Here is a 174,088-nt window from a genome sequence, read left to right as displayed (position 1 = left end):
ATATGGCAAAAGGTAAATTCGAGCGCACCAAGCCGCATGTGAACATTGGCACGATCGGCCACGTCGATCATGGCAAGACGTCGCTGACGGCGGCGATCACGAAGTATTTTGGCGAATACAAGCGCTATGACCAGATCGACGCGGCGCCGGAAGAGAAGGCGCGCGGCATCACGATTTCGACGGCGCACGTCGAATACGAGACGGCCAACCGCCACTATGCCCACGTTGACTGCCCCGGCCACGCCGACTATGTGAAGAACATGATCACCGGTGCCGCGCAGATGGACGGCGCGATCCTGGTCGTTTCGGCCGCCGACGGCCCGATGCCGCAGACGCGCGAGCACATCCTGCTCGCCCGCCAGGTCGGCGTGCCCTCGATCGTGGTGTTCCTGAACAAGGTCGACCAGGTCGACGACGCCGAGCTGCTCGAGCTGGTCGAGCTCGAGGTTCGCGAGCTCTTGACCAAGAACGAGTTCCCCGGCGACGACATTCCGATCGTCAAGGGCTCGGCGCTTGCCGCGCTGGAAGATTCCAACAAGACCATCGGCGAGGACGCGATCCGCGAACTGATGGCGCAGGTCGACGCCTACATCCCGACGCCGGTGCGTCCGCTGGACAAGCCGTTCCTGATGCCGATCGAGGACGTGTTCTCGATCTCGGGCCGCGGCACGGTTGTGACCGGCCGCGTCGAGCGCGGCGTGGTCAAGGTCGGCGAGGAACTCGAGATCGTCGGCATCCGTCCGACGACCAAGACGACCTGCACGGGCGTCGAGATGTTCCGCAAGCTGCTCGACCAGGGCCAGGCCGGCGACAACATCGGCGCGCTGCTGCGCGGCGTCGACCGTGAAGGCGTCGAGCGCGGCCAGGTTCTGGCCAAGCCGGGTTCGGTGAAGCCGCACAAGAAGTTCGTGGCCGAAGCCTACATCCTGACCAAGGACGAGGGCGGCCGTCACACGCCGTTCTTCACCAACTACCGTCCGCAGTTCTACTTCCGCACCACCGACGTGACCGGCATCGTGACGCTGCCGGCCGGCACCGAGATGGTGATGCCTGGCGACAACATCACGGTCGACGTCGAGCTGATCGTGCCGATCGCCATGGAAGAGAAGCTGCGCTTCGCCATCCGTGAAGGCGGCCGCACCGTCGGTGCCGGCATCGTCGTCACCATCAAAGAATAATCGAAGCCGGCATCCGCCGGATCGACAGGGAAAGGGCGGCCCTCGGGCCGCCCTTTTTTCTTTTCCAATCGCAAAAGCGTCCATTGTTCGTTCTATTGCTTCAAGCCTGTTGCAAGCCTCGGCGCTGCAACTAGTATAGGTTGCATCAAGGGGCTTGCAGGACGTGGTTTCAGGGCGCCGTTTCAACATTCGGGCATGGTGGTCACTGAGGCTGGTCTGCCTGGCGCTGCTTGCCATGGGCAATGCCAGCCTCGCCGCGGCGACGGCCGATTCCGGCCCGACGATGCGTTTTGTTGTGGTGCGCAGCAACGCCGCGGGGTGTGAGCCCAACTGTCCGGAGTGGATTTCGGCGGAAGGCACGATCGAGGCCGGTACGCCGGCGCTGCTCAAGCGCATGCTCAAGCGGCTTGGCGGGCGAAAGCTGCCGATCGTGGTGGATTCGCCAGGCGGCAATGTCGACGCGGCGCTGACGCTCGGCCGGCTGATCCGCAAGAGCGGGCTGGATATCGCCGTCGGCAAGACCTGGTTCGACGGCTGCATGCCGGACGACAAGGATTGCACGGCCAACAAGGGCAGGGATGCCGACTATCTCGGCGAACCCTATGCCAGCGGCGCCATCTGCAATTCCGCCTGTCCGCTGATGTTTGCCGGCGGCGTACGCCGCGTGGTCGGCGAATGGGCGTATCTCGGCGTCCATCAGATCACCACGACCTACATCAAGACGAGACTGCTCTACCGGACCACATACAAGGTGGTGAACGGCAAGAAGAAGGTCATCAACACGAAGGTCGTCAGCCGCAAGAATGCCGGCAGCTACAAGACCTACGAGATGAGCAAGGCGGTGGAGAAAAGGCTGGCCGCCTATTTCCGGGAAATGGGCGTCGGCGAGGGCGTGCTCGTAACGATGAAGAACACGCCGGCCAGTGATATTCATCAGCTGGTCCTGGAAAACATGCTGCGGATGAAACTCGTCACCAGCATGGATTCGGTCGATCTGTTCACCGCCGCCACGATCTGCAAGGCATGGCCGGCGCCGGCGAATTGCCGGGAGGTACCGTCGAACAAGGATGCGACGCCGGCCGCTGCCTTGGCTGCCAAGGCCGAGCCCGCACCTGCGGCAACAGCCAGGCCGGAGATCGTCAAGCGCGACGAGGACATGCGCTTCGTCGTCGTTCGCGGCAGCAATCCGCTCTGCAATCCCGATTGCCCGGAATGGATCTCGGCCGAAGGCACGATCACCGCCTACACGCCGGAGCGGCTGCGTGACATGCTGGATAGCATTGGCGGGCGCAGGCTGCCTCTGGTGGTCAGCTCGCCGGGCGGCGACGTGCTTGGGGCGCTCGCGGCTGGCCGGCTGATCCGCGAGCACAAGCTCGACGTCGCCATTGCCCGGACCGATTTCGTCGGCTGCGATTTGGCGGCGCTGGATTGCGCGGCCGACAGCGAGGCTCGCGCCGGATTGACCGTCGATGCCGACGGCGTGTGCGATTCAGCCTGCGCGATCCTGCTTGCCGGCGGTGTCCGCCGGCTTGTCGGTCCGCGGGCACGGCTCAGCGTGCATTCGCTGGGGATGGAGAAAGAGGTCAAGACCTACCTCGAAGACATGGCGATCGGAAGCGGCTTGCTTACGGCAATACAGTCGTATTCGAGCCATCGCCAGTTTGAGCCGGACATGATGTTGAAGCTCGGGCTGACGACTGGACCGCAATCGGTCGACGCGCTGACCGGCGCCACCATCTGCGGCGTCATACCGAAGCCTGACAACTGCCGCGTGGCACCCTCGCCAAACGCCCAGGCCGAGGCGCCCGCCAAATTGTAGGCGTGAACTGGCCATCGAGGCAGGTTGAGCCGTCTTCGATCTTTCCGCTATCGTCCGCGGCAAGCGACAGGCGAGGATCGATGATGGACGAGGATATTCCGACGCTGTTCGAATGGGCCGGCGGCGCCGAGGTGCTCAGCCGCCTGACGCAAACCTTCTACGACAAGGTGGCGCGCGATCCGATCGTCGGTCCGGTGTTCAGGCACATGTCGCCGGACCATCCCGCCCATGTCGCGGCCTTCATCGGCGAGGTGTTCGGCGGACCGAAGACCTATAGCGAAAAGCATGGCGGCCACCGCGAGATGGTGATGCATCATCTCGGCAAGCACTTGAGCGAGGAACAGCGGCGGCGCTGGATCAACCTTCTCGCCGACGCCGCCGACGAGGTCGGCCTGCCCGACGACCCCGAATTCCGCTCCGCCTTCATGGGCTATGTCGAATGGGGATCGCGGCTGGCGAAGATGAATTCCAATCTCGGCGTGACGTGCGATCCGGAAACGGAGCCGATGCCCGCCTGGGGCTGGGGCGTGCCCGGCGGGCCTTACAAGCCGCCGGCGGGGAAATCGTAGCGGTGGAGCCGCGAAGCACGCTCGTTCGATGGCGGCAATGGCAGGGCCCTGGCATCGAACACCTTGTCCTGAGGCAGGATTCCGGCGGGATATCGGCCGAGTCCGTGGCGATCTCGGCCGACCATGCGCCTTTCGCCGTTCATTACCGCATTTCATGCGACCCTGACTGGCGCGCCAGGGAGGTCGAGGTCGGCATTGTCGGTGGCGGGCGCTTCCGGCTCGAGACCGACGGCATCGGCAACTGGTCGAAGGACGGTGTTGCGATCCGGGACCTGACCGGGGCGCTCGACCCCGATCTCACTGTCACGCCCTTCACCAACACGCTGCCGATCCGCCGGCTGCGGCTGAAGCTTGGCGAAAGCGCCGAGATTGCCGCAGCCTTCATCGAACTCCCGGAACTGACCATCGTCAAAAGCCCGCAGCGCTACACGTGCCTCGACGAAGGCAGACGCTATCTCTACGAGTCGCTGAAGAGTGGCTTCCGGCGGGAAATCGAGGTCGATCAGGAGGGGCTGGTGACCACCTATCCGGATTTCTGGCAAAGGATCTGATCCGGCCGTTGCGACGCGCTCTGCAAGATGCGGAATATCTGCAAATCTCTGCAAAAATGGCGCCACGATGGGATTGCAGGTTGGAGCATCCGAAACGGGCTTGCTACGTGATGCTCATTGCTCATCTGCCATCGGGTTACATTCTGGGGAGTTTCGCGCGCAGACAATGGCGCGAAATGTCCGGCGTCGTGACGGCTGCGATGATCGGCAGTGTGATTCCCGACGTTGACATGCTGTACTTCCACTTCATCGACGGTGGACACATCCACCACCACGCCTACATCACGCACTGGCCATTGTTTTGGGCCGCAACCGGAATATTGAGCCTGTGCGCCGCCAGACTGCTCGGCTGGCCCCGTCCGGCGCTGATCGGCATTTTCATCGCGGGTGCCATGCTGCATATGGTCCTGGACACGGTGGTGTCGCCGATATCGTGGCTGATGCCATTTGATCGGCACGCCTTCGAGTTCGTGGCGGTTCCCGCCACCTATGGCAATTGGGTCGTGAGTTTCGTCCTGCACTGGACTTTCGGGCTCGAACTTCTCATCTGCGCCTGGGCGTTGTGGCTTGTCACTGCGCGATCGGCGGCGCGGATCGCCGCGCCTCAAAAGGGCACTTGAGTTCTCATCCGCTTTATGAAATAGCAGCGCGCGTGTACGGGCATAGCTCAGTTGGTAGAGCGGCGGTCTCCAAAACCGCAGGTCGTAGGTTCGAGCCCTGCTGCCCGTGCCATTTTCCCGAAATGGCCGATTTCAATATCGTCGATGGCCCACCAGGTCCTTGAAAACCCATGGGTGGCTTGCCAAATGGCGATAATTCGGGCATAAGGCGCGCATAGCCGGGACGGAACGACTGGATGGTTCCGAGGCGGCGTTTGGCCATAAAGCGGACACTTGCCACTTGCGTGGATCAAGAATCGGTTTTATGTAGACAGAACAGACACGCGACGCGTGGAGCTGGGAAGCCGGCTTTACGCGTCCGATTTGCATGGGCGAAATGGATGCGCTGATTCGGCGCCGACATGAAGCCCAGGCGGCACGTCCCGGCCTGCGGGATCATCCAGGAGACCCGGCCAACGGGTCTTGAAGACAGAGCGGCATATGGCTTCGAAAACCACAAATCCTTTCACCTTTCTCCAGCAGGTTCGCTCGGAGACCGCCAAGGTGACCTGGCCGTCGCGTCGCGAAACGATGATCTCGACGGTGATGGTCCTGGTTTTCGCGGTCATCGCGATGATCTTTTTCTTCACCGCCGACATAGCCATGGGCTATGCGATCGAGTTCATTCTGGGCCCCGGACGTTAAGTTCGGCGATTACGGAGACGTCGTGAAATGACTGCGCGCTGGTACATTGTCCACGCCTATTCGAACTTCGAGAAGAAGGTCGCCGAGGACATCGAGAACAAGGCCAAGCAGAAGGGCCTGTCCGGCGAGATCGAGCAGATCGTGGTGCCGACCGAGAAGGTCGTGGAGATACGCCGTGGCCGCAAGGTAGACGCTGAGCGCAAGTTCTTCCCGGGCTATGTGCTGTTGAAGGCCAACCTGACCGACGCTGTGTTCTCGCTGGTCAAGAACACGCCGAAGGTGACCGGTTTCCTGGGCGACTCCAAGCCCGTGCCGATCACCGAGACCGAGGCGCAGCGCATCCTGAACCAGGTGCAGGAAGGCGTCGAGCGTCCGAAGCCCTCGGTCACCTTCGAGATCGGCGAGGCGATCCGCGTCTCGGACGGTCCGTTCGCGTCGTTCAACGGTTTCGTCCAGGAAGTGGACGAGGAGCGGGCGCGGCTCAAGGTGGAAGTTTCGATCTTCGGGCGCGCGGTGCCCGTCGATCTGGAATTCGGACAGGTCGAAAAGGGCTGATCCGAATACCCGCGCCGAAAGGCGTCGGGTTGCCCTGCGCCGGTTCGGTGGTGGGGAGGCGGCGCGAAGGTCGCGCGGCCATGAACGGGTGGGAGGCGAACGCGGCTTAGCCGGCCGCGGGAACCGCACCACCAGACTGCAACCGCCGGTGTTTCCCAGAAAGTGGGGCCGGCACGAGAAAAGGCAGGAATAGAGATGGCTAAGAAAGTTGCAGGCCAGCTCAAGCTCCAGGTTGCCGCGGGTTCGGCCACGCCGTCGCCCCCGATCGGCCCGGCGCTTGGTCAGCGCGGCATCAACATCATGGAGTTCTGCAAGGCGTTCAACGCGCAGACCCAGGAACTGGAGAAGGGTTCGCCGATCCCGGTCGTCATCACCTACTACCAGGACAAGTCGTTCACCTTCGTCATGAAGACGCCGCCGGTGAGCTACTTCCTGAAGAAGGCCGCGAACCTGAAGTCGGGCTCGAAGGAGCCGGGCAAGGTCAAGGCCGGCACGATCAGCCGCGACAAGGTGCGCGCGATCGCCGAGCAGAAGATGAAGGACCTGAACGCAAACGACGTCGAAGCGGCCATGCGCATGGTCGAGGGCTCCGCCCGCTCGATGGGCCTGGAAGTGGTGGGCTGAGATCATGGCAAAGATTGCAAAGCGTATCGCCAAGACCCGCGAAGGCATCGATCCGAACAAGTCCTACGCGCTCACTGAAGCGCTGAAACTGCTCAAGGAGCGGTCTTCGGTCAAGTTCGACGAGACCATCGAAGTCGCGATGAATCTCGGCGTCGACCCGCGCCATGCCGACCAGATGGTCCGCGGCGTGGTCAACCTGCCGAACGGCACCGGCCGCTCGGTGCGCGTTGCCGTGTTCGCGCGCGGTGACAAGGCCGAGGAAGCCAAGGCCGCCGGTGCTGACATCGTCGGCGCCGAGGATCTGGTCGACATCGTCCAGAAGGGCACGATCGATTTCGATCGCTGCATCGCGACGCCGGACATGATGCCGCTCGTCGGCCGTCTGGGTAAGGTGCTCGGCCCGCGCGGCATGATGCCGAACCCGAAGGTAGGCACGGTGACCCCCGATGTCGCCGCGGCCGTCAAGGCCTCGAAGGGTGGCGCCGTCGAGTTCCGCGTCGAGAAGGCCGGCATCGTCCAGGCCGGCGTCGGCAAGGTCTCGTTCGACGTCAAGGCGCTGGAAGAGAATGTGCGTGCCTTCGCCGATGCGGTGAACAAGGCCAAGCCGTCCGGCGCCAAGGGCAACTACGTCAAAAAGGTGTCGGTCACCTCGACGATGGGCCCTGGCCTCAAGCTCGACATCGCGACGCTCGCCGCGTCCTGATACGAACCCTTCCGATCGGCCGCTAACCGGCTGATCCGCAAAGAATTCCGGGCCTCCGACTGGTTGGCGGCCCGGTACCGGAAGCCGAAAGGCTTCCGGACATCCTGTCCGAGATTGCAGGCGGCCCAACAGCCTTAATTCATGTGGGCCTGCATGAGACGGGTGAAGACCCGACAAAGGAGCCAAGGCTCCGATGAAAGGTTCGAACCGTGTTTGCCTTTTGTCTGCGCACCGTCGGCTTGCCGTCGGTGTGGCGAAAGGGGGCAGGATCCTCGAGCGTCGTTCGGGAGATCCGTTACTGGATGGCCCGGCCGGCAAAAAGGCAACCCGACGCCTGTCCTCTAAATGGGAATGTTCCCATCGATGGGGCAGGGGTCAACTGGAGATAGGCAGTGGACAGAGCGGAAAAACGCGAACTCGTCACGGGCCTGAATGATGCGTTTTCGAGCGCTGGTTCAGTCGTCGTGGCCCACTACGCCGGTATCACCGTCGCGCAAATGAACGACCTTCGGTCGAAAATGCGCGCCGCCGGTGGCACCGTCAAAGTCGCGAAGAACCGTCTCGCCAAAATCGCTCTTCAGGGCACGGACTCCGCATCGATCATCGACCTGTTCAAGGGACAGACGCTGATCGCCTATTCGGAGGATCCGATTGCGGCGCCGAAGGTCGCGTCCGATTTCGCCAAGGGAAATGACAAGCTCGTCATTCTCGGCGGCGCAATGGGCACCACCTCGCTCAACGCCGACGGTGTGAAGGCACTCGCTACACTTCCGTCGCTCGACGAGCTGCGCGCCAAGCTGGTTGGCATGATCGCCACGCCGGCAACCCGGATCGCCCAGATCGTCAATGCACCCGCGGCTTCGGTCGCGCGCGTCATCGGCGCTTACGCCCGGAAGGACGAGGCGGCATGAGGCCGTTCCTCGCTATCACAAACACACGTTCGAACCTTACGAAGGAATATGCAAATGGCTGATCTCGCAAAGATCGTAGACGACCTTTCGAAGCTGACCGTCCTCGAGGCGGCCGAGCTGTCGAAGCTCCTGGAAGAGAAGTGGGGCGTTTCGGCTGCCGCTCCGGTGGCGGTTGCCGCTGCTGGCGGCGCTGGTGCCGCTGCCGCTGCTCCGGCCGAAGAGAAGACGGAATTCGACGTCGTTCTCGCCGACGCCGGCGCCCAGAAGATCAACGTCATCAAGGAAGTCCGCGCCATCACCGGCCTTGGCCTCAAGGAAGCCAAGGACCTGGTCGAAGCGGCTCCGAAGCCGGTCAAGGAAGGCGTTTCCAAGGCCGACGCCGACAAGTTCAAGGCCCAGCTGGAAGCAGCCGGCGCCAAGGTTGAGCTGAAGTAAGCTTTGGCTGCGGCGGGCGGCCTCGCGCCGCCCGCCACTCCCTTGACGTCAAGGGAGCCACAGAGCGCGAGAAGCACGAGAACCTCTTTCCTGATGGCCGCGAACCGGCCTTCAGGAAACGGGTTTTCTCCCGTTTTAACCGGCTGCCGCCAGGCGGCGGGAAAAACAGATCAGGGGCTGCCGCCGAGGCGGCCCGGAATGCAAGGCGAGCCGCGGCGAGGTTCGTCCCGAGAATCGAGCTAAGGAGCGACGATGGCCCAGACCCAGACTTTCAATGGCCGCAGACGCGTACGCAAGTTCTTCGGAAAGATCCCGGAAGTTGCGGAGATGCCGAACCTGATCGAGGTTCAGAAGGCATCCTATGACCAGTTCCTGATGGTGGACGAGCCGAAGGGCGGCCGTCCCGACGAAGGACTGCAGGCCGTTTTCAAGTCGGTCTTCCCGATCTCCGATTTTTCCGGCTCCTCGATGCTGGAGTTCGTGAAGTACGAGTTCGAAGGACCGAAATTCGACGTTGACGAATGCCGTCAGCGCGACCTGACCTATGCCGCGCCGCTGAAGGTGACGCTGCGCCTCATCGTGTTCGATATCGATGAGGATACCGGCGCGAAGTCGATCAAGGACATCAAGGAACAGGACGTCTACATGGGCGACATGCCGCTCATGACGTCGAACGGCACCTTCATCGTCAACGGCACCGAGCGCGTCATCGTCTCGCAAATGCACCGCTCGCCGGGCGTTTTCTTCGACCACGACAAGGGCAAGTCGCACTCGTCGGGCAAGCTCTTGTTCGCCGCGCGCGTCATCCCCTATCGCGGCTCGTGGCTCGACATCGAGTTCGACAGCAAGGACGTCGTGCACGCCCGCATCGACCGCCGCCGCAAGATTCCGGTGACGTCGCTCTTGATGGCGCTCGGCATGGACGGCGAGGAGATCCTGTCGACCTTCTACAACAAGATCACCTACAAGCGCGCCGGCGACCACTGGCGCATTCCCTTCAACGTCGAGCGCTTCCGCGGCCTCAAGGCCGTCGGCGACTTGGTCGATGCCGATACCGGCGAGATCGTCGTCGAGGCCGGAAAGAAGATCACCGCGCGCCAGGCCCGCCAGCTCGGCGAAAAGGGTCTGAAGGCGATCAAGGCGACCGACGAGGACCTGCTCGGCAACTACCTCGCCGAGGATATCGTCAACTACGCCACCGGCGAGATCTTCCTCGAGGCCGGCGACGAGATCGACGACAAGACGCTGAAGGTGCTGCTCGGCACCGGCGAGGGCGAGATCCAGATCCTCGACATCGACCACGTCAATGTCGGCGCCTATATCCGCAACACGCTCGCCGTCGACAAGAACGAGAGCCGCCAGGACGCGCTGTTCGACATCTACCGTGTCATGCGCCCGGGCGAGCCGCCGACGCTCGAAACTGCCGAAGCCATGTTCAACTCGCTGTTCTTCGACAGCGAGCGCTATGACCTGTCGGCCGTCGGCCGCGTCAAGATGAACATGCGCCTCGAGCTCAAGGCAGAGGACACCGTGCGCGTGCTGCGCAAGGAAGACATCCTGGCCGTGGTCAAGACGCTGGTGGAACTGCGCGACGGCAAGGGCGAGATCGACGACATCGACAATCTCGGCAACCGCCGCGTGCGCTCGGTCGGCGAGCTGATGGAAAACCAGTACCGCGTCGGCCTGCTGCGCATGGAGCGCGCGATCAAGGAACGCATGTCCTCGATCGAGATCGACACGGTGATGCCGCAGGACCTGATCAACGCCAAGCCGGCGGCGGCCGCCGTGCGCGAGTTCTTCGGTTCCTCGCAGCTGTCGCAGTTCATGGACCAGACCAACCCGCTGTCGGAGATCACCCACAAGCGCCGCCTCTCGGCGCTTGGGCCGGGCGGTCTGACCCGCGAGCGCGCCGGCTTCGAGGTGCGCGACGTGCACCCGACGCACTACGGCCGCATCTGCCCGATCGAGACGCCGGAAGGCCCGAATATCGGTCTGATCAACTCGCTGGCGACCTTCGCGCGCGTCAACAAGTACGGCTTCATCGAGAGCCCGTACCGCAAGATCGTCAACGGCAAGCTGACCAACGAGGTCGTCTACCTGTCGGCCATGGAAGAAGCCAAGCACCATGTCGCGCAGGCCAATGCCGAGCTCGACAAGAATGGCGGCTTCGTCGATGAGTTCGTCATCTGCCGCAACGCCGGCGAAGTGATGATGGCGCCGCGCGAGAACGTCGACCTGATGGACGTGTCGCCGAAGCAGATGGTTTCGGTGGCGGCAGCGCTCATCCCGTTCCTCGAGAACGACGACGCCAACCGCGCGCTGATGGGCTCGAACATGCAGCGTCAGGCCGTGCCGCTGGTGCGCGCCGAGGCGCCGTTCGTCGGCACCGGCATGGAGCCGATCGTCGCCCGTGACTCCGGCGCCGCCATCGGCGCCCGCCGCGGCGGCATCGTCGACCAGGTCGACGCGACGCGTATCGTCATCCGCGCCACGGAAGATCTCGATCCCGGCAAGTCGGGCGTCGACATCTACCGGCTGATGAAGTTCCAGCGTTCGAACCAGAACACCTGCATCAACCAGCGTCCGCTGGTGCGCATGGGCGACCGCGTCAACAAGGGCGACATCATCGCCGACGGTCCGTCGACGGAGCTCGGCGATCTGGCGCTCGGCCGCAACGTGCTGGTCGCGTTCATGCCGTGGAACGGCTACAACTACGAGGACTCGATCCTCTTGTCGGAGCGCATCGTCGCCGACGACGTCTTCACCTCGATCCATATCGAGGAGTTCGAGGTCATGGCGCGCGATACCAAGCTCGGGCCGGAGGAAATCACGCGCGACATTCCGAACGTCTCGGAAGAAGCGCTGAAGAACCTCGACGAAGCCGGCATCGTCTACATCGGCGCCGAAGTGCAGCCGGGCGACATCCTGGTCGGCAAGATCACGCCGAAGGGTGAAAGCCCGATGACGCCGGAAGAGAAGCTTCTGCGCGCCATCTTCGGCGAAAAGGCCTCCGACGTGCGCGATACCTCCATGCGCATGCCTCCGGGCACCTTCGGCACGGTCGTCGAAGTGCGCGTCTTCAACCGCCACGGCGTGGAGAAGGACGAGCGCGCCATGGCGATCGAGCGCGAGGAGATCGAACGCCTGGCCAAGGACCGCGACGACGAGCAGGCGATCCTCGACCGCAACGTCTATTCGCGCCTGTCCGACATGCTGGTCGGCAAGGATGCGATTGCCGGACCGAAGGGCTTCAAGAAGGGCTCGAAGCTGGCGAAGGATACGCTGGACGACTATCCGCGCTCGCAGTGGTGGCAGTTCGCGGTGGAGAACGAAAAGCTCCAAAGCGAACTGGAAGCCCTGCGCGGCCAGTACGACGATTCCAAGAAGGCGCTGGAACAGCGCTTCATGGACAAGGTCGAGAAGGTGCAGCGCGGCGACGAAATGCCTCCGGGCGTCATGAAGATGGTCAAGGTCTTCGTGGCCGTGAAGCGCAAGATGCAGCCGGGCGACAAGATGGCCGGCCGGCACGGCAACAAGGGTGTCGTGTCGCGCATCGTTCCGGTCGAGGACATGCCTTTCCTCGAGGACGGCACGCATGCCGATATCGTGCTCAACCCGCTGGGTGTGCCGAGCCGCATGAACGTCGGCCAGATCCTGGAAACGCATCTGGGCTGGGCCTGCGCCGGCATGGGCAGGAAGATCGGCGAACTGATCGAGGCGTACAAGGCGGGCGGCGACATCAAGCCGCTGCGCAAGACGATCGAGAGCTTCATGCCGGCCAATGACCGCAACGAGCCGGTCCGCGAGTACGACGACGAAAGCATCATTCGCCTCGGCGAGCAGATGCGCCGCGGCGTCTCCATCGCGACCCCGGTGTTCGACGGCGCGCATGAGGGCGACATCAACATCATGCTGGAGCAGGCGGGCCTGCACACCAGCGGTCAGTCGCAGCTCTATGACGGACGCACCGGCGAGCCGTTCGATCGCAAGGTGACGATGGGCTATATCTATATGCTCAAGCTTCACCACCTGGTGGACGACAAGATCCACGCGCGTTCGATCGGCCCGTACTCGCTGGTCACCCAGCAGCCGCTGGGCGGCAAGGCGCAGTTCGGCGGCCAGCGCTTCGGCGAAATGGAGGTCTGGGCGCTCGAAGCGTACGGCGCCGCCTACACGCTGCAGGAGATGCTGACGGTGAAGTCGGACGACGTCGCCGGACGCACCAAGGTCTACGAAGCTATCGTCCGTGGCGACGACACGTTCGAGGCTGGCATTCCCGAGAGCTTCAACGTTCTCGTCAAGGAAATGCGGTCCCTCGGCCTCAATGTCGAGCTGGAGAACACCAAGCTCGACGACGCTCCGGTGCGGCTGCCCGATGCTGCCGAATAGGGGCGCAGCCGAATAAGGCAACGGCGCGCCGCGCTAGATCGCGGCGCGCCAATCAAATTCCTCGGCCGGTGGGCCGACCACTCAGCGGGCATTCGGCCCGCGTCAGATGCAAGGGGTTTTCGAGGACCCCGAAAAGGAGAACGGCATGAACCAAGAGGTCATGAATCTCTTCAATCCCCAGGCGCCGGCGCAGGTGTTCGATTCCATCCGGATTTCGCTCGCCAGCCCTGAGAAGATTCTGTCCTGGTCGTTCGGCGAGATCAAGAAGCCGGAGACCATCAACTACCGCACCTTCAAGCCGGAGCGTGACGGCCTGTTCTGCGCGCGCATTTTCGGACCGATCAAGGACTACGAGTGCCTGTGCGGCAAGTACAAGCGTATGAAGTACAAGGGCGTCATCTGCGAGAAGTGCGGCGTCGAAGTCACGCTGTCGCGGGTGCGGCGCGAGCGCATGGGCCATATCGAGCTCGCCGCGCCGGTCGCCCATATCTGGTTCCTGAAGTCGCTGCCGTCGCGCATCGGCACGCTGCTCGACATGACGCTGAAGGACATCGAGCGCGTCCTCTACTTCGAGAACTACATCGTCACCGAGCCCGGCCTCACCGCGCTGAAGGAGCACCAGCTGCTCAGCGAGGAAGAGTACATGCTGGCCGTCGATGAGTATGGCGAGGATTCGTTCACCGCCATGATCGGCGCCGAGGCCATTCACGACCTCCTGGCCGGCATGGACCTGGAGAAGATCGCCGGCGACCTGCGTTCGGAACTGGCTTCGACCACCTCCGAGCTGAAGCAGAAGAAGTATCTGAAGCGGCTCAAGGTCGTCGAGAACTTCATGGAGTCCGGCAACCGTCCGGAATGGATGATCATGAAGGTGGTGCCGGTGATCCCGCCGGACCTGCGCCCGCTCGTCCCGCTCGACGGCGGCCGTTTCGCCACGTCCGACCTCAACGACCTCTATCGCCGCGTCATCAACCGCAACAACCGCCTGAAGCGGCTGATCGAGCTGCGCGCGCCCGGCATCATCGTGCGCAATGAAAAGCGCATGCTGCAGGAAGCGGTCGACGCCCTGTTCGACAACGGCCGTCGCGGCCGCGTCATCACCGGCGCCAACAAGCGTCCGCTGAAGTCGCTGTCCGACATGCTGAAGGGCAAGCAGGGCCGGTTCCGCCAGAACCTGCTCGGCAAGCGCGTCGACTATTCCGGCCGCTCGGTCATCGTGACCGGTCCGGAGCTCAAGCTGCACCAGTGCGGCCTGCCGAAGAAGATGGCGCTCGAGCTGTTCAAGCCCTTCATCTACGCCCGCCTCGACGCCAAGGGTTTCTCCTCGACCGTCAAGCAGGCCAAGAAGCTGGTCGAGAAGGAGCGTCCGGAGGTCTGGGATATCCTGGACGAGGTCATCCGCGAGCACCCGGTGCTGTTGAACCGCGCGCCGACGCTGCACCGCCTCGGCATCCAGGCGTTCGAGCCGATCCTGATCGAAGGCAAGGCGATACAGCTGCATCCGCTGGTCTGCACGGCCTTCAACGCCGACTTCGACGGCGACCAGATGGCCGTCCACGTGCCGCTGTCGCTGGAAGCGCAGCTCGAAGCCCGCGTGCTGATGATGTCGACCAACAACATCCTGCACCCGGCTTCCGGCGCGCCGATCATCGTGCCGTCGCAGGACATGGTTCTCGGTCTCTACTATCTCTCGATCGTCAACCAGAACGAGCCGGGCGAGGGCATGGTGTTCGCCGACATGGGCGAGCTGCAGCATGCGCTCGAGACCAAGGCGGTGACGCTGCACGCCAAGATCAAGGGCCGCTTCCGCTCGGTCGACGCCGAAGGCAATGTCGTGTCGAAGATCTACGACACCACCCCTGGCCGCATGATCATCGGCGAGCTGCTGCCGAAGAACGTCAACGTGCCTTACGAGACCGCCAACCAGGAGATGACCAAGAAGAACATCTCCAAGATGATCGACACCGTCTACCGCCATTGCGGTCAGAAGGAGACGGTTATCTTCTGCGACCGCATCATGGCGCTCGGCTTCGCGCATGCCTGCCGTGCCGGCATTTCGTTCGGCAAGGACGACATGCTGATCCCGGACACCAAGATCAAGCTGGTGTCCGAGACCGAGGCTTTGGCCAAGGAATACGAGCAGCAGTACAATGACGGCCTGATCACCCAGGGCGAGAAGTACAACAAGGTCGTCGACGCCTGGGCCAAGTGCTCGGAAAAGGTCGCCGACGAGATGATGGCCCGCATCAAGGCCGTCGAGTTCGAGGACAACGGCCGTCAGAAGCCGATGAACTCGATCTACATGATGTCGCATTCGGGTGCGCGTGGTTCGCCCACCCAGATGCGTCAGCTCGCCGGCATGCGCGGCCTGATGGCCAAGCCGTCGGGTGAAATCATCGAGACGCCGATCATCTCGAACTTCAAGGAAGGCCTCACCGTGCTCGAGTACTTCAACTCGACCCACGGCGCCCGCAAGGGTCTGGCCGACACCGCTCTGAAGACGGCGAACTCGGGTTACCTCACCCGTCGTCTTGTCGACGTGGCGCAGGACTGCATCGTCAACTCGCTCGACTGCGGCACCGACAAGGGCCTCACCATGCAGCCGATCGTCGATGCCGGCCAGATCGTCGCCTCGATCGGCCAGCGTGTTCTCGGCCGCACGTCGCTCGACGACATCAACCATCCGGTGTCGGGCGAGGTTCTGGTCAAGGCCGGAACGCTGATGGACGAACGCGACGTCGAACAGATCGAAAAGGCCGGCGTCCAGTCGGTGCGCATCCGCTCGGCGCTGACCTGCGAGGTCAGGACCGGCGTCTGCGCGGTCTGCTACGGTCGCGACCTCGCCCGCGGCACGCCTGTCAACCAGGGCGAAGCCGTCGGCGTCATCGCGGCGCAGTCGATCGGCGAGCCGGGCACCCAGCTCACCATGCGTACCTTCCACATGGGCGGTACGGCGCAGGTGGTGGACTCCTCGTTCCTCGAAGCCTCGTATGAGGGCAAGGTCGAGATCCGCAACCGCAACGTGGTGCGCAACTCGGACGGCCAGCAGATGGTCATGGGCCGCAACATGGCGGTGCTGATCCTCGACGAGACCGGCAAGGAACGCGCCACGCACCGCGTCACGTATGGTTCGCGCATTTTCGTGGACGATGGCGACAAGGTGAAGCGCGGCCAGCGCATCGCCGAGTGGGATCCCTACACCCGCCCGATCCTCACCGAAATCGAGGGCAAGGTGCAGTTCGAGGATCTGGTCGACGGCATTTCCGTGCAGGAAACGGCCGACGAATCGACCGGCATCACCAAGCGCGAGGTCATCGACTGGCGCTCGACGCCGCGCGGCAACGACCTGAAGCCGGCGATCGTCGTGCATGACGCCAAGGGCAAGGTCGGCAAGCTGTCGAAGGGCGGCGATGCCCGCTTCCTGCTCTCGGTCGAGGCCATCCTCTCGGTCGAGCCGGGCGCGCATGTCCGTCCCGGCGACGTGCTGGCGCGTATCCCGATGGAAAGCGCCAAGACCAAGGACATCACCGGCGGTCTGCCGCGTGTTGCCGAGCTGTTCGAGGCACGTCGTCCGAAGGATCACGCCATCATCGCCGAGATCGACGGCACGGTCCGCTTCGGCCGCGACTACAAGAACAAGCGCCGCATCATCATCGAGCCGCATGACTCGACGCTCGAGCCGGTCGAATACCTGATCCCGAAGGGCAAGCCGTTCCATCTGCAGGACGGCGACGTCATCGAGAAGGGCGACTACATCCTCGACGGCAATCCGGCGCCGCACGACATCCTGGCGATCAAGGGCGTGGAGGCGCTTGCGTCCTACCTCGTCAACGAGATCCAGGAGGTCTACCGCCTGCAGGGCGTGTCGATCAACGACAAGCACATCGAGGTGATCGTTCGCCAGATGCTGCAGAAGGTCGAGATCACCACGCAGGGCGACTCGACCTACATTCCGGGCGACCACGTCGACGTGATCGAGCTGGAAGAGGTCAACGAGCGGCTGATCGAGGACGGCAAGAAGCCGGCCGAAGGCCAGCCGGTGCTGCTCGGCATCACCAAGGCCTCGCTGCAGACGCCGTCCTTCATCTCGGCCGCCTCCTTCCAGGAGACGACGAGGGTGCTGACCGAAGCGGCGGTTGCCGGCAAGACCGACATGCTGCAGGGCCTGAAGGAAAACGTCATCGTCGGCCGGCTGATCCCGGCCGGCACGGGCGGCACGATGAGCCAGATCCGGCGCATCGCCACCTCGCGCGACGAGCTGATCATCGACGAGCGTCGCAAGGCGTCTGGCGTCGAGGTCGCCGAGCCGATGCTGACCGACATGGTCACCGCCGCGCAGTAAGCGCGGGACGACAAGAGAAGAAGGAAAGGGGCCCGCGTGGCCCCTTTCGCGTTTTCAGAGCCACGAGGAACCATCATGAGCAAGAAGACCTGGACGGCCGTCGACGACTACATCGTTTCCTCGCTGTTCGCGGCGGATCCCGTGCTTGACGCAGTGCTCGCGGCCAATCGCGATCAGGGCCTGCCGGCGATCGACGTCTCGGCCGCGCAAGGCAAGCTGCTGTCGCTGCTGGTGCGCATCCGCGGCGCGAGAAGGGTGCTGGAAATCGGAACCCTTGGCGGCTACTCGACCATCTGGATGGCGCGGGGACTGCCCGCCGATGGAAAGGTCGTGACGCTGGAGCTCGATGCGCACCATGCCAGGGTCGCACGCTCGAATTTCGAGCGGGCAGGGGTGTCAGACCGGATCGATCTGCGCATCGGTCCGGCGCTTCAATCGCTCGCCGTGCTGAGTGGCGAAAACGCGGGTCTGTTCGATCTGGTCTTCATCGACGCTGACAAGCCGAACAATCCGAATTATCTCGACTGGGCCATGAAGCTGTCACGGCCTGGAACGGTCATCGTCTGCGACAACGTCATTCGTGACGGAGCGGTAGTGGACGAAGATGGCGGCGACGCCAATGTCGAAGGCGCACGCGCGGCGTTCTCGTTCATCGGCGGCGACAAGCGGCTCGACGGCACGGCCATCCAGACCGTCGGCGCCAAGGGCTATGACGGCTTTGCGATAGCGATCGTCGAGTGACATTACACCGTGAATGATGATGATCAGACCAACTTGGTCGTGCTCACTTTGTCATCGGCTGTTCATTTGACGACCGGCTTCCCCCAATCCGTCGCTGCTTCGCAGCGCCACCTTTCCCCCTCCGGAGGGAAAGGAAGGCGCGTTGGACGAGCGTCGGCGGCAATAGGCTCGCGCCCTTCCTCTCCCCCGTCGATCGGGGGAGAGGTGGCTCGGCGTAGCCGAGACGGAGGAGCGTGCATTCCAGCCAGGTCCGCGAGCCAATCGCATGCACAAATCAGTCCAAGAACGCCTCGACGACGTTGCGCTTCCCGAGCATGAAAGCGTCGGCGACATGTTGCAGGGGCGCCAGGTCGACGTCGGAGACGCCGGCGCGCACGATCTCGGCGAAGCGCCTGTAGAGCATCGGATATTCTGCTTCCGGCTCGTCATGGACGACTTTGCCATCGATGGCGAGCTTCGCGCTCCCGCCCGAAAGCACCATCTTGCCCTTGTCCGTCTCGGCCACGATGTCCCAGCTTTGCGGGCCGGTCTGCAGCCAGTCGAGCTCCATCGTCACCGGCACTCCGTTCGAGGTGCGGAAGGCGACATGCGCGGCAACGGGGGAGGCGCGATTCTCCGGAAAATCGAGAGCCGCCGAGGTGATGAACATCGCCGGCAGGATGTGTGTGGCGATTGACAGCGCATTGATACCCGGATCGAAGACGCCGAAGCCTCCCGGCGCCCAGATCCATTCCTGGTTCGGGTGCCAGCGGCGCACATCTTCCTTCCAGATGATGGCGGCGGAACTGATCCTGGCCGAGGCCAGGAATGCGCGCCCGGCCTCGACCGCCGGCGCATAGCGTGAGTGCCAGCTGGCGAAGAGAGAAACGCCATGCTTGCCGGCAATTCGCTTCAGGTCCTCGACCTCGCTGACGGTGGCGCCCGGCGGCTTTTCCAGGAAGACATGCTTGCCGGCTTCGAGCGCTGCGCGCGCGGCGTCATAGCGGAACTGCGGCGGCATGCAGAGCGAAACGGCCTCGAGGTCCGGCACGGCGTCGAGCATTGCCTCGATTGTCGGAAAGTTCGGGATGCCGTCGACCTTGCCGTGCCGGCTGGCGGCGGCGACGAGCTGGTAGTCGCTGTCCTTCGCCAGAGCCGGAAGATGCTGGTCGCGGACGATCTTCCCGACGCCGACGATGCCGAGCTTGATGGGACCTTTGTTCGAGGGCATGGGAACTCCGAGGATTTGGAAAGGTGGGTGTTTCTACGCAGGGAAGCGATGCGGGGCAAGCCGACGCCTGCGAGTCGTGGGCCCCTCCAAGCTCAACGCTGATTCAGATCGGCTCGTCGAACGTGATGATCGACACTTCGCCTTCGAGCGCGCCCTGGTAGGCCGACAGATGCGGCTCGTCGTCGGGCGCGCCGTCCATGTCGCCGATCTGATCGAGCTCGGCCTCGGCATAGCCTTCCGCGGCGAGCGAATCGAGCGCCTTGCGCACCGCCGAATCGTCGTCGGGCGCCACAAGCATCACATGGACGCCTTCCGGCTTGCCGCCTTTCTTCTTCCAGACACGGCCGGTGATGATGGTGACCGGGCGTTCCTCATTGTCGTTCACGGGCTGATTCCTCTCGGCAAAGGGCGGGCGAGGGCGTTTCTGCTGCTCATGCCGCCTTTTGGCATGAAGCATGGGCTGGCGACAGCCAAAAGCCGGTCACTTTCTTCTTCGCGCTTGCAAAAAGACGCAAGAAAATTACATGCGTTTTTCGCATGGCTGCCAAGCCCCGGTTCGCGCGCAATATTTGCCAGCGCGGGGTTGACGGTTCGAAGGGTTGCGAGTAGAAGCCGCCCAGTCAGAACCGATGTGAGGCTTTCCTTTTCGAGGCGACACGCCTTGGAGTTTGCCTCAAACAGGGTTCGTTTTACGAGCGAAAAGACATTTCCGGCGCGCATGAAGCGGTTTCCGCTTCCTCTGCTATTTGTTCGGGCAAGACCGCGAGGCGCGGTGTGTTGCCCGAATTTGCGTATGGAAACGACGCTTTGAGCGGCCCTGACCGGGCAAGACACGGAATTGAGAGACAAGAGGGTTTAATGCCTACCGTCAACCAGCTGATCCGCAAGCCGCGCCTGGCGCCGGTGAAGCGCAACAAGGTCCCGGCCATGCAGCAGAACCCGCAGAAGCGGGGCGTCTGCACGCGCGTCTACACCACGACGCCGAAGAAGCCGAACTCGGCGCTGCGCAAGGTGGCCAAGATCCGCCTGACCAATGGTTTCGAGGTGATCGGCTACATCCCGGGCGAAGGCCACAACCTGCAGGAACACTCCGTGGTCATGATCCGCGGCGGCCGCGTCAAGGACCTTCCGGGCGTGCGCTACCACATCATCCGCGGCGTGCTCGATACCCAGGGCGTCAAGAACCGCAAGCAGCGCCGTTCGAAATACGGTGCAAAGCGTCCGAAGTAAGGTTTTCCGGCTTCGGCGCTTTTTTTGACTGCGCCGGGCTATGAGAGATTGAGAGACAAAAGCCATGTCCCGTCGTCACAGTGCAGAAAAGCGTGAGATCAATCCGGACCCGAAGTTCGGCGACCTGATCGTCACCAAGTTCATGAACGCCGTCATGTATGACGGCAAGAAGTCGGTTGCCGAGACCATCGTCTACGGCGCGCTGGACCAGGTCCAGGCCAAGACCAAGCAGGAGCCGGTCACAGTCTTCCATCAGGCGCTCGACAATGTCGCGCCGCATGTGGAAGTGCGTTCGCGCCGTGTCGGCGGCGCCACCTACCAGGTTCCGGTCGACGTGCGCCCCGAGCGCCGCCAGGCGCTGGCCATCCGCTGGCTGATCACCGCGGCGCGCAACCGCAACGAGACCACCATGATCGACCGCCTCTCGGGCGAGCTGATGGACGCGGCCAACAACCGCGGCACGGCCGTCAAGAAGCGTGAAGACACCCACAAGATGGCGGAAGCCAACCGCGCCTTCGCGCACTACCGCTGGTAAAGCGCGAACGAGACTGAGAGGCACCTCCCATGGCCCGCGAATACAAAATCGAAGACTACCGCAATTTCGGTATCATGGCGCATATCGATGCCGGCAAGACGACGACGACCGAGCGCGTCCTGTACTACACGGGTAAGTCGCACAAGATCGGCGAAGTCCATGACGGCGCTGCCACCATGGACTGGATGGAGCAGGAGCAGGAACGCGGCATCACCATCACGTCGGCCGCGACCACGACCTTCTGGAAGGGTCGTGACGGCAAGATGCACCGCTTCAACATCATCGACACTCCCGGACACGTCGACTTCACCATCGAGGTCGAGCGTTCGCTGCGCGTGCTCGACGGCGCCATCGCGCTGCTCGACGCCAATGCCGGTGTCGAGCCGCAGACGGAGACCGTCTGGCGCCAGGCCGACAAGTACCACGTGCCGCGCATGATCTTCTGCAACAAGATGGACAAGATCGGCGCCGACTTCTACCGCTCGGAAGAAATGATCGGCTCGCGCCTCGGCGCGCAGGCCGTCGTCATGCAGCTGCCGATCGGCGCCGAGACCGAGTTCAAGGGCGTCGTCGACCTCGTCGAGATGAATGCGCTGGTCTGGCGCGACGAGACGCTGGGCGCGGCCTGGGACGTCGTCGAGATCCCGGCCGACCTCAAGGAGAAGGCCGAGCAGTATCGCGAGAAGATGATCGAGGCCGCCGTCGAAATGGACGAGACCGCGCTCGAGAATTATCTCGAAGGCAAGATGCCGTCGAATGACGAGATCCGCGCGCTGATCCGCAAAGGCACCATCGCGGTCAAGTTCTTCCCGATGTTCTGCGGCTCGGCCTTCAAGAACAAGGGCGTGCAGCCGCTGCTCGACGCCGTCGTCGAATACCTGCCGTCGCCGGCCGACGTTCCGGCCATCAAGGGCGTCGATGCCAAGACCGACGCCGAGATCGAGCGTCACGCGGACGACAGCGAGCCGCTGTCGATGCTGGCCTTCAAGATCATGAACGACCCGTTCGTCGGCTCGCTCACCTTCGCCCGCATCTATTCGGGCAAGCTGGCCAAGGGCGTCTCGCTCGACAACACCGTCAAGGGCAAGAAGGAGCGCATCGGCCGCATGCTGCAGATGCATGCGAATTCGCGCGCCGACATCGAAGAGGCCTTTGCCGGCGACATCGTCGCTCTGGCTGGCCTTAAGGACACCACCACCGGCGACACGCTCTGCGATCCGCTGCACCCGGTCATCCTCGAGCGCATGGAATTCCCTGATCCGGTCATCCAGATCGCCATCGAGCCGAAGACCAAGAACGACCAGGAGAAGATGGGCCTCGCGCTGCATCGCCTGGCTGCCGAGGATCCGTCCTTCCGCGTCAAGACCGACGAGGAAAGCGGCCAGACCATCATCGCTGGCATGGGCGAATTGCACCTCGACATCATCGTCGACCGCATGCGTCGCGAGTTCAAGGTCGAGGCCAATATCGGCGCGCCGCAGGTGGCCTATCGCGAGACGATCACCCGCACGCACGAGCAGGACTACACGCACAAGAAGCAGACCGGCGGTACCGGTCAGTTCGCCCGCGTCAAGATCCTGTTCGAGCCGGATGCCGAAGGCGGCGACTTCAAGTTCGAGTCGAAGATCGTCGGCGGCGCGGTGCCGAAGGAATACGTCCCCGGCGTCGAGAAGGGCATCAACAGCGTGTTGTCTTCCGGTCCGTTCGCCGGCTTCCCGATGATCGGCGTCAAGGCGACGCTCATCGACGGCGCCTTCCACGACGTCGACTCCTCGGTGCTGGCCTTCGAAATCGCTGGCCGCGCCTGTTTCCGTGAAGCGGCGCCGAAGCTCGGCGTGCAGCTGCTCGAGCCGATCATGAAGGTCGAGGTGGTGACGCCGGAAGACTACGTCGGCAACGTCATCGGCGATCTCAACGGCCGTCGTGGCCAGATCCAGGGTCAGGAGACCCGCGGTGTCGCCGTCGTCGTCAACGCGATGGTGCCGCTGGCCAACATGTTCAAGTACGTCGACAATCTGCGTTCGATGTCGCAGGGCCGCGCCCAGTACACGATGCAGTTCGACCACTACGAGCCGGTGCCGACCGCGGTCGCCCAGGAAGTTCAAAAGAAATACGCGTAACTCGAGCGGGTTGCACGACACCTTAATTCAAGCCCCGCACGGGCAAGCAGGAACGGAGACATCACATGGCAAAAGGTAAATTCGAGCGCACCAAGCCGCATGTGAACATTGGCACGATCGGCCACGTCGATCATGGCAAGACGTCGCTGACGGCGGCGATCACGAAGTATTTTGGCGAATACAAGCGCTATGACCAGATCGACGCGGCGCCGGAAGAGAAGGCGCGCGGCATCACGATTTCGACGGCGCACGTCGAATACGAGACGGCCAACCGCCACTATGCCCACGTCGACTGCCCCGGCCACGCCGACTATGTGAAGAACATGATCACCGGTGCCGCGCAGATGGACGGCGCGATCCTGGTCGTTTCGGCCGCCGACGGCCCGATGCCGCAGACGCGCGAGCACATCCTGCTCGCCCGCCAGGTCGGCGTGCCCTCGATCGTGGTGTTCCTGAACAAGGTCGACCATGTCGACGACGCCGAGCTGCTCGAGCTGGTCGAGCTCGAGGCTCGCGAGCTCTTGACCAAGAACGAGTTCCCCGGCGACGACATTCCGATCGTCAAGGGCTCGGCGCTTGCCGCGCTGGAAGATTCCAACAAGACCATCGGCGAGGACGCGATCCGCGAACTGATGGCGCAGGTCGACGCCTACATCCCGACGCCGGTGCGTCCGCTGGACAAGCCGTTCCTGATGCCGATCGAGGACGTGTTCTCGATCTCGGGCCGCGGCACGGTTGTGACCGGCCGCGTCGAGCGCGGCGTGGTCAAGGTCGGCGAGGAACTCGAGATCGTCGGCATCCGTCCGACGACCAAGACGACCTGCACGGGCGTCGAGATGTTCCGCAAGCTGCTCGACCAGGGCCAGGCCGGCGACAACATCGGCGCGCTGCTGCGCGGCGTCGACCGTGAAGGCGTCGAGCGCGGCCAGGTTCTGGCCAAGCCGGGTTCGGTGAAGCCGCACAAGAAGTTCGTGGCCGAAGCCTACATCCTGACCAAGGACGAGGGCGGCCGTCACACGCCGTTCTTCACCAACTACCGTCCGCAGTTCTACTTCCGCACCACCGACGTGACCGGCATCGTGACGCTGCCGGCCGGCACCGAGATGGTGATGCCTGGCGACAACATCACAGTCGACGTCGAGCTGATCGTGCCGATCGCCATGGAAGAGAAGCTGCGCTTCGCCATCCGTGAAGGCGGCCGCACCGTCGGTGCCGGCATCGTCGTCACCATCAAAGAATAATTGGACTTAAACCGATCTGTCGCGGGCGCGGAAGTTGCCCGCGCCGCGCCAGAACAAGGAAGTGACGCATGAACGGACAGAATATCCGCATCCGCCTTAAGGCGTTTGACCACCGGGTGCTCGACGCCTCGACCCGGGAGATCGTGTCGACGGCCAAGCGCACCGGCGCCAACGTCCGCGGCCCCATTCCGCTGCCGACGCGGATCGAAAAGTTCACGGTCAACCGGTCGCCGCACGTCGACAAGAAGAGCCGCGAGCAGTTCGAGATGCGCACGCACAAGCGTCTGCTCGACATCGTCGATCCGACCCCGCAGACGGTCGATGCTTTGATGAAGCTCGACCTCGCGGCCGGTGTGGACGTCGAGATCAAGCTCTAAGGGAATGAGAGCGCGGTAAGGGGCGATGCCCCTGGCCCGGAACTCTAAAGGAATTGAACCGATGCGTTCAGGTGTGATTGCAAAGAAGGTGGGAATGACCCGCATCTATAACGATGCCGGGGAACATGTTCCCGTCACCGTTCTCCAGATGGAGAACTGCCAGGTCGTGGCGCAGCGCACGCAGGAGAAGAACGGCTATACGGCCGTCCAGCTCGGCGTTGGCCTTGCCAAGGTGAAGAACACGTCGAAGGCGATGCGCGGCCATTTCGCCGCCGCGTCCGTCGAGCCGAAGGCGAAGCTCGCCGAATTCCGCGTCTCCGCCGACAACATGATCGACGTCGGCGCCGAGATCACCGTCGAGCACTTCGTCGCCGGCCAGAAGGTCGATGTGACGGGCACCTCGACCGGTAAGGGTTTCCAGGGCGTGATCAAGCGGCACAACATGGGTGGCGGCCGCGCCACGCACGGTAACTCGGTGTCGCACCGCACGCACGGCTCGACCGGCCAGCGCCAGGACCCCGGCAAGGTGTTCAAGGGCAAGAAGATGGCCGGCCACATGGGCGACGCCCGCGTCACCACGCAGAACGTCGAGGTCGTCTCGACCGACGCCGACCGCGGCCTGATCCTGATCCGCGGCGCCGTTCCCGGCGTCAAGGGCGCCTGGATCCTGGTTCGCGACGCGGCCAAAGTCGCGCTGCCGGCCAATGCGCCGAAGCCTGCCGCGATCCGCGCTGGCGCCGCCAAGAATGAAGCCCCGGCCACCGAGGGAGCGGAATAATGGACCTCAAGATCACAACGCTGGGCGGCAAGGACGCCGGCAAGGTGAAACTCTCCGAGGAGATTTTCGGCCTTGATCCGCGCGAGGACATCCTGCAGCGCGTCGTGCGCTGGCAGCTGGCCAAGAAGCAGCAGGGCACGCACAAGGCCAAGGGCCGCGCCGAGATCGCGCGCACCGGCGCCAAGATGTACAAGCAGAAGGGTACGGGCCGCGCCCGTCACCATTCAGCTCGCGCTCCGCAGTTCCGCGGCGGCGGCAAGGCGCACGGCCCGGTCGTGCGCAGCCACGAGCACGACCTGCCGAAGAAGGTACGCGCGCTCGGCCTCAAGCATGCTCTCTCGGCCAAGGCCAAGAGCGCGTCGATCATCATCGTCGACGAGCTGAAGCTGACCGAGGCCAAGACCAAGGCGCTGGTGGCGAATTTCGAGACGCTCGGCCTGACCAACGCCTTGCTGATCGGCGGCGCCGAGCTCGACCAGAACTTCAAGCTGGCGGCGACCAACATTCCGAACATCGACGTGCTGCCCATCCAGGGCATCAACGTCTACGACATTCTGCGCCGCGGCACGCTGGTCCTTTCCAAGGCCGCCGTCGAGGCTCTCGAGGAGCGCTTCAAATGACCGACCTTCGTCACTACGACGTGATCGTCTCGCCGGCGATCACCGAAAAGTCGACCATGGCTTCCGAGCAGAACCAGGTCGTCTTCAACGTCGCCAAGAAGGCGTCGAAGCCGGAAATCAAGGCCGCCGTCGAAGCCCTCTTCGGTGTCAAGGTTACGGCCGTGAACACGCTTGTCCGCAAGGGCAAGATCAAGCGCTTCCGCGGCACGATCGGCCGCCAGGGCGACGTCAAGAAGGCGGTTGTGACGCTGGCCGACGGCCAGTCGATCGACGTCGCGACGGGTCTCTGAGCTAGGCCGCGAGGACAGGACAATGGCACTCAAGAAATTCAACCCGGTAACGCCGAGCACCCGCCAGCTGGTCATCGTCGACCGCTCGGGGCTCTACAAGGGCAAGCCCGTCAAGGGCCTGACCGAAGGCCTGACCAAGTCGGGCGGCCGAAATAACTACGGCCGCATCACGGCCCGCTTCATCGGCGGGGGTCACAAGCGTTCGTACCGCATCATCGACTTCAAGCGGCGCAAGTTCGACGTCGTCGGCACGGTCGAGCGGATCGAGTACGATCCGAACCGCACCGCCTTCATCGCGCTGATCAAGTATGACGATGGCGAGCTGTCCTACATCATCGCCCCGCAGCGCCTTGCTGCCGGCGACAAGATCGTGGCAGGCGAAGCCGTCGACGTGAAGCCGGGCAATGCGATGCCGCTGGCCTCGATGCCGGTCGGCACGATCGTCCACAACATCGAGCTGAAGCCGGGCAAGGGCGGCCAGGTCGCCCGTTCGGCTGGCGGTTACGCCCAGCTCGTCGGCCGCGACCAGGGCATGGCGATCCTGCGCCTCAACTCGGGCGAGCAGCGCGTCGTGCACGGCTCCTGCATGGCGACCGTCGGCGCGGTGTCGAACCCCGACCACGGCAACATCAACGACGGCAAGGCCGGCCGCACGGTGTGGCGCGGCAAGCGCCCGCACAATCGCGGCGTGGCCATGAACCCGGTCGATCACCCGCACGGCGGCGGCGAAGGCCGCACCTCGGGTGGCCGTCATCCGGTTTCGCCCTGGGGCAAGCCGACCAAGGGCAAGAAGACGCGGTCCAACAAGGCGACCGACAAGTTCATCGTGCGCTCGCGCCATCAGCGCAAGAGCTAAGAAGAGGTAACGCCAAGTGACTCGTTCGATTTGGAAAGGCCCCTTCATCGACGGCTACCTTCTCAAGAAGGTGGACAAGGTTCGTGAAGGCGGTCGCAATGAGGTGATCAAGATGTGGAGCCGCCGCTCCACCATCCTGCCGCAGTTCGTCGGCCTCACCTTCGGTGTCTACAACGGCCAGAAGCATGTTCCCGTCTCCGTGAACGAGGACATGGTCGGTCACAAGTTCGGTGAATTCGCTCCGACCCGGACCTATTACGGTCATGGCGCGGATAAGAAGGCGAAGAGGAAATAATCATGGGCAAGGCCAAAGCTCCGCGCAGGCTTGCTGACAACGAAGCGCGCGCCGTTCTGCGCACGATCCGTATCAGCCCGCAGAAGCTGAACCTGGTTGCCGCGCTGATCCGCGGCAAGAAGGTCGCGACAGCGCTTTCCGACCTCGAATTCTCGGCCAAGCGGATTTCCGGCACGGTCAAGAAGACGCTGGAATCGGCGATCGCCAACGCGGAAAACAACCACGACCTCGACGTCGACGCGCTGATCGTGGCGGAAGCCTATGTCGGCAAGTCGATCGTCATGAAGCGGTTCCACGCTCGTGGCCGTGGTCGCGCCAGCCGTATCGAAAAGCCGTTCTCGCACCTCACGATCGTCGTTCGTGAAGTCGAGGAAAAAGGGGAGGCCGCATAATGGGCCAGAAAGTCAATCCGATCGGGCTGCGTCTCGGCATCAACCGCACCTGGGATTCGCGCTGGTTCGCGAACACCGGCGAGTACGGCCAGCTGCTGCATGAGGATATCAAGATCCGCAAGTATCTTGAGAAGGAACTCAAGCAGGCCGCGATCTCCAAGGTCGTGATCGAGCGTCCGCACAAGAAGTGCCGCGTCACCATCCATGCGGCGCGTCCGGGCCTGATCATCGGCAAGAAGGGCGCCGACATCGAGAAGCTTCGCAAGAAGCTGATGGAGATGACGAAGTCCGAGACGCACCTCAACATAGTCGAGGTGCGCAAGCCGGAGATCGACGCCACGCTGGTCGCGCAGTCGATCGCGCAGCAGCTCGAGCGCCGCATCGCGTTCCGCCGCGCCATGAAGCGCGCCGTGCAGTCGGCGATGCGTCTCGGCGCCGAGGGCATCCGCATCAACTGCTCGGGCCGTCTGGGCGGCGCCGAAATCGCCCGCATGGAATGGTACCGCGAAGGCCGCGTGCCGCTGCATACGCTGCGCGCCGATGTCGACTACGGCACGGCCGAGGCGAACACCGCCTACGGTATCTGCGGCGTCAAGGTCTGGGTGTTCAAGGGCGAGATCCTCGAGCACGACCCGATGGCTTCGGAACGCCGCGCGACCGAGGGCGATCATGCGCATGGCGGTGCCGCCGGTGGCGAGCGCGAACGCGGCCGCCGTCGCGAAAACGCCTGAGACATTTGAGAATTTGGAGTTAGAACGATGCTGCAGCCAAAGCGCACAAAGTTCCGCAAGCAGTTCAAGGGCCGTATCCACGGTACCGCCAAGGGCGGCACCAACCTGGATTTCGGCGGTTTCGGGCTGAAGGCGCTTGAGCCGAACCGCGTCACCGCGCGCGAGATCGAGGCGGCCCGCCGCGCGATCACCCGCGAGATGAAGCGCGCCGGCCGCGTCTGGATCCGGGTGTTCCCGGATCTGCCGGTCACCTCGAAGCCGACCGAAGTGCGCATGGGTAAGGGCAAGGGCGCCGTCGACTATTGGGCGGCGCGCGTCAAGCCTGGCCGCATCATGTTCGAGATCGACGGCGTCAGCGAAGAGACGGCGCGCGAGGCGCTGCGTCTCGGCGCTGCCAAGCTCTCGGTCAGGACGCGCTTCGTACAGCGCATCGCAGAATAAGGACGGGCCGATCATGAAAGCCGAAGACATCCGGACCAAGACCCAGGACCAGCTGACCGACGACCTGGCCAGCCTGAAGAAGGAGCAGTTCAACCTGCGCTTCCAGAAGGCCACCGGTCAGCTCGAGAAGACCGCACGCGTGAAGCAGGTCCGCAGGGACATCGCGCGCATCAAGACCATCGCCGCGGAAAAGTCCGCGGCCAAGAAGGCTTAAGGACGAAAACCATGCCAAAGCGCATTCTGCAGGGCACCGTCGTCAGCGACAAGAACGAGAAGACGGTTGTCGTCAAGGTCGAACGGCGCTTCACGCATCCCGTGATGAAGAAGACCGTGCGCATGACCAAGAAGTACAAGGCGCACGACGAGAACAACGCCCACAAGGTCGGCGACCAGGTGTTCATCCAGGAATCGAAGCCGATTTCGAAGGATAAGCGCTGGATCGTCGTGTCTTCGGACCAGGCGTAAACAAACGAATTTTGGACAGACCGGGGAGGGGCTTCGAGCCCGTCCCGTTAGAAAAGAAGAAGGCGGCCAGTCATGATTCAGATGCAAACAAACCTCGACGTCGCGGATAATTCCGGCGCCCGTCGTGTCATGTGCATCAAGGTGCTGGGCGGCTCGAAGCGGAAATACGCTTCCGTCGGCGACATCATCGTGGTGTCGATCAAGGAAGCCATTCCGCGCGGCCGCGTGAAGAAGGGCGATGTGATGAAGGCGGTCGTGGTTCGCACGGCCAAGGACATCCGTCGCCCGGACGGCAGCGTGATCCGTTTCGACAAGAACGCGGCCGTTCTCGTCGACAACAAGAAAGAGCCGATCGGCACGCGTATCTTCGGACCGGTTCCGCGCGAACTCCGCGCCAAGAACCACATGAAGATCATCTCGCTCGCGCCAGAAGTGCTGTAAGGAGCCGGACCAATGCAGAAGATTAGAAAAGGCGACAAGGTCGTCGTGCTGGCCGGCAAGGACAAGGGCCGTTCGGGCGAAGTCCTCTCGGTGCAGCCGAAGGACGACACCGCGCTGGTGCGTGGCGTCAACATGATCCGTCGTCACCAGAAGCAGTCCCAGTCCCAAGAGGGCGGGATCATCACCAAGGAAGCGCCGATCAACCTGTCGAACATCGCGCTGGCCGACCCCAAGGATGGCAAGCCGACCCGCGTCGGTTTCATCTTCCAGAAGGACGGCAAGAAAGTGCGCGTCGCCAAGCGCTCGGGAGAAGTCATCAATGGCTAAGGCTGAAACCAAGCAGGCGACTGCCAAGAACGAGCCGCGCCTCAAGAAGGTCTACAACGAGACCATCCGCAAGGCGCTGCAGGAGCAGTTCGGCTACGACAACGACATGCAGGTTCCGCGCCTCGACAAGATCGTGCTGAACATGGGCGTTGGCGAGGCGACCGGCGATTCGAAGAAGCCTTCGGTCGCCGCCGAAGACCTGGCGCTGATCGCCGGCCAGAAGGCCGTCGTCACCCGCGCCCGCAACTCGATCGCCGGCTTCAAGGTGCGCGAGAACATGCCGATCGGCGCCAAGGTCACGCTGCGCAAGGAACGCATGTACGAGTTCCTCGACCGCCTCGTGAACATCGCGCTGCCGCGCGTCCGCGACTTCCGCGGGCTGAACCCGAAGAGCTTTGACGGCCGTGGCAACTACGCCATGGGCATCAAGGAACACATCGTGTTCCCGGAGATCAACTACGACAAGGTTGATCAGGTCTGGGGCATGGACGTCATCGTTTGTACGACGGCGAAGACGGACGACGAAGCCAGGGCTCTGCTCAAGGCTTTCAACTTCCCCTTCCGCCAGTAACGGCAGCGAAAAAGGAAAAATCTGAAATGGCAAAGACCAGCTCAGTCGAGAAGAACAACAGGCGCCGGAAGCTTGCGGACCAGTATGCCGCCAAGCGTAACGCGCTGAAGGCCATCGTCATGGATCAGTCCAAGCCGATGGAAGAGCGTTTCCGCGCCCAGTTGAAGCTGTCGGCACTGCCGCGCAACTCGGCCAAGATCCGCATCCGCAACCGCTGCGAAGTCACGGGGCGTCCGCGCGCCTACTATCGCAAGCTCAAGGTTTCGCGTATCGCGCTTCGCGATCTTGGCAACAACGGCCAGATCCCGGGCCTGGTCAAGTCGAGCTGGTAAGGAGGACATTGAGATGTCATTGAGCGATCCTCTCGGCGATATGCTGACCCGCATCCGCAACGCCTATGGCCGCAAGAAGTCGAGCGTCTCGACTCCGGCCTCGCGTCTGCGCACCCGCGTCCTCGACGTGCTGAAGGCTGAAGGCTATATCCGCGACTACAGCCAGACCGACTTCGAGAACGGCAAGTCCGAAATCGAAATCGAGCTGAAGTATTTCGACGGCGCGCCGGTCGTGCGCGAAATCGCCCGCGTCTCGAAGCCGGGCCGCCGCGTCTATGTCTCGGCCAAGTCGATCCCGCAGGTCGCCAACGGCCTCGGCATCGCCATCCTTTCGACGCCGAAGGGCGTGATGGCCGACCACGAAGCGCGCGAGCAGAATGTCGGCGGTGAAATCCTCTGCCAGATCTTCTGATCCGGCGCGTGAGATCGAAAGCGGTATCCGGTTTTCGGGAACGCTCGAAAACTGGAACCTGAACCAAGAGAAGTGACGAGGACAACAAAATGTCTCGTATTGGAAAGAAACCCGTTTCGCTGCCGCAGGGCGTGACCGCGACCGTCAACGGCCAGACCGTGACGGCGAAGGGCCCCAAGGGCGAGCTGAAGTTCGTGGTCAATGACGAAGTGCTGGTCAAGCTGGAAGGCACCGAGATCGCCGTTCAGCCGCGCGACCAGACCAAGACCGCCCGCGCCAAGTGGGGCATGTCGCGCACGCAGATCGTCAACATCCTTCAGGGTGTCAAGGACGGCTTCGAGAAGCGGCTCGAGATCACCGGCGTCGGCTATCGCGCCGCCATGCAGGGCAAGAACCTGCAGCTGGCGCTCGGCTTCAGCCATGACGTGATCTACGAGACCCCGCAGGGCATCACGATCACGGTGCCGAAGCCGACGGAAATCACGGTCACCGGCATCGACAAGCAGCAGGTCGGCCAGGTTGCCGCCGAGATCCGCGAGTATCGCGGCCCCGAGCCCTACAAGGGCAAGGGCGTGCGCTACGCCGGCGAGAAGATCGTCCGCAAGGAAGGCAAGAAGAAGTAAGACTGCAACGCCGCGGGGAGCGGCCGCGGGAGGCTTGGCCTACCGCACAGGGTTGCCCCCGGCTACTGAAGGCAAGGAACTGACATTATGGCTAGCCCGAAAGAAACCACCCAACGCCGTGCGCAGCGCGTGCGCCGTCAGCTCAAGAAGGTCGCCGGCGAGCGTCCGCGGCTGTCGGTCCACCGCACCTCGAAGAACATCTACGTCCAGGTCATCGACGATGCCCAGGGCCGCACCCTGGCCGCCGCCTCGACGCTGGAGAAGGACCTCAAGGGTTCGCTCAAGACGGGCGCCGACACCGCTGCCGCTGCCGCGGTCGGCAAGCTGATCGCCGAGCGCGCTTCGAAGGCCGGCGTCAAGGAAGTCGTCTTCGATCGCGGCCCGTACATCTATCACGGCCGCGTCAAGGCGCTGGCCGACGCTGCCCGCGAAGGTGGCCTGAGCTTCTAAGCTTGGTCCCGAAAAGTTGCAGACTTTTCGGATAGGATCATGCAAGGAAGAAAATGATTTTTCACCGCCGGCGACCCAAAAGTGGCGCCGGCATTTCAGCAACCCGTGCTTCCGGAAAAGAACAAGGAACAGGATATGGCACAGGAACGTAGGGAAGGCGGCCGCGGCCGCGAGCGTGATCGCGAAGAGCGCGATGACGGCATGGTGGACAAGCTCGTCCACATCAACCGCGTCGCCAAGGTGGTTAAGGGCGGCCGGCGTTTCGGCTTCGCCGCTCTCGTCGTCGTCGGCGACCAGAAGGGCCGCGTCGGCTTCGGCCACGGCAAGGCGCGCGAAGTGCCGGAAGCGATCCGCAAGGCGACCGAGTCGGCCAAGCGCGACATGATCTTCGTGCCGCTGCGCTCGGGCCGCACGCTGCATCACGACGTCGAGGGCCGCTGGGGCGCCGGACGCGTTCTGCTGCGCGCCGCCAAGCAGGGTACTGGCATCATCGCCGGCGGCCCGATGCGCGCCGTCTTCGAGACGCTCGGCATGCATGACGTGGTCGCCAAGTCGATGGGTTCGTCGAACCCGTACAACATGGTTCGCGCCACCTTCGACGCGCTGAAGAGCCAGATGCATCCGAAGGATGTGGCTGCAGCGCGCGGCATCAAGTACTCGACCCTTCAGGCCCGCCGCGGCAATGCCGTTGCGGCTGAAGAATAGTCGACGCTGACCAGGGATCCAGACCATGGCCAAGAAAGCTACCAAGACCATCACCGTCGAGCAGATCGGCTCGCCGATCCGCCGGCCGAAGGAGCAGCGCGCTACGCTGGTCGGCCTCGGCCTCAACAAGATGCACAAGCAGCGCACGCTGGAAGACACGCCCTCCGTGCGCGGCATGATCGCTGCCGTCCAGCATCTCGTCCGCGTCGTGGACGAGGGCTGAGCACAAGCGCAGGAGAACGAAGATGAAACTCAACGATCTGCGTGACAAGGACGGCGCCACGCACTCCAAGAAGCGCCTGGGCCGCGGTATCGGCTCCGGCTCGGGCAAGACCGCCGGTCGCGGCGTCAAGGGCCAGAAGGCGCGCTCCGGTGTCGCCATCAACGGCTTCGAGGGTGGCCAGATGCCGCTCTACCGGCGCCTGCCGAAGCGCGGCTTCAACAACCTGTTCGGCAAGAGCTTCACGGTCGTGTCGCTGGCCCGCATCCAGGCTGCGGTCGACGCCAAGAAGCTCGACGCCAAGGCAACGGTGACGGCCGAAGCGCTGGTCGCGGCCGGCGTCATCCGCCGCGTCAAGGACGGCGTGCGCGTGCTCTCGGACGGCGAGCTCAAGGCGAAGCTTGCCTTCGACGTGGCGGGCGCCTCCAAGGCCGCCATCGAGAAGATCGAGAAGGCCGGCGGTTCGGTGAAGGTGCCGGAAAAGGCCGCCGCCGAGTAACGGCGATTTGAAGCGCGGTCGGCAAGAGCGGACCTCGTTTTTGCTCCCGATCGCGCTTTGATCTGATCAATATGGCGGCCGCGTCAACGCGGCCGCTTGCATGTTTACGGTCCGGAGCTTATCTCGTGAGCTTCGGTGACACGCGCCGCCTGAGCTGCGGGCATCGAGCGTGACATAGCAATCAAAGAAGTAGAGCATGATGTTGTCCGAAAACCGCTCCACACTTTTCGGCATCATGCTCTAGCGGAGAATCAGGCATGGCTTCGGCTGCTGAACAACTAGCCTCGAATCTGAATTTTTCGGCCTTCGCCAAGGCCGAGGACCTGAAGAAACGCATCTGGTTCACCATCGGCGCGCTGCTCGTCTATCGGCTCGGCACCTATATCCCGCTGCCCGGCATCAATCCGGACGCTTTCGCCCAGGCCTTCTCCTCGCAGAGCAAGGGCGTGCTCGGCATGTTCAACATGTTCGCCGGCGGCGCCGTGCAGCGCATGGCGATCTTCGCGCTGGGCATCATGCCCTACATCTCCGCCTCCATCATCATGCAGCTGATGACCTCGGTCATCCCATCGCTGGAAGCGCTGAAGAAGGAAGGCGAGCAGGGCCGCAAGATCATCAACCAGTACACGCGCTACGGCACCGTGCTTTTGGCGCTGGTGCAGGCCTATGGCATCTCCGTCGGGCTGGAAGGCGGCAACGGCATCGTCAACGATCCCGGCATGTTCTTCCGCATCTCGACTGTGGTGACGCTGGTCGGCGGCACCATGTTCCTGATGTGGCTCGGCGAGCAGATCACCGCGCGCGGCATCGGCAACGGCATTTCGCTGATCATCTTCTCCGGCATCGTCGCCGGCCTGCCGCGCGCCATCTCCGGCACGCTGGAACTCGGCCGCACCGGCGCGCTGTCGACCGGCCTGATCCTGGCGATCATCGTTTTGGCCATCGTCGTCATTGCGCTCATCGTGTTCTTCGAGCGCGCGCAGCGCCGCCTGCTGATCCAGTACCCGAAGCGCCAGGTCGGCAACCGCATGTTCCAGGGCGATACCTCGCACCTGCCGCTGAAGCTCAACACGTCGGGCGTCATCCCGCCGATCTTCGCGTCGTCGCTGTTGCTCCTGCCGGCAACAGTCGCCGGCTTCTCGCAGACGACCAACATGCCCGCCTGGGCGAGCACGATCCTTGCCTCGCTCGGCCACGGCCAACCGCTCTACATGGCGTTCTACGCGGCGATGATCGTGTTCTTCGCCTTCTTCTACACGGCGATCGTCTTCAACCCCAAGGACACCGCCGACCAGCTCAAGAAGCATTCCGGCTTCATTCCGGGCTACCGCCCGGGCGAGCGCACCGCCGATTACATCGACTATGTTCTCACGCGCATCACCGTCATCGGCGCCATCTACCTGGTGCTGGTGTGCCTGCTGCCCGAATTCCTGATTTCAGCGACTGGCGTACCATTCTACCTTGGTGGCACATCGCTTCTGATCGTGGTCAGTGTAACGCTCGATACGGTGGCGCAGATCCAGGGTCACCTGATCGCGCACCAGTATGAGGGCCTGATCAAGAAGTCGAAGTTGCGCGGGGGGAAGAGGACCAGATGAGGCTGATATTGCTTGGACCGCCGGGGGCGGGCAAGGGGACGCAAGCGCAAAGACTGGTAGAGAAATACCGCATACCGCAGCTCTCGACCGGCGACATGCTGCGTGCGGCCGTACAGGCCGGCACGGAAGTGGGCAAGCGGGCCAAGGCGGTGATGGATGCCGGCGAACTGGTGTCGGACGCCATCGTCAACGCGATCGTGGCCGAGCGCATCGATCAGGCCGACTGCGCAAATGGCTTCATCCTCGACGGTTACCCGCGCACGCTGGTTCAGGCCGATGCGGTTGAATCGATGCTCGCCGACCGTGGCCTCCATCTCGATGCCGTCATCGAACTCGTGGTCGACGACAAGGCGCTGGTTGGACGAATCGTCAAGCGCGCCGAGGATGCCAAGGCCGCCGGCCAGCCGGTGCGCAAGGACGACAATCCGGCTGTGTTCGAGGAGCGCCTGCGGGAGTACTACAAGAAGACCGCGCCGCTGATCGGCTACTATTACGCCAAGGGCAGGCTGAAGAGCGTCGACGGCATGGCCGACATAGACGCGGTGACGCGCGAGATCGAAACGGTGCTCAAATCCGTCACCCAGGCGGCGGCATAGAGAAAACAGACGATTGCGCTTGACTGTAGCGGTCCGCTGGGGTATGGCGGCCCGTCTTCCATCAGGCATAGGCTTTGCTTGTCCGCAAGGGCAAGGCAGCCGCTTTGAACTGGAAACTCCCGCAAGGGCCGGCCTCCACCGGACGCGGGGCAACTTGAAGCGCCGGCGTGTCCGGCCCATATGGAGATGAGAGAAGATGGCTCGTATAGCCGGCGTCAACATTCCGACCAACAAGCGCGTCGTCATTGCGCTTCAGTACATTCACGGCATTGGCAAGAAGTTCGCCCAGGAGATCGTCGACAAGGTCGGCATCCCGGCCGAGCGCCGCGTCAACCAGCTGACCGACGCGGAAGTGCTGCAGATCCGCGAGACGATCGACCGCGACTACCAGGTCGAAGGCGACCTGCGCCGCGAAGTGTCGATGAATATCAAGCGGCTCATGGATCTCGGCTGCTATCGCGGCCTGCGTCACCGCCGCTCGCTGCCGGTCCGCGGCCAGCGCACGCATACCAATGCGCGCACCCGCAAGGGCCCGGCGAAGTCGATCGCCGGCAAGAAGAAGTAATTAGGGGAATAAGGGAGTAGGGGAGTAAGGCGGTAGGGAATAGTCCGAAAATCGGATCATTTGTTTCCCTACTCCCTTACTTCCCTATTCCCCTACTCCCTTACCAAGGTGGAGCCGCTGGCATTACGGCGGTGTAGAGATCAACTGAAAGGACTACCATGGCCAAGGAAGCCGCTCGTGTTCGCCGTCGCGAACGCAAGAATATCTCGTCGGGCGTTGCCCACGTCAATTCGACCTTCAACAACACGATGATCACCATCACCGACGCGCAGGGCAATTCGATCGCCTGGTCGTCGGCCGGCGCCCAGGGCTTCAAGGGTTCGCGCAAGTCGACCCCGTTCGCCGCCCAGATGGCCGCCGAGGACGTCGCCAAGAAGGCGCAGGAACACGGCATGCGCATGCTCGAGGTCGAGGTCTGCGGGCCCGGCTCGGGTCGTGAATCGGCGCTGCGCGCGCTGCAGGCCGCCGGCTTCACCATCACCTCGATCCGTGACGTGACGCCGATCCCGCACAATGGCTGCCGCCCGCGCAAGAAGCGCCGCGTCTAAGGAACTATCGAACGCCGCGCGAACGCCAAAAAGCGTTCCTCCGCGGCATTCCAGGTCGCCCGCCACGATTGGATGGTGGCGGGGCAACGGAAGGAAAGCATCATGATCCAGAAAAACTGGCAGGAACTGATCAAGCCGAACAAGATCGAGTTCTCGTCGAAGAAGAAGACGCTGACCACGCTGGTCGCCGAGCCGCTCGAGCGCGGCTTCGGCCTCACGCTGGGCAACGCGCTGCGGCGCGTGCTTCTGTCTTCGCTGCGCGGCGCGGCCGTCACCGCGGTGCAGATCGACGGCGTCCTGCATGAATTCTCGTCCATCGCCGGCGTGCGCGAGGACGTGACCGATATCGTGCTCAACATCAAGGAAATCGCCATCCGTATGGAAGGCGACGGCCCGAAGCGCATGGTCGTTCGCAAGCAGGGCCCGGGCGCCGTGCTGGCCGGCGACATCCAGACGGTCGGCGACGTCGAGATCCTCAACCCCGACCACGTCATCTGCACGCTGGACGAGGGCGCCGAGATCCGCATGGAGTTCACCGTCGACACCGGCAAGGGCTATGTGCCGGCCGAGCGCAACCGCGCCGAGGACGCGCCGATCGGCCTGATCCCGGTCGACAGCCTCTACTCGCCGGTCAAGAAGGTCTCCTACAAGGTCGAGAACACCCGCGAGGGCCAGGTCCTCGACTATGACAAGCTGACCATGACCATCGAGACCGACGGCTCGATCTCGGGCGAGGACGCGGTGGCTTTTGCCGCTCGCATCCTGCAGGACCAGCTCGGCCTGTTCGTCAACTTCGACGAGCCGCAGAAGGAAGTCGCCGCCGAAGCCGTCACCGAGCTTGCCTTCAACCCGGCGCTGCTCAAGAAGGTCGACGAGCTGGAGCTCTCGGTGCGTTCCGCCAACTGCCTGAAGAACGACAACATCGTCTATATCGGCGACCTGATCCAGAAGACCGAAGCCGAGATGCTGCGCACCCCGAACTTCGGCCGCAAGTCGCTGAACGAGATCAAGGAAGTCTTGGCGGCGATGGGCCTGCACCTCGGCATGGAAGTGCCGGACTGGCCGCCGGAAAACATCGAAGACCTCGCAAAGCGTTACGAAGACCAATATTGAGCATGAATTCCAAGGATCGGCGGCGTGAGCCGCCAGATCCGACGGTCATGCGGAAAACCATCAGAGGCCGTGGCCTCTTGAACAACTGAAGAAGGAAAAGAGCCATGCGCCACGGTTTCAAAGGCCGTCGTTTCGCCCGCAGTGTAAGCCACCGCAAGTCGATGTTCGCCAACCTCGCAGTCTCGCTGCTCGAGCACGAGCAGATCGTCACCACTCTGCCGAAGGCTAAGGACCTGCGTCCGATCGTCGAGAAGCTGGTGACGCTCGGCAAGCGCGGCGATCTGCATGCGCGCCGTCAGGTGATCGCCCAGATCGGCAATGAGGGCGTCGTCAAGCGCCTGTTCGAGACGATCGCGCCGCGCTACGCCTCCCGCAACGGCGGCTACCTGCGCATCATGAAGGCGGGCTTCCGTCACGGCGACAATGCCGCGATGGCGGTCATCGAGTTCGTCGACCGCGACACCTCGGCCAAGGGCGCCGGCGACCGCGCCCGCATCGAAGCCGAAGGTACCGAAGAGGAAGTCGCGGCCGCCTGAGGCTGGGCTTTTCGCAAGTGTTCAAAGGGGCCCTGTGGGCCCCTTTTTACATTCTGAAATCGGCGCTTGGCGTTTCCGACAATTTCGTCGGCCGACGCCCGTGCTTTTGCGCGACAATTATCGGATTTCGGTGCATTAGCCTTTCATTCTGCACAATCGTCGGGACAATGGCGCCCGATTTGGAGGATTCGGAATGCGCATGAAACGGCTGTCCCTTGTTCTGATCTCGGCCTTGCTGGCGTTCGCGCCGGCGGCCAGGCAGGCGCTGGCCGAGGACGCCGCCAAGCCCGCCGATCCCGGCCTGTCCGACGTGCTGACCGATCTTCTCCATGGCGTCGAAGGCGAGAACGCCACCTCCGGACCCGACAAGCGCGTGCCGTTCGGCCGCGAGGAGGTGCAGCTCTCGTTCGCGCCTTTGGTCAAGCAGACGGCGCCGGCCGTGGTCAACGTGTATGCCTCGCAGACCGCCAAGGTGACGTCGCCTTTCGAGGGCGATCCCTTCTTCGAGGAATTCTTCGGCCGCGCGCAGCCGCGCGCGCAATCCTCGCTGGGCTCTGGCGTGCTGGTCGACCCGAGCGGTGTCATCGTCACCAACTACCACGTCATCAAGGATGCCGACGAGGTGAAGGTGGCGACCGCCGACGGGCGCGAGTTCACCAGCAAGGTCATGCTCAAGGATGAGACGCTCGATCTCGCCGTGCTCAAGATCTCCGCCGACAAGCCGTTCCCGGTGATCGCCATCGGCGATTCCGACGCGCTCGAGGTCGGCGATCTGGTGCTGGCGATCGGCAATCCGTTCGGTGTCGGCCAGACCACCACCAGCGGCATCGTTTCGGCGCTGGCCCGCAGCCATATCGGCGTTTCGGATTCGGGCTATTTCATCCAGACCGACGCCGCCATCAATCCCGGCAATTCCGGTGGCGCGCTGATCAACATGGGCGGCCAGCTGGTCGGCATCAACACGGCGATCTACAGCCGCAGCGGCGGCTCGATCGGCATCGGTTTCGCCATCCCCGCCAATATGGTGCGGGCGTTCGCCGACGCGGCCAAGGCCGGTCTCGATTTCTTCGAGCGGCCCTATGTCGGCGCCGAGTTCGAGGCGGTGACGCCGCAGATCGCCGAATCGCTCGGCATGGAAAAGCCGACCGGCGCGCTGGTCTCGTCGGTCGATGCTGCCGGGCCGGCGGGCAAGGCTGGGCTGAAGCCCGGCGATGTCGTGCTCTCGCTCAACGGCACGACCGTCGAAAGCATCGAGGCGCTGGATTATCGTATGGCGACGTTGTCGATCGGCACCAAGGCCAGCTTCGCCGTGCTCAGCAAGGGCCAGCAGGCGACGATGGATATCGCGCTGGAGCGCGCGCCGGAAGGCGCCAAGGCCACCGAGGTGACGCTGCATGGCCGCAGCCCGTTCGCCGGCGCCAAGGTGGCGGAGCTGTCGCCGCGGCTGGCGCAGCGGCTCGGCCTGCGCACCGACCTCAAGGGGGTCGCCGTGGTCGACATCAATCGCGATTCGCCGGCCGCCGATTTCGGCTTCCAGCCGGGCGACATCGTGCGCGAGGTGAACGGCACGACTGTCGACACGGCGGCGACGCTGGCGCAGGTAGCCCAGCAGGACACGCGCTGGTGGCGCTTTACCGTCGAGCGCGGCGGGCAGATACTGCGCCAGGTGTTGCGTTATTGAGGCGATCCAGGGATCGTCCTCCAGCTTTGAAGACCGTTCATGGCCGATTTGTTCAGCGTCGATGAACCGGAAAAGGCGCCGCCCGGCCGGCCGCTGGCCGACCGGCTGCGCCCGAAAAACCTCGGCGAGGTCGTTGGCCAGGAGCATCTGACCGGTCCGGATGGCGCGCTGACCAGGCTGATCGATTCCGGCTCGCTCGGCTCGATGATCTTCTGGGGCCCGCCAGGCACCGGCAAGACCACGGTGGCCCGGCTGCTGGCCGGCGAGACCAAGCTTGCGTTCGAGCAGATATCGGCGGTGTTTTCCGGAGTCGCCGACCTCAAGAAGGTGTTCGAGGCAGCGAAGCTGCGCCGCGGCAACGGCCGCCAGACCTTGCTATTCGTCGACGAGATCCATCGCTTCAACCGGGCTCAGCAGGACGGCTTTCTGCCGGTAATGGAAGACGGCACCGTCGTGCTGGTCGGCGCCACCACGGAAAACCCGTCCTTCGAGCTGAACGCCGCGCTTTTGTCGCGCGCGCGCGTGTTGGTCTTCCGTTCGCTCGGCGAGGACAGCATCGCCAAGCTGCTGGCGCGGGCGGAGGAGACCGAGGGCAGGGCGCTGCCGCTCGACGACGAGGCGCGGGCCATGCTGATCCGCATGAGCGACGGCGACGGCCGAGCTTCGCTGACGCTTGCCGAAGAAGTGTGGCGCGCCGCCAAGCCGGGCGAGGTGTTCGGGCCGGAGGGCCTGCAGCGCATCATCCAGCGCCGCGCGCCGATCTACGACAAGGGTCAGGACGGTCACTACAATCTGATCTCGGCGCTGCACAAATCGGTGCGCGGCTCCGATCCGGACGCGGCCCTCTACTATCTCGCCCGCATGTTCGACGCTGGCGAGGATCCGCTCTATCTCGGCCGCCGGCTGGTGCGCATGGCGGTGGAGGATATCGGGCTGGCCGACCCGCAGGCGCTGGTCATCGCCAATGCCGCGAAGGACGCCTACGACTATCTGGGTTCGCCCGAGGGCGAGCTCGCCTTCGCCGAGGCCGCCGTCTATCTCGCCACCGCGCCGAAATCCAACGCCGTCTACACCGCCTTCAAGGCGGCGACACAAGCGGCAAAGGAGCACGGCTCGCTGCTGCCGCCCAAGCACATCCTCAACGCGCCGACCAAGCTGATGAAGGAAGAGGATTACGGAGCCGGCTACCGCTACGACCACGACGAGCCCGACGCCTTTTCCGGCCAGGACTATTTCCCCGAAAAGATGGGCCGGCGCACCTTCTACGATCCGCCCGAGCGGGGCTTCGAGCGCGATATCAGGAAGCGGCTGGAATACTGGGCCAAGCTGCGCGGCGAGCGGGAAAGGTAGGCTGCTTCTCGCGGCTGGCCGTTTGCCGCGGTCCGTGCCTGGTCAGCCGGCAAGCGCCGCGCGGATCTTGCCCGCGTTTTCCGCCAGCACCTCGGGCTTTTCCATCTGTCCGCTGTGCGGCTTCAGGGGGACGCCTTCGAAGCGCGGGATGACATGGACATGCAGGTGGTAGACGGTCTGGCCCGAAGCCGGTTCGTTGAACTGCAGGATGGTGACGCCGTCGGCGCCGAAGGCTTTCTTGACCGCCTGCGCCAGCTTCTGAACGCCAATGAAGAGCGGCCCGAGCGTTGCCGTGTCGGCGTCGAGCAGATTGCGCGATGGCGCCTTCGGCACCACCAGCGTGTGGCCCTTTCCTTGCGGCATCACGTCCATGAAGGCGATGACCGCATCGTCTTCATAGACGCGGTGCGAGGGGATTTCGCCGCGCAGGATCTTCGCGAAGATGTTGCCGGGATCGTAGTCAGCCATGGCGGGCGCTCCTGATCATGGATGTCCTGCCTCGTGTAGCGAAGCCGTCATGGCGCGGCAAGGCAGGTCAGCCGAGATCGATTCATGCCCGCCTCGACCAGGGCGTGGCCTATTCGGCCAGATCCTTGCGGAACGGCGTGTGTTCCTCGAGATATTCGCCCATCCGCTCGACCTCGCGGCGCTCGCGGCGGAGATAATCGGCCACCGCGTTGCGCAGGCCTGGATGCGCGATGTAGTGCGCCGAGTGCATGGTCACGGGGCGGTAGCCACGCGCCAGCTTGTGCTCGCCCTGCGCGCCGGCTTCCACCACCTTCAGCCCGCGCTCGATGGCGAAGTCGATCGCCTGGTGGTAGCAGACCTCGAAATGCAGGAAGGGGTGGTCCTCGATGCAGCCCCAGTTGCGTCCGTAGAGCGCGTCCGAGCCGATGAAGTTGATGGCGCCGGCGATGTAGCGGCCGTTGCGCTTGGCCATCACCAGCAGGATGTCGTCGGCCATGCGCTCGCCGATCAGCGAGAAGAACTGGCGGTTCAGATAGGGCCGCCCCCATTTGCGGCTGCCGGTATCCATGTAGAAGGCGAAGAAGTCGTCCCAGGCCTTCTCGGTCAGGTCCTTGCCGGTCAGCCAGTCGATGGTGATGCCGTCCACCAGCGCCTCGCGCCGCTCCTTCTTCATCGCCTTGCGTTTGCGCGAGGCAAGCGTGGCGAGGAAATCGTCATAGCTCGAAAAGCCTTCATTGAAGAAATGGAACTGCTGGTCGGTGCGGTGCAGGAAGCCGGCTGCTTCCAGCGTCGCGACATCGCTTTCCGAGGCGAAGGTGACATGCGCCGAGGACACGCCGAGCCTGTCGGTCACCATCTTCAGGCCGGCGGCGAGGCCGGCCTTCACGGCGCTATCGTCCTCGCCCTTGCTGACCAACAGGCGAGGGCCGGTGACTGGCGTGAACGGCACGGCGCTTTGCAGCTTCGGATAGTAACGACCACCGGCGCGCTCGAACGCATCCGACCAGCCATGATCGAAGACATATTCGCCCTGGCTGTGCGATTTGAGATAGCACGGCACGGCGCCCAGCAGCCTGCCTTGCGCCGTCTCCAGCCGCAGGTGATGGCCCTGCCAGCCGGTGCGGCGCACGGCGCAGCCGGACTCTTCAAGCGCGCTCAAAAAGGCGAATGAAACGAGAGGGTTATAGCCGGTTTCCTCGTCGCCGCGCGCGGTCCCGGCAAAGCCGTTCCACTCGTCGCAGGTGAAGGCGCCGATGCCGGAGGCGACGCGGATCGAAAACTCCGCATTCGCCATCTGACCATCATCGTCATCACCCTGATCCATGAGGCTTATTTAAGCTCCATCCGGGGCCGCGCAAGCCTGGATCACGCCACCTTTACGAGATCGGGTTCGAAACCCTCGAAGGTCATCTGGTCGGCATATTTGAAGGTGAGGTCCACCGCCGGCTGGTCATGCACGGTCCAGGTGATGACCGGCATTTTCAGCCGCTGGCGCACAAAGCTGACGAAGGGGTTGGGCAGGTCGCCGGCGGCATAGGAGGTGAAGGCGATGTCATGCGCCAGCATGGCGAAATGTGCCTCTATCAGCTGGTTGTCCTTGCCGTAGGCGGTAAGCCCGCCAGGAATGCCGGGCGCGTCCTTCGGGAAATCGCGGATCAGCCAGTGGTCGAACGACATGATCGCCGCCTTGCCCTTGTAGCGCTTGAGCATCTTGCCGACGCTCGCCACAAGGCCCTGGTCGTAGCCCGGCGTGCCCTTCAGTTCGACCACCAGCGGCACGCGGCCGTCGATCAGGTCGAGCGCCTGCTGCAGCGTCGGCACATGATCGGCCGTGCCGCCGACCTTGAGCGCCGAGAGCTCCGCCGCGGTGCGCTGCCAGACGAAGCCGTCCTCGCCGGTCAGCCGCTTGATGTCGCCATCATGGATGACGACGGGAACGCGGTCCGACGAGAGATGCACGTCGCATTCGATCGCGTAGCCGCGCTCGGCGGCGGCTGCGAAGGCCGACAGCGTGTTCTCCCAGCGCGTCTTGTTCATGTCGTGGAAGCCGCGGTGGGCCACGGGCCGGGCGGTCAGCCAGGAAAGATCGGTCATGATGTCAGTCCGGCTCATTCGACTTCGAAGATCGCTTCGATTTCCACCGCAGCGTTGAGCGGCAGCGAGGCGGTACCGACGGCGGAGCGGGCGTGCTTGCCGCTTTCGCCCAGTACCGCGACCAAGAAATCGGAAGCGCCGTTGGCGACCAGATGCTGCTCGACGAAGTCGGGCGCCGAGGCGACGAAGACGGTGATCTTGACCAGGCGCCGGATCTTCCCGAGATCGCCGAGCGCTGCCTTGGCCTGCGCCAGGATGTTGATGGCGCAGTATTTTGCGGCTTCCTTGCCGGCCGCCGTATCGACGTCGCGGCCGAGCAGGCCGCTCGCCTGCAGCTTGCCGTCCTTGAGCGGCAACTGCCCCGCCGTGAACAGCAGATTGCCGGTCCGGCAATAGGGCACATAGTTGGCGGCCGGCGCGGCGGCGGCCGGAATCGTGACGCCGAGATCGCTTAGCCGCTTTTCGATTGTTTCGCTCATCGTATTTCCCTATTGCTTGAAGACGCAGCGCGAGCCGGGCCGAAATTGCTATTTTTGCCTCGCTTCCGCCATGACTTTTTTTAAGCTGGACCATCTTTCCCTGCGGCCTGCCATCAGCCGCGACGATCGGAGCACCATATGCGCGCAAAGCGCCTAGCATTCCCTGCCATCCTTGTGCCAGCGCTGTTCCTGGTGGCTCCCGCCTTTGCCGTTCCGGCGCTGCAGGCGCATCGCGCGGTCTACGACCTGACCCTCAACAAGGCATCCGACCGCTCCGGCATAACCGGTATTTCGGGCCGCATGGTGTACGAGTTCAATGGCTCGCCTTGCGAGGGCTACACGGTGAAATTCCGCTTCGTCACCCAGATCGTCACCAACGACAACACGCGCCTGACCGATCAGCAGACGACCACTTTCGAGGATGCCGAAGGCAAGACGTTCTCCTTCGTCACCAAGTCCTTCGTCGACCAGAACCTCGACAAGGAGGTCAAGGGCATGGCGACCAGGGAGGCCAAGGGCCTCAAGGTCGACATCGACAAGCCCGAGAAGAACAGCCTGGAGCTCGCCGCCACCCAATTCCCGACCCAGCATCTGGTGGAACTGATCGGCAAGGCCGAGAAGGGCGAGAGCTTCTACGAAACCAACCTGTTCGACGGGTCGGAAGACGCCAACAAGGTGATGACGACGACGGTCGTCGTCGGCAAGAAGACCGACGCCGACAAGACCGACCCGGAAGCGCCGGCGCTGGCCAAGCTCGCCGCCGACAAGTACTGGCCGGTCGACATCGCCTATTTCGACGAAACCGACAAAAGCGGCGAGGAGGTGCCGGAGTACCGGATCAGCTTCAAGCTGCACGAAAACGGCATCACCCGCGACCTGGTCATGGACTATGGCGACTTCTCGATGACCGGCAAGCTGGTCAACCTGTCGCTGTTCGACCAGTCGAAACCCTGTCCCGCATCGAAATAGCCAGAGGGCAAATCGTCTCGTCGGGGCCGTCGGCGCTGAAGAGGGAAGCGGCAAGCTTGATGGCGATCTATGTCGACGCGGCGATCTGGAAATGGGCCGGCCACCGCTGGTGCCATCTGATGGCCGACGACACCGACGAACTGCATCGCTTCGCCACCGAACTCGGCCTCAAGCGTTCGTCCTACCAGGGGCCGCCCAAGACATCGGCGCCGCACTATGACATAACCGGCTTCGAGCGCGACCGGGCCGTGCGGCTTGGCGCCATCGAATGCAGCCGCGAGGAGATCGTTGCGATCTTTCGCCGCGTGCGGGTGCCGAACGGGAAGATACGGCCATGACGCTGACGGCATTTCTGGCTTACTGCGCCGCGATCACGCTCGCCGCCGCCACGCCCGGCCCGGCAATGTTCGCGGTCATCACCAACGGCGTCTCGCGTGGCTTTGTCCGCGCCTTCATGGCCGGTGTCGGCATTGCCGCCGGCGACGCGGTGCTGGTGATCCTGGCGCTGCTCGGCCTGGTGGCGCTGGCCCAGACCTTCGAATGGGTGTTCCTCGTCCTGAAATATGCGGGCGCTGCCTATCTGGTGTTCCTCGGCATCAGGATGTGGCGCTCGGCGGCTGCTCATGCGGAGGCGGCGCAGGCACCCCAGGCAAGGCTCTCCCGCTCGTTTTTCCTTGGCGCCTCAATCGCACTCGGCAATCCCAAGGCAATCCTGTTCCACGCCTCGATCATGCCGCTGATCCTCGACCTCGACACCATGACGTTCGCCGACGGGCTGCTGGTTGTCGCGGTCGTGATCAGCGTCAACATCGTCACCATGGGCGTCTACGCGGCACTCGCCGGGCGGGCCTCAGGCTGGTTCACGACGTCCAGGCGCATGCGGCTGATGAACAGGTTTGCCGGCGGCGCCATGATCGGCACGGGTGCGCTGATCGTCGCACGCTGATCGGCAGACGGCCGGGGCGCTTGCGTTTGTCGCGCATCCCCTCTATATGCGCGCTCATTCCACACACGGACTTTGGTGTCTGCCCGGGAGAAATCCGGCTGAAACCTCCGGTGGCGTTCGAGGACCACGGTCCGAAAATGCCTGTGTCCGTGGAGGCCAACCGGAAAGGAACTTGAGAATGGCTCTGCCTGATTTCAGCATGCGTCAGCTTTTGGAAGCTGGCATTCACTTCGGCCACCAGACCCACCGCTGGAACCCGAAGATGGCGCCCTACATCTACGGCGCCCGCAACAACATCCACATCATCGACCTGTCGCAGACGGTGCCGCTGCTGAACCAGGCGCTCAAGCAGGTGTCGGACACCGTCGCCAAGGGCGGCCGCGTGCTGTTCGTCGGCACCAAGCGCCAGGCGTCCGAAATCGTCGCCGACGCCGCGCAGCGCTCGGCCCAGTACTACGTCAACTCGCGTTGGCTCGGCGGCATGCTGACCAACTGGAAGACGATCTCGAACTCGATCCAGCGCCTGCGCAAGCTCGACGAGCTGCTGGCCGGCGAGGCCCAGGGCCTGACCAAGAAGGAACGCCTCAACCTCGACCGCGAGCGCGAGAAGCTCGACAAGGCGCTGGGCGGCATCAAGGACATGGGCTCGACGCCGGACCTGATGTTCGTCATCGACACCAACAAGGAAGCGATCGCCATCCTCGAGGCCAAGCGTCTCGGCATCCCGGTCGTCGCCATCATCGATTCGAACTGCGACCCGGACAAGATCGACTTCCCGATCCCCGGCAATGACGACGCGGCCCGCGCCATCCAGCTTTACTGCGACCTGATCGCCAAGGCTGCCATCGACGGCATCGCCCGCCAGCAGGGCGCGCTCGGCGTCGACATCGGCGCCTCGGTCGAGGCTCCGGTCGAGCCGGCGCTCGATGCTCCGGCGGCCGAGACCCCGGAAGCATAAATAGCGAAGGCCGGTTCCGGCCTTCATCTTTCCAATATCTTGGCGCGCTAAGCGCTGTCGCCGGGCGCATCATCGAGAATCGATGGTGCGTCGGCGCATTTGAAACAAAGAGGCGACAATGAGCATTTCGGCTGCACAGGTCAAAGAACTCCGCGACTTGACCGGCGCGGGCATGATGGACTGCAAGGCGGCGTTGAACGAGACCAACGGCAACATGGAAGAGGCCGTCGACTGGCTGCGCAAGAAGGGCATCTCCAAGGCCGACAAGAAGGCCGGCCGCACCGCCGCCGAGGGCCTGATCGGTGTCGATTCCGGCGTGCGCGAGGCTGCGGTCGTCGAGGTCAATTCCGAGACCGATTTCGTCGCCCGTAACGCTGCCTTCCAGGAAATCGTCGCCAACGTCGCCAAGGTGGCGCTCGCCTACGGCACCACCGAAGCGGTGGCCGCCGCCAAATATCCGGGCTCCGACAAGTCGGTCACCGAGACCATCAAGGACGCGGTCGGCACCATCGGCGAGAACATGGGCTTCCGTCGTTCGGCCAAGCTCAGCGTGCCGCACGGCGCGGTGGCGACCTATGTGCACAACGCCGTCGCCGACGGCCTCGGCAAGCTCGGCGTGCTGGTGGCGATCGAGACCACCGGCAACGAGCATGCCGCCAACGCCTTCGGTCGCCAGGTCGCCATGCATGTCGCCGCCACCAACCCGATGGCTCTGACCGCCGAGCAGATCGACCCGGCGGCCGTCGAGCGCGAGAAGGCGATCTTCTCCGACCAGGCGCGCCAGTCCGGCAAGCCGGAGGCGATCATCGAGAAGATGGTCGAAGGCCGTCTGCGCAAGTTCTACGAAGAGGTCGTGCTCCTCAAGCAGGCCTTCGTGCTCAATCCCGACATCACCGTCGAGAAGGCGCTGAAGGATGCCGAGAAGGAGATCGGCGCGCCGGCCAAGATCACTGCCTATCTGCGCTTCGCGCTCGGCGAAGGCATCGAGAAGGAAGAGACCGATTTCGCCGCGGAAGTCGCGGCGGCGGTCAAGAAATAGCCGAAGCACAAGTAAGGCTACAGAGCTCAGGCAGCACGGCCGGGCGTCCGCGAGGATGCCCGGCCGATTTCTTGTGCGGTATCGATGAAGGCCCTGAGCTTCGGCGCCATCGACGCCCGGCGCGGGAAATAGAGGAACAGGCCGGGTTCCTCTATCGCCGATTGCGGCAGGATCTGCACAAGGCGGCCGGCGGCGATGTGAGCGCGCACCAGCGGCTCGAAGACGTAGATGATGCCGACCCCGGCAAGCGCGAGGTCGATCGCGGCGAGCGAATCGGTGACGACTGCCGTGCCGTGCGTCTCCACCGAGACGTCCTTGCCGTCCTCGCTCAGGTCCCAGCGATAGAGCGCGCCGCTGCGCACGAGGCGGTAGCCGACGCAATTGTGGCTGGCGAGATCGGCCACGCTGGCGGGACGGCCGCGCCGCCCAACATAGGCCGGCGAAGCGGCCATCACGGCGCTGAATGGCGGCGTCAGCCGGACCGCCACCATGTCCTGCGCGATCATCTCGCCCAGCCTGATGCCGGCGTCGAAACCTTCGCCAACTATGTCGACGAGGCCCTGATCGGCAAACAGCTCGACGGTCACGTCCGGATAGCGTTCCGCCATTGCCGCCACCACGGGCGTCACCGCCAGGGGGATGGCGATATGGGAGACATTGATCCTGAGCAGCCCGGCCGGACGGCCGCCGATGCCGCGGATGCGGTCCATGCGTTCGGCGATGTCCTGCAGGGCAGGGGCCGCCGTCTCGATCAATGCCTTGCCGGCCTCGGTCAGCGAAACGCTGCGCGTCGTGCGGGCGAACAGCGGCTGGCCGATCCTTTCCTCGACAAGACGCACCGCATGGCTGACCGCCGACGGGCTCATGCCGAGCTCCGCCGCGGCAAGCGCGAAGCCGCCGCGCCGCGCCACGGCGACGACGACAGGCAGATGGCTGAGCAGATCGCGATCCATTGCTGAACGATATCGCATAGTCATTGCGAACAATGCAATCTTATCGATTCCGGCACATCAGCCCACATTGTCGCCAGAACCATCGGCAGCGGGCTGATGCACGAGGAGAAGATGAAATGAATGCGTTGAAGCACGTCACTTTCGCGGCCGGCATTGCGCTGGCGCCGGTCGATGCCGGCGGAGCGGAATCGTCCGACTGGCGCGCGCTCGCCGATGAGCGCACCATCATCCGCATCGCCGACGCCATCGACCGCGCCGTCGACGCACAGGACTGGCCGCTTGCCCGCAGTTACTTCGCGGATCGCGTCACGGTGGACTTCAGCAGCCTCTCCGGACAGCCGCCGGCCACCATCCCTTCCGACGAGTTGATCGGCACATGGTCGGCGAACCTCAAGGCAAGCAAGACCAGCCTGCACCTGCGCACCAACCACCAGGTGGCATTCGACGGCAATGGCGCCACAGTGTCGTCGAACGGCTACGCCTGGAACCGGATGGAAGGCAATGGCGACCCGCTCTGGGAAGTCTGGGGCACCTACGAACACCACCTGGCCCGCACGCAAGCCGGCTGGAAAGTGGATGGGTTCACGTTCCGCATGACGCATGAGCGCGGCAACCCGTGGGTCAAGGCCACTCCCGGCCGCTGAAAGGCGGCGTCAATCTGGATCGGAACAACACCATGACCATGAGCTACTACACGCTCGGCAACAGCGGCCTTCGGGTAAGTCGTCTCGCACTCGGCACCATGACGTTCGGCACCGAATGGGGCTGGGGAGCCGACCGGGAAACCGCCCGCTCGATGTTCGACGCCTATGTCGAGGCAGGCGGCAATTTCTTCGATACCGCTGACCTCTACACCAATGGCACGAGCGAGACCTGGCTCGGCGAATTCGTCGCCGAGCGCGGGCTGCGCGACAAGGCAGTGATCGCCACCAAGTTCACCATGAACACCGAGCCCGGCAATCCAAACAGCGGCGGCAATGGCCGCAAGAACATCATGCGCGCGGTGGAGGCCTCGCTCAGGCGACTCGGCACGGACTATATCGACCTCTACCTGCTTCACGTCTGGGACCGGCTGACGCCGGCCGAAGAGGTCATGCGCACGCTGGACGACCTGGTGCGCGCGGGCAAGGTGCGCCATATCGGCCTGTCGGACGTGCCGGCCTGGTATGCCGGTCGCGCCCAGGCGATTGCCGAATTGCGCGGCTACGAGCCGGTTTCGGCCTTGCAGCTCGAATATTCGCTCGCCGAACGTTCGATCGAGCATGAGTTCGTCCCCTTCGGCACGCGTCACGGGGCGGGCATCATGGTCTGGAGCCCGCTGGCCAGCGGCTTGCTCAGCGGCAAGTATCGGCCGGCGCAGGCCGGAAATGCCGGCCGGCTCGATGGGTTCCGCAACACCACCCATCCGGGGTTCCAGAAATTCACCGAGCGTAACTGGAAGATCGTGGCGGAGCTCGAAAAGGTTGCCGCCGAACTCGGCCGCAGCATGCCGCAGGTGGCGCTCAACTGGGTGGCGACGCAGCCGGGCATCGCCTCGGTCATCCTCGGCGCCACGAAGCTCGGCCAGCTGCAGGACAATCTCGGCGCGCTGGATTTTTCGATTCCCGCCGATCTTCGCGGCAGGCTGGACGAGGCGAGCCGGTCCCCCGCGCCATTCCCCTATTCCTATTTCGGTTTCGAGATACAGGGCCGCGTCACTGGCGGCGCCACGACAGGCGACAAACCTGCGGGCTATGCGTCGCCGGTGCTCATCGAAGGCGAAGCCGTCAGCGTTGCCAGCGACTGATTGGCCGCAGCCGGCGGGCGGGGATTGCGCAGGGGCGCCGCGTGACATCGCGGCGCCCTTCGTGTATCGGAACTCGCATCGCGCCGCTGTTTTGGCGCGGCGCCTGCGCGAGGGCGGCCACCCCAGGCGCATCACACGCACAATGACGAGGTTCAGATGACGGCGAAGCCCCTCTACCGACGTGTCTTGCTGAAAGCGTCGGGCGAAGCGTTGATGGGCGAGCAGCATTTCGGCATCGATGTCTCGGTCGTCGACCGCATCGCCGCCGATATCGCCGAGGCGCGCGCGATGGGCATCGAGGTCGGTGTCGTCATCGGCGGCGGCAACATCTTTCGCGGCGTGGCGGTTGCGTCCAAGGGCGGCGACCGCGTCACCGGCGACCACATGGGCATGCTTGCCACCGTCATCAACTCGCTGGCGCTGCGCACTTCGCTGAACAAGATCGGCGTCGAGGCCGTGGTGCTGTCGGCGATCGCCATGCCGGAGCTTTGCGAGAGCTTCTCCCAGCGCCAGGCCACCGCCTACATGAATCAGGGCAAGGTCGTCATCTTCGCCGGCGGCACCGGCAATCCGTTCTTCACCACCGATTCGGCCGCGGCGCTGCGCGCCGCCGAAATCGGCGCCGACGCGCTGTTCAAGGGCACCCAGGTGGATGGCGTCTACTCCGCCGATCCCAAGAAGGACCCCGACGCGACCCGCTTCGAGCGCATCAGCCATGCCGAAGTGATCAAACGCGGGCTTTCGATCATGGATACGGCAGCGATTGCACTTGCGCGCGAAAACAACATTCCGATAATCGTCTATTCGATCCACGAGAAGGGTGGTTTTGGCGAGATTCTGAGGGGCGGCGGCCGCTGCACGGTCGTTGCGGACGATTGATCCGGAGCGTGATCCGAACCGGAAGCCCGCTAATGAAAGCGACAGCCGGTTTTCGGAACGATGCTCGAGCACGGGGCCGTTGCCCTGAACAGTGAACCCGGCAAACGGGTCGAGGAGACGATGATGAGTGGTGAGTTCGACGACCTCAAGCGGCGCATGGACGGGGCGATCGCCGCGTTCCGGCATGATCTTGCCTCGCTGCGCACCGGGCGCGCGTCCAGCAACCTGCTCGACGCGATCCAGGTCCAGGCTTACGGCACCTCGATGCCGATCAACCAGGTGGCGAACGTATCCGTGCCGGAGCCGCGCATGCTTTCGGTGTCGGTCTGGGACAAGGCGATGGTCGGCGCCGTCGACCGTGCGATCCGCGAATCCAATCTCGGCTTCAACCCGATCGTCGACGGCACCAATCTCAGGATCCCGCTGCCCGAACTCAACGAGCAGCGCCGCAAGGAACTGGTCAAGATTTCGCACGGCTATGCCGAGAATGCCCGCGTCGCTGTCCGCCATGTCCGCCGTGACGGCATGGATTTCCTCAAGAAGGCCGAAAAGGACGGCAATATCGGCGAGGACGATCACCGCAAGCGTTCCGACCAGGTGCAGAAACTGACCGATGAGATGATCAGCACCATCGACCATCTGCTTTCCGATAAGGAAGCTGAAATCATGCAGGTTTAGGGTCGGTCCTTCACCGGCCCGAAAGCGAGACCATGGCAACGCCCGCGCATGTCGCGATCATCATGGATGGAAATGGACGCTGGGCCAAGGCGCGCGGCATGCCGCGGCTTGCCGGCCATCGCGCCGGCGTCGAGGCCTTGCGCAAGACGGTGCGCGCCGCGCCTGGCCTCGGTATCTCGTTCCTGACCGTTTACGCCTTCTCGTCGGAAAACTGGTCGCGGCCCAAATCCGAGGTCAGCGACCTGATGGGCCTCTTGAAGCTGTTCATCCGCCGCGACCTTGCCGAACTGCACCAGAACGGCGTGCGGGTGCGAATCGTCGGCGACCGGTCAGGACTGCAGCCGGACATCAGGGGCCTGCTCCAGGAAGCCGAATCGCTCACCGCCGGCAACGAGTCGCTGACGCTGGTCATCGCCTTCAACTATGGCGGGCGTGACGAAATCGTGCGCGCGGCGCGCAAGCTTGCAGCCGCGGCCGTGCGCGGCGAGATCGACAGCGAGGCGATCACGGCGGAGTCCTTTGCCGGCGCGCTCGACACCGACGGCATTCCCGATCCCGAACTGGTCATCCGCACCAGCGGCGAGCTCAGGTTGTCCAACTTCCTCTTGTGGCAAGCGGCTTACAGCGAGCTGGTGTTCCTGCCTTGCTACTGGCCGGACTTCAGCCGCGAGCACCTGGCCGACGCGCTGCGCGACTTCGCCAGCCGCGAGCGCCGTTTTGGCGGGCTTGCCGCCCAAGACGTCGCTTCGTGAGCGGCGGCCAGATGAGCAACCTCCAGCTGCGCGTCATCTCGGCGCTCGTGCTGGCCGCCGTCACGCTCGGGCTCACCTGGCTCGGCGGCTTGCCGTTCCGCTTTCTCTGCACCTTCATCGTCTCCACCATTTTCTATGAGTGGTCACGAATGGCGCGCCCGGCAACCGGCGGTTCCCTGGGCTTCCTGCCGGAGGCGCTGCTGCTGGCCTTCATCGGCTTCCTGATAGCCGGCGTGCCGGCATCCTGGCTGCTCTCGCTCGTCGTGGTCATAGTTGTGGTCACGGCCGCCAGCGCTCAAATGCGCGGGGCGGCGCAATGGGATGCCGCCGGGCTGGCCTATGCGTCTCTCTCCGGCCTGTCGCTGGCGATGCTGCGCGACGGCGACCATTCCGGCCTGATTGCCATCCTCTTCCTGTTCGCCGTCGTCTGGGCGACCGACATAGCGGCTTATTTCGTCGGTCGCGCCGTCGGCGGCCCCAAGCTGGCGCCGTCGATCTCGCCCGGCAAGACGCAGAGCGGGGCGCTCGGCGGCGCCATTGGCGGCGTGATCGCGGGTGTGCTTCTGGCTTCGGTGGCCGGGGTCGGCAATCTCGGCATCCTTGGCCTTGTCGCCCTGGCTTTGTCGGTCGTCTCGCAAGCTGGCGACCTTTTCGAATCCTGGGTCAAGCGTCGCCATGGGCAGAAGGACTCGGGAAACCTGATACCCGGCCATGGCGGCGTCATGGACAGGGTGGACGGGCTTGTCGCGGCGGCGTTCGCCCTGTACGTCATCGGATGGATATCGGCGGGCGCCGATCATCCGGCACAGGGGCTGTTTCCGGTTTGAACCGCATGTCGTAGGGCGAGAGACGGGCTGCGCCACGGATTCGCCTGGATTGATGTCACAGTCGCGGCACGGCCTGCGTCGCGCACGATCTTGAGGACACGACTTGAACGAGATTCTTCACGCGTTGTTCAGCACGGAAGGCTTCGTCCTCGGCACGCTGGTGCCGTTCCTGTTCGTGCTGACCGTGGTGGTCTTCGTGCACGAAATGGGTCACTACCTCATCGGCCGCTTGTGCGGCATCGGCGTCAAGGCCTTTTCGATCGGCTTCGGCCCCGAGCTCTTCGGCTTCAACGACAGCCACGGCACGCGCTGGAAGCTCTGCGCCATACCGCTTGGCGGCTATGTGAAGTTCGTCGGCGACATGAATGCCACGTCGAGCCAGCCGAGCGCCGAGGACCTGGAAACGCTGAGCGCTGCCGAGCGCGCCGTCGCCTTCCACACCCAGCCGATCTGGAAGCGCGCAGCCACGGTGGTGGCGGGGCCGCTGTTCAATTTCCTGCTGACGATCGCCGTCTTTGCCGTGCTGTTTTCCGTCTATGGCCGCCCGGTGCTGGATCCGATGGTGGCCGAGGTTGTCGCCGGCAGCCCGGCCGAGAAAGCCGGCATCCTGCCCGGTGACCGATTCGTCAAAGTCGATGGCAGCACGGTCGAAACCTTCGCCGACGTCCAGCGCCTGGTTCAGGGTCGCGCCGGCGACGCCATCGCCTTCACCATGCTGCGTGGCGGCAAGGAGATCACGCTCACGGCGACGCCGGAGCCGATGGAGCAGCAGGACGCGCTGGGCAACAAGATCAAGGTGGCGGTGATCGGCGTCGCCAACAGCACGGAACTCGGCCAGCCGCGCGTCATCACCTACAATCCGGTCGGCGCGGTGGGAGCGGCCGTCGAAGAGACCGGTCACGTCATTCAGCGCACCGGCCAGTTCCTGCAGCGTTTCCTCGTCGGCCGCGAGGACAAATGCCAGCTGGGCGGGCCGATCAAGATCGCGAAAATGTCGGGGCAGGCGGCAAAACTCGGCTTCGAGTGGCTTGTGCAGCTTGTTGCTTTCCTGTCAGTGGGGATAGGAATTCTCAACCTGTTGCCGATTCCCCCTCTCGACGGCGGCCACCTGTTGTTCTACGGCGTGGAGGCGGTCATCCGCCGGCCGGTGTCGGAACGGATGATGGAAATGGCCTATCGGGCCGGGCTGCTTCTGGTGCTCGGCTTCATGGGGTTCGTATTCTGGAACGATCTGTTTGGATGCTGAAATCATGAAGAAATTTGGCTTCAGCAGCCGCAATGTTGAGACGCCGTTTACCATGCACAGGGGTAAGGCGTGACGCGAAAGCCACGCACCAGGGTTAAGTAATTACAAATTAACCAGAAGCCTTGCGTGTAGGGAAAATCCGGTTAATACGGTATGGGAAAATTACCGCACGTCCGGTTTTCTCGCCGTGGGGACTACGAGAAAAGGTACAAAAGCCCGATGAAGGCAGCATCCAAGTTTCTGAGCGCCGCGTCCGCGGTGGCTTTGTCCGCCGCTCTGGTTGTGCCAGGCGCGCTCGCAGTGCAGTTCGTTGCCACATCAGCTGCCGAGGCGGCCGTTGTCTCCAGAGTCGAGGTGACGGGCAATCAGCGTGTCGACGCCGACACCATCCGCAACTACATCCAGATCAAGCCCGGCAAGGCCTTCTCCAGCTCCGACATCGACGATGCGGTCAAGGCGCTGTTCGGCACCGGACTGTTCTCGGATGTGCAGATCAACCAGGTCGGCTCCTCGCTGGTCGTCAAGGTTTCTGAATACAAGGTCGTGAACCAGGTCCTGTTCCAGGGCAACAAGAAGCTCAAGGACAATGCACTGGCAGTCGCCGTGCAGCTGAAGCCGCGCGGCACCTTCTCCCAGCAGACGCTCGATTCGGACGTCGATGCGGTGAAGGCTGCGTATCGCCGCATCGGCCGCGACGACGCCGCCGTGACGACGCAGATCATGGAACTCGGCGACAACCGCGTGAACGTGGTCTTCAACATCAATGAAGGTGGCCGCACGCAGATCGCCGCGATCAATTTCGTCGGCAACAGCGCCTATTCGAGCCGCCGCCTTTCGGACGTCATCGCCACCAAGCGTTCGTCCTGGCTTTCCTTCGTGCTGCGCGACGACGTCTATGACGAGGACAAGCTGCGCGCTGACCAGGAACTGCTGCGCCGCTTCTACTACAATCACGGCTATGCCGACTTCCAGGTCGTCTCCGCGGTCGGCGAGCTCGACGACACCACCAACAAATACACGGTCACCATCACCGTCCAGGAAGGCGATCGCTACACGTTCGGCGACGTCAGTGTCGAAAGCACCATCCCCGAGGTCGACTCGAAGGCGCTGGAATCGGTGGTCGAAACCCATAAGGGTGACGTCTACAACGCCAAGGACGTCGAGGACTCCATCATCGCGCTGACCGAGAAGGTTGCCGGTTCCGGCTATGCCTTCGCCCAGGTGACGCCGCGTGGCGACCGCAATTTCGAGAACCACACGATTTCGGTCGTCTATACGATCGACCAGGGCACCAAGGCCTATATCGAGCGCATCGAAATCCGCGGCAACGACCGCACGCGCGACTATGTCATTCGTCGCGAGTTCGATGTGAGCGAAGGCGATGCCTTCAACCAGGTGCTCATCCAGCGCGCGAAGAAGCGCCTGGAAGCGCTCAATTACTTTGACAAAGTCGACATCTCGACGGTGCCGGGCTCGCAGCCCGACCAGGTCGTGCTGGTGGTGGATGTGGTCGAAAAGTCGACCGGCGAGTTCTCGGTCGGCGCTGGCTACTCGACCGGCGGCGAGACGGCGGGGCCGTCCGTCGAAGGCTCGATCACCGAGCGCAACTTCCTCGGCCGCGGCCAGTACATCAAGATCGCGGCGGGCGGCGGCAAGAACTCGCGCGACTACAGCTTCTCCTTCACCGAGCCCTACTTCCTCGGGCGCCGCATCGCGGCCGGCTTCGACGTGTTCCAGCAGACGCGCAACTACGATCACTACGACAGTGAGACGTTGGGCGCGACCGTGCGCTTCGGCCTGCCGATCACCGACAACATCTCGACGCAGCTGGCGTACAACATCGCGCAGGAGAAGTATAAGCTCGACAGTGGTTGCGATGACACGCCGCAAGATGGGATTCCGGACGCGGATTGCGATATCTCGGCGGCGATCGTTCAGGGTATTGACGAAAGTCCGTGGATCAAGTCGTCGGTCAGCCTCGGCCTGACCTACAACACCATCGATGACATGAAGAACCCGCATGAAGGCATCTATGCCAATGTGACCACGGAAGTGGCCGGCCTCGGCGGTGATGCCAAGTTCGTCAAGGTGACGGGCCGCGGCAGTGTCTACCAGACCCTTTCCGAGCAGTTGGATCTGGTCGGCCTGATCTCCGGCGGTGCCGGCCACATCGAAGGCTATGGCGACGACGGCTTGCGTATCTTCGATCACTTCCAGAGCAGCGACCGCATGATTCGCGGCTTCGCCTATGGCGGCATCGGACCTGTTGCCACGGGCACCAGTGGCGATCACCTCGGCGGCACCACCTATTTCAATGCCTCGGCGGAAGCCCAGTTCCCGCTGCCAGTTATCCCGGAAAGCTTCGGCCTGCGCGGCGCGGTCTTTGCCGATGCGGCAACGCTCTATGGCAGCAAGGTCGATACCGCCCTGGTCGATCAGTCGACGACCGACATGAAGCTGCGCGCTTCGGTTGGTGTCGGCCTGATGTGGGCTTCGCCTTTCGGCCCGATCCGCATCGACTACGCGGTGCCGGTCAAGAAGCAACCGACCGACGACGTGCAGGAATTCAACTTCGGCATAGCGACCCGTTTCTGATCCGCGGGTAACAATGCTTCCGGGCCGCGTTGCGGTCCGGAAGAGTGATCCGACCAAGCTGGATATTGCTTCTGGAATGACCGATCCGGTGTTCTTCGCGCCATCACGCCGGTATACGGCAGGCGAAGTCGCGAATCTGACCGGCGCCCAGCTTGTCGATTCCGCCCAATCCCATATTGCCATCGAAGCCCTGGCGCCGGCCAATGAAGGCGGCAAGGACGCGCTCGTCTTCGTCGACGGCAAGCGCAATTTCGCCCTTATGCCGTCGCTCAAGGCTGCGGCGGTTCTCTGTCCGGCGGACTTCGCGAGCAAGGCTCCGGCAGGCGTCGCGGTCCTCACCCATCCGCGCCCGCAGCAGGCGTTCGCGCTGGTCGGGCGCCTGCTGTTTCCGCAAGCGGCCACACCCGGGCCCATGACCGGCGAAACCGGCATCTCCCCGCATGCCCACATAGACCCGTCGGCGCATGTCGAGGCCGGCGCCGTTGTCGAGGCCGGCGCGGTCATCGGTCCGCGCGTCTCGATCGGCAGCGGCACCATCATTGCTCCGCATGCGGTCATCGGCCATTCCTGCCAGATCGGCCGCGACGGCTATGTCGGCCCGGGCGCCAGCGTGCAGTATGCGCTGATCGGCAATCGCGTCATCATCCATGGCGGCGCCAGGATCGGCCAGGACGGCTTCGGCTTTGTCGCCGGCGCCAAAGGGCCGGAGCGCGTGCCGCAGATCGGTCGCGTCGTCATCCAGGACGATGTCGAGATCGGCTCGAACACCACCGTCGATCGCGGCGCCATGTCCGATACAATCATCGGCCAGGGCACCAAGATCGACAATCTGGTGCAGATCGCCCACAATGTCCGCATCGGCCGCAATTGCATTATAGCCGGACTTTCGGGTATTTCGGGTTCCGTCGTCGTCGGCGACGGCGTCACCATGGGCGGCGGCGTCGGCCTCGCCGATCATTTGACCATTGGGCCTGGGGCCAAGCTTGCAGCGAGAAGCGGATTCATGAGCAACGTCCCGGCGGGCGAGATCTGGGGAGGCTATCCGGCGCAGCCGATGGCCGAGGCCATGCGCGAGATCGCGATGCTGCGCAAGCTGGCCAGGACCCGCAAACAGGGCGATGGGAATGGCTGACATGGTGGCGACGCTCGAGGCGGTCGACATATTGGGGCTGATGAAGCTCCTGCCGCATCGCTATCCGTTCCTGATGATCGATCGCATTGTCGACATCGACGGCGACGATTCCGCCGTCGGCATCAAGAACGTGACCATCAATGAGCCGCATTTCCAGGGCCATTTCCCGGATCAGCCGGTGATGCCGGGCGTGTTGATCGTCGAGGCCATGGCGCAGACCGCCGGCGCCATCTGCATCCGCAGCCTCAACGCTGAAAAACCCTCGCTGGTCTATTTCCTGACCATCGACAATGCCAAGTTCCGCAAGCCGGTCGTCCCCGGCGACCAGTTGAAGATCCACGTCAAGAAAATCAAGAAGCGCGGCAACCTGCTCAAATTCGCCTGTGAAGCCCTGGTGGACGGCGCCAAGGCCGCCGAAGCCGAGATTTCGGCGATGATGGTCACCGGCTGACGATCGAAATGCTCATGACAATTCAGACATTCATCCATCCTTCCGCCGTCGTCGAAGATGGCGCCGCCATCGGCAAGGGCGCCCGCATCGGGCCGTTCTGCCATGTCGGCGCCGACGCCGTGATCGGCGACCGCGTCGAACTGGTCAGCCATGTCTCGGTGATGGGCGCGACCACCGTCGGTGCCGGTACCAAGGTCTATCCGATGGCGACGCTGGGCGCGCCGCCGCAGAACACCAAGCACAAGGGTGGCCGCACGACGCTGGTGATTGGCGAGAACTGCACGATCCGCGAAGGCGTCACCATGCATCTCGGCACCGATTCCAGCCGTGGCGAGACGACGGTAGGGGACAATGGCAATTTCCTCGCCTATGCCCACATCGCCCATGACTGCGTCGTTGGCAAGAACGCCACCTTCGCCAATGGCGCGACGCTCGGCGGCCACTGCGAGATCGGCGACAACGTCTATATTGGCGGCCTCACCGCCGTTCACCAGTTCGTCCGCATCGGCAACAACGCCTTCATCGGCGGCTGTTCGGCAGTCGTCGGCGATGTCATTCCCTATGCGATTGCCGTCGGCAACCGCGCCAGCCTTCGCGGCCTCAACATCGTCGGCCTAAAGCGCTCGGGCCTGCCGCGCGCCGAGATCCACCTGTTGCGCAAGGCCTACCGGACGATCTTCGACCGCTCGCGGACCGTCGGCGAGAACATCGAGTTCGCCAAGGCGGAATTCGCCTCCTCGCCGACGGCCATGAAAATCATCGATTTCATCGCCAGTCGCGGCAAGCGGCACTATGCCGTCCCGTCGCTCAAGGGCGGCGACGGCGACGATGCCGATGACGAAGGCTGAGGCTGCCGGAGCCAAGCTAGACCTCGCGCCGGGCTCCAGGGTCGGCATCATCGCCGGCGGCGGCAGCCTGCCGGTGGAAGTCGCGGCCAGCCTGGCAAGGCAAGGGCACCCGCCCGTCATCATCGCTGCCGAAGGCGAGGTCGACCGCAAGCAGGACCTCGCCGGCTATGAGGCCGAGCAACTCGCGCTCGAAGACTTCGGCTCGCTGGTCCCGTTGCTCAGGCGCAAGCGGATCAGCCATCTCGTGCTGGCCGGCGAGATCAGGCGCAGGCCGAAATTAAGCGCCATGCGGCCGAGCCTTGGCCTGCTGGCGGTCGTGCCGACGGTGGTGATGGGGCTGGCGCGCGGAGATGACGGCCTGCTGCGGATCCTGACGCGCTTTCTGGAAAAGCGCGGCATCAAGGTCGTCGGAGCGCATGAGATCGTGCCCGAACTACTCGCCGGCAAGGGCCCTTTGACCCAGGCTGAGCCAAGCAAAGCCGACTGGCGTGACATCGAGGCGGCCAGGGTGGCCGCGAAGGCGATCGGCGCGCTGGATATCGGCCAGGCTGCCATTGCCATCGGCGGCCGGGCGATCGCGCTGGAAGGCATAGAGGGCACCAACGGACTGCTCGAGCGGACCAGGCAACTGCGCGACCATGGCCGGCTCGCCGGCAAGACCCGCGGCGTGCTTGTCAAATGCGCCAAGCCCGGCCAGGAATTGCGCGCCGATCTACCAACCATCGGCCCGCGGACGGTCGAGGCGGCGCAAGAGGCAGGGCTGGCAGGGATTGCCGTGGAAGCCGGCCGCTCGCTGATCCTTGAAGGTCCCGATACGATCGCGCGCGCCAATGCGCTCGGCCTTTTCATCATCGGCCTGCCCGCCGAGGAGCCGGCTCATGGCCACTAGCAAGTCGTTGAAGGTCGCCGTCGTCTGCGGCGAGGAATCGGGCGACCTGCTGGGCGCCGACATCGTCGCGGCGCTGAAGCGGACGACGGGCCGGGATGTTCAGCTTCTCGGCATCGGCGGTCGGCATTTGCAGGCGCTCGGCCTGAAATCCCTGTTCGACGGCAGCGAGATCGCGCTGATGGGGTTCAGCGCGATCCTGCGCGAGCTGCCGCGCCTGATCAGGCGGATCGGCCAGACGGCAAGCATGATCGCGGCCGAAAAACCCGACTGCCTCATCACCATCGACAGCCCGGATTTCTCGCTGCGCGTGGCGAAGAAGGTGCGTGCCGCCAACCCGTCGATTCCAATCGTCCACTATGTCTGCCCGAGTGTCTGGGCATGGCGACCGGGCAGGGCGGTGGCGATGAAGCCCTATGTCGACCATATCCTGTGCATCCTGCCTTTCGAGGTGAAGGCGCTCGCCCGCCTCGGCGGTCCGCCTGGCACCTATGTCGGGCATCGCCTGGCGCGGGATCCTGGCGTGCTTGGCGCAGCCAAGGCGCAAGGGCTCCCCCGGGACCTGGCGGGGGATCGCGTCAAGACGCTGCTGGTGCTGCCGGGTTCCCGTCGTGGCGAAGTACGCCGGCTAATCGAGCCGTTCGGCAAGACGATGTCGATCCTGCGCCAGCGCGGGCATCGCCTGCGTCTGCTCTTGCCGACCGTGCCGCACGTCGCCGAGCTGGTCAGGGCTTCGGTCGCCAGTTGGGACGACAAACCGGAGATCATCGTCGAGCCCGAACGCAAATGGCAGGCGTTCGGCAAGGCCGATGCCGCGCTGATCGCCTCGGGAACGGTATCGCTCGAACTGGCCCTGTCGGGCGTGCCGATGGTGTCGTGCTACAAGCTCGATCCCGTCGCGCGGCTGGTCATGCCGCATCTCATTTCCGTCTGGTCGGCGCTGCTGCCCAATCTGATCTCGGACCGGACCCTGGTTCCGGAGTTTTACGACCAGTATGTCCTGCCGGAGAACCTCGCCCGGCAACTGGAGACGCTGTTTTCCGACACCGGCATGCGCGCCTGGCAGAAGGACGGGTTCGCCGAGATCGCGCGACGCATGGCGACGGACAGACCGTCAGGCGATATCGCCGCAGAGGTCGTTCTGCGACACATCAAATAAAAGGCGCCCTCGCGGGCGCCTTTTTCAACCATTTCGCTCGGGCGCGATCAGCGCTTGGCGATCGGCACGTAGTCGCGTTCGGCGGCACCCGTGTAGAGCTGACGCGGCCGGCCGATCTTCTGGTGCGGATCCTCGATCATCTCCTTCCACTGCGCGATCCAGCCGACGGTGCGGGCGACCGCGAACAGCACGGTGAACATGGTGGTGGGGAAGCCCAGCGCCTTCAGCGTGATGCCGGAATAGAAGTCGACGTTCGGATAGAGCTTCTTCTCGATGAAATAGGCGTCGGTGAGCGCGATCTTTTCCAGCTCCATGGCGATGTCGAGCAACGGGTCGTCCTTGATGCCGAGCTCGCCCAGCACCTCATGCGCGGTCTTCTGCATGATCTTGGCGCGCGGATCGTAGTTCTTGTAGACGCGATGGCCAAAGCCCATCAGCCGGAACGGATCGTTCTTGTCCTTGGCGCGGGCGATGAATTCCGGGATGTGGTCGACATGGCCGATCTCGCCCAGCATGTTGAGCGCCGCCTCGTTGGCGCCGCCATGCGCCGGGCCCCACAAGCAGGCGATGCCGGCGGCGATGCAGGCAAACGGATTGGCGCCCGATGAGCCGGCAAGACGCACCGTCGAGGTCGAGGCGTTCTGCTCGTGATCGGCGTGCAGGATGAAGATGCGCTCCATGGCGCGCGCCAGCACCGGATTGATCTTGTACTCCTCGCACGGCACCGCAAAGCACATGTGCAGGAAGTTGGCGGCGAAGTTCAGCTCGTTCTTCGGATAGATGAAGGGCTGGCCGATGTGGTACTTGTAGGCCATCGCCGCGATCGTCGGCATCTTGGCGATGAGCCGCATCGAGGCGACCATGCGCTGGTAGGGATCCGAAATGTCCGTCGAGTCGTGGTAGAAGGCCGACAGCGCGCCGACCACGCCGCACATGACAGCCATCGGATGCGCATCGCGGCGGAAGCCGGTGAAGAAGCGCGACATCTGCTCATGCACCATGGTGTGGCGCGTCACCCGGTAATCGAAGTCGTCCTTCTGCGCCTTGGTCGGCAATTCGCCGTAGAGCAGCAGGTAGCAGACCTCGAGGAAGTCACCATGCTCGGCGAGCTGGTCGATCGGATAGCCGCGGTGAAGCAGGATGCCGGCGTCGCCGTCGATGAAGGTGATGGCCGACTCGCAGCTTGCCGTCGAGGTGAAGCCAGGATCGTAGGTGAAGGCGCCGGTGGTGCTGTAGAGCGCGCCGATGTCGATGACGTCGGGCCCGACCGAACCGCTTCGCACCTTGAATTCATGCGTCTTGCCGGCGAGTTCCAGCTTGGCGGTCGACTCGCGCGGGTTGGCCCCCAAGTCCAGTTTTGTTGCAGCTTCGCTCATTAGAAACTCCTTCTTGTTTCCTCATGCCGGCAAGGCAAATTCCTGCAAAACGACACGTCGAAATCACCGGAATGCGCGAACTCGCCACCGCATTTTAGGAGGTGCGTGCCAGATTGGGCCAAGGCCTAATGTTGCACTGCGAAACGCGCCTTTCAATGCCAATCTTCTTGGGCCAGTTCGCTCCTAATCGATTTGATCCGCGATGCGCGCCAGGCTTTCCTCGCGGCCAAGCACGGCAAGCACGTCGAACACGCCGGGCGACGTGCTCCTGCCGGTCAGCGCGGCTCTCAGCGGCTGCGCCACGGCGCCGAGCTTGTGGCCGCCGGCTTGCGCGAAGTCACGGATCGCGGCCTCGGCGGTAGCTGCCGTCCAGTCGCCAGAGACCGCCGTCAGCGTCGCATGGGCGCCACGCAGAACGGCGCGCGCCTCGCCGGAAAGCAGCGCCGCCGCCTTCTCGTCGACCGGCAACGGCCGCTCGGCAAACAGGAACCCCGCGCCGTCGACCAGTTCGACCAGCGTCTTGGCGCGCTCCTTGAGGCCGGGCAGGGCCGCGAGCAACTGCGCCTTCTTCTGGTCGTCGAGCCGGGCGGCGAGCGCCGGGCCGCCTTCGAGATAGGGCAGGGTGGCGACGAAGATGTCGAACAGCGCATGATCGTCCATCTTGCGCATATGCACGCCGTTCAGCGCCTCGAGCTTGGCGAAGTCGAAGCGGGCGGCGCCCTTGTTGACGTCGCCGATGTCGAACCAGCCGATCATGTCCTTGATCGACATGACTTCGTCATCGCCATGGCTCCAGCCGAGGCGGGCGAGATAGTTGAGCAGGGCCTCCGGCAGATAGCCCATCGAACGATAGGCCTCGACGCCGAGCGCGCCATGCCGTTTCGACAGCTTGGCGCCGTCGGCGCCATGGATCAGCGGAATGTGCGACATCGACGGCACATCCCAGCCCATGGCGTTGTAGATCACCGTCTGGCGCGCTGCGTTGGTCAGATGATCGTCGCCGCGGATGATGTGGGTGACGCCCATGTCGTGATCGTCGACGACGACGGCGTGCATGTAGGTCGGGTTGCCGTCCGAGCGCAGGATGATGAAATCGTCGAGGTCCTTGTTGGGAAAGCGCACCTCGCCCTGCACGCGGTCATGCACGACGGTCTCGCCTTCGGCCGGCGCCTTGATGCGGATGGCACCCTTGAGGCCGGGAGGCGCCTCGGACGGGTCGCGTTCGCGCCACTGGCCGTTGTAGCGCGGCGGCAGGCCCTTGGCCCGCGCCGCCTCGCGCATCGCCTCGAGCTCCGCGGGCGTCTCGTAGCTGTAATAGGCCTTGCCCAGGCGCACGAGCTCCTCCGCGACCTCGCGATGGCGCGGCGCGCGCTCGAACTGCGACACGGCCTCGCCGTCCCATGACAGGCCGAGCCAGGTCAGCCCGTCCAGGATGGCAGCGGTCGCCGCCTCGGTGGAGCGCTCGCGATCGGTGTCCTCGATGCGCAGCAGCATGGTGCCGCCGGTGTGCTTCGCATAGAGCCAGTTGAACAGCGCCGTGCGCGCCCCGCCAATGTGCAGGTAGCCTGTCGGCGAGGGGGCAAAACGGGTGACGACCTTGTCGGACATGGCACTCTCAGGCTGGCAGAGGAAGCGGGCGTGGTGGCGCGGACTTTCGCGTTTTCGGCGTTCATGTAGCATAGGAGGTCTGGGGCGCAAGGGGCAGACCTGATGGCTGGACGAGGCCGGGGCGCGGAGGAGGGCGAGGGGACGACAGCTGGCGTCAGCGAGCGCCTGCTGTTTGTTGACATGCTGCCTGCCGATGCCGCGCCGGTTTCGCTTCCGGAGCCGCGTCCGGCCAAAGAGATTTTGCCGCCCGATGGAGGTGGATTCGGCCCGGCCTCGCCAACGGCAACCATCACGCGGCTCCGCAAGCAGGTTGGCCGCGTCTCATGGCCGGCGTTTCACCGCAGCATCGGCAACGCTGCCACGACCGAGCTTGATCGCGGCATCGGCTTTCTGCTGGTGCCGGTGTTCCTGGCGACCGGCGTGATCTTCTATTTCTCGCTGAACGCCGAGCCGGATCTCTACAGGCCGCTTGCGGCGGTGGCGCTCATGGCCGTCTGCGCGCTGGTTTCGCGCTCGCGGCCAAGGACGCATCTCCTCTTCATGGCGGCGTTCTTTTGCGCCCTGGGCTTTCTCGCCGCAAAGGTCGAGACCTGGCGCGCCGCGACGCCTATGCTCGGTTCCGAGATCCAGACCCGCCTGACCAGCCGCCTCGTCAGCCTGGAGGAGATGGAGAACGGCCGCGTCAGGCTGACCATCGATGTGATCTCCACCGCCCACCCAAAACTGCGCTACGCGCCGGAGCGGGTCAGGCTTTCGGCGCGGAAAGTACCCGCCGACATGACCGCCGGCTCGCTGCTGACGGGCTATGCAAGGCTGCTGCAGCCGACCGGCCCGGTGCGGCCGGACAGCTACGACTTCTCCTTCGACAGCTATTTTTCGGGCATTGGCGCCAGCGGCTTTTTCCTCGGCAATCCAAAGACAATAGCCAGCGAAGAGGCACCAGCGACGGCGCGCCTCGCTTCCGCGATCGAGAAGGCGCGGGAGAGCATCGCCGACCACATCCGCGGGCTGGTTGGCGGCCCCGAGGGCGAGATCGCGGCGGCGCTGATCGTCGGCGTGCGCGCAGGCATTCCCGATGAGATCAACGAGGCGATGCGGCGCACCGGCATCTACCACATCATCTCCATCTCCGGCCTGCACATGGCGTTGGTTGCCGGCACCATCATGCTTCTGCTGCGCGGCGCCTTCGCGCTGTTTCCCGACTTCGCCTCGCGCCGGCCGGTCAAGAAATATGCCGCCGCCGCCGCGCTGGTCTCGATCGCCGCCTATCTCGTCTTCTCCGGCATTGTGGTCGCCGCCGAACGCAGCTTCATCATGCTGGCGGTGATGCTTGTCGCCGTGCTGTTCGACCGGGCCGCGCTCACCATGCGCAATCTGGCGATCTCGGCCATCGCCGTCATTCTTGTGTCGCCGCACGAAGTGGTCGGCCCGAGTTTCCAGATGTCGTTCGCCGCCACCGCCGCCCTGGTCGGCGCCTATGCCGGCTGGTCGGACTATCGGGCCGACAGGACGACCGCGCCGCCGCCGAAGCGATCGTTCCTTCACTTTGCGTCACGAAAGCTGGTGATGGGTATGGGCGGCCTTGCCATGACCTCAATCATCGCCGGCAGCGCTACGGCGCTCTTCGCGATCTGGCACTTCCAGCGCGTGTCGCCGCTCAGCCTGCTCGCCAACCTGGCCGTCATGCCGATCGTTTCGGTGGTCATGTTCCTGGGGGTCGCCAGCGCCCTGACGATGCCGTTCGGTCTCGACTGGCCATTCCTGTATCTGATGGGCAAGGGCCTGACCGCGATGATCGCGATCTCCGGGTGGATCTCCGAACGCTCGCCGGTCGATGCCGTCGGGCTGATCTCCATTCAATCGGTGCTTTTCGTGACGATAGCGCTGGTCATCGCGACCATGGCCACGACCTGGCTGAGACTTGCGGCGATCCCCTTCGCTCTGGCCGGCCTGCTGACGGTTTCAAATACCCGCACGCCCGATGTGCTGATCTCGGAGGATGCGCATCTGGTGGCGATGCCGATCGGCGGCGGCGAGCTCGCCGTCAACCGGGCGCGGTCGAATGAATTCACCACCGACAACTGGAAACGCGCGCTGGTGGCCGAGACCGTCGTCGAGCCGGAGACCTTCGAGACAGGGGATGCACGCTTCGATATCGATCCGCTCGACCTGCCGCCTGGCTCGCCATTCTACTGCAGGGACGGACTGTGCCTTGCCCGGCATCCGTCCGGCGCAATCGTGGCGCTCGCGGAAAACCGCAAGACGGCGCGGCCGGCCTGCGCCTTCGCCGACCTGATCGTCATCGACGACGCCACCGCCTACAGTCCCTGCTGGAATTCGCTGGCCCTCGTCGTCACCAAACGCCAGCTCGCCCGCTCAGGCAGCGCCGCCGTCTTCTTCGATCCGCAATCGGCGACCGCGCAAGCAACAATCCGCTACGCGGTCGAAAAGCCCTACCGGCCATGGCACGAGCAGCGCAAATACTCTCGCGAGGCGAGGGGACTGCCGCCATACCAGAGACCCGAAAGACCGGTGGTCAAACTGGCGCCGTCCGCTCAGTAGCGCCGGATCAGGCCGACCAGCTTGCCTTGCACCTTGACCCGGTCAGGGCCGAAGATGCGGGTCTCATAGGCAGGGTTGGCGGCTTCGAGCGCGATCGATGCGCCCTTGCGGCGGAAGCGCTTCAGCGTCGCCTCTTCCTCGTCGACCAGCGCCACAACGATCTCGCCGGGGCTCGCCGTGTCGGCGTTGCGGATGATGACCGTGTCGCCGTCGAAGATGCCGGCCTCGATCATCGAGTCGCCCTTCACCTCCAGCGCATAATGCTCGCCGCCCGAGATCATGTCCGGGGGCACCGAGATCGAATGCGTCTGGTGCTGGATGGCGTCGATCGGCACGCCGGCGGCGATGCGGCCCATTACCGGGATCGACACCGCCGACACAGCGTCGTCGTCATTGCTGGGGGTGCGCGACGGCGACGCCGGTTTGATCTGCCGGCCGAGATTGCCCTGTCCGAGGCTTCCCTGGATGACGCTCGGCGAAAACTTCTTCGCGGCATTGAGGCCAGGCGCGATCGAATCGGGCAGGCGCAGCACTTCCAGCGCACGCGCCCGGTTGGGCAGCCGGCGAATGAAGCCGCGCTCCTCAAGCGCAGTGATCAGCCGGTGGATGCCCGACTTCGAAGCCAGATCAAGCGCCTCCTTCATCTCGTCGAAAGAGGGCGGAATGCCGCTTTCCTTCAGCCGTTCATGGATGAACATCAGGAGTTCATGTTGTTTGCGCGTCAGCATGGCGGCCCCCACGGGTTCTGAAACCAGAATCAGAAAAACAAACCCAGAACAAACACTATCTGTTCCAGTTGTGTTCCGCAACCGTTTAAAGTTTAATGAATGCGTTGACGTTTTGTTCAGCGTAGCATCAGAACGCGACAAGCGTCGCCGACGGCGGCGGCCGGGGCGAAGGGCTCTCGCACCACGAGGCCATTGGCGTCGGCGAGCATGCGCAGCATCGAGGAGTCCTGGATGCCGAAGGGCGTCGCAACCAGTGAGCCGGCTTCTTCGCGGACGACGGCCCGCACGTAATCCTGCCTCAGATCGTTTGCCTGCATCGCGGCGCCCAGCCGCGCCTCGCGAATGTCCTGGGTGAACGCGCGGCCACCGAGCCGCGCCAGCAACGGCTTCAGGAACAGCTGCGAACAGACCAGGCTCGCCACCGGATTGCCGGGCAGGCCGATGCAGCGCGCGGGTCCCAGCCGGCCGAACATCAGCGGCTTGCCCGGGCGCATGGCGATCTTCCAGAAATCGAGCGTCATGCCTTCGCCGGTCAGCACGCCGTGAATGAGATCGTGGTCGCCGACCGAGGCGCCGCCAAGCGTCACGATGACATCGGCCTGCTGCTCGACGGCCTGCCTGACCAGCGCGGAGATCGCTTCCCTGCGGTCGGCGGCAATGCCGAGATCGAGCGCGCGGGCGCCGACCGATTGCGCAGCGGCGGCGACGCCATAGGCGTTGGACGAGATGATCTGATCGGGACCGAGTTCGCTGCCGGGTGGCAGCAGTTCGTCGCCGGTGGCGATGATGGCGACCAGCGGCCGCTTCACCACAGTGAGGCGCGGGTGGTTGGCGGATGCCGCCAGCGACAGTGCCGCCGGATCGAGCAGCCGGCCCTTTTCCAGCAGCACATCGCCTTCTACGAAGTCGAGCCCGGCGCGGCGGATGTTGCGCCCTTCAGCGGTCGGCTCGGTCACTTCGATCGTGCCGCCGCCGAGATCCTGCACATTCTCCTGGATGACGATAGTGTCGGCGCCTTGCGGCACCGGCGCGCCGGTGAAGATGCGCACGGCTTGCGCCGTGCCGACGCTGCCTTCGAAGCCGCGGCCGGCCGGCGCAATGCCGATCACCGAAAGCCGCGCCGGCACGGATGCCACATCGGCGGCGCGCGTCGCATAGCCGTCCATGGCTGAGGCGTTGAAGGGCGGCTGCGTGCGCAGCGCCACCACAGGCTCGGCCAGGACTCGGCCAGCGGCGTCGATCAGTGCGACGCTTTCGCTGGCCCGCGGCGCCGCGCCATCCAGCAGGCGCTCGAGCGCCTCGGCCACAGGAACCAGCGCCATCAGGCGCCCGCCCCGGCCGACTTGTAGTCGCCGGACTCGCCGCCGGTCTTTTCGACCAGCCTGATGCCGGAGATCACCATGGCGCGGTCGGCGGCCTTGGCCATGTCGTATATGGTGAGGCAGGCGACAGAGGCCGCCGTCAACGCTTCCATCTCGACGCCGGTCTTGCCGGTGACACGGGCAAGCGCGGTGACCTTGAGGCCGGGCAGCGACTTGTCCGGTTCGATATCGACGGAAACCTTGGTCAGGAGCAGCGGATGGCAGAGCGGGATCAGCTCATGCGCGCGCTTGGCCGCCATGATGCCGGCGATGCGCGCGGTGCCCAGCACATCGCCCTTCTTGGCATCGCCGGCAAGGATCATCTCAAGCGTTTCGGCGCGCATCGAGACAAAGCCCTCGGCGATCGCGGTGCGCACCGTTTCGGCCTTGTCGCCGACGTCGACCATGTTGGCTTCGCCAGAGGCGCCAAGATGGGTGAGGGCGGCCGCCATCGTCAGACGGCCTCGGCCGGCGCCTTGCCTGTCAGAAGCAGGCGAGTCGCCGCCGCGACATCCTGTTGCCGCATCAGGCTCTCGCCGACAAGGAAGGTGCCGATGCCGCTCTGCTCCAGCCTGCGGCAGTCCTGATGGGTGAAGATGCCGCTCTCGCTGACCAGCAGGCGGTCGGCCGGCACCATCGCCGCCAGCCGCTCCGAAACGCCGAGGCTGGTCTCGAACGTCCTGAGGTCGCGGTTGTTGATGCCGATCAGCCGTGACGAGAGCCGGAGCGCCCGCTCCATCTCGGCCTCGTCATGCACTTCGACCAGCGCATCCATGCCGAGTTCGAGGGCCGTCGCCTCGAGCTCGCGCGCCATCGCGTCGTCGACACTCGCCATGATGATCAGGATGGCGTCGGCGCCCCAGGCGCGGGCCTCGAACACCTGATAGGGGTCGAAAAGGAAATCCTTGCGCAGCGCCGGCAGGGCGACGGCGGCACGCGCGGCGGTGAGGAATTCGGGCGCGCCCTGGAAGGACGGGGCGTCGGTCAGCACGGAGAGGCAGGCCGCGCCGCCATTCGCATAGGCCTTTGCGAGCGCCGGCGGATCGAAATCGGCGCGGATCAGCCCCTTGGACGGGCTCGCCTTCTTGATCTCGGCGATCAGCCCGAAGCCGCCGGCCCTGCGCCTGGCCTCTAGCGCGGCAAGAAAGCCACGCGGTGCCTCGGCGGCTTGAGCCCGCGCCTTGATCTCGGCCAGCGGCACGCGCTGCTTGGCCGCCGCTATCTCCTCGCGTTTGTAGGCTTCGATCTTGCGCAGAATGTCGGACAAGGGCTCTACTCGTTCGAAATTTCAACCAGCCGACCGAGCACTTGGAGCGCGCGGCCGCTGTCGATGGCTTGCGCTGCGCTCGCCATGCCGTCGGCGAGCGTCGTCGCCTTGCCGGCCACCACCAGGCCGGCGCCCGCATTCATCAGCACGGTGTCGCGATAGGCGCCCGCAGCACCTGCCAGCATGTCGCGCAGCGCCTTGGCGTTGTAGGCCGCGTCGCCGCCGCGCAACTCGTCCTTGGTGTGGCGCTGCAGGCCGACCGCTTCGGGGGTGAGCGCGAAGGTGCGGATCTCGCCGCCGGCAAGTTCCGCCACCTGCGTCTCGCCGGTGGTGGTGATCTCGTCATAGCCGTCGCCGTGAACGATCCAGGCGTGCTCGGTGCCCAGCGCCTTCAACGCCTCGGCAACCGGCATGATCCATTCCGGCAGGAACACGCCGACCATCTGCCTGCTGACGCCGGCCGGATTGGACAGCGGTCCGAGCAGGTTGAAGATGGTGCGCGTGCCAAGCTCGCCCCGGATCGGGCCGACGTGCTTCATCGCCGGATGGTGCGCCGGCGCGAACATGAAGCCGACGCCGGCTTCATGGATGCAACGGCCGATCGTCTCCGGTCCGATGTCGATCTTGACGCCGAGGGCGGTGAGCACATCGGCAGCGCCGGTCAATGAGGACAGGCCGCGATTGCCGTGCTTGGCCACCGGCACGCCGCTCGCTGCAATGACGAATGCCGATCCCGTCGAGATGTTGACGCTGTGCGAATTGTCGCCGCCGGTGCCGACGATATCGATGGCGCCGTGCGGAGCCTCGACGCGCAGCATCTTGGCGCGCATCGTGGCGACGGCGCCGGAAATCTCGCTCACCGACTCGCCGCGCACGCGCAGCGCCATCAGGAAGCCGCCGATCTGACCGGGCGTTGCGTCGCCCGACATGATGATGTCGAACGCCTCGCGCGCCTCCTCAAACGAAAGAGGAGTGCCGGCGGCGACCTTGGCGATATGGGTCTTCAGCGCACTCATCGGGCCTGCGCCTGGGAAACCGCGGCCGGGTCGATGCGGACGTCGTATTGCGTCTGCAACTGCGCCACCAACTGGTCGAGCAGGTCGTCCGACATGCCGGCGGTGAAGGATTTCTGCGCGTCGTCGGGCACGGAGCTGCCATCGGCGCCGGCCGGCTCGAACACTTCGGCCACCTTGTAGAGAATCTGGCCGTCGCCGGTGGGCGAGGGGATCAGCCCGGTGCCGCCTTCGCCGACGCCGAACATTTCGGCGGCGCCTTCCTTGCCGAAATCGGCGTCATCGGCTTCGCGCTTCAGGCCGCGCTTGGTCTGCTTCTCGAGCTTCAATTCGCCGGCGATCACGTCGAGCGTGGTGCCTGCCTTGAGGCGCTTTTCCAGCTCCTGCGCCTTGGCGTCGAGCCGCTTTTCCGTTTCAGCCGCCGTCCAGTCGGCCACCACCTTCTGGCGAACCTCGTCCAGCGTGCGGTCGCGCGCCGGCGTGATCGATCCGACTTCGTAGAAGACGAAGCCATTGTCGGCGGTGGTCAGGCCCTCATTCTCGGTGCCGGGCTCGGCGGCGAACACCGCCTTGATCAGGTCCGCCGATTCCGGCAGGTCCTTGACGATGGTCTCGTCGGGACGCTGGCCGGTGCGGTCGATCGCGTCGATGGTGACGACCTTGAGCTTCAGCTTGGCGGCGGCGTCGGCGAGCGAACTGCCCGAAGCGCGCGTGTCCTCGTAACTGTCGTGCACGTCGAGCAGGATGCGGCTTGCCTCGCCGAGCGCCAGGTCCTTGCGGATCTGGTCGGAGACTTCGGCCAGCGGCTTCACCACCTCCGGCTTGATCTCGGTGACGCGCAGGAGCACCGGGCCGAAAGCGCCCTGGACGACGGGGCTGACCTCATTGGCGGCGAGCTTGAAGGCCGCTTCGGCCACCGCCTTGTCGGCGATCTTGTCCTTGGCAAGCGTGCCGAGCAGCGTGTCTGCCTGGGTCTTGCCCTCGGCGGTGACGAGCTTGTCGAAGGTCGCGCCCGCCTTCAGCGAATCGAACGCGGCCTTGGCTGCATCCGACGTCTTGAACACCAGCTGCTCGATGGTGCGCATCTCCGGCGTCGTGTAGCGCCCCTTGTTCTTGTTGTAGTCGTCGCTGATCTGCTGATCGGTCACCGCGGTCGGATCCATGATGTCCTGCGGCTCGAGCCTGACATAGGAGAACTTGCGGTATTCGGGCGCGGCGTAGGTCTTCTTGTTGGCATCGAAATAGGTCTGGAGCGCGCTGTCGGCCGGCGCCTCGATCGGTTCGACCAGCGTCTTCGGCAACGTCAGATAGTCGATGGTGCGGTCCTCGCCGCGATAGAGCGCGACCGCCTTGAGGAAGGTTTGCGGCGCCTTGAGGCCGTCCGAAACCGCCTCGACGATCTGCTGGCGCACCGCCACCTGGGAGCGGTTCTTCAGATAGTCTTCGGGCCGCATGCCGACCTGACGCAGCAGATATTCGAACGTCCTGCGGTCGAACTGGCCGCTCGGGCCCTTGAAGGCCGGGTCCTCGCGCGTCAGCTCGGCAAGCCGGTCCTTGGAGAGGCCGAGGCCGAGCTTGCGGGCCTGCTCGTCGAGCACGGCGCCCGAGACGAGCTGCGCCAGCACCTGGTTGTCGATGCCGAGCGCCTTCGCCTGCTCGTGCGTGATGCGCTGGCCGAACTGCTGCGACATGACGCTGATCTGGCGGTCATAGGCGAGGCGGTACTCGTTGATCGAAACTGTCGTGCCGCCGGCGGTGATCACGGAATGATGGCCGCCCAAAGTTCCTGACAGACGCCCCGAAATACCCCACACGGCAAAGCTGATCACCAGCAAGGACAGCAACGCCTTCGCGACCCAGGTGCCCGCCGCGTTTCTCAAGATACCAAGCATGCCTACTTCCGATTTTTGCGCATTTTGCGTGCGCCCGAGTCTGAAACAAGCGCAATAGCGCCCTTCCGGCCCACTGTCGATTGCTTTGTGGCCTGATTTTGATAGTGAGGGCGGAAGCCGAATATCGCCTGGAGAAAGCAAAGCTCATGACGCCTGGAATCCGCCCGCTCGTCGCCGGCAACTGGAAAATGAACGGCACCAGCGCCTCGCTCAATGAGCTGAGGATGATCGGCAACGGCTTCATGAGCGGGCTCGACGCCGAGACCGAGGCGCTGGTCTGCGTGCCCGCGACCTTGCTGTCGCACGCGGCCGAAATCCTGTCGCGCACCCCGGTCCGGGCCGGCGGCGAGGATTGCCATCCCAAGGAGAGCGGCGCCTATACCGGGCGCATTTCAGCCGAGATGCTGAAGGACGCCGGCGCCAGCCACGTCATAGTCGGCCATTCCGAATGCCGCGCCGACCTCAGCGAGGACGACGCCACCATTCACGCCAAGGCGTCCGCGGCGTGGCGGGCCGGGCTGGTGGCCATCATCTGCATCGGCGAGACAAGGGCTGAACGCGAGGCGGGCACGACGCTCGACGTGCTGTCGCGCCAGATCGCCGGGTCGGTGCCGACCAGCGCCACGGCGGCCAACACGGTCATTGCCTACGAACCTGTCTGGGCGATCGGCACCGGCCTGACGCCGACCGCTGACGATGTCGCCGATGCGCATGCGCATATCCGCGCCAAGCTGACGGAGCTGCTCGGCGGCGCGGCGGCGAAGATGCGTATCCTCTATGGCGGCTCGGTCAAGCCGTCCAACGCTGTCGAACTGCTCGGCGTGGCCAATGTCGACGGCGCGCTGGTCGGCGGCGCCAGCCTGAAGGCGGCGGATTTTCTCGGCATCGCCGAGGCCTATCTGAATATCTCCTAGCCGCGGGGCCGACTGGCCGGCGCGGCCGAAATCGTTGCAAAGGCCGCATTGCTCCCCATATTCCGGCCACGGGCTTGGAAATGCCATCAAAGCATTGTAAGGAGCCGCCTCCAAATCACCGGTCGTATCCGCGGCCGCGCAAGGCCTTGCCAGGATAAATTATGGAAACCGTACTGATCGTCATTCACCTTATGGTCGTGCTCGCGCTCGTCGGCGTGGTGCTGCTGCAGCGCTCCGAGGGCGGCGGTCTCGGCATCGGTGGCGGTTCCGGTTTTATGACGGCGCGTGGCGCCGCCAATGCATTGACGCGGGCAACGGCGATCCTGGCAGCGGCCTTCTTCGCCACCTCGCTCACTCTGTCGCTCGTCGCGCGCTACGGCGAAAAGCCGATCGACATCCTCGATCGCGTCCCGGCGTCGTCCAGCAACGCCGGCAAGGGCGTGCTCGACCAGCTGCCGGGCAACGCGCCGGCCGGCGCCACCGCACCGGCCGCTCCGTCGACCTCGACGGCGCCGGCGGCACCCGCCAGCGGATCGGCGACGCCGCCCTCGTCGGGCAACGGCGCCGCGACGACGGCGCCTGCGCCTGCACCGGCACCCGCGAATCCGGCCACGCCGCCGGCGGCCAATGGCGTCACCTTGCCGGTCACCCCGCAGGTTCCGAACCAGTAGCCGGACAAGCTTATCCGGCCGCGATCTGTTGTCGTTTGAACACAGTCGCGGCAAATGCCGCACATTCACGAAGATTCAACCGGGCGTAGGCCGACGGCCCGCTTGAGGCGGCTCGGCCAGATCGATTATACATTGCGCGCGGCACTTTCGGCGTCCTTGGGGGACGCCGGGCGACGCCGTGGCAACAAAGCATTACACGATCGGATCTTCGCCATGCAGCTTCGCAGCTTCATTTTCATGGGATTCCTTGCCGTGCTCGGCATGGGGTCCGCAGCCTTCGCCGGCACGCCGGCAAACATAGCCGCATCGCCGTCAGTCGAGATTACCAGCGCCATCAATGTCGCCGTCAAAAGCGACGCATCGCAGCTGAAGCTTCTCAAGAAGAAGAAGAACCCGACGCCAGCCGATCTCGCTCAGATCAGCAAGCTCGAGGACAAGATCGCGGCCGACAAGGAAGCCGCCAAGACCAAGGCGCTGGAAGCCCGCAAGCTGGCGATGCGCGACGCAGCCAAGGCCAAGGCGGACGCTGCCCGGCAGGAATGGCTGGCGAAGAAGGGCCAGTCGGCCGAGACGAAAGTGGCCGATGCCAAGACAGGCAAGAAGACGGTCAAGATCATCGAGCCGATCGCCGCTGTCGAACCGATCCAGTCGGCCGAGCCGATGCCGGCCGAGGCGATGAACGTCGCGCTGACCGGCAACAATGGCGAGCTGCGCAGCGAGGCTCCTGGCCAGAAGCCGGCAAGCGGCGGCCTGTTTGCAGGCCTGTTCGGCGGTTCGTCGTCGTCATCGATCAGCTATCTGCCCGAAACGCGCGCACTTGATTCGGCTCTCGCCAAGAAGGACGCCAAGCGGCCGTTCAAGGTGAAGCCGGAGTTCGTGCCGCAGGACGTCGAGTTCAGCGGCTACCCCGCCGGCACCATCGTCATCGACACCAGCGCCCGCCGTCTCTATCTCGTCGAATCGTCGAGCACGGCGCGACGCTATGCGATCGCCGTCGGCCGCGAAGGCTTGCAGTTCAAGGGGACGGTCGCTGTCGGCGACAAGCAGGAATGGCCGCGCTGGATCCCGACGCTCGACATGCAGAAGCGCGAGCCCAAGCACTATGGCCAGTACAAGGACGGCATGCCCGGCGGCGGTGAGAATCCGCTCGGCGCGCGCGCCATCTATCTCTATGACGGCAAGAAGGACACGCATCTGCGCATCCACGGCACCATCGCGCCGCAGTCGATCGGAACCAGCGCCTCCAATGGCTGCTTCCGCATGATCAACGAGCACGTCATGGACCTCTACAGCCGGGTCAAGGTCGGCACCAAGGTTGTTATTATATAACAACCAGGCGTTATTATCTGAGGCCTCCACCCATCATGCCGAAAGGGCCGGCCCAGCCGGCCCTTTTGTTTTGACTGCAACATTTCTTGCCCTTCGGGGCGTCGCGCCTTCTTGGGAAAAAGCCTTCGCGGCGGTTTTTTCTCTGGCGGAATCAATCCGGCCGCGTTAAGCGATGACTCCCATGGCGCGATATGTATTCATCACTGGCGGCGTGGTTTCCTCACTCGGAAAAGGCATTGCTGCGGCAGCTCTTGGGGCTCTCCTGCAGGCGCGCGGCTATCGCGCGCGCATCAAAAAGCTCGATCCCTATCTCAATGTCGATCCCGGCACGATGTCGCCGTACCAGCACGGCGAGGTGTTCGTCACCGACGACGGGGCGGAAACCGACCTCGACCTTGGCCACTATGAGCGCTTCACCGGCCGCTCGGCCAACCAGCAGGACAACATCACCACCGGCCGCATCTACAAGAACATCATCGAGCGCGAGCGGCGCGGCGACTATCTCGGCGCGACCGTGCAGGTCATTCCGCACGTCACCGACGAGATCAAGCATTTCGTCCTCGAGGGCAATGACGACTACGACTTCGTGCTGTGCGAGATCGGCGGCACGGTCGGCGACATCGAGGCGATGCCGTTCCTGGAGGCGATCCGCCAGCTCGGCAACGACCTGCCGCGCAACAACGCGGTCTATGTCCATCTGACCTTGATGCCGTACATCCCGACCGCCGGCGAACTGAAGACCAAGCCAACGCAGCATTCGGTCAAGGAACTGCGCGGCATCGGCATTGCGCCCGACATCCTTCTGGTGCGCGCCGACCGGCCCATTCCAAAAGAAGAGCGCCGCAAGCTGTCGCTGTTCTGCAACGTGCGCGAAAGCGCCGTTATCCAGGCGCTCGACGTGCCGCACATCTATGACGTGCCGATGGCCTATCACAAGGAGGGGCTCGATTCGGAGGTGCTTGCCGCCTTCGGCATCGACCCGGCGCCAAAGCCGCGCATGGAGCCCTGGCAGGCGCTCTCCAACCGCATCCACAATCCGGAAGGCGAGGTGACGATCGCCATTGTCGGCAAATACACCGGCCTCAAAGACGCCTACAAATCGCTGATCGAGGCGCTTTCGCATGGCGGCCTCGCCAACCGCGTCAAGGTCAAGCTCGACTGGATCGAGAGCGAGATCTTCGAAAAGGAAGACCCGACGCCCTGGCTGGAGAAGGTGCATGGCATCCTCGTTCCCGGCGGCTTCGGCGAGCGCGGTTCGGAAGGCAAGATCCTGGCGGCGAAGTTCGCGCGCGAGCGCAAGGTGCCTTATTTCGGCATCTGCTTCGGCATGCAGATGGCCTGCATCGAGGCGGCGCGTTCGCTGGCCGGCGTCGAGCACGCCTCCTCGACCGAGTTCGGCCCGACCGAGGAGCCTGTCGTTGGCCTGATGACCGAATGGCTGAAGGGCAACATGCTGGAGAAGCGTAGGGCGACCGGCGATCTCGGCGGCACGATGCGGCTCGGCGCCTATCAGGCAGAGCTGAGCAAGGGTTCCAAGATTGCCGAGATCTACGGCGACACCCAGATTTCCGAACGCCACCGGCACCGCTACGAGGTCAATATCGACTACAAGCAGCGGCTCGAGGATTGCGGCCTGGTCTTTGCCGGCATGTCGCCCGACGGCGTGTTGCCGGAAACGGTCGAATACCCCGACCATCCCTGGTTCATCGGCGTGCAGTATCACCCTGAATTGAAGAGCCGGCCGCTCGAACCGCATCCGCTGTTCGCGAGCTTCATCTCGGCCGCGGTGGACCAGTCGCGCCTCGTTTGATGCGGACCTACGTCGCGCTGCTCTACAGCATCATCCTGGGCGAGGGGCGACGCCTCGTCATGTCCGACCTCAAGGCGATGGCGGAGAGCATCGGCCTGAAGAATGTCCGGACGCTGGTGGCGACGGGCAACCTGGTCTTCGACGCGCGGGCGGCCAAGATCGCCGATCTCGAACAACGGCTGGAAGCAGCGTTCGAAAAGACCTTCGGCCGCCATGTCGATATCATCGTGCGCCGCGCCGAGGACTGGCTGAAGCTCGCGAGCGGCAATCCGTTTCCGGCCGAGTCCGCCGATGCCGGCGATCAGGTCGCGGTGCGCGTCATGCGCAAGCCTGCGCCGGCGGACGCCGTCGCGGCGCTCGATGCCTATGCCGCCGACGATGAAAAGGTGCTTTCGGTCGGCGGCGACATCTGGCTCGTCTTTTCGCGTGAGCGACCAAGCTCACGGCTGCTGGCGGCGAGCAATCACAAGCGCATGGGCATAGGTACTTCGCGCAACTGGAACACGGTGCGCAGGTTGGCGGAGATGGTTGGGCAGCAGGCAGCAGGCAGTAGGCAGTAGGCAGTAGGCAGTAGGCAGTAGGCAGTTGGCAGTAGGCAGTAGGCAGTAGGCAGTAGGCAGTAGGGGTATTCTCTATTGCCTAAGCCCTACTGCCTACTGCCTTATTTCAAGCCTTCGCCGTCTTTGCCCCTGCGCCAAGCGCCATGGTGCGCAGCACGTAGTAGACGGCGCCCGCGATCGCCACACCGAAGAACCAGCCATAGACGCCCCACCAGGACGGCAGCCAGTTGGTGAAGTTGGGCAGGATCGAGGAGAAGATGGCGCCGATGCCGGCGGCGATGAAGGCGTTGACATGCCAGCCGCTTTGGAAGCGGAACTCACCGTCTTCGCGGTAGAGCGCCTCGACGTCGACCTCGCCCTTCCGGATCAGGTAGTAATCGACCATCATCACGCCGAAGATCGGTCCCATCGTCGCGCCGATGATGCCGACGAAGTGCGCGGCGCTGCCTTCCCAGGGCGCGAAGGGGTAAAGCACCAGCGCGATCACGGCCGCGATGTAGCCGCCCTTCTTGAAGTCGATCTGGCGTGGGAAGACGTTGGAGAAGTCGAAGGCCGGCGAGACGAAATTCGCCACCACATTGATGCCGAGCGTCGCCACCGCGAAGGTGAGGGCGGCAAGGGCTGCCAGGAACCAGCTGTCGAACTTGGCCGAGATCTGGTCGGGATGGAGCAGCACCTCGTGGTAGACATCGTAGGCGGCGATCGTGGTGACGCCGGCGACGAGCGAGAACAGGATCAAATTGACCGGCAGGCCCCAGATGTTGCCCTTGCGCAGCGCCGCATTGTCGGGCGCGTAGCGGGCGAAGTCGCAGAAGTTGAGATAGAGCGCCGAGAAGTAGGTGACCCAGATCGCCGCGACGCCGAAGAGCGCTGTCCAGGAGCTGGGATCGCCGGGGATGCCGGCATCGGCGGTCTTTTCGCGCAGCACATCCATCGGGATGTCGCTGGTGAAGGCGAAGCTGCCTGACTTCACGCAGAGATAGATGGCCAGGAGAAGCATCATCACCCAGACCGCGGGGCCGGCCCAGTCCTGGAAGCGGCGCACCGTTTCCATGCCTTTCTGGATGATCAAGAGCTGCAACGCCCAGATGACGACGAAGCAGATCACTTCCAGGGTGGAGTGGCCGAGAAGGTGCGAGGTCTTGTTGAACTCGTCGAACCATTGCAGGCGCGTCAGCAGCGCCACGATGGCGCCGGAGGCGGCGGCCGTCTGCGCGCCGTACCAGAAGCAGGCGACGATTGCGCGCACCAGCGCCGGAATGTTGGCGCCCCAGATGCCGAAGGAGGCGCGGGCGAGAACGGGGTAGGGCACGCCGGTCTTCACCCCGGCATAACCTACCATGTTCATCAGCGCGTAGATGATCAGCGAGCCGATGCCGATGGCGATGATGAAATTGACGAAGCCGCCGCAGAACAGGAACAGGCTGGCCGCCAGATAGTAGCCCCACAGACTGTGGACGTCGGACGTCCAGACGTTGAAGATCGAGAACGGCCCCCAGTTGCGTACTTTCGCAGGAGCGAGGTCCTCGTTGTAAAGGTCGGGCGATGCGCCTTGTATCGTCATTGCAAGTGTCCCCTTTTGCAAAACGCGCCCTCACGCGTTAATCGGCGAGGTTAAGCCTGACGCAGGGGAACCGGCAAGCAAACCATTTGCCGGCTTTGACCTTAAAGACATTCAACGAGAATCGCGCTTATCACGCATGCGCACCGCGGCCCATCATCGACATTTCGCTCCTGAGTCGGCAAAGCGGATCTTAGTCCGGGTCACCCGTGGATCGATTGCCTGACGGTCGAAATCCCGGGCATCCGGTCCGGTTGAATTTTTTTTGCCGCGCATCCGCTTTTTTGTGGAACCAAATGGCCCACCGGGTGTTTAATGAGGTTCTGTGCACCGCGATCGCCGGGAGGAAAACGATGGATCGCTTGCATTTCTTTACGCCCGTGCGGATTCTGCCCGGGCAAGGCTACCCCGTAGAAGAAGTAGACAGCGTCGCCGAAGCGATGGTGTTTTTGCGGAAATGGCCAGCAGGTCGGCGCGGACCGGTCTATCAATGCGCCCTGAACTGCTGCTCCGCCGCCATGGCCGGCAACATGTCGGCCGAGGAGGCAAGGAAAGCTTTTACCGGCTTTGCCCGCATCACACGCCTCCTCGACGACGAGATGGCCATGCCGCTCGGCGGCGAGGCGATGGACAACGTCTACGCCTTGCGGCGCTAGCCGCTCTAACTCCAGAACTGTCGAGGTTCGCGCCATAGTGGCGCGGACCGCGGCTCTGCGTCAGCTAGCGAACCGTCATAGTCTGCCGGGGGCATTCATTGGGGTTCGAGAGACGCTCCGTCGTTTGATCGCGACGCGGTCAGATCCTCGCGCTTCGCAATGAGACCGGCTTTGCTAGCGCCTTCAGAAAAGGCAGACAGCGCATCGGGAGCTGTTACCGGCCAAGTTCGAACATAGCCCTCGACGGAGAACTCCGGAAACTCGGCGCGGATACGCTGAACTAACGTGTGGGCCTGCTCAAGATCGCCGAGTCGAGCATGGGCCATCGCACGAACCATCAACGACTCCCCATGAACAGGAGCCTTCATCGCGGCTGTGATAGCGTCGCGGTCGTTTCCGGCGACATATTGGGCGATTGCAAGCGCTCCGTAGTACCAAGGGGGAGCGCTTGGATTTAGGAGCAGAGCGTGATTGACCGTGTCCACCATGCGCTTAGCATCACCAACAACGAGGGGCATGTTGTACGCAATCAAGGCAAGGTTATCAGCATCGTTTGGGGCAACTGCAAGCGCCCGCTCGAAATCCTCCTTCGCACCTTGAATGTCCCCGTCCGCCGCACGCAATGTCGCGCGCTGTCCGAGCGCTATCCAATCATTTGGGTCCAATTGCAGTGCACGAGTCGTATCTTCCCGGAAGTGCCGCAAGGCGGTATCGACATCGTCAGAGAAGCCTAGAGTACTGGCAACCGAATATGCGAGGCCTAACTGGCTCCAAGCCGGTGCAAATTCCGGGTCCATTCGCACTGATTTTTCGAGGTACTCGATACCCTTTAGGACCCCCTCTTTGGTGACGCTCTGGGTACTGTCCATCCCAATCAGATAGAGATCGTACGCATCAAGGCTCGCGGGAGGCTTCCGTTTGGCAACCGCCCTGCTGCTGCGTGCGATCTCGCCGTAGTACGTCGAGGCGATGCTGCCGACCACGCGAGCGGTTATCTCGTCCTGCACCGAGAATAAGTCGTCGGTAGCTTGATCGTACCGTTGCGCCCACAGGTGAGCTCCGGAGACCGCGTCAATGAACTGTGCTGTCACTCTCAACTGATGCCCTTGAGTTTGGACGCTTCCTTCTAGGACAAACCGAACGCCAAGTTCTCGGCCGACTTGCCTTACGTCTGGGCTCTTTCCTTTGTAGGCGAAGCTGGAGTTGCGAGCGATCACGAAGATGTCGGGATGCCGCGCCAAATCAGTTATGATGTCCTCACTGAGCCCTTCCGCAAGACGTGTCCATCGGGCGTCTCCATCCAAATTGTCGAATGGAAGTACTGCTATCGTCCGCGAGGCATGAGCATCTTCCACGGGCCAGAATATCCAGGCGACGCCGATCAGGAGCAATGCGGTCAGAGGCGCCAATAGTCTCCTACGAGACAAGTACGGCCGGGCACGTAGCCGCCAAGGGCGTCCCGTCCCTCGTAGCCGCACTCGATAAGTACGAACCGGACGGGCGATGTTCTTGACGCGCTGGTCGCCGACAAAATCGATCGGAAACGGCAATTTTCCTTGCAACTGGTCAAAGGCAGTGCCGGAAATCAATACGCTCCCCGGATCGCAAAGTTGTTCCAGTCTAGCCGCCACGTTGACGCCGTCGCCAAGCAGGTCGTCCCCCTCGGCTACAACGTCGCCGACGTTGACCCCAACGCGAAGGACTATGCGCTTGTTTTGAGGCGTGTTGATTTGTTGCGCGACAACGCCTTCTTGAAGGCGGGTCGCAAAGGCAACAGCGTCAACGACGGATACGAACTCGAAGATCGCTCCGTCACCCATAAGCTTGACAGTATGGCCGCTGTGCTGCGCGAGCAGCGGATCAACAACCACGCGGCGCAGCTCTCGTATCGTAGTCAACGTAGCCGACTCGTCGGCTTCTATAAGCCGCGAGTATCCGACAATGTCGGAGGCGACTATCGCAACGAGGCGCCGATGCGCTTGCATTGCCACTCATTAGCCAACGCAGGCATTTTCCAACATCAGCATATACCCAATATCGGGCGATGGCGAACCGGAGCTCGAATGCTGCTCCGCTCTACGGATGCGCCCATACTGGCATGCTGGCTGGGCTCAATCTCGAGCCGCCGATCCGCCCAATTTCTGATTCTAATCGCGATGCAGGGTCGGAAGCTCAGAAGGAGAGATCGGTCGAGAAAGAAGAATCGGCTAGGGCCCGAACCGGCCGGACCAAGTGACTGCCGCCCCGGGCCAAAGCGGATCACCTTCAGTCCCGTGTAGCCAACTCCACTCGGACCGGGTGCGTTGCGGCGGTTGCCGTTGTAGAGTGCGTCGGGTGACCCATCACGCGCCTCAACGGAGCACAGGCGACGCATGGAGCGGCGGCTAACTGCCATATTTGCGGCCGATGTAGTCGGCTACAGCCGGCTGATGGGCGAGGACGAGGTCGGCACGCTGGAGCGGCTCAAGGCCTGTCGCCGCGAGTTGATCGATCCATCGATCGCCCGGCATCACGGCCGTATGATCAAGCTTATGGGCGACGGTGCGCTGGTCGAATTTGGCAGCGTCGTCGATGCGGTGCAATGCGCGGCCGACATCCAGCGCAAGATGGCCGAGCGTGACAAGGGTATCGCGGACGACCGGCTCATCCGCTTTCGCATCGGCGTCAACCTCGGCGACATCATTGTCGAGGGTGAAGACATCTATGGTGACGGGGTCAACATCGCCGCGCGGCTGGAAGCGCAGGCCGAGCCCGGCGGCGTCTGCATCTCTGGCACGGCCTTCGACCACGCCGTGCACAAATGCGACGTCGGCTTCGCCAGCCTTGGCGAGCAGCGGCTGAAGAACATCGCCGACCCTGTCCGCGTCTATCGGATTCTCCTCGAACCTTCGAAGGCGGGCAAGGTTCTGAGCGGCCCGCGCCGCCCGCTGCGGCCGGCGATCCTGGCGACGGGTGCGGCGCTGCTCGTTGCCGCCGCGGTTGCCGGCACCGTCATTGCCTGGCAGTGGCTGCGGGCGCCGCAACGGCCTTCCGTCGCGGTATTGCCGTTCTCCAATTTGAGCGGCGATCCTGCGCAGGACTATCTCGCCGAGGGCATAACCGAGGACCTGATCACCGACCTCGCTAAACTTTCGGGCCTCGACGTGATCGCCGGCAACTCGGTCGCCGCTTACAAGGGCAAGCCGCCCAATCTCGCCGACGTCAGGCGCGAACTCGGCGTCGACTTCCTCGTCGAGGGCAGCGTCAGGCCGACGGGTGACCTGATCCGGATCAACGCTCAGTTGATCGATACGGCAAACGGCGAGCATGTGTGGGCCGACCGTTTCGACCGGCGCGCGGCCGAAACGTTCGCTGTCCAGGATGAGATGCGCAAGGAAATCGTCGCCGCGCTCTACGTCGAGCCCTCGGCGGTGGAAACCAAGAGGATGGAGCGCCCGCCCACCGCCAATCTCGAGGCGTATGACTACTACCTGCGCGGCGAGCACGCTGCCTTCACCGGCCGCCCGCCCGGCATGCGCGACGCACTGGACTTCTATGCAAAGGCGGTCGCGCTGGATCCTTCGTTCGCGGCGGCATTCGCCGCCGATGCGCGCACTGCCGTCTATGTCTGGCGCAATGCCTATGACGACGTGCTGCAGTCCGCCCCGGCGCGAAAGCGCGCCTATGAGAGCGCGGGGCGAGCCCTGCAGCTCAATCCCGATCTGTCGCTGCCCTACGCGATGCTTGCCATCCTGCAGAGCGTGGACCGGCGCTTCGACGAAGCGATCGAGTCGGCCCGGCGGGCCGTGGCGCTCGGACCGGGCGACGTCGAAGCGCAGGTCGCACTCGGATACGTCTACCTATTCGACGGCAAGTTTCCGGAAGCCGCCGCGGCTGTCGAAACGGCATTGCGGCTCGACCCCGACATGTCGCCGATCAACCGCCAGATCGCCGGCACGGTCTTTTTCTTCGACGGCGATGGCAAACGCGCGGTGGCGGCGCTGGAGCGCGCTCGCGACGAAGCGCCTGGTGTCGGCAACATCCTGGTCTCGCTCGGCGCCGCCTATGCTCAGACCGGCCGCATCGCAGACGCGCGGGCGGCGGTGGCCCAGGGCCTGCGACTTCTTCCCAACAACGACTCTATCGCCGCAATCAGGATGGGATGGCATTTTCGCAATCCGCAGGATTTGGAAACCCTGATCGGCGCGTTGAAGCAGGCGGGTCTGCCGGAATGGCCCTATGCCTTCAAGGGCGACGAGAGCGATCGGCTTAAAGGTGAGGACATCAGCGCCCTGGTCATCGGTCACACGCTGAAGGGCGTCGCGGAGCCGGGGCCCCGGCCGGCAATCATGCAGATCGGCAATGACGGCCAGGCGGCCTTCCGCTCTACCGCTCAATTCATTACCGAGACGATATCCGTTAAAGAGGATCTGCTTTGCGAGCAAAGCGAAAACGCATTTGGGCGACCGGATTGCGGCCCGATCTATAGGCGCCAAGGCGAGTTCGCGTTCAGCTTCGTGAACTCGCGCGTCGTTTTTCACTTCTCGCCGCTCGACTAGGCGCCGCACACTTTAGGGCGGAGACATCAAAGCGCCCGAGCGGTCGGATCAATTGATCTGGTCGCGCTCCAGCCTTGCCTTGACGGCCGGCCAAGCAGCTTCCGCTTTTGGCAAAACGTCGTCGGCGTGGGCGGCGATATTTTCCATATCAGGCTTGTCGTAGGCTAGATAGAGCTTGCCGTCGATGATCTTGAACGCCTCGGGATCGACGTTGACCGTCACCGATTCTAGCGAAACCTCGCCCACGCAATAGCCGCCATATTGCGGAGCATATTTGACAGGCTCGCTCATGAACATCTTGCGGTGCTCGTCGCTTGCGAAATTCCACGGTGTGCCGAGCCAGTCATAAGCGATTTTCTCCGAACCTTTGACCGCCTTGCCGTCGGTGAAATAGGCGACCGGATCATAGCCCATGATGGCCACGCCGCCGAAGTAGCCGGTGTTCACCGAGCCGTCGGCATGCGCGGGGGCCGCGCCGACAACCGAGAAGGCTAGTGCGCCCGCCAGGATAAGGTTGCTCGGAGATCTGCTTGCGTCTGCCACGTACATTGCGCGTCTCCCATCAATCGTGAATGTCCATGCACCGTTTGTAGTTCTCTTCTGTGTCCTTGATGACTTCCGGCTTCTGGCAAGCGGCGCCGTGGCGCTTGTAGAGGCGAACGATCTCCAAGTTGCCCTTCCAGAAGGCGCGGCTGATCGGCGCGTAGCCGTGGACCTCGGGATGGGCGACGTCAGCGCCCTTGGAGATGAGGAACTCGACCACCTCCAGATGGTTTTCCTCGCCCGCCACCATCATCGGCGTGACGCCTGCCTTGTTGGCCGCGTCGTCGAGCACGGCGCCACGGTCGAGCAGGAGTTTGGCAACAGGCAGGCTGCCGGAATAGGCTGCGGCATGAAGGGGCGTGAAGCCACCGGAATTGCGCGCCATAACGTCGGCGCCCTTGGCGATCAGCAGTTCGGCGATCGCCGGCTGATCGGCAAGCGCGGCATTGATGAGGGGCGTTGCCTGGTCGCGCGCGCGACCGTCAACGGCGGCGCCGCCGGCCAAAGCCTCCTTGGCGGCGCTGGGATCTCCTGCGGCAACGGCATCGAACAACGGGTCTGCCGCGGCCGTCGCAACGGCGAAAGCCAGACCGACCATTGCAAACAAGCCGCGCATCGCCTGTCCTTTAGAGGCGCCTAAAATACCATGCGGCAGTTCACCTGGGTAGCCCTTCGAGCGACCGGGCGGACCGCTAACTGAGAGGGAAGACAAGGGCGCTACCCCGGTTGCGACTTCCAAGTTTACTCGCCGCTGGAAGCTAGCCGAAGACGTGTTCGCGTTCGGCGCTCGCTCCTCCCTTGCAGCCGGCCCAGCCAGTCGGATCCGGGGGCCGGCGGCTAACCCGTAAGAACGCCATTTCGCGCTTTTGGTAACTGTAAAAGCAACCACCACGCTTTCGAAATAGCGAAAGCGTTGGAAATAACTTATACGATTCCCGCGCGGAGTATCTTTAAACCTGTAGGTGCGATACCTACGTCATTTATTGTTATGTCTATCAAGGCAACACCGATGTAACATCGCTCACGGCCGCGCCTCCCGTACTTGGGGACTCGGGATGCGCGGTCATTTTTCCATACAATGAGCAGCCCAAACGTTCGACAAGCCCTTAGTGCGTCGAGCGTGCCGGTGCGCGATCTCCCCGCTTCATCAATAAACACCAACCGGGTGGCCCTCGGGTGAACGAACCCGTGCGCCCCATGGGAGAGAAGAGATGGAAGCCCTACAATATCTCGAGCCGATGACATGGACGGCAATCGAGATAGCCGTGCCGGTCATCGTGCTGGCAATCCTGTTCTGGCGGAGCGGCGTGGTCCGCTACATCCCAAACGACAGGCTCGGCATCTTGGAAAAACTATGGAGTTTTCGCGGTTCCGTCAGCAATGGCTTCATCGCGCTCAACCGTGAGGCAGGTTACCAGCCGGAAGTCGTGCGCGGCGGCCTCCATTTCTTCATGCCGTTCCAATATTCGATTCATCGCGCCAATCTTGTCACCATCCCGCAGGGTCAGATCGGCTATGTCTTTGCCCGGGATGGCAAGCCGCTGCCTCCGACGCAGACACTTGCTTCCAACACCGACGCCGACGATTTCCAGGATGTGCGCGGCTTTCTCGAAAAAGGCGGGCAGAAAGGACCGCAACGCAAGATCTTGCGTGAAGGCACCTATGCCATCAATCTCGCGCAATTCATCGTGCTGACCGCCCAGTCGATCCATGCCGTCAATCTGAGCCCGTCGGAACAAAATCTTTTTGCCAATATGTCCAGCGTGATCTCGGAGCGGGGCGGCTTTGAGCCGGTCGTCATCCACAATGCCGAGGACATGATCGGAATCGTCACCATCCATGATGGTCCGGCCCTGCCGGACGGCGAGATCATCGCACCGACCGTCGCCAACGATCCGAACGACCCGAACTTTCACAACAATTTTCAGGACCCGGAGAAGTTTCTCAATGCCGGTGGCTACCGTGGCCGGCAGTTGCAGGTGCTGGCCGACGGCAGTTACTTCCTCAATCGCATTTTCGCGACCGTCGAACTGGTCGAGAAGACAATCATTGACGTTGGAACGGTGGGTGTCGTCGTCTCCTATAACGGCCGCCACGGCGCCGATATATCCGGGCAGGCATACCGTCACGGCGAACTGGTCGAAGTCGGCGCACGCGGTGTCTGGTCGACACCGCTGCTGCCGGGCAAGTATGCGTTCAATACCTATGCCGGCAACATCGTCACCGTGCCGACCACCAACTTCGTGCTCAAATGGACGAAGGAGCAGTTTGGCGAACACAGGCTGGACGAGAACCTGTCTGAAGTCTCGTTGATCACCAAGGATGCGTTCGAGCCTGTGCTGCCGCTCTCCGTCGTCGTGCATATCGACTATATGAAGGCGCCGCTCGTGGTGCAGCGTTTCGGCGACATCAAGCGGCTGGTCGAACAGACGCTCGACCCGATGGTTTCTGCCTATTTCAAGAATATCGCCCAGACAAAGACACTGATCCAGCTTTTGCAGGAGCGTAGCGATATCCAGCGCAAATCCGGCGAGGAGATGCGCGAAAAATTCAATTCCTACAGCCTCGAGCTGCAGGAAGTGTTGATTGGCACACCCCGTGCCGCCAATGACCAGAACAGCATAGAGCAGATCCTGATCCAGCTGCGCGACCGCCAGATCGCAGTCGAAAAGGTCGAGACTTATAAATTGCAGGAGAGGGCGGCCACTCAGGAACGCACGTTGCGAGAGAAGGAGGCGCTTGCCGAACAGCAAGCCAAGATCACGACGTCGGCACTTACCATCGAGATCAGTGAGAACGAGGGCAAGGCGCAACTCGCCCGCACCCGTCAGGAGGCGGAAACCATTCAGGTCAATGCCAAGGCAGAAGCCGAGAAGGTGCGCCTCGCCGGCCAGGGCGAGGCCGACATGATCAAGGCTGTCGCGCTTGCCGATGCCGAACGCATCAAGGCGACCGGTTTTGCGGAGGCCGAGAAGGTGCGCGCTGTCGGCCTGGCGGAGGCCGAGGCCACCGAGAAGAAGGTCGCGGCTTTCGGCGGACCGGACTATCAGCTCAACTCGCAGGTTCTCATGCGCTTCGCCGAGGCCATCGAAAATGGCAAGCTACCGCTCGTGCCGCAGATCCAGATCGGCGCTACCGGCGGCGAGAAGGGGGGCGCCAATGGCCTTGTCGAGATGATGCTTTCGATGCTCGTCGCCGACCGGGTTGGACGGCAAAACCTACCGGATGAGATCCCGGCTCCGGTTGAGGAGGATTGATTGGGAATGGGCCGGTTGTACCGGCCCATTTCTGCTCTGCCGTTCGCAATCCAGAGTTCCGCGTCGAGATCGGGGCACGCTTGCTCTTCGCGGCCGGGTAGGAAATCGCTGCAAAATCGCTTATGTGAGCGCGACGCCTCGTTGACCGAGGACTCGAGAACCGCCGGATATGAAGAGCAGCGATTACAAGAAGATGCGCCTCGCCATCGCGCCCATGATGGACTGGACGGATCGGCATTGCCGGTTCTTCCACCGTCAACTGACGCGCCGGGCGCTGCTCTATACAGAGATGGTGGTGGCCGACGCGATCATCCAGGGCGCGCGCGAGCGGCTGCTCGGCTTCGACGCGGCGGAGCATCCGGTGGCGCTGCAGCTCGGCGGGTCCGATCCCGGCAAGCTTGCCGAGGCGGCGGCGGTCGGCGAGGCCTTCGGCTACGACGAGATCAACCTCAATGTCGGCTGCCCGTCGGACCGCGTCCAGTCAGGCACGTTCGGCGCCTGCCTGATGAAGACCCCGGTGCTTGTCGCCGACTGCGTCGCGGCGATGAAGGCCAGAGTGAAAATTCCCGTCACCGTCAAATGCCGCATCGGCGTCGACGAGCAGGATCCGGAGCCGGCGCTCGACGACCTGGCCGACGGGGTTTTCGCGGCCGGCGCCGACGCATTGTGGGTGCACGCCCGCAAGGCCTGGCTGGAGGGGCTCAGCCCGAAGGAAAACCGCGACATCCCGCCGCTCGACTACGGTCGGGTCTATCGTCTCAAGGTGAGAAAGCCGAATGAATTCATCGGCATCAATGGCGGCATCCAATCGCTGGACGCGGTGCGCGAGCACCTTTGCCATGCCGACGGCGCCATGCTCGGCCGCGTCGCCTACCACACGCCGGGCATCCTGGCCGGCGTCGATGCCATGTTCTACGGCGAGCCGCCCGCGGCGTTCGACTATGCCGCTCTGATCGATGTCATGGCGGCCTATGCCGCGCGCCATATCGAGAAGGGCGGGCGGCTCGGCCACGTCACGCGCCATATGGTCGGCCTGTTCCACGGCCTGGCGGGCGCGCGCCGCTACCGGCAGATCCTGTCGACGGACGCGACGAGGCCGGGCGCCGGACCGGAGGTGTTGAAGACGGCCTTTGCCGCTGTCGACCTCAGCGGCACGGCGGCCGAAGCGGCCTGAGGGCATTCAGTCGCGCAGGACCATGCGGTCGCCGCGCACGTCGAAGCCCGACAGCGAGCCGATGAAGTTCATGCCGAGCAGGCTCTGGCCGAGCATCCCGGGCGCGGCGATCATCACGGCCATGTCCTTGCGCACAATGCCGCCGATCGCCACTTCGTCGGTCTTCACGGCGGCGGCGCGCGCCATGCCGTTGGCGGTCGAGACCGGTATGGTGAAGTTGAGCGTGGCCGGATTGAAGCCGGCGGCCTGGGCGTCCTCCGCGGTCAGCACGATGCTGGTTGCGCCGGTATCGACAACGGCTCGCACCGGCGCGCCGTTGATCAGGATGCGCGCCTCGAAATGGCCATTGTCGGCCTTGTCCAGGGTGACCGTGGCGTGACCGTCCTCCACGCCCAGCGCCAGCGGGCTGCCGGGGACAAGGCCCGCCGTCACCCGGCTGGCGACGTCCTGCAGCTCATAGCGGTATTGATAGCCGGCGATCAGCGCCAGCACGATGACGGCCCAGGTGCCGAGATTGCGGGCCATGTCGCCGAGCGGCCTGCCGGAGCGCAGCAGGCCGGCGCCGATCAGCGTGCCGAACGCGCCGAGCCAGATCAACCGGCTGAAATCGTAGTTGTCGACGCCAAACGTGCTGCCCGCCGAATCGTTGAGCATCAAAAGCAGCGCGCCGGCGCCGATCACCACCATCAGGATCCAGAACAGGCGGTTCATCGGTGTTGCCCCTTCACGACAACGCGTCGCGCTCGCGCGCCATCCGGGTGCGGCGGGTCTCCCGGCGCGGCCGCCGCTCCACCGTCTCCAGCCGTGCCGGCAACTCGGCCATGACAGCGCGGCGAACCTCCGGAGTCATCCCGATCCAGGCGGAGATCTCGTCGCGCGTGCGGCCGCAGCCGAAGCAGAAGCCGGTTTTCATGTCGATCGAACAGACCAGGATGCACGGGGATTCGATGGCCGTCATGATGTTCTCTTGCGCTACTTCCACATGGTGCAACGTCCATGCCAATGCAAGCCCCACGGAATGCGCCGCGCTTTGCTGCTTTCACGGCAAGCCCCGAAGGTTGTGCTGGCGCAGCAAGGCGGTTATGCCGCTCAAACCTTCCAGCAAACCATTGTAGGCCGCATGACCAGCGCATCGCCTTTCAACGATTTTCGCAACCTTCTGGCAAACCTGCCGCCGGCCGACCAGGCGGCCGAGGCGCGCGTGCGCGCGCTGTTTGCCAAGGCCGACAAGCCCAGGGCCTCGCTTGGCCGGGTCGAGGACATCGCTGCCTGGCTCGCTGCCTGGAGCGGGCAGGCGCCGCCGGCGGTCAGGCGGCCGCAGGTGGCGATCTTCGCCGGGAACCACGGCGTCACCCGCCATGCCGTCTCGCCGCGGCCGGTGGCGGCGACCGCCAATGCGGTGGAACTGTGCGCGGCCGGGGGAGCGGCGATCAACCAGGTCTGCATCGCCAACGACCTCGGCCTCAAGGTCTTCGACCTGGCGCTGGATGTTTCGACCGGAGACATCACCGAGGAAGCCGCGCTCGACGAACGCGGCTGCGCCGCCACCATGGCCTTCGGCATGGAAGCGGTCGCCGGCGGCGCCGATCTCCTTTGCCTCGGCGATCTCGGCGTCGGCAATTCCACCGTCGCCGCCGCTCTGTGCGCCGCGCTGTTCGGCGGCGCTGGTATCGATTGGGTCGGGCCCGGATCGGGCGCCGACGCGGCGATGATGGCGCGCAAGGCTGAAGCGGTCGATCGGGCGCTTGCCGTTCACGGCGCCGGCCTCGGCGATCCGCTCGAAGCCTTGCGGCGCGTCGGCGGCCGCGAGTTCGCGGCGATCGCCGGCGCCATCCTCGCTGCCCGCATGCAGAAGATCCCGGTGCTGCTGGACGGATTTGCGGCGACGGCGACGGCCGCTGTTCTGCACGCCGCCAACCCAGCGGCGATCGCCCACTGCCTGGTGGCCAGCCTGTCGCCGGAACCGGGACACGCCAGGGCAATCGAACGGCTTGGCCTGCGGCCGTTGCTCGATCTTGGCGTCAGCCATGGCGAAGCTGTGGGAGCAGGCCTTGCCGCCGGGCTGGTCAAGGCTGCCGCCCTCACCAGTTCCGGCATGGCGGCCGCGGCCCGGACCTAGCGCCGGCGCGCCGCGACCGTCTTGGTCGGCAGGGCCGGCAGTTCCTCCATCACCCGGCTGAGCGGGAAGATGGCGATCGCCTCGGTGCCCTCGCGCAGCTTGGAGTGAAGCTCGAATTCGCCGCCATGCATGGCGAGCAGGCCCTGCACGATCGGCAGGCCGAGGCCGGTGCCTTGCTCGGCGCTCTTGATGGCGATCGAACCCTGGCCGAAGGCTGAAAGCACGACCGGGATTTCTTCCTCCGGAATGCCCGGCCCATTGTCCTTGACCGAAATGTATTGCCCGCCGCCGGCGGTCCAGCCGACGCGCACGCGAACCTCGCCACCGGACGGCGTGAACTTGATGGCGTTGGACAGGAGGTTGAGCGCGATCTGCCGCACCGCGCGTTCGTCGGCGAACAGGCGCGGCAAGGTGGTTTCGAAATCCTGGATGACGCGGATGTCCTTGTTGCGAGCCTTCAACTCCATCATGTGGCAGCAGTCCTCGGCGATGGTGAGCAGCATCACCGGCTCCTCGTTGAGCTGGTAGCGGCCAGCCTCGATGCGCGACAGGTCGAGGATCTCGTTGATCAGGTCGAGCAGATGCTGGCCGGACTCGTGCACGTCATGAGCATAGTCGCGATAGGTGGGGTTGTTCATCGGGCCGAGCACTTCATTGGCCATCACTTCGGAAAATCCGAGAATGGCGTTGAGCGGGGTCCTGAGCTCATGGCTCATCGAGGCGAGGAAGCGCGACTTCGCCAGATTGGCATCCTCGGCCCGACGCCGCGCCTCGTCCGACATCGATTTCGCCGTCTCCACCTCGGCGATCAGCGCATCCTTCTCCGAACGGAATGACATCAGCATCAGCGAGGCCTGGTTGAGATTGCGCGCGACGTAGGCAAAGAAGGGCAGGGCGGTGACCAGCAGCGCGGCCATGATAACCTCGATCGGCAGCCACGTTCGTGCTCCGGCATAGGCATAGACGGCGACGGGAATCGCGAAGGTCGCCAGCAGCGCGCCGCCCAGCGAGGATGCCATCACTGCGGTGGCCGCCATGGCGACCAGAAGCACCATCGCCTTGACCACCTGGAACTGATCGATCTGGCAGGTGTCGCAACCGAACCAAGCGAACCAGGCCCAGCCAAGGCCGCACAGGAAATGCCCGATGAGGAAATCGCGCCGCGCCTGCGACGGATCGATCTGGGACGCTTCCGTCCGCTCGATGCGCCGCGCCATGAAGGCGACGATCGCGTAGCAAAGCAGGGTGAACAGCGCCCAGATGCCGATCTTCTTGTCGAGGCCGGCCAACAGGCCGGTCGCGGCGATCGCCAGCACCAGGATCGGTATGGCGGTCGCGCTGACCACCATGGTGCGGGCATGCAGCTTCAGGAGCTCGCGGTCGAAATCGAGATTGCCGGCCTGCTGCGAAAGACGGTCACGGGTTCTGCGCACCGCGCGCGCCACATCGCTGTTGCGATGCGGTTTCCTGCGGTCCACAATGAATTTGTCCGCTGTGTTTGAGCGTAGCAAAGGCATACAAACTTCAATTTCTGCGCGCAGCGATTTCAATTCGTTAAGCTACGTTCGAATGATTAAGAGACTGTTTGCCATATGAGCCGTTCCTGGTCGCCGAGGCCGCGCCGGCGATACGCTCCGCAGCCGCCTCGCAGCCTGTGGCGGCGGCTTTTCGACTATTGCCTGACCATAGTTCTGCTCGGTCTGCTGATCCTGCTCGCGGCCCGCCTCGACCGCTTCGAGACGCGCGAGGCCGCGGGCGCGGCGATCGTCAATGACGGCGATTCGATCACGCTAGGCGCCACGCGCATCCGCATGCGCGGCATCGACGCGCCGGAGTACCAGCAGACCTGCCGCAGGGGTGGCGCCGACTATGCGTGCGGCAAGCTCGCGCGGCAGTCGCTGGTGCAGCTGATAGGCGGCCGTCCCGTCTCCTGCAGCGGCTGGCAGCAGGACCGCTATGGCCGGCTGCTTGGCGACTGCAAGGCGGGCGGCGTCGACCTCAACCGCGCCCAGGTCGAGGCCGGCTGGGCCGTCGCCTATGGCGATTTCGAGACCGAGGAGGCCGGCGCCCGCGCCGGCAAGGCGGGCATCTGGGCCGGCACCTTCGACGAGCCGCAGGACTGGCGCGATACGCACGGCCACGGACTGGTCGAAAGGAAGCATGGCACCTTGGCCTCTATAGGAGACGCCTTGCGCGAGTTTTTCCGCTTCCGGTAAGGAGATGGAGCGAGATCGGATCGGGAGGATGACAATGAAGCTGTTCGACGGCGGCCGCGCCCCCAATCCGCGCAGGGTGCGGGTTTTCCTCGCCGAGAAAGGGATCGAGGTTCCGCTGGTGCCTGTCGACATGGGCGCGCTGGAGCACAAGCAGCAGGCCGTCAGTTCGCGCAACCCGCTGCAGCGCCTGCCGGTGCTCGAGCTCGACGACGGCACCATCATCACCGAATCCGTCGCCATCTGCCGCTATTTCGAGGAGCTTTATCCGGAGCCGCCTTTGTTCGGGCAAGGCGCGCTCGGCAAGGCGAAGGTCGCGATGTGGCAAAGGCGCATCGAGCTCAATCTGCTGAGCAGTGTCGCCCAGGCCTTTCGCCACATTCATCCGGCGATGAAGGAATGGGAGGTGCCGCAGGTCCCGGAGTGGGGCGAGGCGAACAAGCCGAAGGCGATCGAATTCCTGAAGCTGCTCGATGCCGAATTGGCGCAACGGGAATTCGCTGCTGGCGACAGCTACTCGATAGCCGACATCACCGGGCTGATCGCCATCGACTTCATGAAGCCGGCCCGCATCAGGGTGCCGGAGGAGTGCACCAATGTGCTGCGCTGGCACGCGGCGATCTCCAGCCGGCCGAGCGCGGCCGCCTGAGGCCCGGATGAGCGAAGCGCTGGAGAGACTGACGGCAAGGGTCCGCGCCTGCCGCATCTGCGTCGAGAAGCCGCTTGGCCGGCCATTGCCGCACGAGCCGCGCCCGGTGCTGCTTCCGTCATCGACAGCGCGCATCCTGCTTGCCAGCCAGGCGCCCGGCACCAAGGTCCATCTCTCGGGCATGCCGTTCACCGACGCCTCCGGCGACCGGCTGCGCAGCTGGCTTGGCGTAACCAGCGAGGAGTTCTACGACACGGACAAATTCGCAATCGTGCCGATGGGGTTCTGCTTTCCCGGCCAGGATGCCAAGGGCGCCGACCTGCCGCCGCGCCGCGAATGCGCGCCGGCGTGGCGCGCCGAACTGATGGCGCTGATGCCGCAAATCGATCTGGTGCTGACCATCGGCGGCTACGCGCAGTCCTGGCACATGGGCACGGCGCGGCAGTCCTCGTTGACGGAAACCGTCAGGAACTGGCGCGCGATATGGGATGCGCCGGCCGGCCCGACAGTGTTGCCGCTGCCGCATCCATCGTGGCGAAACACCGGCTGGCTGAAGAAGAATCCGTGGTTTGAAATGGATTTGCTGCCCTTCCTGAGGTCGGAAATCCGCTATCGCCTTGGTTAGGCATACAGCAAGAAAACACCCGCTTTCCGCCTGTCTGGCAGAATTTCTTTCTTGTGAAAGGCCAGAATAAAAGGGATTATGGACAAACTATTCCTCAAAGCGCACGCCACGCAAGCCGGGCGACATGCACTAACGGAGCATCCGATGGACCGCCTTGACCGAAAGATTCTGCGCCTCCTGCAGGAGGATGCGACATTGGCTGTCGCCGATGTCGCCAAGAAAGTCGGCCTGTCGACGACGCCTTGCTGGCGCCGCATCCAGAAGCTCGAGGAAGAGGGCGTCATCAAGCGGCGCGTCGCTATCCTCGACCACGAGAAGGTCAATGTGCGCGTCACCGTCTTCGTGTCGATCCGCACCAATTCGCACAGCCATGAATGGCTGCGGCGCTTCTCCGAGGTGATCCAGGAATTTCCGGAAGTGGTCGAATTCTACCGCATGAGCGGCGACGTCGACTATCTGCTGCGCGTGGTGGTGCCCGACATCGCCGCCTACGACGCCTTCTACAAGCGGCTGATCGCCAAGATCGAGATCCGCGACGTCTCGTCGTCCTTCGCCATGGAGCAGATCAAGTACACGACCGAGATTCCGCTCGACTACATGGTGCTGGATAAGGAAGCCGGCGCCAACGCGGCTTGAGGTGCTGATGCGTGGCCGTTCTCCGGAAAGGTCACGCAAGCCTGCCTAGTTCTTCTTTTTGTTGAGGAAACTCCAGGGCGAGCTGACCGGCAAGGTGACCGTGTCCGGCACCGAGTTGACGCTTGCCACCTCGGCCTTGCGCACCGTGTAGCCCGACTGGATGACCGAGACGCCATCGAGGATGAAGAGTTGGCTCTTCTCCATCCCCGGCTTCAGCACGCCAGTGATGGAGACCGGCTGGTAGGCCTCTGACATCTTGTAGGGATGTGCCGGCGTCACCAGCACGATCTGGTTGGGCGGCGGCGTCGGCATATGGCTGCAGGCGCCCGTCCACGGCACCAGCAGGAACTGGTAGACGAGGTCGCCGTCGCGATCGGTCGGCAGCGCGTAGCCGGCTAATTGAACGGTCTTGTCCTGGAGGCCCAGGGACAGAGTCTCGCCGTGGTCAGGCAGTTTCGCCGCGATCATCGGCATGTTGGCGTCTTCGGCGATCGCCTGCGTCGCCGGCCGCAGGTCCTTCCAGAAGATATGCGCGGTCTCGGCCGAGGCATCGGCGGCAATGGAAATAAGCAAAGCAGCGGAGAGCGCGATGGTTGATTTGAGATGCTTGCTCACTGGCTGCTTCCTTTGCACCTGAGTAAAGACGCCGCCGTCCCCGGCGTCAACGCTCGAGCCGCATCACATGCCGGCGCGAGCCCGCGGTGCCGATCTCGTGGAAGCCTCGCACCCGGAACATGTCGCGAAAACCCATGAAGCGGTAGCTTGGCGCTGCCTGGTCGACCGGATAGGCCTCGATCACGCGCGCGCCCCTGTCAAAGGCATGGTCAATCGCCGCGTCGAGCAGCGCCGCCGCGAGCCCGCCGCCGCGCAGGGCCCTCGGTACATAGAAGCAGACGATCGACCAGACGCCCGTTTCGCTGTCGTCCTGAAGCTTTGAGAGCCTGCGATAGGTCTCGCGCGGCGCGACCGAGCACCAGCCGGCCGGCTTGCCGTCGACTTCAGCGACGATGCCGACGGGCGTCCCGGTCTCAATCAGGCCCATCATCATGCGCTTCTTCTCGGCGTTCCGGACGTGCTCGCGGCTGGAATGGCGCCAGGCCATGCACCAGCAATATTTCGGCGCGCCCGGCTGTTCGAAAAGTTCCTCGAAATCCGCGCGTGTCGCGCGCGTCACCTCCGCGAAGCGGATTTCGGCGCCGTCAGCCTTTCCTGGCGGCGATCCGCTCGATCGTCTTGGCATTGGTCAGTTCCTTCACTGCGTCCTTGCCAATCCAGCGCGCCGTCTTGTCGGTCGACTGCGCCAGTCGTTCGGCGACAGCAAGGGCAGCGCCGCGCATTTCCATCGATCGTTTGCCGATCGAACGAAGAGCCCAGTTCACCGCCTTCTTCACGAAGTTTCGGCTGTCGGTGGCATGGGCCTCAATGACCGGCAGGAAGTCGAGGAAGGTCGCCACCGGCTCCTTCTTCCGGTGCACGACCGACCAAGCCATCATGGCAAAGGCCGTGCGTCGAACGAACTCGCGTTCGTCGGCGGCGAACTCGTTGATCAGTTCCCTCCAGGACTCTGTGTCGACGAAGAGATCGGAGACACCGTCGACGATATCCCACGAATCGAAAGACGCCGCCCATTGCCTCGCATCCGCGGCTGAAAACCGCTTCGGGTCGGCCGTGACGGAAGCGATGAACTGCGCTTCCATGATACCGGTTTGCCAGAGTTCGAAGGCACGTTCATGGTTGCGCTTGATCTTCCTGGCGATCTGCCGCTGCACGCCGTGCGGAATGCCAAGCGCACGCTCGATCTTGATGCCGTAGCGCAGCATGCCGTGGCGATTTTCCTCCGAGCCGACCGAGCGCAGATACGCGACGATTTCGTCGGCGCTCGATTGGGGCGAAAGCTCGGCCATCGCGTTCTCTATTTTTCCAGGCGAGCGAGCAGCGAGGATGTGTCCCAGCGCCGGCCTCCCATCGCCTGCACATCCTTGTAGAACTGGTCGACGAGCGCGGTCACCGGCAGCCTGGCGCCGTTGCGGTCGGCCTCCGCCAGGCAGATGCCGAGGTCCTTGCGCATCCAGTCGACGGCGAAGCCGAAATCGTATTTGCCGGCATTCATCGTCTTGTGGCGGTTCTCCATCTGCCAGGAACCGGCAGCGCCCTTGGAGATCACCTCGATCACCTTCTCGATGTCGAGCCCGGCCTTCTTGCCGAAATGGATGCCCTCGGCCAGCCCCTGGACGAGACCGGCGATGGTGATCTGGTTGATCATCTTGGTGAGTTGGCCGGCGCCCGCCGGCCCCATCAGCCCGACCATGCGGGCGAAAGCCTCGATGACGGGTTTCGCCTTGTCGAAAGCTGCCTGCTCGCCGCCCACCATGACGGTGAGCACGCCGTTCTCGGCGCCGGCCTGGCCGCCGGAGACCGGCGCGTCGAGGAAGGAGAAGCCGCCCCTTCGGGCGGCTTCATCCAGCTCGCGCGCGACCTCGGCCGATGCGGTGGTGTTGTCGATGAAGACGGAGCCCTTCTTCATCGAGGCGAAGGCGCCCTTGGCACCGGTCGTGACCGAGCGCAGGTCGTCATCATTGCCGACGCAGGAGAAAACAAAATCCTTGCCGTCGGCCGCTTCGGCCGGCGTCAGCGCCAGCTTGCCGCCGTGCTGGGCAACCCATTGCTCGGCCTTGGCCGTGGTGCGGTTGTAGACGGTGACGTCGTGGCCACCCTTGTTCCTGAGGTGCCCGGCCATCGGATAGCCCATGACGCCAAGACCGAGAAATGCCACCGATGCCATGAGCTTGCCTTCCAAAACGGGAACCAGATTTTGCTGGCGCAAGCTCTAGGCCATGCGGTGAATTCGTCAAGGCGCGGAGCGCTCGATCGACTGGTGCAGAAAGGCGGTTTCGATCAGCGCTTGAGGTGAATGGTGATCCGACGTTCGATCCATTCGATCGCGTGGCGCAGCACCTCGACAATCACCAGATACACGACGGCGACCCAGATATAGGCCTGGATATCGAAGGTGCGCGCGTAGGTAAGTTTTGCCATGCCCATCAGGTCGTACACGGTGATAATGGCGACGATCGCGGACGCTTTGATCATCAGGATAAGCTCGTTGCCATACGGCCGCAGCGCGACGACCAATGCTTGCGGCAGGATGATCTTCCACAACGTCTGCAATTTGTGCAGGCCGAGCGAAGCGGCACCCTCCCATTGGCCCCTTGGCACGCTTTCGATGGCGCCGCGTAGGATTTCAGCCTGATAGGCAGCCGTGTTCAGGGCAAAGGCAAAGACGCCGCAGTTGAACGCCTCACGGAAGAAGCCCCACAGCCCAACCATTTCGAGTTGCGGCTTGAACGAGCCGACCCCGTAATAGACCAGAAAAGTCTGGACGAGCAGCGGCGTTCCGCGAAAGAAATAGACGTAACAATAGGCAAGACCTGACAAGACCCGGTTCTTCGACATGCGTGCATAGGCGACTGGAAGTGACAGTATGGCGCCAAGGACAATCGAAATGCCAACCAGCGAAAGCGTGACGCCGAGCCCTTGCAGGTAGCTCGGGCCGTACTTGGCAAAGAGTTCGCTGTTCCAGGCGAAAGCCAGATAGGCGACAATGCCGCCGCCAGCGGCAACCCAGACGCCTATCAGCACGTAGCCGACAATTCGGGAACGCGGCCAGCCGCGTGCTCGCGGGGGCGGCCGTTCCACAACGTTTTTGGCGTCGGCCGCAACGCTCATCGCCGCGCGTCCCGCTGGGCGAGCGAGCGCTGTATGGCGCCGGTGGCAAAGGATGAAATAACCGCCAAGATAAGAAATACCGCGGCGGCCACACTGAAGAACAGGAATGTGTGTTTGGTGACGCGTGCGGCCACGCCAGCCTGACGGAGCGTTTCAGCCAAACCGACCACCGACACCAGCGACGTGTCCTTGAGCAGGCTCAGCCAGCAATTCTCCAGGCCCGGAAAGGCGATGCGAACCAATTGCGGCAAAATCACTTTGCGCATCGTTTGCCCGTATGAAAGGCCAACTGCATAGCCGCCCTCATATTGGCCCTTTGGGATGGCCCGGAACGCTGAAAGGAATACCTCGCTAGCATAAGCCGAAAAGATGATGGCAAGCACGATCATGCCGGCGACGAAGGCGTTAACGTCGATGGTCGCCTCGGGTCTTACCAGTCTGATGAGATATTGCAGGATCAACGGGCCGCCGAAAAAAAACAGAAACAGCGTCACCAGTTCAGGCAATCCACGGAAGATCGTAGTGTAGATGTTGGCGGCGATGCGCAGCGAGGGTTCCTCGGATTGTTTTCCCAGCGCTACGAAAAAGCCAATCGTCAAACCGATTGGAAGAGTTGCGAGAGCCAAAAGAACCGTGACAGCAGCACCTGAGGCGATGTCGTCGAGCCAACCATCAGGCCCCCAACTGAGAAGCGTCCATACGCTCTGCTGCATCCGCCTGCCTGTCCCCACTTGCCTGAAGACCGTGCATCACTCCTGATGCGCGGCATCCTCGTGGGAACGGCGGGAACATCCCCGCCGTCCCTGTCGTCAATCCCGGCGGATCAGGAATCGCCGCCGTAGACGTCGAACTTGAAGTACTTGTCGTTGATTTCCTTGTATTTTCCGTTGGCACGGATGGCGTCGATCGCGGCATTGAACTGGTTGACCAGGTCGGTCTCGCCCTTGCGTACGGCAATGCCGGCGCCCGGACCGTGGATCTCGACGACCGGCTTGATCGCCCCGATCAACTTGCAGCAAGCGCCGTCGGGCGAATCCAGCCACTGCTGCAGCACGACGATGTCGTCATTGGCGGCGTCGAGGCGGCCATTGGCGAGATCGAGCTGATATTCCTGCGCGGTCGGATAGGGCTTCACCGTGCTGTCGGTGTAGGTCTTGGTCGAATAGTTGAAATGCGTCGTCGAAGCCTGCACGCCGATCGTCTTGCCGGCCAGGTCTTCCTTGGTCACACCCTTGATGTCGCTGTCCTTCGGCGCGACGATCGCCGGGGGCGTGTTGTAGTATTTGTGGGTGAAATCGACCTTCTCGGCGCGTTCCGGCGTGATCGACATCGAGGCGATGATGGCGTCGAACTTGCCGGCCTGCAGTGCCGGGATAATGCCGTCCCAATCCTGGGCTACGAAGGTGCACTTCACCTTCATCTCGTCGCAGAGCGCCTTGGCGATGTCGACGTCGAAGCCCACGAGCTGGCCGTCGGCGGTCAGGTTGTTGAAGGGCGGATAGGCTCCCTCCGTACCGATCCGCAATGTCTTTTCCTGAGCCTGGGCAACGCCAAGTGTCAGCAGCGCGGCCGATGCGGCGAGCGCGATACGCAGTGCAATACGCATGTTAGTCCTCTCATATTGTCCGGGCCGCTGTTCCGTGCGGCTCTGTGAGCGGTGCTTTTGACCGCCCGCTGGCGGCGATACTCCCACTCTTTCCCCGAAAAAAGCAACTGCAAAACAGTAGGCTGCAGGCTTGGCAGTTGCGGCCGAAGATGACGCTAGGTTAGAGGCCGGGAACAAGTTTAGCGGCGGCTGAAAGTTATTTCGCCGGCGCGCTCAGCGCCGCAGGCCCGAGACGCCTTCGACGAAGTCCGCTATCGATGCGACGTCGTCGAGATCGAAGACCGGCAGGCTCCCGCCTTCGGCGGCGAAGTCCGCGGCAATGGCGACGATGTTGGGATCGCTGGCCGACAGCGGCGTCCTGTCCTTGGCGTCGAGCCGCCGCGTCTCGATCTTCTTGTGCGCTTCGCGCTTGTAGCCTTCGACCAGCACGATATCCGACGGCGCCAGCCGCGCCAGGATCGCCTCGAGCGTCGGCTCCTCCTCATTGCGCAATTCGTGCATCAGCGCCCAGCGCCGACCGGACACGACCGCGACCTCGGTCGCGCCGGCCTGGCGGTGGCGGAAGGAGTCCGCGCCAGGCTTGTCGATGTCGAAATCATGATGGGCGTGCTTCACGGTCGAGACCGTCCAGCCGCGCCGCGCCAACTCGGCGACCAGCTTCTCGGTCAGTGTGGTCTTGCCGGAATTCTTCCAGCCGGTGATGCCAAAAACGCGCCTGTTCATTGCTCGATGCTCTGCAACAGTCGCTCGGCGATCGCAAGATCGTCCGGCGTGTTGATGTTGAAGAAGGGATCGATCGCATGTCCGCCGGATGCCGGCATTGGAAACTCCACCTCGACGACGCCGTGGCGGTCGATGAAGGCAGAGACCCGCCGGTTGTCCTCGTCGACCAGGAACCGGCGCAAGGCATCATGAACGTCGAGCGGCCAGAGCGCGAATGTCGGGTGCCGCCTGCCGCCTGAGCTGGCGACAGCGATCGATCCGGGCTTTGAGTCGGCGGCCGCAGCCAGTCGCTCGACCAGATTTTTGGGGAAAAAGGGCGTATCGCCGGCAACCGTGACCACGGCATCGCAGCCGATCGACGCCCACTCGATGCCGGTCAGGATGCCGGCCAGCGGTCCCGCATGCCCCTCCACCGTATCGGCAAGCACGGGCAGCCCGAAGCTGGCGAAGCGCGTCGGGTCGCCATTGGCGCTTAGCGCCAGCGGTCCGGTCTGCGGAGCAAGACGCTTGACGACATGGTCGAGCACGCTGCGGCCACCAAGCTCGAGCAGGGTCTTGTCGCCGCCGCCCATGCGCCGCGACTGGCCGCCGGCCAGGATGATGCCCGCTATGTTGCGATCCATTGTCCGCTGTCTCTTGCCGCCCGGAATTGCCGCCAGCAGGCGCTTCCCCAAGGCTTGGTCCTATATGCCGTCCGGCGCCATGTCAGGTCCAGCGCTTTCGGCGGCGGTCTGCCGCCGGCCGACGATGCGTTCGCGATAGAGCGCGTAGAGGCCGGAGCCGACGATGATGGTGGCGCCGATGACCATCGGCAGGTCCGGAATGTCGCCGAAGATGACGAGGCCGAGCAGGATCGACCAGAGCAGGGCGGTGTAGCGGAACGGCGCGATGAAGGAGATGTCGCCGGAGCGCATTGCCATGATGATGAACTGGTAGCCGATGAGCACCAGCACCGCGGCGAGCGCCAGGAGCGCGGTGGCCCTGCCGCTCATCGGCGTCCAGCCGCCCATCGGGGCGAGCAGCGCCGCACCCAGCACCGTCATGGCCAGCGCCGTGGCGGTCGATACCAGAAGCGTCGGGATCGCTTGCGGGATGCGCCTGGTGGAGAGATCGCGCACCGCGCAGCAGGCGACGCTCGCCAGCGCCAGCAGCGAATAGATGCTGAAGCCTTCGAAGCCCGGCCTCACGATGACCAGCACCCCGGCGAAGCCGACGGCAATCGCCAGCCAGCGCCGCCAGCCGACACCTTCGCCGAAGAAAAGCGCCGCGCCCATGGTCACTGCCAGCGGCAGCGCCTGCAGCACCGCCGAGACGTTGGCGATCGGCAGGTGCGCCAGCGCGACCAGGAACGAGACCGTGGCGCCGGCTTCGCCGGCCACGCGCATCGCCACCATCGGCTGCAGCATGGACCGTGGCGCTGCCAGCGCGCCGCGTTGCCAGGCAAGCAGACCGACGAACAGCGAGGCGAAGGCGCCGCGGATCAGCATGACCTGCGCCATGTTCATCGATTCGGAGGAGAATTTGGTGATCGCGTCGTTGAGGGTGAAGCCGACCATGGCCACCATCATGAACAGCGCGCCGCGCAGGTTTGGCGAAAGAGGCAAGGGCGTCACCGGTTGTGCTTTGGATCAGCCTCTATCAGCCGGCCGCAAAACAGCAACGCCAAAGCACTGGGCCACGGTTTGTCGCCGTGGCCCGCAAAGATCGGCGCGAAGGCGAAAGGGCTTATTTCGGCGTCAGCACTTCGGTGCCGCTGCTTTCCTTGCCGGCGATGGTCCAGAGGCCGTGCAGCGAGCCGTCTTCCTCGACCTTGTAGACGACGAGGCCGATCTCCTTGCCCATCACATAGCCGGCGGAGAAAGCATTGTCGTTGCGCATGCAGATGCCGTCGGACGACGATCCGCCGGTTTCCCAATGGATGGTGCAGGTCGTCTCGCTGGTCAGCGTGATGGTCGCCTCGCCACCATAGGCGGAGCCGTCGAAATTGGTGCCGGCGACCGTATAGTTGCCGCCGATCGACTGCGCCGCCCCCGGTGCCGCCGCAAAGCCGAGCATTGCAAGAGCAAGAATGAATTTGCGCATGTTGCATTCCCCCTGTGAGTGAAAAAATCACGTCCACTGGAAGGCTAGGCTGGAACATCGAGTCGGTAAATCGGCCGCCCTTTGGCGGGCGAGGATTATTTCGTGGTGTGGCGCAAAATGCTCACGGCCCCTTGAGGCTTCCGGCAATGACGCCAACAAGCGGATCGTATTTCGATTTCAGAGCTTGCGAATACTCGATCCAGACCGTGCGGATGACGCCGTCCTTTCCGAACAGGCGTCGCTCGTAGAAGATCTTGCCGTCCTTGATGCCGGACAGCACCGCCCAATCCTTGCCGGCCTTGCTGTAGGTGATCTTGTAGCCTGGCTCGGCGCTGGCCTTCTCGGAGGAGACAAAGCTTTTCGGCGTGTCGTCATCGACGTTGAGGATGCCAGAGCAGATCAGGCTGGCTCCGTCGGGCGCGCTCCATTGCTGCCCGTCGCCATTCTCCGGCTCGGGCTCGCGAATGCTGAAGATCTCGTCCGGAAAGGTGCAGACGGTGCCAAAGCGCTGATTGGTGTAGGTGAACGGCGCGGCGCTGGCTGCCGCTGCGATGCTCAACGCTGCGATGGCCAGGGTCGGGAAAAGGTGCTTCAAGCCAGTCTCCAGCCAATGACGGAGGCGATCCTTGCCTCAATGGCGGAAAAGATCAGCCGCCGGTGACGCTCATATGCCGGGACACCGCCGGCCGGCTGGTGCGGCGGTCGATGACGAAGTCATGGCCCTTGGGCTTGCGCCCGATCGCCTCCTCGATTGCCGCGGAGACCAGCTCGTTGCCTTCGGACGCACGCAACGGCGCGCGCAAGTCGGCGGCGTCTTCCTGACCGAGGCACATATAGAGGGTGCCGGTGCAGGTCAGCCTGACGCGGTTGCAGTTTTCGCAGAAATTATGCGTCATCGGGGTGATGAAGCCTAGCCTGCCGCCGGTCTCGGCGACATGGACGTAACGGGCCGGGCCGCCGGTCTTGTAGGGGATGTCGCTCAGCGTGAACTGGCGCTCGAGCTGGGCCCTGAGCAACGACAGCGGCAGGTACTGGTCGGTGCGGTCGGCGTCGATTTCGCCCATCGGCATGGTTTCGATGACGGTGAGGTCCATGCCACGGCCATGCGCCCAGCGCATCATCTCGGGCAGTTCCTCGTCGTTGAAGTCTTTCAGCGCCACCGCGTTGAGCTTGACCTTCAGCCCGGCCGCCTGGGCGGCGTCGATGCCTTCCATGACCTTGCCGAGATGGCCCCAGCGGGTGATCTGGTGGAACTTGTCGGCGTCGAGCGTGTCCAGCGAGACGTTGATGCGCTCGACCCCGCAATCGGCGAGCTCGGCGGCGAAGCGCGACAGCTGCGAGCCGTTGGTGGTCAGCGTCAGCTCTTCCAGCGCGCCGCTCTTCAGATGCCGCGACAGCTGGCGCACGAGGTGCATGATGTTCTTGCGCACCAGCGGCTCGCCGCCGGTGAGGCGCAGTTTCCGCACGCCCTTTTCGATGAAGACGGTGCAGAGCCGGTCGAGCTCTTCAAGCGACAGGAGATCCTTCTTGGGCAGGAAGGTCATGTCCTCGGCCATGCAATAGGTGCAGCGGAAATCGCAGCGGTCGGTGACCGACACGCGCAGGTAGCTGATCGTTCGACCGAAAGGATCGATCATGTCCATGCTTTTGCGTTTCCCGTGGCCGCGAACGGCGTCGTTATATACCGCTATGTGATACGATACGGCCTTTCATTCAAGATAGCCGGTCTTGATCTTTGGTAACATTCCCCCACCGACATCGCGTGTCGGCCGCCCTGCAATGGCCTTTTCGCCTGCGGCGAAGCAGCGTAGGGAAGGGTGGAAATGACGCAGGAACGATCCGCATGACAGCGCCGAAGGAACTCCGGGTCTCGAAGGACCGCAAGCTGCTTACCGTCACCTTTCCGGACCATCATCCGTTCGAATTGCCGGCCGAGCTGCTGCGCGTGCTGTCGCCCTCGGCGGAAGTGCAGGGCCATTCGCCGGAGCAGCGCGTCACCGTGCCCGGCAAGCGCAATGTCGCCATCCTCAAGATCGAGCCGGTCGGCAATTATGCGGTGCGCATCACTTTCGACGACTTCCACGACACCGGCATCTACACGTGGAACTACCTGCATGCGCTTGGTCACGAGAAGGAGGCGCGCTGGAATGCCTATCTCGCCGAATTGACCGAGAAAGGCCTCGGTCGCGACCGTTAGGTCTTGCCATCCGCCTTGTCGTCAAGGCGTCATGGATGTGGAGTAGCGCCGGCAAAGGTTCGGAGACGAAACAGATGTCTGTCATCACATCAGTCGAACAGCTTGAAGCGCTCTACGGCATTCCGGGCGAAGCCTCGATCGTCAAGGAACTCGACCACATCATTCCCGAATACGCCGCCTTCATCGAGACCTCGCCCTTCGCCGCACTGGCGACCGCCGGGCCGGAGGGGCTCGACTGCTCGCCGCGCGGCGACCTCGGCGGCTTCGTGCGCATCCACGATCCGAAGACACTGATGATGCCGGACCGCCGCGGCAACAATCGCGCCGATTCGCTGAAGAACATCCTGCGCGATCCGCGCGTCGGCCTGCTGTTTCTGGTGCCGGGGTCCGGCACCACGCTGCGCGTCAACGGCCGTGCTCATATCACCACCGACGCCGAGGTCTGCGCCTCGTTCACCGTAGACGGCAAGCCGGCGCGTTCGGTCACGGTGATTGCGGTCGATTCGGTCTATTTCCAGTGCGCCCGCGCCATCGTCCGGTCGGAGCTCTGGAACCCGGCGAAACATGTCGATCCGAAATCGCTGCCGACGCCCGGCCGGATCCTCGAGGTCACCAGCCGCCAGAGCATCGACGGCGAGACCTATGACAAGGAATGGCCAGAGCGGGCAAAGAAGACGATGTGGTAGGTGCGTTGCTATTCAGGTGAGGCCGGCCTGACCTGAATCTCAACACTCCTGGAGAGCGCCCGGCGCTCAGGCTTCCTTCAGCACATCGGCGATCTTGCGCATCTGCTCGCCGATCATGTCGCACTGCTCCGCAGTCGACTGGCTCATAGCCTTCTCGATCAGCGCCATGTGAACCTTCAGCGCCTGCATCAGCAGGGCTTCGCCTTCCACGGTCAGGCTGAGCCTGAGCACGCGCTTGTCCTTCTCGTCGCCCTCGCGGCGCAGCAAGCCGCGGGTTTCCAGTTGCGGCAGCAGCATGGTGATGTTGGAACGGCCGACCAAGAGCTTGCGGGCTAGGTCATGCTGCGACATGCCGGGATGGCGGTAGAGGTTCATCAGCACGTCGAGCTGCGCCGGCTTGAGATCCAGCGGCACCAGCTTCACTGCCAGCGTGCGCTCCACCACATGGCAGGCACGCGCCACCGCGACCCAGTTGCGAAAGCGCGGGTTGTCCCAGGGCAGGTCTTGTTTAATGTTCATGTTTGAACTATTATGTTCATGCTTGAACGAATGGATGGATCGCCACTATGGCATCATTTGGACTGAAGGTCATCCGGGGCGTGTTCGGCGCGGCCGAGCATGTGGCGCCCCGCCTCAGCGGCCGGGCCGCGTTCGAATTGTTCTGCCGCACGCCCAATGTGAAAGCCCTCAGCGACGGCGAACGCCGCGCCGTAGACCGGGCTGCGGCCTTCATGACCGAGGCGCGCCATCACCGGCTGAAAACGAAGACCGGCTGCGTCATGGTGCATGAATTCCGATCCGAGCCCGGCAGGGCGGCCGCCGGCACCGTGCTCGTCATCCATGGCTGGCGCTCGCGCACCGAATACATGCGCACGCTGATCGAAGGCTATCGCCGGGCGGGCTACAGGGTCGTCTCGCTCGACCTGCCGGGCCACGGCCAGTCGCAGGGCCGCCGCCTGAACATGGTCAATGCGGTCGAGGCGGCGAAGGTCGCCGGCGAATGGTTCGGGCCATTCAGTGCGATCGTCGGCCATTCCTTCGGCGGCGCCGTTGCCGCCAACGCCGTCGCCGGTTCCGTCAGGGGCATCCAGCCCGTTGCCGCCGACAGGCTGGTGCTGATCGCGGCGCCGAGTTCCTTGCCGGCGATCTTCGCCGACTTCAGCCGCATGCTCAATGTCGGTCCGCGTTCGCAGCTTGCCATGGCCGACCGCGTCGAAAAGCTCTCCGGCAGGCCGCTCGGCGAATTCACCGGCGACCGCCAGCTAGCGGAAGCGCTGGTGCCGACGCTGGTCATCCATGCGCCCGACGACCGCGAGGTCTCGGCCGACCATGCCACGCGCTATGCCGGCGCCGGCGATCACGTCAGCCTGCATTGGGCCGACGGGCTCGGCCATCGCCGCATCCTCGCCGACAAGGGCGTGGTCGAACACGCCGTCCGCTTCGCGATCGGGCATGGCGAATCGACGCTCATGCATTGAAGCGCGGTCAGTCGGCATTCTTCTTCTGCCCGGGCTCGACCGGCAGCCCGGCCGCTTTCCAGGCGGTGAAACCGCCGAGGATGTGCTTGACCGGTGAAAGCCCCATGTCCTGCGCCGTCTTGGTGGCCAGGGCCGAGCGCCAGCCGCCGGCGCAGAAGAAGACAAAACTCTTGCCCGAGGCGAAGAACGGCTTGTGGTAGGGGCTTTCCGGATCGATCCAGAATTCCAGCATGCCGCGCGTCACATGCCTGGCGCCTGGTATCCTGCCGTCGCGCTCGACTTCGCGCGGATCGCGCAGGTCGACGAAGATCGTATCCTCGTCCTCGATCAGCCCCGCCGCTTCCTCCGGCGAAACCACCTCGATCTCGGCATTGGCCTCATCGAGCAGTTGTCGATATCCCTTTTTCACCGGCGCATACCTCTCGAGGCTGGTCTTGAGGATTTCCAGCACAACGGCCGACGTTTGTCACGCCGCGCCGAGGCCGGCGATGCGCCTATGCCTCCATCGCCCGGCCGTCTCCACAACCGTCCGGCATCGTCCCCCGGCGGAGCCGGACCGGGGGCTGATTCGTCGCCGGCGCCGCCTCGATCACGGACTGCTGCGCCAGCGCCCGATGCAACCGGTACAGGCCAAAGCCGGTTCGCCCAAGGCCGTCACAAACTTGTGAAACTGTTCTGCAACAGGCGCGCCGAAATTTATGGAAGCTTAACGAAATCGGTATGAATCGGTATAATCGCGCCTTACATCCGCCATGCGGTGGGCGTGACCGTCTAGCGGCGCGGAACGGGAGCCGGTTCACAACCGGAGCGGGTGATCATGAGAATTTTCGGAAACAAGGCCACGGTGATGCCGCTTGCGGTCGCTGCGGCGCTGAGCCTCGGCATGCCGCAGGCGAGCGCACAGGGCCTGTTCGACATGCTGTTCGGTGGCGGCGTCCGGCATAACCCGCAAGGCGAATTCCCGCCGCCGCCCAAGCCGAAGCCCAACAAGGTGCCGGGTGGCGGCGGCTCCAAGATCAGCAGCCCGTCCTACTACACCTACAAGGCCGACCGTCTGGTGCGTGTCGACTTCGCCGCGCTGACGTCGTCGCCGGCGCCGGCAGCGGCAACGGAGCCGGAGAAGCCACAGGACGCAGCCTTCGTGCCGTCGGTGACCGGCAATGCCTTCCATGAGGCGATCGCCGGACTCGGAGACTATGAGCTTTATGCCGAGCCCTACATCGCCAAGGCGCTGATCGCTTATTACTCGGCCAACCCGGATTTCATCTGGGTGACGGATACAGCTCCGAACAGCCGCGCGCAGGATGCGGTGCGGGTACTTGGCGAGGCGGCGAGCTACGGCCTGACGCCCGCCGACTATACGGTCGACGTTCCAGCCGCGTCATCCCCGGCCAGCGCGAACGAGCGCCTGAAGGAGCTCGTCCGCTTCGAGATGGCGCTGTCGGCGCGCGTGCTGCGCTATGCCCATGATGCCCAGAGCGGCCGCGTCGAACCCAATCGCATGACCGGCTACTATGATTTCCCGGCCAAGCCGCTGGACATGGAAGGCGTTCTGAAGACGCTGGCGCATACGCAGGAGGTGCGCACTTATCTGGAATCGCGACACCCGCAGAACCCGGAGTATCAGGCGCTGCGCGTCGAGCTGGAAGCGCTGCAGGCGAGCGAGGAGAACGAGATCGTCGTCGATCCCAAGCTGTTGCTGAAGCCCGGCGAGAGCAGCCCCGAACTGCCGAAGCTTTTGACGCTGATCGCGCGCAACCTCGACGACGAGATGGGCGGCGACTATGGCGACGTCCTCGCCAGGCTGGGCAAGAGCGAACTCTACGATCCAGAGCTGGTGCCGGTCATCAAGGCGGTGCAGAAGCGGGCCGGCATGAAGGGCGACGGCGTCATCGGGCCGCGCACGGTCGCTTCGCTGGCCGGAACCTCCAAGGCCGACAAGGTCACCAAGGTCAAGGTCGCGCTGGAAGAACTGCGCTGGCTGCCTTCCGACCTCGGTAGTCCGCGCGTCTTCATCAACCAACCGGCCTTCACCGCCAGCTACATCGACAATGGCGAAGAGAAGCTGAAGACCCGCGTCGTCGTCGGCAAGGTCACCAACCAGACCGCTTTCTTCTACGACCAGATCGAGCAGGTCGATTTCCATCCCTATTGGGGTGTGCCGCAGTCGATCATCGTCAACGAGATGCTGCCCAGGCTGCGCAACGATCCCGGCTATCTCGACCGCGCCGGCTACGAGGTGACTGATTCGAGCGGGCGGCGCGTGCCGTCATCGGCGGTCAATTGGGGCGCCTACGGCGCCAACATTCCCTACAGCGTGCGCCAGCAGCCGAGCGAGGCCAATGCTCTGGGCGAGCTGAAGATCCTGTTCCCCAACAAGCATGCCATCTACATGCACGACACGCCGCAGAAGTCCTTCTTCGAGCGCGACATGCGGGCGCTGAGCCATGGCTGCGTGCGCCTGCAGGACCCGCGCGGCATGGCGGCGGCGGTGCTCGGTACCTCGGTCGACTATGTCGCCGAGAAGCTGAAGCACGGGCATTCGACCGAAAAGGTGACCCGCACCATCCCGGTCTATGTCGCCTATTTCACCGCGTGGCCCGACCTGGCCGGCAATGTCGAATACTTCGACGACGTCTATGATCGCGACACGCGGCTGATGCAGGCGCTCGACGCGACCGAGGCAGTGCGGTCTCCGGCGAGCTAGTCGGCACCCTCAGGCACGCTCGAAAAGCGGACGCCTGAAGCCGGCGTCGCGCCCGGCGATCAGCCAGTAGATCAGGCCGGCAACCGAGCCGGCGGCGGCGATGATGCCCGTGTCGGCCCAGCGCTCCGGACTCTCCGGCGCGTCCGGCCAGATCAGCGCGAAACCCGCCGCCGCCGCGATGGCGCCGAAGACCATGTGCAGCAGGAAGCTGCGCAACGAAAAGAACTCTGCGATCAGCGCGAAGACGAGGGTTTGCATCCAGGTCAGGATGATCGTCAGGAAGTAGACGAACATGCCGAGCGGCGGCACCAGCAGGACCGCGATCGGACTGACGCCCATGAGGTCGAAATAGGCTGGCGCGTTGGGCAGCGAACTGAGTATCCCATAGATCGCCGCCACCGCGATCAGCCCGACAAGCACCGCGACCAGATAGCCGGCAAGCATCATCAGGACGCGCTTCAATACGTGTTTTACCACTGCCCCGCACCCCCGTGCCCGCAATCGTGGAGCAGCAGTCAGCCATCAAAGACGGTTCGACGCAAGGGGCGGCGCTCGCGCTCGCGTTCGCCGCGATCGGGAGGGTCGCCCTGTACGGATGGCCGAGCGGGCGCCGCGAGCGCGCCTCTATCGGGCCTCGCTGGGTTCGGCGGTCACCGGATCATAGGCGATTTCGACCTTCGCCCGGTCGGTCGTGTAATAGGTGACGGTGTAGACACCATCGTCCCAGTCGACTTCCTTCACATAGCGGAAGTCGGCGCGTTGCTCGACCTTGGCAAGGATTTCCGACAGTTTCTTGGCATTGGGCGGCGGCAGCGGCTTTGCATCGGCCGCGAAGGCCGGCCCACCGAGGAGAAGAACAGTAAGGCCGGTCGCCAAAACAACAGTACGCATGATAGCCCCTCATCTCGTGCTCGCATGTGTGCCGTAAGGAACTCGCTCGCGTCCCGGTTGGTTCCGCCAGTGAGCACAACGCCTGTTCCAGGTCGGCATGGCGGACCGCGGGGCGGCGCCGTCGTCGATGTGCTTTCGCCACGTTTGAAACATATAAACCGATGATATTTCAATACGTAAGCGAAAATTCGCGAGGCAGAACTTGAGTAACAAACGGCTAACCATGCAGCCGGTCGCGCGCTGCGTTCTATTAGCGGATCGTGGTAGAGCTTTTGCGAAGACCCTGTTAGACTTGCCGACATAACAGGGTGGCAACGGCGCGCCGAGCCTGCCGAGGATTTTCCGTCGGCAAACGGCGAAGTGTTCAACAAAGCGGAAGTCGCCCGTGCTGGACCGCAAGCAGGGACCGGGGGCTTTGACCATGGCTGAACGGAACTACACCCGTCAGCTGGCGACCATCATTTCTATCGACGCCGTCGGATTCTCGCGATTGATGGGCATCGACGACGAGCTGGCCGTCGCCGCCTTCGAGGAGCGGCGCGACATCATCGCCGACAGTTGCGCCGCGTTCGGCGGCCGTACCTTCGGCGATGCCGGCGACAGCATCATGGCCGAATTCGGCAACCCGATCGAGGCCCTGCGCGCCGCCTTCGATTTCCAGGGCAGGGTCGTCGCGCTCAATGCATCCGTGGCCGAGGACATGCGCATGCCGTTCCGGGCCGGCATCAACACCGGCGACGTCATCGTGCGCGAGGGGAGGCTCTACGGCGACGACGTCAACATCGCCGCCAGGCTGCAGGAGTTCGCGCCGCATGACGGGCTGGCCATCTCGGAGACGACATGGCACCACGTGAAGGACAAGACAGCCGCCGAGTTCACCGATCTCGGCGAATTCATGCTGAAGAACATCGCCTTGCCGGTGCGCGTCCTGATAGCCGGCCGCGGCGGCGGCAGCGGAGCGTCGCCGTCGGCGCCGCTCGCTGCCATTTCTCCCGCCTTCAGCCCGCAAAAGGCGCCGCCCAAGGGCCCGCCAGCGATCGCCGTGCTGCCTTTCGCAGGCAATGGCGGCGAGCGCGATGTCGGCTACATGGCCGATGGCATCGCCGAGGATATCATCTACGGCCTCTCGAATACGAGGTGGCTTTCGGTGATCGCCAAGAGTTCCAGCTTCCAGTTCCGCGACGACAGCCTGGGAACCCGGGTGATCGGCAATGCGCTCGGCGCGCGCTACATCGTCAGTGGCACGCTGACGCGCAATGGCGGGCAGATCCGGCTCAACACTTCGCTGGCCGATACGTCGAATGGACGTCTGGTCTGGTCGCAGCGCTTCGACCGCGACCTCGTCGACATCTTCAAGCTGCGCGACCAGATCGGCAGCGAGATCGTCTCGATGCTCGACAAGGAAGTCGACCGGGCCGAACAGGCGCGCACCTTCCAGGTGCCGTGGGAAAGCCTCGAGACCTGGCAATTGGTGCGGCGCGGTCGCTGGCACATGAACCGGCGCACGCGCGGCGATACCGAGATCGCCCTGGATTTCTTCGAAAAGGCCTATCGTGAGGACCCCAATTCCAGCGCCGTGCTGAACGAGCTGGCATGGTGGTATTTTTGGCGGGCGTGGCTGCGTTTCGGCGACAGCGACGACCTCGACAAGGTCCAGCAGTACGCGCGCAAGGCCTTGCTGATGGACAGCCTGGATGCGCGTCCGCACGCCCATCTCGGCGTCATCGATATCATGCGGGGACAGCCGCGGGCCGCGATCGAGCATCTGAAGGAAGCGCTGCACATCAACCCGAGCTTTGCCTTCGCGCGCTCGGCCATGGGCAGCGCCAAGCTTTTGCTCGGCGACGCCGCCGACGCGATACCGTTCTTCCTCGACACCGAGCGGCTGAGCCCCTTCGACCTCTATCGGTTCCACAATCTGGGAGAACTGGCGGTCGCCTACAGTTTCGTCGAGAACTGGCCGGCCGTGATCGCCACGGCCGACCGCTCGCTCAACCTGTCGCCAGGCTATTTCTACGCCAGGTATCTGAAGATCGGCGCGCTTATGCGCAGCGGCCGCGCCGATGAGGCCAGGCGCGAACTGGCAATTTTCGAGACAAGGCATCCGGATTTCTCCGAACAGCGCGTGCGCTGGATACCGTTCGCCGACAAATCCGCCAATGAATTCCTCATTGCCAATTTCGAACTGGCGCGGTCTGCGACGTGATTTCGCGGACCGGCTGGTGGCTGGATGTCATGACTGTGAAGAGAATCACATACGCCGGAACGATGCAAACCTAGGCCATGAGACGGCCGGTATCGCAATGACGTGGACAGCCGGGGGGCTTGAACGCGAATGATCAAGTTAAAGTATTTCGATAAGGTCCGCGCAGCCCAGAAAAGCCAGCGACCGCTGTCGGAAATGCCGCCTTTCGACATCGAACGGCTGCGCACCAACGGCCTGGCTTCGCGCATCGCCGGCTTCTTCTTCAACGATCCCCGCTGGGCCCTCGCGCTGCTGCGCCGCTTCAAGCCAAACCTCGGTTTCGGCAATTTCCTGCTCGTCACCAGGAATGCCGACGTTCGCGACATATTGGAGCGCGGCGACGAGTTCGAGACGCCTTACGGACCGGAGATGGCCGAGCTGGCGCGGGGCTCGAATTTCATCCTCGGCATGCAGGACGGCGCCGCCTACCGGCAGATGAAATCGTCGGTGCTGAGCGCCTTTCCGCCGGCCGAGGTCGAGGCCAAGGTTCGACCGATCGCGGCGCGCCATTCCAGGGACATCATGACGGCCGCGAGCCCCGGCTTCGACGCCATCGCCGGGCTGCTGAAGCTCCTGCCGGTGCATATCTGCCGCGACTATTTCGGGCTTGAGATCGACGACGAATCCGAGTTCGCCGACTGGGCGATCGCCTTGAGCGCGCTGTTCTTTTCCGATCCTACGGCCAAACCAGCCACGCGCGAGCTTGCCGTTGTCGGCGGCGATCGGTTGATCAAGGTCATCGACCGCTCCATCGACGCGATCAGGGAAAAGGGCCAGAAGGACCAGCCGCTGGCGCGGCTTGTCGCCTTGCTCGACCAGGGCCGGCTGTCGCGCCCGGACATCCATTCGATCATGCTGGGCATGATCGCCGGCTTCGTGCCGACCAATGTGCTGGCCGGCGGCAATTGCCTGGACGTCATCCTGTCGCGGCCCGATGCCAGGCAGGCCATCGACGCGGCGCTCGCCGAAAACGACACGGCGAAGCTGGACCGGGCGATCATGGAGGCCATGCGCTTCAAGCCGATCTGGGTCGGCCCGTGGCGCTATACCTCGCGCGACGCGACCATCGCCAGGGGGACGCGCCGCGAGCGGCTGGTGAAGGCCGGAACGGTGGTGATGCCGGCGACACTGTCGGCGATGTTCGACCCTGACGCGGTGCAGAACCCGAACGATTTCGACACAACGCGCCCGCATCGCGACTATCTGGTGTTCGGGCACGGCATCCATCTGTGCATCGGCGCCGAGATCGCCAGGATCCAGATCGGCGAAAGCCTGCGCGCGCTGTTCGGCAAGGAGAAGCTGCGCCGCGCCAGCGGCAGGGCCGGACGCCTTACCAACATCGGCGCCTATCCGGAAAGCCTCAAGGTCGATTTCGAGCAGCCGGCGTTCTGCCACACCGTCGATCAGTCGATGGTGACAGTGGTCTGTCCGGTCGTCCGGTCCGTGCCGCTGGACGCCATCCGCGACAAGGTCGCCATGCTCGACAATCCGGCCATCGAGGAGATGAGCGCCGCGCTCGACACCGCCGGCACCATTCACTTCACCAGCCTCGCCGTGGCCGGCACCGGCGAAATCGAGGACGCTTCCGGCGTCGAGAAAGGCGCTCTGGTTCTCGAAATCTCCGGCGACGGCAGCGCCAGCGAGGTCATCGATGCCGTCTCCCAGGCCATCGGCCACCGGCTGCGGCCGATCTTCAAGGACGTCTGCGGCCTGCCAGATGGCGGCGCGCTGAGCGACTTCCTGCGCCAGCACAATATCGAGATATCGCCATCCTTCGGCAGCAATGCAGGACTGGTGTTTTCCGGCACGCCGGGTCATTCGGTCCGCCGCATCCTGGCCGAAGCCGAGCTTGCCGGCATCGTGCGCGACATCGCCGAGCGGCCGCGCGCCGGCAATGGCGACGCCGCCGCCGTGCTCGCCGAGGCGCGCCGGCACGTGCGCTCGCTGGGCAGGTTCGACTGGGCTTTCCAGCCGGCTGAAAGCCTGCTCGAAAGCCCGCCCGGAAAATGGTGGCGGGCCATCACCACCACGCTGCTGGCGCCGCCAATGCTGGTGGCCGTCGCGGTCGTGGTGCTCGTCTCCTGGAAGTTGACCTACAAGCTGGTGTTCGGCGATCCGAGCGGTCTCAGCTTCGCCACCATCGCCATTGCCGGCACCGCGCTTCTGCTAGCCGTGCTCGGGCTCATCGCGATGATCGCGGTGGCGCTTGGCGTCTGCTTCATCGCCTTGCGGCGCCTCGAAGACATCGACCGTCCGCATAACACGCCGGTCGACCTGCAGGCGCTGGACAAGATCATCGTGCATGAGGATCGCGCCGCGCAAAACCATATGACGGCGATCTCGACGATGAAGGCCGGACTCCTGCGGCGGCTGGCGCTCAGGCTGTCTTTCTATCTGATCTCGATCACGGCCCGGAAAGTGTACCGGCCAGGCTTCCTCGGCACCATCAACACCATCCATTTCGCCCGCTGGGTGCTTTTGCCAGGCACCAACAGGCTGATGTTCTTCTCCAACTATGGCGGCAGCTGGGAAAGCTACCTGGAGGATTTCATCGCCAAGGCCGCTTCCGGGCTCACCGGTGTGTGGAGCAACACCGAGGGCTATCCGCGCACGCGCTGGCTCTTCCTCGATGGCGCGCGCGACGGCGACCGGTTCAAGCGCTGGGCACGGCGGCAGCAGGTGCCGACCTTGTTCTGGTATTCGGCCTACCGCGAGCTCAATACCGCGGCCATCCGGATCAATTCCCGGATCAGGCGCGGCATCGCTTCGGCTAGCGACAACGAGGCGCGCGACTGGCTGAGCCTGTTCGGTTCGCTGCCGCGGCTGGCGACCGAAAGAACCGCCGTTCAGAAAACAACCTCGCTGCTGGCCAATATCAGTTCGGCCTTCCCGCCGCCGCTCGAGCAGCAGCTCGAAACCGGCGAGATCCAGTCCATCTTCTTCGGTCCGTTCGGAGCGCTTGCGCATGCGCATATGTTGGCGATCGCCATACCGGAGACCCTGTCCAGGGCAAGCCGCAAGGCCTGGCTCGAATTCGTCGTTGCCCGCGCGAGTTTTGGCGATGGCGTGCCGCGCGAACGCGCCTTGACGCTGGCATTCGGCCCTGACGGCCTTCGCCGCCTCGGACTGGGCGGCGGCGTCGACGGCGACCCGCTCGGCACGTTCCCCGTCGCCTTTCGCCACGGCATGGGCAATCCCGAACGCAGCCGTATCCTGGACGATCTCGGCGACAGCGTTCCCGACAATTGGCAGTGGGGTTCACTGCAGAAACCGGTGCACGCCGTCGTCGTCTGCTATGCGGAAAGCCCCGAGATGCTGAAAACCGAGCTTGCTTCGCTGAAGAAGAAGACGTCGGGCGCGGGGATGGTGCTGGTTTCGGAACTGCCGCTCGCGGTGAAGCGGGAAGGCAAGCGCGCGGTCGAGCATTTCGGCTTCGTCGACGGTGTCTCGCAACCGATCGTCAGGGGCACGGCGCGGGCCAACGCGGGTGCTGCACCCATGCATCTGGTCGCGCCCGGCGAATTCCTGTTCGGCTATCGCGACGAGCACGGCTTCTATCCGGCTTCACCCTCCGTTCCGGCCGCGCAGGACCGCTCCGGCATCCTGTCGGCCGTGCGCCGCAACCGGCAGATCGCCGGACAGCCGCCACCGCCGCACGATTTCGGCCGCAACGGCTCCTTCCTCGTGATGCGCCAGTTCGAACAGCACGTCGAACGCTTCGAGGATTACTGCAAGGCGGCCGCCGCGCAGGCAGCGGGCGAGACCGGCAATCCGGCGATCACGCCGCGCTGGGTGGCCGCCAAGATGCTCGGCCGCTGGCCGGACGGCAGCTCGCTGGTGCGCAACCCGGACGGCCGCCCCGGACGCGGCGTCGACAATGATTTCACCCTCGGCGTCGAGGATCCGCAGGGACACCGCTGCCCGCTCGGCGCCCACATACGCCGCTCCAATCCGCGCGACTCGCTTGGCGAGGACCGCGAGACGCAGACCCAGATCGGCAAGCGCCACCGCATCATCCGCGTCGGCCGCCCCTACCAGAAGCAGGACCGGAAGGGTGCAAAGGTCGAGAAGGGCCTGCTGTTCATGTGCCTCAACGCGGACATCGAGCGCCAGTACGAATTCATGCAGCAGACCTGGGTCTCATCGACCTCGTTCCAGGGGCTGGTCGGCGAAAAGGATCCGACGATCGGCTCGCGCAGCGGCGACGGCAGGTTCACCATCCCGTCCTGGGAAGGCGTAACGGTGCTGAAAGGGATACCGCAATTCGTCACCACGCGGGGAGGGGGCTATTTCTTCATGCCCGGCAAATCCGCGCTGCGCTATCTGATCTCGCGGCTCTGATTCGGGTGCCGAATGGCGAAATGAGGCCCTCAGTCGTCGTCCTGCGATTCGGCAATGGTACTGAGCGCCCTGGCGTCGGTTATGCGCAGGCCGCCGCGCTTAATGTCGATGATCCGGCGGCTGCGCCAGTCGTTCAGCGTCTTGTTGACCGACTCGCGCGTCGCGCCAAGGAACTCCCCCAGCTCCGATTGCGAGATCGGTATCCAGCCGTCCCCGTCGGCCATCACGCCGCCCAGGAACACCAGCCGCTTGGCCAGCCTGGCCTCGATGCCGAAGAAGGCCTGATCGCCGAGCTCGCCGCTGACCCAGCGCAGCCGGGCGCACAGCAAATCGATCATGGCGCGCGCAAGCGGGGGATTTTTCTCAATCCGATCAAAGAGTTGCGCGCGGCTTAGCGAAACCAGCTCGCACGCGGTGAGGCAGATGGCGGTTGCCGTGCGCGGGCGTCCGTCGAGCGCGCCGATCTCGCCGACCAGGCTGCGCGACAATTCGATATTGGCGACCAGCTTCTGGCCGCCCGGCGAATAGATCGAGATCTCCACAGTGCCGCTCATGACGCCGTAGATGCGGTCGGCGGCATCCTCCTGGACGAAGAGGTGCTGGCCGGCGGCATAGCGCTCGACCTTGCAGCCGCTGAACAGAAGTTCGAACTGGCGCGGATCGATCCGCGCCAGGCGCGGCAGGTCGTTCCTGTCGTTCGCGCTGGCGAAAGCCATGTTGATGTCCCGATTGCCGCCCTCGCCGAAGTTTACGGCAACAAAGGACGGCGTCAAAGCCCCCGGCGTTGATCCATGCAGTTGCGCGGTCAGATGGCGCGGCGTTGCCCCCATCTGGTGCCCGATGCGCAGTGCGCGGAAGGCCGTCCGCGCGCGGCGGGAGGAGCCGTGACGCGCGCGGACGGCAACTGTGAAACGTCCGGCGATCGAAAATCCCTACCTGGACCGGTTGCCTTCCAGATCGCGCAGACTTCACTCGGCTGGCCGACATATGTTGGCCGAGCCGCTTTACGTTGCGCGAGAACCCGCTGAAGGTCTGTGAAGGCTGTCACATCGCGGCGGGCCACGCGATTGCCGGCGCGCGCAGGCATGGTGGCGGCCCGTCGCGTGAAGGGCTTCCCAAGAGTGCCGGTGCAATTCAGTGAAGGCCAGCCATCCAACCGTTTCGTCAGGTTGGATGGTGGGCGATGCAGGGATTGAACCTGCGACCCCACCCGTGTGAAGGGTGTGCTCTCCCGCTGAGCTAATCGCCCGCTCGTTGCCCGAAGGCCAAGCGAGCCGCGATATAAGGGAGGCAGGCTGCCGAAGTCAAGCGATGTGCCGCTGGTCCCCGAAGGATCGCGATTGCGGGATCGGCGGACCGGATACGGCCTTGTTTTTGCTCAGGCCGCGGCGTCGATCAGCCGCTCGGCCAGGCCGAGCGTCAGCGCGTCGAAATGCGAGATCACCGCCGACGGCTCGAATTCCCTGACATGGCGCTCGGTGTAGCCGAAATCGACGGCCACCACCGGAATGCCGGCGGCCTTGGCGGTATCGATGTCGGTCTGCGAATCGCCGACCATCACCGCGCGGTGCGGGTCGCCGCCGGCCAGCCTGATGGTTTCGGTGAGATGGCGCGGGTCGGGCTTGCGGAAGGCGAAGGTGTCCTGGCCGGCGATCGCGGCGAAATACCGCGCCAGGCCAAGCGCGCCGATCAGCGCCACCGAATTGCCCTCGTATTTGTTGGTGCAGATCGCCAGCAAATAACCGGCGGCCTTGAAGCGGTCGAGCGCCTCGACAACGCCGGGGTAGGGGCGCGACTTGCCGGGAATGTTGAGCGTGTAGTGGTCGAGGAACAGCTGCAGCAGCCGGTCATGCTCCTCCACCGCCAGCGCCCGCTGCTGCGCGGCATGCGCCCGCTCGATCATCACCCGCCCGCCATGGCCGACGAAGCGCTTGAAGCCGGCCTCGTCGACAGCCGCCAGCGCATTGGCCGCCAGGCTGTGGTTCAAGCTGTCGAGCAGGTCCGGCGCCGTGTCGACCAGCGTCCCGTCGAGGTCGAACACGATGATCGGTCGGGTCATGGGCAGTCCTGTACGGTTGCGTCGCCAGAGGCGATAACCCCTGCGTCCCGATCAGGCAAGCCGGCTTGGTCAATCCACAGGCCTTAAGCACAAGCGCGGCCTTTGACCGCGCGGGCAAAAATGCTAGGAGCGCCCAAATCAGCCTTTCCCGGGGACGACGTGCAATCATGGATGCCAGGCAACTGAAGGTCGAAGCCGCGCGGTCCGCCCTTGGCCATGTCAGCGACGGCATGCGGCTCGGCATCGGCACGGGGTCGACGGCCGAGGAGTTCGTGCGGCTGCTCGCCGAGAAGGTCGCCACCGGGCTCCGGATCATCGGCGTGCCGACCTCGGAGCGCACCGCAGCACTCTGCAGCGAACTCGGCGTGCCGCTCTCGACGCTCGAGGAGACCCCGGAGCTCGACCTTACCGTCGACGGCGCAGACGAAGTCGACCCGGAGCTCACCCTGATCAAGGGGGGCGGCGGCGCGCTGCTGCGCGAGAAGATCGTCGCGGCTGCCTCCGCGCGCATGATCGTGATTGCCGACCAGTCCAAGATGGTGGAGACGCTTGGCCGCTTTCCGCTGCCGATCGAAGTCAACAAGTTCGGCCTGCGCGCGACCGAGATCGCGGTGACCGCGGCGGCCGCGAGCCTCGGCCTTGCCGGTCCGATTACATTGAGGATGACGGGGAGCCAGCCTTTTGTTACAGACGGCGGCCATTTTATCCTCGATGCATCTTTTGGCCGCATTCCGGATACAAGAGCGCTTTCGAATGCTCTCCATGCCATTCCAGGCGTTGTCGAGCACGGTCTTTTCATCGGGCTGGCTTCAGCGGCCATCATCGCCGGCGGCGAAGGCATCCAAACCGTCCATGCCGCCCGAAAACCAGGGAGTTCTATCGACCATGATGTTGCATAACCGGGTTCGCCGCTTCTCGGCCGCTCTGGCGGCTTCGGCTGTCCTTGCGCTGTCCTCGCCGGCGTTTTCGCAGGACGTCTCCGAATCGCATCTCAAGGCCGCGCGGGCCGCGGTTGCCGCGATCCACGCCACCGACCCGTTCGACAACATCCTGCCGCAGGCGGCGGCGGCGCTCGAGAACCAGCTGATCCAGAAGAACCCCGACATGCAGGAACTGATCGGCAAGACCGTTACCGAAAAGGCGATGGCGCTGGCGGCGCGGCGCGCCGATCTCGAAAAGGAGGCCGCCCTTGCCTATGCCAAGGTGTTCTCCGAAAAGGAACTCAACGACATCGCCACCTTCTACGGCTCCGATTCGGGCAAGAAGCTGCTCGACAGCGGCCCTGCGGTGACGCGCGATCTCGTCAAGGCAGCCGACATCTGGCAGAACGGCGTGGCCCGCGATCTCGCCCAGCAGGTCGGCGAAACGCTTGCCGCCGCGTCGAAGGCCGCCGCTCCGGCGGCGCCTGCGCCCGCCGATGCGAGCGCTCCTGCCGCCCCCGCCGATGGCGACGCTCCGGCCGATGGCGAGGCGCCTGCCGACAACACGCAGAACTGATTTGCCTTTACAGGCGGCATGACGGCCGCTGGACCAGAAAGCCCGGCTTTGTCCGGGCTTTTCTTTTGCCGCCCGGCAGCCTACCTGTGCCTCGGCCTTTCTCTGCAGGAGTTCCGTGATGACCGCTTACGACTACGATCTTTTCGTCATCGGCGGCGGCTCCGGCGGGGTGCGGGCGGCCCGTGTCGCGGCCGCACTCGGCAAGCGCGTCGGCATCGCCGAGGAATACCGCTATGGCGGCACCTGCGTCATCCGCGGCTGCGTGCCGAAGAAGCTTTACGTCTACGCCTCGCAGTTTCCGGAGCATTTCGCAGATGCCGCCGGTTACGGCTGGACGGTGCCCGAGGCCAGCTTCGACTGGCCGATGCTGGTCGCCAACAAGGACCGTGAGATCGCCCGGCTGGAAGCGATCTACGAGAAGAATGTGAAAGGTGCCGGCGGCGAGACGTTCCATTCGCGCGCCATGCTGGTCGACCCACATGTGGTGCATCTGCTCGGCGACGACCGCACCGTCACCGCCGACCAGATACTGATCGCCACCGGCGGGCGCCCGGCACCACATCCGGCCCTCGTCGGCCACGAGCACTGCATCTTCTCCAACGAAGCCTTCGACCTCAAGCAATTGCCGAAGGCGATCATGGTCGAGGGCGGCGGCTATATCGCCGTCGAATTCGCCAACATCTTCCACGGGCTCGGCGTCGAGACCACGCTGGTCTATCGCGGCAAGGAGATCCTTTCCCGCTTCGACATGGACCTCAGGCGCACGCTGCACGAGACGATGGAGAAGAAGGGCATCAGGATCCTGTGCCATGCGGTGTCGGAATGGGTGCGCAAGCGGCCGGATGGGCGCCTGGACGCGCTCGTCACCGGCGGCAAGGTGCTGACCGTCGACCAGGTGATGCTCGCCATCGGCCGCATCCCAAACACCGAGAACATGGGCCTGGAGGGAGTTGGCATCGAGCTCAGCAAGACCGGCGCCATCAATGTCGACAAATATTCGCGCACCAATATCGACAACATCTGGGCGATCGGCGACGTCACCAACCGCGTGCAGTTGACGCCGGTGGCGATTCACGAGGCGATGTGCTTCATCGAGACCGCCTTCAAAGGCAACCCGACCGCGCCCGACCATGACACAATCCCGACGGCGGTGTTCTCGCAGCCGGAGATCGGCACTGTCGGCCTGTCGGAGGACGAGGCGGTCAAACGCTTTGCCGACATCGAGATCTACCGCGCCAGCTTTCGGCCGATGCGGCATACGCTCTCCGGCCGCGACGAGAAGATGCTGATGAAGCTGGTGGTAGACGGCGCGTCTCGGAAGGTGCTCGGCGCCCATATCCTCGGGCCGGATGCCGGCGAGATGGCGCAGCTTCTGGGGATCCCACTGAAAGCAGGACTGACCAAGGAAGATTTCGACCGCACCATGGCCGTGCACCCGACGGCGGCGGAAGAGCTGGTCACCATGTACAAGCCGACCTACCGCGTGAAGGACGGCGAGCGCGTCTGAGATCGTGCGCATATCGCAAGGCCGCCACCAATTCTGTGGGCGACGGCCTTGCTAGCGGTCTACAGCAGCGTGCCGCGCAGGATCACCAGCGCCACCGAGAAGTAGATCACCAGGCCGGTGACGTCGACCAGCGTGGCGACGAACGGCGCCGAGGCGCTGGCCGGATCGAAGCCGATGCGCTTCAGCGCGAACGGCAGCATCGAGCCGGAGAGCGAGCCGAAGGTGACGATGCCGACCAACGCGGCGCCTACCGTGGCCGCAATCCGTTCCCAGTGTGGGCCGTAGTCGTAGAAGCCGAAATACTGCCACAGCGTGATACGGCAGATGCCGACGACGCCGAGGATCGCCCCGAGCACCAGGCCGGTCGGCAGTTCGCGCAGCGCCACCCGCCACCAGTCGCCAAGGCTGATCTCGCGCAGCGCCAGCGCCCGGATGACCAGCGACGTCGCCTGCGAGCCGGAGTTGCCCCCGGAACTCATGATCAGCGGAATGAAGAGGGTGAGCACGATCGCCTTCTCCAACTCGCCCTCATAGCTTTGCATGGCATTGGCGGTCAGCATCTCGCTGATGAACAGCGCGCAGAGCCAGCCGCCGCGTTTCTGGATCATGTCTTCATATAGGGCTCGTCGAGCGCCTCCATGCCGCCGAAACGATGCACGTCCTCGGTCGTCTCCTCGACCATCGTGTCGATGATGTCGTCGATGGTGACGATGCCGAGGATCTTGCCATGATCGACCACCGGCACGGCGAGCAGGTCGTATTTGGAGATCGTCTGCGCCAGCGTCTCTCGGTCGGTCAGGGGGGTGACGGTCACCGGCGCACGATCCGGCGCCACCGACAGGATAGGATCGTCGGGCTCGCCGGTAATCAGACGGCGCAGTCCGGTCGAGCGCACCAGAAGGTGCGTCTCCGGATCGACGATGTAGATCGCGTAGACGGTCTCGCGGGTGCGTTCGACCTTGCGGATGTAGTCGAGGGTGCGGCCGACGGTCCAGTCCGAAGGCACGCTGACGAATTCCGTCGTCATGATCGACGCGGCGCTGCCCTCCGGATAACCCAGAATGGATAGCAGCGTCGCGCGCAGCGGCGGCGCGAGCGCGCCGAGCAGTTCGGAACGGGCCGGCTCATCGAGCTCGCGCAAAATGTCGGCCGCGCGGTCGACGGACATGGCGGTCAAGAGCTTGCTGGCCTTGGCGCGCGGCAGGGCTTCGACGAGCTCCGGGGCGCTTTCGAGTTGCGGTTGGTCGAAGATCTCGACCAGGCGCTCGAAAGGCACGGCGCAAAGCAGCTCGATGGCTGTTTCGCGTGGTTCGTGGTTCAGCGCCTCGACGACGTCGGCGACGTGGTCGTTGGCAAGGACACGGGCGACGGCGATGGCTTCGTCGTCCAAGACGGGTACGAATTCGTTCATGGCTCACTCCTTGCCGTCCGGCAGGACGTGAGCCGTCAGGTCACGTCAAGGCGGACGGCGATTGCGTTCGACTGTGACTGTCGCCAGGCATGGCGGGTTGACCTTTCTGCTCGCGGGTTCGGGTTTGAATTCTGCGAGCCGGCGCAACATAGGAGCGCCTCGGCCCGAGTCAATCGCAAGGGCGCGGGAAAACCGCGGCCAATGGCAAGATCGCGACACTGTGATCGCCGTTCAACGGCCCAAGGAACAGCCTGATGCCAGAGGCCGATCGAAGAGAGGGGAGCGAGGCTATTTCTGCTTCAGCCGGCGCGAGAAGCGCAGCCATTTGTCCTCGGGCGGCCTGGGCTGCGCGAGGATGGTGGTGAGTTCGCGCGGCAGGCTCGGCGCGAGCGGCTTCTTGGTGGCGATGCCGTCACTGATCGCCACCACGCTGTGGTAGAAGTCGGCGCCCGTGAGCGAGCGCGGCGGCACGGCCTCATGCATGACGCTGATCACCGTGACATCGGGACAATTGTCCTTGATCGCCTGGTGGAAGGCGACCTTGCCTTCTGGATCGAGTGCGCCGGTCGCCTCGTCGAGGAACAAAAGGCCCGGCTGCTGCAGCACTATGCGGGCAACCACCAGCTTCTGCTTCTGGCCGCCCGAAAGCACCTGGTCCCAGTTCTTCCCGTCACGGCTTTCGTCGGCCAGGTGTTCGATGAAATCGCCAAGGCCTGCCTTGTGCAGCGCCGATGCGACCTGCGCATCGGTGTGGTCGCGTTCGGAGCCGGGCAGGCAGACCAGCTGCTTGAGCGACACCTGCTGCAGCTTGACCTCCTGGGCGGCGTAGAAGTTCTTGACCCCTTCCGGGAAGACGATGGTGCCACGGCCATAAGGCCACAGACCGTTGATCGCCTTGATCAGCGAGGTTTTGCCGCAGCCGGATTCGCCCTTGAGGAAGGTCCACTCGCCGCGCCGGAAGCGAAGGTTCGCGGCGCTCAGGAAGGGCGTCGCATCCTCGCCCTGATGCGCCAGCTCGAGCTTCTGGATGGTCAGGCCGAAGACGGGATTCTGGCCGGCATAGCTGAAGTCGGAGCGGCCGGTCTGCCGGTAGAATTCCTGCGGCTGCTGCACGTTCTCGATGGCGTTGGCCAGTTCCGTCACGCGCTGGCTGTTGGCCCGCAGCGTCGCGATGGCCGGCATGACATGGATGAACCATGAGCACTGGCCGATGAGCGCATTGACCATCTCGGAGCCGGTTATGTAGCCCTTGAGATCGAAGCCATTGTGGATGAAGGGCACCAGGCCCGGGCCATAGGCGACGATGCGGGCGCCGATGAAATTGTAGATCAGCTCGAACGAGTTGTAGCCGGTGTTGACGATGTTCAGCCGCGCCCAGTTGCGGTCGATATCGGCATAGAGCCGGTTGTGCATGGTCTTCTGCACATTCTCCCCCTGCGACGCTGCGACATGGAAACTGCGGCGCAGGAAGGTGGTCAGCTCGCCGCGATAGCTGCCTTCCGACTGCTGCATCCTCACATTGAGACGTTCCAGCAGCCGGCCCAGCTTGACCGCGATCCAGGTATTCAACGGCACATAGATGGCGACGGCCAGGAAAGCCAGGACCGCGCTGCCGTAGCTGCCGAGGAATTCCAGTCCCCGCACTTCGACCGAGGTCTCGAGCAGCTTCTGGCCGACAAAGTAAAGCGAGGTGGCAACGGCGAGCACGCCCATGGCGAGGCCGATGGCTCCGCCGGTCATGTCCTTGATCGATTCCTGGACCCGCTGGTCGATGTTGTCGGGCGCCAGCGAGTCGGACGAACCGTGCTGGGCGTGGAAATGCGTGTGATTGGTATCGAGGAGCGCCTCGTTGAAGCGGCCGTCCAGCCAGCCGCGCCATTTGCGGTGCAACGTTGCCGAAACAAGGCTGCGTATGCCGGTGAAGCCTGCATCCTTGAGCACGACGATAAGAATGAGGATGCCGGCGTTGGTGAGCAGCGTCTTCAGCGGGGTGGTATTTGCGGCATCGTGGAAGAAAGCAATCGAATTGACCAGTTCGCCGGATGCTTCGGCGAACCACACGCCGGACTTGCTGGACAACGCCGTGAGCAGCGCGATGACGAGGGTGAGGGTCCAGGCTTCCTTCCAGCGATCCGAGAACCAGTAGGCTCGCATCAGTCCCCAGAAGGTTCGCATCGACGACACCGGGGTCAGGGGCGGCTGCCTTCTGGCGTCGCTAGCACTTTTCTCCGATATTGAACGTCTCGGTCTGCCAACCCGAATCACGATCCCGCCCAAACCTTTTTAATTTTGTTACGGATAGTAACACCAATTGATCATTTTCCATTAATTTTGTGTCGGCGAATGTGAACCGCCACACGAGCCGTTGCCCCTGCGCAACAGATCGCACCGCGATACGGTCGTGCTCAAACGGGATATTTCCCTTTCTTTCAATAAGTTGCGGCTCACTCATGTCGAGTGGAGGACCTTCCCTAAGGGAAACCAAAAACACGGTTTCGTGAACCGATCTGCTCTCCAGATCAGCTGAATTTCCGTCCGAGGGCGAACCGGAGCGGTCGAAAAGTTACCTGCTCGCGTCTTTCGGAGCCGGTCTTCGTGATGTTCCCGGGCAGGTCGAAACATGCCGGGAAGCGAAGCGAAGGCGCCCGGCATCGTCCCGATACATCGATCCGCCATTGCTCTTTCAGGCGAACGCCGACTGTGTTCGACGTGCCGGCCGTTCGGTTTCGAATTTTGCACCGGCCCTGGAGCGGAGGAGTTTTCTGATGTTTGCACGGACATTGTCGGCCGCGATGCTCTCGACACTCGCCTGGCTGGCGCCGGCACATGCCGGCAGCCAGACCATCCCGGCGAATGCCGAAGGGCAGGTCGAGTTCAACACGCCGTCAGGCAATATCGGCTGCATCTACACGCCGAAGGGCGGGACCAGCACCTATCAACCGCAGGACGGCGGCCCCGAGCTGAGCTGCTCGCGCGTCGAGCCGAGCTACATCACCGTCATCCTGGGGCCGAAGGGTCCCGCTACCCAGATCAAGAACCCTGGCGAGCAAGGCTGCTGCGGCGACGTCGCAAAGCTCGCCTACGGCAACAGCTGGAGCAAAGGATCGTTTTCCTGCCAGTCGTCGAAGAAGGGGCTGAGCTGTACGGGCAGCAACGGCCACGGCTTCTTCGTCAGCAAGGCCAAGGTTACGGTGAAGTAAGCCGGTGTTGCTCAGCCGGCCGCTGTTTCCAGTTCGCCCCGCCCCTTGGCCGCGGCCACCTGGCGGATGGCGTCGGCGAGCGTGTCGGCTTCCTGCGCGCCCATCACCGCGTATTTGCCTTCGAGCAGGAAGCAGGGGACACCGGTGATGCCCATGCGCGAAGCGGTCGTGATTTCGGTGCGCACCGCCTCGACATCGGCATCGGTCGGCAGCAGCGTCTCGACCACGGACGCATCCATGCCGGCTTCGCGGGCGGCTGCCGTCAGCACGGCGTGATCGCCGAGATTCGCGCCTTCCTCGAAATTGAGCTGGAACAGCCGGCGCACCAGCCGGTTCTGCACCTCCTCGCCGGCGGCGCCCGCCCAGCGGATGACGCGGTGCGCGTCGAGCGTATTGGCTGCCACCTTGATGGCGTCGAAGGCGAAATGGATCCCTTCGGCCTCGCCCAGCGGCTCGATGCGGGCATGGATCTGGCGAATGCGCTCCTCGCTGCCGAACTTGGCGATCATGTAGGCGCGGCGATCCATGCCTTCGGGCGGGATGGTGGGGTCGAGCTGGAACGGCCGCCAGCGGACATGCACCTCGACGTCGCCGGCGGCAGCAATCGCCCTGTCGAGCCGTTTCTGGCCGATAAAGCACCACGGGCAGACGACATCGGATACGACATCCACCGTGACGGAATTCTCGCCGCTCATCCTCTGCTCCTGTCCGGAATTCAGTTCGGCTTGCGCCACCAGCTTGGCAGCTGATAGCCGAATATGGGGGTCTTTTGCGGATGTTCCAGATAATTCCAGTAAGCGAGCCATTGCTGCGCGTTGTATTGCATCGGCACCATATAGTTGCCGGAGATCAGCAGCCGGTCGAGGACACGAACGGCGGCGACATAGTCTTCCTTGGAACGCGCCCTCAGCATCGCATCGATCGCCGCGTCCACGGCCGGGTCGGCGACGCCGGCAAGGTTGAACGATCCTTCGGCCCTGGCGGCGGAAGAACCCCAGCGGCCGATCTGCTCGATGCCCGGCGACAATGAGTTGTTGAAGCCGCTGGAGCCGATCAGCACCTCGAAATCGAAACGCTGCTTGCGCGACTGGATCTGGTCGCCGTCAAGGCTGCGGATGGTCATCTCGATGCCGATCTTCTCCAGCGTGCGCTGGTAAATGGCGGCAAGCCGCTCCTCATCCTGCGAGGCGGTCAGGATCTCGAAGCCGAAGGGATTTCCCTGCGGGTCGTGCATCACACCGTCCTTGACCGTGTAGCCCTCGCTCTTCAGCAGCTCGAAAGCCACCCTCAGCACCTTTCGGTCCTGGCCCGAGCCGTCGGTGACCGGCGGCCGCCAGCTGCCGTCCATGACATTGGCGGGCACGCGGCCGGGGTAGGGCGCCAGCAGCGCCTTTTCCCTGTCGTCGGCCGGATGGCCGAGCGCGGAAAGCTCGGAATTCTGCCAGTAGCTCATGGTCCGGCTGTACTTGCCGCCGAACAGGTTCTTGTTCGCCCATTCGAAGTCGTAGAGCATGCCCAGCGCGCGCCGGACGGCCGGGTTGGAGAACTTCGGCAGCCTGGTGTTGAACAGGAACCCGGTCACGACGGGCGGAATGCCGGTGTCGAAGGTCTCGGCGACCACGTCGCCCTTGCGGAAGGCAGGAAAGTCGAGATCGCGTTCGCGCTTGACCGGGTCGGTCTCGTCGTCGATGGCGCAGATGCCTTTCTTGAACGCCTCGGTCTTGGCGTTGGCATTTAGGAAGTACTCGATGGTGATCTGGTCGAAATTGTCGAAGCCGCGCTTCGAAGGGACATCCTTGGCCCAATAGTCGGGATTGCGCTTGAACACGATGCGCTGGCCGGGCACCACCTGCGCCACCGTGTAGGGGCCGCTGCCGGTCACAGGCTTCAGCGTCGTCTTGTCGAAGCTGTCCTTGTCGAAGGCATGCTTCGGGATGATCGGCGTCAGCGCGACGATCAGCGGAAACTCGCGGTCGGCCTTGTCGTTGAAGGTGAAGCGCACGCTGCGGTCGCCGGTCTTTTCCAGCTTGGCGATCTTGGCCATGCGGTCGCTGTAGGGCGGGCGGCCCTTGTCGGTGAACACGTCGTAGGTGAACAGCACGTCCTCCGGCGTCACCGGCTGGCCGTCCGACCATTTTGCGTTGGGATTGAGATGGAACTCGATCGACTTGCGCTCGGGATCCATGTCGGCGCTGTCGGCGAGCAGGCCATAGAGGCTGAAGGGCTCGTCATAGTTGCGCTGCATCAGCGGCTCGAAGACCAGATTGCCGTAGATCGTATCCATCATGCCGCGTGCCGTGGTGCGCAGGCTTTTCAGGATGAACGGGTTGAGATTGTCGAAGCTGCCGACGACGCAATAGGTGATGCTGCCGCCTTTCGGCGCATCGGGATTGACGTAGTCGAAATGCGTATAGTCCGCCGGCAGCGCCGGCTCGCCCTGCATGGCGATGGCATGCTTCGGCTCCGACAGCGCCGGTCCAGCAGCAAGGGTCAGAAACGAGGTCGCGGCGATCAGCCAAACGAGAACGCGGCCCATGACCGTCTCCTTGCCAGGCGGCTTGATGATTCGGAATGCACCCTAGAGCATTTCGTGCTCCGATTGAATCGTTACGGCACGGGGACCGAGCTGCAGGAGCTCGGCGACCGCGGGCGGCCGGCGGAGCTGCGCCAAGAATTGCGGCCGACGGGCTGGATTCGCCATCGCTGGCAGTGTAACAGGCGCTCCGAAGTCATGCTGTTGCCTCATTTCGGCAACAGGTAGCAGGACCACACGGCACGAAGAAGCCGGTCCCGGGATCATTGAGAGGAAGTACACCATATGACGAGCCTGAACAGCAACGCGTACCGCCTTTCGGTCCTGGCCGCAGGCGTGATCGGCTTTCTGGGCGCAGAACTTCCGGCTGCCTCCGCGCAGCAGCAGCAGATTCCGCAGGGCTGGTTCAAGGCCTGCACCAAGCAGGAAGATGTCGACATCTGCAATGTCCAGAACATCGTCACCGCCGGCAACGGCCAGCTCGTCACCGGCATCAGCCTGATCGAGCTGAAGGGCAAGGTGAACCGCAAGGTGTTCCAGGTCACGGTCCCGACCGGCCGTCTGGTCCCTCCCGGAATCGGCCTGCAGATCGACACCGGCAAGGCGCAGAAGCTCGACTATGTGATCTGCTTCCCCGACCGCTGCGTGGCCGAAGTGCCGCTGACCGACCAGCTCGTCGCCTCGTTCAAGAAGGGCCAGGCGATCACGCTGACCTCGGTCAATTTCCAGAACCAGCCGAACCCGATCAAGGTCGCGCTGACCGGCTTCAGCGGCGCCTATGACGGTCCGCCGCTGCAGCAGTCGGACATCGAGGACCGGCAGAAGAAGCTGAAGGACTTCGTGGCCAAGAACAACCAGGACTTCGCCAAGAAGCTCAAGGAAGAGCAGGACAAGGCGAAGACCGCCAACTGATCGCCGGGGACTCCTGAGGGAGTCTTCCGGCTTCGAAAAAAAGCGGGGCATGCCCCGCTTTTTTTGCGCCTCAATGCCGCGACTGTCGTTTCGGTTCGTAGCGACCGTCCGGCCGCTTGTCGAACATCTCGCCGATCTGCGGATGGCGCACCGGCTCGCCCGACTTGTCCTCGAGCAGGTTCTGCTCGGAGACATAGGCGATGTATTCCGTTTCGGAGTTCTCTGCGAGAAGGTGATAGAAGGGCTGGTCCTTGCGCGGCCGCACGTCGGCCGGTATCGCCTCGTACCATTCCTCGGTGTTGGCGAATTGCGGGTCGACGTCGAAGATGACCCCGCGGAACGGAAACAGCCGGTGGCGAACCACTTGTCCGATCGAGAATTTGGCCGTTTTCATCGCACTCACCACTCAGGTTCCAAGGCGCCGTCGGTGACCGCGCAAAGGCGCCTAAGATCTTGAATTTACGCGCTGCGCCGCCAAAAATCGACCCCGACTTTCGGTTGGTGCCTATTTGGCGCAGACGCCGCGTCAATTCAACGCCAAAGCACCGCTCCTATGCCAAGCAACGAGCTGGCGGAGCCGAGGGTTTCCGGCCTGCGGCGGAAATGTCCGGCGAACCTACCGCCGGGACTGCTTGCGCAACCCGCCGGCAAGCGCCTGGAAGCCGCTGCCGGGCCTCAGCCCTTCGCGCATGAAAAAGGCGCGCAACGGCGCGAAGCTGCCGAGCACGCCGAGGCCGGCGCTGCGCGCCAACTGCGCCGGCAGCATGTCGGAGAGCAGGGACCTGTTCAGCAGATTAACCGCGCTGCTGCGCGCCAGAATGTCGGGCCGTCGCCTGGTATCGTAGGTCGCGAGGCACTTCTCCGACCCCGGATCAGAGCTATTTTCGCTGGCGATTCCAATCAGGTCGTCGATATCCCTGATGCCGAGATTGAGACCTTGCGCGCCGATCGGCGGGAAGACGTGCGCGGCCTCGCCAACCAGCGCCACCCGGTTTTGCGCAAAACGCCCTGGCGAGGCGGCCGACAGCGGATAGACCTGCCTGCCGGGGTCGACGGTGACGCGCCCCAGCATCGACTGCATCTGCTCTTCGACGCGCTGCGAGAGCGTTGCGTTGTCGAGCGCCGCCAGTTCCGTCGCCGTCTCCGGCTTCACCACCCAGACAAGGCTGGAACGGTTGCCGGGCAAGGGAACCTGCGTGAACGGGCCGGTCTCGGTGTGGAACTCGGTCGAGGTGAAGGCGTGGTCGCTGCGGTGGCTGAAATTGAGAACCAGCGCCGCCTGTGGATAGGAGCGCACCGATGCGGCGATGCCAGCCGCCTCGCGCGCCGGCGACAAGCGCCCGTCGGCGGCGACCGCCAGGGAGGCGGAAATCTCGCTGCCATCGGCAAGCACGGCATGGGCATGGGTGGTGTCCAGGCGCCAGCTCTCGACCATCGATTTCCGCCATTCGATGCCCACATGCGCGGCAACCGCCCTGGCAAGGGCTGGAACAAGCACGTTGTTGGGCAGGTTCAAGCCGAACTGCTCTTCGCCGATTTCGCTGGCGCGGAAGGTGACCGTCGGGCTGCGGACCAGCCGCCTCGTCGCGTCGACGATGCGCATCACCTTCAGCGGCGCGGCCTTTGGCTTGAGTTCCGCGAGAACGCCCAGCCGCTCGAGGACTTTCAAGGCAGGGTTCATCAGTGCCGTGGTGCGGCCATCCTGGCCATTGGCTTCCGGGCCTGCCAGCGTCACCGCAAAGCCGGCCTCGGCAAAGCCGAGCGCCGCGATCAGCCCGGCCGGACCGCTGCCGGCAACCAATATCCGCGCTGTCTTGTGATGATCCAAATCCGGTATCCAGATCGCAATGCAGGCCCAACTGGCCGCCAACGTCGGTATAGGCCCGATCGCACGGCTTGATCAACGCGGCGATTCGGCTCATTTCGGGTCCATGACCGGCCAGGACCATGATTTCAGCCATCTCGACCGGGCCGGCCGCGCCACGGCGAGCGTCGCGCGCAACCCCCGGCTGGCGGTGACCGTGGCAGTGGGCGCGGCGATCATGCTGGCCTGGCTCACGCTTGGGGCCATGGCGATCCGCAGCGCCGAAAGCCGGATAGCGGGCGCCTCGGCCCCCGGCGATTTCATGCTGAACAACCTGCCACCGCTGCCGCTGCCGGATTTTGTGGACCGGTTTTTCGCTCTCTGCCTGACACCGGCGCCGCTTGCCGATGCAATCAGCGCCCAGGCGCCGGCGCTTGTCCTGATGTGGTTCCTGATGGCCGTGGCGGCGATGCTGCCTTCCGCAGCACCAATGATCCGCACCTATTGCGAGATCGCCGATACCGCCCGCATCAAGGGCGAGCCGGTCGTCCACCCGCTGGTTCTGGTCGCCGGCTATCTTTGCACATGGCTCATCGCTTCGGCGCTGTTCGCGGGGCTGACCCTCGGCGTCCATGCTTTTGCTCCGGCGGGGCAATTGCTGGATCCGGTCGTGGGCATTGCCGGAGCGCTGGCCTTGCTGGTCGCAGGCCTCTACCAGTTCAGCGGCTGGAAGGAAGCCTGCCTCACGAAATGCCGGAACCCGTTCTCGATCCTGTTCTCAAACTGGAGCGCGAAACCCCAACGCATCTTCCGGCTCGGCCTGGAACAGGGCCTGTGGTGCCTCGGCTGCTGCTGGGCGCTGATGCTGGTGATGTTCGCCGTCGGCGCAATGAACATCTTCTGGATGGCGTTGATCGGCCTGTTCACCCTGATCGAAAAACAGACCCAGGGCAGGGTGGCAAGCCGGGTCGCCGGTGCGATACTGCTTGTCTGGGGCGCCGCCCTGCTATTAGTTTCGGCCTGAGGGGGAGAAGTCGATGACGGATCAGGGCTGGGCAATGAAGGGAGAGCTCGTCCTCTCCTGCAATTGCACGGTTTTTTGCCCCTGCGTGCTGTCGCTCGGCAGCCATCCGCCGACCGAGGGTTATTGCCAGACTTGGGCAGGTTTCCGCATCGACGCCGGCCATTTCGGCGACGTCGACCTCTCCGGGCTCAATCTCGGCCTGGTGATGGAAATCCCCGGATATATGAGCCGAGGCAACTGGACCGCCGGCCTGTTCATCGACAAGCGCGCCTCGGTCTACGCGGTCAAGGCGCTGACCAAGATCTTTACCGGCAAGGCAGGCGGCACAACCGCGCTGCTCTCCATCCTGGTTGGAAAATTCCTCGGCGTCGAACAGGCGCCGATCACCTATGAGACGCGTGACAAGACGCGTATCTTCCAGATACCAAAGATCATCGACGGGGCGGTGACGCCGGTTCCCGGCAAGGACCGCGAGAAGGATACGGTGATCAGCAACTCCGAATACTGGATCGCGCCGGAAATCATCGTGGCTAAGTCCGACAAGAGCAAGATGCGCGCCTTCGGCCGCAACTGGAACTTTGCCGGCCGTTCGGCCGAGATCTGCAAACTGGACTGGCGGGGCCCGTGAGCAAGAACACTACGGCCAGGAAAGCCGCCAAGAAAATCGCCGATCGGATTCCGCGACCGAAGAAGAAGGTGACGTGGCCGCAGGCGCGCGCCTTTTCGGTGCACCTGCTGACGGCATCGGGCTCGTTCCTGGCCTTCCTGTCGCTGGTCGCGGCGAGCGAGCAGCGCTGGACGGCGATGTTCTGGTGGCTGGGCCTGGCGCTGTTCGTCGACGGCATCGACGGACCGATCGCCAGGAAGCTCGAGGTCAAGGAGATCCTGCCGACATGGTCGGGCGAGCTCCTCGACAACATCATCGACTACGTGACCTACGTGCTCATCCCGGCCTTCGCGCTCTATCAGCGCGGCTTCATGGGCGAGAAACTATCCTTCCTGTCGGCGGCCATCATCGTGGTGTCGAGCGCGATCTACTATGCCGACACCGGCATGAAGACGAAGGAGAACTTCTTCAAGGGATTCCCGGTCGTCTGGAACATGGTGGTGTTCACGCTCTTCGTCATTGAGCCGGGGCAGTGGGTTTCCTTCGCCGTGGTGGTGGTCGCCGGCATCCTCACCTTCGTGCCGATCAACTTCATCCACCCGGTTCGCGTGGTGCGGCTGAGGCCGATCAATCTCGGCATGACGCTTTTGTGGTGCGCCTTCGGCGCGCTGGCGCTGGCGCAGGCAGCGCTCGCCGCCTTCTACGACCAGATCGGCGTGCTGGGCGAACAGGTGAGCGTCTTCACCAAGGTCGGCATCACGGTCACCGGACTTTACCTCGCCTGCATCGGCGGTATCATGCAGTTCTTTCCAAGGCTCGGCGCCAAGCCGGGCGCCCGGAAAGACTGATCCCCGCGAAGGCCGGTTCCCAGGACGGCCCGATCCCAAGAGAGACTGCCCAATGCCCAAAGCGATCCGCATCCACGCCCATGGCGGCCCGGAAGTACTGATCTATGAGGACGCCGATCCGGGCCAGCCAGGCGCCGGGCAGATCCTGATCAGGCACACCGCGATCGGCCTCAACTTCATCGATGTCTACCATCGCTCGGGCCTCTATCCGCCGCCCGGCGGCTTTCCGCTGATCCCCGGCGGCGAGGCGGCCGGCGTGGTGCTCAAAATCGGTGCCGACGTCGATTGGCTGAAGCCCGGCGACCGCGTCGCCTACGCCGTCAATGTCGGCGCTTACGCCGAGCAGCGGGTCATTGCCGCGGACCGCGTGGTGAAGGTGCCCGACGGCATCAGCGACGAGCAGGCGGCGGCGATGATGCTGAAGGGCATGACTGCGGAGTATCTCCTGCGCCGCACTTTCAAGGTGAAGGCGGGCGATACCGTCCTGTTCCATGCGGCGGCCGGCGGCGTCGGCCTGATCCTCGGACAGTGGGCCAAGCATCTCGGCGCCACCGTCATCGGCACGGCGAGTTCCGCCGACAAGATCGAGCTCGCCAGGGCGCATGGCTTCGACCATGTCATCAACTACAAGGAGCAGGATTTCGTCGCCGGCGTCGCCGCCATCACCGGCGGCAGGAAATGCGATGTCGTCTACGATTCCGTCGGCAACGATACGTTTCCCGCCTCGCTCGACTGCCTGAGGCCGCTCGGCACCTTCGTCAGCTTCGGCCAGTCCTCCGGGCCGATCCCGCCCTTCTCGATGTCGCTGCTGGCGCAGAAGGGCTCGCTGTTCGCCACCAGGCCGACGCTGTTCGTCTACAACGCCAGGCGCGAGGATCTCGTGGCGTCGGCCGAAGCCCTGTTCGACGTCGTGCTGAGCGGTGCCGTAGAGATCAAGATCAACCAGCGGTACGCGCTCAAGGACGCCGGCCGGGCGCATTCTGATCTCGAAGGAAGGCGTACGACGGGCACGACCGTCCTCATCCCCTGATGTCGTCGTTTTCGGCGGTTTGCCGCCGCCGTAAGCATTGGTCGCCCGAAAAGACAGCTCCCGATTTTCGTGGCCTTGCGGAGTACTTTTTTACCGCTTGAGTTTCCGCTGAAATTCTTGAAGCTCTTTCAAGTCGCGTGCCGCTTTCCGACGGGAGCCGGCCGCGCATACCATGCTTGCGGGAACACAGAACATATCTGGCAAACCAGATGGGAGGCACTGTGAGTGCAAATCACGACAGCGCGAATCTGCTTGAAGTTCGCGGGCTGACCAAGATTTTCGGCACGCTGACGGCGTGCAACCATGTCGACCTCAACATCGCTAAGGGCGAGATCCACGCGTTGCTCGGCGAGAACGGCGCCGGCAAGTCGACGCTGGTCAAGATGCTGTTCGGATCGCTGGAGCCGAATTCGGGCGAGATCTTCTGGGACGGCCAGCCCGTCCGGATTGCCAGTCCCGGCGCCGCCAAGAAGCTCGGCATCGGCATGGTGTTCCAGCATTTCTCGCTGTTCGAGGCGCTGACTGCGGCCGAGAACATCGCGCTGTCGCTGGACGACGGCTCGCCCATCAGCAGCATCGCCGCCAAGGCGCGGGCGCTCTCCTACAGCTACGGCCTGCCGCTCGATCCGGAATCGCTGGTCGGTGACCTCTCCGTCGGCGAACGCCAGCGCATCGAGATCATCCGCTGCCTGCTGCAGACGCCGCAGCTCATCATCCTCGACGAGCCGACATCGGTGCTGACGCCGCAGGAAGCCGACAAGCTGTTCGAGACGCTGGAAAGGCTGCGCTCAGAAGGCAAGTCGATCCTCTACATCTCGCACCGGCTGGAAGAGGTCAAACGCATCTGCGACCGCGCCACGGTGCTGCGTCACGGCAAGGTGGTCGGCCATTGCAATCCGCGCCAGGAAACCGCCGCCTCGCTCGCCCGCATGATGGTCGGCAACGAGGTGAAGGCGGTGGTGCGCGCGCCGGCCGAAGGCATCGAGACGGCGCCGGCGCTGCTCGAGATCCGCGCGCTGACCCGCAAGCCGGCGACGCCGTTCTCGATCCCGCTGAGGAACATCAACCTCACCGTGCGCGCCGGCGAGGTGATCGGTATCGCCGGCGTCGCCGGCAATGGCCAGGGCGAATTCTTCGAATCCGTCTCCGGCGAAGCGCTGCAGCCGGAGGCCGGCTCGGTACGCATCCGCGGCAAGGACGCCGGCGGCATGAGCATCACCGGCAGGCGGCTGATGGGCGCTGCCTTCGTGCCGGAAGAACGGCTCGGCCACGGCGCCGCGCCGCGCATGAAGCTGTCGGAGAACCTGCTGCTCTCGCGCCACGCCACCGACGGCAAGGCCTTCGTCGGCTCCGGCGGCATGGTCAAGAGCGCCGCCATTTACGCCGCTTCCCAGCGCATCATCGAGGTGATGGACGTTCGCAAGAGCGCGCCCGATCCGGAGGCCGCGGCATTGTCCGGCGGTAATCTGCAAAAATTCATCGTTGGGCGCGAGCTCGACCGCAAGCCAAGCGTCATGGTGGTCAACCAGCCGACCTGGGGCGTCGATGCGGGGGCCGCCGCCCACATCCGCCAGGCACTGATCGAACTGGCGCGCAGCGGCTCGGCGGTGCTGGTCATCAGCCAGGATCTCGATGAGCTGTTCGAGATCTCCGATGCGATCGCGGTGATGCACAATGGCGAATTGTCGAAACCGCTGCCGATCGCCGAGGCGACCTTCGAGAAGATCGGCCTCTTGATGGGCGGGGCCGAGCCCGGCCACGCCGAACACACGCTGGAGACGGCATGATGCGCCTCGAACTCGTCAAACGCCCGCAGCGCTCGGCGCTGTTTTCGGTGCTGTCGCCCTTCATCGCATTCGCGCTCACGATGGTCGCAGGCGCCATCATGTTCGCGCTGCTCGGCGTCAACCCGCTCAACGCCTTCACGATCTATTTCATCGAGCCGATCAGCCAGGTCTGGCAGCTGCACGAGCTGGCGATCAAGGCGGCTCCGCTGATCCTGATCGCGGTCGGCCTGTCGGTCTGCTACCGGGCCAATATCTGGAACATCGGCGCCGAGGGCCAGCTGATCTTCGGCGCCATCTTCGGCTCCATCATCCCGGTGGTGTTCCCCGGCTTCGAAGGGCCGCTGGTGCTGCCGCTGATGCTTATCCTCGGCATGTTCGGCGGTGCCGCCTACGCCGCCATCCCGGCGCTCTTGAAGACGCGGTTCAGCACCAACGAGATCCTGACCAGCCTGATGCTGGTCTATGTAGCTCAGCTTTTCCTCGACTGGCTGGTGCGCGGTCCCTGGCGCGATCCGCAGGGCCACGGCTTTCCGCAGACCATCCAGTTCGGCGACTCCGCCATTCTGCCGGAGCTGATGCCGGACGCCGGCCGCGCCAATTGGGGCTTTGTCTTCGCCCTGGTCGCTGCCGTGCTGATCTGGCTCTTGATGAGCCGCATGCTGAAGGGCTTCGAGGTCCGTGTGCTGGGCTCCAGCCCGAGGGCAGGGCGCTTCGCCGGCTTCGGCTTCAACCGCATGGTGTTCTTCACCTTTCTCCTGTCGGGGGCGCTCGCCGGACTTGCCGGCATCTCGGAAGTCTCGGGCGCGATCAACCAACTGCAGCCGGTGATATCGCCCGGCTACGGCTTCACCGCCATCATCGTCGCCTTCCTCGGCCGGCTTAATCCTCTGGGCATCATCGCGGCGGGCCTGGTTCTGGCGCTGACCTATCTCGGCGGCGAGGCCGTGCAGAGCGCGCTCGGCATCTCCGACAAGGTGGCGCGCGTCTTCCAGGGCATGCTTTTGTTCTTCGTGCTCGGCTGCGACACGCTCATTCACTACCGCATTCGTCTGATCGGCTTCGCCGCGCCAAAACTCGAGGGCGCGCCCAAGCTGGAGGAGGCACGCTGATGGACATCACCGTCAACATCCTTTTGACCATCGCCACCGCGGCGACCCCGCTGCTCATCGCGGCGATCGGCGAGCTGGTGGTCGAGCGCTCCGGCGTCCTCAATCTCGGCGTCGAAGGCATGATGATCATGGGCGCCGTCGGCGGCTTCGGCGCCGGCTACCTGACCGGTTCGCCGTGGATCGGCCTGCTCGCGGCGATCGTCGTGGGTGCGCTGTTCTCGCTGCTCTTTGCCGTCATGACGCTGTCGCTGGCCACCAACCAGGTGGCGACCGGGCTGTCGCTGACGCTGCTCGGCCTCGGCCTCTCCGGCATGATGGGAACGAGCTTCGTCGGCCAGCCCGGCCAGCGCCTGCCCAATCTCGACATTCCCGGCCTGAGCTCAATCCCGGTCGTCGGCAAGCTCGTCTTCGGCCAGGATCCGGTCTTCTACATCTCGATCGTGCTGACCGCCGCCGTCATGTGGTTCCTGTTCAGGACCCGCACCGGGCTCACCTTGCGCTCGATCGGCGACAGCCACACTTCGGCGCATGCGCTGGGCATCCAGGTGATCCGCTACCGCTATCTGGCGGTGATCTTCGGCGGCGCCTGCGCCGGCCTTGCCGGTGGACATCTGTCGCTGGTCTACACGCCGCAGTGGGTGGAGAACATGTCCGCCGGGCGCGGCTGGATCGCGCTGGCGCTGGTGGTGTTCGCCTCCTGGCGGCCGTGGAGGGTGCTCGCCGGCGCCTACATCTTCGGCGCGGTGTGGATCGGCCAGCTTCATGCACAGGCTTTTGGCATTCCGATACCGTCGCAGATGCTTTCTTCGTTGCCCTATCTGGCAACCGTCGTGGTTCTCGTTCTAATCTCGCGCAACAAGCGTCTGACGATGATGAACACGCCGGCTTCCTTGGGGCAGCCATTCGTTCCGGATCGTTGACAACAACAAAAAGACGGGAAGCTCCAAGGCTTAACTCAGAGAGGTAACACGATGAAAAAACTGCTTATTGCCCTGATGACCACGACAGCCGTGATTTCGCTGGCGGCGACGGCCGAAGCCGCCGACAAGCTGAAGGCGTGCTGGGTCTATACGGGCCCGATCGGCGACTTCGGCTATTCCTACCAGCACGACCAGGGCCGCCTCGAGGTGGAGAAGGCGCTCGGCGACAAGGTCGAGACCGCCTATCTCGAGAACGTCTCGGAAGGCCCCGACGCCGACCGCGCCTTCGAGCGCCTGGCGCGTGAAGGCTGCAAGCTGATCTTCGGCACCTCCTTCGGCTTCATGGATGCCGAGGTGAAGGTGGCCAAGAAGTTCCCGAAGGTGATGTTCGAGCACGCCACCGGCTACAAAACCGGCGACAATCTCGGCATCTACAATGCGCGCTTCTATGAAGGCCGCTACGTGCTCGGCCAGATCGCCGCCAAGGAATCGAAGGCCGGCGTCGCCGGTTACATCGTCTCCTTCCCGATCCCCGAAGTGGTGATGGGCATCAACTCCTTCATGCTCGGCGCGCAGTCGATCAACCCGAACTTCAAGGCCAAGATCGTCTGGGTGAACTCCTGGTTCGATCCGGGCAAGGAAGCCGACGCCGCCAAGGCGCTTTTCGACCAGGGCGCCGACATCGTTGTCCAGCACACCGATTCCACCGCAGCCCTGCAGGTGGCGGAAGAGCGCAAGCTGCACGGCTTCGGCCAGTCCTCGGACATGATCAAGTTCGCGCCGAAAGCGCAGCTCACCTCGCTGACGGACGAATGGGGTCCGTACTACATCAGCCGCGTCCAGGCCGCCATCGACGGCACCTGGAAGCCGGACAATGTCTGGCTCGGCATCAAGGACGGCGCCGTCAAGCTGGCGCCGTTCACCAACATGCCCGACGACGTCAAGGCGATGGCCGAGGCCACCACCAAGAAGATCGCCGATGGCTGGAACCCCTTCACCGGGCCGATCGCCAAACAGGACGGCTCGCCGTGGCTGAAGGACGGCGAGGTCGCAGACGACGGCACGCTGCTCGGCATGAATTTCTACGTCAAGGGCGTCGACGACAAGCTGCCACAGTAAGCGATTGGAACATAAGACAAAAGGGCGCCGCTTGGCGCCCTTTTTCATTCGGCCGGCTGGGCGGTGGTGCGGCGCAGTCTCAATCGCCCGGCCTCGACCGCCCGCGCAAGCCCGATCCGGAGCATGCGCTGCGCCGGCCGCTCGAAATAGAGCCAGATCGCCGAGGAGACAAAGAGCATGAGCGCGACGCAGGCAAAGGCGGCCACCCATCCGCCGGCCAGCGGTGTGGCGGCGTTGATGACGAAATAGCCGACGTTCTGGTGCAGGAGGTAGAGCGGATAGGTCAGGCCGCCGAGCGCCAATGTCAGCGAGGACGAGCTGATATGGCCGTGCAGCAAGACAGCGGCAATCAACGCGCCATGCATGACGACATTGGCGGCCACCAGATTGGCGGTCGGGACGGCGGCGCCATAGGCCTCCAGCATCCACTGCTGGGTCACGGTGATGGTGCAGCTGGAGATCAGGAAGGCAGCCGCGAGGAGCAGCAAGGCGGGCCTTGAACGGCCATGCGCGTGAAGGTGGTGGACCAGCAGGCCGGCGGCGAAGAGTGGGCCGAACTCGGTGATGAACAGGAGCCTGATCGCGCGGCTGCCGATGAAGACCTCGTTCAACGTGGAGATCGCCAGCCAGGCGAAGATCAGTTGCAGCTTTCGGTTCCGAAAAGCCCCGGTCGCCATGGCGAGCGTCACCCAGCCGTAGAAGATCAGCTCCAGGAAGATCGACCAGTAGACGCCGTCCATGAAAGGCTGGCCGAAGACCGGCGCCACCATCGACAGATTTGCTGCATACTGCGCTAAGGAGGTCGAGAACAGCGGCGCGCCGAAAGAGACGACAGCCGCGAAGCTGATCGTCATGCACAGCGCGAAGCCGGGATAGAGGCGGGCGAAACGCGCGATCGCGAACAGCTCCCAGCCGCGGCTTTCCGCCGACCAGGCAATGACGAAGCCACTGATCAGAAAGAACAGATTGACCCCGAGATAGCCGTAGATGGCGATGGGCGCGACATCCGCAAAGCTGCCGTCGGCAAGATCGCCAGCAGCCGGGCCGCGAAAGAAATAGTGAAAGAATACAACGGCAAGCGCCGCCGCCAGCCGCAACAGGTCCAGCGTCGCGATATAGTCCTGCCGCGCCGGTCTGGCGTCCATGCGGCCCTCGCATCTACGGTCCGGCACGCATAGCGCGGATCGCGATGGAACGGGATAGGGAGGCCATACCTATCGCAAGTTGTAGTAAATGCGGCGAATTCGAAACGCGGTCAGACCGCAGAGCCGTAAAGATCGTAGGCGTCGGCGCGATCGACCTTAACGGTGACGATGTCGCCGGCGCGCAGCGGACGGCGCGACTGGATATGCACCGAGCCGTCGATCTCCGGCGCGTCATATTTGGTGCGGCCCTTGGCCGACGTGCCGTGCGCCTCGTCGATCAGCACCGGCAGGCGCTTGCCGACCTTCCTGGCGAGCTGCGTGGCCGAGATCTTCTGCTGGCGCTGCATGAAACGATGCCAGCGCGCCTCCTTGATCTCCTGCGGCACCTGCTCGAGACCGAGATCGTTGGAGCGGGCGCCCTTGACCGGCTCGTATTTGAAGCAGCCGGCGCGGTCGATCTTGGCCTCGTCCAGCCAGTCTAGCAGCATCTCGAAATCCTCGTCGGTCTCGCCGGGGAAGCCAACGATGAAGGTCGAGCGGATCGCGAGATCCGGGCACACCTCGCGCCAGCCGCGGATGCGCTCAAGCGTCTTTTCGCCGTGCGCGGGGCGGCGCATGTTCTTCAGCACCTGCGGCGAGGCATGCTGGAACGGGATGTCGAGATAGGGAAGGATCTTGCCCTCCGCCATCAGCGGAATGACGTCGGCGACATGCGGGTAGGGATAGACATAGTGCATGCGTATCCAGATGCCGAGCTTGCCGAGTTCTTCGGCCAGGTCGAGGAACTTCGCCTTGACCTCGCGGTCGCCGAATATGCTGGTCTGGTACTTGATGTCGATGCCGTAGGCGCTGGTGTCCTGCGAGATGACGAGGATCTCCTTGACGCCGGCCTTGGCAAGCTTCTCGGCCTCGCGCAACACGTCTGCAGCCGGCCGTGAAACGAGGTCGCCGCGCAGTGCCGGGATGATGCAGAAAGTGCAGCGGTTGTTGCAGCCCTCGGAGATCTTCAGGTAGGCGTAGTGGCGCGGCGTGAGCTTCACGCCTTGCGGCGGCAAAAGGTCGACGTAGGGGTCGTGGCTGGGCGGCGCCGCCTCGTGCACCGCCGCCATGACGCTCTCATAGGCTTGCGGTCCGGTGATGGCGAGAACGTTGGGATGCTTCTCGCGGATCACCTCCGGTTCGGCGCCGAGGCAGCCGGTGACGATGACGCGGCCGTTCTCGGACAGCGCCGAGCCGATGGCGTTGAGCGACTCGTCGCGGGCGGAATCGAGGAAGCCGCAGGTGTTGACCACGACAAGATCAGCGCCGTCATGCTTGCGGGCGATCTCATAGCCTTCGGCGCGCAGCCGCGTGATGATGCGCTCGGAATCGACGAGCGCCTTCGGGCATCCAAGACTGACGAAACTGACGCGAGGGGCAGACATAAGGTTTTCCGGGCTTTTCGGGATCGGCGGGCGCAATACCACACTAATTGCGGCATTGGTATGGGCTGGCCCGTCCTGCGGCAAAACGCATTGCGCCGGCCCCAATCCCGGCGATGACGGATATTAAACGTCAGCCCACCGCGTTGTTCACATGCGGCCACACTTCCAACACGCCCCGATAGACCATGTCGACCGCCACATAGAGGATGATCGCCAGGCCGACATAGGCGATCCAGCGATAACGATGCAGCAGCCTGGCGATAAAGCTTGCCGCAAGGCCCATCAGGCCGATCGACAGCACGAGGCCGATGACCAGCACCCAGAAATGATCGCGCGCCGCGCCGGCGACAGCCAGCACGTTGTCCAGCGACATCGACACGTCGGCGACGACGATCTGCAATGCCGCCTGGCCAAGCGTCTTGCGCGGCGCCTTGCCGGCGATCTTGCTGTCGCTGTCGAAGTCGGTGTTGGACAGCGCCTCTGTGGCCTCCTCCTCGTCGGCATGGGAGGTGCGCAGCTCGCGGTACATCTTCCAGCACACCCAGAGCAGGAGGATGCCGCCGGCCAAGAGCAGGCCGACGATCGCGAGCAGCTTGACGGTGACCGCGGCGAACAGGATGCGCAGCACCGTTGCCGCCAGGACGCCGATCAGGATTGCCTTCTTGCGCTGCTCGGTGGGCAGACCTGCGGCCGCCAGCCCGATGACGATCGCATTGTCGCCGGCCAGCACGAGATCGATGGCAATGACCTGGAGAAGGGCGGTCAGGCTTGCGGCGCTGAAAATGTCCATCGACTGGAGGCCCTTTGCTGTTCGCCGAGTATCGGTCGTCGAATGTCCAGACGCCCTAACGTGTATGGTTCGTGCACGTCAAGTCACTGCCCGGAACAAGGTCGGCAAGGCGGGTTCTTTCGGCAAGGCTGATCGATCGGCGATCGGGATCGCAGGGTCGCCGAGAGGCTGGTGCAAGTGCACCGCTGCCTCAGTCGTAGAGGTTGTACTTCGCCCAATCGGTTTCCGGGATCTCGTCGCCGATCCGGTAACGCAACTGCAGAACCTGCATATGGTCGGGCGCGGTCTGGCACTTGAACTTCAGCCGGTACCACTGCCCCTTGCTGCGAAAGGCCGCGCCCGGACTTCTGATGGCGTCGGCGCTCATCTCCGGCGTGGCAAAGGCGTAGGCGACCACCCGGTCGGCCTTGAAGCTTTTATCGTCATGGGTGATCCGGTCGAGCACTTCGGCATCGCATCGCTGTTCGAGCCGGGTCTGTGGATCAAGTTTCAGGAGACCGGCGCGCAACGCATTGTCCATCGCCTTGGCCGGCCAAGCCAGCGTCAGGCACGCCAGAACCAAGAGGCAGAGCTTTTTCATGGGCGCGACAAGCAACATATTTTGTCTGAGAAATCAACCAGACAGGGGTTAGGGGCAGCGTCGAACGGCGGGCGCGACCTTCGCCCGCTACCGCGGTATTTGGGCCTTTTTGCCTGTATGTGAGATGCGTCACATCGTCCGGTCATCCGTTGCGTGACAGTGTGGTTCGATCCGTGACGGCGATACCGGAGGCGGCCATGCGCGCGACCATCTCTCTCCTCGTTCTGGCGGCGGGGCTGATGCCTTCGAGCTCGCTTGCCGGTCCGGCGCAATCGTCGGAAGACATCATCAAGTTCTTCGCCAGCACAGCCCATCTCGGCCAGTCGCGCGGCATATGCGTCGGCGCTGAAGCCGAATGCGACGGCAAGGCGGACGCGCCGGCGGCGGCCGGGCTGGACATGCTGATCAATTTCAACCTCGATTCCGCCGAACTCATGCCGGACGCGCAAGCCAAGCTCGGCGAATTCGCGAAGGCGCTGAAGGACAATCGTCTGAAGGCCCAGAGCTTCGTCGTCGAAGGCTATACCGACGCCTCCGGCTCGCCCGCCTACAATAAAGGGCTTTCGGAACGCCGTGCCGAGTCGGTGACCGCATTCCTGCTGTCGAACGGCATCGAGGCGTCGCGCGTCACGCCCGTTGGTCTTGGTGCAACGCATCCGCGGGTCGCCAATCCGTACGATCCGGTCAACCGCCGCGTCGAGATGCGCATAAACGCTCAATAGATATTGTGGCGCCGCTAGAACACGCCGCCGATGCCGATCCCGCCACTGATGTCAGGGGGAGGGGCAGCCGGCCGCGAGGATTGCGGTTTCGAGGACCTTGCGGCCTTTCGGCCAGTCGCCTTGCCGCGCTCGGGCGCCGTGTCGGACGAGATCCTGGCCGGCTTGGCCTTCTGCACGACGACCGGATCCTTGCACACCCGGCCCGACTGCAAGAACAGGTCGCTCAGGAGCTCGACTGTGGGTTCGGTCGTCGACGCGATCCGCCTGGTGTTCCTGTAGTAGCTGGTGAGGGCGCGGACGGAACCCTTGCCCCAATTCCCGTCGACGGTGGCGCGGTAACAGCCCAATCGGCGCAGCTCCGTCTGGATGCTGCGCGCCAGGTCTGTCGCCTTTTCCTCGTCCGGCTCGCCGGCCGACTTGCCGACGATCAGCGTTTCGAGGCCGGAGACAACGCTTTGCTTGGCGCCCTCGAGGCTGGCGACCTGCGTGCCGGCAGGCTTGACCGAGGGGCCGGCCGGCGGCGTGATCTCGACCGATCGCAATGTCTGCCCGACGATGATCACAGCCGTCTGCAGATCGTTGGAAGCAAGCTCGACCTGCAGTTTTTCCTTCGCGACCGGATCCGACAGGATACGCGAAAGGCTGGCGCTCAATTGGGCCGGATCGAGCACCTGCTGTTCGGTGAAATAGAACTGCTCTCGCAGATTCGACTGATCCCAAGGCACCTGACGGCCGAGCGTGAGCGTCTCGGTCTCGTTGCGCACGCGGATCATCATGTCGGAAATGCTGAGCCCCGGGATTTCGACATTCTGCAGCAGGGCCGTGGTAAAGGGGCTGTTGTCGCCGGCCCCGTCAACCGTGGTGTTACCGGGCTGGGTGGCAAAGGCGACAAAAGTATTCTCCCCCACTTCGACCTGCGCCAGACCGTCGGCGACGCTGGCACCTTTGCCCACCGGGTTGTTCCGGCAGGCGTCGAGGAAGATGAAGGTCTGCCGCTCACGGCTGGCAAATTTCGCGATCACGTCGTTGAGCCTGATGGCGCGCGCGGTCAGCTGCTCCAGGTTCTGCGCGTCGGGCGTGTCGACCGGCAACAGAAAGTTCTCGCCCTGAAGCTGCACGCCGTGACCGGCGTAAAAGATAAGCACCGCGCTGGCGGTCGCGAGCTTGGCGTCGGCTTGCTGAAAGAGTTGTGCAAACCCGTCGGACGAAAGATCAGTTCCGGTCAGGACGTCGAAGTTCAGCCTTTTCAGGCTCTCGGAAAGTCTTCTGGCGTCGTTGTCGGCATTGGCGAGATGGGGGAGGCGGGCGCTCTGGTAGTTGGAATTGCCCATGACGATTGCCAGCCGCTTGGCGGGCTGGGGTGTCGGCTCTTCCACGGCAGCCGCCCAAACGCCTATCAAGCCGAGACAAGAGAAGAGCAGAACCGCCACGATGCGCAGGAAGGGGGCACAGGTCATGACGCGAGCTCGTCTCAGTTGGCGACAGTCTTCGGGCCACCGAAGCGCTCACCCCATGACGGCCCTTGCGCGCCGAACCCGCATCTTCGAAGACCTGAAAATTTTACATCAGAACCCCTCTCGAAGGAAGGGCGAGACCGTGACCGATCAAAGTGAGTTACTATGATCTTCGATCGATTTTCTGCTAGTATGTCGAAATCGTATCTATGGGCGCCTGATCGTTGTTCTTGGAGAATTCAATCGCATAGCTTGCACCGACTGTTTGAGTAAAACTTTAAGTACGGGGACACGAAAATGAAAGCAGCGAATTGGCTTCTGCGCCTGTGCGCCGCGAGCGCGCTCTCGGTTGGCGCAGCATTGGCCTTCATGCCTTCGAAAGCCAATGCTTGCATCATTGAAGGCCTAGACGCCAACTGTTATCTTGGCGGAGTGGCCAACGGCGCGATTGTCGACACGTCTCTGGATGCCCTTCACAACATTGTTGACGACATTGTCGAAGCGGATGTCGGTCCGGCCAAGGCGGCTCCGCCGGCACCAGCCCAGACGGCGCCTTTTGGCGTTTTCGCTTCCGGCCAGCTTGCCCACACCGAACATGACGGCTTCAGGATTTCGAACAGCTTCGACACAATTGATGGACAACCTTTCGATGTCGATGAATTCTCCGCTGCCGTCAGCGTGGATTTCAATGCCGCCAGGCATTTCGGCTTCGATAATGAGCATGGGCTCAACATAGGCCTGTTTGGCGGCTATGCCTCGGCCGAGGTGAGTGTCGACGACCGCCGCTTTTCCAGCGGCGGCGATGCCACCAACAGAAGCGGCATGTTTGGCGGCTATGGACTCTATCGCCATGATACGAGTTATGCGCTTGTGGCGGTGTCCGCATTCCTCGGCAACACCGACGTCGAGAATGTGGACAGCGGCTCCGGCAACTATGACACGCAGGGCTATGCGATCACCGGGTCTGTTGGACGCATCTTCAACATGACCGACCGGGTCCGTTTCGATCTGCGCGGTGGATTGCTGGGCGTCACTTTCACCGGCGACGGATATGAGGACAGCTTCGGCACCGATTACGGCAAGAGCCACCTGTCCTTCGGTGCGGTCAAATTCGAACCCGGCATCTATGCCGATTTCCAGCTTGGCAATGGCATGGTGATCAGCCCCTACGCACGGGCCGATTTCCAGCAGCGTTTCGGCTACTCCAACACGGCCAGCGTCGAGGGCGAGGAAAGCGAATTCGAGGACGCGGACTTTTCCGTGGCGCTGTACTCCGGATTCAATCTGAAGATGACGGGATCCACCACGCTCAGCTCCGAAATTCGTGGCAAGTGGTCCGCGGACAGCACGACCGTCGCCGGCAAGCTGGGCCTGAAGATCGCCTTCTGAGTGGATGTCGACGAATCGAAGCAGTGACGGCGGCGATGCCAAGGGCATTTCGGGCGACGCCGGCGCTGGCGGACTGGGTGGCATCGGCGGCATCGTCAATTTCAACCTCGGCAAGGTCGAGACCTGCTCGGGGTCGGTCTGATTGCGATGCGCTTGGCGCCATCGCCGTCGACGGTACCTAACCGGCCCGTGCCGTCGCCGACGAGGGTGTGTCGACGCGGGAAATCGCCGATGTCATCGGCCGGCGCCTCGGCGTCCCTGTGGTAGCCAAGACCCACGAGGAGGCAGCCGGCCATTTTGGTTTTGTTGGCCACTTCTTCGGTCTGGGCTGGCCCGCCTCGAGCGCGCGGACCAGGGAATTGCTGGGGTGGCCGCCGAGCCAGCCCGGGCTCATCCCGGACCTCGATCGGTCGCGCCATTTCGAAAGCTGAACGGCCGATATCCATCAGGTGAATGATCCAGGCGGTCGGCCGGAGCCCGGCGGCCACCAATTGCGTGCACCACGGGTCTAGCGTGCGACGTTGCCGGTAGCGCAGCCGATTGTCCTTGCTGTATCATTCAACTTCGGGCGGCTGGCAGACCAATAAAGCGCCGGCTAATATGAAGGCGCACCTGCCGCGAGGGTGATTCCGGATCAGGCAAGACACGCGATGGAACCCGACGAACCCAGAAGAGAGCGCCGCCTTCATCCGCGCGAGATTGTCCTGAAGGAGGCCACGATAGTTGCGAGTCCGGACAACCCGGCGATTGGTTGTTCCGTGCGAAATCAGCATGAGCGGGGTGCCGAACTGCGCGTTCCCTCCGACGCCGTCGTGCCGGAGCGGTTTCTGCTGCACGTGCCCGACGATGCAGTCACCTATCAAACGGTGGTGCGCTGGCGACGCAAGGAGCGGCTTGGCGTGCAGTTCTACGGCGCACCGAAGCCTTCGACGACGGCCGGGGAGTAGCCTGTCCGGCTTTTCGTCGGAGATCACGCTTAGTCCAGCTTCTCCAGAGGACTGCCGGCATGAGGCGCGCACGCCGTCGCCATGACTATTGGCGACCTCACCAGACGGTCAGCGCCGCAGGCGGAACCCGAGCCCGCGTTGCAATCAGCCGACCAGCGGCGAGAGCAGCCGCGATTATGAAAACCGCGGTGGCGCAAAGGAAGATCGAAGACGCAAGGACGGTCCCGCTGTTGTCGTAGCAAACCGCGAATTCCATGAGCTCTACCCCTGCAATCCCCGCGCGGCTTGCATGATGATCCTGCTTCGGCATGAAAACAAGCATCTGCTAATAAAAGACAGCGCGATCGGCGGCTGAGCCTGCCTGATGATTCGCAGGCGTCAGGCGGCGGCCTTGTGGCAAGACCCACTCTCGGCCGGGAGCTCGTCGCTCGCGCTGCCTGCGGCCCGACAGTCTGTTGGGGTGGATTCGACTGACCGCCGGGCCTAACCGGCTTGGGGTTTGGGGGGCAAGCCGGCTGAGACGAACGTAATATTAGCGACTCTGCAACAAAACCCCGCGGGAACGTTTTCCCCTGCTAATGGCTAGAAGCGCAGCAGCCCGGCGCGCTCTTGTCGGGGGACAGTGACAGAGGGGCGCCGGGCCTTACCGACGTTGCTGCGAGGAAAGCGGCAACCGGCTCCAACATAGTATGCGCCTGCTCATGCAGGCGGAACACATCCATATGAACGAAGGAAGCACTAAAAGGGGGGAACACAAGTCGGGTGCGGCCTACCTCGCGCCCGACTCGGTTCATGCCAGGCGGCGACGGCCATTTGCTGGCGAGGGCAGAGGGGGGCAGGCCCTAGCGGTCAACGATGATGAATCGCGGGCATCCGGTCACGGCATAGCTCGGCGTCGTGAACGTTCCTGTTCCGGTGAAATAGGAACACACTGCCCCGTCAGCCGCTTTCTCCTGCTGATAGAGAATGCCGCTCGACGTGGCGACCAGCGCGCCATTGGAAAGAACGGCCAGCAGGCACAGGCCGGCGAGGATCGTCCGCATTTTAGCTGACTGACTAGGCGCGTTGAAGCTGTCCGACCGAGTGCACGCGAACCCTCAGCACAAGAAGGCGTGTCGCGGCAAACAGCCCCAGCACATTTGAGGCGATGGCGATGTTGACCAGGACCGACAAGACACAGAATGCGCTGGGCGCGTAACAAACGGCTTGCATAGCCTGAACCCTTCAGTTGCCTGCGCTCCCGCCGCCGCTGGTCCATCCGCAGTCGACGGCGGGTGCAGGGCTCATGTACCCGCTCGGTGCGTGGGATTGCACCGTCCCTACACCTGCGAATCTACGACCACATCAGCGGTCGCGCAATTAATGCAAAAAGGCGGGCGGCCTCATCCTTTCAGGGGCTTGGTCTTGGAAGCAGAATTTCCAAGCCGTCGACAATGGCCGAACTCACCTGTGGCCAGGTTCCAAATCGAAACCGGAAATCTGTGACTTCCCGATCCATCAAAGTCTAACGATCACGAAAGCGCACTGGAAAGCACGTGTGATAACAGTTGATTCAACCATTGCTGGTATATAAGGCGAGGGTGGCGGCTCCGACCGGCCGTAGGGGTTGGGTTGCCGGAGCCGCCGGCGCAGCCAGGGGTAGTTAGTTGACCGCGCTGTCTCAAATTAGGACAGCGCGGTCTACGAACGGTTAACGCGCCGCACTAATTCAGCGGCGGCTAACGGAATGGAAGCGGCTGGATCAAATTCGAATTGCGGGGCGAGGCGTTATGGCAAGTCCCGGTTTCGGCGCGTCTAACGTCCTGTTTTTATTTATATTATGGCGGAGGGAGTGGGATTCGAACCCACGGTGAACTTGCGCCCACGCCGGTTTTCAAGACCGGTGCCTTAAACCGCTCGGCCATCCCTCCAAGCCTTGATTTCGTTAGCTTTCTGGCGCTTTGCGCTCGGCCATTTGGGCCGCTGCTACCATTTTGCTACCGAACTAGCTTTAGCTACCGGGCTTTACCGCGCTCCTGATCGCCGCGTCAACCGCCTCGGCAGCATCTGCCTGCATCCCCGGCATGACGTGCGAATAGAGGTCGAGCGTGATGCCGATCGTCGAATGCCCTAAACGCTCGCTGGCGACCTTCGGGTGAACGCCGGCCGCGAGCATCTGCGAGGCGTGGGTGTGGCGCAGATCGTGGAAGCGGATGCGCGGCAGCTTCGTCTTGCCGAGCACGCGAATCCATTCGTGCGTCAGCGAGCGTGGCTGCAGCGGCTGGCCGTCGACCTGGGCCACAACAAAGCTATCGGCATCTGGACGGATGCCGAGGCGCAACTGTTCCTCTGCCTGCCGGGTCCGGTGGGCCTTCAACTCGGCGACGGTGGCGGCTGACAGAGCCACGGTTCGCGCCCTACCTGATTTCGGCTCCTTGTAGCGCACGCCGTCTTTGGTCTGTTCGGCGCTTTCCACGATCGCCAACTGGCGTAGGTTGTCGCCAAGGTCGACGTGGCGCCAGCGTAGGGCGAGGATCTCGCCGCGACGCAGTCCGCACTTCACCGCCAGCAACATCGGAATGAACATGCGGGTCGAGCGAAGCTCTTCGATGAGCTGCGCGGTCTGTGCAGCGTCGTAGGCCAACATCTTCTTGCGCTCGACCTTGGGCGGCGTCGTCGCCGCTGCCGGGTTCCGTGACAGCCGCTCCCAGGTCACTGCCTGGCTCAAAGCCTTTATGAGAACGCGCCGGTAATGGTGGATCGTCCTGGGCGCCAATGGGGGCAGGGGCTTGACCTCCTCGCCTTCCTTGCGCTTGCGATGGTCGGCACGCGGCTTGGTCAACGCCTCAGAGAACGCGGCGTCGATGCGGTCGGTCTTCAGCTTGGCCAAGGTCACGATGCCGATGAGCGGGGCCAGACCCTTGCGGCATATCTCGGTGTAGCGCTCGAAGGTCTTTGGCGCGACCGACGGCTTGATGAACCTCAGCCACTCGTCCAGAAACTCGGCAACCGTCTGTTTGGTAGGCTCGACATAGTTGCCTTGCTTCATCTCAGTGATGAGCCGGGAACATTCCTCCTGCGCCTGGCGCTTGGTGCCCTCGAAGCTGTGCCACTTTCGGCGGCGCTTGCCGGCCTCGTCGTAGAGATCGAGGACTATGGCCCACTTGCCGGGGCTGCGTTCCTTGATGTGGCCTTTCATTGCTTGACTCCGTTCCTGTCCTCCATCCGGCGGCGTATTCGTGTCGCCCAACCAGACTTCAGCCAAAAGGGCTCAAAGCCATATTTTCGGGCGAAGGCGCTGGGGTCGGCTTCTTCTTCAGCCTTCATTTCGCTGATGCGCTTTTCGAGGTAGGCTTCCTGCTCTTCGTCCGAGAGTGCTTGGTACATCTCGTTTTCTTTCAGAGTCTCGTGGAACGAAATGAGCCCGATATATTTGTTTTCCTCCGAGTATTTTTTTTGCTCGGCGGCTTTGTCCACGGCCTCATTGGCGTCGGCGATGCGCTTTTGCACAGCCTTGTCAGCACCCTTGAGCGTTCGGGCAGTAATGATGTCGATGATGACGTTGTAGAACGTCACCAGAATCGCCTGCAGACCGCTGACGCCGTCCAGACCGTTGGAATTGTGCTCATATCCTTGTTCCATCGCCTCACGTAGTTCGCCCTGGGTGAACAGCAAGTCAGATGTTTCCGGGTTAATAAGCAGTCGCTGTAGCCATATCGCGTCCTTCATTTGTTCCGACATGACAGTGACGCCGTCGGTAGCGAGGTCTACGGCCTGCTCAAGCTCGTTGCTTATGAATAGGCCAATCTTACAGAGGCGGCGGATCGCATCGGAGCGGGTGTTTATCCGATTCGCGAACCGCCACTCCTCAATCGCCGCGATCTCTTCTTCCGACATCATTATCGGGACGCGGTTTTCGCGTGGCTTGACCACCTTCGTTTCCCCTTCCGTGCCTTTCTATCCTCTCTTTATAAAAAATCGGCACAAGAAGCACAAGTGGCATTGCTCGGAACGGACAAGGAACTTATAAGAAAAAAAGGCACAAGTGATGCCGGAAACGATTCGAGCAGAAGGAATGACGGGCTATGACGCTCGATGAAGCGCTCACCCAGGCGACTGTGTCCGTTCAGACGGCCGGTCATGTGTTCTTCAAACTGGGCCGCAACGCCTCTTATGAAGCTGCGAAGCGAGGCGACTTCGAAACGATCCGAGTAGGCGGCAAGATCGTGGTCCCCGTGGCGCCAATCGCCGCACGGCTTGGCCTTCGGATGAAACTCAGCGGCGTAGAAGGGGCGGGCGTCCCGACATGAATGACGATGTCACAGTCGAGCAGGAACGCGCCTTCGACGATTGGTGCGAACTGGCTACCCGAGCCGCAGAGACCAAGGCCCTCGTCGATGCCGTCGCGTCGGGAAGGGCGTTCGCCAGGTTCCATTATCTCTTCATTGAATCCGAGCGCGGGGCGAACATCTCGCCACTGCGCTCCGAAAGTGCAGCATGATCAAGAAGAAGGATTTCCCGCTTATCGAACTCGCCAGCATCCGAACCGATGGTGGCACGCAATCGCGAGCCGTCATCGATAAGTCCGTGGCGTTCGAATATTCCGAAGACATTGCGGACGGTGTTTGGTTCCCGCCAGTCATCATCTTCCATGACGGCGAGGCCTATTGGCTAGCCGACGGCTTCCACAGATACGAAGCCCACGCAATGGCCGGCAAGAAGAAGATCGCCGCCGACATCAAGCAGGGGACGCGCCGCGATGCGATCCTGTTTTCTGTCGGGGCCAACGCAACCCACGGCCTGAAGCGCAGCCGAGCTGACAAACGGAGGGCGGTCGAAACCCTTTTGAATGATCCAGACTGGTCGTCTTGGTCGGATTGGGAAATCGCCAGAAAATGCAACGTCTCCAACCATCTCGTGAAAGACGTGAGAGAGGATCTAGGTAGGAATTCTCCCAGTGAGCGCACCTACAGAGACCGACACGGAAACCTGTCCTCGATGGATACTTCCCGCATCGGCAAAGCCAACGGCGGCGACGCCAAGAGTGGGGCAGCCGGATCCGAAAAGCAGGCGCAACAGGCGGAGCATGATCGCCAGTGCGACGAAGCCCGAGCGGGTCTCCCCGATGCCATCAAGCAACATGCTGCAGCCCGTGACGAAGCCGCCGCGCAAGCCAAGACCAGCAAGGTGGCGCCGGCCGACGATCTCGCTGACCGTGTTGCTGAACTTGAGGAAGCCATCCAGGGCCTTGAAGCTGACAACGCCGCGCTGAAGGCCGAGAACGCCAAGTTCGGCGATATGTGGGTCCAATATCAGAAAGGCGGGTTCGACTCGGTCATTGCTGGCAAGGACGAAGAGATTCGCTCCCTCAATGCCCGGCTGATCCAGGAAAGCGAAGACAAAGCTGGCTGGATGAAGCGCGCCAAGTCCTGGCAGAAGCGCGCTACCGATCTCGGCTGGTCCACCGACGTCGTGATCCCCATCGACCAGCAGTCCGACGAGGTAATCCGGCTTGACTGACGTGTCCGATCTCGTCGACCGGATAAGGTCGTTCGGCGCGAACATCGTGCTGGACGGCAATTCCCTGCGCGTCGTCAATCGGCAGAAGCTGCCTCCGGCGGCTGGCGCCTACGTCGCGAAGCACGGAAAGGCGATCGCCGAATATCTGCGGTCTGATGAAAACGTCGAGTTCGAAGAGCGCGCAGCCATTGTCGAGTTCGACGGTGGCGCGCCTCGCGAATGGGCGGAACAGTTCGCTCGCTACCTCACGAAGACGAAACCGGCGACCGCCGGCGCTATGGAATGGTCATGGTTCCTTACGATCTGCGGCCGGATGATCGACGAAGCCCCGAGGGCCGCATGAACGCGCTTCTTCCGATGCACCAGCAGATCGAGCTTCGTCCGCATCAAGTGCGCACAGAAGAGCTGTTGCGCCAGCGTATTCGCGAAGGCGCCCGACGCATCATCCTTGTAGCGCCGACGGCGTTCGGCAAGACGGAAACGGCGATAGACCTGGTGACCAAGAACCAGGCCAAGAAATCTCGAGCCTGGTTCATCGTCGACCGCATCACCCTGATCGACCAGACCAGCGAGCGCTTCGCGAAGTACGGCATAGATCACGGCATCATCCAGGCCGACCACTGGCTGACCGACCCGACAAAGCCTGTGCAAGTCGCCTCGGCACAGACAGTCGGCCGCCGCAAATATCCCGACGACGATCTGCCGAAGCTCATCATCGTTGATGAAGCGCACTGCGAATACCAGACCACGCTGGAGCTGATCGAGCGCGCGAAGGACGCGATCGTCGTCGGCCTGACCGCAACACCCTTCACCGACGGCATGGCCGACCATTGGGATGCGCTGGTGAACGGCGCGACAACGAACCAGCTTCTGGCCGACGGATGGTTGACGCCGCTCAAGATCAAGGCCTGCGTCACGCCGGACATGAAGGGCGCCAAGAAGGCGTTCACCGGAGAATACGACGACACCGACGCCGGCCAGCGCGGCATCACGATCATCGGCGACGTGATCCACACCTGGGTTCAGCAGACGCAGAAGCATTTCGGCGGCCCGGTGAAGACGATCGTCTTTTCGCCGTCGGTCGCGCATGGTGAGGAGCTTTGCCGCCAGTTCGCCGCGGCCGGCTTCAACTTCCAGCAGATCAGCTATCTCGACGCATCCGACAACGAGCGGCGCGAGAAGATCGAAGAATTCCGCAAGCTGGATAGCGCCATACACGGGCTTGTGTCGTGCGCCGTGCTGACCAAGGGCTTCGACGTACCGGACGTAAAGTGCGGCATCTCCTGTCGACCATACCGTAAGTCCTTCAGCTCGCACGTTCAGGAGTTGGGGCGCGTGATGCGCATCGCCGACGGCAAGCAGTTCGGGCTTTGGCTGGACCACTCCGGCAACTGCGTCACGTTCGCCGAAGACACCGCCTGGCTGTTCGAGCATGGGGTGGACAGCCTATCGAGCGCACAGAAGAAGGACAGCGAAGCGCGCGAACCTGCCGAGCGTGTGAAGCAGAAATATTTCTGCGGCGAGTGCGGCCTACAGATGGAGCCGCACCATGACACCTGCCTGTCGTGTGGTTGGCGCCGGCCAAAGTACGGCGAGATCCAGGTGGTTGAGGGCGAGTTGATCGACGTCGACTTCTCGATCAGGAACGCCTTCGAACCTCGCAAGGGCCTGCGCGCCAAATGCCTCGATGATCCACGGGCGATATGGAACACCGCCCTGGCTTACTGCTTGTCGAACGGCAGGAAGGGCGACGAGGCCTCGCGCAAATGGGCCTACGGCATTTGGCGCGGCATCTATCCCGGCAGCAAGCTTCCCTACGGACTGTATGAGACGGCTTGCGAGCCGACAAAGGTACAGGTCGACGAGTGGCAACTGGTCGAGCGTGAAGTGAAGCGCTTCCGCAAAGGTTCTCAGCGGAGGGCTGCGTGACCACCATCGACCAAGCCATCAGCAACGCTTGCGACCAGGCCGGCATTCTGCCGCCCAAGGCGATGACGCGCTTCGGTCAGTGGCTGAAAACCGACACGCTGGCGGGCAAGTCCGGCAAGGGTGACGGGCGAGTGATCGTCAACGAACTGAACGTCACCGCCTGGAACTGGCAGACCGGCGAAAAGGTAACCGTCTGGCTGAAGAATGATGTTTCCCCGGTCGAGCGCCGCAAGATCGCGCGAGACATTGAGGCGGCCAACAAGAAGAGGCTTCAGCGTGCCAAAGAGGCGGCCGGCAAGGCACAAGCGATGATGACGAAGGCCTCACCGTCGCAACATCCCTATCTGAGCAGCAAGGGCTTCCCGCACGAGCGGGCGCTGGTCATCGCGGCCGACGCGGTCAAGGCGATCGGCGGCGAATACAGCTCCTACCTCCTGCCGGACAACGGCGGCGAGCGGGCGATCCTGATCCCGGCGCGCATCGGCTCCAACGTGTCGAGCCTGCAACTGATCTGGGAAGACGGAACGAAGAAGTTTCTGGCCGGCGGCGAGATGGAGCGCGCCTGCCATCGTGTGTCGGCCGGATCCTTCACATGGTTCTGCGAGGGCTACGCGACGGCGCTTTCGCTGCGAGCCGTCGTCAAGGCGCTGCACCGGAACGACTGCATCCTTTGCTGCTTCTCGGCTTACAACGTTCTGGCGGTCGCGCGGTCGACCAAGGGGCGCCGAGCAATCCTCACCGACAATGACAAGCCGCTGACGCAATACGGCGGGCTCGGCACCGGCGAGTATTTTTCGCGCCAGGCCAACATCCCCTTCCTTATGCCGCCCCAGCTCGGAGACGATCTGAACGACGTGCATCTTCGGGAAGGCATCTTCCCGGTGCAGCGCCTGGTGTCCAACTTCCTGCGGGAGGCGATCATGTAGGAGTCGATCGGCCGCAAGGTGCCAAGGCCATGTGGGTAGCGGCGTCATCGCCTGAGCCTGCATCCGGGAGCGGTCTGGTAAAGCCGTTCGTCGCGCCGGACAACAGCGACAACATATTCTGCACCAAGCCCCGGCCGCGCCGGGCGGAGACAATCCGGGATACGAGACCGGCTCCGATCGCAGAGGCACCATTACCCACACAGGACGCACCCGGAAACGAGGTGCAGCCTCTCCTAGATCGTCTGGATGGTCTTTGAGAGGTGCCGCTGCCAGCCGAGGCAGGTGTAGGGCCGACAGGGTAACCCCGGTCCGCGTCTCATCATAGACAATCACCTATCCAGATGTGCGCGTACCCCGTCCCGATCGGCACGGTAGCGCGTCACGCTTCGCTCCTGACGGGCGAAGTGTGTCCGGAGAAGAGGATGCCGGGATTAGGGCAGGCCCGAAAACAGAGGTAGAGATGACACAACAGCAGCCGCTTAGGTTCTATCAGTTCTCATCCTTCAACAAGCGCGGAGGCAAGACACACCCGCGAGTTGCCAGGACGAGGAATCGCATTCTCGATTTGTGGGAGGGCATGGCCAGCTATTCGACCATTGCCGAGGAATTGGACATTTCCATCAGCACGGTGGTCGAGTGCATCGCGAGGGCCAAGCGCCTCAAGGACCCGCGCGCCGACCGACCCTTTCGGCACCGGAAAATTCAGATGGCCGAAAAGCGCCGTCGAGAGATCAGGCGATTGCTCGACGACGGGTATCGGCCGCGCGAAATCGCCAAGCGTCTAGGAGTTTCAAAGAGGCTTGTCCTAATCAGGATGCGAGAGAGCGACGCGTCTACAGTAGAGAAAACTAGATGAAGGGACGGAAGACAGGCGGCAGGATCGCCGGCACGCCGAACAAGGTCACGGCCTCCATCAAGGAAGCCGTGACGGAAGCGTTCCAGAAGGCGGGCGGCGTCGACTATCTGGTCAAACTCGCTGCCGAAGACCCTCGCACATTCTGCGGCCTGGTCGGCAAGGTGATGCCTCTCCAGGTAGACGCAAAGCTTGACGGGCCGCTTACGGTTCAAGTCCTGAAGCTTGCGGGGTCGGATGGCGACGATCCAGCTCCCAAATAATGGCTGGCGCCCTCGCTGGTATCAGCGCAAGGCCTGGGACACATGGGAGCGCGGCTGCAAGCGTCAGCTGCTGTTCTGGCATCGCCGCGCGGGCAAGGACGAGATCAACCTGAACATGCACGCGGTGTCCGCACACGAGCGGCCCGGCACCTACTGGCACATGCTTCCCGAGGCCGCACAGGCGCGCAAAGCCATCTGGAACGCAGTCAACCCTCACACCGGCAAGCGGCGCCTGTTCGAGGCCTTCCCTGAACCGCTGATCGAGAACATGAACGACAACGAGATGTTCGTTCGGTTCAAGGTAGGATCGACGTTTCAGGTCGTGGGCTCCGACAACTTCAACAGCCTGGTCGGCGCGCCGCCGGTCGGCATCACGTTCTCGGAATGGGCGTTGGCCAATCCTGCGGCATGGGCTTACCTGTCGCCGATCTTGGCCGAAAATGGTGGGTGGGCATCCTTCATCACCACGCCTCGCGGCAACAACCACGCCAAGGGCATGCTCGACGCGGTGAAGGGCAACGTGTTCGACCCGGTGACGAATCCACGCGGCTGGTTCAGCGAGGTGCTGCCGGCGAGCGCCACCGGCGCCATCGACGAAGTCACGATCGAGGAGCAGCGGGCGATCTATGTGGGCCTGTTCGGCAAAGAGACGGCCGACATGCTCATCGATCAGGAATACTACTGCTCATTCGCGGGTGCGCTGATCGGCTCCTATTGGGGCGCAGAGATAGCGCGGGCCGAGCGCATGGGGCGCATCGGCACGGCGTTCGACATCGATCCCAGGCATCCGGTGCATACCGCGTGGGATCTCGGCAAGGCGGTCAACAACCCAATCTGGTGCTTCCAAGTCATCGACGGCGTACCGCTGATCGTCGACTTTTACGTTCCCGACAGCGAAGACCTGGAGGATTGGTGCAAGTGGCTCGACGAGCAGGGCTACCACGGCGACGACTTCGTTCCGCACGACATCCTGCATCCGCAGTGGGGAACGAAGCGAACCCGGCTCGACACGCTGAGGGCGCACGGTCGCAAGCCGAAGATGGTCGGCATGGTCAGCCTGGCCGAGGGCAACAACGCCGGCTTGCAGACGATCAAGGTGGCGCGCTTCAGGAACACCGACAGCGTCAACGACGGCGTCGAAGGACTGAAGGCCTACCGGCGCGAGTACGACGACGAGAAGAAGACGTTCCGCGACATCCCGGTCAAGAATTGGGCCGAGCACTACGCATCCGCGTTCCGCTACCTCGGCCTGGCGTGGCGGCAGGCTATCGTGGCGGCCGAGAAGCCAGCAGGCGACAAGGGCGCATATGTCGGACAGCCCGACGGCACGATACGAAGCCAGCAGACCGTCAAGGAAGCGGTCGACGCGATGGTTAGGAGGCGCCGGGCTCGTGGCTGATGAAACCTTCTTTCGGTTTCCGAATTAAACCCCTATGGCACTATATTTCTTCGACTTTTATGACGATGACGTTGCTCAACTCGACACCGTAGGGACGGAGTTGTCTAGCTTCGATGCCGTCAAGCAGGAGGCGGTGAAGGCACTCGTGGATGTTATAAGAGAGGTCCTGCCGGACGGCCCCCACCGGGAGTTGTCATTCAAGGTCCGCGATGAAGCCGGCCGCCAACTTATGCAGGTGATGATGACGTTCCATCTTCAGGGCGCCTAATCACTCGGCACTCCGGCGCTATTGAGAGGGCTCGCAACCGTGCCGCTTCAGGCGGGCCGCTCGCGCGCCGAATTCAGCAATTTTCTGAAAGAACAGCAATTTCGTGAAAGCCGCGCACGTGCAGGCTTTCCAAGCGGCTTAGATTTTCGCGGGCTCGCACTGATCATTGCTCCATCGATAGATTGGAGCAGCTATGCCGCGCGCAGGTGGTGTCTATTCAGCCCCTCCGGGCACCAAGGGAACGCCGAACACCCCGATCGAGTCGGCGAAGTACAACGCGCTTGTCGACGATCTGGTGGGGGACGCGAACGCTGCGCGGCCCGTCACGGCTGGCGGCTCGGGATCGAGCACCGCGGTAGGTGCTGCTGACAACTTCAACGCAGCTGGCGCGGACATGGCATCGGCCGCGACTGTCAACCTGGCAAATACCACAGGTACGCTGGTCAACATCACAGGCACGGTGCCCATCACGGCGCTCGGTACGCTTCCGGCTGGTGCCGAGCGGGATCTGGTGTTCGCCGCGTCGTTGACCCTCACGCACAACGCTACCAGCCTCATCCTGCCAGGTGGTGGCAACATCACCACGGCGGCAGGCGACGTCGCACGCATGCGCTCGCTTGGCGGCGGCAACTGGCGTTGCTTCGGTTATACGCGCGCCAACGGCACACCGCTTGCCATCGCAGCATCGTCGAGCATCGCTACACCCACCCTGACGTTGAAACAGAGCGCCGCGCCGACTCCTACAGCAGAGGGTGATATCCAGTGGGACACTGACGACAACGTCCTGGTGGTCGGCGACGGTGCGGCGCAACAGATTTTCGTTCCGCTACCGAGCGGCGCGGTAGCGGGAGACTTGCTCTACCTCTCGGGTGCCAAAGCCTACACGCGAATTCCCAAGGGGACGGCTGCCCAGCAACTGCGCATGAATGCCGGTGCCACGGCGCCGGAGTGGTTCACGCCCGACACATCCGGCATCGCCAAGGCGTGGGTTTCGTTCACGGTATCCGGCTCGACCGTCACTGTTCGGAAATCATTCAACGTGTCCAGCGTCGTGAGAAACGCGTCGATGGACTACACGATCAATTTCACGAACGCGATGGCGGACGCGAACTATGCGGTCGCGGGAGCCTCTAAGCCACAGGCCGCCACAGAAGCGTGGGGTGTAGCCCCATTCTCTGTGGCCTCACTGCTTGTCGGTTCTGTCCGGGTCATAACCAAACCGGCCGGTGTTTCTGGCGACGCCGAGTTTGTCAGTGTCGTGATCTATGACTGACCAACTCTTCATTCGCGGATGGGAGATCAACCTCTAATGGACCGCAATTTCCAGCGGGCGCTTGCGCTTGTGCTCAAATCTGAAGGCGGCTGGTCGGACAATCCGGCCGATCCCGGTGGGGCGACGATGAAGGGCGTCACGCTGGCGAACTTTCGTCGCTACGTGAAGGCCAACGCGACCAAGGCCGATCTTCGCAAAATCTCGGATCAGCAGATCGCCACGGTCTACCGGCGCTTCTACTGGGATCCTGTCGCCGGCGCCGAGCTGCCCGATGGAGTGGACTACGCCGTCTTTGACTTTGCGGTGAACAGCGGTCCAGGCAGGGCGGCGAAGTACCTCCAGGCGGTGTGCGGCGTCGGCGTGGTCCAGGACGGCCGGATAGGGCCGGCCACGCTTGCCGCGGTGCGGGCCAAGCCTGCCGGCGTCGTCATCGACACGCTATGCGATGCCCGACTGGCGTTCCTCAGGCGATTGCCGACCTGGCAGACCTTCGGCCGGGGCTGGCAGAGCCGCGTGGTGGGGGTGCGCATCCAAGCCATGATGATGGCCGAGCCTGTTTTCGTTCAGCCCGTGCCGACTTCCACGGTCTCCGGCGCGACGCCGCCGAGCGTGCCGCGAGCTCCTACGCCTGCTGCTGCCGCCAAGGAACGCAATCCGCTCTGGGCCGCGCTGTTCGCTTTCCTCAAAGCCATCTTCGGAAGGAAATGACCATGCAGAGCGCAAAGCCTTGGTGGCAGTCTCTGGCGGTTTGGGCTGGCGTGTTCTCGCTGCTCAATTCCGCAGGCCTCGCCGGCATCAACATCGACTTCTCGACAGGTGACTTCAACGGCAACATTCATGAGCTAGGCGCATCGCTGATCGGCTTCGTGACCAGTATCGGCATGATCTGGGGCCGTGTCCGCGCGAAGGCGAGGATCGGCAAATGATCGAAATCGCGACCGCGCTTCTGGAATCTCTGTTCCACAATCCGACCATCATCGCCGCTTTCATCGGCATCATCGGGGCGATCGGCTGGGGCTTCCACCAACGACTTTCCGGCGCCAAGGCCGAACGCAACAGGCAGGCTGTGGATCGCCTGGCAGCCCGTGACGAGGCAGACAAGATCGACCAGGCCGTTGCCGGCATGTCTGACGCCGAGGTTATGAAGGAGCAGGCCAAATGGTCGCGCCCAAAATCCTAGCCCTGGCTGCCTTCATAGCCCTTGCCGCCTGTCAGCACGCGGGCGGCAGTTTCTGCGACCTCGAGAAGCCGAACCGCAATCCCGTCGTCGACATGACGCCGACAGAAGCGCGATCGGCAATGGCACACAATCTCAAGGGCGCCAAACTATGCGGCTGGAGGCCATGATGCACGAATTCCTCGACTTCCTTGGCATCAAAGGCCCCGTAGTGGCTGCCGGCCTCGCTGGCGGCATTCTGCGGGCGCTGTCGCGCCATCGCTACAAGATCCGTGAGATGATCGCCTCGCCGATTTGTGGGGCGTTGGCGGCGGCCTACCTGACGCTGCCGACCGTGGCCTATTCCCAAGCGATCGGTCTGCCTATCCCTGATGCCAAGGATGAAACGACCATCCTGGCCGCCGCTTTCCTGATCGGAGTGTCGGCAATGTGGATCTCGGATATCCTTTTCGAGTTCATCGTGCGGAAGCTCAGGCCGGCAACCGAAGAATGATCCCCTTCGCCATTGAAGTCGTCGTAAGCACCAACTCGGGTGTCGACGGTTTCGAAGATACTAGCGATTCGCACTTCTGGAAGGAATATGCTTCTCTGCTAGTATCTTGGGGAGGGGCAGTATGCGAATTGTGGTTGCAGCAACTGTTTTGCTTTTTTCAATTGGGGCAGCGTCCGCCGATGAAGTCCAAAGCGCTTTCTTCGTGCCGAGTATTGGAGGGGAGCCGGCGAAGGTATTTTACGATGGCACCGATGAGTTAGGTCTAGTCATTGGTGGAAAGTTCGATGCGCCACCTCAGAAATGCCCTAGTGGCGCATACTGGATGACCACCAAGGATACGCTTGTCAGTTGCGCTGGGCAGATAGAGTTCGAACTCGCCCCGCTAGATCCCAAATCATTCGCGGCGCTAAGTGCCCAAGACAGGATAAAGCTTGCCGGAGTGAGAAAGCTAGTCCCGGTATTCACGAGTGGGACAGAGACGGATGAGCATCCGCCAATGAGAAAAGAACCGTCACAGAAGGGGAAAAGGCCATGACTGAAGGCACGACGGTCCCGGACGAAAAGATGGAAGGTCGAAGAGAGCGCCTATACGGCTTTAAGACGGACGTTAGCGCCAAGCTCAGCGACATTGTAAGGTTCATTGGCTTGGGCCTAGTGGCCATTTTCTACACCATCAAGACAGGAAACACTTACGTCTCCTTTGGTTATCTCCAACTTGGGCTTCTGTATCTTGTCGGCCTTAGTGGCGTTTTTGCAATCCTGCTAGATTACATCCAATACGCGAGCAACTATGTCAGTGTCGATGAGGCTTTGAATAGGCCGACCTTGCGATACGACAAGGACTCCAAATCCTATCGCAGGGCCGAATTTGCGTTTGCCTGGAAGCAGCGTCTTACCTTATCCGGGGCGCTCGCGCTCATCGCGTTGGTAGTGCTGACGTGAAGTCTATCGCGCGACCCACCGAGCTGGGCGCCGCCTCCACTTTCTCAGGGCATACCCCTATTAGAATATTCTAATTTGCATTATTATCTACTGCCGTGCGGGAAACACGTGAGGGGCAGGAACATGCAACTACCTTCCAAAGTGACCGTTCTAGCTGTGTGCTTGGTCGTGTGGACGCCTTCCATTGGTGTCTGCGCAGATATGCTACAGTCTACATTGCCCGCGCCGGATGCCTTTGCCCAGCAATTGGTCGGCGCCTACGGGGCCGCTATTGGTGCACATGTTGGGTGCCATGATCGTACCTCTTGGGCACAAATCAATGTGCGGGGCGGCAACTTAGTGGCAATAAATGAGTGCGGCCAAGGTGCCAATCTCACGCTCGATGGGAACCAGACGATTCACTATGGCCCCACGATCACCGGGCGTTACAATGACTATCTGGGTGTCATTTATTTTTCGAACGGCGTCCAATGGGTAAAGGCCGGCGGTCTGGTTGCGAAAGCGCTCGGTGATTACCCTTATGTTGCTGATGGCTTATGCCACGACCACTATTGGCATGCGAGTGTCGAAGTAGTGCAGGGACGGTTCCTAGCCAGAAACGAATGCCACCAGATCACACAGCTTCAGATCACCGATAACGGAAACTTTATCGCTACCGGCTGGAGGAAAGCACTGGGCGTCCCTGACTATAACGGCACGGTCTCTTGGAACACCGGCACGGATTGGTACAAAACCAGCCCCTAGTCTGGGGCATAGGCTCATCGCGCGTCGAGCGAATGCAAGCGGCTTAGAATTTCGCATTCGCCGCCGCCATCCTGCCCGCCATGGCCAAGGCGGACAAGCGAACTTCCGATCAGCAGAAGCAGGGCGAGACCCTTCGCAAAGAGGCGTCGAAGTGGCTCGCGCGTGTCGAGGCGGCCGGCAAGCTTGAAAAGCAGTGGATGGACGACGCCGAAAAGGCGGTGAAGGCCTACACCGGCGAAACCAAGTCCGACGACCTGAGCACGTCTGCCACGCTCGGCAACACCTACGACTTCAACATTCTTTTCGCCAACGTCGAGACCATCGTTCCGGCGATCATCAACAGTCCGCCAGCGCCTGACATTCGGCGCCGCTTCGCCGACGAGGATCCTGCAGCAAAGGACGTCGCAGAGCTGATCGAGCGCGCCATTCGCAAACAGGTCGACGATTCCAAGCTCCAGGTCGAACTGGAGGGCGAGGCGCAAGACGGCTTCCTGGCGGGTCGCGGCATCATCCGGCTTCGCTTCAAGAGCGACATCGTAAAGGACGAGACGACCAATGCAGAGCTAGCCAAGGCGAGCGACGAGCGGGACGGGGGCAAGTCAGAGGAAGCCACGACCGACGACTACGGGGCAGCGGCACCAGGCGCAGCGCCGGGCGAACGCCTCGCGAACGAGTGCATCGAATTCGAAGCGGTAAGCTGGCGTGACTACCGGCACGGTCCGGCGAAGCGCTGGAAAGATCGGCCGTGGGACGCATTCCGCTTCGTCGTGCAGCGCGAAGATGAGGGCGCGGTCTTCGACGCCGGCCTGATCAGCATCCAGACCGACGACCAGGAGAAGAAGGCGCGCGGCGAAGGCGATAGCGACCTGTGCGGCTGGGAAATCTGGGACAAGAGCAGCCGCAAGGTCATTTTCATCGACGACAATGGCGTTGTCCTGAAGAAGGTCGACGACCCGCTTGGCCTGAGCGATTTCTTCCCGATCCCGGCGCCCGTGCAGCCGATCGAGCTGACCGGCAGGCTAATGCCGGTCAATCCGTTTTCGATCTACAGCAGGCTCGCCGACGAGTTGGACCTGACGACAAAGCGCATCGGCGTCATCACCCGGCACATGAAGGTCAAGGGCTGGTATTCCGGCGACGCTGGTGACATCGCCAACATGCTGGCGGCCGATGACACCGAATTCGTGCCGATCGGCAATGCAGACATCTGGGCGGCCAATGGCGGCCTGTCTGGTGCGGTCGCGTTCTGGCCGGTCGAGAAGTTCATTCTGGTGCTGAGGGAGCTCTACAGCGCCCGCGAACAGACCAAGCAGGCCATCTACGAAATCACCGGCATTTCCGACATCGTGCGCGGCGCTTCCCAGGCGAGCGAGACCGCCACGGCGCAGAACATCAAGACGCAATGGGGTTCGCTGCGCATCCAGAAGATGCAGCGCATGATGGAGCGCTGCGCACGCGACATCTTCGTCATGATGGCGGAAATCATCCCGGCGAAGTTCTCGCATGAGACGCTGCAGCAGATGACCGGCGTCCAGATCATCCCGACGCAGCAGGATCTGACGCCGGTGCAGCCGCCGCCGGCGCCACCGCCCGGCGCTCAGGTGCCACCCGAGCAGCAACAGCAGCTTCAGCAGGCCATGCAGGCGGCTCAGCAGGCCGAACAGCAGCGGCAGGCTAAGTTGGCCAAGCTGGAGTCGATCCAGCAGCTTCTGACGCAGCGCCTGGCCATGATGTACCGCATCGACGTCGAGAGCGATTCAACAGTCAAGGCGGACCTGACCAGGCAGAAGGCAGAGACGGCCGAGTTCATGCAGGCGGCCGGCGCCTATTGGGCCGCCGTCGGTCCGCTGATCCAGCAAGGCGAGATGTCGAAGGAAGTGGCGGTCGAAATCTTCGCCGCGAACTCGCGCCTCTTCAACCTCGGCAAGTCGGTCGAGGACGTTCTGGAAAAGATGGTGACCGATGCCAAGGCGCAAGCCGGCCAGCCTCCGCAGCCCAGTGCCGAACAACAAAAAGCTCAGGCGGACGCGAAGGCGCGAGAAGCGGACCAGGCGGCGAAAGTCGCTGATGCAAAGACCAGGCAGGACGCCGCTGCGCAAGACATGCAGTTCAAGCGCGAACAGCACGACATGACGATGGCTGAGAAGCGTCTGGACCTTCAGACGAAGCGCCAGGCCGCGCGCATCGACCAGAACCAGGTCCTGCTCGCCAACGGCATCGTGCCACCGCCCGACCCCGAGCAGATCGACGGCCAGGCGGTGCTGAAAGAGATGGCCGCGCAGCGCGACATGTTCGGGCAGGCGCTTGCCGCGCTCATTCAAGTGCTGTCGCAGCCGAAACAGATCGTCCGGGACGCCCAAGGCCGCGCCGTGACGGCGATCCCGATGCAGCTCCCACAATCAGGAGCCCAGGCAAATGGCTACAACCAGTGAAGTCGAGGTAGGGATGGCTGCCATCGCGCAGCGTCTCAGTGACCAGCGTCAGGTGATGATCAAGGTGAAGGCGAACGCCAGCGTGGCCTCGACGGCCCTTGCTGCGATCCCGAACGACTTTGCCGACGTCATCGCCACCGTCAATGCGTTCGGCACCAGCAACGCCTATGAGGCCGCCGTGAAGGCCCAACTCGCCAAGATGACGGCCGAGTTCACCGCCCTGAAATCGAAGGCTGATGCTGTCGCCGCGGTGGATCTCAATAGCTGATGTTCGGCGATAGCGGCCAGTTCTACCCTTACCAGCCGATCCAGTTCATGGATGGATTGCTGAACCCGTTGATTGGAGTGGCTCCAACATTCGATGTGGTCGGCACTCCTACGAGCGGCGATAACGGCTCATCCAACACCACCTCCACCACAGTTACCTTTCCGACCGGGATCATAGCCGGCGAACTGCTCCTGTTGTGGTTTGCTTCTGACAACCTCATCACACCAACTACGCCGTCCGGCTGGACCAGCTTGTACACCGCCTCTAACGGCGGCATCCGCTTTACCGGCTACTACAAGCAGGCCAGCGGCTCAGAGGGCGCTTCGATGGTCGTTTCTCATGGCAGCTGCCAGACTGCCTGGGGATGCCTGCGCGTCACTGGGCAGACCAGCTCCGTTCCGGAAGCTACGTCGGTTGGCGCGAGCAGTTCTGCTCCCAACCCCCCTTCACTGACACCTTCCTGGGGCTCTGCTAGTGACCTTTGGTTCGCCGCGGCGGCGCAATGGGGCTTCTCCATCACTGCCGGTCCAGCCGGATACGCCAACGTCATCAACAAGGCGAAGGGCACTAACAACTTTGCGCTCAGGGTCGATTATCTGAAAGCAACGGCGACGAGCCAGGACCCTGCCGCATTTGCCTCTGGCGGTTCCAACTCCAACGGCGCCAGTACAACGGCGGTGCACTGAGATGCGCATTCCGAGCGGCAAAACCGACCAGGCCATTTACTTCGTCGCCGTCGACAGCACGGACCTGAAGACCCGGAAGACCGGCCTGTCGTCGTTCACTGTCTATCGCAGCCGCAATGGGGGCACCGCGACCGTCTACACCACGCCGACCATCACCGAACTGTCGGCGGCCAACATGCCGGGGGTCTATTCGCTGCTGATCGACGAGGACACCACCATTGCGTCGACTTCGGACGCGGAAGAGTATTGCGTGCATATCACGCAAGCGAGCATGGCCCCGGTGTCGCGTGTCATCGAGCTTTTCCGGCGAGACACGACGAGCGGCACCACAGCGTTGGTCGACGCCAATGGTCGCGTCGACGTGATCAAGATTGCCGGCACCACACAGACAGCGCGCGACATCGGCGCGAGCGTGCTGCTGTCGTCCGGCACCGGCACCGGCCAGGTGAGCCTTGCGGCCGGCATCGCAGCGGTGAACGTCACGCAATTCGGCGGTGCCGCCGGAACCTTTTCGGGCGGCAGGCCAGAGGTCAACACCACGCACGCCGCCGGCACCGCCTGGAACTCTGGCGCGATCACGGCGAACACCTTTGCGGCCGGCTGTATCACCGCCGCCAAGTTTGCGGCCAATGCCCTCGATGCGGTCTGGTCGACCGCCACGCGCGTACTCACCGCCGGAACGAATATCGTGCTGGCCAAGGGAACCGGTGTCACCGGCTTCAACGACCTCGATGCGGCCGGTGTTCGTGGTGCCGTCGGCATGGCATCGGCCAATCTCGACACGCAGCTTTCGACGCTGTCGGGCAACGACACCACCATCAACAACAACCTGCTGGCGGTGAACACGAAGCTCGGCGCGCCCGCCGGCGTATCCGTCTCGGCCGACATCGCCGCCATTAAGTCGGACACAGGCGCGATCAAGGCAAAGACCGACAATCTGCCCGCTGCACCGGCTGCGGTGGGCGACATCCCGACGGCAAACCAGAACGCCGACGCGCTGCTTGACCGGGCTTCCGGCGTCGAAGCGGGCATGACGCCTCGACAGGGCTTCCGCCTCTGGTCTGCGGCGCTGCTCGGCAAGGCGAACGGTCTCGGGACCGGAACGGCCATCTTCCGCGATACCAACGACACGAAGGACCGCATCAACGCCTCGGTCGACCAGGACGGCAACCGGCTGGCGGTCATTCTGGATCCGAGCTGATGTTTGCTGATCGCTATTTCGGCAAGCGCTATTTCGGAAATCGATACTTCGGCCCGCACGGCGCCGACGTCGATTCACTTTTCAAGCCGGGCGGCGGCTACTATCGCAAGCCGATCAAGTACGTCCGCGATGGAAAGGTTGTCCACCTCGATCAGCCGCCGCCCGCACCCGAAGTGGTCGAGTGGCCAGCCCTTTCGACGGATGTTGTCGCAGCGCTTCTCGCCGGCTTCCAGGCCCCGCCGATCGAGTTGCCGGACACGGCTGCATTGGAGCGGCGCCTTGGCCGCATGGTGATCGATGGGGAGATGGCCGCCATGCGCGACGATGACGACGCCATGCTGCTTCTGCTCATTTGACAGACAATTGCTGACAACTTCTAGCGTTTTAGTAGCCGCTGAAACGGAACGTACGCCAGATTTTTCGTGAACGGATCGAGTTCGTCGACCATCCGACACAGTTGAAACTCAAGCGGCTTAGAATTTCGCGCGACGCCTCGCACCCTGTACCTGCCCGAAAAGCAGGACAGGAAATTGGCCAGGTACGTTTTCCGCGATGGCATCTTCGTCGACCGGCAGACCGGCGTTCCGATGGAAAAGCCGTTCGCTGGCCAGATCGTCATGCCGAACGTCATTTCCGACATCCCGGATTACGCCTCGCCGATCGACGGCCGAATGATCACGTCGCGCTCTGAGCGCCGCGATGATCTGAAGCGCAACAATTGCGTCGAATACGAGCCGTCCCTGTCACCGACGAAGGGCA

181 protein-coding genes, 3 tRNA genes and 4 pseudogenes (1 of these 188 only partly in view) are annotated in these 174,088 nt (G+C 63.6%); 130 read left to right on the top strand and 58 right to left on the bottom strand.

The features are described 5' to 3' along the window. The first annotated feature begins 2 nt into the window (after positions 1-2). From tuf (EN846_RS17875) to EN846_RS17805, 15 genes are all read left to right on the top strand, one after another. A complete protein-coding gene (tuf, locus tag EN846_RS17875) occupies positions 3-1,178 on the top strand; it encodes an elongation factor Tu (protein ID WP_095805843.1) in 1,176 nt (391 codons plus the stop codon). Between the two features lie 163 nt (positions 1,179-1,341). Further along, positions 1,342-2,997, top strand: a complete 1,656-nt coding sequence (locus EN846_RS17870; protein ID WP_128347107.1) for a hypothetical protein — start codon at positions 1,342-1,344, stop codon at positions 2,995-2,997. Positions 2,998-3,080: 83 nt separating this feature from the next. After that, complete coding sequence (locus tag EN846_RS17865; RefSeq protein WP_135858476.1) at positions 3,081-3,566, top strand: group II truncated hemoglobin; 486 nt, start codon at positions 3,081-3,083, stop codon at positions 3,564-3,566. Positions 3,567-3,568: 2 nt separating this feature from the next. Continuing rightward, positions 3,569-4,117 carry a putative glycolipid-binding domain-containing protein gene (locus EN846_RS17860; RefSeq protein ID WP_127393716.1) on the top strand — a complete coding sequence of 183 codons (549 nt, stop codon included), beginning with the start codon at positions 3,569-3,571 and terminating at the stop codon, positions 4,115-4,117. Between the two features lie 80 nt (positions 4,118-4,197). Beyond that, a complete protein-coding gene (locus EN846_RS17855; protein ID WP_348630825.1) occupies positions 4,198-4,737 on the top strand; it encodes a metal-dependent hydrolase in 540 nt (179 codons plus the stop codon). Positions 4,738-4,773: 36 nt separating this feature from the next. Further along, positions 4,774-4,849 (top strand) — tRNA-Trp (locus tag EN846_RS17850). A gap of 368 nt (positions 4,850-5,217) precedes the next feature. Continuing rightward, positions 5,218-5,421 (top strand): preprotein translocase subunit SecE, encoded by a 204-nt coding sequence (gene secE / locus EN846_RS17845; RefSeq protein WP_135913926.1) that lies wholly within the window; start codon positions 5,218-5,220, stop codon positions 5,419-5,421. A 27-nt stretch (positions 5,422-5,448) separates the two neighbouring features. Then, a complete protein-coding gene (nusG, locus tag EN846_RS17840) occupies positions 5,449-5,976 on the top strand; it encodes a transcription termination/antitermination protein NusG (protein ID WP_059189556.1) in 528 nt (175 codons plus the stop codon). A 195-nt stretch (positions 5,977-6,171) separates the two neighbouring features. Next, a complete protein-coding gene (gene rplK / locus EN846_RS17835) occupies positions 6,172-6,600 on the top strand; it encodes a 50S ribosomal protein L11 (protein WP_095765524.1) in 429 nt (142 codons plus the stop codon). Positions 6,601-6,604: 4 nt separating this feature from the next. Further along, the gene (gene rplA, locus EN846_RS17830; RefSeq protein ID WP_127286435.1) at positions 6,605-7,303 is read left to right on the top strand and encodes a 50S ribosomal protein L1; all 699 of its coding nucleotides are present in this window, start codon (positions 6,605-6,607) and stop codon (positions 7,301-7,303) included. Between the two features lie 392 nt (positions 7,304-7,695). Then, positions 7,696-8,214 (top strand): 50S ribosomal protein L10, encoded by a 519-nt coding sequence (rplJ, locus tag EN846_RS17825; RefSeq protein WP_127286434.1) that lies wholly within the window; start codon positions 7,696-7,698, stop codon positions 8,212-8,214. A gap of 54 nt (positions 8,215-8,268) precedes the next feature. Continuing rightward, positions 8,269-8,649: a 50S ribosomal protein L7/L12 gene (gene rplL, locus EN846_RS17820; RefSeq protein ID WP_059189560.1), complete on the top strand. Its 381-nt coding sequence runs from the start codon at positions 8,269-8,271 to the stop codon at positions 8,647-8,649. Between the two features lie 252 nt (positions 8,650-8,901). Beyond that, complete coding sequence (rpoB, locus tag EN846_RS17815) at positions 8,902-13,038, top strand: DNA-directed RNA polymerase subunit beta (RefSeq protein WP_135858412.1); 4,137 nt, start codon at positions 8,902-8,904, stop codon at positions 13,036-13,038. A gap of 145 nt (positions 13,039-13,183) precedes the next feature. Further along, entirely contained in the window at positions 13,184-17,380 is a 4,197-nt protein-coding gene (gene rpoC / locus EN846_RS17810; RefSeq protein WP_127310835.1) for a DNA-directed RNA polymerase subunit beta', read from the top strand. A 75-nt stretch (positions 17,381-17,455) separates the two neighbouring features. Beyond that, positions 17,456-18,121: an O-methyltransferase gene (locus EN846_RS17805; RefSeq protein WP_127310836.1), complete on the top strand. Its 666-nt coding sequence runs from the start codon at positions 17,456-17,458 to the stop codon at positions 18,119-18,121. Positions 18,122-18,395: 274 nt separating this feature from the next. Here EN846_RS17805 and EN846_RS17800 read toward each other — a convergent pair whose 3' ends face one another. The 3 genes from EN846_RS17800 to EN846_RS17790 all read right to left on the bottom strand — a co-directional run bounded on the left by EN846_RS17800 (position 18,396) and on the right by EN846_RS17790 (position 20,051). Then, positions 18,396-19,331, bottom strand: a complete 936-nt coding sequence (locus tag EN846_RS17800; protein WP_135913924.1) for a Gfo/Idh/MocA family oxidoreductase — start codon at positions 19,329-19,331, stop codon at positions 18,396-18,398. Between the two features lie 103 nt (positions 19,332-19,434). Continuing rightward, a complete protein-coding gene (locus tag EN846_RS17795; protein ID WP_126054430.1) occupies positions 19,435-19,716 on the bottom strand; it encodes a transcriptional regulator in 282 nt (93 codons plus the stop codon). Continuing rightward, the gene (locus EN846_RS17790) at positions 19,713-20,051 is read right to left on the bottom strand and encodes a hypothetical protein (RefSeq protein WP_127284731.1); all 339 of its coding nucleotides are present in this window, start codon (positions 20,049-20,051) and stop codon (positions 19,713-19,715) included. Before EN846_RS17790 ends, EN846_RS17795 begins: the two co-directional genes overlap by 4 nt. A 138-nt stretch (positions 20,052-20,189) precedes the next feature. Here EN846_RS17790 and rpsL point away from each other — a divergent pair, with 138 nt between their 5' ends. From rpsL to EN846_RS17625, 33 genes are all read left to right on the top strand, one after another. Further along, a complete protein-coding gene (rpsL, locus tag EN846_RS17785) occupies positions 20,190-20,561 on the top strand; it encodes a 30S ribosomal protein S12 (protein ID WP_006202128.1) in 372 nt (123 codons plus the stop codon). A 64-nt stretch (positions 20,562-20,625) separates the two neighbouring features. Then, positions 20,626-21,096: a 30S ribosomal protein S7 gene (rpsG, locus tag EN846_RS17780; RefSeq protein ID WP_126054431.1), complete on the top strand. Its 471-nt coding sequence runs from the start codon at positions 20,626-20,628 to the stop codon at positions 21,094-21,096. A gap of 29 nt (positions 21,097-21,125) precedes the next feature. After that, positions 21,126-23,216, top strand: coding sequence for an elongation factor G (gene fusA, locus EN846_RS17775; RefSeq protein WP_127284730.1), 2,091 nt, complete (start codon positions 21,126-21,128; stop codon positions 23,214-23,216). A 65-nt stretch (positions 23,217-23,281) separates the two neighbouring features. Continuing rightward, positions 23,282-24,457: an elongation factor Tu gene (tuf, locus tag EN846_RS17770; RefSeq protein ID WP_135928097.1), complete on the top strand. Its 1,176-nt coding sequence runs from the start codon at positions 23,282-23,284 to the stop codon at positions 24,455-24,457. Positions 24,458-24,525: 68 nt separating this feature from the next. Continuing rightward, positions 24,526-24,834: a 30S ribosomal protein S10 gene (gene rpsJ / locus EN846_RS17765; RefSeq protein WP_006205468.1), complete on the top strand. Its 309-nt coding sequence runs from the start codon at positions 24,526-24,528 to the stop codon at positions 24,832-24,834. Between the two features lie 61 nt (positions 24,835-24,895). After that, complete coding sequence (rplC, locus tag EN846_RS17760; protein ID WP_127286411.1) at positions 24,896-25,612, top strand: 50S ribosomal protein L3; 717 nt, start codon at positions 24,896-24,898, stop codon at positions 25,610-25,612. Beyond that, positions 25,612-26,232 carry a 50S ribosomal protein L4 gene (gene rplD, locus EN846_RS17755; protein ID WP_127286410.1) on the top strand — a complete coding sequence of 207 codons (621 nt, stop codon included), beginning with the start codon at positions 25,612-25,614 and terminating at the stop codon, positions 26,230-26,232. Before rplC ends, rplD begins: the two co-directional genes overlap by 1 nt. Next, positions 26,229-26,522, top strand: a complete 294-nt coding sequence (locus EN846_RS17750; RefSeq protein WP_126054435.1) for a 50S ribosomal protein L23 — start codon at positions 26,229-26,231, stop codon at positions 26,520-26,522. The genes rplD and EN846_RS17750 overlap by 4 nt, the downstream gene beginning before the upstream one ends. Before the next feature lie 22 nt (positions 26,523-26,544). Beyond that, on the top strand, positions 26,545-27,378 hold the full coding sequence (gene rplB / locus EN846_RS17745; protein ID WP_126054436.1) for a 50S ribosomal protein L2: 834 nt from the start codon (positions 26,545-26,547) through the stop codon (positions 27,376-27,378). 16 nt (positions 27,379-27,394) lie between these two features. Further along, the gene (gene rpsS, locus EN846_RS17740; RefSeq protein ID WP_015317982.1) at positions 27,395-27,673 is read left to right on the top strand and encodes a 30S ribosomal protein S19; all 279 of its coding nucleotides are present in this window, start codon (positions 27,395-27,397) and stop codon (positions 27,671-27,673) included. A 2-nt stretch (positions 27,674-27,675) separates the two neighbouring features. Then, entirely contained in the window at positions 27,676-28,065 is a 390-nt protein-coding gene (rplV, locus tag EN846_RS17735; protein WP_006205462.1) for a 50S ribosomal protein L22, read from the top strand. Further along, on the top strand, positions 28,065-28,796 hold the full coding sequence (gene rpsC / locus EN846_RS17730) for a 30S ribosomal protein S3 (RefSeq protein ID WP_127286409.1): 732 nt from the start codon (positions 28,065-28,067) through the stop codon (positions 28,794-28,796). The genes rplV and rpsC overlap by 1 nt, the downstream gene beginning before the upstream one ends. A gap of 27 nt (positions 28,797-28,823) precedes the next feature. Beyond that, positions 28,824-29,237, top strand: coding sequence for a 50S ribosomal protein L16 (rplP, locus tag EN846_RS17725; protein WP_126054438.1), 414 nt, complete (start codon positions 28,824-28,826; stop codon positions 29,235-29,237). A gap of 13 nt (positions 29,238-29,250) precedes the next feature. Continuing rightward, entirely contained in the window at positions 29,251-29,451 is a 201-nt protein-coding gene (rpmC, locus tag EN846_RS17720; protein ID WP_126042433.1) for a 50S ribosomal protein L29, read from the top strand. 11 nt (positions 29,452-29,462) lie between these two features. After that, positions 29,463-29,702 (top strand): 30S ribosomal protein S17, encoded by a 240-nt coding sequence (rpsQ, locus tag EN846_RS17715; RefSeq protein ID WP_010909280.1) that lies wholly within the window; start codon positions 29,463-29,465, stop codon positions 29,700-29,702. Between the two features lie 72 nt (positions 29,703-29,774). Next, a complete protein-coding gene (rplN, locus tag EN846_RS17710) occupies positions 29,775-30,143 on the top strand; it encodes a 50S ribosomal protein L14 (protein ID WP_006205457.1) in 369 nt (122 codons plus the stop codon). A gap of 12 nt (positions 30,144-30,155) precedes the next feature. Continuing rightward, on the top strand, positions 30,156-30,470 hold the full coding sequence (rplX, locus tag EN846_RS17705; protein WP_127286408.1) for a 50S ribosomal protein L24: 315 nt from the start codon (positions 30,156-30,158) through the stop codon (positions 30,468-30,470). Then, the gene (gene rplE, locus EN846_RS17700; RefSeq protein ID WP_127286407.1) at positions 30,463-31,041 is read left to right on the top strand and encodes a 50S ribosomal protein L5; all 579 of its coding nucleotides are present in this window, start codon (positions 30,463-30,465) and stop codon (positions 31,039-31,041) included. Before rplX ends, rplE begins: the two co-directional genes overlap by 8 nt. A 26-nt stretch (positions 31,042-31,067) precedes the next feature. Then, positions 31,068-31,373, top strand: coding sequence for a 30S ribosomal protein S14 (gene rpsN / locus EN846_RS17695; protein WP_127286406.1), 306 nt, complete (start codon positions 31,068-31,070; stop codon positions 31,371-31,373). Positions 31,374-31,386: 13 nt separating this feature from the next. Then, positions 31,387-31,785 (top strand): 30S ribosomal protein S8, encoded by a 399-nt coding sequence (gene rpsH, locus EN846_RS17690; protein ID WP_126054443.1) that lies wholly within the window; start codon positions 31,387-31,389, stop codon positions 31,783-31,785. A gap of 89 nt (positions 31,786-31,874) precedes the next feature. Beyond that, positions 31,875-32,408: a 50S ribosomal protein L6 gene (gene rplF / locus EN846_RS17685; RefSeq protein ID WP_127285250.1), complete on the top strand. Its 534-nt coding sequence runs from the start codon at positions 31,875-31,877 to the stop codon at positions 32,406-32,408. A gap of 87 nt (positions 32,409-32,495) precedes the next feature. Next, positions 32,496-32,858, top strand: a complete 363-nt coding sequence (rplR, locus tag EN846_RS17680; protein WP_127285249.1) for a 50S ribosomal protein L18 — start codon at positions 32,496-32,498, stop codon at positions 32,856-32,858. 135 nt (positions 32,859-32,993) lie between these two features. Further along, complete coding sequence (gene rpsE, locus EN846_RS17675) at positions 32,994-33,563, top strand: 30S ribosomal protein S5 (RefSeq protein WP_127285248.1); 570 nt, start codon at positions 32,994-32,996, stop codon at positions 33,561-33,563. Positions 33,564-33,588: 25 nt separating this feature from the next. After that, positions 33,589-33,786, top strand: coding sequence for a 50S ribosomal protein L30 (rpmD, locus tag EN846_RS17670; RefSeq protein ID WP_006205449.1), 198 nt, complete (start codon positions 33,589-33,591; stop codon positions 33,784-33,786). A 22-nt stretch (positions 33,787-33,808) separates the two neighbouring features. Next, entirely contained in the window at positions 33,809-34,282 is a 474-nt protein-coding gene (rplO, locus tag EN846_RS17665; RefSeq protein WP_127285247.1) for a 50S ribosomal protein L15, read from the top strand. Positions 34,283-34,539: 257 nt separating this feature from the next. Next, the gene (secY, locus tag EN846_RS17660; protein WP_127285246.1) at positions 34,540-35,880 is read left to right on the top strand and encodes a preprotein translocase subunit SecY; all 1,341 of its coding nucleotides are present in this window, start codon (positions 34,540-34,542) and stop codon (positions 35,878-35,880) included. Then, positions 35,877-36,476: an adenylate kinase gene (locus EN846_RS17655; RefSeq protein WP_127285245.1), complete on the top strand. Its 600-nt coding sequence runs from the start codon at positions 35,877-35,879 to the stop codon at positions 36,474-36,476. Before secY ends, EN846_RS17655 begins: the two co-directional genes overlap by 4 nt. 196 nt (positions 36,477-36,672) lie before the next feature. After that, positions 36,673-37,041: a 30S ribosomal protein S13 gene (gene rpsM, locus EN846_RS17650; RefSeq protein ID WP_006205445.1), complete on the top strand. Its 369-nt coding sequence runs from the start codon at positions 36,673-36,675 to the stop codon at positions 37,039-37,041. Positions 37,042-37,199: 158 nt separating this feature from the next. Next, a complete protein-coding gene (gene rpsK / locus EN846_RS17645) occupies positions 37,200-37,589 on the top strand; it encodes a 30S ribosomal protein S11 (protein WP_006205444.1) in 390 nt (129 codons plus the stop codon). Between the two features lie 102 nt (positions 37,590-37,691). Next, complete coding sequence (locus EN846_RS17640) at positions 37,692-38,702, top strand: DNA-directed RNA polymerase subunit alpha (protein WP_006205443.1); 1,011 nt, start codon at positions 37,692-37,694, stop codon at positions 38,700-38,702. Positions 38,703-38,806: 104 nt separating this feature from the next. Continuing rightward, the gene (gene rplQ, locus EN846_RS17635; protein WP_127285244.1) at positions 38,807-39,238 is read left to right on the top strand and encodes a 50S ribosomal protein L17; all 432 of its coding nucleotides are present in this window, start codon (positions 38,807-38,809) and stop codon (positions 39,236-39,238) included. Positions 39,239-39,431: 193 nt separating this feature from the next. After that, positions 39,432-40,919 carry a DegQ family serine endoprotease gene (locus EN846_RS17630; RefSeq protein ID WP_127310037.1) on the top strand — a complete coding sequence of 496 codons (1,488 nt, stop codon included), beginning with the start codon at positions 39,432-39,434 and terminating at the stop codon, positions 40,917-40,919. A 39-nt stretch (positions 40,920-40,958) separates the two neighbouring features. Beyond that, the gene (locus EN846_RS17625) at positions 40,959-42,269 is read left to right on the top strand and encodes a replication-associated recombination protein A (RefSeq protein WP_127285242.1); all 1,311 of its coding nucleotides are present in this window, start codon (positions 40,959-40,961) and stop codon (positions 42,267-42,269) included. A 42-nt stretch (positions 42,270-42,311) separates the two neighbouring features. Here the strand turns inward: EN846_RS17625 and EN846_RS17620 are convergent, their stop codons facing one another. From EN846_RS17620 to EN846_RS17605, 4 genes are all read right to left on the bottom strand, one after another. Further along, positions 42,312-42,737: an HIT family protein gene (locus EN846_RS17620; RefSeq protein ID WP_127310035.1), complete on the bottom strand. Its 426-nt coding sequence runs from the start codon at positions 42,735-42,737 to the stop codon at positions 42,312-42,314. Between the two features lie 109 nt (positions 42,738-42,846). Beyond that, on the bottom strand, positions 42,847-44,061 hold the full coding sequence (locus tag EN846_RS17615) for a GNAT family N-acetyltransferase (RefSeq protein WP_127392957.1): 1,215 nt from the start codon (positions 44,059-44,061) through the stop codon (positions 42,847-42,849). 41 nt (positions 44,062-44,102) lie between these two features. Next, positions 44,103-44,831 (bottom strand): glycerophosphodiester phosphodiesterase, encoded by a 729-nt coding sequence (locus EN846_RS17610; RefSeq protein WP_127392958.1) that lies wholly within the window; start codon positions 44,829-44,831, stop codon positions 44,103-44,105. A 14-nt stretch (positions 44,832-44,845) separates the two neighbouring features. Next, positions 44,846-45,310 (bottom strand): RidA family protein, encoded by a 465-nt coding sequence (locus EN846_RS17605; protein WP_128346865.1) that lies wholly within the window; start codon positions 45,308-45,310, stop codon positions 44,846-44,848. 138 nt (positions 45,311-45,448) lie between these two features. Between EN846_RS17605 and EN846_RS17600 the strand changes: the two genes are divergently transcribed. From EN846_RS17600 to tsf, 5 genes are all read left to right on the top strand, one after another. Continuing rightward, positions 45,449-46,279 (top strand): cell envelope integrity EipB family protein, encoded by an 831-nt coding sequence (locus tag EN846_RS17600; RefSeq protein WP_127286031.1) that lies wholly within the window; start codon positions 45,449-45,451, stop codon positions 46,277-46,279. 59 nt (positions 46,280-46,338) lie between these two features. Continuing rightward, positions 46,339-46,617: a DUF4031 domain-containing protein gene (locus EN846_RS17595; RefSeq protein ID WP_126054457.1), complete on the top strand. Its 279-nt coding sequence runs from the start codon at positions 46,339-46,341 to the stop codon at positions 46,615-46,617. Continuing rightward, positions 46,614-47,225 carry a LysE family translocator gene (locus tag EN846_RS17590; RefSeq protein ID WP_127286032.1) on the top strand — a complete coding sequence of 204 codons (612 nt, stop codon included), beginning with the start codon at positions 46,614-46,616 and terminating at the stop codon, positions 47,223-47,225. The genes EN846_RS17595 and EN846_RS17590 overlap by 4 nt, the downstream gene beginning before the upstream one ends. A gap of 178 nt (positions 47,226-47,403) precedes the next feature. Further along, positions 47,404-48,183, top strand: coding sequence for a 30S ribosomal protein S2 (gene rpsB, locus EN846_RS17585; protein ID WP_127286033.1), 780 nt, complete (start codon positions 47,404-47,406; stop codon positions 48,181-48,183). A 118-nt stretch (positions 48,184-48,301) separates the two neighbouring features. Beyond that, positions 48,302-49,222, top strand: coding sequence for a translation elongation factor Ts (tsf, locus tag EN846_RS17580; RefSeq protein WP_127286034.1), 921 nt, complete (start codon positions 48,302-48,304; stop codon positions 49,220-49,222). 26 nt (positions 49,223-49,248) lie between these two features. On the opposite strand, the gene EN846_RS17575 is transcribed toward tsf, so the two are convergent. Then, positions 49,249-50,175, bottom strand: coding sequence for a LysR family transcriptional regulator (locus EN846_RS17575; protein WP_127393699.1), 927 nt, complete (start codon positions 50,173-50,175; stop codon positions 49,249-49,251). A gap of 116 nt (positions 50,176-50,291) precedes the next feature. Here EN846_RS17575 and EN846_RS17570 point away from each other — a divergent pair, with 116 nt between their 5' ends. From EN846_RS17570 to lpxB, 13 genes and pseudogenes are all read left to right on the top strand, one after another. Then, a complete protein-coding gene (locus EN846_RS17570; RefSeq protein WP_127393700.1) occupies positions 50,292-50,819 on the top strand; it encodes a nuclear transport factor 2 family protein in 528 nt (175 codons plus the stop codon). A 32-nt stretch (positions 50,820-50,851) separates the two neighbouring features. Next, positions 50,852-51,961, top strand: a complete 1,110-nt coding sequence (locus tag EN846_RS17565) for an aldo/keto reductase (protein ID WP_135858418.1) — start codon at positions 50,852-50,854, stop codon at positions 51,959-51,961. A gap of 156 nt (positions 51,962-52,117) precedes the next feature. Next, the gene (gene pyrH, locus EN846_RS17560; RefSeq protein WP_128346962.1) at positions 52,118-52,840 is read left to right on the top strand and encodes a UMP kinase; all 723 of its coding nucleotides are present in this window, start codon (positions 52,118-52,120) and stop codon (positions 52,838-52,840) included. A gap of 123 nt (positions 52,841-52,963) precedes the next feature. Beyond that, positions 52,964-53,518, top strand: coding sequence for a ribosome recycling factor (gene frr, locus EN846_RS17555; protein ID WP_127286039.1), 555 nt, complete (start codon positions 52,964-52,966; stop codon positions 53,516-53,518). Positions 53,519-53,538: 20 nt separating this feature from the next. Next, positions 53,539-54,270, top strand: a pseudogene (locus tag EN846_RS17550) (isoprenyl transferase); the annotation flags it as partial. Between the two features lie 11 nt (positions 54,271-54,281). Beyond that, positions 54,282-55,097, top strand: a complete 816-nt coding sequence (locus EN846_RS17545) for a phosphatidate cytidylyltransferase (RefSeq protein WP_127391654.1) — start codon at positions 54,282-54,284, stop codon at positions 55,095-55,097. A gap of 103 nt (positions 55,098-55,200) precedes the next feature. Beyond that, positions 55,201-56,343: an RIP metalloprotease RseP gene (gene rseP, locus EN846_RS17540; RefSeq protein WP_127391653.1), complete on the top strand. Its 1,143-nt coding sequence runs from the start codon at positions 55,201-55,203 to the stop codon at positions 56,341-56,343. A 219-nt stretch (positions 56,344-56,562) separates the two neighbouring features. Next, positions 56,563-58,938, top strand: a complete 2,376-nt coding sequence (bamA, locus tag EN846_RS17535; protein WP_127286427.1) for an outer membrane protein assembly factor BamA — start codon at positions 56,563-56,565, stop codon at positions 58,936-58,938. A 76-nt stretch (positions 58,939-59,014) separates the two neighbouring features. After that, entirely contained in the window at positions 59,015-60,070 is a 1,056-nt protein-coding gene (lpxD, locus tag EN846_RS17530) for a UDP-3-O-(3-hydroxymyristoyl)glucosamine N-acyltransferase (protein WP_127286426.1), read from the top strand. Beyond that, positions 60,063-60,521 carry a 3-hydroxyacyl-ACP dehydratase FabZ gene (gene fabZ, locus EN846_RS17525; protein ID WP_127286425.1) on the top strand — a complete coding sequence of 153 codons (459 nt, stop codon included), beginning with the start codon at positions 60,063-60,065 and terminating at the stop codon, positions 60,519-60,521. Before lpxD ends, fabZ begins: the two co-directional genes overlap by 8 nt. Before the next feature lie 14 nt (positions 60,522-60,535). Beyond that, positions 60,536-61,369, top strand: coding sequence for an acyl-ACP--UDP-N-acetylglucosamine O-acyltransferase (gene lpxA, locus EN846_RS17520; RefSeq protein WP_127286424.1), 834 nt, complete (start codon positions 60,536-60,538; stop codon positions 61,367-61,369). Next, positions 61,356-62,258, top strand: a complete 903-nt coding sequence (locus tag EN846_RS17515) for an LpxI family protein (protein WP_187331307.1) — start codon at positions 61,356-61,358, stop codon at positions 62,256-62,258. The genes lpxA and EN846_RS17515 overlap by 14 nt, the downstream gene beginning before the upstream one ends. After that, a complete protein-coding gene (gene lpxB / locus EN846_RS17510; protein WP_127310102.1) occupies positions 62,248-63,414 on the top strand; it encodes a lipid-A-disaccharide synthase in 1,167 nt (388 codons plus the stop codon). Before EN846_RS17515 ends, lpxB begins: the two co-directional genes overlap by 11 nt. A gap of 47 nt (positions 63,415-63,461) precedes the next feature. On the opposite strand, the gene gltA is transcribed toward lpxB, so the two are convergent. Together gltA and gltX are read right to left on the bottom strand one after the other, a co-directional pair. Beyond that, positions 63,462-64,790, bottom strand: a complete 1,329-nt coding sequence (gltA, locus tag EN846_RS17505; protein WP_127285805.1) for a citrate synthase — start codon at positions 64,788-64,790, stop codon at positions 63,462-63,464. A 183-nt stretch (positions 64,791-64,973) separates the two neighbouring features. Further along, complete coding sequence (gene gltX / locus EN846_RS17500; protein ID WP_127391652.1) at positions 64,974-66,398, bottom strand: glutamate--tRNA ligase; 1,425 nt, start codon at positions 66,396-66,398, stop codon at positions 64,974-64,976. Between the two features lie 102 nt (positions 66,399-66,500). Here gltX and EN846_RS17495 point away from each other — a divergent pair, with 102 nt between their 5' ends. Beyond that, on the top strand, positions 66,501-68,960 hold the full coding sequence (locus tag EN846_RS17495) for a ComEC/Rec2 family competence protein (RefSeq protein WP_127391651.1): 2,460 nt from the start codon (positions 66,501-66,503) through the stop codon (positions 68,958-68,960). Here EN846_RS17495 and lexA read toward each other — a convergent pair. The 6 genes from lexA to EN846_RS17465 all read right to left on the bottom strand — a co-directional run bounded on the left by lexA (position 68,954) and on the right by EN846_RS17465 (position 75,221). After that, a complete protein-coding gene (gene lexA / locus EN846_RS17490; RefSeq protein ID WP_126054478.1) occupies positions 68,954-69,688 on the bottom strand; it encodes a transcriptional repressor LexA in 735 nt (244 codons plus the stop codon). The two genes, EN846_RS17495 and lexA, sit on opposite strands and share 7 nt — an antisense overlap. 116 nt (positions 69,689-69,804) lie before the next feature. Further along, positions 69,805-71,010, bottom strand: a complete 1,206-nt coding sequence (gene glp, locus EN846_RS17485) for a gephyrin-like molybdotransferase Glp (RefSeq protein ID WP_127285808.1) — start codon at positions 71,008-71,010, stop codon at positions 69,805-69,807. Next, complete coding sequence (moaC, locus tag EN846_RS17480; protein WP_127285809.1) at positions 71,010-71,501, bottom strand: cyclic pyranopterin monophosphate synthase MoaC; 492 nt, start codon at positions 71,499-71,501, stop codon at positions 71,010-71,012. The genes glp and moaC overlap by 1 nt, the downstream gene beginning before the upstream one ends. Before the next feature lie 2 nt (positions 71,502-71,503). After that, the gene (gene trpC / locus EN846_RS17475) at positions 71,504-72,316 is read right to left on the bottom strand and encodes an indole-3-glycerol phosphate synthase TrpC (RefSeq protein ID WP_127393147.1); all 813 of its coding nucleotides are present in this window, start codon (positions 72,314-72,316) and stop codon (positions 71,504-71,506) included. A gap of 5 nt (positions 72,317-72,321) precedes the next feature. After that, the gene (gene trpD, locus EN846_RS17470; protein ID WP_127310808.1) at positions 72,322-73,332 is read right to left on the bottom strand and encodes an anthranilate phosphoribosyltransferase; all 1,011 of its coding nucleotides are present in this window, start codon (positions 73,330-73,332) and stop codon (positions 72,322-72,324) included. Next, the gene (locus EN846_RS17465; protein WP_127310807.1) at positions 73,329-75,221 is read right to left on the bottom strand and encodes a peptidyl-prolyl cis-trans isomerase; all 1,893 of its coding nucleotides are present in this window, start codon (positions 75,219-75,221) and stop codon (positions 73,329-73,331) included. The genes trpD and EN846_RS17465 overlap by 4 nt, the downstream gene beginning before the upstream one ends. Before the next feature lie 146 nt (positions 75,222-75,367). Between EN846_RS17465 and tpiA the strand changes: the two genes are divergently transcribed. The 5 genes from tpiA to EN846_RS17440 all read left to right on the top strand — a co-directional run bounded on the left by tpiA (position 75,368) and on the right by EN846_RS17440 (position 80,505). Continuing rightward, the gene (gene tpiA, locus EN846_RS17460; RefSeq protein WP_127284340.1) at positions 75,368-76,135 is read left to right on the top strand and encodes a triose-phosphate isomerase; all 768 of its coding nucleotides are present in this window, start codon (positions 75,368-75,370) and stop codon (positions 76,133-76,135) included. A 161-nt stretch (positions 76,136-76,296) separates the two neighbouring features. Continuing rightward, complete coding sequence (secG, locus tag EN846_RS17455) at positions 76,297-76,806, top strand: preprotein translocase subunit SecG (RefSeq protein WP_127393148.1); 510 nt, start codon at positions 76,297-76,299, stop codon at positions 76,804-76,806. A gap of 213 nt (positions 76,807-77,019) precedes the next feature. Beyond that, a complete protein-coding gene (locus tag EN846_RS17450; protein WP_135858427.1) occupies positions 77,020-78,135 on the top strand; it encodes a L,D-transpeptidase in 1,116 nt (371 codons plus the stop codon). A 172-nt stretch (positions 78,136-78,307) separates the two neighbouring features. Next, positions 78,308-79,945: a CTP synthase gene (locus tag EN846_RS17445; RefSeq protein WP_127392869.1), complete on the top strand. Its 1,638-nt coding sequence runs from the start codon at positions 78,308-78,310 to the stop codon at positions 79,943-79,945. Further along, entirely contained in the window at positions 79,945-80,505 is a 561-nt protein-coding gene (locus tag EN846_RS17440) for a DUF1697 domain-containing protein (RefSeq protein ID WP_127392870.1), read from the top strand. Before EN846_RS17445 ends, EN846_RS17440 begins: the two co-directional genes overlap by 1 nt. A 106-nt stretch (positions 80,506-80,611) precedes the next feature. Here EN846_RS17440 and EN846_RS17435 read toward each other — a convergent pair whose 3' ends face one another. Then, complete coding sequence (locus EN846_RS17435) at positions 80,612-82,069, bottom strand: NCS1 family nucleobase:cation symporter-1 (protein ID WP_127392871.1); 1,458 nt, start codon at positions 82,067-82,069, stop codon at positions 80,612-80,614. Between the two features lie 350 nt (positions 82,070-82,419). Here EN846_RS17435 and EN846_RS17430 point away from each other — a divergent pair, with 350 nt between their 5' ends. After that, positions 82,420-82,722, top strand: coding sequence for a DUF982 domain-containing protein (locus EN846_RS17430; RefSeq protein WP_127284334.1), 303 nt, complete (start codon positions 82,420-82,422; stop codon positions 82,720-82,722). Between the two features lie 95 nt (positions 82,723-82,817). Here the strand turns inward: EN846_RS17430 and EN846_RS17425 are convergent, their stop codons facing one another. Beyond that, entirely contained in the window at positions 82,818-84,707 is a 1,890-nt protein-coding gene (locus EN846_RS17425) for an adenylate/guanylate cyclase domain-containing protein (protein ID WP_127392872.1), read from the bottom strand. A 387-nt stretch (positions 84,708-85,094) separates the two neighbouring features. Here EN846_RS17425 and EN846_RS17420 point away from each other — a divergent pair, with 387 nt between their 5' ends. After that, positions 85,095-87,260 (top strand): adenylate/guanylate cyclase domain-containing protein, encoded by a 2,166-nt coding sequence (locus EN846_RS17420; RefSeq protein ID WP_135858429.1) that lies wholly within the window; start codon positions 85,095-85,097, stop codon positions 87,258-87,260. 48 nt (positions 87,261-87,308) lie between these two features. Here the strand turns inward: EN846_RS17420 and EN846_RS17415 are convergent, their stop codons facing one another. Continuing rightward, positions 87,309-87,809, bottom strand: a complete 501-nt coding sequence (locus EN846_RS17415) for a YHS domain-containing (seleno)protein (RefSeq protein WP_127394263.1) — start codon at positions 87,807-87,809, stop codon at positions 87,309-87,311. A 13-nt stretch (positions 87,810-87,822) separates the two neighbouring features. Further along, the gene (locus tag EN846_RS17410; RefSeq protein WP_128346913.1) at positions 87,823-88,419 is read right to left on the bottom strand and encodes an ankyrin repeat domain-containing protein; all 597 of its coding nucleotides are present in this window, start codon (positions 88,417-88,419) and stop codon (positions 87,823-87,825) included. A 595-nt stretch (positions 88,420-89,014) separates the two neighbouring features. On the opposite strand from EN846_RS17410, the gene EN846_RS17405 reads away from it, so the two are divergent. Both EN846_RS17405 and dusA read left to right on the top strand, forming a co-directional pair. After that, complete coding sequence (locus EN846_RS17405) at positions 89,015-91,060, top strand: flotillin family protein (protein WP_127284342.1); 2,046 nt, start codon at positions 89,015-89,017, stop codon at positions 91,058-91,060. A gap of 169 nt (positions 91,061-91,229) precedes the next feature. Further along, the gene (gene dusA, locus EN846_RS17400) at positions 91,230-92,234 is read left to right on the top strand and encodes a tRNA dihydrouridine(20/20a) synthase DusA (protein WP_127393525.1); all 1,005 of its coding nucleotides are present in this window, start codon (positions 91,230-91,232) and stop codon (positions 92,232-92,234) included. Positions 92,235-92,240: 6 nt separating this feature from the next. On the opposite strand, the gene EN846_RS17395 is transcribed toward dusA, so the two are convergent. After that, positions 92,241-92,945, bottom strand: coding sequence for a TIGR02281 family clan AA aspartic protease (locus EN846_RS17395; RefSeq protein ID WP_127310972.1), 705 nt, complete (start codon positions 92,943-92,945; stop codon positions 92,241-92,243). A gap of 13 nt (positions 92,946-92,958) precedes the next feature. After that, positions 92,959-93,192: a DUF1289 domain-containing protein gene (locus EN846_RS17390; protein ID WP_127286247.1), complete on the bottom strand. Its 234-nt coding sequence runs from the start codon at positions 93,190-93,192 to the stop codon at positions 92,959-92,961. A gap of 162 nt (positions 93,193-93,354) precedes the next feature. Here EN846_RS17390 and EN846_RS17385 point away from each other — a divergent pair, with 162 nt between their 5' ends. Further along, entirely contained in the window at positions 93,355-94,353 is a 999-nt protein-coding gene (locus tag EN846_RS17385) for a nicotinate-nucleotide--dimethylbenzimidazole phosphoribosyltransferase (protein ID WP_128346901.1), read from the top strand. Here the strand turns inward: EN846_RS17385 and EN846_RS17380 are convergent. Next, positions 94,350-95,870: a HAMP domain-containing sensor histidine kinase gene (locus EN846_RS17380; RefSeq protein ID WP_127391882.1), complete on the bottom strand. Its 1,521-nt coding sequence runs from the start codon at positions 95,868-95,870 to the stop codon at positions 94,350-94,352. The genes EN846_RS17385 and EN846_RS17380 overlap by 4 nt on opposite strands. Before the next feature lie 75 nt (positions 95,871-95,945). On the opposite strand from EN846_RS17380, the gene EN846_RS17375 reads away from it, so the two are divergent. The 4 genes and pseudogenes from EN846_RS17375 to EN846_RS17360 all read left to right on the top strand — a co-directional run bounded on the left by EN846_RS17375 (position 95,946) and on the right by EN846_RS17360 (position 98,476). Further along, positions 95,946-96,569, top strand: coding sequence for a thermonuclease family protein (locus EN846_RS17375; RefSeq protein ID WP_135858432.1), 624 nt, complete (start codon positions 95,946-95,948; stop codon positions 96,567-96,569). 34 nt (positions 96,570-96,603) lie between these two features. Further along, entirely contained in the window at positions 96,604-97,215 is a 612-nt protein-coding gene (locus tag EN846_RS17370) for a glutathione S-transferase (RefSeq protein ID WP_127391883.1), read from the top strand. Positions 97,216-97,222: 7 nt separating this feature from the next. Further along, positions 97,223-97,840: pseudogene (locus tag EN846_RS17365) on the top strand (uracil-DNA glycosylase family protein); the annotation flags it as partial. A gap of 144 nt (positions 97,841-97,984) precedes the next feature. Beyond that, the gene (locus EN846_RS17360; RefSeq protein WP_126054500.1) at positions 97,985-98,476 is read left to right on the top strand and encodes an Lrp/AsnC family transcriptional regulator; all 492 of its coding nucleotides are present in this window, start codon (positions 97,985-97,987) and stop codon (positions 98,474-98,476) included. A gap of 45 nt (positions 98,477-98,521) precedes the next feature. Here EN846_RS17360 and EN846_RS17355 read toward each other — a convergent pair whose 3' ends face one another. From EN846_RS17355 to moaA, 13 genes are all read right to left on the bottom strand, one after another. Beyond that, complete coding sequence (locus EN846_RS17355) at positions 98,522-99,091, bottom strand: DUF3299 domain-containing protein (RefSeq protein WP_127391885.1); 570 nt, start codon at positions 99,089-99,091, stop codon at positions 98,522-98,524. Between the two features lie 46 nt (positions 99,092-99,137). Continuing rightward, entirely contained in the window at positions 99,138-99,716 is a 579-nt protein-coding gene (locus tag EN846_RS17350) for a GNAT family N-acetyltransferase (protein ID WP_127391886.1), read from the bottom strand. Continuing rightward, a complete protein-coding gene (locus EN846_RS17345; protein WP_127391887.1) occupies positions 99,676-100,380 on the bottom strand; it encodes a DNA alkylation repair protein in 705 nt (234 codons plus the stop codon). The genes EN846_RS17350 and EN846_RS17345 overlap by 41 nt, the downstream gene beginning before the upstream one ends. An 8-nt stretch (positions 100,381-100,388) precedes the next feature. Next, positions 100,389-101,258 (bottom strand): NAD(P)-dependent oxidoreductase, encoded by an 870-nt coding sequence (locus tag EN846_RS17340; protein ID WP_127391888.1) that lies wholly within the window; start codon positions 101,256-101,258, stop codon positions 100,389-100,391. Positions 101,259-101,371: 113 nt separating this feature from the next. Next, positions 101,372-102,202 carry an ABC transporter permease gene (locus EN846_RS17335; RefSeq protein ID WP_127311153.1) on the bottom strand — a complete coding sequence of 277 codons (831 nt, stop codon included), beginning with the start codon at positions 102,200-102,202 and terminating at the stop codon, positions 101,372-101,374. Beyond that, on the bottom strand, positions 102,199-102,915 hold the full coding sequence (locus tag EN846_RS17330) for an ABC transporter permease (RefSeq protein WP_127287048.1): 717 nt from the start codon (positions 102,913-102,915) through the stop codon (positions 102,199-102,201). The genes EN846_RS17335 and EN846_RS17330 overlap by 4 nt, the downstream gene beginning before the upstream one ends. A gap of 110 nt (positions 102,916-103,025) precedes the next feature. Continuing rightward, on the bottom strand, positions 103,026-103,808 hold the full coding sequence (locus tag EN846_RS17325) for an ABC transporter substrate-binding protein (RefSeq protein WP_127287049.1): 783 nt from the start codon (positions 103,806-103,808) through the stop codon (positions 103,026-103,028). A 213-nt stretch (positions 103,809-104,021) separates the two neighbouring features. Beyond that, entirely contained in the window at positions 104,022-104,531 is a 510-nt protein-coding gene (gene mobB / locus EN846_RS17320) for a molybdopterin-guanine dinucleotide biosynthesis protein B (protein WP_127287050.1), read from the bottom strand. Then, positions 104,528-105,154 carry a molybdenum cofactor guanylyltransferase MobA gene (gene mobA, locus EN846_RS17315; RefSeq protein WP_127391889.1) on the bottom strand — a complete coding sequence of 209 codons (627 nt, stop codon included), beginning with the start codon at positions 105,152-105,154 and terminating at the stop codon, positions 104,528-104,530. The genes mobB and mobA overlap by 4 nt, the downstream gene beginning before the upstream one ends. 60 nt (positions 105,155-105,214) lie before the next feature. Next, positions 105,215-106,135, bottom strand: coding sequence for a DMT family transporter (locus EN846_RS17310; RefSeq protein WP_127391890.1), 921 nt, complete (start codon positions 106,133-106,135; stop codon positions 105,215-105,217). Between the two features lie 121 nt (positions 106,136-106,256). After that, positions 106,257-106,613, bottom strand: a complete 357-nt coding sequence (locus EN846_RS17305; RefSeq protein ID WP_127391891.1) for a hypothetical protein — start codon at positions 106,611-106,613, stop codon at positions 106,257-106,259. 121 nt (positions 106,614-106,734) lie between these two features. Then, the gene (locus EN846_RS17300) at positions 106,735-107,208 is read right to left on the bottom strand and encodes a hypothetical protein (protein ID WP_127283138.1); all 474 of its coding nucleotides are present in this window, start codon (positions 107,206-107,208) and stop codon (positions 106,735-106,737) included. A 52-nt stretch (positions 107,209-107,260) separates the two neighbouring features. Continuing rightward, on the bottom strand, positions 107,261-108,256 hold the full coding sequence (gene moaA, locus EN846_RS17295; protein WP_127391892.1) for a GTP 3',8-cyclase MoaA: 996 nt from the start codon (positions 108,254-108,256) through the stop codon (positions 107,261-107,263). A gap of 200 nt (positions 108,257-108,456) precedes the next feature. On the opposite strand from moaA, the gene EN846_RS17290 reads away from it, so the two are divergent. Beyond that, positions 108,457-108,810 carry a DUF971 domain-containing protein gene (locus EN846_RS17290; RefSeq protein ID WP_127283136.1) on the top strand — a complete coding sequence of 118 codons (354 nt, stop codon included), beginning with the start codon at positions 108,457-108,459 and terminating at the stop codon, positions 108,808-108,810. A 74-nt stretch (positions 108,811-108,884) separates the two neighbouring features. Continuing rightward, complete coding sequence (locus EN846_RS17285; protein WP_127391893.1) at positions 108,885-109,496, top strand: pyridoxamine 5'-phosphate oxidase family protein; 612 nt, start codon at positions 108,885-108,887, stop codon at positions 109,494-109,496. Positions 109,497-109,562: 66 nt separating this feature from the next. On the opposite strand, the gene EN846_RS17280 is transcribed toward EN846_RS17285, so the two are convergent. Then, positions 109,563-110,015, bottom strand: a complete 453-nt coding sequence (locus EN846_RS17280; RefSeq protein ID WP_127283134.1) for a MarR family transcriptional regulator — start codon at positions 110,013-110,015, stop codon at positions 109,563-109,565. 47 nt (positions 110,016-110,062) lie between these two features. Here EN846_RS17280 and EN846_RS17275 point away from each other — a divergent pair, with 47 nt between their 5' ends. Next, a complete protein-coding gene (locus EN846_RS17275) occupies positions 110,063-110,974 on the top strand; it encodes an alpha/beta fold hydrolase (protein ID WP_128346617.1) in 912 nt (303 codons plus the stop codon). Between the two features lie 7 nt (positions 110,975-110,981). On the opposite strand, the gene EN846_RS17270 is transcribed toward EN846_RS17275, so the two are convergent. Next, entirely contained in the window at positions 110,982-111,383 is a 402-nt protein-coding gene (locus tag EN846_RS17270; protein ID WP_127394087.1) for a rhodanese-like domain-containing protein, read from the bottom strand. 408 nt (positions 111,384-111,791) lie between these two features. On the opposite strand from EN846_RS17270, the gene EN846_RS17265 reads away from it, so the two are divergent. Continuing rightward, the gene (locus tag EN846_RS17265) at positions 111,792-113,681 is read left to right on the top strand and encodes a murein L,D-transpeptidase (protein ID WP_128346618.1); all 1,890 of its coding nucleotides are present in this window, start codon (positions 111,792-111,794) and stop codon (positions 113,679-113,681) included. 9 nt (positions 113,682-113,690) lie between these two features. On the opposite strand, the gene EN846_RS17260 is transcribed toward EN846_RS17265, so the two are convergent. Both EN846_RS17260 and EN846_RS17255 read right to left on the bottom strand, forming a co-directional pair. Then, positions 113,691-114,128 (bottom strand): hypothetical protein, encoded by a 438-nt coding sequence (locus EN846_RS17260; protein ID WP_127283142.1) that lies wholly within the window; start codon positions 114,126-114,128, stop codon positions 113,691-113,693. Between the two features lie 177 nt (positions 114,129-114,305). Continuing rightward, positions 114,306-114,572, bottom strand: a complete 267-nt coding sequence (locus tag EN846_RS17255; RefSeq protein ID WP_127283130.1) for a PepSY domain-containing protein — start codon at positions 114,570-114,572, stop codon at positions 114,306-114,308. 421 nt (positions 114,573-114,993) lie between these two features. Between EN846_RS17255 and EN846_RS17250 the strand changes: the two genes are divergently transcribed. Both EN846_RS17250 and EN846_RS17245 read left to right on the top strand, forming a co-directional pair. After that, positions 114,994-116,778: an adenylate/guanylate cyclase domain-containing protein gene (locus EN846_RS17250; protein WP_127391622.1), complete on the top strand. Its 1,785-nt coding sequence runs from the start codon at positions 114,994-114,996 to the stop codon at positions 116,776-116,778. Positions 116,779-116,907: 129 nt separating this feature from the next. Continuing rightward, a complete protein-coding gene (locus EN846_RS17245) occupies positions 116,908-121,158 on the top strand; it encodes a cytochrome P450 (protein ID WP_127391623.1) in 4,251 nt (1,416 codons plus the stop codon). A gap of 29 nt (positions 121,159-121,187) precedes the next feature. On the opposite strand, the gene EN846_RS17240 is transcribed toward EN846_RS17245, so the two are convergent. The 3 genes from EN846_RS17240 to EN846_RS17230 form a co-directional block, all read right to left on the bottom strand. Next, positions 121,188-121,874 carry a Crp/Fnr family transcriptional regulator gene (locus EN846_RS17240; protein WP_127391624.1) on the bottom strand — a complete coding sequence of 229 codons (687 nt, stop codon included), beginning with the start codon at positions 121,872-121,874 and terminating at the stop codon, positions 121,188-121,190. 458 nt (positions 121,875-122,332) lie between these two features. Next, positions 122,333-122,407 (bottom strand) — tRNA-Val (locus EN846_RS17235). A 129-nt stretch (positions 122,408-122,536) separates the two neighbouring features. Continuing rightward, entirely contained in the window at positions 122,537-123,217 is a 681-nt protein-coding gene (locus EN846_RS17230; RefSeq protein ID WP_127286701.1) for a phosphoglycolate phosphatase, read from the bottom strand. Positions 123,218-123,381: 164 nt separating this feature from the next. Between EN846_RS17230 and rpiA the strand changes: the two genes are divergently transcribed. From rpiA to gor, 3 genes are all read left to right on the top strand, one after another. Then, entirely contained in the window at positions 123,382-124,116 is a 735-nt protein-coding gene (gene rpiA / locus EN846_RS17225) for a ribose-5-phosphate isomerase RpiA (RefSeq protein ID WP_348630783.1), read from the top strand. Beyond that, positions 124,103-124,714: a DUF2059 domain-containing protein gene (locus EN846_RS17220; RefSeq protein ID WP_127391626.1), complete on the top strand. Its 612-nt coding sequence runs from the start codon at positions 124,103-124,105 to the stop codon at positions 124,712-124,714. The genes rpiA and EN846_RS17220 overlap by 14 nt, the downstream gene beginning before the upstream one ends. A gap of 118 nt (positions 124,715-124,832) precedes the next feature. Further along, the gene (gor, locus tag EN846_RS17215; protein ID WP_127391627.1) at positions 124,833-126,221 is read left to right on the top strand and encodes a glutathione-disulfide reductase; all 1,389 of its coding nucleotides are present in this window, start codon (positions 124,833-124,835) and stop codon (positions 126,219-126,221) included. Positions 126,222-126,280: 59 nt separating this feature from the next. On the opposite strand, the pseudogene mgtE reads toward gor, so the two are convergent. Together mgtE and EN846_RS17205 are read right to left on the bottom strand one after the other, a co-directional pair. Beyond that, positions 126,281-127,632, bottom strand: a pseudogene (gene mgtE, locus EN846_RS17210) (magnesium transporter). A gap of 288 nt (positions 127,633-127,920) precedes the next feature. Continuing rightward, positions 127,921-129,807: an ABC transporter ATP-binding protein/permease gene (locus tag EN846_RS17205; protein ID WP_187331310.1), complete on the bottom strand. Its 1,887-nt coding sequence runs from the start codon at positions 129,805-129,807 to the stop codon at positions 127,921-127,923. Positions 129,808-130,397: 590 nt separating this feature from the next. Between EN846_RS17205 and EN846_RS17200 the strand changes: the two genes are divergently transcribed. Continuing rightward, a complete protein-coding gene (locus EN846_RS17200; RefSeq protein WP_127311887.1) occupies positions 130,398-130,832 on the top strand; it encodes a hypothetical protein in 435 nt (144 codons plus the stop codon). Between the two features lie 11 nt (positions 130,833-130,843). Here EN846_RS17200 and EN846_RS17195 read toward each other — a convergent pair whose 3' ends face one another. Together EN846_RS17195 and EN846_RS17190 are read right to left on the bottom strand one after the other, a co-directional pair. Next, positions 130,844-131,527: a DsbA family protein gene (locus EN846_RS17195; protein ID WP_128346818.1), complete on the bottom strand. Its 684-nt coding sequence runs from the start codon at positions 131,525-131,527 to the stop codon at positions 130,844-130,846. A 20-nt stretch (positions 131,528-131,547) separates the two neighbouring features. After that, positions 131,548-133,368: an extracellular solute-binding protein gene (locus EN846_RS17190; protein WP_127394104.1), complete on the bottom strand. Its 1,821-nt coding sequence runs from the start codon at positions 133,366-133,368 to the stop codon at positions 131,548-131,550. A 282-nt stretch (positions 133,369-133,650) separates the two neighbouring features. Here EN846_RS17190 and EN846_RS17185 point away from each other — a divergent pair, with 282 nt between their 5' ends. Further along, entirely contained in the window at positions 133,651-134,277 is a 627-nt protein-coding gene (locus EN846_RS17185) for an invasion associated locus B family protein (RefSeq protein ID WP_126054534.1), read from the top strand. Positions 134,278-134,347: 70 nt separating this feature from the next. Here the strand turns inward: EN846_RS17185 and hspQ are convergent, their stop codons facing one another. Together hspQ and EN846_RS17175 are read right to left on the bottom strand one after the other, a co-directional pair. Further along, positions 134,348-134,671, bottom strand: a complete 324-nt coding sequence (gene hspQ, locus EN846_RS17180) for a heat shock protein HspQ (RefSeq protein ID WP_128346819.1) — start codon at positions 134,669-134,671, stop codon at positions 134,348-134,350. 222 nt (positions 134,672-134,893) lie between these two features. Next, positions 134,894-136,105, bottom strand: coding sequence for a UbiH/UbiF family hydroxylase (locus EN846_RS17175; RefSeq protein ID WP_135858444.1), 1,212 nt, complete (start codon positions 136,103-136,105; stop codon positions 134,894-134,896). Between the two features lie 103 nt (positions 136,106-136,208). Here EN846_RS17175 and EN846_RS17170 point away from each other — a divergent pair, with 103 nt between their 5' ends. The 8 genes from EN846_RS17170 (at position 136,209) to EN846_RS17135 (ending at position 144,525) form a co-directional block, all read left to right on the top strand. Next, the gene (locus EN846_RS17170; RefSeq protein WP_135858447.1) at positions 136,209-137,105 is read left to right on the top strand and encodes a DUF2182 domain-containing protein; all 897 of its coding nucleotides are present in this window, start codon (positions 136,209-136,211) and stop codon (positions 137,103-137,105) included. A gap of 13 nt (positions 137,106-137,118) precedes the next feature. After that, the gene (locus EN846_RS17165) at positions 137,119-137,733 is read left to right on the top strand and encodes a DUF1326 domain-containing protein (protein ID WP_127311367.1); all 615 of its coding nucleotides are present in this window, start codon (positions 137,119-137,121) and stop codon (positions 137,731-137,733) included. Continuing rightward, positions 137,730-138,560 (top strand): phosphatidylcholine synthase, encoded by an 831-nt coding sequence (pcsA, locus tag EN846_RS17160; RefSeq protein WP_128275701.1) that lies wholly within the window; start codon positions 137,730-137,732, stop codon positions 138,558-138,560. Before EN846_RS17165 ends, pcsA begins: the two co-directional genes overlap by 4 nt. Before the next feature lie 52 nt (positions 138,561-138,612). Next, on the top strand, positions 138,613-139,590 hold the full coding sequence (locus EN846_RS17155) for a quinone oxidoreductase (protein ID WP_127287056.1): 978 nt from the start codon (positions 138,613-138,615) through the stop codon (positions 139,588-139,590). 209 nt (positions 139,591-139,799) lie between these two features. Beyond that, positions 139,800-141,377 carry an ABC transporter ATP-binding protein gene (locus EN846_RS17150; RefSeq protein ID WP_187331311.1) on the top strand — a complete coding sequence of 526 codons (1,578 nt, stop codon included), beginning with the start codon at positions 139,800-139,802 and terminating at the stop codon, positions 141,375-141,377. Further along, entirely contained in the window at positions 141,374-142,486 is a 1,113-nt protein-coding gene (locus EN846_RS17145) for an ABC transporter permease (protein ID WP_127392731.1), read from the top strand. The genes EN846_RS17150 and EN846_RS17145 overlap by 4 nt, the downstream gene beginning before the upstream one ends. Continuing rightward, positions 142,486-143,406 (top strand): ABC transporter permease, encoded by a 921-nt coding sequence (locus tag EN846_RS17140; RefSeq protein WP_127392730.1) that lies wholly within the window; start codon positions 142,486-142,488, stop codon positions 143,404-143,406. The genes EN846_RS17145 and EN846_RS17140 overlap by 1 nt, the downstream gene beginning before the upstream one ends. Positions 143,407-143,457: 51 nt before the next feature. Then, positions 143,458-144,525: a BMP family ABC transporter substrate-binding protein gene (locus tag EN846_RS17135; protein ID WP_127392729.1), complete on the top strand. Its 1,068-nt coding sequence runs from the start codon at positions 143,458-143,460 to the stop codon at positions 144,523-144,525. 44 nt (positions 144,526-144,569) lie between these two features. Here EN846_RS17135 and EN846_RS17130 read toward each other — a convergent pair whose 3' ends face one another. The 4 genes from EN846_RS17130 to EN846_RS17115 all read right to left on the bottom strand — a co-directional run bounded on the left by EN846_RS17130 (position 144,570) and on the right by EN846_RS17115 (position 148,482). Further along, positions 144,570-145,670: an acyltransferase gene (locus EN846_RS17130; protein ID WP_127392728.1), complete on the bottom strand. Its 1,101-nt coding sequence runs from the start codon at positions 145,668-145,670 to the stop codon at positions 144,570-144,572. 110 nt (positions 145,671-145,780) lie between these two features. Beyond that, positions 145,781-147,094, bottom strand: coding sequence for a 30S ribosomal protein S12 methylthiotransferase RimO (rimO, locus tag EN846_RS17125; protein WP_127311241.1), 1,314 nt, complete (start codon positions 147,092-147,094; stop codon positions 145,781-145,783). A 130-nt stretch (positions 147,095-147,224) separates the two neighbouring features. After that, the gene (locus EN846_RS17120; RefSeq protein ID WP_127282240.1) at positions 147,225-147,884 is read right to left on the bottom strand and encodes a TerC family protein; all 660 of its coding nucleotides are present in this window, start codon (positions 147,882-147,884) and stop codon (positions 147,225-147,227) included. Between the two features lie 190 nt (positions 147,885-148,074). Next, positions 148,075-148,482: a DUF930 domain-containing protein gene (locus tag EN846_RS17115; protein WP_127222590.1), complete on the bottom strand. Its 408-nt coding sequence runs from the start codon at positions 148,480-148,482 to the stop codon at positions 148,075-148,077. A gap of 179 nt (positions 148,483-148,661) precedes the next feature. Here EN846_RS17115 and EN846_RS17110 point away from each other — a divergent pair, with 179 nt between their 5' ends. Further along, complete coding sequence (locus tag EN846_RS17110; protein ID WP_127282239.1) at positions 148,662-149,186, top strand: OmpA family protein; 525 nt, start codon at positions 148,662-148,664, stop codon at positions 149,184-149,186. Between the two features lie 14 nt (positions 149,187-149,200). On the opposite strand, the gene EN846_RS17105 is transcribed toward EN846_RS17110, so the two are convergent. After that, positions 149,201-150,643: a caspase family protein gene (locus tag EN846_RS17105; RefSeq protein ID WP_127282238.1), complete on the bottom strand. Its 1,443-nt coding sequence runs from the start codon at positions 150,641-150,643 to the stop codon at positions 149,201-149,203. A 294-nt stretch (positions 150,644-150,937) separates the two neighbouring features. Between EN846_RS17105 and EN846_RS17100 the strand changes: the two genes are divergently transcribed. The 4 genes and pseudogenes from EN846_RS17100 to EN846_RS17095 all read left to right on the top strand — a co-directional run bounded on the left by EN846_RS17100 (position 150,938) and on the right by EN846_RS17095 (position 152,976). Then, on the top strand, positions 150,938-152,029 hold the full coding sequence (locus tag EN846_RS17100; RefSeq protein ID WP_127393876.1) for an autotransporter outer membrane beta-barrel domain-containing protein: 1,092 nt from the start codon (positions 150,938-150,940) through the stop codon (positions 152,027-152,029). A gap of 4 nt (positions 152,030-152,033) precedes the next feature. Then, complete coding sequence (locus tag EN846_RS35165) at positions 152,034-152,171, top strand: hypothetical protein (RefSeq protein WP_187331312.1); 138 nt, start codon at positions 152,034-152,036, stop codon at positions 152,169-152,171. Between the two features lie 49 nt (positions 152,172-152,220). Further along, positions 152,221-152,460, top strand: a pseudogene (locus tag EN846_RS36520) (3-beta hydroxysteroid dehydrogenase); the annotation flags it as partial. Between the two features lie 219 nt (positions 152,461-152,679). Beyond that, positions 152,680-152,976, top strand: coding sequence for a PilZ domain-containing protein (locus tag EN846_RS17095; protein ID WP_127282235.1), 297 nt, complete (start codon positions 152,680-152,682; stop codon positions 152,974-152,976). Between the two features lie 842 nt (positions 152,977-153,818). Here the strand turns inward: EN846_RS17095 and EN846_RS17085 are convergent. From EN846_RS17085 to EN846_RS17070, 4 genes are all read right to left on the bottom strand, one after another. After that, on the bottom strand, positions 153,819-154,019 hold the full coding sequence (locus tag EN846_RS17085; RefSeq protein ID WP_127282233.1) for a hypothetical protein: 201 nt from the start codon (positions 154,017-154,019) through the stop codon (positions 153,819-153,821). Between the two features lie 777 nt (positions 154,020-154,796). After that, positions 154,797-154,886, bottom strand: a tRNA-Ser gene (locus EN846_RS17080). Positions 154,887-154,966: 80 nt separating this feature from the next. After that, on the bottom strand, positions 154,967-156,154 hold the full coding sequence (locus EN846_RS17075; protein WP_135908321.1) for a site-specific integrase: 1,188 nt from the start codon (positions 156,152-156,154) through the stop codon (positions 154,967-154,969). Next, positions 156,151-156,888, bottom strand: coding sequence for a hypothetical protein (locus EN846_RS17070; RefSeq protein ID WP_127310407.1), 738 nt, complete (start codon positions 156,886-156,888; stop codon positions 156,151-156,153). The genes EN846_RS17075 and EN846_RS17070 overlap by 4 nt, the downstream gene beginning before the upstream one ends. A gap of 152 nt (positions 156,889-157,040) precedes the next feature. Here EN846_RS17070 and EN846_RS17065 point away from each other — a divergent pair, with 152 nt between their 5' ends. The 25 genes from EN846_RS17065 to EN846_RS16945 all read left to right on the top strand — a co-directional run. Further along, on the top strand, positions 157,041-157,265 hold the full coding sequence (locus EN846_RS17065) for a DNA-binding protein (protein WP_189340520.1): 225 nt from the start codon (positions 157,041-157,043) through the stop codon (positions 157,263-157,265). Continuing rightward, a complete protein-coding gene (locus tag EN846_RS17060) occupies positions 157,262-157,456 on the top strand; it encodes a hypothetical protein (RefSeq protein ID WP_127310408.1) in 195 nt (64 codons plus the stop codon). Before EN846_RS17065 ends, EN846_RS17060 begins: the two co-directional genes overlap by 4 nt. Beyond that, positions 157,453-158,475, top strand: a complete 1,023-nt coding sequence (locus EN846_RS17055; RefSeq protein ID WP_127310409.1) for a ParB/RepB/Spo0J family partition protein — start codon at positions 157,453-157,455, stop codon at positions 158,473-158,475. Before EN846_RS17060 ends, EN846_RS17055 begins: the two co-directional genes overlap by 4 nt. Next, positions 158,468-158,818, top strand: coding sequence for a hypothetical protein (locus EN846_RS17050; RefSeq protein WP_127310410.1), 351 nt, complete (start codon positions 158,468-158,470; stop codon positions 158,816-158,818). The genes EN846_RS17055 and EN846_RS17050 overlap by 8 nt, the downstream gene beginning before the upstream one ends. Continuing rightward, entirely contained in the window at positions 158,815-160,404 is a 1,590-nt protein-coding gene (locus EN846_RS17045; protein ID WP_210212303.1) for a DEAD/DEAH box helicase family protein, read from the top strand. Before EN846_RS17050 ends, EN846_RS17045 begins: the two co-directional genes overlap by 4 nt. After that, positions 160,401-161,330: a hypothetical protein gene (locus tag EN846_RS17040; RefSeq protein ID WP_127310411.1), complete on the top strand. Its 930-nt coding sequence runs from the start codon at positions 160,401-160,403 to the stop codon at positions 161,328-161,330. The genes EN846_RS17045 and EN846_RS17040 overlap by 4 nt, the downstream gene beginning before the upstream one ends. A 577-nt stretch (positions 161,331-161,907) precedes the next feature. Continuing rightward, positions 161,908-162,186: a helix-turn-helix domain-containing protein gene (locus tag EN846_RS17035; RefSeq protein WP_187331299.1), complete on the top strand. Its 279-nt coding sequence runs from the start codon at positions 161,908-161,910 to the stop codon at positions 162,184-162,186. Beyond that, entirely contained in the window at positions 162,183-162,446 is a 264-nt protein-coding gene (locus EN846_RS17030; RefSeq protein WP_189340522.1) for a hypothetical protein, read from the top strand. The genes EN846_RS17035 and EN846_RS17030 overlap by 4 nt, the downstream gene beginning before the upstream one ends. Further along, positions 162,421-163,845 (top strand): hypothetical protein, encoded by a 1,425-nt coding sequence (locus EN846_RS17025; RefSeq protein ID WP_127310412.1) that lies wholly within the window; start codon positions 162,421-162,423, stop codon positions 163,843-163,845. Before EN846_RS17030 ends, EN846_RS17025 begins: the two co-directional genes overlap by 26 nt. A gap of 34 nt (positions 163,846-163,879) precedes the next feature. Next, complete coding sequence (locus EN846_RS17020) at positions 163,880-164,113, top strand: hypothetical protein (protein WP_127310413.1); 234 nt, start codon at positions 163,880-163,882, stop codon at positions 164,111-164,113. Between the two features lie 193 nt (positions 164,114-164,306). Beyond that, complete coding sequence (locus tag EN846_RS17015; protein WP_189340524.1) at positions 164,307-165,386, top strand: hypothetical protein; 1,080 nt, start codon at positions 164,307-164,309, stop codon at positions 165,384-165,386. 18 nt (positions 165,387-165,404) lie between these two features. Continuing rightward, positions 165,405-166,094, top strand: a complete 690-nt coding sequence (locus EN846_RS17010) for a glycosyl hydrolase 108 family protein (protein ID WP_348630823.1) — start codon at positions 165,405-165,407, stop codon at positions 166,092-166,094. Positions 166,095-166,096: 2 nt separating this feature from the next. Beyond that, positions 166,097-166,312, top strand: a complete 216-nt coding sequence (locus EN846_RS17005; RefSeq protein ID WP_135908327.1) for a hypothetical protein — start codon at positions 166,097-166,099, stop codon at positions 166,310-166,312. After that, a complete protein-coding gene (locus EN846_RS17000; RefSeq protein WP_127311291.1) occupies positions 166,309-166,566 on the top strand; it encodes an ABC transporter permease in 258 nt (85 codons plus the stop codon). The genes EN846_RS17005 and EN846_RS17000 overlap by 4 nt, the downstream gene beginning before the upstream one ends. Further along, positions 166,545-166,733, top strand: a complete 189-nt coding sequence (locus EN846_RS16995; RefSeq protein ID WP_127311292.1) for a hypothetical protein — start codon at positions 166,545-166,547, stop codon at positions 166,731-166,733. Before EN846_RS17000 ends, EN846_RS16995 begins: the two co-directional genes overlap by 22 nt. Next, positions 166,733-167,056, top strand: coding sequence for a hypothetical protein (locus EN846_RS16990; protein WP_127311293.1), 324 nt, complete (start codon positions 166,733-166,735; stop codon positions 167,054-167,056). The genes EN846_RS16995 and EN846_RS16990 overlap by 1 nt, the downstream gene beginning before the upstream one ends. A 121-nt stretch (positions 167,057-167,177) precedes the next feature. After that, positions 167,178-167,591: a hypothetical protein gene (locus EN846_RS16985; protein WP_127311294.1), complete on the top strand. Its 414-nt coding sequence runs from the start codon at positions 167,178-167,180 to the stop codon at positions 167,589-167,591. Continuing rightward, complete coding sequence (locus tag EN846_RS16980) at positions 167,588-167,998, top strand: hypothetical protein (RefSeq protein ID WP_127311295.1); 411 nt, start codon at positions 167,588-167,590, stop codon at positions 167,996-167,998. Before EN846_RS16985 ends, EN846_RS16980 begins: the two co-directional genes overlap by 4 nt. Positions 167,999-168,121: 123 nt before the next feature. Then, positions 168,122-168,742, top strand: a complete 621-nt coding sequence (locus EN846_RS16975) for a hypothetical protein (protein ID WP_127311296.1) — start codon at positions 168,122-168,124, stop codon at positions 168,740-168,742. An 80-nt stretch (positions 168,743-168,822) separates the two neighbouring features. Next, positions 168,823-171,174 carry a hypothetical protein gene (locus EN846_RS16970; RefSeq protein ID WP_245478399.1) on the top strand — a complete coding sequence of 784 codons (2,352 nt, stop codon included), beginning with the start codon at positions 168,823-168,825 and terminating at the stop codon, positions 171,172-171,174. Next, positions 171,158-171,442 carry a hypothetical protein gene (locus EN846_RS16965; protein WP_127311297.1) on the top strand — a complete coding sequence of 95 codons (285 nt, stop codon included), beginning with the start codon at positions 171,158-171,160 and terminating at the stop codon, positions 171,440-171,442. Before EN846_RS16970 ends, EN846_RS16965 begins: the two co-directional genes overlap by 17 nt. Next, on the top strand, positions 171,442-172,128 hold the full coding sequence (locus EN846_RS16960; protein ID WP_127311298.1) for a hypothetical protein: 687 nt from the start codon (positions 171,442-171,444) through the stop codon (positions 172,126-172,128). The genes EN846_RS16965 and EN846_RS16960 overlap by 1 nt, the downstream gene beginning before the upstream one ends. A gap of 1 nt (position 172,129) precedes the next feature. Then, the gene (locus EN846_RS16955; protein ID WP_135913923.1) at positions 172,130-173,329 is read left to right on the top strand and encodes a hypothetical protein; all 1,200 of its coding nucleotides are present in this window, start codon (positions 172,130-172,132) and stop codon (positions 173,327-173,329) included. Then, entirely contained in the window at positions 173,329-173,685 is a 357-nt protein-coding gene (locus EN846_RS16950; RefSeq protein WP_135913922.1) for a hypothetical protein, read from the top strand. The genes EN846_RS16955 and EN846_RS16950 overlap by 1 nt, the downstream gene beginning before the upstream one ends. Before the next feature lie 174 nt (positions 173,686-173,859). Next, positions 173,860-174,088: the 5' portion of a hypothetical protein gene (locus EN846_RS16945; protein WP_126093992.1), read on the top strand. The gene runs 62 nt beyond the window's last position; only the first 229 of its 291 coding nucleotides appear in the window; the start codon lies at positions 173,860-173,862; the stop codon falls past the right edge of the window.

Source organism: Mesorhizobium sp. M4B.F.Ca.ET.203.01.1.1 (assembly GCF_004791025.1).
Classification (GTDB): Bacteria; Pseudomonadota; Alphaproteobacteria; order Rhizobiales; family Rhizobiaceae; genus Mesorhizobium; species Mesorhizobium abyssinicae.
The sequence above is the reverse complement of the archived record's forward strand: the minus strand, read 5'-3'. Positions and strand labels throughout refer to the sequence as shown.

What these genes read in the sequence shown, in the direction of transcription:
- tuf (WP_095805843.1), top strand. Translation starts at nt 3, where the DNA reads ATGGCAAAAGGTAAATTCGAGCGCACCAAGCCGCATGTGAACATTGGC.
- EN846_RS17865 (WP_135858476.1), top strand. Translation starts at nt 3,081, where the DNA reads ATGGACGAGGATATTCCGACGCTGTTCGAATGGGCCGGCGGCGCCGAG.
- secE (WP_135913926.1), top strand. Translation starts at nt 5,218, where the DNA reads ATGGCTTCGAAAACCACAAATCCTTTCACCTTTCTCCAGCAGGTTCGC.
- nusG (WP_059189556.1), top strand. Translation starts at nt 5,449, where the DNA reads ATGACTGCGCGCTGGTACATTGTCCACGCCTATTCGAACTTCGAGAAG.
- rplK (WP_095765524.1), top strand. Translation starts at nt 6,172, where the DNA reads ATGGCTAAGAAAGTTGCAGGCCAGCTCAAGCTCCAGGTTGCCGCGGGT.
- rplA (WP_127286435.1), top strand. Translation starts at nt 6,605, where the DNA reads ATGGCAAAGATTGCAAAGCGTATCGCCAAGACCCGCGAAGGCATCGAT.
- rplL (WP_059189560.1), top strand. Translation starts at nt 8,269, where the DNA reads ATGGCTGATCTCGCAAAGATCGTAGACGACCTTTCGAAGCTGACCGTC.
- rpoB (WP_135858412.1), top strand. Translation starts at nt 8,902, where the DNA reads ATGGCCCAGACCCAGACTTTCAATGGCCGCAGACGCGTACGCAAGTTC.
- rpoC (WP_127310835.1), top strand. Translation starts at nt 13,184, where the DNA reads ATGAACCAAGAGGTCATGAATCTCTTCAATCCCCAGGCGCCGGCGCAG.
- EN846_RS17805 (WP_127310836.1), top strand. Translation starts at nt 17,456, where the DNA reads ATGAGCAAGAAGACCTGGACGGCCGTCGACGACTACATCGTTTCCTCG.
- EN846_RS17800 (WP_135913924.1), bottom strand. Translation starts at nt 19,331, where the DNA reads ATGCCCTCGAACAAAGGTCCCATCAAGCTCGGCATCGTCGGCGTCGGG.
- EN846_RS17790 (WP_127284731.1), bottom strand. Translation starts at nt 20,051, where the DNA reads ATGCGCGCCGGAAATGTCTTTTCGCTCGTAAAACGAACCCTGTTTGAG.
- rpsL (WP_006202128.1), top strand. Translation starts at nt 20,190, where the DNA reads ATGCCTACCGTCAACCAGCTGATCCGCAAGCCGCGCCTGGCGCCGGTG.
- rpsG (WP_126054431.1), top strand. Translation starts at nt 20,626, where the DNA reads ATGTCCCGTCGTCACAGTGCAGAAAAGCGTGAGATCAATCCGGACCCG.
- fusA (WP_127284730.1), top strand. Translation starts at nt 21,126, where the DNA reads ATGGCCCGCGAATACAAAATCGAAGACTACCGCAATTTCGGTATCATG.
- tuf (WP_135928097.1), top strand. Translation starts at nt 23,282, where the DNA reads ATGGCAAAAGGTAAATTCGAGCGCACCAAGCCGCATGTGAACATTGGC.
- rpsJ (WP_006205468.1), top strand. Translation starts at nt 24,526, where the DNA reads ATGAACGGACAGAATATCCGCATCCGCCTTAAGGCGTTTGACCACCGG.
- rplC (WP_127286411.1), top strand. Translation starts at nt 24,896, where the DNA reads ATGCGTTCAGGTGTGATTGCAAAGAAGGTGGGAATGACCCGCATCTAT.
- rplD (WP_127286410.1), top strand. Translation starts at nt 25,612, where the DNA reads ATGGACCTCAAGATCACAACGCTGGGCGGCAAGGACGCCGGCAAGGTG.
- EN846_RS17750 (WP_126054435.1), top strand. Translation starts at nt 26,229, where the DNA reads ATGACCGACCTTCGTCACTACGACGTGATCGTCTCGCCGGCGATCACC.
- rplB (WP_126054436.1), top strand. Translation starts at nt 26,545, where the DNA reads ATGGCACTCAAGAAATTCAACCCGGTAACGCCGAGCACCCGCCAGCTG.
- rplV (WP_006205462.1), top strand. Translation starts at nt 27,676, where the DNA reads ATGGGCAAGGCCAAAGCTCCGCGCAGGCTTGCTGACAACGAAGCGCGC.
- rpsC (WP_127286409.1), top strand. Translation starts at nt 28,065, where the DNA reads ATGGGCCAGAAAGTCAATCCGATCGGGCTGCGTCTCGGCATCAACCGC.
- rplP (WP_126054438.1), top strand. Translation starts at nt 28,824, where the DNA reads ATGCTGCAGCCAAAGCGCACAAAGTTCCGCAAGCAGTTCAAGGGCCGT.
- rpmC (WP_126042433.1), top strand. Translation starts at nt 29,251, where the DNA reads ATGAAAGCCGAAGACATCCGGACCAAGACCCAGGACCAGCTGACCGAC.
- rpsQ (WP_010909280.1), top strand. Translation starts at nt 29,463, where the DNA reads ATGCCAAAGCGCATTCTGCAGGGCACCGTCGTCAGCGACAAGAACGAG.
- rplN (WP_006205457.1), top strand. Translation starts at nt 29,775, where the DNA reads ATGATTCAGATGCAAACAAACCTCGACGTCGCGGATAATTCCGGCGCC.
- rplX (WP_127286408.1), top strand. Translation starts at nt 30,156, where the DNA reads ATGCAGAAGATTAGAAAAGGCGACAAGGTCGTCGTGCTGGCCGGCAAG.
- rplE (WP_127286407.1), top strand. Translation starts at nt 30,463, where the DNA reads ATGGCTAAGGCTGAAACCAAGCAGGCGACTGCCAAGAACGAGCCGCGC.
- rpsN (WP_127286406.1), top strand. Translation starts at nt 31,068, where the DNA reads ATGGCAAAGACCAGCTCAGTCGAGAAGAACAACAGGCGCCGGAAGCTT.
- rpsH (WP_126054443.1), top strand. Translation starts at nt 31,387, where the DNA reads ATGTCATTGAGCGATCCTCTCGGCGATATGCTGACCCGCATCCGCAAC.
- rplF (WP_127285250.1), top strand. Translation starts at nt 31,875, where the DNA reads ATGTCTCGTATTGGAAAGAAACCCGTTTCGCTGCCGCAGGGCGTGACC.
- rplR (WP_127285249.1), top strand. Translation starts at nt 32,496, where the DNA reads ATGGCTAGCCCGAAAGAAACCACCCAACGCCGTGCGCAGCGCGTGCGC.
- rpsE (WP_127285248.1), top strand. Translation starts at nt 32,994, where the DNA reads ATGGCACAGGAACGTAGGGAAGGCGGCCGCGGCCGCGAGCGTGATCGC.
- rpmD (WP_006205449.1), top strand. Translation starts at nt 33,589, where the DNA reads ATGGCCAAGAAAGCTACCAAGACCATCACCGTCGAGCAGATCGGCTCG.
- rplO (WP_127285247.1), top strand. Translation starts at nt 33,809, where the DNA reads ATGAAACTCAACGATCTGCGTGACAAGGACGGCGCCACGCACTCCAAG.
- secY (WP_127285246.1), top strand. Translation starts at nt 34,540, where the DNA reads ATGGCTTCGGCTGCTGAACAACTAGCCTCGAATCTGAATTTTTCGGCC.
- EN846_RS17655 (WP_127285245.1), top strand. Translation starts at nt 35,877, where the DNA reads ATGAGGCTGATATTGCTTGGACCGCCGGGGGCGGGCAAGGGGACGCAA.
- rpsM (WP_006205445.1), top strand. Translation starts at nt 36,673, where the DNA reads ATGGCTCGTATAGCCGGCGTCAACATTCCGACCAACAAGCGCGTCGTC.
- rpsK (WP_006205444.1), top strand. Translation starts at nt 37,200, where the DNA reads ATGGCCAAGGAAGCCGCTCGTGTTCGCCGTCGCGAACGCAAGAATATC.
- EN846_RS17640 (WP_006205443.1), top strand. Translation starts at nt 37,692, where the DNA reads ATGATCCAGAAAAACTGGCAGGAACTGATCAAGCCGAACAAGATCGAG.
- rplQ (WP_127285244.1), top strand. Translation starts at nt 38,807, where the DNA reads ATGCGCCACGGTTTCAAAGGCCGTCGTTTCGCCCGCAGTGTAAGCCAC.
- EN846_RS17630 (WP_127310037.1), top strand. Translation starts at nt 39,432, where the DNA reads ATGCGCATGAAACGGCTGTCCCTTGTTCTGATCTCGGCCTTGCTGGCG.
- EN846_RS17625 (WP_127285242.1), top strand. Translation starts at nt 40,959, where the DNA reads ATGGCCGATTTGTTCAGCGTCGATGAACCGGAAAAGGCGCCGCCCGGC.
- EN846_RS17620 (WP_127310035.1), bottom strand. Translation starts at nt 42,737, where the DNA reads ATGGCTGACTACGATCCCGGCAACATCTTCGCGAAGATCCTGCGCGGC.
- EN846_RS17615 (WP_127392957.1), bottom strand. Translation starts at nt 44,061, where the DNA reads ATGGATCAGGGTGATGACGATGATGGTCAGATGGCGAATGCGGAGTTT.
- EN846_RS17610 (WP_127392958.1), bottom strand. Translation starts at nt 44,831, where the DNA reads ATGACCGATCTTTCCTGGCTGACCGCCCGGCCCGTGGCCCACCGCGGC.
- EN846_RS17605 (WP_128346865.1), bottom strand. Translation starts at nt 45,310, where the DNA reads ATGAGCGAAACAATCGAAAAGCGGCTAAGCGATCTCGGCGTCACGATT.
- EN846_RS17600 (WP_127286031.1), top strand. Translation starts at nt 45,449, where the DNA reads ATGCGCGCAAAGCGCCTAGCATTCCCTGCCATCCTTGTGCCAGCGCTG.
- EN846_RS17595 (WP_126054457.1), top strand. Translation starts at nt 46,339, where the DNA reads ATGGCGATCTATGTCGACGCGGCGATCTGGAAATGGGCCGGCCACCGC.
- EN846_RS17590 (WP_127286032.1), top strand. Translation starts at nt 46,614, where the DNA reads ATGACGCTGACGGCATTTCTGGCTTACTGCGCCGCGATCACGCTCGCC.
- rpsB (WP_127286033.1), top strand. Translation starts at nt 47,404, where the DNA reads ATGGCTCTGCCTGATTTCAGCATGCGTCAGCTTTTGGAAGCTGGCATT.
- tsf (WP_127286034.1), top strand. Translation starts at nt 48,302, where the DNA reads ATGAGCATTTCGGCTGCACAGGTCAAAGAACTCCGCGACTTGACCGGC.
- EN846_RS17575 (WP_127393699.1), bottom strand. Translation starts at nt 50,175, where the DNA reads ATGGATCGCGATCTGCTCAGCCATCTGCCTGTCGTCGTCGCCGTGGCG.
- EN846_RS17570 (WP_127393700.1), top strand. Translation starts at nt 50,292, where the DNA reads ATGAATGCGTTGAAGCACGTCACTTTCGCGGCCGGCATTGCGCTGGCG.
- EN846_RS17565 (WP_135858418.1), top strand. Translation starts at nt 50,852, where the DNA reads ATGACCATGAGCTACTACACGCTCGGCAACAGCGGCCTTCGGGTAAGT.
- pyrH (WP_128346962.1), top strand. Translation starts at nt 52,118, where the DNA reads ATGACGGCGAAGCCCCTCTACCGACGTGTCTTGCTGAAAGCGTCGGGC.
- frr (WP_127286039.1), top strand. Translation starts at nt 52,964, where the DNA reads ATGAGTGGTGAGTTCGACGACCTCAAGCGGCGCATGGACGGGGCGATC.
- EN846_RS17545 (WP_127391654.1), top strand. Translation starts at nt 54,282, where the DNA reads ATGAGCAACCTCCAGCTGCGCGTCATCTCGGCGCTCGTGCTGGCCGCC.
- bamA (WP_127286427.1), top strand. Translation starts at nt 56,563, where the DNA reads ATGAAGGCAGCATCCAAGTTTCTGAGCGCCGCGTCCGCGGTGGCTTTG.
- lpxD (WP_127286426.1), top strand. Translation starts at nt 59,015, where the DNA reads ATGACCGATCCGGTGTTCTTCGCGCCATCACGCCGGTATACGGCAGGC.
- fabZ (WP_127286425.1), top strand. Translation starts at nt 60,063, where the DNA reads ATGGCTGACATGGTGGCGACGCTCGAGGCGGTCGACATATTGGGGCTG.
- lpxA (WP_127286424.1), top strand. Translation starts at nt 60,536, where the DNA reads ATGACAATTCAGACATTCATCCATCCTTCCGCCGTCGTCGAAGATGGC.
- EN846_RS17515 (WP_187331307.1), top strand. Translation starts at nt 61,356, where the DNA reads ATGACGAAGGCTGAGGCTGCCGGAGCCAAGCTAGACCTCGCGCCGGGC.
- lpxB (WP_127310102.1), top strand. Translation starts at nt 62,248, where the DNA reads ATGGCCACTAGCAAGTCGTTGAAGGTCGCCGTCGTCTGCGGCGAGGAA.
- gltA (WP_127285805.1), bottom strand. Translation starts at nt 64,790, where the DNA reads ATGAGCGAAGCTGCAACAAAACTGGACTTGGGGGCCAACCCGCGCGAG.
- gltX (WP_127391652.1), bottom strand. Translation starts at nt 66,398, where the DNA reads ATGTCCGACAAGGTCGTCACCCGTTTTGCCCCCTCGCCGACAGGCTAC.
- EN846_RS17495 (WP_127391651.1), top strand. Translation starts at nt 66,501, where the DNA reads ATGGCTGGACGAGGCCGGGGCGCGGAGGAGGGCGAGGGGACGACAGCT.
- lexA (WP_126054478.1), bottom strand. Translation starts at nt 69,688, where the DNA reads ATGCTGACGCGCAAACAACATGAACTCCTGATGTTCATCCATGAACGG.
- glp (WP_127285808.1), bottom strand. Translation starts at nt 71,010, where the DNA reads ATGGCGCTGGTTCCTGTGGCCGAGGCGCTCGAGCGCCTGCTGGATGGC.
- moaC (WP_127285809.1), bottom strand. Translation starts at nt 71,501, where the DNA reads ATGGCGGCCGCCCTCACCCATCTTGGCGCCTCTGGCGAAGCCAACATG.
- trpD (WP_127310808.1), bottom strand. Translation starts at nt 73,332, where the DNA reads ATGAGTGCGCTGAAGACCCATATCGCCAAGGTCGCCGCCGGCACTCCT.
- EN846_RS17465 (WP_127310807.1), bottom strand. Translation starts at nt 75,221, where the DNA reads ATGCTTGGTATCTTGAGAAACGCGGCGGGCACCTGGGTCGCGAAGGCG.
- tpiA (WP_127284340.1), top strand. Translation starts at nt 75,368, where the DNA reads ATGACGCCTGGAATCCGCCCGCTCGTCGCCGGCAACTGGAAAATGAAC.
- secG (WP_127393148.1), top strand. Translation starts at nt 76,297, where the DNA reads ATGGAAACCGTACTGATCGTCATTCACCTTATGGTCGTGCTCGCGCTC.
- EN846_RS17450 (WP_135858427.1), top strand. Translation starts at nt 77,020, where the DNA reads ATGCAGCTTCGCAGCTTCATTTTCATGGGATTCCTTGCCGTGCTCGGC.
- EN846_RS17445 (WP_127392869.1), top strand. Translation starts at nt 78,308, where the DNA reads ATGACTCCCATGGCGCGATATGTATTCATCACTGGCGGCGTGGTTTCC.
- EN846_RS17440 (WP_127392870.1), top strand. Translation starts at nt 79,945, where the DNA reads ATGCGGACCTACGTCGCGCTGCTCTACAGCATCATCCTGGGCGAGGGG.
- EN846_RS17435 (WP_127392871.1), bottom strand. Translation starts at nt 82,069, where the DNA reads ATGACGATACAAGGCGCATCGCCCGACCTTTACAACGAGGACCTCGCT.
- EN846_RS17430 (WP_127284334.1), top strand. Translation starts at nt 82,420, where the DNA reads ATGGATCGCTTGCATTTCTTTACGCCCGTGCGGATTCTGCCCGGGCAA.
- EN846_RS17425 (WP_127392872.1), bottom strand. Translation starts at nt 84,707, where the DNA reads ATGCAAGCGCATCGGCGCCTCGTTGCGATAGTCGCCTCCGACATTGTC.
- EN846_RS17420 (WP_135858429.1), top strand. Translation starts at nt 85,095, where the DNA reads ATGGAGCGGCGGCTAACTGCCATATTTGCGGCCGATGTAGTCGGCTAC.
- EN846_RS17415 (WP_127394263.1), bottom strand. Translation starts at nt 87,809, where the DNA reads ATGTACGTGGCAGACGCAAGCAGATCTCCGAGCAACCTTATCCTGGCG.
- EN846_RS17410 (WP_128346913.1), bottom strand. Translation starts at nt 88,419, where the DNA reads ATGCGCGGCTTGTTTGCAATGGTCGGTCTGGCTTTCGCCGTTGCGACG.
- EN846_RS17405 (WP_127284342.1), top strand. Translation starts at nt 89,015, where the DNA reads ATGGAAGCCCTACAATATCTCGAGCCGATGACATGGACGGCAATCGAG.
- dusA (WP_127393525.1), top strand. Translation starts at nt 91,230, where the DNA reads ATGAAGAGCAGCGATTACAAGAAGATGCGCCTCGCCATCGCGCCCATG.
- EN846_RS17395 (WP_127310972.1), bottom strand. Translation starts at nt 92,945, where the DNA reads ATGAACCGCCTGTTCTGGATCCTGATGGTGGTGATCGGCGCCGGCGCG.
- EN846_RS17390 (WP_127286247.1), bottom strand. Translation starts at nt 93,192, where the DNA reads ATGACGGCCATCGAATCCCCGTGCATCCTGGTCTGTTCGATCGACATG.
- EN846_RS17385 (WP_128346901.1), top strand. Translation starts at nt 93,355, where the DNA reads ATGACCAGCGCATCGCCTTTCAACGATTTTCGCAACCTTCTGGCAAAC.
- EN846_RS17380 (WP_127391882.1), bottom strand. Translation starts at nt 95,870, where the DNA reads ATGCCTTTGCTACGCTCAAACACAGCGGACAAATTCATTGTGGACCGC.
- EN846_RS17375 (WP_135858432.1), top strand. Translation starts at nt 95,946, where the DNA reads ATGAGCCGTTCCTGGTCGCCGAGGCCGCGCCGGCGATACGCTCCGCAG.
- EN846_RS17370 (WP_127391883.1), top strand. Translation starts at nt 96,604, where the DNA reads ATGAAGCTGTTCGACGGCGGCCGCGCCCCCAATCCGCGCAGGGTGCGG.
- EN846_RS17360 (WP_126054500.1), top strand. Translation starts at nt 97,985, where the DNA reads ATGGACCGCCTTGACCGAAAGATTCTGCGCCTCCTGCAGGAGGATGCG.
- EN846_RS17350 (WP_127391886.1), bottom strand. Translation starts at nt 99,716, where the DNA reads ATGCCAAGACGATCGAGCGGATCGCCGCCAGGAAAGGCTGACGGCGCC.
- EN846_RS17345 (WP_127391887.1), bottom strand. Translation starts at nt 100,380, where the DNA reads ATGGCCGAGCTTTCGCCCCAATCGAGCGCCGACGAAATCGTCGCGTAT.
- EN846_RS17340 (WP_127391888.1), bottom strand. Translation starts at nt 101,258, where the DNA reads ATGGCATCGGTGGCATTTCTCGGTCTTGGCGTCATGGGCTATCCGATG.
- EN846_RS17335 (WP_127311153.1), bottom strand. Translation starts at nt 102,202, where the DNA reads ATGAGCGTTGCGGCCGACGCCAAAAACGTTGTGGAACGGCCGCCCCCG.
- EN846_RS17330 (WP_127287048.1), bottom strand. Translation starts at nt 102,915, where the DNA reads ATGCAGCAGAGCGTATGGACGCTTCTCAGTTGGGGGCCTGATGGTTGG.
- EN846_RS17325 (WP_127287049.1), bottom strand. Translation starts at nt 103,808, where the DNA reads ATGCGTATTGCACTGCGTATCGCGCTCGCCGCATCGGCCGCGCTGCTG.
- mobB (WP_127287050.1), bottom strand. Translation starts at nt 104,531, where the DNA reads ATGAACAGGCGCGTTTTTGGCATCACCGGCTGGAAGAATTCCGGCAAG.
- mobA (WP_127391889.1), bottom strand. Translation starts at nt 105,154, where the DNA reads ATGGATCGCAACATAGCGGGCATCATCCTGGCCGGCGGCCAGTCGCGG.
- EN846_RS17305 (WP_127391891.1), bottom strand. Translation starts at nt 106,613, where the DNA reads ATGCGCAAATTCATTCTTGCTCTTGCAATGCTCGGCTTTGCGGCGGCA.
- moaA (WP_127391892.1), bottom strand. Translation starts at nt 108,256, where the DNA reads ATGGACATGATCGATCCTTTCGGTCGAACGATCAGCTACCTGCGCGTG.
- EN846_RS17290 (WP_127283136.1), top strand. Translation starts at nt 108,457, where the DNA reads ATGACAGCGCCGAAGGAACTCCGGGTCTCGAAGGACCGCAAGCTGCTT.
- EN846_RS17285 (WP_127391893.1), top strand. Translation starts at nt 108,885, where the DNA reads ATGTCTGTCATCACATCAGTCGAACAGCTTGAAGCGCTCTACGGCATT.
- EN846_RS17280 (WP_127283134.1), bottom strand. Translation starts at nt 110,015, where the DNA reads ATGAACATTAAACAAGACCTGCCCTGGGACAACCCGCGCTTTCGCAAC.
- EN846_RS17275 (WP_128346617.1), top strand. Translation starts at nt 110,063, where the DNA reads ATGGCATCATTTGGACTGAAGGTCATCCGGGGCGTGTTCGGCGCGGCC.
- EN846_RS17265 (WP_128346618.1), top strand. Translation starts at nt 111,792, where the DNA reads ATGAGAATTTTCGGAAACAAGGCCACGGTGATGCCGCTTGCGGTCGCT.
- EN846_RS17260 (WP_127283142.1), bottom strand. Translation starts at nt 114,128, where the DNA reads ATGATGCTTGCCGGCTATCTGGTCGCGGTGCTTGTCGGGCTGATCGCG.
- EN846_RS17255 (WP_127283130.1), bottom strand. Translation starts at nt 114,572, where the DNA reads ATGCGTACTGTTGTTTTGGCGACCGGCCTTACTGTTCTTCTCCTCGGT.
- EN846_RS17250 (WP_127391622.1), top strand. Translation starts at nt 114,994, where the DNA reads ATGGCTGAACGGAACTACACCCGTCAGCTGGCGACCATCATTTCTATC.
- EN846_RS17245 (WP_127391623.1), top strand. Translation starts at nt 116,908, where the DNA reads ATGATCAAGTTAAAGTATTTCGATAAGGTCCGCGCAGCCCAGAAAAGC.
- EN846_RS17240 (WP_127391624.1), bottom strand. Translation starts at nt 121,874, where the DNA reads ATGGCTTTCGCCAGCGCGAACGACAGGAACGACCTGCCGCGCCTGGCG.
- EN846_RS17230 (WP_127286701.1), bottom strand. Translation starts at nt 123,217, where the DNA reads ATGACCCGACCGATCATCGTGTTCGACCTCGACGGGACGCTGGTCGAC.
- EN846_RS17220 (WP_127391626.1), top strand. Translation starts at nt 124,103, where the DNA reads ATGATGTTGCATAACCGGGTTCGCCGCTTCTCGGCCGCTCTGGCGGCT.
- gor (WP_127391627.1), top strand. Translation starts at nt 124,833, where the DNA reads ATGACCGCTTACGACTACGATCTTTTCGTCATCGGCGGCGGCTCCGGC.
- EN846_RS17205 (WP_187331310.1), bottom strand. Translation starts at nt 129,807, where the DNA reads ATGCGAACCTTCTGGGGACTGATGCGAGCCTACTGGTTCTCGGATCGC.
- EN846_RS17200 (WP_127311887.1), top strand. Translation starts at nt 130,398, where the DNA reads ATGTTTGCACGGACATTGTCGGCCGCGATGCTCTCGACACTCGCCTGG.
- EN846_RS17195 (WP_128346818.1), bottom strand. Translation starts at nt 131,527, where the DNA reads ATGAGCGGCGAGAATTCCGTCACGGTGGATGTCGTATCCGATGTCGTC.
- EN846_RS17190 (WP_127394104.1), bottom strand. Translation starts at nt 133,368, where the DNA reads ATGGGCCGCGTTCTCGTTTGGCTGATCGCCGCGACCTCGTTTCTGACC.
- EN846_RS17185 (WP_126054534.1), top strand. Translation starts at nt 133,651, where the DNA reads ATGACGAGCCTGAACAGCAACGCGTACCGCCTTTCGGTCCTGGCCGCA.
- hspQ (WP_128346819.1), bottom strand. Translation starts at nt 134,671, where the DNA reads ATGAAAACGGCCAAATTCTCGATCGGACAAGTGGTTCGCCACCGGCTG.
- EN846_RS17170 (WP_135858447.1), top strand. Translation starts at nt 136,209, where the DNA reads ATGACCGGCCAGGACCATGATTTCAGCCATCTCGACCGGGCCGGCCGC.
- EN846_RS17165 (WP_127311367.1), top strand. Translation starts at nt 137,119, where the DNA reads ATGACGGATCAGGGCTGGGCAATGAAGGGAGAGCTCGTCCTCTCCTGC.
- EN846_RS17155 (WP_127287056.1), top strand. Translation starts at nt 138,613, where the DNA reads ATGCCCAAAGCGATCCGCATCCACGCCCATGGCGGCCCGGAAGTACTG.
- EN846_RS17150 (WP_187331311.1), top strand. Translation starts at nt 139,800, where the DNA reads ATGGGAGGCACTGTGAGTGCAAATCACGACAGCGCGAATCTGCTTGAA.
- EN846_RS17145 (WP_127392731.1), top strand. Translation starts at nt 141,374, where the DNA reads ATGATGCGCCTCGAACTCGTCAAACGCCCGCAGCGCTCGGCGCTGTTT.
- EN846_RS17140 (WP_127392730.1), top strand. Translation starts at nt 142,486, where the DNA reads ATGGACATCACCGTCAACATCCTTTTGACCATCGCCACCGCGGCGACC.
- EN846_RS17135 (WP_127392729.1), top strand. Translation starts at nt 143,458, where the DNA reads ATGAAAAAACTGCTTATTGCCCTGATGACCACGACAGCCGTGATTTCG.
- EN846_RS17130 (WP_127392728.1), bottom strand. Translation starts at nt 145,670, where the DNA reads ATGGACGCCAGACCGGCGCGGCAGGACTATATCGCGACGCTGGACCTG.
- rimO (WP_127311241.1), bottom strand. Translation starts at nt 147,094, where the DNA reads ATGTCTGCCCCTCGCGTCAGTTTCGTCAGTCTTGGATGCCCGAAGGCG.
- EN846_RS17120 (WP_127282240.1), bottom strand. Translation starts at nt 147,884, where the DNA reads ATGGACATTTTCAGCGCCGCAAGCCTGACCGCCCTTCTCCAGGTCATT.
- EN846_RS17115 (WP_127222590.1), bottom strand. Translation starts at nt 148,482, where the DNA reads ATGTTGCTTGTCGCGCCCATGAAAAAGCTCTGCCTCTTGGTTCTGGCG.
- EN846_RS17110 (WP_127282239.1), top strand. Translation starts at nt 148,662, where the DNA reads ATGCGCGCGACCATCTCTCTCCTCGTTCTGGCGGCGGGGCTGATGCCT.
- EN846_RS17105 (WP_127282238.1), bottom strand. Translation starts at nt 150,643, where the DNA reads ATGACCTGTGCCCCCTTCCTGCGCATCGTGGCGGTTCTGCTCTTCTCT.
- EN846_RS17100 (WP_127393876.1), top strand. Translation starts at nt 150,938, where the DNA reads ATGAAAGCAGCGAATTGGCTTCTGCGCCTGTGCGCCGCGAGCGCGCTC.
- EN846_RS35165 (WP_187331312.1), top strand. Translation starts at nt 152,034, where the DNA reads ATGTCGACGAATCGAAGCAGTGACGGCGGCGATGCCAAGGGCATTTCG.
- EN846_RS17095 (WP_127282235.1), top strand. Translation starts at nt 152,680, where the DNA reads ATGGAACCCGACGAACCCAGAAGAGAGCGCCGCCTTCATCCGCGCGAG.
- EN846_RS17085 (WP_127282233.1), bottom strand. Translation starts at nt 154,019, where the DNA reads ATGCGGACGATCCTCGCCGGCCTGTGCCTGCTGGCCGTTCTTTCCAAT.
- EN846_RS17075 (WP_135908321.1), bottom strand. Translation starts at nt 156,154, where the DNA reads ATGAAAGGCCACATCAAGGAACGCAGCCCCGGCAAGTGGGCCATAGTC.
- EN846_RS17065 (WP_189340520.1), top strand. Translation starts at nt 157,041, where the DNA reads ATGACGCTCGATGAAGCGCTCACCCAGGCGACTGTGTCCGTTCAGACG.
- EN846_RS17060 (WP_127310408.1), top strand. Translation starts at nt 157,262, where the DNA reads ATGAATGACGATGTCACAGTCGAGCAGGAACGCGCCTTCGACGATTGG.
- EN846_RS17055 (WP_127310409.1), top strand. Translation starts at nt 157,453, where the DNA reads ATGATCAAGAAGAAGGATTTCCCGCTTATCGAACTCGCCAGCATCCGA.
- EN846_RS17045 (WP_210212303.1), top strand. Translation starts at nt 158,815, where the DNA reads ATGAACGCGCTTCTTCCGATGCACCAGCAGATCGAGCTTCGTCCGCAT.
- EN846_RS17035 (WP_187331299.1), top strand. Translation starts at nt 161,908, where the DNA reads ATGGCCAGCTATTCGACCATTGCCGAGGAATTGGACATTTCCATCAGC.
- EN846_RS17030 (WP_189340522.1), top strand. Translation starts at nt 162,183, where the DNA reads ATGAAGGGACGGAAGACAGGCGGCAGGATCGCCGGCACGCCGAACAAG.
- EN846_RS17025 (WP_127310412.1), top strand. Translation starts at nt 162,421, where the DNA reads ATGGCGACGATCCAGCTCCCAAATAATGGCTGGCGCCCTCGCTGGTAT.
- EN846_RS17020 (WP_127310413.1), top strand. Translation starts at nt 163,880, where the DNA reads ATGGCACTATATTTCTTCGACTTTTATGACGATGACGTTGCTCAACTC.
- EN846_RS17015 (WP_189340524.1), top strand. Translation starts at nt 164,307, where the DNA reads ATGCCGCGCGCAGGTGGTGTCTATTCAGCCCCTCCGGGCACCAAGGGA.
- EN846_RS17010 (WP_348630823.1), top strand. Translation starts at nt 165,405, where the DNA reads ATGGGAGATCAACCTCTAATGGACCGCAATTTCCAGCGGGCGCTTGCG.
- EN846_RS17005 (WP_135908327.1), top strand. Translation starts at nt 166,097, where the DNA reads ATGCAGAGCGCAAAGCCTTGGTGGCAGTCTCTGGCGGTTTGGGCTGGC.
- EN846_RS17000 (WP_127311291.1), top strand. Translation starts at nt 166,309, where the DNA reads ATGATCGAAATCGCGACCGCGCTTCTGGAATCTCTGTTCCACAATCCG.
- EN846_RS16995 (WP_127311292.1), top strand. Translation starts at nt 166,545, where the DNA reads ATGGTCGCGCCCAAAATCCTAGCCCTGGCTGCCTTCATAGCCCTTGCC.
- EN846_RS16990 (WP_127311293.1), top strand. Translation starts at nt 166,733, where the DNA reads ATGCACGAATTCCTCGACTTCCTTGGCATCAAAGGCCCCGTAGTGGCT.
- EN846_RS16985 (WP_127311294.1), top strand. Translation starts at nt 167,178, where the DNA reads ATGCGAATTGTGGTTGCAGCAACTGTTTTGCTTTTTTCAATTGGGGCA.
- EN846_RS16980 (WP_127311295.1), top strand. Translation starts at nt 167,588, where the DNA reads ATGACTGAAGGCACGACGGTCCCGGACGAAAAGATGGAAGGTCGAAGA.
- EN846_RS16975 (WP_127311296.1), top strand. Translation starts at nt 168,122, where the DNA reads ATGCAACTACCTTCCAAAGTGACCGTTCTAGCTGTGTGCTTGGTCGTG.
- EN846_RS16970 (WP_245478399.1), top strand. Translation starts at nt 168,823, where the DNA reads ATGGCCAAGGCGGACAAGCGAACTTCCGATCAGCAGAAGCAGGGCGAG.
- EN846_RS16965 (WP_127311297.1), top strand. Translation starts at nt 171,158, where the DNA reads ATGGCTACAACCAGTGAAGTCGAGGTAGGGATGGCTGCCATCGCGCAG.
- EN846_RS16960 (WP_127311298.1), top strand. Translation starts at nt 171,442, where the DNA reads ATGTTCGGCGATAGCGGCCAGTTCTACCCTTACCAGCCGATCCAGTTC.
- EN846_RS16955 (WP_135913923.1), top strand. Translation starts at nt 172,130, where the DNA reads ATGCGCATTCCGAGCGGCAAAACCGACCAGGCCATTTACTTCGTCGCC.
- EN846_RS16950 (WP_135913922.1), top strand. Translation starts at nt 173,329, where the DNA reads ATGTTTGCTGATCGCTATTTCGGCAAGCGCTATTTCGGAAATCGATAC.